At 62.2% G+C, this 167629-nt stretch carries 162 protein-coding genes, 1 tRNA gene and 4 pseudogenes; 87 read left to right on the top strand and 80 right to left on the bottom strand.

All coding sequences use genetic code 11. The features are described 5' to 3' along the window. The first annotated feature begins 416 nt into the window (after positions 1 to 416). The 3 genes from AB4048_RS13640 to AB4048_RS13630 all read left to right on the top strand — a co-directional run bounded on the left by AB4048_RS13640 (position 417) and on the right by AB4048_RS13630 (position 2459). On the top strand, positions 417 to 1523 hold the full coding sequence (locus AB4048_RS13640; protein WP_442202498.1) for a porin: 1107 nt from the start codon (positions 417 to 419) through the stop codon (positions 1521 to 1523). Positions 1524 to 1669: 146 nt separating this feature from the next. Beyond that, positions 1670 to 1888, top strand: a complete 219-nt coding sequence (locus AB4048_RS13635; protein WP_442202497.1) for a hypothetical protein — start codon at positions 1670 to 1672, stop codon at positions 1886 to 1888. A 169-nt stretch (positions 1889 to 2057) separates the two neighbouring features. Beyond that, entirely contained in the window at positions 2058 to 2459 is a 402-nt protein-coding gene (locus AB4048_RS13630; protein ID WP_442202496.1) for a Rap1a/Tai family immunity protein, read from the top strand. 331 nt (positions 2460 to 2790) lie between these two features. Here AB4048_RS13630 and AB4048_RS13625 read toward each other — a convergent pair whose 3' ends face one another. Together AB4048_RS13625 and AB4048_RS13620 are read right to left on the bottom strand one after the other, a co-directional pair. Next, positions 2791 to 3051 (bottom strand): hypothetical protein, encoded by a 261-nt coding sequence (locus AB4048_RS13625; protein WP_442202495.1) that lies wholly within the window; start codon positions 3049 to 3051, stop codon positions 2791 to 2793. 111 nt (positions 3052 to 3162) lie between these two features. Then, positions 3163 to 4380, bottom strand: a complete 1218-nt coding sequence (locus AB4048_RS13620; RefSeq protein ID WP_442202506.1) for a LysR family transcriptional regulator — start codon at positions 4378 to 4380, stop codon at positions 3163 to 3165. 310 nt (positions 4381 to 4690) lie between these two features. On the opposite strand from AB4048_RS13620, the gene osmF reads away from it, so the two are divergent. The 4 genes from osmF to AB4048_RS13600 all read left to right on the top strand — a co-directional run bounded on the left by osmF (position 4691) and on the right by AB4048_RS13600 (position 8546). Continuing rightward, positions 4691 to 5599 (top strand): glycine betaine ABC transporter substrate-binding protein OsmF, encoded by a 909-nt coding sequence (gene osmF, locus AB4048_RS13615; RefSeq protein WP_442202494.1) that lies wholly within the window; start codon positions 4691 to 4693, stop codon positions 5597 to 5599. A gap of 81 nt (positions 5600 to 5680) precedes the next feature. Further along, the gene (locus AB4048_RS13610) at positions 5681 to 6838 is read left to right on the top strand and encodes an ABC transporter permease (protein ID WP_442202505.1); all 1158 of its coding nucleotides are present in this window, start codon (positions 5681 to 5683) and stop codon (positions 6836 to 6838) included. Further along, complete coding sequence (locus AB4048_RS13605; protein ID WP_442202493.1) at positions 6835 to 7791, top strand: ABC transporter ATP-binding protein; 957 nt, start codon at positions 6835 to 6837, stop codon at positions 7789 to 7791. Before AB4048_RS13610 ends, AB4048_RS13605 begins: the two co-directional genes overlap by 4 nt. Next, positions 7788 to 8546 carry an ABC transporter permease gene (locus tag AB4048_RS13600; RefSeq protein ID WP_442202492.1) on the top strand — a complete coding sequence of 253 codons (759 nt, stop codon included), beginning with the start codon at positions 7788 to 7790 and terminating at the stop codon, positions 8544 to 8546. The genes AB4048_RS13605 and AB4048_RS13600 overlap by 4 nt, the downstream gene beginning before the upstream one ends. An 84-nt stretch (positions 8547 to 8630) precedes the next feature. On the opposite strand, the gene AB4048_RS13595 is transcribed toward AB4048_RS13600, so the two are convergent. Further along, the gene (locus AB4048_RS13595; RefSeq protein WP_442202491.1) at positions 8631 to 9023 is read right to left on the bottom strand and encodes a PRC-barrel domain-containing protein; all 393 of its coding nucleotides are present in this window, start codon (positions 9021 to 9023) and stop codon (positions 8631 to 8633) included. A 265-nt stretch (positions 9024 to 9288) separates the two neighbouring features. On the opposite strand from AB4048_RS13595, the gene AB4048_RS13590 reads away from it, so the two are divergent. The 3 genes from AB4048_RS13590 (at position 9289) to AB4048_RS13580 (ending at position 13720) form a co-directional block, all read left to right on the top strand. Next, positions 9289 to 10986, top strand: coding sequence for a long-chain fatty acid--CoA ligase (locus AB4048_RS13590; RefSeq protein WP_442202490.1), 1698 nt, complete (start codon positions 9289 to 9291; stop codon positions 10984 to 10986). 181 nt (positions 10987 to 11167) lie between these two features. Continuing rightward, on the top strand, positions 11168 to 12793 hold the full coding sequence (gene pgi, locus AB4048_RS13585) for a glucose-6-phosphate isomerase (RefSeq protein ID WP_442202489.1): 1626 nt from the start codon (positions 11168 to 11170) through the stop codon (positions 12791 to 12793). Between the two features lie 129 nt (positions 12794 to 12922). After that, positions 12923 to 13720: an alpha/beta fold hydrolase gene (locus AB4048_RS13580; RefSeq protein WP_442202488.1), complete on the top strand. Its 798-nt coding sequence runs from the start codon at positions 12923 to 12925 to the stop codon at positions 13718 to 13720. Positions 13721 to 13739: 19 nt separating this feature from the next. Here AB4048_RS13580 and AB4048_RS13575 read toward each other — a convergent pair whose 3' ends face one another. Both AB4048_RS13575 and AB4048_RS13570 read right to left on the bottom strand, forming a co-directional pair. Then, positions 13740 to 14666 carry a carbohydrate kinase family protein gene (locus tag AB4048_RS13575; protein ID WP_442202487.1) on the bottom strand — a complete coding sequence of 309 codons (927 nt, stop codon included), beginning with the start codon at positions 14664 to 14666 and terminating at the stop codon, positions 13740 to 13742. Between the two features lie 129 nt (positions 14667 to 14795). Further along, complete coding sequence (locus AB4048_RS13570; RefSeq protein ID WP_442202486.1) at positions 14796 to 15485, bottom strand: orotate phosphoribosyltransferase; 690 nt, start codon at positions 15483 to 15485, stop codon at positions 14796 to 14798. A 400-nt stretch (positions 15486 to 15885) separates the two neighbouring features. On the opposite strand from AB4048_RS13570, the gene AB4048_RS13565 reads away from it, so the two are divergent. Beyond that, positions 15886 to 16809, top strand: coding sequence for a GGDEF domain-containing protein (locus AB4048_RS13565; RefSeq protein WP_442202485.1), 924 nt, complete (start codon positions 15886 to 15888; stop codon positions 16807 to 16809). 43 nt (positions 16810 to 16852) lie between these two features. Here AB4048_RS13565 and pyrC read toward each other — a convergent pair whose 3' ends face one another. From pyrC to AB4048_RS13535, 6 genes are all read right to left on the bottom strand, one after another. Continuing rightward, the gene (gene pyrC, locus AB4048_RS13560) at positions 16853 to 17893 is read right to left on the bottom strand and encodes a dihydroorotase (protein WP_442202484.1); all 1041 of its coding nucleotides are present in this window, start codon (positions 17891 to 17893) and stop codon (positions 16853 to 16855) included. Between the two features lie 82 nt (positions 17894 to 17975). Next, entirely contained in the window at positions 17976 to 18323 is a 348-nt protein-coding gene (locus AB4048_RS13555; RefSeq protein WP_442202483.1) for a DUF805 domain-containing protein, read from the bottom strand. A gap of 84 nt (positions 18324 to 18407) precedes the next feature. Beyond that, on the bottom strand, positions 18408 to 19034 hold the full coding sequence (locus AB4048_RS13550) for a nucleoside triphosphate hydrolase (protein ID WP_442202482.1): 627 nt from the start codon (positions 19032 to 19034) through the stop codon (positions 18408 to 18410). Further along, positions 19031 to 19813 carry an ATP-binding cassette domain-containing protein gene (locus AB4048_RS13545; protein ID WP_442202481.1) on the bottom strand — a complete coding sequence of 261 codons (783 nt, stop codon included), beginning with the start codon at positions 19811 to 19813 and terminating at the stop codon, positions 19031 to 19033. Before AB4048_RS13545 ends, AB4048_RS13550 begins: the two co-directional genes overlap by 4 nt. Positions 19814 to 19815: 2 nt before the next feature. Next, positions 19816 to 20880, bottom strand: coding sequence for an ABC transporter permease (locus AB4048_RS13540; protein WP_442202480.1), 1065 nt, complete (start codon positions 20878 to 20880; stop codon positions 19816 to 19818). 154 nt (positions 20881 to 21034) lie between these two features. After that, positions 21035 to 22060 carry a sugar ABC transporter substrate-binding protein gene (locus tag AB4048_RS13535; protein ID WP_442202479.1) on the bottom strand — a complete coding sequence of 342 codons (1026 nt, stop codon included), beginning with the start codon at positions 22058 to 22060 and terminating at the stop codon, positions 21035 to 21037. Positions 22061 to 22292: 232 nt separating this feature from the next. Here AB4048_RS13535 and AB4048_RS13530 point away from each other — a divergent pair, with 232 nt between their 5' ends. Beyond that, on the top strand, positions 22293 to 23534 hold the full coding sequence (locus tag AB4048_RS13530) for an ROK family transcriptional regulator (RefSeq protein ID WP_442202478.1): 1242 nt from the start codon (positions 22293 to 22295) through the stop codon (positions 23532 to 23534). After that, complete coding sequence (locus AB4048_RS13525) at positions 23518 to 23952, top strand: RbsD/FucU family protein (protein ID WP_442202477.1); 435 nt, start codon at positions 23518 to 23520, stop codon at positions 23950 to 23952. Before AB4048_RS13530 ends, AB4048_RS13525 begins: the two co-directional genes overlap by 17 nt. A 64-nt stretch (positions 23953 to 24016) precedes the next feature. Here AB4048_RS13525 and AB4048_RS13520 read toward each other — a convergent pair whose 3' ends face one another. The 4 genes and pseudogenes from AB4048_RS13520 to AB4048_RS13505 form a co-directional block, all read right to left on the bottom strand. Beyond that, positions 24017 to 25063, bottom strand: coding sequence for a 4-hydroxyproline epimerase (locus tag AB4048_RS13520; protein WP_442202476.1), 1047 nt, complete (start codon positions 25061 to 25063; stop codon positions 24017 to 24019). 14 nt (positions 25064 to 25077) lie between these two features. After that, positions 25078 to 25263, bottom strand: a pseudogene (locus tag AB4048_RS13515) (SDR family oxidoreductase); the annotation flags it as partial. Beyond that, positions 25256 to 26503 (bottom strand): NAD(P)/FAD-dependent oxidoreductase, encoded by a 1248-nt coding sequence (locus AB4048_RS13510; RefSeq protein WP_442202475.1) that lies wholly within the window; start codon positions 26501 to 26503, stop codon positions 25256 to 25258. The gene AB4048_RS13510 and the pseudogene AB4048_RS13515, both read right to left, overlap by 8 nt. Positions 26504 to 26590: 87 nt before the next feature. Continuing rightward, positions 26591 to 27913, bottom strand: a complete 1323-nt coding sequence (locus tag AB4048_RS13505) for an alpha/beta hydrolase (RefSeq protein ID WP_442202474.1) — start codon at positions 27911 to 27913, stop codon at positions 26591 to 26593. A gap of 334 nt (positions 27914 to 28247) precedes the next feature. Here AB4048_RS13505 and cydD point away from each other — a divergent pair, with 334 nt between their 5' ends. From cydD to cydX, 5 genes are all read left to right on the top strand, one after another. Further along, a complete protein-coding gene (cydD, locus tag AB4048_RS13500; RefSeq protein WP_442202473.1) occupies positions 28248 to 29987 on the top strand; it encodes a thiol reductant ABC exporter subunit CydD in 1740 nt (579 codons plus the stop codon). Further along, positions 29984 to 31675 carry a thiol reductant ABC exporter subunit CydC gene (gene cydC / locus AB4048_RS13495; RefSeq protein ID WP_442202472.1) on the top strand — a complete coding sequence of 564 codons (1692 nt, stop codon included), beginning with the start codon at positions 29984 to 29986 and terminating at the stop codon, positions 31673 to 31675. Before cydD ends, cydC begins: the two co-directional genes overlap by 4 nt. An 81-nt stretch (positions 31676 to 31756) precedes the next feature. Next, positions 31757 to 33337: a cytochrome ubiquinol oxidase subunit I gene (locus tag AB4048_RS13490; protein WP_442202471.1), complete on the top strand. Its 1581-nt coding sequence runs from the start codon at positions 31757 to 31759 to the stop codon at positions 33335 to 33337. Positions 33338 to 33343: 6 nt separating this feature from the next. After that, positions 33344 to 34498, top strand: coding sequence for a cytochrome d ubiquinol oxidase subunit II (gene cydB, locus AB4048_RS13485; protein WP_442202470.1), 1155 nt, complete (start codon positions 33344 to 33346; stop codon positions 34496 to 34498). Positions 34499 to 34523: 25 nt separating this feature from the next. Continuing rightward, on the top strand, positions 34524 to 34634 hold the full coding sequence (cydX, locus tag AB4048_RS13480; protein ID WP_442202469.1) for a cytochrome bd-I oxidase subunit CydX: 111 nt from the start codon (positions 34524 to 34526) through the stop codon (positions 34632 to 34634). Between the two features lie 366 nt (positions 34635 to 35000). On the opposite strand, the gene AB4048_RS13475 is transcribed toward cydX, so the two are convergent. Beyond that, the gene (locus AB4048_RS13475; protein WP_442202468.1) at positions 35001 to 35489 is read right to left on the bottom strand and encodes a BA14K family protein; all 489 of its coding nucleotides are present in this window, start codon (positions 35487 to 35489) and stop codon (positions 35001 to 35003) included. A 246-nt stretch (positions 35490 to 35735) separates the two neighbouring features. Here AB4048_RS13475 and AB4048_RS13470 point away from each other — a divergent pair, with 246 nt between their 5' ends. Further along, positions 35736 to 36215 carry a YqhA family protein gene (locus AB4048_RS13470; RefSeq protein ID WP_442202467.1) on the top strand — a complete coding sequence of 160 codons (480 nt, stop codon included), beginning with the start codon at positions 35736 to 35738 and terminating at the stop codon, positions 36213 to 36215. 16 nt (positions 36216 to 36231) lie between these two features. Here AB4048_RS13470 and AB4048_RS13465 read toward each other — a convergent pair whose 3' ends face one another. Next, positions 36232 to 36675 carry a lipocalin-like domain-containing protein gene (locus AB4048_RS13465; protein WP_442202466.1) on the bottom strand — a complete coding sequence of 148 codons (444 nt, stop codon included), beginning with the start codon at positions 36673 to 36675 and terminating at the stop codon, positions 36232 to 36234. 203 nt (positions 36676 to 36878) lie between these two features. Here AB4048_RS13465 and AB4048_RS13460 point away from each other — a divergent pair, with 203 nt between their 5' ends. Continuing rightward, on the top strand, positions 36879 to 37598 hold the full coding sequence (locus AB4048_RS13460; RefSeq protein WP_442202504.1) for an SH3 domain-containing protein: 720 nt from the start codon (positions 36879 to 36881) through the stop codon (positions 37596 to 37598). 57 nt (positions 37599 to 37655) lie between these two features. Here the strand turns inward: AB4048_RS13460 and AB4048_RS13455 are convergent, their stop codons facing one another. Next, on the bottom strand, positions 37656 to 39032 hold the full coding sequence (locus AB4048_RS13455; protein ID WP_442202465.1) for an FAD-binding oxidoreductase: 1377 nt from the start codon (positions 39030 to 39032) through the stop codon (positions 37656 to 37658). 208 nt (positions 39033 to 39240) lie between these two features. Between AB4048_RS13455 and AB4048_RS13450 the strand changes: the two genes are divergently transcribed. Then, on the top strand, positions 39241 to 39549 hold the full coding sequence (locus AB4048_RS13450) for a hypothetical protein (RefSeq protein ID WP_442202464.1): 309 nt from the start codon (positions 39241 to 39243) through the stop codon (positions 39547 to 39549). A 13-nt stretch (positions 39550 to 39562) separates the two neighbouring features. On the opposite strand, the gene AB4048_RS13445 is transcribed toward AB4048_RS13450, so the two are convergent. Together AB4048_RS13445 and AB4048_RS13440 are read right to left on the bottom strand one after the other, a co-directional pair. Then, positions 39563 to 41077 (bottom strand): malonate--CoA ligase, encoded by a 1515-nt coding sequence (locus AB4048_RS13445; protein WP_442202463.1) that lies wholly within the window; start codon positions 41075 to 41077, stop codon positions 39563 to 39565. A 377-nt stretch (positions 41078 to 41454) separates the two neighbouring features. Further along, entirely contained in the window at positions 41455 to 42915 is a 1461-nt protein-coding gene (locus AB4048_RS13440) for a winged helix-turn-helix domain-containing tetratricopeptide repeat protein (RefSeq protein WP_442202462.1), read from the bottom strand. Positions 42916 to 43081: 166 nt separating this feature from the next. Here AB4048_RS13440 and AB4048_RS13435 point away from each other — a divergent pair, with 166 nt between their 5' ends. After that, entirely contained in the window at positions 43082 to 43300 is a 219-nt protein-coding gene (locus AB4048_RS13435; protein WP_442202461.1) for a hypothetical protein, read from the top strand. Between the two features lie 94 nt (positions 43301 to 43394). On the opposite strand, the gene AB4048_RS13430 is transcribed toward AB4048_RS13435, so the two are convergent. Next, complete coding sequence (locus AB4048_RS13430; RefSeq protein WP_442202503.1) at positions 43395 to 43565, bottom strand: helix-turn-helix domain-containing protein; 171 nt, start codon at positions 43563 to 43565, stop codon at positions 43395 to 43397. Between the two features lie 125 nt (positions 43566 to 43690). Continuing rightward, complete coding sequence (locus AB4048_RS13425) at positions 43691 to 44080, bottom strand: cyclic nucleotide-binding domain-containing protein (protein WP_442202460.1); 390 nt, start codon at positions 44078 to 44080, stop codon at positions 43691 to 43693. 248 nt (positions 44081 to 44328) lie between these two features. Between AB4048_RS13425 and AB4048_RS13420 the strand changes: the two genes are divergently transcribed. The 8 genes from AB4048_RS13420 to AB4048_RS13385 all read left to right on the top strand — a co-directional run bounded on the left by AB4048_RS13420 (position 44329) and on the right by AB4048_RS13385 (position 52574). Next, complete coding sequence (locus AB4048_RS13420) at positions 44329 to 45060, top strand: sulfatase-like hydrolase/transferase (protein ID WP_442202459.1); 732 nt, start codon at positions 44329 to 44331, stop codon at positions 45058 to 45060. Further along, entirely contained in the window at positions 44949 to 45953 is a 1005-nt protein-coding gene (locus AB4048_RS13415; RefSeq protein ID WP_442202458.1) for a sulfatase-like hydrolase/transferase, read from the top strand. The genes AB4048_RS13420 and AB4048_RS13415 overlap by 112 nt, the downstream gene beginning before the upstream one ends. 659 nt (positions 45954 to 46612) lie before the next feature. Next, positions 46613 to 46828: a hypothetical protein gene (locus tag AB4048_RS13410; protein WP_442202457.1), complete on the top strand. Its 216-nt coding sequence runs from the start codon at positions 46613 to 46615 to the stop codon at positions 46826 to 46828. 30 nt (positions 46829 to 46858) lie between these two features. Then, the gene (locus tag AB4048_RS13405) at positions 46859 to 47905 is read left to right on the top strand and encodes a DUF7146 domain-containing protein (RefSeq protein WP_442202456.1); all 1047 of its coding nucleotides are present in this window, start codon (positions 46859 to 46861) and stop codon (positions 47903 to 47905) included. Beyond that, complete coding sequence (locus AB4048_RS13400; protein ID WP_442202455.1) at positions 47905 to 49131, top strand: AAA family ATPase; 1227 nt, start codon at positions 47905 to 47907, stop codon at positions 49129 to 49131. Before AB4048_RS13405 ends, AB4048_RS13400 begins: the two co-directional genes overlap by 1 nt. Positions 49132 to 49466: 335 nt before the next feature. Further along, positions 49467 to 50474, top strand: a complete 1008-nt coding sequence (locus tag AB4048_RS13395; RefSeq protein WP_442202454.1) for a DUF4062 domain-containing protein — start codon at positions 49467 to 49469, stop codon at positions 50472 to 50474. Positions 50475 to 50756: 282 nt separating this feature from the next. Next, the gene (locus tag AB4048_RS13390; protein ID WP_442202453.1) at positions 50757 to 51509 is read left to right on the top strand and encodes a hypothetical protein; all 753 of its coding nucleotides are present in this window, start codon (positions 50757 to 50759) and stop codon (positions 51507 to 51509) included. A 183-nt stretch (positions 51510 to 51692) separates the two neighbouring features. Continuing rightward, positions 51693 to 52574: a tyrosine-type recombinase/integrase gene (locus AB4048_RS13385; protein ID WP_442202452.1), complete on the top strand. Its 882-nt coding sequence runs from the start codon at positions 51693 to 51695 to the stop codon at positions 52572 to 52574. Here the strand turns inward: AB4048_RS13385 and AB4048_RS13380 are convergent. From AB4048_RS13380 to AB4048_RS13370, 3 genes are all read right to left on the bottom strand, one after another. Then, positions 52575 to 52651: transfer RNA gene (locus AB4048_RS13380), tRNA-Arg, on the bottom strand. It lies immediately after the preceding gene. 122 nt (positions 52652 to 52773) lie between these two features. Further along, entirely contained in the window at positions 52774 to 54294 is a 1521-nt protein-coding gene (locus tag AB4048_RS13375; protein WP_442202451.1) for an ATP-binding protein, read from the bottom strand. A 178-nt stretch (positions 54295 to 54472) separates the two neighbouring features. Further along, positions 54473 to 56476: a HAMP domain-containing methyl-accepting chemotaxis protein gene (locus AB4048_RS13370; RefSeq protein WP_442202450.1), complete on the bottom strand. Its 2004-nt coding sequence runs from the start codon at positions 56474 to 56476 to the stop codon at positions 54473 to 54475. Positions 56477 to 56820: 344 nt separating this feature from the next. Here AB4048_RS13370 and rpmH point away from each other — a divergent pair, with 344 nt between their 5' ends. The 5 genes and pseudogenes from rpmH (at position 56821) to yihA (ending at position 60936) form a co-directional block, all read left to right on the top strand. Continuing rightward, a complete protein-coding gene (rpmH, locus tag AB4048_RS13365) occupies positions 56821 to 56955 on the top strand; it encodes a 50S ribosomal protein L34 (protein WP_442202449.1) in 135 nt (44 codons plus the stop codon). A 31-nt stretch (positions 56956 to 56986) separates the two neighbouring features. Next, positions 56987 to 57376, top strand: coding sequence for a ribonuclease P protein component (rnpA, locus tag AB4048_RS13360; RefSeq protein ID WP_442202448.1), 390 nt, complete (start codon positions 56987 to 56989; stop codon positions 57374 to 57376). Beyond that, positions 57376 to 59178 (top strand): membrane protein insertase YidC, encoded by a 1803-nt coding sequence (gene yidC, locus AB4048_RS13355; RefSeq protein WP_442202447.1) that lies wholly within the window; start codon positions 57376 to 57378, stop codon positions 59176 to 59178. The genes rnpA and yidC overlap by 1 nt, the downstream gene beginning before the upstream one ends. Positions 59179 to 59300: 122 nt before the next feature. After that, positions 59301 to 60219: pseudogene (locus AB4048_RS13350) on the top strand (DMT family transporter). A 57-nt stretch (positions 60220 to 60276) separates the two neighbouring features. Beyond that, positions 60277 to 60936, top strand: coding sequence for a ribosome biogenesis GTP-binding protein YihA/YsxC (yihA, locus tag AB4048_RS13345; protein WP_442202446.1), 660 nt, complete (start codon positions 60277 to 60279; stop codon positions 60934 to 60936). 56 nt (positions 60937 to 60992) lie between these two features. Here the strand turns inward: yihA and AB4048_RS13340 are convergent, their stop codons facing one another. The 3 genes from AB4048_RS13340 to AB4048_RS13330 all read right to left on the bottom strand — a co-directional run bounded on the left by AB4048_RS13340 (position 60993) and on the right by AB4048_RS13330 (position 62913). Then, positions 60993 to 61550, bottom strand: a complete 558-nt coding sequence (locus AB4048_RS13340; protein WP_442202445.1) for a fasciclin domain-containing protein — start codon at positions 61548 to 61550, stop codon at positions 60993 to 60995. A 119-nt stretch (positions 61551 to 61669) separates the two neighbouring features. Continuing rightward, positions 61670 to 62377, bottom strand: a complete 708-nt coding sequence (locus AB4048_RS13335) for an anti-sigma factor (protein WP_442202444.1) — start codon at positions 62375 to 62377, stop codon at positions 61670 to 61672. Next, a complete protein-coding gene (locus tag AB4048_RS13330; RefSeq protein ID WP_442202443.1) occupies positions 62374 to 62913 on the bottom strand; it encodes a sigma-70 family RNA polymerase sigma factor in 540 nt (179 codons plus the stop codon). Before AB4048_RS13330 ends, AB4048_RS13335 begins: the two co-directional genes overlap by 4 nt. A gap of 169 nt (positions 62914 to 63082) precedes the next feature. On the opposite strand from AB4048_RS13330, the gene argB reads away from it, so the two are divergent. After that, positions 63083 to 63970, top strand: a complete 888-nt coding sequence (gene argB / locus AB4048_RS13325) for an acetylglutamate kinase (protein ID WP_442202442.1) — start codon at positions 63083 to 63085, stop codon at positions 63968 to 63970. Here argB and AB4048_RS13320 read toward each other — a convergent pair whose 3' ends face one another. Beyond that, entirely contained in the window at positions 63971 to 64735 is a 765-nt protein-coding gene (locus AB4048_RS13320; RefSeq protein ID WP_442202441.1) for an isocitrate lyase/PEP mutase family protein, read from the bottom strand. A 176-nt stretch (positions 64736 to 64911) separates the two neighbouring features. Between AB4048_RS13320 and AB4048_RS13315 the strand changes: the two genes are divergently transcribed. Continuing rightward, positions 64912 to 65616, top strand: a complete 705-nt coding sequence (locus AB4048_RS13315; protein WP_442202440.1) for a pyrimidine 5'-nucleotidase — start codon at positions 64912 to 64914, stop codon at positions 65614 to 65616. Between the two features lie 107 nt (positions 65617 to 65723). After that, positions 65724 to 66329 (top strand): EF-hand domain-containing protein, encoded by a 606-nt coding sequence (locus AB4048_RS13310; RefSeq protein ID WP_442202439.1) that lies wholly within the window; start codon positions 65724 to 65726, stop codon positions 66327 to 66329. 289 nt (positions 66330 to 66618) lie between these two features. Here AB4048_RS13310 and AB4048_RS13305 read toward each other — a convergent pair whose 3' ends face one another. After that, positions 66619 to 67491 carry an LOG family protein gene (locus AB4048_RS13305; protein WP_442202438.1) on the bottom strand — a complete coding sequence of 291 codons (873 nt, stop codon included), beginning with the start codon at positions 67489 to 67491 and terminating at the stop codon, positions 66619 to 66621. Between the two features lie 209 nt (positions 67492 to 67700). On the opposite strand from AB4048_RS13305, the gene dapD reads away from it, so the two are divergent. The 3 genes from dapD to AB4048_RS13290 all read left to right on the top strand — a co-directional run bounded on the left by dapD (position 67701) and on the right by AB4048_RS13290 (position 70479). Next, positions 67701 to 68558: a 2,3,4,5-tetrahydropyridine-2,6-dicarboxylate N-succinyltransferase gene (gene dapD, locus AB4048_RS13300; protein WP_442202437.1), complete on the top strand. Its 858-nt coding sequence runs from the start codon at positions 67701 to 67703 to the stop codon at positions 68556 to 68558. Between the two features lie 144 nt (positions 68559 to 68702). Further along, positions 68703 to 69893 (top strand): succinyl-diaminopimelate desuccinylase, encoded by a 1191-nt coding sequence (gene dapE, locus AB4048_RS13295; protein ID WP_442202436.1) that lies wholly within the window; start codon positions 68703 to 68705, stop codon positions 69891 to 69893. Then, a complete protein-coding gene (locus tag AB4048_RS13290; RefSeq protein WP_442202435.1) occupies positions 69880 to 70479 on the top strand; it encodes a hypothetical protein in 600 nt (199 codons plus the stop codon). The genes dapE and AB4048_RS13290 overlap by 14 nt, the downstream gene beginning before the upstream one ends. Before the next feature lie 6 nt (positions 70480 to 70485). On the opposite strand, the gene arsC is transcribed toward AB4048_RS13290, so the two are convergent. From arsC to def, 6 genes are all read right to left on the bottom strand, one after another. Next, positions 70486 to 70893 (bottom strand): arsenate reductase (glutaredoxin), encoded by a 408-nt coding sequence (gene arsC / locus AB4048_RS13285; protein ID WP_442202434.1) that lies wholly within the window; start codon positions 70891 to 70893, stop codon positions 70486 to 70488. Further along, positions 70871 to 71680: a tRNA pseudouridine(38-40) synthase TruA gene (gene truA, locus AB4048_RS13280; RefSeq protein ID WP_442202433.1), complete on the bottom strand. Its 810-nt coding sequence runs from the start codon at positions 71678 to 71680 to the stop codon at positions 70871 to 70873. Before truA ends, arsC begins: the two co-directional genes overlap by 23 nt. Beyond that, positions 71680 to 72615, bottom strand: coding sequence for a methionyl-tRNA formyltransferase (fmt, locus tag AB4048_RS13275; protein WP_442202432.1), 936 nt, complete (start codon positions 72613 to 72615; stop codon positions 71680 to 71682). The genes truA and fmt overlap by 1 nt, the downstream gene beginning before the upstream one ends. Positions 72616 to 72636: 21 nt before the next feature. Next, positions 72637 to 73056 (bottom strand): type II toxin-antitoxin system VapC family toxin, encoded by a 420-nt coding sequence (locus tag AB4048_RS13270; protein ID WP_442202431.1) that lies wholly within the window; start codon positions 73054 to 73056, stop codon positions 72637 to 72639. Then, positions 73053 to 73313 (bottom strand): FitA-like ribbon-helix-helix domain-containing protein, encoded by a 261-nt coding sequence (locus AB4048_RS13265; RefSeq protein WP_442202430.1) that lies wholly within the window; start codon positions 73311 to 73313, stop codon positions 73053 to 73055. The genes AB4048_RS13270 and AB4048_RS13265 overlap by 4 nt, the downstream gene beginning before the upstream one ends. 64 nt (positions 73314 to 73377) lie before the next feature. After that, on the bottom strand, positions 73378 to 73893 hold the full coding sequence (def, locus tag AB4048_RS13260) for a peptide deformylase (RefSeq protein ID WP_442202429.1): 516 nt from the start codon (positions 73891 to 73893) through the stop codon (positions 73378 to 73380). Between the two features lie 328 nt (positions 73894 to 74221). On the opposite strand from def, the gene AB4048_RS13255 reads away from it, so the two are divergent. The 3 genes from AB4048_RS13255 to AB4048_RS13245 all read left to right on the top strand — a co-directional run bounded on the left by AB4048_RS13255 (position 74222) and on the right by AB4048_RS13245 (position 79007). Beyond that, on the top strand, positions 74222 to 75445 hold the full coding sequence (locus AB4048_RS13255) for a DNA recombination protein RmuC (RefSeq protein WP_442202428.1): 1224 nt from the start codon (positions 74222 to 74224) through the stop codon (positions 75443 to 75445). Between the two features lie 59 nt (positions 75446 to 75504). After that, positions 75505 to 76404 (top strand): ribokinase, encoded by a 900-nt coding sequence (locus AB4048_RS13250; protein WP_442202427.1) that lies wholly within the window; start codon positions 75505 to 75507, stop codon positions 76402 to 76404. A 242-nt stretch (positions 76405 to 76646) separates the two neighbouring features. Further along, complete coding sequence (locus tag AB4048_RS13245) at positions 76647 to 79007, top strand: methyl-accepting chemotaxis protein (protein WP_442202426.1); 2361 nt, start codon at positions 76647 to 76649, stop codon at positions 79005 to 79007. 73 nt (positions 79008 to 79080) lie between these two features. On the opposite strand, the gene AB4048_RS13240 is transcribed toward AB4048_RS13245, so the two are convergent. Continuing rightward, a complete protein-coding gene (locus tag AB4048_RS13240; protein ID WP_442202502.1) occupies positions 79081 to 80025 on the bottom strand; it encodes a nucleoside hydrolase in 945 nt (314 codons plus the stop codon). Positions 80026 to 80313: 288 nt separating this feature from the next. On the opposite strand from AB4048_RS13240, the gene AB4048_RS13235 reads away from it, so the two are divergent. Then, a complete protein-coding gene (locus AB4048_RS13235; RefSeq protein ID WP_442202425.1) occupies positions 80314 to 80745 on the top strand; it encodes an Hsp20 family protein in 432 nt (143 codons plus the stop codon). Between the two features lie 44 nt (positions 80746 to 80789). Beyond that, a complete protein-coding gene (locus AB4048_RS13230) occupies positions 80790 to 81047 on the top strand; it encodes a DUF1150 family protein (RefSeq protein ID WP_442202424.1) in 258 nt (85 codons plus the stop codon). 168 nt (positions 81048 to 81215) lie between these two features. Here the strand turns inward: AB4048_RS13230 and trmB are convergent, their stop codons facing one another. From trmB to miaB, 8 genes are all read right to left on the bottom strand, one after another. Further along, positions 81216 to 81917 carry a tRNA (guanine(46)-N(7))-methyltransferase TrmB gene (trmB, locus tag AB4048_RS13225; RefSeq protein ID WP_442202423.1) on the bottom strand — a complete coding sequence of 234 codons (702 nt, stop codon included), beginning with the start codon at positions 81915 to 81917 and terminating at the stop codon, positions 81216 to 81218. Further along, positions 81914 to 83167, bottom strand: coding sequence for a methionine adenosyltransferase (gene metK / locus AB4048_RS13220; protein WP_442202422.1), 1254 nt, complete (start codon positions 83165 to 83167; stop codon positions 81914 to 81916). Before metK ends, trmB begins: the two co-directional genes overlap by 4 nt. Positions 83168 to 83346: 179 nt before the next feature. After that, positions 83347 to 83766: a helix-turn-helix domain-containing protein gene (locus AB4048_RS13215; protein ID WP_442202421.1), complete on the bottom strand. Its 420-nt coding sequence runs from the start codon at positions 83764 to 83766 to the stop codon at positions 83347 to 83349. A gap of 154 nt (positions 83767 to 83920) precedes the next feature. Continuing rightward, positions 83921 to 85519: an apolipoprotein N-acyltransferase gene (lnt, locus tag AB4048_RS13210; RefSeq protein WP_442202420.1), complete on the bottom strand. Its 1599-nt coding sequence runs from the start codon at positions 85517 to 85519 to the stop codon at positions 83921 to 83923. A gap of 184 nt (positions 85520 to 85703) precedes the next feature. Then, on the bottom strand, positions 85704 to 86870 hold the full coding sequence (locus AB4048_RS13205) for a hemolysin family protein (RefSeq protein WP_442202419.1): 1167 nt from the start codon (positions 86868 to 86870) through the stop codon (positions 85704 to 85706). A 9-nt stretch (positions 86871 to 86879) separates the two neighbouring features. Then, positions 86880 to 87386, bottom strand: coding sequence for an rRNA maturation RNase YbeY (ybeY, locus tag AB4048_RS13200; RefSeq protein ID WP_442202418.1), 507 nt, complete (start codon positions 87384 to 87386; stop codon positions 86880 to 86882). Between the two features lie 17 nt (positions 87387 to 87403). Further along, a complete protein-coding gene (locus AB4048_RS13195; RefSeq protein WP_442202417.1) occupies positions 87404 to 88459 on the bottom strand; it encodes a PhoH family protein in 1056 nt (351 codons plus the stop codon). Positions 88460 to 88489: 30 nt separating this feature from the next. Then, positions 88490 to 89884, bottom strand: coding sequence for a tRNA (N6-isopentenyl adenosine(37)-C2)-methylthiotransferase MiaB (gene miaB, locus AB4048_RS13190; protein WP_442202416.1), 1395 nt, complete (start codon positions 89882 to 89884; stop codon positions 88490 to 88492). Between the two features lie 221 nt (positions 89885 to 90105). Here miaB and AB4048_RS13185 point away from each other — a divergent pair, with 221 nt between their 5' ends. Continuing rightward, entirely contained in the window at positions 90106 to 90726 is a 621-nt protein-coding gene (locus AB4048_RS13185; RefSeq protein WP_442202501.1) for a C39 family peptidase, read from the top strand. A gap of 13 nt (positions 90727 to 90739) precedes the next feature. Continuing rightward, a complete protein-coding gene (locus AB4048_RS13180; RefSeq protein ID WP_442202415.1) occupies positions 90740 to 91804 on the top strand; it encodes a D-alanine--D-alanine ligase family protein in 1065 nt (354 codons plus the stop codon). On the opposite strand, the gene AB4048_RS13175 is transcribed toward AB4048_RS13180, so the two are convergent. The 8 genes from AB4048_RS13175 to AB4048_RS13140 form a co-directional block, all read right to left on the bottom strand. Further along, complete coding sequence (locus AB4048_RS13175; protein ID WP_442202414.1) at positions 91801 to 92616, bottom strand: lysophospholipid acyltransferase family protein; 816 nt, start codon at positions 92614 to 92616, stop codon at positions 91801 to 91803. The two genes, AB4048_RS13180 and AB4048_RS13175, sit on opposite strands and share 4 nt — an antisense overlap. Before the next feature lie 27 nt (positions 92617 to 92643). Further along, positions 92644 to 93072 (bottom strand): Fur family transcriptional regulator, encoded by a 429-nt coding sequence (locus tag AB4048_RS13170; RefSeq protein WP_442202413.1) that lies wholly within the window; start codon positions 93070 to 93072, stop codon positions 92644 to 92646. 65 nt (positions 93073 to 93137) lie between these two features. Beyond that, on the bottom strand, positions 93138 to 93632 hold the full coding sequence (locus tag AB4048_RS13165; protein WP_442202412.1) for a GNAT family N-acetyltransferase: 495 nt from the start codon (positions 93630 to 93632) through the stop codon (positions 93138 to 93140). 2 nt (positions 93633 to 93634) lie between these two features. Beyond that, complete coding sequence (gene tsaB, locus AB4048_RS13160; RefSeq protein WP_442202411.1) at positions 93635 to 94291, bottom strand: tRNA (adenosine(37)-N6)-threonylcarbamoyltransferase complex dimerization subunit type 1 TsaB; 657 nt, start codon at positions 94289 to 94291, stop codon at positions 93635 to 93637. A gap of 25 nt (positions 94292 to 94316) precedes the next feature. Next, a complete protein-coding gene (locus tag AB4048_RS13155; RefSeq protein ID WP_442202410.1) occupies positions 94317 to 94883 on the bottom strand; it encodes a NifU family protein in 567 nt (188 codons plus the stop codon). 143 nt (positions 94884 to 95026) lie between these two features. Next, positions 95027 to 95518: a universal stress protein gene (locus tag AB4048_RS13150; RefSeq protein ID WP_442202409.1), complete on the bottom strand. Its 492-nt coding sequence runs from the start codon at positions 95516 to 95518 to the stop codon at positions 95027 to 95029. A 66-nt stretch (positions 95519 to 95584) separates the two neighbouring features. Continuing rightward, positions 95585 to 96649, bottom strand: a complete 1065-nt coding sequence (trpS, locus tag AB4048_RS13145) for a tryptophan--tRNA ligase (RefSeq protein ID WP_442202408.1) — start codon at positions 96647 to 96649, stop codon at positions 95585 to 95587. A gap of 113 nt (positions 96650 to 96762) precedes the next feature. Beyond that, positions 96763 to 97158 carry a VOC family protein gene (locus tag AB4048_RS13140; protein WP_442202407.1) on the bottom strand — a complete coding sequence of 132 codons (396 nt, stop codon included), beginning with the start codon at positions 97156 to 97158 and terminating at the stop codon, positions 96763 to 96765. 356 nt (positions 97159 to 97514) lie between these two features. On the opposite strand from AB4048_RS13140, the pseudogene AB4048_RS13135 reads away from it, so the two are divergent. Continuing rightward, a pseudogene (locus AB4048_RS13135) lies at positions 97515 to 97943 on the top strand (DUF882 domain-containing protein); the annotation flags it as partial. Positions 97944 to 97954: 11 nt separating this feature from the next. On the opposite strand, the gene murJ reads toward AB4048_RS13135, so the two are convergent. From murJ to mutS, 4 genes are all read right to left on the bottom strand, one after another. Beyond that, positions 97955 to 99568 (bottom strand): murein biosynthesis integral membrane protein MurJ, encoded by a 1614-nt coding sequence (murJ, locus tag AB4048_RS13130; RefSeq protein WP_442202406.1) that lies wholly within the window; start codon positions 99566 to 99568, stop codon positions 97955 to 97957. Beyond that, complete coding sequence (locus tag AB4048_RS13125) at positions 99565 to 102468, bottom strand: [protein-PII] uridylyltransferase (protein WP_442202405.1); 2904 nt, start codon at positions 102466 to 102468, stop codon at positions 99565 to 99567. Before AB4048_RS13125 ends, murJ begins: the two co-directional genes overlap by 4 nt. A 139-nt stretch (positions 102469 to 102607) precedes the next feature. After that, positions 102608 to 102901 carry a hypothetical protein gene (locus tag AB4048_RS13120; RefSeq protein ID WP_442202404.1) on the bottom strand — a complete coding sequence of 98 codons (294 nt, stop codon included), beginning with the start codon at positions 102899 to 102901 and terminating at the stop codon, positions 102608 to 102610. A 21-nt stretch (positions 102902 to 102922) separates the two neighbouring features. Next, entirely contained in the window at positions 102923 to 105640 is a 2718-nt protein-coding gene (gene mutS, locus AB4048_RS13115; protein WP_442202403.1) for a DNA mismatch repair protein MutS, read from the bottom strand. A gap of 133 nt (positions 105641 to 105773) precedes the next feature. Between mutS and AB4048_RS13110 the strand changes: the two genes are divergently transcribed. After that, the gene (locus AB4048_RS13110; protein ID WP_442202402.1) at positions 105774 to 108062 is read left to right on the top strand and encodes an NADP-dependent malic enzyme; all 2289 of its coding nucleotides are present in this window, start codon (positions 105774 to 105776) and stop codon (positions 108060 to 108062) included. 91 nt (positions 108063 to 108153) lie between these two features. Here AB4048_RS13110 and AB4048_RS13105 read toward each other — a convergent pair whose 3' ends face one another. The 5 genes from AB4048_RS13105 to AB4048_RS13085 form a co-directional block, all read right to left on the bottom strand. Then, entirely contained in the window at positions 108154 to 109032 is an 879-nt protein-coding gene (locus AB4048_RS13105; RefSeq protein ID WP_442202401.1) for a GNAT family N-acetyltransferase, read from the bottom strand. A 121-nt stretch (positions 109033 to 109153) separates the two neighbouring features. Continuing rightward, complete coding sequence (locus AB4048_RS13100) at positions 109154 to 111487, bottom strand: ATP-binding response regulator (protein ID WP_442202400.1); 2334 nt, start codon at positions 111485 to 111487, stop codon at positions 109154 to 109156. A gap of 55 nt (positions 111488 to 111542) precedes the next feature. Next, positions 111543 to 112046, bottom strand: coding sequence for a signal peptidase II (gene lspA / locus AB4048_RS13095; protein ID WP_442202399.1), 504 nt, complete (start codon positions 112044 to 112046; stop codon positions 111543 to 111545). A gap of 29 nt (positions 112047 to 112075) precedes the next feature. Beyond that, positions 112076 to 112954 (bottom strand): TrmH family RNA methyltransferase, encoded by an 879-nt coding sequence (locus AB4048_RS13090; RefSeq protein ID WP_442202398.1) that lies wholly within the window; start codon positions 112952 to 112954, stop codon positions 112076 to 112078. Then, positions 112951 to 114084 carry a class I SAM-dependent methyltransferase gene (locus AB4048_RS13085; protein ID WP_442202397.1) on the bottom strand — a complete coding sequence of 378 codons (1134 nt, stop codon included), beginning with the start codon at positions 114082 to 114084 and terminating at the stop codon, positions 112951 to 112953. Before AB4048_RS13085 ends, AB4048_RS13090 begins: the two co-directional genes overlap by 4 nt. 112 nt (positions 114085 to 114196) lie before the next feature. On the opposite strand from AB4048_RS13085, the gene AB4048_RS13080 reads away from it, so the two are divergent. Then, positions 114197 to 114694, top strand: a complete 498-nt coding sequence (locus AB4048_RS13080; RefSeq protein WP_442202396.1) for a CoxG family protein — start codon at positions 114197 to 114199, stop codon at positions 114692 to 114694. Positions 114695 to 114727: 33 nt separating this feature from the next. After that, positions 114728 to 115174 carry a GNAT family N-acetyltransferase gene (locus tag AB4048_RS13075; RefSeq protein ID WP_442202395.1) on the top strand — a complete coding sequence of 149 codons (447 nt, stop codon included), beginning with the start codon at positions 114728 to 114730 and terminating at the stop codon, positions 115172 to 115174. Positions 115175 to 115241: 67 nt separating this feature from the next. Here the strand turns inward: AB4048_RS13075 and AB4048_RS13070 are convergent, their stop codons facing one another. From AB4048_RS13070 to sppA, 3 genes are all read right to left on the bottom strand, one after another. Continuing rightward, positions 115242 to 115574 carry a lipopolysaccharide assembly protein LapA domain-containing protein gene (locus tag AB4048_RS13070; protein WP_442202394.1) on the bottom strand — a complete coding sequence of 111 codons (333 nt, stop codon included), beginning with the start codon at positions 115572 to 115574 and terminating at the stop codon, positions 115242 to 115244. Between the two features lie 136 nt (positions 115575 to 115710). After that, on the bottom strand, positions 115711 to 116010 hold the full coding sequence (locus tag AB4048_RS13065) for an integration host factor subunit beta (RefSeq protein WP_132957948.1): 300 nt from the start codon (positions 116008 to 116010) through the stop codon (positions 115711 to 115713). 26 nt (positions 116011 to 116036) lie between these two features. Further along, on the bottom strand, positions 116037 to 116996 hold the full coding sequence (gene sppA, locus AB4048_RS13060) for a signal peptide peptidase SppA (RefSeq protein ID WP_442202393.1): 960 nt from the start codon (positions 116994 to 116996) through the stop codon (positions 116037 to 116039). Positions 116997 to 117236: 240 nt separating this feature from the next. On the opposite strand from sppA, the gene AB4048_RS13055 reads away from it, so the two are divergent. The 6 genes from AB4048_RS13055 to ptsN all read left to right on the top strand — a co-directional run bounded on the left by AB4048_RS13055 (position 117237) and on the right by ptsN (position 122540). Then, a complete protein-coding gene (locus tag AB4048_RS13055) occupies positions 117237 to 117902 on the top strand; it encodes an LPS export ABC transporter periplasmic protein LptC (RefSeq protein ID WP_442202392.1) in 666 nt (221 codons plus the stop codon). A 14-nt stretch (positions 117903 to 117916) separates the two neighbouring features. Then, on the top strand, positions 117917 to 118591 hold the full coding sequence (locus AB4048_RS13050; RefSeq protein ID WP_442202391.1) for an LptA/OstA family protein: 675 nt from the start codon (positions 117917 to 117919) through the stop codon (positions 118589 to 118591). Between the two features lie 37 nt (positions 118592 to 118628). Then, a complete protein-coding gene (gene lptB, locus AB4048_RS13045; protein WP_442202390.1) occupies positions 118629 to 119417 on the top strand; it encodes an LPS export ABC transporter ATP-binding protein in 789 nt (262 codons plus the stop codon). A gap of 197 nt (positions 119418 to 119614) precedes the next feature. Then, on the top strand, positions 119615 to 121183 hold the full coding sequence (rpoN, locus tag AB4048_RS13040) for an RNA polymerase factor sigma-54 (RefSeq protein WP_442202389.1): 1569 nt from the start codon (positions 119615 to 119617) through the stop codon (positions 121181 to 121183). 244 nt (positions 121184 to 121427) lie between these two features. Continuing rightward, positions 121428 to 122003, top strand: coding sequence for a ribosome hibernation-promoting factor, HPF/YfiA family (hpf, locus tag AB4048_RS13035; RefSeq protein WP_442202388.1), 576 nt, complete (start codon positions 121428 to 121430; stop codon positions 122001 to 122003). Between the two features lie 72 nt (positions 122004 to 122075). Next, positions 122076 to 122540 (top strand): PTS IIA-like nitrogen regulatory protein PtsN, encoded by a 465-nt coding sequence (gene ptsN, locus AB4048_RS13030; protein WP_442202387.1) that lies wholly within the window; start codon positions 122076 to 122078, stop codon positions 122538 to 122540. A gap of 98 nt (positions 122541 to 122638) precedes the next feature. On the opposite strand, the gene grpE is transcribed toward ptsN, so the two are convergent. Both grpE and hrcA read right to left on the bottom strand, forming a co-directional pair. After that, on the bottom strand, positions 122639 to 123271 hold the full coding sequence (grpE, locus tag AB4048_RS13025) for a nucleotide exchange factor GrpE (RefSeq protein WP_442202386.1): 633 nt from the start codon (positions 123269 to 123271) through the stop codon (positions 122639 to 122641). Positions 123272 to 123379: 108 nt separating this feature from the next. Then, positions 123380 to 124462: a heat-inducible transcriptional repressor HrcA gene (gene hrcA / locus AB4048_RS13020; protein ID WP_442202385.1), complete on the bottom strand. Its 1083-nt coding sequence runs from the start codon at positions 124460 to 124462 to the stop codon at positions 123380 to 123382. A 173-nt stretch (positions 124463 to 124635) separates the two neighbouring features. On the opposite strand from hrcA, the gene rph reads away from it, so the two are divergent. The 5 genes from rph (at position 124636) to AB4048_RS12995 (ending at position 128797) form a co-directional block, all read left to right on the top strand. Next, a complete protein-coding gene (gene rph, locus AB4048_RS13015; RefSeq protein ID WP_442202384.1) occupies positions 124636 to 125352 on the top strand; it encodes a ribonuclease PH in 717 nt (238 codons plus the stop codon). A 110-nt stretch (positions 125353 to 125462) separates the two neighbouring features. Next, positions 125463 to 125888 (top strand): VOC family protein, encoded by a 426-nt coding sequence (locus tag AB4048_RS13010; protein WP_442202383.1) that lies wholly within the window; start codon positions 125463 to 125465, stop codon positions 125886 to 125888. A 9-nt stretch (positions 125889 to 125897) separates the two neighbouring features. Further along, a complete protein-coding gene (gene rdgB / locus AB4048_RS13005) occupies positions 125898 to 126542 on the top strand; it encodes an RdgB/HAM1 family non-canonical purine NTP pyrophosphatase (protein WP_442202382.1) in 645 nt (214 codons plus the stop codon). 18 nt (positions 126543 to 126560) lie between these two features. Next, positions 126561 to 127757, top strand: coding sequence for a radical SAM family heme chaperone HemW (gene hemW, locus AB4048_RS13000; RefSeq protein WP_442202500.1), 1197 nt, complete (start codon positions 126561 to 126563; stop codon positions 127755 to 127757). Between the two features lie 362 nt (positions 127758 to 128119). After that, positions 128120 to 128797: a permease gene (locus tag AB4048_RS12995; RefSeq protein ID WP_442202381.1), complete on the top strand. Its 678-nt coding sequence runs from the start codon at positions 128120 to 128122 to the stop codon at positions 128795 to 128797. Positions 128798 to 128913: 116 nt separating this feature from the next. Here the strand turns inward: AB4048_RS12995 and dnaA are convergent, their stop codons facing one another. The 4 genes from dnaA to mutM all read right to left on the bottom strand — a co-directional run bounded on the left by dnaA (position 128914) and on the right by mutM (position 133502). Next, entirely contained in the window at positions 128914 to 130467 is a 1554-nt protein-coding gene (gene dnaA / locus AB4048_RS12990) for a chromosomal replication initiator protein DnaA (RefSeq protein WP_442202380.1), read from the bottom strand. Positions 130468 to 131342: 875 nt separating this feature from the next. Beyond that, positions 131343 to 131618, bottom strand: a complete 276-nt coding sequence (gene rpsT, locus AB4048_RS12985) for a 30S ribosomal protein S20 (protein ID WP_442202379.1) — start codon at positions 131616 to 131618, stop codon at positions 131343 to 131345. Between the two features lie 203 nt (positions 131619 to 131821). Continuing rightward, the gene (locus AB4048_RS12980) at positions 131822 to 132595 is read right to left on the bottom strand and encodes an enoyl-CoA hydratase (protein ID WP_442202378.1); all 774 of its coding nucleotides are present in this window, start codon (positions 132593 to 132595) and stop codon (positions 131822 to 131824) included. Positions 132596 to 132611: 16 nt separating this feature from the next. Beyond that, positions 132612 to 133502: a bifunctional DNA-formamidopyrimidine glycosylase/DNA-(apurinic or apyrimidinic site) lyase gene (mutM, locus tag AB4048_RS12975; RefSeq protein WP_442202377.1), complete on the bottom strand. Its 891-nt coding sequence runs from the start codon at positions 133500 to 133502 to the stop codon at positions 132612 to 132614. Between the two features lie 181 nt (positions 133503 to 133683). On the opposite strand from mutM, the gene ubiE reads away from it, so the two are divergent. The 11 genes from ubiE (at position 133684) to AB4048_RS12920 (ending at position 146104) form a co-directional block, all read left to right on the top strand. Then, positions 133684 to 134460, top strand: a complete 777-nt coding sequence (gene ubiE / locus AB4048_RS12970) for a bifunctional demethylmenaquinone methyltransferase/2-methoxy-6-polyprenyl-1,4-benzoquinol methylase UbiE (RefSeq protein ID WP_442202376.1) — start codon at positions 133684 to 133686, stop codon at positions 134458 to 134460. A gap of 65 nt (positions 134461 to 134525) precedes the next feature. Then, entirely contained in the window at positions 134526 to 136100 is a 1575-nt protein-coding gene (gene ubiB, locus AB4048_RS12965; protein ID WP_442202375.1) for a 2-polyprenylphenol 6-hydroxylase, read from the top strand. Between the two features lie 155 nt (positions 136101 to 136255). Then, complete coding sequence (locus tag AB4048_RS12960; RefSeq protein ID WP_442202374.1) at positions 136256 to 137839, top strand: aromatic amino acid lyase; 1584 nt, start codon at positions 136256 to 136258, stop codon at positions 137837 to 137839. Positions 137840 to 137874: 35 nt separating this feature from the next. Then, the gene (locus AB4048_RS12955) at positions 137875 to 139257 is read left to right on the top strand and encodes a dihydroorotase (protein ID WP_442202373.1); all 1383 of its coding nucleotides are present in this window, start codon (positions 137875 to 137877) and stop codon (positions 139255 to 139257) included. Next, positions 139254 to 140534: a Zn-dependent hydrolase gene (locus AB4048_RS12950; protein WP_442202372.1), complete on the top strand. Its 1281-nt coding sequence runs from the start codon at positions 139254 to 139256 to the stop codon at positions 140532 to 140534. The genes AB4048_RS12955 and AB4048_RS12950 overlap by 4 nt, the downstream gene beginning before the upstream one ends. Continuing rightward, positions 140515 to 141615: a DUF917 domain-containing protein gene (locus AB4048_RS12945; protein WP_442202371.1), complete on the top strand. Its 1101-nt coding sequence runs from the start codon at positions 140515 to 140517 to the stop codon at positions 141613 to 141615. Before AB4048_RS12950 ends, AB4048_RS12945 begins: the two co-directional genes overlap by 20 nt. A 5-nt stretch (positions 141616 to 141620) precedes the next feature. Beyond that, a complete protein-coding gene (locus tag AB4048_RS12940) occupies positions 141621 to 141950 on the top strand; it encodes a TfoX/Sxy family protein (RefSeq protein ID WP_442202370.1) in 330 nt (109 codons plus the stop codon). An 87-nt stretch (positions 141951 to 142037) separates the two neighbouring features. Then, positions 142038 to 143699, top strand: a complete 1662-nt coding sequence (locus AB4048_RS12935; RefSeq protein WP_442202369.1) for a urocanate hydratase — start codon at positions 142038 to 142040, stop codon at positions 143697 to 143699. Between the two features lie 87 nt (positions 143700 to 143786). Beyond that, the gene (locus AB4048_RS12930) at positions 143787 to 144470 is read left to right on the top strand and encodes a spermidine synthase (RefSeq protein ID WP_442202368.1); all 684 of its coding nucleotides are present in this window, start codon (positions 143787 to 143789) and stop codon (positions 144468 to 144470) included. Between the two features lie 25 nt (positions 144471 to 144495). After that, a complete protein-coding gene (locus AB4048_RS12925) occupies positions 144496 to 145080 on the top strand; it encodes a DUF922 domain-containing Zn-dependent protease (protein WP_442202499.1) in 585 nt (194 codons plus the stop codon). 154 nt (positions 145081 to 145234) lie between these two features. Then, positions 145235 to 146104, top strand: a complete 870-nt coding sequence (locus AB4048_RS12920; protein WP_442202367.1) for a DMT family transporter — start codon at positions 145235 to 145237, stop codon at positions 146102 to 146104. Positions 146105 to 146109: 5 nt separating this feature from the next. Here AB4048_RS12920 and AB4048_RS12915 read toward each other — a convergent pair whose 3' ends face one another. Continuing rightward, entirely contained in the window at positions 146110 to 147387 is a 1278-nt protein-coding gene (locus AB4048_RS12915) for an MFS transporter (protein WP_442202366.1), read from the bottom strand. A gap of 92 nt (positions 147388 to 147479) precedes the next feature. On the opposite strand from AB4048_RS12915, the gene AB4048_RS12910 reads away from it, so the two are divergent. Beyond that, on the top strand, positions 147480 to 148397 hold the full coding sequence (locus AB4048_RS12910; protein WP_442202365.1) for a LysR family transcriptional regulator: 918 nt from the start codon (positions 147480 to 147482) through the stop codon (positions 148395 to 148397). Here the strand turns inward: AB4048_RS12910 and AB4048_RS12905 are convergent. Further along, the gene (locus AB4048_RS12905) at positions 148382 to 149281 is read right to left on the bottom strand and encodes a LysR family transcriptional regulator (protein ID WP_442202364.1); all 900 of its coding nucleotides are present in this window, start codon (positions 149279 to 149281) and stop codon (positions 148382 to 148384) included. The genes AB4048_RS12910 and AB4048_RS12905 overlap by 16 nt on opposite strands. A gap of 134 nt (positions 149282 to 149415) precedes the next feature. Between AB4048_RS12905 and AB4048_RS12900 the strand changes: the two genes are divergently transcribed. The 3 genes from AB4048_RS12900 to coaBC all read left to right on the top strand — a co-directional run bounded on the left by AB4048_RS12900 (position 149416) and on the right by coaBC (position 152489). Further along, a complete protein-coding gene (locus AB4048_RS12900; protein ID WP_442202363.1) occupies positions 149416 to 150180 on the top strand; it encodes an SDR family oxidoreductase in 765 nt (254 codons plus the stop codon). Between the two features lie 127 nt (positions 150181 to 150307). Continuing rightward, a complete protein-coding gene (locus tag AB4048_RS12895; protein WP_442202362.1) occupies positions 150308 to 151057 on the top strand; it encodes an SDR family oxidoreductase in 750 nt (249 codons plus the stop codon). Between the two features lie 220 nt (positions 151058 to 151277). Beyond that, positions 151278 to 152489, top strand: coding sequence for a bifunctional phosphopantothenoylcysteine decarboxylase/phosphopantothenate--cysteine ligase CoaBC (gene coaBC / locus AB4048_RS12890; RefSeq protein WP_442202361.1), 1212 nt, complete (start codon positions 151278 to 151280; stop codon positions 152487 to 152489). Here the strand turns inward: coaBC and AB4048_RS12885 are convergent. After that, on the bottom strand, positions 152476 to 153297 hold the full coding sequence (locus AB4048_RS12885; RefSeq protein ID WP_442202360.1) for a class II glutamine amidotransferase: 822 nt from the start codon (positions 153295 to 153297) through the stop codon (positions 152476 to 152478). The two genes, coaBC and AB4048_RS12885, sit on opposite strands and share 14 nt — an antisense overlap. A gap of 487 nt (positions 153298 to 153784) precedes the next feature. Here AB4048_RS12885 and AB4048_RS12880 point away from each other — a divergent pair, with 487 nt between their 5' ends. Both AB4048_RS12880 and AB4048_RS12875 read left to right on the top strand, forming a co-directional pair. Beyond that, positions 153785 to 155212: a hypothetical protein gene (locus AB4048_RS12880; RefSeq protein ID WP_442202359.1), complete on the top strand. Its 1428-nt coding sequence runs from the start codon at positions 153785 to 153787 to the stop codon at positions 155210 to 155212. Positions 155213 to 155592: 380 nt separating this feature from the next. Continuing rightward, positions 155593 to 156204: a transglutaminase-like cysteine peptidase gene (locus AB4048_RS12875; RefSeq protein WP_442202358.1), complete on the top strand. Its 612-nt coding sequence runs from the start codon at positions 155593 to 155595 to the stop codon at positions 156202 to 156204. 212 nt (positions 156205 to 156416) lie between these two features. On the opposite strand, the gene AB4048_RS12870 is transcribed toward AB4048_RS12875, so the two are convergent. After that, positions 156417 to 156947: a DUF2721 domain-containing protein gene (locus AB4048_RS12870; protein ID WP_442202357.1), complete on the bottom strand. Its 531-nt coding sequence runs from the start codon at positions 156945 to 156947 to the stop codon at positions 156417 to 156419. A gap of 227 nt (positions 156948 to 157174) precedes the next feature. Between AB4048_RS12870 and AB4048_RS12865 the strand changes: the two genes are divergently transcribed. Beyond that, positions 157175 to 157735, top strand: a complete 561-nt coding sequence (locus AB4048_RS12865; RefSeq protein ID WP_442202356.1) for a sugar O-acetyltransferase — start codon at positions 157175 to 157177, stop codon at positions 157733 to 157735. Positions 157736 to 157747: 12 nt separating this feature from the next. On the opposite strand, the gene AB4048_RS12860 is transcribed toward AB4048_RS12865, so the two are convergent. After that, positions 157748 to 159331, bottom strand: a complete 1584-nt coding sequence (locus AB4048_RS12860; RefSeq protein ID WP_442202355.1) for a peptide chain release factor 3 — start codon at positions 159329 to 159331, stop codon at positions 157748 to 157750. 90 nt (positions 159332 to 159421) lie between these two features. Between AB4048_RS12860 and dut the strand changes: the two genes are divergently transcribed. Together dut and AB4048_RS12850 are read left to right on the top strand one after the other, a co-directional pair. Next, positions 159422 to 159892: a dUTP diphosphatase gene (dut, locus tag AB4048_RS12855; protein ID WP_442202354.1), complete on the top strand. Its 471-nt coding sequence runs from the start codon at positions 159422 to 159424 to the stop codon at positions 159890 to 159892. Further along, the gene (locus AB4048_RS12850) at positions 159889 to 160782 is read left to right on the top strand and encodes a GNAT family N-acetyltransferase (protein WP_442202353.1); all 894 of its coding nucleotides are present in this window, start codon (positions 159889 to 159891) and stop codon (positions 160780 to 160782) included. Before dut ends, AB4048_RS12850 begins: the two co-directional genes overlap by 4 nt. Before the next feature lie 3 nt (positions 160783 to 160785). Here AB4048_RS12850 and AB4048_RS12845 read toward each other — a convergent pair whose 3' ends face one another. After that, positions 160786 to 161256, bottom strand: a complete 471-nt coding sequence (locus tag AB4048_RS12845; protein ID WP_442202352.1) for an Lrp/AsnC family transcriptional regulator — start codon at positions 161254 to 161256, stop codon at positions 160786 to 160788. Between the two features lie 104 nt (positions 161257 to 161360). Here AB4048_RS12845 and AB4048_RS12840 point away from each other — a divergent pair, with 104 nt between their 5' ends. The 4 genes from AB4048_RS12840 (at position 161361) to AB4048_RS12825 (ending at position 164564) form a co-directional block, all read left to right on the top strand. Next, positions 161361 to 162275, top strand: a complete 915-nt coding sequence (locus AB4048_RS12840; RefSeq protein ID WP_442202351.1) for a DMT family transporter — start codon at positions 161361 to 161363, stop codon at positions 162273 to 162275. A gap of 114 nt (positions 162276 to 162389) precedes the next feature. Continuing rightward, on the top strand, positions 162390 to 163007 hold the full coding sequence (locus AB4048_RS12835; RefSeq protein WP_442202350.1) for a LysE family translocator: 618 nt from the start codon (positions 162390 to 162392) through the stop codon (positions 163005 to 163007). A gap of 135 nt (positions 163008 to 163142) precedes the next feature. Then, entirely contained in the window at positions 163143 to 164111 is a 969-nt protein-coding gene (gene cysK, locus AB4048_RS12830; protein WP_442202349.1) for a cysteine synthase A, read from the top strand. Between the two features lie 153 nt (positions 164112 to 164264). After that, a complete protein-coding gene (locus AB4048_RS12825) occupies positions 164265 to 164564 on the top strand; it encodes a putative quinol monooxygenase (protein ID WP_442202348.1) in 300 nt (99 codons plus the stop codon). A gap of 14 nt (positions 164565 to 164578) precedes the next feature. Here AB4048_RS12825 and AB4048_RS12820 read toward each other — a convergent pair. The 3 genes and pseudogenes from AB4048_RS12820 to istA form a co-directional block, all read right to left on the bottom strand. Further along, positions 164579 to 165081, bottom strand: a pseudogene (locus tag AB4048_RS12820) (ATP-binding protein). A 107-nt stretch (positions 165082 to 165188) separates the two neighbouring features. Further along, positions 165189 to 166001, bottom strand: a complete 813-nt coding sequence (gene istB / locus AB4048_RS12815) for an IS21-like element helper ATPase IstB (RefSeq protein WP_442202347.1) — start codon at positions 165999 to 166001, stop codon at positions 165189 to 165191. Beyond that, complete coding sequence (gene istA, locus AB4048_RS12810) at positions 165991 to 167517, bottom strand: IS21 family transposase (protein ID WP_442202346.1); 1527 nt, start codon at positions 167515 to 167517, stop codon at positions 165991 to 165993. The genes istB and istA overlap by 11 nt, the downstream gene beginning before the upstream one ends. Between the last annotated feature and the right edge of the window lie 112 nt (positions 167518 to 167629).

Genomic DNA, 167629 nt, shown 5'->3' with positions numbered 1-167629 from the left:
TCAGATCACTTGCGTAACGCCCTGTCCGTCGGCCATATTGGCGACGGGTGAAATCAGTCCAGCCCATTGCAGTTTCCTCGAATCCTAAGCAAATCCAAGGGAATCACAACTGGCTGATTTCACTCAATTCTTTTTCGGTCAGGCTCTAATTAAGGGAGGAAACAGCGGCGCTATAGCTCTTCCGCCATGCATTTGGACCTCCGAGGCGAGATCGCGACGGCGGGTTTCAAGAAGACCAACCTGTGCCCTTTATGTAACTTTAATTTAGAACTTACAGATATTCTGGCGTTGCATAGAACGATTGGCTTGCCTCGCCCACGCGTCGTGCTCAAACTTTCCGGCGAAAGCCTTGCTTCTGTTTTGAGAATCGAGAGGGTTCGCCCCGAGACGACTGATCGGCATGGAGTTGAGCGACGATGACCATCAAACGCCTTCTTCTCGGTGTTTCGGCGAGCCTGCTGGCCGCCTCGGGCGCCCACGCAGCTGATGCCGTCATCGCCTCGGAACCGGAGCCGCTCGAATACGTCCAGATATGTCAGGGCTACGGGACGGGCTACTTTCTCATCCCCGGCACCGAGACCTGCCTCAAGGTGGGCGGCAAGGTCCGCGCCGAAGCCCAGTGGTACGACCCCTACGATCCAACCTCTGACTTCGGAACGCTGCGGCGCGACCGGGCGGAACTCTATGTCGACACGGGGACTGACACGGAGTACGGCGCTCTCAAGACCAACGCCATCTTGCGGTGGGAATGGGAGGAAGGCCAAAGCACAACCGAAAAGTTGCTGTTCGCGAACATTTCGCTCGGTGGATTTACCGTCGGAAAGCTCGATTCGCAGTTCATTTCCTATACGGACTATGCCGGCAACGTCGCCAATGACGACGTGATCTATGACGGGCCCTACGAACTCAACCAAATGACCTATGCCTACGACGCCGGCAACGGCTTCACGGCCATGCTGTCGTTGGAGGATTCGAATTCCAGCGACAATGCCACCTATTTCGGCGATGAAGACCGGGCGGCCACCCATGACTGGGTGACGTCCAAGGAAGACCATTATTCGCCGGACTTTGTGGCGGGTCTTGGCTACAAGTCCGATGCTTGGGGTTTGAAGCTGGTCGGCGGCTATGATTCCCTGGTCGAAGAGGGCGCGATCAAGGCTCGCCTCGACATGGCCTTCGGCGAGTTCAAGGTCTTTTTCATGGGCGGCTGGAACACCGACGGCGACAAGCTCAATAAATACGCCGGGACGAATTTGAGCGGCAGCGCCTGCCCGGACGACCGCACCGACTGCGGCTGGGGCGATTGGGCTCTGTGGACCGGGTTCACCGCGCCGATCACCGACAAGCTTTCCGGAAACGCCCAGTTCGCCTATACCGACACGAAGATTTTCGCCGCCACTGCAAACCTCCAATGGACCCCGGTGAAGGACTTCATGCTCCAGCCGGAAGTCTCCTATACCAACTGGGACGCCATCAACAACGATCAGTGGTCGGGGCTGTTGCGTGCAGAGCGGGTCTTCTGAGCCTAACTGCTCAAACGTCTTTCCCAAGCAGCTTCCAACTTCGCGCTCGCCTTGCTCACGGGGCAGGCTCACCCAATGGAAGTATTGAACCTGCGAGGAGAGAACCCATCCTTAAATCGCGGTCATATCAGTGGGGGTGAGATACAATGACAATCTACGAAGAGACTCGCAGGATAGACTGCGAGAATGCCGTGGGGCGTCGCCTTGTTGTCATCGAGCAGAGGAAGTGGCTTTCCATTGCACCAGGGGCACAGGTCCGCGTCCCGGTCTTCGACTACATGACCGAGGACGGGCAGATCGCAAACAGGCTCGACGATGAGAACTTCCTTTTGCTCATGACGGATGAGGTTTTTCATCGCGCCTGACGGTGATTGCTAGCCGCCCGTTTTCATGGACCCTTCGGAGCACGGCATCCAAAGGACGGTTTCGTCGCGCTGTCTAGGCCGAGGGAGCGATGTGCATCCACCACCCCTCGCCTTCTTTAGCAAACGCTGTATGCTTTCACGGGACTCACGCCAGCGCCAAGAACTCTTCATGCCGAAACCGACATTTCTTCTCGTCGCAGCCCTCGCCTTTCCCCTTTCCGCAAGCGCCTATGACGCTCAGACTTTCGTGAGCGGCGAAATGTTGCGGGGATGGTGCGAAAACAATCGCGATGCCGCCGCCATCTACGTGATGGGTTTCAACGATGCCACCGAACGCACGAAGCAGCGCATCGTCGATGCGTCGCGGCGCTGGCCGGAGCGCTCCTCGCAGAACGAGGAGTTGCGCTTTTACGCCATGGGCAGCTTCTGCCTGCCCGGTAAGCTGTCGGTTACGCACGCGACCGAAGTTGCCTGCAATTGGCTCGAGAGCAATCCCGCGAAGGTCTCTCAGCCCGCCGCGGCTCTACTGCCGCAAGCCTACAGGAAAGAGTTTCCCTGCCTCGCCGAATAGCCGATTTCGACAGGCGTCGCAGCTCGAATTCGCGGCATGCGACCCGCGCTTCCATGCCGTGTTAACGTTTTTTCCAGTATAATCCTTTCGGATTAGTTGACGTAAGGTTAGCACTGTCTAAATTGATGGCGCGGGGCTGGGACCTTCCCGCGCAAGGGGCCGCCGCAACAGAGCGGCGCGGGCAGTGGCGGCCTCTTGCTTTTCGCGCTTGAGCGGATGCCATCCCACCAAAATAATCCTTACAAATCATGTATTTACTGCTTAATAGCAAGCGGCGCCATCAGTTTGGCACCGCTTACCTGGTATGGCTTTGGCTCCATCCGCCGGCGGGTTACCAGCGGCGGTCGCGCCAGTCGTCATGGTACCCTCGCGGGTGATGATGGCCGTAGTAGGCGCGATGCTGGTAATAATCACTGCGATGAGCGTAACGGTTGTGGTTCCAGCCATGGTCCCGATAGTGATGATCCCCCAAAACTATGACAACTCCGGAACTTGACCGATGATCGCGATGCCAGTCGTTATCTGCCTGGGCGAGCGGCGCGAAAGACAAAAGCGTGGTTGCCGCGGCAAGCGCGGTGATGAGAATTTTCATTGTACTTCTCCTTGGTGCCGGCGGGAGGAGCCGGCTTGGACAGGATTGACGTTTACGTCATCTGCGATATGGACAAGGTGGTAACGTGCCGGCCGCTTGGTTGTTCCCGGCCTAGACCGGAGCGGCGCCTATTGCGCTCGATATGGCGTCATCGAGGCGCAGTATGTTCGATACCGCCTCCCGCATGAGGCGGGCGGCATCGACCGCGGCTTTGCGGCCGTTATGCGCAATGTAGTAGGAGATCGGCAATGGCTGATCCAGATCGACGATGCGCACTCGGTTCGCGATCGGCTGAGCGCTCACGCGTCCGAGAAATGACAGGTAGCCGTGATTGGCGACCAGATCGACGATGACAGGCAGCGAGTCGGCAGCGGTGATGTCGCGCCGCTCGGGACTGCGGCCATAGCTGAAAGCCATCGCGGCGTCGCCGATGCCGGTGCGGGCGCTCGGCAGGCAGAGCGGGTGTTTTATAAGGAGCTCGGCCAAGGCCAACCCCTTGCTGTCGAGCGGTGCGATCGCCACCATATCGGTCGCGACCAGTTCCTCGTGGCCGAAGGCATCCAGGCCGAAGACCGAATCGAGAATGGCAACGTCGATGTGGCCCGATTTCAACGCTTCGCGCAGATCGTCCGCCGTCATCGACACCAACGAAATCGAGCTGCGATTGCCGCCTGCGCCCCAGAGCGCGACCAGCATGCCAAGCGAGCGCGCCACCCAGCTTTCCGAGCCTGTCGGAATTATCGAACCGATGCGAACCGTGCGTGCCGTGCGCTGGAAGCGCTGGTCGGCAGCCGCTTTCATCTCGTTCCAGGCGAGGCGAATGGAAGCAAAGACGGTCTGGACCTTTTGCCCCGTTTCCGTCAGCACCGAGCCCTGGACCCGCCTCTCGAACAGGGGACAGCCGAACAGATCCTCCAGGTTGGCGATCTGAAGCGACAGCTGCGGCTGACCGAGGCGAAGCCTGCGTGCGGCGCGGTTGATGCTGCGCTGGTCGGCCACCTCGAGGAAGCGCTCGATCGTTGCAATCTTTAGGGAAAGTCTCGAGGCCCATGAAGCATATGCCTCGGGCGCGGGCGGATCGGCGATGAGCCCGGCAAGCTCCCGCATGGCGGAAAGGATGGGCTGCAAGCCCTTTCTGACCTTCGCGCTCGCCAGCAGGGTCGCAAGCTCGCCCGAAGCGCGCTCCACCAGTTTCAGGGCAAGCGCCGTCTCAAGCTGCCTGAGCGCGTCCGACACGGTGGAAGCCGAGCAAGAGAGCTCGCGGGCGGTCCCGCGGATCGACTTCAGGGTGAAGACCCTGTCGGCAACGAACAACGCGCCAAGATGCAATAGGGCCATCCTCGTTATGGCCGGACGAGCGGCCGGGGTGTCGTCGCCGCGGAGGATAGGATGTGTGCGGACAAAAAGATATCCCGCGTCGACGGCGAACCGGTTTAGCGTGAAATCGGCAAAGAAAACAAAAACAAACCGCTGCAGTGCACAAAAAAGCAATGGTCTTTCGCGAAGCCGGCAACCGTCCTTGCCATACTCGCGATCGTCGCTGCGAGGAGGGATGGACCAACTCGGCATCGATTTTTGCGATCGCCGCGCTATCTCCCCGCCGCAGCAAAGTTTTTTAATCGGGATTGAGGAAAGCATCATGTTCAAGACTTTCGCCATAGCCGCTTCCGTCGCGGTTTTCGTCGCGGGCAGCGCCAATGCGGCCGACGTCGTCGTTTCTTCGAAGATCGATACGGAAGGCACGCTGCTCGGCAACGTCATCGTGCTGGCGCTTAACGCCAACGGTATCAAGACGCAGGACCGGGTCGCGCTCGGCACGACGCCCGTGCTGCGCAAGGCGATCACCGCCGGCGAAATCGACATCTATCCGGAATATACCGGCAACGCCGGCTTCTTCTTCAACAAGCCGGAGGATGCGGCCTGGAAGAAGCTGGACGCCGGCTATGATCTGGCGAAGAAGCTCGACTACGACGCCAACAAGATCGTCTGGCTAACGCCTTCGCCGGCCAACAACACCTGGGCGATCGGCGTGCGCAGCGACGTTGCCGGCCCGAACAACCTGAAAACCATGTCCGACTTCGGCAAATGGGTTGCCGGCGGCGGCAAGGTGGTGCTGGCGGGCTCCTCGGAATTCGTCAACTCCGCAGCCGCCCTGCCTGCCTTCCAGACCACTTACGGCTTCAAGCTGAAGCCTGAGCAGATGATCGTGCTCTCCGGCGGCGACACGGCGGCGACGATCAAGGCAGCCGCCGAGCAGACCAACGGCGTCAACACCGCGATGGTCTACGGCACCGACGGCGCGATCGAAGCGGCCCAGCTCACCGTGCTTGAGGACGACAAGGGCGTCCAGCCGGTTTATGCCCCGACCCCGATCATCCGCGAGGCGGTGCTCAAGGACAATCCGAAGATCGAGGCCGTGCTGGCACCCATCTTCAAGAGCCTTTCGGCAGAAGAGCTGCGCAAGCTGAACGGCCGCATCCAGGTCGATGGCGAACCGGCGAAATCGGTGGCAGAATCTTACCTCAAGGAAAAGGGCTTCCTGAAATAGGCCTGGCAATCGTCTGCCGTCCCTGCATTGGGGCGGCAGGCAACAGGAAGCCGACCGATGGAACTCTCCCCAATTCAAGATATGCGCGCCACGCGCGCCATCGACAGGCTCGGCGTCGTGCTAACCGCCGCCGGCGTCATCGCAACCGCCTTCATGCCCTTCATCATCGTCAAGGCAAATCGCATCGTCGCCGGAAAGCCGATGTTGCTTACGCAACTTCTCGGCCAGCCAGTCGCCCTTGCTCTGTTGGTCCTGCTGATGGCGACGGCGCTGGCGGCACTCTTCTTGCGTGGCGACCGCGCGCGGCTCGCCGTTGCAACGCTCGCTCTAGCGCTGCTCCTGCTGACGATCGGTCTCGTCTCCACGGCGGCAACGCCCCCCGGCAGCACTGCGGCGCGCATAACGCCCGGTGGCGCTTTCTGGGCGTTGCTCGCTGTGCTTGGTCTGCTCGCATCCGATGCACTGGTGAAGCTGCGGCTTACACCGTGGATGCGGATCGCGGCCCTCGTCTTTTACGGCGCGCTGCTCTTTTCTTTTCTGGTATCCGGCGTGCTCGACAGCCTGTCGATCATGAAGGAATTCGCCACGCGTGCCGATCAGTTTCGCAACGAGGCGGTCGGCCACCTGTTGCTTGCGTTCGGATCGGTCGCCATCGCGATCATGCTGGCGCTGCCGCTGGGCGTTCTCTGCTTCTGGGTGCCGAAGCTGCGCGCGGTCGTGCTGCCGACCTTGAGCCTAATCCAGACGATCCCGAGCCTTGCGCTCTTCGGCCTTCTGATGCTGCCGCTCAGCTATATCGCAACGCATGTGCCGCTCGCCGCAAGTCTCGGCATTCGCGGCATCGGCACAGCCCCGGCGCTCATTGCGCTCGTCCTCTATTCGCTGCTCCCGATCGTGGCGAATACCGTGGTCGGGCTTGGCGGCGTGGATCCTGCGGTGCGGGATGCCGCGGCCGGAATGGGGCTGACGCGCTGGCGGATTCTCACCGGCATCGATCTGCCGCTCGCCTTCCCCGTTATCCTTACCGGCATCCGGGTGGTGCTTGTGCAGGCGATCGGCCTCGTGACGGTGGCGGCCCTCATCGGCGGCAACGGCTTCGGCATCTTCATCTTCCAGGGGCTGGGCCAGACCGCCATGGACCTTGTGCTCCTCGGCGCCGTTCCAACCGTGTTCCTAGCCTTCTCGTCGGCCGTCATCCTCGATGCGGTCATCGACAGCCTCCATGGATCGAACCCATGACCGCACATGAGACGATGATTGAAATAGAAGGCGTGACGAAACGCTACGGCGAGACTGTCGTCGTCGAAAATGTCAGCCTGTCGGTTGCGAAGGGCGCGATCGCCGTGATCGTCGGCACCTCCGGTTCGGGCAAGTCGACTCTCGTCAGGACGGTCAACCGGCTCGTACCGATGACGGGCGGAAAAATCTCCGTCGGTGGCCGCGACATCATGAGCATGCCGGCAACCGAATTGCGCCGCGGCATCGGCTATGCGATCCAGGGACACGGGCTCTTTCCGCACCGGACTGTCGCGGCCAACATCGCGACGGTGCCGCAGCTTCTCGGCTGGCAGAAGGCACGCGTCGACAGCCGCGTCGACGAACTGCTTACCCTCTTCGAACTCGATCCGGCGGTTTTTCGCGGCAAGTACCCGCATGAGCTTTCAGGCGGCCAGCAGCAGCGCGTCGGCGTTGCCCGCGCGCTCGCGGCCGAGCCGGAGGTGCTGGTGATGGACGAGCCGTTCGGCGCGCTCGATCCTGTCATTCGCGGCAAGGCGCAGGACGACCTCCTTGCCATCCAAAAGCAGTTCGGAACCACGGTCATCCTCGTCACCCACGACATGGACGAGGCGTTTCACCTCGGCGACATGATCGCAGTCATGAGTGGGGGTCGGCTCCTCCAATATGCGACGCCGGAAAAAATCCTCACCGAGCCCGCCGATCCTTTCGTGCAGCAACTCACCGGCACTTCGGACCGGGCATTGAAGCTGATGTCGTTGTCGCCGCTGAAGCAGGCGATGGAACCGGCCCGGCCTGGTCTGGCCCGCAGCCTGTCGCAGGACCTCAGCCTCCGTGACGCGCTTGCGGAAATGATCTGGAACGGTGTGGACGAGGCAGCTGTGGAGAACGAAGCCAAAGCCCCTGTTGGATCGATCTCGATGCGGCGCCTGCTGCAGCTGGGCAAGCGATCATGAGGTTTGCAGCCTATATCTTCCGTCTCCTGGGACTGGCGCTGCTCTTCGTGCTCCTGTTTAGGACCGAGTGGCTTACGCCGCTGTTGAAGCCGCTCACCAATTTCGACGCCCCCCCGATCTATACGCAGAACAGCCTTGCCGCACTTGCCGCGGGCCACCTGGAGCTGGTCGCCGTTTCCATCCTCGGCAGCGCCATTCTCGCGGTCGCCGCCGGCATCTTCGTCACGCGCAAGAGCGGCGCCGAATTTCTGCCCCTCTCCCGCGCGATCGCCAATGCCGGCCAGACCTTTCCGCCGGTGGCCGTGCTGGCGATTGCCGTGCCCGCGACGGGCTTCGGCATGGCGCCGACGCTGATCGCACTGTTCTTCTACGGCCTGCTGCCGATTTTCGAGAATACGGTTGCCGGCGTGCAGCAGGTTCCGCCCGCCGTTCTCGACGCGGCCGACGGCATGGGCATGAGCGGCCGCCAGCGGCTGTTTTCCGTCGAGCTTCCGCTTGCCCTGCCACTGATCCTGGAAGGGCTGAAGATCGCGACCGTCATCAATATCGGCACGGCGACGATCGGCTCCACCGTCGCCGCCAAGGGATTGGGCGAGGTCATCATCGCGGGGCTGATCTCCGACAACACCGCCTTCATTCTGCAAGGCGGCCTGATCGTGGGGCTCATGGCCGTTCTCATCTATGATGCGATGGGCCAGATCGAGGCTGCGATCACCCGGAGGATCGGCTTGCGCTCCTCTGAGGTTGACCGCTGAAGCGTGCCATTTTTCCGGCTCCGATGCGCGGGCCAAGAAAGAGCCCCGCTCAGACGAGCGGGGCCGAAGAGGATGACAATCCATCTAGATCCAGTAAGGCGAGATACCGTAATAGTCGTAGACCTTGCGGCCGTTGTCTCGATACCAGTTCTCGCTTTCGTCGGTGAAACGGGGAGCGCCTTGGACCTCTTCCTTTGTGAGATCGACGCGGTAACCGTCGAGCTCTTCGTCGTAGCGCAGCTTTTCCCACGGCAACGGGTAGTGGTCCTCGCCCACGCCCAGGAAGCCGCCGAAACTCAACACCGCGTAGGCGACCTTGCCGCCGCGCTTTTCGAGGATGATGCGCTCGATATGGCCGATATGCCGGCCGTCAGCACCAAATACGCGGGTCCCTTCCACCCGGTCGCTGGCGATCAGGGTTGGCGTGTCTTTTACGTAGGGGTCGCGGCGTGCGACGTCAGCATTCTCGTGCAACATGGTGCACCTCCTGTCTTCGTTGTTTTCGTGGTATTTCCACATTGAACCAACGTGTCGCCGCCTGGATGGTTCCTGTTTTTTTCGAGGGATATCCGCTCCTGATAGCGCAATCATACTGTTGACGCTTACGTCAAAGTCATTATAGATCTCTTCTTGCTTGAACCCTTCGGGCAAGAGCATAAGCTGCCACGCAGCGAAAGGTTGGAGGACTTTTCGACGGAGCTCGTCTAGGGGGCCGTGGCAACGCGTCAGGGAGGACCACTGCATGAATACCGTCTCCATCCAACCGGGTCGCCGAGCTGCAGACCGGATTTGGCTTGCCTCCTATCCGCCGTCGGTGCCGGCGGAACTGCCGCCACACCCGCACGCCTCGGTTGCGGAGCTCTTCGAGCAAAGCTGCAAGCGCTACGCCGAGCACGTCTCCTTCTCCAGCATGGGTAAGTCGATCAGCTATCGCAAACTCGAGCTCGAAACGCGCAAGATCGGCGCGTGGCTGCAGAGCCTTGGGCTCAGCAAGGGCGACCGCATCGCGGTGATGATGCCCAACATCCTGCAGAATCCCATCGTCACCTATGGCATTCTCAGGGCCGGTTTGGTGGTGGTGAACGTCAACCCGCTCTATACGCCACGCGAGCTGGAGCATCAGCTGCGCGATTCCGGCGCCAAGGCAATCTTCGTCCTTGAGAATTTCGCCCATACCGTGGAGCAGGTTCTCGCCCACACCGACATACGCCACGTCGTCGTGACCTCGCTTGGCGACATGCTGGGAGCCAAGGGGCATCTCGTCAATTTCGTCGTGCGCAAGGTCAAGAAGCTCGTGCCCGCATGGTCGATCCCCGGCCATGAAAATTTCCGCCGCGTGCTTGCCGAAGGTGCGCGACTGCCGCTGAAACCGGTGAAGCTCGCAGGCAGCGATATCGCCTTCCTGCAATATACCGGCGGCACGACCGGCGTGGCGAAAGGGGCGATACTGACGCACGCGAACCTACTTGCCAATCAGCAGCAGCTCGTGCTCTGGTTCGACTCGGCCTACCAGAACAAGCCGCGCCCTGAAGTGCTGACCTTCGTGTGTGCGCTGCCGCTCTATCATATCTTTGCGCTCACCGTGAACTCGCTGATGGGCCTGTCGGTTGGCGCTCACAACGTGCTGATCGCAAATCCACGCGACATTCCGGCCTTCGTCAAGGAACTGGGCAACCATCGCTTCGATATCTTCCCTGGCCTCAACACGCTCTTCAACGCGCTGATGAACAATCCGGATTTCGCCAAGCTCGACCTCAGCCATGTCAGCACGCTGGCGGGCGGCATGGCGGTGCAGCGTCCGGTCGCCGAGCGCTGGCAGAAGATGACCGGTGGCTGGATCACAGAGGGCTACGGGCTTTCCGAGACCTCCCCCGTCGCCAGCGCCAATCGCTTTGACACCCCGGAATTCACCGGCACGATCGGCCTGCCCATGCCTTCGACGGATATCGACATCCGCGACGAGGAAGGCGCCTCGCTGCCGCTCGGCGAAGTCGGCGAAATCTGCATCCGCGGGCCGCAGGTCATGGCGGGCTACTGGCAGCAACCGGCCGAAACCGCCCGCGTCATGACCTCCGACGGTTTCTTCCGCACCGGCGACATGGGCTTCATGGACGAACGAGGCTACACCAAGATCGTCGACCGCAAGAAGGATATGATCCTGGTCTCCGGCTTCAACGTTTATCCGAACGAGATCGAGGAAGTGGCGGCCATGCATCCGGGCATCCTCGAAGCAGCCGCCGTCGGCGTTGCCGACGAGCATTCCGGCGAAGCCGTCAAGCTCTTTGTCGTGCGCAAGGATCCGGCCCTGACCGAAGCCGAGGTCAAGGCGCACTGCACGGCAAACCTCACCAATTACAAGCGGCCGCGTTTCGTCGAGTTTCGCAACGAACTGCCGAAATCGAACGTCGGCAAGATCTTGCGCAAGGAACTGAGGGGCTAGGCCTTGCGCATCGTCTGATCGCCGCCGCGGTCGGATCGCAGCGTCGGGTGGCGTTACGCCATCCGACGCTGCCAACTTTTTTGCAGACCGCTTTTTTGCATTTGGCGGGTATGCGGCCTTGATTTGGGCTCGTCATAGCGACTAGCTTTCCGCCACCCTCTCCGAACCGCAAGGAGCTCCCATGCAGGCGATCGTCGAAAAACTGAAGAGCAGTGCCGCAGCGACAAAGGCAACCGACATACGGGCTGCCTTCGCGGCAGACGCCAGCCGCTTTTCCCGCTTCAGCGCATCGCTCGACGATCTGCTGATGGACTATTCGAAGACGGCGGTGAACGAGGAGATCATCGACCTCCTCCTGAAGCTCGCCCACGCCCGCGGCGTCGAGAGCAAGCGCGACGAGATGTTTGCCGGCAAGGCGATCAACTTCACCGAAAACCGCGCCGTGCTGCATACCGCGCTGCGCAACCGCACCAATACGCCCGTGCTCGTCGACGGCAAGGACGTGATGCCGGACGTCAACGCGGTGCTTGCCGCCATGGGCAAGTTTGCCGACGGCATCCGTTCGGGCACGCTGAAGGGCGCGACGGGCAAGGCGATCACCGATGTCGTCAATATCGGCATCGGCGGCTCCGACCTTGGTCCTGTCATGGCGACGCTGGCGCTTGCCCCCTTCCATGACGGACCACGCTCGCATTTCGTCTCCAACATCGACGGCGCCCACATCGCCGAGACACTGAAGCTCGTCTCGCCGGAAACCACGCTCTTCATCATCGCCTCGAAGACCTTCACCACCGTCGAGACCATGACGAACGCCCAGACGGCACGCGCCTTCATCGCCAAGGCGCTCGGCGAACAGGCGGTGAAGCACCATTTCGCAGCCGTTTCCACGGCACTCGACAAGGTCGCCGCCTTCGGTATCGACAGCGACCGGGTCTTCGGCTTCTGGGATTGGGTCGGCGGCCGCTACTCGATCTGGTCGGCGATCGGACTGCCGCTGATGATTGCCGTCGGACCGGAAAATTTCGGCAAATTCCTCGATGGCGCCCATGCCATGGACAACCATTTCCGTCACGCGCCGGCCAGGGAAAACCTGCCGATGCTGCTCGGCCTCATCGGCTTCTACCACCGTAACGTGCTCGGCTATCCGACGCGAGCGATCCTGCCCTACGACCAGCGCCTACTGCGCTTTCCCGCCTACCTGCAGCAGCTCGATATGGAATCGAACGGCAAGGGCGTCACCGTCGATGGCACGCCGGTCGACGGCAATTCCGGGCCTGTGGCCTGGGGTGAGCCCGGAACCAATGGCCAGCACGCCTTCTACCAGCTCATCCACCAGGGAACGAGCGTCATTCCCGCGGAATTCATGATCGCCGCCAACGGCTTCGAGCCGGATCTGCGCCACCAGCACCAGCTGCTGATGGCAAACTGCCTGGCGCAGTCGGAAGCTCTCATGAAAGGCCGCACCTTCGCCGAGGCGAAAGGCCAGCTGACTGCCAAGGGCATGGACGACGCCCAGGCCGATTTCATCGCCCCGCATCGCGTCTTCACCGGAAACCGCCCCTCGATCACCTTCGTCTACGAGAAGCTGACGCCATACGCTCTCGGCCGGCTGATCGCACTCTACGAACACCGCGTCTTTGTCGAGGGCGTCCTCTTCCGCATCAACTCCTTCGACCAGTGGGGCGTCGAACTCGGCAAGGAACTGGCGACGGGGCTGCTGCCGGTCGTCGAAGGCAAGGAGAGCGCCGCCTCCCACGATTCCTCGACGCAAGGGCTGGTCGCGGCGCTGACCAAGCAGGCGAAGTAAAGCTTGAACGATCGCAATCCCCCGCTGCTCATTTCGACGGCGGGGGATTTTTTGTTTGCGCCGCTGTCGAAATTATCCTCCGCCATACGTCAAACCTGAGGCTGACTAGGAATTGGACCGGAAACGATCATGACCGACGACGAGCTGAAAATCTTCGATGAGCGCGGCGCCCCCGCCCTACCGCCCGCCAGCGAGGAAGGCCTCGTTGAGAACGACGGCGCCAGCATCTGGTTTGCGAGCTACGGCTCGGGGCCGGCAGTCGTGCTTCTGCACGGAGGCCTCGGAAACAGCGGCAATTGGGGCTATCAGGTCCCGGCATTCGTCGCATCCGGCAGGCAGGTCGTCGTCATCGATAGCCGCGGCCACGGGCGCAGCACGCGCGACGAAAAGCCCTACCGATACGAGCTGATGGCATCGGATGTCCTTGCCGTCATGGACCGCCTTAGCCTCAGCAAGGTCACGCTCGTCGGCTGGAGCGACGGCGCTTGCACCGCGCTGATCCTTGCCGACCGGCACCCTGAGCGCGTCCGCGGCGTTTTCTTCTTCGCCTGCAACATGGACCCCGGCGGCGTCAGGGAATTCGTGCCGACCCCGGTCATCGATCGCTGTTTCAACCGCCATCGCAAGGACTACCAGGCGCTCTCCCCGACGCCGGACGGGTTCGACGCCTTCGTTCGCGACGTCGGCAAGATGATGGGGAGCGAGCCCAACTACTCGGCGGACGACCTCGCCGGAATCCGGGTGCCGGTCGCTGTCGTCATCGGCGAGAAGGAGGAATTCATCAAGCCGGAGCATGCGGCATATCTCGCGCGCAGCATTCCAGACGCCGAACTCGTGCTACTGCCGGAAGTCAGTCATTTTGCGCCGGTGCAGCGGCCTGATGCCTTCAATCGCGAAGTGCTCGTTTTCCTCGACCGGCTCTCTTGAGGTAAAGGCGGAAAACCGCTCAGAGCCCGATCTCATGCGCCCAGGGCGGATTTGCGCCCGCGCGGGAAACGGTGACCGCTGCGGCCTTGGCGCCGAGCCCCAGCGCGTCGCGGAGCGCTTTTTCGTCGAGTGAAGCGACCGCGGCCTTCGTCAGCAGGTTGTTCATTTTCAGCGAGGCAAGGATGCCGGCGTCGAAGGTATCGCCCGCTCCGACCGTGTCGACCACGCTCACACGCTCGCTCGGCACGGTCACCTTCAGCGACCGGGTGTAGCCCTCGGCACCTTCAGCGCCCTTGGTGATGACGACGAGCTTGGCGCCCTGGTTCAGCCAATGGGCCGCCAGTGCGTCGTGATCGCCCTCGATCCCGAACCAGGCCAGATCCTCATCGGAGAATTTCAGGATGTCGGACATCGCCGCCATGCGGCTGATACGCGCCATGTGAGCCTGCTTGTCCTTGATGAAGCCGGGGCGGATGTTCGGGTCGAGCGAGATGACGCGGCGCGCATGCTCGCGGTCCATCAGCGCCTCGTAGGTGGAGCCGCAAGGTTCGGGAATGAGGCTGATGGCGCCGAAATGCAGCGCCTCGCAACGATCGTCCAGCGTAGGCAAATCGGCTTCGGTGATCATGCGCCCGGCTGTCCCCTCGTCGTAGAAGGCATAGGTTGCCTGACCGTTGACGAGCTTGACGAAGGCGATCGTGCTCGGCCGCGAAACGATGGCGCAAGGGGTGAGGTCGACCTTGCTCGCCGTCAGCGTCTCACGCAGGATCTCGCCCATCATGTCGTCGGCAAGGCCGGTGAAGAAGGCCGTTGCAACGCCGAGGCGGCCAAGCGCGATCGCGGTGTTGAAAATCGCGCCGCCGGCATAGGGCGCGAAGCCCTTCTCGCCCTGCGTGGTTTCGCGAGGCAGCATGTCGATCAAAGCTTCGCCACAGCACAATATCATTTCCGGCCTCCCAAAGAGCGGGTCTCTATTTCCGAACACTCAAATCGATTAGATAAGTTTGCGTCAAAAGCAAAGCAGTACAAACAAGATCGGCAGAAAGCACCCAAAAGCCGCAGCCGCGATCCGCGGCTACAGCGCCGCCACTCCGCCGTTTCTGGCCGACCACGCGAGCGGCGCGTTGAGGAAGGCCTCGACCTCATTCAGCGTGTTGTCGTCGAAAAGCTGTTGCGCCTTGGCGACCTCAAGCACCTCGCGCCAGGTAGCGATGTGGTGAAGTCTGACCTTGCCCCCGGCAAAGCGCTCCTCCGCCTCGGAGAAGATGCCGTAGTAGAAGAGCGCGATGCCGTGATCGACCACGCCGCCGGCTGCACGGATCGCGTCGATGAACTTGAACATGCTGCCGCCGGCCGTCGTCAGGTCCTCGATGACCAATACGCGGGCGCCTGTCGGCATCTCGCCCTCGATCTGGGCGTTGCGGCCGTGCCCCTTCGGCTGCTTGCGCACATAGATCATGGGCAAGCCGAGACGGTCGGCCAGAAGAGCCGCAAACGGAATGCCTGCAGTTTCGCCGCCGGCCACGCAATCGAACTGTTCAAAGCCGGCATCCTGCATCAGCACGCTTGCGGCGAAGTCCATCACCGTCGAGCGGATGCGCGGAAACGAAAGCAGCTTGCGGCAATCGATATAGACGGGGCTCGCAATGCCGGAGGCATACTTATAAGGCGTCGCGGCGTTGAAATGCACGGCCTTGATCTCCCACAGCATCTTCGCCACCAGCTCCGCCATCACGGCGCGGTCGGGAAATGTTGTCTGGATCATCGGGCTCTCCTTCGGCTCTTCGGACTATAGCGTGCTTTCACGGGCGCAGGGTTCACCTGCGCATGATTCTCGCCTCAGACCGCTCTCATTTGCGGTTTGATATCATCGGGCAATAGCAGTCCGCGCCGCATGTTTCCAGACCGGAAATACGGCGTCGCAGCGACAGGGCGTGGCGCAAGCGGGTTCCGTCGCCTCTGACTCAAACCCGCGCTTTCCAGTGTCCACAGACTATTCAAACTTCCGCAACATCTGCCATTTATAGATTTTCACCGCGTTACTGAGGTCGTGCAGCGCAATTCTTCCTAAAATCGTTAAAATTTAAGTATTTCGATTAAGAAGTCAGTCTCTCCTTCGGTCGTACCCTTCATCATCGAATCAAGGCAACCGAAGGAAGAGCGGAATGATTCCTGCCATATCTGTTGCACGTGAAAAACTGGCGTCGTCGCTGGCGCTGAAGGTGTTGGCGATCTGTATCGCCGCCACGAACATCCCGCTGCTGGTTCTGGTCCTCAGTCTGTGGGCCAAGTATGCCGGGACGTCGCTGCCGCTTATGCCGCTGATGCTGGTTGCCACCCTGCTCGGAACGGCGCTGTGCCTGGTTTCGGTGTGGCAGCTGATCCGGCCGCTTCACCGGATCGCGGCGACCATAGAGAATTACCGCGACAACGGTGAGGTCTTGTCCGTGGCATGCAAGCGCACGGATACGTCGGGGGCGGCCGTCAACGGCGTTGCAAAACTGATCGTCGAACTCGACGCCACGCTGTCGCAGCTGCGCCGGCAGGCGACCACGGACGTGCTGACGGGCCTCGGCAACCGCCGCTGGCTCTCCGATCTCGGCACGATGGAGGTCGCCCGCGCCATCCGTGAGAAGAGCTCGCTCAGCGTCGTCGTCCTCGACCTCGACTTTTTCAAGACGATCAACGACGAGTTCGGCCACGATGTCGGCGACCAGGTGTTGATGATGACCGGCATGACGATCCAGAACGGCCTGAGGCCCTACGACATCGCCGCACGCATCGGCGGCGAGGAATTCTGCGTGGTCCTGCCCGGCGCGAACCTCGAGCAGGCGACCAACATTGCCGAGCGGCTGCGCATAGATCTGTCCGCAAGGAGCGTCGGGCCCATTCCCGCAGGTAGGGTGACCGCGAGCTTCGGCGTCTACCAGGGCGATCCCGAAAACGAGACGCTGAAGACGATGATGACGGCTGCCGACGAGCTGCTCTATGCCGCGAAGCATTCCGGTCGCAACCAGGTGCTCGCCAGCGCGGTTCCCCGCTCCGCCAATGTGACGGTGCCCGAACAGAGCGAGCGGACCGCCGGATGACATCAGGCGCCGCCCTAAGGCGGCGGTGCCTTTACGCGCTCGCCTAAGGCTGCACGTCCCAGTGCAGCGGGAACATCGGATCGAAGACCGTGACCGGGCCGGCGCCGGTCTCGATCCTTGCCGGAAACGAAACCGATTCCGGACGCCGCACGAGCGTGATCGTTTCCTCGTTCGGCTGAAGGCCGTACCAGGCCGGCCCGTTGAGCGAAGCGAAGGCTTCAAGCTTGTCGAGCGCACCCTCCTGTTCGAAAACATGTCCAAGGCAGCTCATCGTGTTGATCGATGTGTAGATGCCGGCGCAGCCGCAGGCGCACTCTTTCAATGGGTCCACATGCGGCGCCGAATCGGTGCCGAGGAAGAAGCGCTCGTCGCCGCTCGTGGCCGCCGCACGGAGCGCGAGCCGATGGCTTTCACGTTTGGCGACCGGCAGGCAATAGTAATGCGGGCGAATGCCGCCGACCAGGATGGCGTTGCGGTTGATGATGAGGTGGTGCGTGGTGATCGAGCCGGCGAGGTTGGCCCTGGCCGACTTGATATAGTCGATGCCGTCGGCGGTCGTGACATGCTCCATCGTCACCTTCAGCTCCGGAAGACGCTGGCGAAGCGGATCGAGCACGGTTTCGATGAAGACGGCCTCGCGGTCGAAAATATCCACTTCCGGGCTCGTCACCTCGCCATGGACGCAAAGCGGCAGCCCGATCTTGGCCATGCGCTCCAGAACGGGCATTGCCTTGTTGAAGTCGCGCACGCCTCCGTGGCTGTTGGTCGTGGCGCCGGCGGGATAAAGCTTGACGGCGGTGATGAGGCCGCTCTTCTTGCCTTCCTCGACGTCGTCGGGATTGGTGTTCTCCGTCAGATAGAGCGTCATCAGCGGCTCGAAGCGGTCGCCCTTTGGCAATGCCTTCAGGATGCGTTCGCGATAGGCGGCGGCATCGGCCGTGGTGACGACGGGCGGCACGAGGTTCGGCATGATGATCGCGCGGGCAAAATGCCGGCTGCTATCGCCGATCACGCCCTCCAGCATGGCGCCGTCGCGCAGGTGCAGGTGCCAGTCGTCGGGGCGGCGGATGGTGAGCTTCTGCATGAAATCGATCTCCAGAGGGGATACCTCGGCAGTTGGCACCCACGCGCCGCCATTACCATCCGCGCAAGGCTCCTGACAATCCTCAGGCCCGCGGGCCGTAGCGGTTTTCGCCGGCCGTTCCCTCCGTCGCATACCAGAAGATCAAGACGATCGCCCCGATCAGCGGGATGGCGCCGATGAGGATCCACCAGCCCGAGCGGTCGACATCGTGCAGGCGTCGCACGCTGACGGCGACCGCCGGAATGAGCAGCGCGAGCGAATAGAGCGCACCCAGCGCGTCGTTGCCGAAAATCGCCCTGCTGAGGATATCCGCGACCCCCGACGCAACGACGTTGAACAGGAAAAACCACCAGAATTCGGAGCGCCGGGCGCGCCCGCTGAAATCGGCATACTTCGAAAAAACAGATGATACGGCTTCGCTGAAATTCATGTGAGCCCCACGTCGGAAGTTCGAACACGCGCAGAAATTGCCGCGATTCTCGGGCACTTGCAACATGCTCGGGAATTGCCGGGATCAGGCGATCGAAAGCGTCAGATCGGCGCGGCGGCGGTTTTCGAGGATGAGCCGGCCGTTCGGAAGGTCGTTGCCGTAGACTTTGGCGCTCGCTTCGTCCTCGCTGAGGCGGTATCCGCGCCAGCGCGCCCAGAGCCGCTCTTCCAACACCTCCATCGGCGGCGCGAGCATGATCGAATAGTCGAAGACGCCGTCGAGTCTTGCCCATTGCCCCTGGTTGAAAAGCAGATAGTTGCCCTCGACGATGATAAAGCGGTGATCGGGCGACACGACACGGGCAGAGGCGATCGCGATCTCGCGCGACCGGTCGAACACCGGCACCAGCACCTCTTCCTCGGCCAGTTGCACCGCCTTGACGATATCGAGAAAGGCTCGGACGTCGAAGCTTTCCGGCACGCCCTTGCGGGCAAGCAGCCCCTTTTCGATCAGAACGGCATTGTCCATGTGAAAGCCGTCCATCGGCAGCACCTCGGCGCTTTCGCCCGAGGCACGCAAAGCCTCCGCCAGCCGGTCGGCGAGCGTTGACTTGCCCGCCCCCGGTGGACCGGCGATGGCGATCAGGAAGCGCCGGGCATCGGCGGCGCGTTCAAGGATCTGATGCGCCAGCCCTTGAACCTCTTGCGTCATGCAGCCACGGTCTCCGCCGGCACGGCCTTTGCGCCCGTCATGAAAGCGACGGCGTCCGACATGGTGTAGTCCTTGGGATTGATGACGGTCAGCCGCCGCCCAAGCCGGTGGATATGAATGCGATCCGCCACCTCGAAGACGTGCGGCATATTGTGCGAGATCAGCACGATCGGCAGACCGCGCGCCTTGACGTCGAGGATCAGTTCCAGGACCTTCCGGCTCTCCTTGACGCCGAGCGCCGCCGTCGGCTCGTCCATGATGACGACCTTCGACCCGAACGCCGCCGCACGCGCCACCGCCACGCCCTGGCGCTGGCCGCCCGAGAGCGTCTCCACCGCCTGGTTGATGTTCTGGATGGTCATCAGCCCGAGTTCGGTGAGCTTGTCGCGGGCTCGCTTCTCCATCGCGGGTCGGTCGAGCATCCGCAGCCAAGAGCCCAGGATGCCCGGTTTGCGGATTTCCCGACCAAGGAACATGTTGTCGGCGATCGACAGGGCCGGCGACAGCGCCAGGTTCTGATAGACCGTCTCGATACCGGCCTCGCGCGCCTCCATCGGTGATTTGAACAGCACCGATTTGCCCTCGAGCGTTATCTCTCCCTCATCGGGAATGACCGCGCCGGAAATCGCCTTGATCAGCGAGGACTTGCCGGCGCCGTTGTCGCCGATGACAGCCAGGATCTCTCCCGGATAGAGATCGAAATCGGCGTGATCGAGGGCGGTAACGCGACCGTAGCGCTTGACGAGGCCGCGGGCTGCAAGAAGGGGTTCGCCAGCCATGATTACACCGATACCTTTCTGATCCATTGGTCGATAGCGACGGCAGCAATGATCAGCACGCCCGTCAAGAGGACCTTCCATTGCGGATCGGCACCCAGCATGTTGAGCGCCATCGAAACTACGCCGACGATCATGGCGCCGAAGAGCGTTCCGAGGATGGACCCACGGCCGCCGAACAGCGAGATGCCACCGATGACCGTCGCGGTAATCGCCTGCAGGTTATAGTCGGTAACGGCGGACGATGGAGAGATCGAGCCGTTGCGGCCAATGGAAACCCAGGCGGCGAAGGCTGCGATCAGGCCGGACATGCCATAGACGGCGAGCAGCACCTTCTTGGTCTGGATACCGGAAAGCTTGGCGGCTTCCGGATCGTCGCCGACCGCGTAGACGTGGCGCCCCCAGGCGGTATGATTGAGCACGTACCAGAGCCCGACGACGAGCAGAACCATGGCGATGACGCCGAGGGTCAGTACGGCGCTACCGAGCCTGAAGCTTGTCGCGAACAGGTGCAGCAACGGCGCCTGTGCGTCGACATCGGTGTCTCGGATGGTTTCGTTGGCCGAATAGATGAAGTTCGTCGCCATGACGATGTTCCAGGTGCCGAGCGTCACGATGAACGGCGGCAGCCTCATGTAGGCGACGAGGAAACCGTTGAGAAGCCCGAACAGCGTGCCGGCGGCCATGCCGATGGCGACCGCGATGATCGTGGGAATTCCATAGGTGATCGCGCAATTGCCCATGATCACGGCGGAGATTACCATGATGACACCGATCGACAGGTCGATGCCGGCGGTCAGGATGACCAGCGTCTGCGCCGCGCCGAGGATGCCGACGATGGCGATCTGCTGCAGGATCAGGGTCAGCGTGTAGGACGAGAAGAACCGCCCGCCGATCGCGACACCGAAAATGATGATCGAAAGGACCAGCACGATCAGGGGCACCGCCGCCGGAGTGGAATGCAGAAAATGCTGTATGCGCTTCAAAAGGGACGTGTGCTGCTGTTCGAATGACGCAACTGCCTTGTCGCTGCCGTCAAGGACTCGTTCGAATTCCTGAGCTCCGGTCATGTTTCCTCCTCCGCGTCCGCGCCGAACCGCGCGCGGAAACCACCACCTCTACTGACCACGGGCTTTGGATGGCCGGGCCGCCGGCGGCAACTGATCGTCCGTCGAAACCGGCCGGGGATCAATCCCCGGCCGGCATAGCGTTACACGACGAGGCTCAGCCCCAGCACTTGTCAGTGCCTTCTTTCGTGTCGATGGACTTGAGGCCGGAGACCGGCTTGTCCGTCACCAGCGAGACGCCGGTGTCGTAGAAGGACTTGCCTTCCGTCGGCTTCGGCTTTTCACCGCTGTCGGCGAACTTCTTGATCGCTTCGACGCCGAGGGCGGCCATCATCAGCGGATATTGCTGAGAGGTCGCACCGATCACGCCTTCCTTGACCGACTTGACGCCCGGGCAACCGCCGTCGACAGACACGATCAGAACGTTCTTCTCCATCCCGACGGCCTTGAGAGCCTGATAAGCACCGACTGCGGCCGGTTCGTTGATGGTGTGGATGACGTTGATGCCCGGGTCTTTCTGCAGGAGGTTCTCCATGGCCTTTCGGCCGCCTTCCTCGTTGCCGTTGGTCACGTCATGGCCGACGATGCGCGGATCGTTCTCGTCGCCGATCTTGTTCGGGTCCTTCACGTCGATGCCGAAGCCCATCATGAAGCCCTGGTCGCGCAGCACGTCCACGGTCGGCTGCGAGGGTGTCAGGTCGAGGAAACCGATTTTCGCGGTCTTGGCGCCGTCGCCCATGGTTTCGAGCGCCCACTGGCCGATAAGCTTGCCGGCGAGAAGGTTGTCGGTTGCAAAGGTGGCGTCAGCCGAATCGGCCGGATCGAGCGGCGTGTCGAGCGCGATGACGAGCACGCCTGCGTCGCGCGCCTTCTTGACCGACGGGACAATGCCCTTCGTATCAGAGGCAGTGATCAGGATACCCTTGGCGCCTTCAGCGATGCAGCTTTCAATGGCCGCCACCTGGCTTTCGCTATCGCCGTCGATCTTGCCGGCATAGGACTTCAGCGTCACGCCGAGTTCCTTCGCCTTTGCAGTCGCACCTTCCTTCATCTTGACGAAGAAGGGGTTGGTATCGGTCTTGGTGATAAGGCAGACCGTGGTGTCGGCGGCGTTGGCCGGCATCGCGAAGGCGACGCCGAGGGCAAGGCCTGCGAAAGCGGCAGTCAAAACAGATATCTTCATGTAATCCTCCCAAGGATTGAAAAGGCCGGAACGGGCAGTTCCGGGCAGGGCGCGACCGAACGCTTCGGGAAATCTTTCCGACAGCTCCTCCAAGCCGTGTCGCATCCTCCACAGCTCTAATTTAGAGCGCAAACACGAACCTGTGTCAATAAATAAATCCAATTGAATTAATAATTGGATGTGGCATGCTGTCTGGAAATAGGGCATGGCCATGTACGGGAGGAATCGGCCAATGTCGTCCTTGGAGGGCCCCTCGTCGGGCCGGCCTCAGATTCTCGATCCGAGCGGAGGAGCAAACCAGATCCGCGTGCGGGCCTATAACGAGCGGCTCGTGCTTTCGCTTGTCCGGCGGCACGGAGAGCAGTCGAAGGCCGAGATTACGCGGCGAAGCGGCCTGTCGGCGCAAACCGTCTCCGTCATCATGCGCGCGCTGGAGAAGGAAGGACTGCTGGCGCGCGGGACACCGATCCGCGGCCGCGTTGGTCAGCCGTCCGTCCCCATGCGGCTCAATCCGGACGCCGTCCTTTCCTTCGGGGTCAAGATCGGCCGACGCAGCGCCGACCTGGTGCTGATGGATTTCGTCGGCCGCATCCGGCTTCAGGTTCACAAGACCTACCGCTATCCGCTGCCGCAGGAGCTGATGGCCTTTATCACCGACGGCATTCGACAGCTCGAGCGCCAGCTTTCCGAAAGCGAGCGTGGACGGGTCGCGGGCATTGGCATTGCGGCTCCCTTCGAGCTGTGGAACTGGGCGGAAGAGGTGGGCGCCCCCCAGGGCGCGATGGACGTGTGGCGGGACTTCGATCTCCAGGCGGAAGTCGCCGAGCGCGCCTCCTATCCCGTCTTCCTCCAGAACGACGCGACGAGCGCCTGCGGCGCCGAGCTCGTCTTTGGCGTCGGGCCACGCTACCCGGACTTCGTCTATTTCTTTCTCGGATCCTTCATCGGCGGCGGTATCGTCCTCAATTCCGCGATATTCGTGGGCCGAACCGGAACGGCTGGGGCGATCGGTCCCCTGCCCGTGCGCGGGCGTGACGGCGAAACCCGACAACTGCTCGATATCGCTTCGATCTTCGTGCTCGAAAACCTGCTGAAGGAACACGGCATCGATCCGCAGCCGCTTTGGTATTCGGCCGACGACTGGATCGATTTCGGCCCGCCGCTGGAGACCTGGATCGACGATACCGCCAAGGCCCTGGCGCAGGCGATCGTCGCCGCCGCCTCGATCATTGACTTCAGCGCCGCCGTGATCGACGGCGGCTTCCCCGGTTGGGTGCGCGAACGCGTCGTGCGGGCAACCGCGAGAGCCGTCTCCGCGCTCGACCTGCAGGGCGTCGTCCTGCCTGAGATCATCGAGGGTGCGGTCGGCGCCCAGGCGCGCGCCATCGGCGGCGCGAGCCTGCCGATCTTCGCCCGCTATCTCATCGACCAGAACGTCCTCTTCAAGGAGATCGACCATGCTGAAGGGCATTGATCCGCTGCTGGCGCCGGACCTGCTGGCGACGCTCCGCGCCATGGGCCATGGCGACGAGATCGCCCTCGTCGATGGCAATTACCCCGGCCTCACCGACGCCCGCCGCCTGATCCGGCTGGACGGCCACGGCGTCATACCCGTGCTGGAAGCAATTCTATCAGTGCTGCCGATCGACGATTTCGTGTCGCACGCCATCTTCCGCGCCACAGTCAAGCAGGACATCGATGCACTTGATCCAGTGCATCAGGAGATGATCGCCGCTTGCGGCCGGCATGTGCCCGATATCCGCGTCATCCCGCTTGCGCCGGCGGATTTCTACAAGCGTGTCCGAGAGGCGCATGCGCTCGTCCAGACGAGCGAGCCGCGCCTCTACGGCAACATCATCCTGCGCAAGGGCGTCATCTACCCAGTTCGCTAAGCAGTTGCCGCTGACGACAGGCGATACCAGGTTATGCGGACCCCGGATTATTGGTCTAGGCGAGCTATTTGGCCCCGATCTCGCCGGCAGAGGGTCCCCAGACGTCGGTCATCGCGAAGCCGTCCGCCATCGGGTCGAAGGGGTCGAGTGCCACTTGCGAGAGACCGAACGTGAAGCCCCGGCCGGTGATCGTCGGAATGATGGCCGGATTGCCCGCGACCGTGGTTTCAGCCGCGAGACCGACCTCGAATTCCGAGCCGATGATGGAACGCGACTTGAAGATGTCGCCGACCTTGGCCTTGCCGCGGGCGTGCAGCGTCGCGAGATTTGCGGAATTGCCGGTGCCGCAGGGTGAGCGGTCGGCGCGGCCGGGCCACATGGTCGTGCAGGTTCGGATCGCCCCGTCGGGATCGATATCGCGGAACATCACATAGGCGACGCCGGAGATCGCCGGGATCTGCGGATGCACCACCGGGATCGTGCGGTTGATGAGATCCTTCAGCACCATCCCCGCCTTAACGAGGGCGGCGGCGTTGCCCTTCTCGATGGTGAGCTCCACCTGCCCGACATCGACCAGCGCATAGAAGATGCCGCCATAGCAGATGTCGACCTTGATCGTCCCCCACTCCGGGGTGGCAAGCGCCACATCGAGCTCGTGCACGAAGGACGGCACCATGGTCAGCTTGACCTTTTCGCAGCGTCCATCCCGGCAGGTGGCCGTCGCCTTGACGAGGCCGGCGGCCGTGTCGAGCGTGACGACCGTTTCCGGCTCCTTCATCTCGACAATCCCGGCTTCGAGCAGCGCCGTGGTGACGCAGATCGAATTCGAGCCGGAGCTCGCATGCGCCTGGTCCGGCTGCAGGATGATGAAACCGGCATCGGCGTCCGGATGCTTGGCCGGCAGCAGCAGGTTGACGGAGCCGATCGGCGCGCCGCGCGGTTCTAACACCAGCAGCCGCCGCAACTCCTCTCCCTTCGGGTCGGTGTTCATCCAGTGGAGCTGTTCGGCGATCGTGTTGCCGGGGATCTTCGGCACGCCGCCGATCGCGACCTTGCCGATCTCGCCTTCGCAATGAACGTCCAGAAGCTGGATCGTGCGCTTCCATCTCATCTCGATATCTCCAATCAAACGTCGCGAGTAATGCCGCCGTCAACGCGGATGTTCTGGCCCGTGATGTAGCCTGCACCGTCCGACAGCGGGAAGGCCGCGGTCTTGGCGATCCCGCCCACTTTGCTGGCGGCTTCCGGCTTGTGGTGCAGGCTGTCGATATAACCGGGAAGGACGCAGTTCATGCGGATGTTCCTAGTAGCGATTGATGCGGAACGGGGTCATATCGACCGGCGGCTTTTCGCCGGTCATCATATCGGCGAGTAGCCGGGCTGTCGTGGCCGAAAGCGTCAGCCCCAGGTGGCCGTGACCGGTTGCGTACCAGACACCCGGAATGCGCGACGACGGCGAGATGATCGGGATGGTATCAGGCAAGGCGGGACGATGGCCCATCCAGTCCTTGGCGTCCTCCACTTTCAGCCTCGGCAGCACGCGCTGCGCATGGCGCACGAGGACGCGGGGTCGGCGGTAGTCCGGTGCGGCATCAAGACCCGCCAGCTCCACATTGCCGCCGACGCGAATGCCACCGGCCGTCTGCGTGACCATAAAGGCGCGATGTGGCCAGATGATCGAATACCGCATCGAAATGCCGGGCTTCATGATCTGCGTATGATAGCCGCGCTCGGTCTCGAGCGGGATCGGCTCGCCGAGCGTCTCGGCAAGGGTGCGGGTGGGAACGCCGGCCGCCAGCACGACGTCATGGGCTTCCAGCCGGCGACCGTCGGAAAGACGAAGCGAGACGGATCCGTCAGGCTTGCGCTCCAGCCCTTGCGCCTCGCCGGAAACAAAGCTGGCGCCGGCGGCCTTGGCCGCCTCGACCAGTTTCAGCACCAGATGATAGGGATCGCGGATCGATTTGTTGTTCGGGAGCAGCACGGCCTTTGCGACCTTCCGCGACAGCGCCGGCTCGTGGTCCTGGATTTCTCCGCCGCTCAGCACGCGGTGTTCGAAGCCGTAGCGCAGCATCGTCTCGATATGGCCGCGGTCACCGGCGAATTCCGCCTCGGTCTCGTAGATCGCCAGGCAACCTTCCTCGGTCATCAGATCCGGCGCGCCGATGGCGTCGAGCATCGGCCTGAAGTCGTCGAGCCCGCGCCGGCAGAGACTCATACCGGCATCCTCGATCTCCTTGAGGCGGGAAGGCCGGCCGGCGGCGACGAAGCGCAGGAACCACGGCAGCATTTTCGGCGCGTAGGACGGCCGCAGCCAGACAGGACCCTCCGGGTCGAGCAGCCAGCGCGGTATCCGCCGCCAGGTCGTCGGGCCGGAACCAGCGGCAAAGTCGAGCGCGATGCTTGCCATGTTGCCGAAGGACGTGCCCTGCCCCGGCTCGCCTTTGTCCAGAAGCGTCACTTGCCGCCCGCGCCGCTGCAGTTCAAAGGCGATCGCCGCGCCGATAATACCGGCGCCGACGACGATCACCGTCCTGTTATCCTTGCCCATCCTTCTCACCCGTCCATCCAACAGCGGCGCGCTCCAAGCGGCGCGTATGTACCGGAGCGTGATATATCAGACTGGCGATGCTGCCTATCAATTTTTTGGCTGGGCACGCGGCGATTGGACACCGCCACTGCCGACCGGCACGGGCCTGTCGCCAAGGGTGGCTTCGAAGGAATCGCCGACCGAACCCACGGTATTGCCCACGGATTGGCCGAGGCGCTGCACCTGATCGCCGTAGCTGTCGCGCGTTCGGCGGTCGAAGACGGCAATCGGCGTGCTGACGGCGACGCTTGCCGCCGAACCGACGGTTTCGGCAGCACCCATCGCGACCGCGCCGATCGCCTCGCCAAGCCCGATGTCGTTGTCGGTGATCGTCTGGCCGGCCAGGAGGCGGGTGCCGATCAGTTGCACCACTTCAGGGCTTGCCGCAAACTTGCCGTGGTTGAGGCGGTCCCCCGCCCGAAGCCTGGTAAGATCGATCACGGTAATGCCAAGATTTTCCAGCGCAGCGCTATTGGCCTCGGAGAAAGGATCGATCTGGCCGAGCCGGTCGACGCTGCCGGCGAGGCGGCGCGACATGCCGAGCGCGCGGTCGTTCTGTGAGACGAACACGGTAAGGTGCGGCCTGTCCTTGCCGAGCGCTGCGAACTGGGATGCGAAGACATCGACGTCGAGATCCGGCGAGGCCAGAATGACATTGTCGATCTTCGGCATGACGCGGCCATCGCGGATCGCCATTTGCCGCAAGGATTCCATTGCAAGCCAGGCGCCCATCGAATGTGCCATGACAGTCACTTCGCCGACAGACGGGTTGGTCGCCACGCGGCGCAGCAATTCCTCCAGCGCATCACGGCTGAAATTGGTGCTTTCGCGGTCGTAGACATAGCTGAAGACGCTCGCACGCGACGGCCAGGTGAAGACGATCGGCGCGACGTCCGCATGGGAATCGTGGACGATCTGGGCGAAGCGATAGACCGCTTCCTCGTAACGATTGTTGAAGCCGTGGACGAAGACGAGCACGTGTTTGCTCTTCGGCAGATTGTCGTTCAGCCAGTTCCGGTTTTCCGCGAGGCTGAGCAGCGGCGTGACGGCGGCGGTTACGAAATTGCGGGAAGGGTCGCCCGGAATGCGCGAGGGCCACTGCACCTGCCCGATCTCCCGGTTCGGCGGGATCGAAACGGTAACGGCATCGGTCTTCAGACCGGTGCCGCGCTCACCGGAAAACAGGATAGCCGCGTTCGTGTCGGGCCTGCGGGTCGTGGCGACGAGCAGATCGACCTTGGTGGTTCCGGGGGTGGCCAGCGCCGTCGGCGACAAGGGCTCCATCACGCCAATCGGCCGGCCGCAACCGGCAAGCGCCAGAATGAGGGCTATCGTCAGGCAGCCGATGGTTCTCTTTCGCATACCCGCCACTATGCCTGCACTGTCATTGATCGCCGCTCCCGTGCGTGGCAGCGGTCAGATCCCCGCGCACCATGCCTGACACTCTTACGCATTCGATGTGACAGCACAATCGTCGCTGCGCCGCGCAAAAATATCCGCCTGACTTGACTCAAGTCAAATCCCAATGCGACCTTGCCGCCTATAAGTTGATGAAGCTCAACGAAAAAGGCGTTTGCGGCCGCATCCGGCGCGACTCCTGAAACGGCGTGGATTGACGCATGCGTAATCTGCCGATTGCCAAGGTCAGACCCCAAGACGCTGCGGATGACGCCGTTCGCTTCGGCTACAACCGGAGTGCAGCGCAATGACCGCCGTCTTCTTCGAGGATCAACAGCCGGGCAACGTGCGAGCCGCCGCCTCAGCCGCAGCAGTGGAACACGGTGCTGGGAATAGACGGCGCTCGTTTGGCGCGCCGCTATTGCGCGCGGGCCTCGTCCAGTCCGCCGCATCGCTGATATGGGTTCCGCAGGCTGCGTTGATATCTCGCGCGGTTGGTGAGATGAGCGCCGGCGGCGGCATGAAAGCCGTGCTTCCGCTGGCACTTCTCGTACTCGCGCTCGGGGCCGTGCGCGCCGGCCTTGATGCCCTTGGCGCGCGGATGGCCTTTCGCCACGCAAGGGCCGAACTTTCGAAATCCCGCGAGCGGGCGGTCCTTGCGCTCAGCCGCTACTCCCCGATCGACAGGAGCCGTCCAGCCTCCGGTTTTGCCGCCTCGCTCATCGCCGAGCAGGCCGAGACGATCGTTCCCTATCTCGCCCGCTTCCAGCCGGTGCGGTTGAAGGTCGGCATCGTGCCGCCCGTGCTCTTGCTTTGTATCCTGCCGGTCTCCTGGATCGCGGGGCTGACGCTTCTGCTGACGGCGCCTCTCATCCCGCTTTTCATGGCGCTGATCGGCTGGCGCGCCAAAGCGGCGAGCGAAAAACACCTGCGCGAGAGCGGCAACCTCAACGCATTCCTCCTCGACCGCCTGAGGGGGCTCGCCACCATCCGGGCCCTCGATGCCGTCGAGACGACCGCAATCCGCCTGAAGGCGGAGGCGGCGTCACTCAGGCAACGGATCATGGCAGTGTTGAAAGTCGCTTTCCTCTCGTCGGCGGTGCTGGAACTCTTTTCCGCGCTCGGCGTGGCTGCGATCGCCGTCTACGTGGGCTTCAGCCTGCTGGGCGCAATCACGGTTGGCAGCTGGGGCACACCGTTGTCGCTGGTGGAAGGCCTCTTCATTCTCCTCCTCGCACCCGCCTTCTTCGAGCCGCTGCGTGAGCTTTCCGCCGTTTGGCACGACCGGGCCGCGGGTCAGGCAGCGCTTGAGGCGCTAGAGGAACTCTCGGCGTCGCCGTCCGCCATGGTCGGCGGCGACGAGTTTTTGAACCACGCATCGGCCGAACGCGGCCCTGCCGCAATTCGTATCGACCGCCTCAGGTTCCGCCATGCCCCCGGAGAGCGGGCGATCGTCGACGACTTCAACCTCGCGATCTCGCCGGGCGAGCACGTGGCATTGCTCGGCGCCAGCGGCAGCGGCAAGACGACGCTGCTTTCGCTGATCGCAGGGCTTGCCCCGCATGAGGCCGGCGCAATCATGGTCGGTGGCCGGAGGCTGGACGCTGGAACGGCCTTCGATCTTCGCGGCCGCATGGCGTGGGTGGGGCAGCAGCCGCACATCTTCGCCGGCACGATAAAGGGCAACATCAAGCTCGGCAGGCCGGATGTTTCGGACCGTGCGGTGGCCGAAGCGATCAGCCGCCTGCACCTCGACAAGGTCGCCGACAGTACGTCTGCTGTCGGCGAAGCAGGCCTCGGGCTTTCCGGCGGCGAAGCGCTCCGGCTCGCACTCGCCCGCATCGCGGCCGACGAAAAGGCCGATATCATTCTTGCCGACGAGCCGACCGCCCACCTCGACGCCGACACGGCGGCGGCAATCACCGATGCGCTGCTTTCGCTCGCCGAGGGGCGCACCCTTGTCGTCGCCACCCACGACCCGCTGTTGGCAGCGCGCATGCATCGCATCATCCGCCTCGGCGAAGCAGATCGGGAGGATGCGGCATGACATCCATCGCGGCGACGCTTGCGCCGGTCATCAGGCTGTTTCTGAAGGAGCACGGTCGGACGCTTCTTCTTGGCGCGTTGCTTTCCGCCGTCACGGTGCTTGCGGGGATCGCTCTGCTTGGCCTTTCCGGCTGGTTCATCGCGGCAACCGCCTTTGCCGGACTAACGGTCGCAACCGCCACGACCTTCGACGTCTTTGCGCCGTCCGCCGGCATCCGCCTTCTTGCGATCGGCCGAACGGCCGCCCGCTACAGTGAGCGCGTCGTCACGCATGACGCGACGTTGCGGGTGCTTGCCTCACTGCGGGAGCAGCTGTTTCGCGGCTGGGCCCGCCCTGGCGCTGCTGCCCTTTTGCGCAGACGGCCGGCGAGATTGCTCTTCCGCCTTACCGCCGACATCGACGCTCTCGACGCGCTCTATCTGCGCGTCCTCATTCCCGCCGTTGTCGCAATCCTCTCGGCGCTCCTCGTCGGCTTGATGCTTGGTTTTCTGCATCCGTTGTTCGGCGCTGTTGTTGCCGGCTGGCTGATCGTCAGCGGCCTCGCCATCCCCAGCGTCGCCGGCAGGCTTGCGTTGAAGCCAGCGCGCCGCCGGGCGCATGCGATCGAGGCTCTGCGCGCGCGGACCATCGACCTCGTAGCCGGCCAGACGGATCTCCTGATGGTCGGGCGCCTTGGCGCTCAGCGTGCCGCCATCGTCGAGGCTGATTGTCGGCTCGTTCAAGCAGACGATGCGTTGAACCGGATCGACGGTGCCGCCACTGCCGCCTTCGGCTTCGCCGCAACCATCCTGTTGACCGGCAGCCTGCTTGCGGTCACCGCACTCTGCGAGGCCGGAACGATCAGCACACCCGTTGCCGTGCTCGGGCTGCTCACCGCCCTTGCCGCAACCGAACCCTTCGCCGCACTTCGGCGCGGCGCGCTGGAGCTTGGGCGAACGCTGCTGGCGGCACGGCGCGTTACCCCTTCGCTCGCAGTGGACGAGGCGACGGCTCAAATCCCCTCGCCGCCCGAAGGTGTTGACGTTGCGCTGACCCATGTCTTCGCCCGTCATCCGAGCGCCGCGCGGCCGGCACTTTGCGATGTCACGCTGTCGATCGTGGCGGGCGAGCGGCTGGCGCTGGTCGGCGCAAGCGGCGCCGGAAAATCGACGCTGCTTTCGCTGATTGCGGGAGAGCTTGCACCGGAAAGCGGAACGCTACTCTGTCGCAAGGCGACGACGCTGACGCAGCGGACCGAACTCTTTCAGGATACGCTTCGTGACAATCTAAGACTGGCCGCCAGCCAGGCTGACGATGAAGCCCTGCGCAACGCCCTTGCGGCCGCCGGGCTCGGCCCGACCGTCGAAGCGCTGCCGAACGGCCTCGATACCGAGCTCGGCGAAGGCGGTCTCGGCCTCTCCGGCGGTCAATCGCGGCGTCTGGCCCTGGCGCGCGTCTTCCTGCGAGACACGCCCTTGTGGCTGGTCGATGAGCCGACCGACGGGCTCGACGCCGAAACCGCTTTTGACGTTCTTAGCCGGCTCGACGCCCGCGCGCGCGGCGTCACGCTTGTTATCGCCACCCATATCCGCCGCGAGGCCAACCTCGCCGACCGTATCGTCGTGCTCGACCGCGGCCGCGTGGTCGCGGCCGTGCGGCGCGGCACCGCCGAATTCGATGACGCTCTTGCCCGGCTGCGGCCGGACTGAGGGGCAGGAGCAACTGCATGCCCGCCGCGCCGGGACGCGTGGCGGTTACGAATGACCCCGTGGGACCGTGGGAGTAAGATAATGGAACTCGATATCGTGGCGCTGTCGCGCCTGCAGTTCGCCATGACGGCGCTCTATCACTTTCTGTTCGTGCCGTTGACGCTCGGTCTCTCCGTGCTGCTTGCCATCATGGAGACGACCTACGTCATGACCGGGCGGCAGATCTGGCGTCAGATGACGAAATTCTGGGGCGTCCTGTTCGGCATCAACTTCGTGATGGGTGTCGCAACCGGCATCGTCATGGAATTCCAGTTCGGCATGAACTGGAGCTACTACAGCTATTATGTCGGTGACATCTTCGGCGCGCCGCTGGCGATAGAGGGTCTGATGGCCTTCTTCCTCGAGGCGACCTTTGTCGGGCTGTTCTTCTTCGGATGGGACAAGCTCTCCAAGGTCGGGCACCTGGCGGCGACCTGGGCGGTCGCGCTCGGCTCGAACTTCTCCGCTCTGTGGATCCTGATCGCCAACGGCTGGATGCAGAACCCCGTCGGCTCCGCCCTCAACACGCAAACGATGCGCATGGAAGTGACAAGCTTCTACGACGTGATCTTCAATCCGGTCGCGCAGGCGAAGTTCGTCCACACGGTCTCAGCCGGCTATGTCTGCGCGTCGATCTTCGTGCTCGGCGTCTCGGCCTGGTATATCCTGAAAGGCCGGCATGTGGAGCTTGCCAAGCGGTCGATGACGGTGGCGGCCTCCTTCGGCCTTGCCGCGGCGCTGTCGGTCGTCGTGCTCGGCGACGAAAGCGGCTACCTCTCGACCGAACAGCAGAAGATGAAGCTCGCCTCGCTCGAGGCGATGTGGGAGACGGAACCGGCGCCCGCCTCCTTCACCCTCATCGGCTTTCCCGACCTGCAGGCTCGCGAGACCCACTATGCGATCCGCGTACCCTGGGTGATGGGCCTCATCGGCACCCGCTCGCTGACGACCGAAATTCCCGGCATCAACAATCTCGAGGAGAGGGCGAAGACCCGCATCCGCGACGGCATCAAGGCCTATGACGCGCTGATGAAGATCCGTGCGGCACCGACGCCGAACGACGTGGCCCAGGAGGTCCGCTCCTCCTTCGAGGATCTCGGCCATGCGCTCGGCTATGGTCTGCTGCTGAAACGCTATGTCGACGATCCGCGGCAGGCGACGGAGGCACAGATCGACCTTGCCGCACGCGACACGATCCCGAACGTCCCTGTGCTCTTCTGGTCCTTCCGAATCATGGTCGGGCTCGGCATGTTCTTCATTCTGTTGACGGCGATCTTCTTCTGGCTTTCAGCGCGCCGGCAGCTCGACCGCTACCGACCGCTGCTTAAGATCGCACTTTTTTCCATCCCTCTTCCATGGATCGCCATCGAGTTCGGTTGGGTGGTCGCCGAGTACGGCCGTCAGCCGTGGACGATCGAGGGTGTGTTGCCGACGGCGGTTGCCGTCTCCAACCACGGCGCAGCCACGGTGCTTCTGACCATCGTCGGCTTTGCAGCGATCTACAGCGTGCTGATCGTCATCGAAATGATCCTGATGCTGAAGGCGATCGTCAAAGGACCGGAACCCGACGACGAGCCGGAAGCCGAGCTGATTTCAAAAACCATTGTGCCCGCTGCGGAGTAACCGGCCATGATCCTGCACGAACTCATCGACTACGAAACGCTCCGCATCATCTGGTGGCTGCTGCTCGGCGTACTTTTGATCGGTTTCGCCGTGATGGACGGCTTCGACCTTGGCGTCGGGACGCTGCTCCCCTTCGTCGCCAAGACGGATACGGAACGGCGCATCGCCATCAACACGATCGGCCCCGTCTGGGAAGGCAATCAGGTCTGGCTGATCCTCGGGGGCGGCGCCATCTTCGCCGCCTGGCCGCCGCTCTACGCGGTCTCCTTCTCCGGTTTCTATCTGGCGATGTTCGCAATCCTCTGTGCGCTCATCCTGCGGCCCGTCGGCTTCAAGTACCGCTCGAAGCGTGACTCGGCCCGGTGGAAGGCTGGTTGGGACTGGGCGCTTTTTATCGGCGGCTTCGTGCCGTCGCTGATCTTCGGCGTCGCAGTCGGCAACGTGCTGCAGGGCGTGCCCTTCCGCTTTTCCGACGACATGCACATCTTCTACGAGGGCTCCTTCTTCGGATTGCTCAATCCCTATGCGCTGCTATGCGGCCTGCTCTCCGTCGCGATGCTCGTGATGCACGGCGCGGCCTGGCTGCAGCTGAAGGCGACCGGGCCGGTTGCGGATCGGGCGCGCAGCTACGGCAGCAGGGCAGCGCTTGCCGTAATCGTGCTCTTCGCGCTCGGTGGGCTGTTTCTCTGGGCCGCGGTCGAGGGCTATCGCATCACCAGCGAGATCATCACGATGGGGCCGTCGAACCCGCTCCTCAAGACCGTCGAGCGCCAAGCCGGCGTGTGGTTCGCCAACTATGCGGCACATCCGTGGATGCTGCTTGCGCCTATCCTCGGCTTTGCGGGTGCGCTTGCGGCCTGGGGCGCGATGCGGGCGCGGCGCGAGATCGCGGGCCTTCTCTTCAGCAAGCTCTCGATCTTCGGCATCATCTCGACCGTCGGCGTCTCGATGTTTCCGTTCATCCTGCCGTCCTCGCTCGATCCGCGCGCAAGTCTGACCGTCTGGGACGCCTCGTCGAGCCACATGACGCTGTTCATCATGCTCGTGGCGACGGTGATCTTCCTGCCGATCATCCTCGCCTACACGAGTTGGGTCTACTACGTCCTCTGGGGCAAGGTGGACGCCGCATCCGTCGACGACAAGGGCGGACACGCCTACTAAGGGCTCAAGCAAAGGAACGACGACGATGTGGTATTTTTCCTGGATTCTCGGCCTGTCGCTGGCGGCCGCCTTCGCTGTCCTCAACGCCATGTGGTACGAGCTCATGGACGACGAAGCGAAAAAGAAGCGCAAATGATCGTGGTCGCGCGGCTTATTGGTTCGCCAACGCCGCTCGACAGAGATGATCGAAAAACTGAAATGATCCGGAAACGAAAAGAGCCCGACGCGGGAGGAGGAGGCGTCGGGCTCTTAATCTTGACTGGCAACTGGGAGGAGGAGATGTCGCCAGCCGACGAAGGAGCGCTGGGAGGAGGAGTGCGCTGCCTTCGAGAACATAGATAGTCGGCGTCGGGCGCGGTGAAAAGTATAAATTATTGCATTGCAGCATTGCAGACTGAGCATGACTTGCAGTGCAGCATGGCGGAGCGACCCCGTGAGCGCCGCCCGGTCTTTGCCCCGTGAAGGGTGAGATACCGCCTCTCACGGGGCATGCCGTCTTAGCTCAATGCACCGAATAAGGCGAAACGCACTGTCGGCGCCCGCCGCTATAGGGCTGGAAGGTATTGTCCGACACACGGTACGAGCGGAACCGGTTCATGCACCAGGAGACGTGCCGGCTTTGAAGCGACGGCGTGGAGGTGTGGTGGTGATGCACGACCGTCGTTGTGCGTGGCCGGCTTGCCGCCGCACCGATCATCGCACCCGCCGTGAAGGCTGCAGCCGGATACCACCAGCCATCGTTGCGACGGCGATAGCCGGGACGGCTATATCGCGAGCCGCGATAGCCGTTCCAGTAGCCGGAGCGAGACGGCGGCCGCGAGGAACTCGAACGACGCGGCGGCGGCGGGCGGCGGGACTGAACCTGGATGATATCCGATCGGCCCGACACGCTCGGTGCCTGGATCGGCATGGCGTCGACCGGCACAACCGACAAAGCGGCGAGCATCACACTCAAAATCGAAGCAGAAATGGCCTTGGCAACTTTCCTCATTCAATATCCTCCATGGGTTCCCGGCAGCAATTAAGCTAGAGTTTCAATATGATAAAGCAATGACGCGTCAATGGGCGACAAGGGCCGCCCGATCTCATTATAGGGGCACGCGCCAGGGAGCGTAATGGCATATCCTTTCTGATTTCCCAATTTGAGGCTGTATTTATCACGGTTCTCGTGCGGGATTGCTGGCAACGGAACCGACTGTTAACGTGGGGCGAACAGTGCTGAGAAAGGCGTTGCGCCATGCTGCGACAAATTCTGGGGGCGACCCGCTACATCATGATCATCCCCGTCATCGCTACCCTTCTCGGCTCATTCGCCCTTATCGTCTATGAAACCATCGCGCTGATTTCGTCGATCATCCAGACATTGCGGGAGGGCGTCATCTCGTCAAAGGCGGTCAAGGTTTTCGCGGTCGGCGTGGTCGAAGCCGTCGACGTATTCCTCATCGCGATCGCCGTCTACATCATCAGCCTCGGGCTCTACGCGCTCTTCGTCGACGACAAGATCGAGCTTCCCAAATGGCTGGAACTACGCAATCTCGACGACCTGAAAGCCACGCTCGTGAGCGTCGTGATCGCGGTTCTCTCGGTGTTCTTCCTGCGCGAAGTCGTTGCCTGGGACGGCAATCTGTATTTCGCGGGTTTCGGCGCCGCGCTTGCGCTGGTGATCGCGGCGCTCACCTACTTCCTGACGAGCATGAACGGTGGGCGGCATTCTTGAATTGCCGGGGAGATCCTCAATCGGGGAGCGCCGATCGCATCTTTCGAAATTCAATCCGGTAGATCACCTCTTCACCCGTGACCGGATCGCGGCCCGGTGCGTTGCTGATCTCCAGCGTGTCGCCGGCAAGGGTGAACGGGCGGATCAGATCGATCTGCCAGGAAGGGTTCCAGGCGGCATCGACGTGATGGACGACCGCGTCCCCCTCAAGCGTGTAGACGGCCGAATAGGCAAGCATCGTATCGAAGAGCTCGGCTTTTTCCGCGACGCTCAGCGCCCTGCCGTTCACTTTTGGCCGGTCGCGACGGATGACGACCGCCATCATGCGCCCGTCGGCGTGATAGGCGATGTAGCCGATCGGATCAGGTCCCATCGCATCGGTGATTTCCCCGCTCGCAACGTTCTTGCGCGTCCACGAGACCATTTTCCAGGTCCCGAGCAAGGCCTCTGCATCTGCCATGGTCACGCCTCCCCTTTCACATGCTACAATCTGTCGGTCGATCGCACTACAACCCGAATGGGTGGTGCAGCGCATCCGCGATCGTCAAGGGCCATCCTGTTCAAGCGCCATTCATTTGCAAAACGCCAAATATGGTGACGAACGGCGCGGACGAATGGCATTGCCCAATCTCCCCGCCCCCGACGAGCAGGAGAAATACCATGATGAAGAGGCTCTTATGTGCCGTAGCGCTTGGCGCGGCGCTGGCCTTGCCGCTTACCGCCGAAGCCGCGGAAGGATACGCGACGGCGAACGTCAACATGCGGTCCGGTCCAAGCACCGCCTACCCTGCCGTGACGGTCATTCCGGCCGGGGCACCTTTGAACATCAATGGCTGCCTCGCCGAAACCCCGTGGTGCGATGTCGCGTTTGCCGGCGGTCGTGGTTGGGTTGCGGGCCGATATGTGCAGGCGGTCTATCAGGACCGGCGGGTCTATGTCGGGCCTGAATACTATGAGCCGCTCGGCATTCCCACCATCGGCTTCAATCTCGACAACTACTGGGGCAGATACTATCGCGGCCGTGACTTCTACCAGGAGCGCGATCGCTGGCGGTACGACACCTATAGGCGTGGCGACTACGGCTATGGCGATAACCGCCCGAACCAGGACTGGCGCCGCAACGATCGAAACCAGTATTGGGATAGCCAGCCAGGTCGTCGGCCGGATCGCGGGCGCGATTGGGGCGGTCAGCCGCAGCGCAATCCTGACCGGCAGCAGGTCGACCGCAACCCTGGTGGCCCACGGCCCGATAACGGCGGCAACCGCCCCAATCCCAACAGAGGCGGAGACGTCGGTCCTTACAGCCCGCTCCGCGTTACGCCGGGTGGCTGCACCAACGTCGTGTCTGACTGCGGCCCGTCCGAGCGAGGGTCGAACCGCTAGGGTGATATTAGGTGGCGGCGACCGACCACTGCCGCCGCACCGCGGCCGTTCACCGCCTCACTCAGGCAGGATATTCTGGTTCATCCGGAAGAGATTGCGCGGATCGTACTTGCGCTTGACGACCTGCAGCCGCGCATAGGTCTCAGCGCCGTAGGCATCGCGAACGAGGTTGTCACCTTCGCCCAGCCCCGGAAAGTTGAGATAGAGACGACCGGTGGAGTGGCGCTGCATGTCGTGCCACACCTCGCGGACCCACGCCATGTTCTCCTCGTCGGCGGCTTTATCGGACCAGATGGCGTCGAGGCTGAGCATGAAGGGCATGGAGCGGTCGCCGAAAGCGGTCTGGTCGGCCCCGACGCGCTGCACCGCGCCGCCAAAGTTCCAGATCGAGGCAAAAGTCATTTCCGACGGCCGCCGCGCCAGATGGCCGACGATCTCGGCGATGACGCTGTCGCTGAGTTGCGAGAGATAGGTCGATTTCCAATAGCAACGATCACGCCCCTTAGGAAACAGCTCGTCGTAGATGCCCTGCAATACCCGGTAGGGCATTCGTCCGCTGAAATCGATCAACGGTTCGCCGAGGTCGCGCAAGGGACGCGTGATGCGTTCGCCGTCGTCGGGCGGACCGTGATAGACGGTTGCGAGCGCGACGACACGTCTGCCCCACGTTTCCTGCGGAAGAGCGGTATCCTCGGGTACGGTCGAAAACTCCGCAAGCCCACTCACTTGGTCGGGAGCGGCGGCCATATAGTCGCGCCACCGCGGCAAGATGTCGGCGGCGCGTTCTTCCGGGTAGGCCGGCGCGCAGAACATGATCTCCTCGCCGATCGGGTGGAGGCGAAACTCGAAATTCACGACGATGCCGAAATTTCCGCCACCGCCTTTCAAGGCCCAGAGCAGGTCGGCGTTTTCGCTCGCGCTGGCATGGATGAGCCGGCCATCGGCGGTTACCACGTCGGCAGCCATGATGTTGTCGCAGCTGAGCCCGCAGGTGCCGCGCAGCCAACCGATGCCGCCGGCCAGACTTAACCCCGCCACGCCCGTTGTCGAGATCAGCCCGCCGGGCGTGGCGCGGCCGAAAGGCGTCGTGGCCGCATCGACGTCGCCCCAGGTGGCTCCGCCCTCGATATGGGCGCGGTCAAGGTCGGGCGCGATCCGAACGCCGTTCATCAGCGAAAGGTCAATCATCAACCCGCCGTCGCAGGCGGCATACCCCGCCACGTTGTGTCCGCCGCTTCTGACCGCAATTGTAAGGTTCTGGTCGCGGGCGTAGTTCACGGCAGCCGCCACGTCAGCGGCATTGCGGCATCTTGCTATCAGGGCCGGCCGCCGGTCGATCATTCCGTTCCAGACGACGCGCACCGCGTCATAGGACGGGCTTCCCGGTTCAATCAATTCGCCTCTCAAGGAACTGCGCAGTGCTTCATGGGTCATGGCAAGACCTCCCAGACAAGACGCCACCCTAGAATGTCCGGCAGTTCGGCACTAAAGTCAAAAGCGCTGGAAGGCGGGCAAATCTGCCATGGGGGAGCTTCAGAGGCACCCACGGCCGTTCGACAAGTTTTAAGCGTTGCGCGGAACAAAATCGGCCGTGCCGCGTTAATTTGCGGGCAATGCTTTGGGAAGACGAAGGAGCGCGCGCATGAAAGCTATTTCTATCATTGGTGCCGCATTGAGCTTGGCCTGCATATCGGCGGCGGAACCTGCCTCTAACTATCAGACTTATCACGGTTTTCGCGTGGCGGGGGATCCCGCGTTCGAACCGCAATTCAATCGGGCCTTGCGCTGGTGCATACCGGAAGCGGCTTCATGGCAGCGGGGCTCGCCGGACAGGCGTAGCCTGTTGTATATCTCAGCCCTCAGAGGCTGCCTCTACCGCCACAACTTCGTCGACCGCGGTGCCTACGCCTACCCAGCGACCGCGATTTTCTCGCATTTCCTGGACCGGTAGCCAGCGCCTTCGACTATTTGGCAAAAAGGCCGCTATACTGATCTCTCAGGATGTTCTTCTGGACCTTGCCCATGGCGTTGCGGGGCAAGTCGTCGACGAAAACGATGTGCTTGGGCTGCTTGAAGCGCGCGAGCCGCCCCTCAAGGCTCGACATGATCCTCTTCTCGTCGATCTGGGCGTTTGGCTGCCTGACGACGACTGCGGTGACGCCTTCGCCGAAATCTCGATGCGGAACGCCGATGACCGCGCTTTCGAGAATGCCGTCGATGGCGTCGATCTCGTTCTCGATTTCCTTCGGATAGATGTTGTAGCCGCCGGAAATGATGAGGTCCTTGCCGCGCCCGACGATTGCGACGCGGCCGTCGGGCTCCATGGTGCCGATGTCACCGGTGATGAAATGGCCGTCGGCACGGAATTCCTCCTTGGTCTTCTCCGGCATGTTCCAATAGCCGGCGAACACATTCGGTCCCTTTACCTCGATCATGCCGGGTTCGCCGGCGGCAAGGGCGGCGCCCGTCGCGGGGTCGGTGACGCGCACCGAGACGCCGGGAAGCGCGTAGCCGACGGAGCCCGGCACGCGAGCGCCGTCAAAGGGGTTGGAGGTGATCATGTTGGTCTCGGTCATGCCGTAGCGCTCGAGAATGGCGTGGCCGGTGCGCTCCTGGAACGAGCGGTGCGTCTCCGCCAGCAGAGGTGCTGAGCCGGAAATGAACAGGCGGATGTGCTTTGCCGCAGGCTCGCTCAGTCGAACGTCCTGCAAAAGCCGGGTGTAAAAGGTGGGAACCCCCATCATCGTCGTCGCGCGCGGCAGAAGCGCGAATACCCTGTCGACATCGAATTTGCTCAAAAGCAGCATCGACGCACCGGCCAGCAGCGTCACGTTGGTGGCGACGAACAGGCCATGCGTGTGAAAGATCGGCAGCGCATGGAGCAGCCGGTCGGTCCTGCCGAAGCGCCAATATTCCTTGAGGACCACGGCGTTGGAGAGCAGGTTTTCGTGGGTCAGCATCGCGCCCTTCGATCGGCCGGTCGTGCCTGACGTATAGAGGATCGCCGCAAGGTCGCCGGCCTGACGTTCAACATCCGCGAATGTCTCGGCTTGCGCTTCCGCAAGCTCCATCAGCGTTCCGTCGGCCCGGTCACCCAGCGTTGCAAGGCTGGCGCCGACATCGGCGGCCACCGGAGCCAAGCGCTCGGCCGCCTCCGGCGCGACGACCACGAGCCTCGGCGTCGCGTCGCCGATGAAATATTCCAGTTCCGTTGCGGTATAGGCGGTGTTGAGCGGCAGGTAGATCGCACCAGCCCGCACGCAGGCAAGGTAGAGCATCAGCGCTTCGGCGCTCTTTTCCACCTGCACGGCCACCCGATCGCCAGGCGCGACACCGAGCTCTACGAGCACATTGGCGAAACGCGCCGACCACGCGAGCATGGCGCCATAGGTCCAGATCCTCTCCCCTTCGGCTTCGATCAGCACGGCATCGAGGGAAGGAATGGAATTGCGGATTGCGTCAAAGAGGTGATTTGCCATCGACTATCCTTCGCTTCGTATCGTGACACCGCCCATAGCAAGATCGGCGGGATGACGATCTTGCAATCGTCAGCACAAGCAGGAGGCCGAAGTTATTGCCCGGGACGCTGCCGGCCTCGGTTGCGTCATGCCCCTGCGTCGGTCAAAGGGTAGTTTGAGATCTCCCGCGCATCAAGCGGGCTCGGCCTGTCGCTTAAGCAGGCCGCGCTGGTTACGCTGAGCGTGAGAGCGCTACCGCATCCGGTCCCGTCGGAAATCGCAGCTTGCGGTGCTGTCGTTGACCGCCAGCCATGAGCCTCAGCTATATCGACTTCCCTGGTGGTCAAGGCCGGCAGAGATGGGCGCGCTGGTCATTGCGAACCGTGGGCTGGCGAAGCTTATTCGCCCTTGTCGAGGCGCTGCAGGATCGCACGATAACGGCTGCACACGGCAGGATTCTCATAGAAGTCCACTTCCGTATCAACGATCTCGTCAAGGCGCATCCCAGGATAATGCACCTTCACTTTTGCCAGGACGTCTTGCGCTCGGCTGATTTCGCCGAGTTCGGAATGGCAGATAGCAAGACGAACGAGCGACCACGGTGGTACGGCCGCCATTTTTGCGAAGCAGGCCGTTGCCTCGCGATATCGTCCTGCCGTGGTCAGTATGGTCCCGCGAAAATCTTCATACCATCCCACGGCGTAAGGGTCGCGGCGCTGGGCTTCGGTTATTTCACCAAGCCCTTCGTCCGGCCTGTCCGTGTAATTGAGGAAAAGGGCGCGGATACTAAGGATGAACGGATCGTTCGGATTGAGCGCAACCGCCCGGTCGAGACTGACTTCAGCTTGCCTGAATTGGCGCAGGAACAAGTGAGCGAAGCCGGTGGCGAGATGCCCGTAGGCCTCGTCGGGGTCGAGGCCCAAGGCGGTTCTGGCGATCTCCAGTCCGGAATGCAGATGGCCGGGATTGGTGTAATCCCAGTAGAACTTGATGGACTCGACAAAGCTGAGCATAGCGTGGGCAGCGGAAAACTGCGGATCGAGCTTGACCGCCTGACGCAGAAATGGTTCCGCCTCGAGCGCCGTGTCATAGACGGCGGCGAGTTGCAGCGCCCGCAGGTAGTACTCATAAGCAGACATGTTGTCGGTCGGACGGGCCCTGGCGCGCGATGCAATCGCGGTTCTGGCCTGGCGAGCCAGGCGGGCTGCAATGATCTGGGTGATTTCGTCCTGGATGGCAAAAATGTCGCCGAGTTCGCGGTCGTAGTGCTCGCCCCAGATATGGGCCATCGAGGACGCGTCGATCAGCTGCACGGTGACCCGGACCCGGTTGCCCATCTTCCGCACGCTGCCTTCGACCACGTACTGGACGCCAAGCTTCTTTGCCACGTCGGCCACGTCATTGGCCTTGCCGCGGAACTGGAAGGAGGAGTTGCGAGCAATGACCAGAAACTCCCTGTACTTTCCAAGCTCGGCGATGATGTCTTCGGTCGTTCCATCGCTGAAATAGACCTGCTCCGGGTCTCCGCTCATATTGTCGAAGGGTAGAACGGCAATGGAAGGTCTGTGGGGCGGCGGAGCGTCTGCTATAGCTCCCAAGGGCCTGGGGCCGGCATATTTATAGCCGCGGCCATGCACGGTTACGATCATTTCGGCGGGGAGCAGCTTTCGCAGCGCCGAAATGTGGACCTGCAGCGTGTTCTCCTCCACCACCAGCCCGGGCCAGACCGCATCAAAGAGCTCGGTCTTGCTGATGACGTCGTCCGGCCTCTCCAGCAACAGGGCGAGGATATCGAAGGATCGCGCCGACAGCTCCGCCGGCCCATTCGGCCCAAGCAGCAGCCGTTCGGCGCGTTTCAAACGAAAGTTCCCAAACTCCAAGTCCATTGGCCAAGTCCCATCCCTCGCGGGCAGGATAGTCCAAGATGATCTTGAAGGCGAACTTCAGGGCCGTTCAGGACTCTTCAGGTCCGAGCCAAGGACCTGAATGGGAACCGGTGTCACTCTTGCGGTTCGGGAGGACACGATGACCCACATCCCCGCCGCCGCTCCGATCATCATCCGTCGCCTCAATGTGTCGCGGCTAAGCTTTACGTGGCCCAAAATCGGTGCATCGCTTGCCGCCATATCCAGTTTGGTGGCCGATGCATTCATCATGGCGCACGTGGCCCCCTACACCAGTCTCCATCGCCAGCCATCGGTCATTCCGGACGACGATCTCGACGGTCGCGATCCCACATGGTGAGCTGGCTTCCAGTCGATGCGGAATAGCTGCTGTCGAGCAGAACGCGAGGCGGCGCGATGTTCGGCCGCGCGACGACGAATGCTTGAGCGTTGTCTCATCCGACAAATCGGCGGAGCTGAGCGGGCTTGTCGATCATGATGCTCTTGTAGCCCGGAGAAATAAAACCGTGGGCGGCCAGGTGCCTGATGACCAAGCTGACGGTGGGTCGGGAAAGATTGCTCAGCGCGGCCAAGTCATCCTGCGTGAGGTGGGCGCTGACGGGCACGTCGCCGCACTCGCGGCACCCGGCAACGCGGAGCAGCACGGCGCCGCATCGCCGCTGGTTGTCGTTTATGAGGATATCCGCGAGCGCCTGTACAGCAAGCGCCGCACTCTCGAGCGAGAGTAGATTTAACCAACGCCACGTCTCTGGCTTCCGCTCCAGCAAGTCTGCAGGGCAACTTTCGGTATTCTAGCAACCACACATGGGGTTCGTGTCGAGACCGATAGGATGCGGGCACGGCCAATGGTTACTGGAAAGAGCCCGAACCAAAATCCCGTACCGGCGATGTGGATCAGAGGACCTTCGGATGACCCGATCGCCGAATAGACACCCGCAAAGCCGGAAACGATACCGAACAAACCGCCCGTCTCGTCGCCACCATGCGTAATCGCCTGGCCTGGCCTCAAATCGTAGCAACGGCAAACATCCAGGAGGTCATCGCGATAGTCCTCGGGGATGTGACTCAACCAACCGAAATTACTGAGGAGAGACGCGGCCTCACCCGGAATTGTCCTCATGCGGCCTCTCCCTTTCTCGATCGGATTGCATAATCTCAGACAATCTTTTCGCGGCGCCAGGGATAGTATGTCGCTGGGCTCGGTTGGCGACGAATGATCCGAATTTCCAAGCTCATACTTTAGGTTGATGGAACAACGACCTATTGCGAGACGCCATGCGTTGACGACGACATAGCACTCCCTATCTCAAGGAAACACGCGTTTCGGGATGTTACACACAAATCCAACCTGCAGTGAGGATATGAGAAATGATAGCGTGCAAGCATATTCTTTCCTATTCGTTGGCAGCGTCGTTCTCGCTGTTGGCCGCAACGACATCACATGCGCAGGAAGCAAAAGGCTGGGACCGTACGGTCAGGACCGCGGAGTACCTCGAGCCCGCGATTCCGCATGAAGCGCAGCAGCAGGCAGCCTTGCAGAAGCTTCGGGATTTCGAGGCGAAGACCGGCCGCAAGCCAAACATCCTGATCATGCTTGTCGACGACCTGGGTTATGGCGATCCGGGTGCCTTCGGCGGCGGAGCGATGCTCGGTGCTCCGACGCCGAATATCGATCATCTGGCTGCCGACGGGTTGAAGCTGACATCGGCCTACGCGACGCCGGTCTGCACGCCATCGCGCGCCGCCATGATGACGGGACGCATTCCTGCGCGCAGCGGGCTCACGCGCCCACTTCTCGCCAGCGATCACCCTACCAAGAACCCCTGGGCCGACGAGGTATCGGCGGCCAAGCTGCTTAGCCAGAATGGCTACATTACGGGGCTATCGGGCAAGTGGCATATCGGCGAAGCCAAGGGGATGCAGCCGCAGGATGTCGGCTACGACGATTCCACGGCTTCCTGTCCGTGGTCAGTGAATACACGCAGTATATGGACCCCAGGAAGTATTCGCAGTTGGTGCTCGATCCCGAACGTCTGGCGACCTTCAAAAGTCTCAGCGAGTATAACGGCGTGGTCGAAGGCAAGAAGGGCGGCGATCTGAAGGTGGTCTATCCTCTGGATACGCCGAAGCAGATGGGGAACGTCGACCAGGATTTCGCCAACTGGTCGGTCGATTTCATCAAGCGCGCCGCCAAGGAGAACAAGCCCTTTTACCTGATCCACGCCTTCGCCAAGGTCCACTTCGACAACTATGCAGGCGACGGCTACGAAGGGCGCAGCCCCGCCAAGCTGCCTTACCGCGACGCCGTGGTCGAGGTCGACGACATCGTCGGACGCCTGACGAAGACGCTTCAGGAAACTGGACAGGCCGACAACACCTTCGTGTTCTTCACATCCGACAACGGCCCTGAGGAAGACTCCTACCCGGACTCCGGCTTTACGCCGTTCCGCTCCGGCAAGGGAACGACCTGGGAAGGCGGCGTCCGGGTACCGGCCATTGCTTACTGGCCAGGCATGATTAAGGCGGGACGCGTGAGCGACGGCCTCTTTGATCTGATGGACCTGTTCAACACTTCGCTCGAGCTCGGAGGCATCGAGGACAAGATTCCGACAGAGCGTTACATTGACGGAATCGACCAAACTGGGTTCCTGCTTGCCGACAATGGCGAAACGGCGCGGCAGGCGGTGTTCTCGTACAATCAGGCTGACTTCTCGGCGCTGCGCTGGGAGAACTTCAAAGCCTACTTCAAGGTCATTCAGTACGATCAGCCATTCGCCAACATCAGCATGTCGACCTTCGTGCCGGTTGGCGTCGCTCCCTGGATCTTCGATATCTATCGCGACCCCAAGGAACGTGTCACCCGGAGCAACGGCGACTATGAATGGCTCTACGGCCCTGTTCTCCAGCTACAGGGCGCTCACGCTGCGACCTTCGTGAAATATCCCAAGAAGGATATCGGTCTGGGCATCGGCGGCGGCGGCGACCCGCAGTAAAGCCCGTCGGCCGAAAATCGGCTTGGCCGGGGTAAATGCCCCGGCTTTCTTTTTAATCTGACGCCCACGACCGCTTCTGGGCGCGAAGGAGACTCCGTCTCACGGCGGCTATGCGGGCAAAGCGGTCATTCGCGCGACGATTTACCCGAAGGCCGCTTCGGGCGGATTGCTGTAGTGAAAGTGGCGCCCGTCAAGGGAATTACCGGGACCTTCGGTTTCCAAAATTGCCCGACCTGAGCGATAGGTGACAGAACATCCCGCGGCATGGGTAAAGTTTTCCGTTTTGCGGGAGGTGTTAACGCCGTGGAGAGAGACTGCGGTGATCTCGGCAGATCCAACCAATTTTTCACGAAACAGGCTGAGGATATCCGGACACAGAAAACGGTACTTATACGGTACTGCCGAAACGACGAAATGCCACCTCTAACAAGGCAGCCTCGTAAAGTACTGATCTTAAAGAAGAAAAAATGGCGCGCCCGAAGAGATTCGAACTCCTGACCCCCAGATTCGTAGTCTGGCCGGATTCGTTGTTCTAGGCCCGTTTTTCTGCAAAACGTCCCATTTTGTCCACCCCACATATCAACAGGTTACCCCCTCGTCCGCAAAACGGAGTTGGGTGTTTCCGCGCGTCTATGACCCACAACAGGAAGGGAAACTGCATGACGAAGACCGACGCCACACACAATACCTCGATCAAGATTTTCTATGGATCGGGGTGGGATGGCCTGCAACAGCTACAAGAAGAAGTGAACGACTGGCTAGACGATCAAGGCAAAGAGGTCATCTCCCTGACCCCTTCCGTCTGCTCGGTCGGCGATCCGAACGAAATGTACCAGGGCCTCACCGTCACGGTTTGGTACCGCGATATGCGTTAGCGCCATGCCAGCAAACCAATCGGAGATATTTTGAAAATTCTATCCATCCGCCCGGCACCGCCCGGAGGCAAGTACATTGCGCGCTTTGATGCTGAGTTACCGCTCGGCATCAAAGCCTACGACCTGAAAATGGTGAGAGGGTCAACCGGCCTCCGCGTCTACGGGCCGCAGTTTGCAGGCGGCGCGGCAATCACATTCCCGCCGGCGGTAGCCGACGAATTGGCATTACTAGCAATGGAGGCAGTCGCCCCTTATGCAAATCGAATTAAACAAGCAGCCATCCTGTTAGGCGGCGAAGTTCTTCGCGGCAGCAGGAATCGTGTCTCCTGCCCTGGGCCTGGTCATAGCAAGCGCGACCGATCGCTTTCCGTCACCTTCAATGCCGACGGGACATTCACCACAAATAGTTTTGCCGAAGACCACTTCCGAGATTGCCGCGATCACGTGAAGGCCAGGCTCGATCTTAGTGACGCACGCCCTTCGGTGCAAGTTACCCCTCTGTCTGACTTCTCCGACATGATCGACGTGCAGCGCCGCATCAACGACGCCCGCCGCATCTGGGAATCGACTGTGCCGCTTAAGGGCACGCTTGCCGAAATCTATCTCGAGTCGCGTGGCCTGTCCTACGATGGCGAAGCGCTGGCGTTCCGCCCCACTTGCCGTTCCATGGTTGCGCTTATGACCGATGCGATGACAGGGGAACCGTGCGGTGTGCACCGGACCTTTCTGGACGCTGAAGGCCGGAAGATTGACAAGAAGATGCGTGGCCGCGCCAAGGGCGCCGTCGTGCGCCTTTATGAGCTCGAGGCCCCTTTCGGCCTTGGCATCGCCGAGGGCATCGAAACCGCCCTTGCTTCCGACTTCCGCCCGATCTGGGCGGGACTGACTGCCGGTGGTCTTGCCGGCCTTCCCGTGCTGCCTCACGTCGAGGCCCTGACCGTCTTCGCGGATCATGACCGCGCTGGCATCCAAGCGGCCAATGTCGTCGGAGAACGATGGCATGCTGCTGGCCGTGAAGTCACACTCACTGCCCCGGCGGAACAGGGAAAAGACTTCGCAGATAGGGAGGCCGCATAATGGCACCATTGCCGAAACTGGCAGTACGCAACGATCCGGCCGAGCCCTTTAAGAAGCTCGAACCGGCAAATGACAACAATGCTTCTCGACCGATCGCCGCAACACCATGGAAACTCCCTGACCCGAGGTCGATACCGCCGCGCCAATGGTTATACGGTCAGCACTATATCCGCAAGTTCGTCTCGGTGACGATTTCACCGGGAGGCGTGGGCAAGACAAGTCTCGGGATGGGGGAAGCGCTTTGCATGGCAACAGGCCGCGAACTTTTCGGGATGAAGGTCTTTCAGCGGTCAAGGGTTTGGCTGTGGAACGGTGAGGATCCGCAGGAAGAGCTAGACCGCCGTCTAGCTGCTGCTTGCATTCATCACGGCATAGCCGGGCGTGAGATCGATGGTATGCTTTTCGTAAATAGCGGCCGCACTATGCCGCTAATCACCGCGAAGCAGACTAAAGACGGCGCCCAGATAGCGGTCCCTGTTGTCGACGCCCTTGTTGAAGAAATCAGGTCCAAAGGTATCGACGTTATGATTGTCGACCCGTTCGTGTCATCGCACGCGGTCTCGGAAAATGACAACATGGCGATGGATGCCGTGGTGAAACAGACATGGGCGACGATCGCCGACAGAACGAACTGCTCTATTGATCTTGTGCATCATGCAAAGAAGGTTGGCGGACAGGAGGTCACGGCCGAAAGCGCTCGTGGTGCCGTATCGCTGATCGGCGCAGCGCGCGCGGCTCGCGTGTTGAATCCGATGACGGCCGATGAAGCGGGCAAGGCGAGTGTTGACAACCGGCGCCTTCACTTCCGCGAGACGGACGCCAAGTCAAACCTCGCCCCGCCATCCGACAAATCGATGTGGTATCGGATGGTTGGTCACGATCTGGGCAACGCCACGAACGACATGCCCTCCGACAACGTCGGCGTCGCCACACTTTGGAGGTGGCCTAATGCAACCGAGGGGCTTCAGGTCTCCGACTTGCTGGCCGTGCAACGGGTAGTTCATGTCGGTTACTACAAAGAGAACGTCCAGGCCGACAACTGGGTTGGCAAGGCCGTGGCGGAAGCTCTTGGGCTCGACGTGACCGACGAGAAGGCCAAAGCAAGGATCAAGGAGCTTCTGAAGATCTGGGTCAAATCGGGCGCGCTGAGTAAGGTCGAAAAGGAGGACAGCAACCGCAAAATGAAGCCTCATATCGTCGTCGGCGAATGGGCTCGCGACGCTTGATCTGCGTCACCTTGCGTCACCTTGCGTCACCTCAAAATCGCAAGGTGGCAAGTTATTGAAATCATTGCTTTTGCGTCACTGCGTCACTTGCGTCACCCCCTTTATAAGGGTGACGCAGGTGTCGTGTGCAGCATGATAGGTGAAGTGACGCAGAATATAGCATCTTGCCGAGCTGGTCGACCAGCCGATGAACTGACCGGCCGCCCGAAAAAAGAGAGCGCGGCCAGGGCGGCGCGACCAAATGAGCAATGGTGGATTGCTCGCACATAGGCTGAGCGGGTCGAACTGCGGAATGCTATCTTTTTCCCACGCTTCGAACAGGAGGGCAGCGATTCGTGGCAACGAAAAAGTATCAGGTGTTTGTCTCATCGACCTTTCGGGATCTGGTAGATGAAAGGCAAGATGCGATCAGGAATATTCTCGACCTGAATCACATACCGGCCGGCATGGAGCTTTTCCCGGCTGCCGATGTCGAGCAGCTAAGCTACATCAAGAAGGTCATAGACGAGTGTGACTACTACCTCTTGATGGTTGGCGGTAGGTACGGCTCAATGGACGCCGAGGGCGTCAGCTTTACCGAGCGCGAATATGATTATGCCGTAGAGACCGGCAAAGTTGTCCTCGCGTTTGTTCATGATGATCCGACCCAAATACCCTTGGGAAAGAGCGACACCGATCCTAGCGCATCTGGTGCCCTGCAAGCATTCCGACAGAAGGTGATGACCGGCCGCCTGGTTCGGACTTGGACCACAAGGCAAAACCTGGAGTCGGTTGTCCTTAAAGCCCTGATGCACGCCTTCAACCAGATGCCGCAGACTGGATGGATACGCGGCAACGCAGCAGCCAATGACCACGTGCTGGAGCAAGCAAACAAGGCCCTGGAGGAGAATGCCGCCCTTCGGGCAGAACTCATAATGCTAAAAGCAGTTCAGCCCCAAAGATATGACAACTTGGCCGACCTCAATGACAGCGTTCGAGCGCGATTTAGGACGCAGTTTACCCCGAGACACGGCTCGTCGATCTACACCTCACACACTACGGACCTTAGGCTACAAGACGTTTTCTTACGAGTTGCAGCCGATCTCTCCACTCCTAAAACAGATCTGACTATATCGATTGCTCTAAAGCAACTGATCGGGGAGGCGTCTGGCGATACTCCTTACGATGTCAACAACATGGATGTCGCGATGATAAAGGCCCAGTTTATGGCGCTTGATCTCATCACTGGGCAGACAGGAACTTCAGTGCAAGGGGTACTTCACGAATACCTGTCACTGACAGAAAAAGGCAAGCGGTTGTATTTGGAAGGTATGGTCGTCAGGAAGGCGATACCAGAACCGTGACTTAGAGGGGGTGGCTGCCGAGCAAATTGTGCGCACATGCGGGGGACGCGGGTACGGCGGCGGCGGCCGATTTTTTTGTGTTCTTTGATTTTTTAATCAAAATGGATGCTAAGCCCACCTAGCGGAGCGCTCAAATTCACAAATTCATCTACATGTCAATAGATAACTTGACAAATTTGTTACTTTATTATAGAAAGAGACTGCAGCGACCATCACCACATTAGCCAGCTTCTCGGAAAATTTCTCAGAAGCCACATTCCTCTTTCCGAAGGGTGCGACCTCTTGGAAACTAAAGACGTGCCGGTATTCGACCGGCGAGACAGACTTCCTGAAATTAGGGATACGCCCAGCGATTGGGCACCAACCCGCAGCAAGAAATTACCGGGCGTCTCGTTCCGCCTGGCTAACGATGGACCTGATGTAGGTTGGAGACTGGATGCGCAGGCAGCGCGATTGACGTCCAACAACTACAGCGGCCAAGCGGCAAACGACAACCAAGACTGGCCGCTTCAAAAGCTCCTCCGCACTGAGGGAAATGAGCATTGCCTTACCCTTTCTCAAAGGTATCGGGATCTGCATGATACCGCCACTCGGCCGTGCCAGCTCGTTGGAAGGGAAGCACAAGACCTTTACGTTGCGCACAACGAAGACGAGGACGGGCGGGACAAGGGCCACAAGGTTGTTACTGGCCGAAAGGCAAACATCGACACCCCCTCCCGTAGGGCCATCATTGCGAGCGACGAGTGCAAGAAGCTGGCTGCCCCCGTCCCTAAGAAGTGGAATGGAGATTGGCCTCTGCTGGCAGCGATCGACGCGAAGCGGGAGTTGGCCGTTATGCGTGCCAAGTTGGCCTACGTGCCGTCGATCCTCGATGGTTTTGAGTGGGCAGTCATCGATGGGCTGACGCTTGAAGCTATCGGCAAGCGGCTTGGGGCTGGAAGCAAGGGGGCGAAAGGCGAGGCACGAGCTCGGATTTTCGACGGCTTCGGAATCGTCGATCGGTATTGGCAGGTTAAACGGCGCGCATCTGCTTAGTAAGGGTACCCCATTTCAAAATCCCAACGGGTAAGGGAGAGAGAAGGCGGCAGTGATGCCGCCTTTCATGTTTCAGGCTGTCGCACCAGCCTGAGGTGGCTGGCCGCGCGCGGTTGGTCACCATCAATCTCGGCGACCGCCGAGACGAAATCGAAGAACCGCCATGAAGGAACACTGTCCGGATTGATCAGGGACTTCGACAGCACGAAGCAATGGCGACGGCTGGCAGAGAGCACCAAGAAGGAATATCGGCGCGTCCTGACCTTCTGGGATGGCAAGTACGGGACCGTTCCCTATACGGCCCTCGAGGATAAGCAGTTCCGCCGCGACGTGCTGAAGTGGCATGATGAGTTTTCGGAGGACAAGCCCCGCGAGGCTGACAACCGGGTGACGATCCTCGCCCGCGTCCTATCATGGGCCACGAAAGACGGACCTTTGAACCGGAACGTCATGGATGGTTTCGAACGCGCGTATGATGGCGACCGGTCTGAACTGATCTGGCTGCCGGAACACGTCGACGCCTTCATGGAGAAGGCGAACGAGGAAATGAAGCTCGCGATCGTCCTGGCCCTTCACACCGGCCAGCGTCAAGGCGACCTGCTAAAACTGGCATGGTCGAACTATGACGGTACCCATATTAAGCTCCGGCAGGGTAAGACTAAGCGATATGTCGCGGTGAAGTGCACCAAGGCCCTGAAACAGACGCTGGACGGCCTGACACGCACGTCTGCCCTGATCATGACCACCAAGACCGGCAAGGCCTTCAAGAAGCGCTATTTCGCCGAGCTATGGGAAAAGACGTGCACCGATGCGGGAATCACCGATCTGCACTTCCACGACATACGCGGAACGACAGTGACCATGCTGTTTCAGGCGGGATGCAATCTCGGCGAAATCGTCTCGGTCACCGGCCATTCGCTTCGCCGTGCTCAAGAGATTCTGGACAAGTACCTCGCCCGCACGAGCACGATGGCTGACAATGCGATAGCCAAATTGGAGAACGTCTTGGAAACGGATTTTGCAAAACGCCCCGCAAAACGCGAGACTTCAAATGAAGCTAAGTAATGGCGCGCCCGAAGAGATTCGAACTCCTGACCCCCAGATTCGTAGTCTGGTGCTCTATCCAGCTGAGCTACGGGCGCGTGCCGAAGCGGGTGAACCGCTCGTGTGGGCGGTTCTCTAAAGGGTCCTCTTCATGAATGCAAGTGTCTTTGCTAAAAAATCGCGATTTTCCGGCGGCAACCGAAGAAGTCTCTGATTTTTTTCAGTTTTCGTGAAGGGTCCGGTTGCGGTAGTCGTCGAGCGACACCGGCCGGTCCGGAATTTCGATGCGGAACTGCGTGCCCGCGGCGGGCTTTTCGACCAGCGCTATCGTGCCGCCGTGGGCGAGCACGAGTTCACGCGCGATCGCAAGACCAAGGCCGGTGCCTCCCGAACGTGCCGATCCGCGGAAGGCAGTGAACAGGTTTTCCCGCGCTTTCTGCGGCATGCCTGGGCCGGTGTCGTCGACGGTGATGCTGACGACGCTGCCGACGCGATGGGCGGCGACGGTGATCCGCCGCAGACCGTCCGCCCCCGTCTCGCCCGAGGCCATCAGCGCCTGATAGGCGTTTCGGCAAAGGTTGTGCACGACGCGGAATAGCTGCTCGCCGTCGGCATCCACGACCAGGTCCGGCGGCACCTGCACCACGAACTCGACACCGCTGTCGGGATCGATCGCCAGGATATCGCGAACTTCGCCTACCAGTTCCTGCAGCGGAATACGGCGGCGGCGCGGCGCCGATTCCGTCGCCTGGCCGTAGGAAAGCACCTCGGTCGTGTAGCCGACCGCCCGGTCGATGGTGCGCAGGAGTTTTGGCGCAAAGCGCTTGACGATGGGATCGTCGATGTCGGCCAGCCGGTCCGACATCAGCTGCGCGGACGACAGGATGTTGCGCATATCGTGGTTGATTTTCGACACGGCGAGGCCGAGGGCGGCGAGGTTTTTCTGCTGCTTCAGCGTCTTTTGAAGCTGGGTCTGCATGGAGGCGAGGTGGCTTCCAGCCACGGCCAGTTCGTCGCGTCCGCGATCGGGCACGAGAACGCGGGCCGGGTCCTCCGGATCTTCCGCATAGGCCCGCATGCTGTCCGTCAGCCGCCGGATCGGACGGATCATGATGCGGTTGATGGCAAAGAAGATCAGCGTCGCGGTGAACAGCGAGATGAGGATGGATACAAAGAAGACGTTGACGGAATAGGCGAGCATCGCCTTGCGCAGCCGCGTTTCCTTAAGCACCACCTCGATGCCGGCGGTGGAATCACCGACGGGACCGAAGACGCGGATGATACGGTCGCCGCCAAAAAGCAGCGTATCGAGCGCGTCGCGGATGGCCGTCGGTTGCGACACGGACGTCAGGTCGTATTGTTCGTCGACGGAGGAAGGCATTTCCGCGGTGGCCAGGAGCCGCGAGGTGCCGTCCTTGCGCAGCACGATGGCGCGGGTGCCCGTCGCCATCAGCGTTTCCTTTTGAAGCGAACGGGGCAATTCGGCCGGCTGCAGGCCGTCGATGACGATCGCGGCGGCGGCAGCCGTGTTCAGCCGGTCCACCAGCCAGCGCAGGCGCATATTGGCGACGGATGGCACGAAGATCAGCACTTCGGCGAGCATGACGAAGATGACTGTGAGAATGAGCAGCTTGCCGGAAAGCCCGCCGAAAATGCCGGTCGGACGCGGTGCGCGCACGGCATGGTCGCCGGGCGTTGCCCGGTCCTCGCCGCCGACCGTCTTGTCCTGCCGAACGTCCATGTCAGGTGTCCCGCTTCGACGCCACGGCGATGTTGCCGTCATGTCGTCGTCAATAGAAGCACCCTATCATAGAAGATCGCCGGTGATTTTCCAATCGCCGGCGACACGGGTTCGAAACGACAAAGGCGCCGCACCCTGAGGGCGGCGCCTTTGCCTTGCTCGAAACCGTTTTTGGCGATCAGAACTCTTCCCATTGATCTTGCGCGACGGCCGCGGCGCTGCCGCCGGCAAAGGCACGGGCGACGCTGCCCATCATCCGCCGGGCGGGCGATGCGGCGGGGCGGTGCGTGTCGGCACGGGCCAATTGCGGGCTGGCGGCTGCCCTGTCATCGACGCGGAAGCGTGAGACAAGGCCCATGAGGCCTTCGGCTTCCGCCGACAGCTTGTGGGTCGCAGCCGAGGTCTCCTCCACCATGGCGGCGTTCTGCTGCGTCACCTGATCCATCTGGTTGATCGCGGTGTTGACTTCCTGCAGGCCGGTCGATTGCTCGCGGGCAGCCGTCGCGATCGAATGGATATGGTCGTTGATCTTCAGGACGCGGCTCTCGATCTCGTTCAGAGCCTCGCCGGTCTCCTGGACGAGCTTGACGCCGACCTTGACCTCGTTGCCAGACTTGGTGATGAGGCCCTTGATATCCTTGGCGGCCGTTGCCGAACGCTGGGCGAGCTCGCGCACCTCCTGGGCGACGACGGCAAAACCCTTGCCTGCCTCGCCGGCGCGGGCCGCCTCGACCCCGGCATTCAGCGCCAAAAGATTGGTCTGGAAGGCAATCTCGTCGATGACGTTGATGATCTGGCTGATTTCGCGCGAGGCCTGCTCGATGCGGCCCATCGCCTCGACGGCGCTGCGAACGACGACGCCTGAGCGGGCGGCGTTGTCCTTTGCCTCGGTGACCATGACGCTTGCCTCCTGGGCGCGCCCGGTGGAGTTCTGCACCACGGCGGTGATCTCGTCCAGCGCCGCGGAGGTTTCCTCCAGCGCCGCGGCCTGCTGCTCGGTGCGCTTGGAGAGATCGTCGCTGGCGTGACGAAGCTCGTTCGTGCCGCCGTTGATCGTCTGCGTCGTCTCGCGGACTTCGCGCATGGTCTGTTGCAGCGTGGCGAGCGTCGTGTTGACGTTCTGCTGGAGTTCGGCGAAGCCCCCCTGGAAAGAACCGCGCATGGATTGGGTAAGATCGCCGTCGGCAAGGTTGGCTATGACGCGACGGGTCTCCGTGACCCCCTCGTCGACACCCACCAGCAGTTGGTTGATGTTGCGGGCAAAGCGGTTGAGGCTTTCGTCCTCGTAGTCCTTCTCGATGCGCTGGCTGAAGTCGCCGGCCGCGGCCGCCGCCACGACGAGCGACATGCTGGACTGCAGATCGTCGCTCTTGGCGCGCATCGCCTGCTCCTGCGCGTTCATCCGCTTCACGGCAAGGCCATTCTGCTTGAACACCTCGACGGCTGCCGCCATGTCGCCGATTTCGTCGGTGCGACCGACAAACGGGACGTCCGCATCGAAATTGCCGCCGGCGACTTCCTTGATGGCTTCGGTAACCTTCTTGATCGGACGGCTAAGATGAGCGGTTCCGACATAGAAGCCCATGCTCACGCCCGCGCCGACACCGAGCGCGACGATTGCCAGCACGACCCAGAAGACCGTGTCGCGAAATGCCGAAATATCACCGGCGACCATGGCAAGCTCGGCTTTGTCCGCCTTCACGATGGCGTCGATCTCGCCCTGGAATGCTTTGCGGTTGGCGCGGTTTGCGTCGTTGTTGCCCTGCTTGTTGGCAGCTTCGATGGTCTCCGTGGTGCCGAGACGCGCCGTCTCGGTGCGGAAATCATGGAATTCCTGAGCGCGGGCCTTCAGCTTTTCGAAATCGGCGCCTTGCGCGTCCGGGATGAGCGGCGCCCAGGCCGCGATCACCTGATCGATTTCACTGAGATCCTTGGTCAGGCCGTCGGCGAACGGCTTGGCGGCTTCGGTGCTCGCAGACACATAGATGCCGCGTGCTTCCATGACCGTCGCGGTGACGTAGCGGTTCAGTCGCTCGCCCATATAGGCGCGACTTGCCGCCTGCTCGTAAGCTTGCAGCTTGGCATCGTATTGGTGCATGGCGTAGAGCGCCGTGGCGCCGATAATTAAGGCTGCGGCGCTCATAACGCCGACAAGCAGATTGATTTTGCCGCGGATCTTCAAATTCGGTCCTCCTGGCAGCCACACAAAACGGAAGAATGGAGGGGAAACGGCTACCTTAGATATCGCTAAAGATCGGGGTAAACCGTTAATTCCGTGTTGCTTTGGCTCGAATATAAATGGGGTGGAGTTTCTTATGGTCGGCTATGCGATCGCGCGCGCCTGCGAACGCAGGGCTTCCAAGGGGATTTTGGCGAGCAAGAATTGACTCCGCCGGCCTTCGTCCGTATAAGCCGCCGCACGTTCGGCCATGCGACCCGCCAAAAGCGGGGTTTTGCCGTGCGAAAAACAACGCTCCTTGCAATATGCAAACTCAAGAAGGGCCGCACTCCGCGGTGTTTAAATAAATGAAGCGTACCTATCAACCATCCAAGCTTGTCCGCAAGCGCCGGCACGGGTTCCGTGCACGTATGGCCACCAAGGGCGGCCAGAAGGTCCTGACCGCTCGCCGCGGCCGTGGCCGCAAGCGTCTGTCGGCCTAAGGCCGCGTTGCCCGATAGCGATGGCGGGCGAATGACGAACAATCGACCAGAAAAAACTGTCGGGCGGCTGAAAAGCCGGCCGCAGTTTCTTGCTGTGCGCGAGGGCGAGAAACGCAGGGGCAGCCTGTTCCTTGTCGAAGTGCTCGACCGCAAGCTTCCCGACGCCGAACCCCGCGTCGGTTTTACCGTTACCAAGAAACATGGGAACGCGGTGGAACGAAACCGCATGCGGCGCCGACTAAAAGAGGCGGTGCGGCTTCATGCCGGGTTTGCAATGCAGCCCGGACACGACTATGTCGTTGTCGCGCGGCGCGACGTATTGACAGCGCCCTTCGATCAGCTGGCTGGCGAGATCGCCGCCCGGGTCGAAGGAAAGCCGAAACACCGGCGGTCACAACCAGACCGCTCCAGGAAAGTATGATGGAAAAGAACCGCAATTACTTCATCGCGATTGCCCTATCGGTGCTGATTGTGTTCGGCTGGCAGTTTTTCTACATGAACCCGCGCATCGAGGCACAGCGCAAGGCGCAAGAAGCCGCCCAGACGCAGCAGGTTCAGCAGTCCGAGCAATCCAAGCAGGCGCAGCCCGGCCAACCGGCCCAGACCGCAGCCCCCGCCGGCGCACTGCCGGCAGGCGGCGCGACGCCGACGACGATCAGCCGCGAGGCAGCCCTTGAACAGTCCAAGCGCGTCGCGATCGAAACCGAGGCCCTTTCCGGCTCCATCGATCTGACGAGCGGCCGCATCGACGATCTGCGGCTGAAGCGCTACCGCGAGACGGTCGAGAAGGACAGCCCGATCATCGCGCTTCTCAACCCCGCCGACACGACGGACGGCTATTTCGCCGAGCTCGGCTATATCGCCGGCGACGCGTCCGGTTCGGCTCCTGGACCGACCACGCAGTGGACGCTCAGCGGCGGCGACAAGCTTACCGAGAAGACCCCGGTCACGCTCACCTATACCAACGACAAGGGTGTTACTTTCTCGCGCACGATCTCCGTTGACCAGAACTACATGTTCTCGATCGACGACAAGATCACCAATGCCGGCCAGCAGCCCGTGTCACTTTCAAGCTACGGGCGCATCACGCGCAACAACAAGCCGGCGACGCCCTCCACCTACGTGCTGCATGAAGGCTTCATCGGCGTCATCGACAACAGCCTGATGGAAAGCAAGTACGCCGCCGTCGAAAAGGAAAATGTCACCGCGCCGCAGTCGACCGGCGGCTGGCTCGGCATCACCGACAAATATTGGGCGGCAACGCTCATTCCCCCGCAGACGACGCCGTTCGACGCCCGCTTTTCGCACTTCACCGACGGCCAGCCACGCTTCCAGGCAGACTATCGCGCCGTGCCCTTCACCGTTGCGCCCGGCCAGTCGGTCGATGTGAAGAACCTCGTCTTCGCGGGCGCCAAGGTGGTGCCGCTCGTCGACGCCTACAAGGATACCTATTCGATCCCGCGCTTCGACCGCCTGATCGACTGGGGCTGGTTCTACTTCATCACCAAGCCGATGTTTAAGCTGATGGACTTCTTCTATCACTTCTTCGGCAATTTCGGCATCGCCATCCTGCTGACGACGATCGTGGTCAAGCTCTTGTTCTTCCCGCTTGCCAGCAAGCAGTACGCCTCGATGGCGAACATGAAGCGCATGCAGCCGAAGATGGAAGAGCTGAAGGCCAAGTTCGGCGACGACAAGATGGCGCTGCAGCAGGCAACGATGCAGCTCTACAAGGACGAGAAGATCAACCCGCTCGCCGGCTGCTGGCCGATCGCGCTGCAGATCCCGATCTTCTTCTCGCTCTATAAGGTGATCTACATCACCATCGAGATGCGCCATGCGCCGTTCTTCGGCTGGATCCGCGACCTTTCCGCCCCGGACCCGACCTCGATCGTCAACCTGTTCGGCCTGCTGCCGTTCGCAGCGCCGACCATCCTGCATCTCGGCGTCTGGCCGCTGATCATGGGTGTCACTATGTTCGTGCAGATGCGCATGAACCCGACGCCGCCGGATCCGACCCAGGCGATGATCTTCAACTGGATGCCGCTGGTGTTCATGTTCATGCTGGCGAGCTTCCCGGCCGGTCTCGTGATCTACTGGGCCTGGAACAACACGCTCTCGGTGATCCAGCAGTCGATCATCATGAGGCGCCATGGCGTCAAGGTCGAACTCTTCAGCAATCTTCGGGGTCTCTTCCGACGAAAACCGGCAACCTCCGAGTAAGTCAAAAAAGCCCCGCAAAACGACAGTTTTGCGGGGCTTTTGCTTGTCGGCGCCAAAGCGAGGCTGCTACCGCGACTAGCTAGCAGCATTGCGATAGAATAAGCAGCACCTTGGGAGGGGATATGACAGACGATCGGGCGGTGGCCGGCCGGGTGGTGCAGACGGGGGAGCGCCTGGGCGCGATCCTGGTTTTCGGCTCGGCCTTCTTCTGGAGCTTCGGCGGGGCGATTTCGCGCTTTCTCCACATCGGCGACAGCTGGACCGTCGTCTTCTGGCGCGGGCTTTTCGCGGCTCTCTTCTTACTTGCCTTCATGCTGGTGCGCGACGGTCCGCGCGGCACCGTCGCGCTCTTCCGCGGCATGGGACTGCCGGGTACGGCAGTCGGCCTCTGCTTCGCATTGGCATCGACCTGCTTCATCGTCGCCATCGCCCATACGACCATTGCCAACGTCATTCTGCTCGGCGCCTGTGTTCCGCTGTTTGCGGCGCTGATGGTCTGGCTGCTTTACGGCGAACGCATCGCGCCGCTCACCTGGGCTGCCATCGCGGCTGTCATGGCCGGCGTCGCGATCATGATTTCCGGCTCGTTCACCGGCAACCTGTCGCCTTTCGGCGATGCGCTGGCGCTGGTGACGGCGGTTGCTTTCGCAACCGCAACGGTGATCACCCGCCGCTATCCGGGCGTTCGCATGACGCCTGCCGTCTGCTTCGGCTGTTTCACGGCAAGCGCAATCGCTGCCACGCAGGCCTCGGGACTGGCCGTTTCCGCGAGCGAACTCGGCATCCTGTTCATCTTCGGCACGTTCAACCTCGGGCTTGGGATGGCGCTGTTTGCGACCGGCGCGCCTGATCCCTTCCGCGCTCGCCGCGCTTTTGGGCACGGCGGAAACCATGCTTGGCCCGTTCTGGGTTGCGGTGATCCATGGCGAGGTGCCGAACGGCCAGGCTGTCGTCGGCGGGGGTCTCATCCTCGTCGCACTGTTTGCCTACCTCACCGCGGAATTCCGCCGCCAGCAGCGCGCCGCAGGCGCCACGCCTTGACATTCCTGCCCAAAACCCCGAAGCCAATTGCCGATTGAAGCGAAAGACGACAACGGCATGACTGGACTGACAGCAGCAGACGACAAGCCCCTCTTCGGGCGCCCGTGGATATTCATCCGCGGCGTGCCTTCCATGAAGTTCCTGCCGCCCGAAGGCCCGCTCGAAGTGGCCTTCGCTGGGCGGTCGAACGTCGGCAAGTCGTCCCTGATCAACGCACTCGTCGGTCACAAGGGCCTGGCGCGGACCTCCAACACACCGGGCCGCACCCAGGAACTCAACTATTTCGTGCCGGACGGCTTTTCCGGCGAAGCTGGCGACCTGCCGCCGATGGCGCTGGTCGACATGCCCGGCTACGGGTATGCCCAGGCACCGAAGGAGCAGGTGGACGCCTGGACGAAGCTCGTCTTCGACTATCTGAGGGGTCGCGCCACGCTGAAGCGCGTTTATGTCCTGATCGACTCGCGCCACGGCATCAAGAAGAACGATGAAGAGGTGCTGTCGCTGCTCGATAAGGCTGCGGTCTCCTACCAGGTCGTGCTGACAAAAACCGATAAGATCAAGGAAGCGGGACTGCCAAAGCTCTTGGCTGAAACGACGGAGAAGATCCGCAAGCGCCCCGCCGCCTACCCGATCGTGATCGCGACCTCCTCGGAGAAGAACGAGGGCTTGGAGGAACTGCGCCAGGCGATCCGCGATACGGTGGGCGCGTCCCTCTAGGCAGTTTCCGAGGGCCGCCGCCCGAAAACGAGCGACGGCCGGCGTTGCCGTAAGCTCTACATTTTCGGCAACAGCACCTTGTCGACCACGTGGATGACACCGTTCGACTGCTTCACGTCGGCAACGGTGATGTGCGCGACGCCGCCGTTCTCGTCGGTGAGTGTCAGCTTGCCGCCCTTGTCGATCGCCTTGATCGTGCAGCCGCCGACGGTCTTGAGGTCATATTCGCCGCCGGCACTCATCGCCATCTTCTTGACGGCAGCCGACAACTCGTCTCCGGCCACCACATGGCAGGTCAGGATCTTCGTCAGCTTGGCCTTGTTTTCGGGCTTCAGCAGCGTATCGACGGTGCCGGGCGGCAGCGCATCGAACGCCTTGTTGGTCGGCGCAAACACCGTGTATGGCCCGGCGCCCTCAAGCGTTCCGACAAGCCCCGCCGCCTTCACGGCCGCCACGAGCGTCGTGTGATCCTTTGAATTGACGGCGTTCTCCACGATGTTCTTGCTGGCATACATCGGCGCGCCGCCGACGACGGGGTTCTTCGCATAGGCTGTGGCAAATCCGGCGGAAAGTGCCGCGGACAAAACGAGGATGCGGGCAATGGTCTTCGACATGACGATCCCTTTCGTGTCGCCCCGGCCGATAGCTCACCGGGCGGCTGCCCGTGAGCTGCGGGGATGAAAGGGATACGGGTCCGTTCGCAAAAGAGTTTCAGCGCGATGAGGAATATCGTTCAGGGAATGCGCGCCGGGCCGGAGGCGATCACCGGGCCGGTGGGTTTGCCGCTCGGCGAGCCGCCATAGGGTTCCACGCTGACGGCAAGCACGGCGCCCTCGTCGATCCGCCCGCGCAGATTGGGCGCAACCGCGATCTCGCCCTCGCCGGTCTGAGGCAGAACTCCGAGTGCCTCTGGCGGCTCGCTGCCGCGGATCAGCCAGAGTTCCAGAGATTTTTCTTCCGGCTTGCCGGCGGCGACCGGCGTCAGCCGCAACCGCCCACTCGCCGCGTCGAAGCTCGCGACGAGATTGATCGTGCCGTTCTGAGCTGCAAGGTCGGCGACCAGCGGCTTGCCACGCACGGGCTCGCGGACGAAATCCGAATTGAAGAACGCAACGAAGGCTGCAAACGCCAACGAGACGAAGGCGATCCAGCGCCAGAACAGCAGCGAATGCCAGAGCCCCGGACGCGCGGGCCGTTCCCCGAACAGGCGCCGCTCGATCGCAGGCAGCGTCGAGGCCGACGGCAGGGAAGCCTCGTATTCTTCATTGAAAGCCGAGAGATTTTGCTCCCAGCGGCTCACGATTGCCGCGAACGGCCGATCGCTGCGCATGCGCCGCTCGACCTTTTGCCGATCTTCCAGCGAGAGCACGCCGAGCACATATTCGCCGGCGAGCACCTCGTCGCGCGACCGGCCTCCCTTGCTTTGATCGGGTGAACTCATCGGCCCAAGCACTCTCTCAGTCTGATCAGGCTTCGGCGCAGCCAGGTGCGCATCGTATTCAGAGGCACTGCGTAGCGGTCGGCAAGTTCCTGGTAGCTTAGGCCCTCGACGTAGGCGCCGCGGACGGCTTCGGCTCGATCAGCTTCCAACTCTTCCATGCAGCTGTCAATCCGCCTCGCCTGCCCTGAGGCATCGGCGCGGTCTTCCGGGCTCGGCGCGTCGTCTTCGATGTCGTAGGCGGCGTCGATTTCGTCCGCCACGGGTTTGCGGGCGCGAATGACGTCGATCGCCTGATTGCGCGCGATCGCGACGAGCCACGGCATTGCGGGACGGTCGGAAGCGGCAAACTGGTCCGCACGCTGCCAGATCCGAACATAGACATCCTGAAGAGCCTCCTCGGCGTCGGTGCTGTTCTTGAGAATACGGAGGCACACGCCGAAGAGTTTCGGGCTCGTCTTCCTGTAAAAGTCGATAAAGGCGCTCCGGTCCTGAAGCGCGATGCGAGCGATCAGGACGGCGATTTCGTCACTTGCCATTCAATGTCCCCGTCGCGACTGCTTGATGATATGGAGCAACCGCGCCTGTCAGCAAGGCATGGCGCATGCCGGCCCCTTGGCCGTGGATGCGCGGGCAATGAAAAGGCGTTATTCCATCTGTCAAAGACTTGCGATAAAAGGCCGCGATCCAATTCCCGCGAGGTAAGCCATGACCGAGTCCGAAAGCCAAATGCAGGCGCATCTTCTGGCGCAGGCGCTGCCCTTCATGCAACGCTACGAAAACAAAACCATCGTGGTGAAATACGGCGGCCATGCCATGGGCAATGCGGAGCTCGGCAAGGCTTTCGCCGCCGACGTCGCGCTTTTGAAGCAGTCGGGCGTCAATCCGATCGTCGTGCATGGCGGCGGTCCGCAGATCGGCGCGATGCTGACGAGGATGGGCATCGAATCGAAATTCGAAGGCGGCCTGCGGGTCACCGACGAAAAGACGGTCGAGATCGTCGAAATGGTGCTGGCGGGCTCGATCAACAAGGAGATCGTGGCGCTCATCAACCAGACCGGCGAATGGGCAATTGGCCTCTGCGGCAAGGATGGCAACATGGTCTTTGCGCAAAAGGCGAAGAAGACCGTCCTCGACCCGGATTCCAACATTGAGCGCGTTCTCGACCTCGGCTTCGTCGGCGAAGTCGTGGAGGTCGACCGTACGCTGCTCGACCTGCTCGCCAAGTCGGAAATGATCCCGGTCATCGCGCCCGTCGCGCCCGGCCGGGACGGGCATACCTACAACATCAACGCCGACACCTTTGCCGGCGCCATTGCCGGCGCGCTCCGCGCGACGCGCCTGCTCTTCCTCACCGATGTTCCCGGCGTCCTCGACAAGAAGGGCGAGCTCATCAAGGAACTTTCGGTTGCCGAAGCGCGGTCCTTGATCAAGGACGGCACCATTTCCGGCGGCATGATCCCAAAGGTCGAGACCTGCATCGAGGCGATCCAGGCCGGCGTCCAGGGCGTGGTCATCCTCAACGGCAAGACAGCCCACGCGGTCCTGCTCGAGATCTTCACGGAGCGTGGCGCCGGCACGCTGATCGTTCCCTGATCAGCCGCCGTAGATCGCCTCGGCCTCGCTTTTCAGCCTTGCTATCATCGCCCGGTATGGGCCGGGGCCGTGGCTGACGCGGGCAACACCGAGACGCTTCAAGGTGGCAAGGTCCGGCGTCGTCGAACGCGCCATGATGTTGACGGGAAGGGTAACACGCTCGTAGAGCCTCCCGATCAGGTCAGCATCGATGCCGGGGGCAAAGAAGCCGCTGGCGCCGGCGACTGCAAAAGCCTCGGCCCTTCGGCATGCCTCGTCCAGCAAGGCGGCGTGCTCGCTCGCGTCTGGAGCCTGCAGAAACAGGTCGGTGCGCGCGTTGATGAAGAACGGAACACCGCGCCTCTCGGCCATAGCGCGGATGGCCCTGATGCGGGCGGCCTGGACATCGATCGGATGCACGCCGTTGCCGCCGACCACCTGGTCCTCGAAATTGATGCCGACGGCACCCGCCTCGATAAGCAGCGCCACGTTCGCGGCGGTTTCCTCGGGAGCGAGCGCATAGGCGCCCTCGAAATCGACCGAGAGCGGCAGCGGCGTTGCCTGCGCGATCAGCCGGGCGATCTCGGTCAGCAGCGGCAGAGGAATTTTTTGGCCGTCGCCAAAGCCTTGTGCCGCGGCAACCGACCAGCTTCCCGTCGCGAGCGCCTTGGCGCCCGCCTCGGCCACTGCCCGCGCGCTGCCGGCATCCCAGATGTTATAAAGGACGAGCGGGTCGCCCTTGCGGTGCAGACTTGCGAACGTCTTTGCCTTTTCAATCTGATCCATCACCCTCTCTCCATCAAAACGCAAACGGGCCGCTATTTTTCCTCGCCCGAATCATCGGCGGCGAACTCCCGCATCTAGAGCGCCCGCAGGCACGTTCAATCAACCGCGCGCTATCAAGAATGCGCTGAGCTATTTCGCTTTTGCCTGCCGTCCGCCGTCATGTCATAAGAGCCGCCATGACACAGATAAGGACCATGCCGCAAAAAGCGGATTTCGCCGGCATCCACGACTGGGTGTTCGACCTCGACAACACGCTCTATCCGCATCGCGTCGATCTTTTCGCCCAGATAGACCGCAACATGACAGCCTATGTGCAGGCGCTCTTGCAACTCGAGCGCGACGACGCCCGCGCGCTACAGAAGAAGTATTATCTGGAGCATGGGACGACGCTGCAGGGTCTGATGATCCATCATGGCGTCGACCCGAACGATTTTCTCGAAAAGGCGCATGCCATCGACTACAGCGTGGTGCCTGCCGATCCGGCGCTCGGCGAGGCGATCCGGGCGCTACCGGGCCGCAAGTTCATCTTCACCAACGGCAGCGTCGGCCACGCGGAAAAGACCGCGCGTGCGCTCGGCATCCTCGATGATTTTGACGATATCTTCGACATCGTCGCGGCCGACTATGTGCCGAAGCCGGCCGGTGCCACCTACGACAAGTTCACGAGCCTCAACCGGGTCGATACCGGCAACGCCGTGATGTTCGAAGACCTGCCGCGCAATCTGCTGGTACCGAAGGCGCTCGGCATGCGTACCGTGTTGCTCGTGCCGCAAAATCTCGAAGGCGTGATGACCGAGTGGTGGGAGCGGCACAACGACGGCGACGACCATATCGACTACGTCACCGATGACCTCGCGACCTTCCTGCGTGGGCTTGCCTGAGAGCCAAAGTTACAAGAATTTCATCTATATTACAGGAGTTTAACTCGCCGTTCGCGATAGTCGGCCCTACCCTTTCAGATATTCTCGGCAACAAAAGGTAGACCGCGATGAACAGTAAAAAGCTTCTCTTGGCCGGACTGTCTTGTACCTTGCTGATCGGCGCAGCCGCGACCGCGAGCTTCGCCGCTCCGGGCGGCCCGCCTCCTGGCCACGGCCACCCCCATCGCCCGCGCGTGCAGCCTGAAGTGCTCTACATCAGGATGCTGAAGGAGTTCGACGCCAACGGTGACATGAAGATCACCAAGGAAGAGGTGTCGGTCGGCATCGACAAGATCTTCGACGAGGTCGACACAAACAAGGACGGCGAGATCACGCCCGGCGAGCTGCGCGCCTATCACGACACCCGCGTGCAGGCCTGGCGCGACGCGCACAAGAAGACCGACGACGCCAAGGCTGACGATACGCAGAGCCAGGACCGGGCTCAGAACAGCGACCAGGGCGACCGGAAAGGTGGCGGTCCGCGCGGCCACTGGATGCAGCCGGCTCGCGTGATGCGTGCAGCGATGATCTTCCACCGCGTCGACAAGGATGAGAGCGGTCAGATCAGCAAGCAGGAAGCAGAGGATGCGGCAAACCGCATGTTCGATCGCCTGGACCGCAACAAGGACGGCGTCATCACGCTTGACGATATGCCGGATCGCCCGTTCCTCTAGCCCTACCCCTTAGATCGGGTCCGATTTGAAGAAAGGGCTATGTGCAAATTCAGAGTGCTGCAGTGTCCCTAGCGCGTCATGAATGACGCGCTAGCTGTAGAGCCGGTTTGGATTTTGGTCGGGCTGCCCAAAATCTCAACGTCTGAACCGAATGGCACATCCGCTTCGTCTAAGAACATTCTCGATTTGAAGTATGGCGCCGTGAGGAACGCAGAATAACAAGACGAGCGATCCGCGGAGAGCCTCGCCCATCCACGGCGGGGCTCTCTTTTTTTAGTAAACGTCGCCATCAATGCTCGCCGGAATGTTCGTAGAAATCCGTGACGATCTTCCACGCCGCCTCGGCCGTATCGACGAAGCTGATGAGATTGATGTCATCAGGAGCGATTGTCCCGAATTCGGCGAGGGCCGCGAAATTCACGATGCCGCGCCAGAATTTCTCTCCGAAGAGAATGAGCGGCAGCCGCGCCATGCGACCCGTCTGGATGAGCGTCAGGCATTCGAAGAATTCGTCGAGCGTGCCGAAACCGCCCGGAAAGACCGCGATTGCCTTCGCCCGTACCATGAAGTGCATCTTGCGGATTGCGAAATAGTGGAAATTGAAGCTGAGCTCAGGCGTCACATAGGCATTCGGCGCCTGCTCGTGCGGGAGCACGATATTGAGCCCGATCGAGGGGGCACCCTCTTCGGCAGCGCCACGATTTCCCGCCTCCATCACCCCCGGTCCGCCGCCGGTGACGATCACATATTCATGGAAGTCGAACTTGGCGGAGTAGCGAGCGCAGAGCCTGGCGAATTTGCGCGCCTCCTCATAGTAGACCGATGCCGCTTCGAGATTGACGCGCTGCACCTCGTTGCGTGCCGCCCACGCCGCCTGGCCGGGTGCGGGAATGCGCGCGCCGCCGAACATGACGACGGTCGATTTGATGCCGCGCTCGACGAGCGCCATCTCGGTCTTCATCAGCTCCAGTTGCAGGCGGATCGGCCGCAGCTCCTCGCGGCAAAGAAAATCCTCATCCGCATAGGCGAGCCGATAGGTGGGCGACAGCGACTGCGGCGTTTTCGGCACGGCCTCGGCGCGCTGGCGGTCGGCGGAGCTCGTCTTCAAAGGATCCCACACCCCGTCCTTGCGCCGCCACTTTCCGTTTTTGCCCTTGCCCATTGCCATGCCTTTCAACGCTATTTCAAGGCGTCCGGCGAAGTGCCCGCCGTCCGCGAAGGAGCCGGGCTGAAGCGTCGCGCCGTTGCCCGATCCAGATCTACCCCAACCGGAAAAAACATTCCATTTTCCGGGCTCATGTTGTAGGAGCTAGCGACCGCATTCGCGCAATCTTCCGTCCCACGATAGCTATCGAAGTTTAAGGAATTTTCATGAGCGCCGCCGATCTCACCTCTCTCGCAGCGACAATCGAAGCCGCTTTCGACAACCGCGACAACGTCAACACCTCGACACGCGGAGAAATCCGCGATGCGGTGGAAACGGCGCTGAACCTGCTCGACGGCGGCAAGGCCCGCGTCGCCGAGCGCGGCGCGGACGGCAGCTGGACGGTTAACCAGTGGCTGAAGAAGGCCGTGCTGCTTTCCTTCCGCCTCAACGACATGGGCATCGTCGAGGGCGGCCCCGGCGGCTCTACATGGTGGGACAAGGTCCCCTCCAAGTTCGAAGGCTGGGACGAGAACCGCTTCCGCGAAGCCGGCTTCCGCGCCGTGCCGAGCGCCGTCGTCCGCCGCTCGGCCTTCATCGCGCCCAATGCCATCCTGATGCCTTCCTTCGTCAACCTCGGCGCCTATGTCGGCGAAGGCACGATGGTGGACACCTGGGCGACCGTCGGCTCGTGTGCCCAGATCGGCAAGCATGTGCACCTTTCGGGCGGCGTCGGTATTGGCGGCGTTCTGGAACCGATGCAGGCAGGCCCGACGATCATCGAGGACAACTGCTTCATCGGCGCCCGCTCTGAAGTCGTCGAAGGCTGCATCGTCCGCGAAGGCTCCGTGCTCGGCATGGGCGTCTTCATCGGCAAGTCTACGAAGATCGTCGACCGCGCCACCGGCGAAATCACCTATGGCGAAGTGCCGCCCTACTCGGTCGTCGTCGCCGGCTCGCTCCCGTCGGACAAGACCATGCCGAACGGCCTAGTGGCGCCAAGCCTCTATTGCGCGGTCATCGTCAAGCATGTCGACGCGCAGACACGCTCGAAGACCGGCATCAACGAATTGCTGCGCGACTGATCTCCGCCTGGCGGGCGGCTCGATGCTCATTGGGCCGCTCTTCACCGCACCCCGCGCGTCCAGCTCGGCGCGGGGGCGAGATATTTCTTCGCCCCGGCCGCACCCTGCCATCGCTTTGCCATTTCCCGTCGGAACACTACGTCGATGACCACAAATCCAGTCGCCAATCTTCAGACCCTCATCCGCTGCCCCTCCGTCACCCCGGCGGAAGGCGGCGCTCTTTCCGCGCTGGAAAAGATGCTGGCTCCCCTCGGCTTCAAGGTCGACCGGGTAACCGCCCGCGAAGCCGGCACGCCGGACATCGAAAACCTCTATGCCCGGCTCGGCACGGACGGCCCGCATCTGATGTTTGCCGGCCATACGGACGTGGTGCCTGTTGGCGACGAGGCCGCATGGAGCCATCCGCCGTTTGGCGCCGATATAGCCGGCGGCGAACTCTTCGGCCGAGGTGCTGTCGACATGAAGGGCGGCATCGCCTGCTTTGCGGCAGCCGTCGCCCGCTACGTCGAGAAGCATGGTGCGCCTGACGGTTCCATCTCCTTCCTGATTACCGGCGACGAGGAAGGGCCTTCGATCAACGGGACGGTCAAGCTCTTGCAATGGGCGGCCGAGAAGGGTGAGCGCTGGGACGCCTCCCTGGTCGGAGAGCCCACCAATCCCGATGCCCTCGGCGACATGATCAAGATCGGCCGACGCGGCTCGCTTTCGGGCAAGATCACGGTGCACGGCGTTCAGGGCCATGCCGCCTATCCGCATCTCGCCGACAATCCGGTGCGCACGATCATCGCGCTCACCGGGGCACTGATGGACGAACCCTACGACCACGGCACCGAGAATTTCCAGCCGTCGAACCTCGAGGTGACGACAATCGACGTCGCCAACGCCGCAGTCAACGTCATCCCCGCCAAGGCGACGGCTAGCTTCAACATCCGCTTCAACGACACCTGGACCGCCGAGACCTTGCAGGCGGCGATCGCCGCGCGTCTTGAAAAGGCCGCCGCCGACCAGAGGCTCAGACCCGGTCGTGAGCCGGCGAAATACGACCTCGTATGGTCGGAGCGGCCGAGCCACGTCTTCCTCACCCGCAGCAATTCCCTGATTGCCTCGCTCTCGTCCGCGGTCGAGAGGGTGGTCGGCCGCGCCCCGAAACTGTCGACGACCGGCGGCACTTCGGACGCCCGCTACATCAAGGACTATTGCCCGGTGGTGGAATTCGGCCTCGTCGGCCAGACGATGCATATGGTCGATGAGCGTGTGGCAGTCGCCGATCTCGAAACCCTGACGACCATCTACGAGACCTTCATCGAACGCTGGTTCGCGAATGCCGTCCTTTAGGGAAGTAAAATACTATCTGGCGGGGCTCTGGCTGCTGATCCGCATGGATCCGCGCGGCTTTTCCTATCTAGACATTTCCGACAGGGGCCTCCTGCGCTCCTTCTGGTCGATCCTCTGGTGCATTCCGCCGATCGGGCTGTCCTGGCTCTGGTGGCAACGCGCCTATCTGTCGGCAATGCCGCCTGAGACGTCGGTGGGATTTGCCGTCTTCTTCCGACTGGGGCTGGTGGAGGCTGCAAGCTGGGTCGTGCCGCCAATTCTGGCGGGCCTGCTGCTTCTCGTCTTTCGTTACGGGGAAAAATTCGCGCCGGTGGTCGTCGTGCTGAACTGGCTCGGTCTGCCGCTCGCCTATCTGAATGCGCTGCTGATCGCGCTCGTTGCCTTTGTACCGGGATCGGAGGGCTTGATCGCGCTCCTATGGCTGGCGCTGATGCTCGCCCTGGTGTTCTCCCTCGCCCGTATTCTTCGGATGATCTGCGGCGGCTATCCCCTCTTCGTCGGCGCGCTGACGCTGGTGCTCCTGGTGCCGCCAATGATGCTCACCGACTTCCTGCAGCGGTTTCTCGATATCTACCCGCCCGGGTGATTGCCATCAGACTGGCTTTCCAACCACTTCGCCGTCCTCCTTGACGAACGCGCCGATTGCCGGATTTGGCAGAATGTCGAGGACCCGTTCGGAAGGCCGGCAGAGCCGCACGCCCTTTTCGGTTTCGACGATCGGACGTTCGATCAGGATCGGGTGCGCCATCATCGCATCGATCAACGCATCGTCGCTGAGCGAGGGATCGGCAAGGCCGAGCTCGTCATAGGGCGTTCCCTTCCGGCGCAGGACATCGCGGACGGGTACCCCCATCGCGTCGATCAACGCGATCAGCCGTTCACGCGACGGCGGTGTCTTCAGATATTCGATGACCACCGGCTCCTCGCCCGATTGCCTGATCATCGCGAGCACGTTGCGCGAAGTGCCGCAAGCGGGATTATGATAGATCGTCGTCGCCATCGCTTTCCTCCTCTACCTTCACCCGCCGCTCCGTGATCACGTCCGGATAGTCCACCTGCATGAAGTAGAGCCCTTCCGGCGGCGCCACCGGACCGCAGGCCTTGCGGTCGCGCGCCTCGAGCGCGCTGCGCACGTCGTCAACAGTCCACTTGCCCTCGCCGGCAAGCTTCAGGGTGCCGGCAAAGGAACGGATCTGATTGTGCAGAAAACTCTGCGCCGTTGCCCTGATCTCGATCAATTCGCCGTTGCGGGTAACGTCCAGCCTGTCGAGCGTGCGCACCGGGCTGTTGGCCTGGCAATGCACCGAACGGAAGGTGGAAAAATCGTGCCTTCCGACCAGCGTCTGCGCCGCGGCGTGCATGGCCTCGTGGTCGAGCGCCTTCGGCACCCACCACGCCTTGCCCGCCTCGATCGCGAGCGGCGCCTGCCTTGAAATGATGCGGTAGAGGTAGTGCCGGCGGAGTGCGGAAAAGCGCGCGTCGAAATGCTCCGTCACCACCTCGACGTTGAGTATGGAAACCCGCTGGCGGCCGAGCCTCAGATGCGCATTCAGCGCATTCTGCAGCTTGAAGGGCAGCCATTCCTTCGAAAGGTCCGCGTGGATCACCTGCCCCATGGCATGCACGCCGGAATCGGTGCGGCCCGCGCCGCGGATAGAGACGGTCTCGCCCGTGAGCGAGAGGACAGCTGCCTCGATCGCGCCCTGCGCCGACGGGCCGTTGTCCTGCCGTTGCCATCCGACATAGGGGCCGCCGTCATATTCGACGGTCATCCGGTAGCGCGGCATCAGGCGAGCCTCGTGCCGGGCGCCACGGGCGTGCCGCGAAGAAAATCGGATACATCGAGCGGCTTGCCGCCGGCTTTCTGCAAGCGCGTCAGCTTGACCGCGCCGGTGCCGCAAGCGACGGTCAGATCGGCGTCCAGCACTTCGCCAGCCGGCCCTGCCCCGTCGGCAAGCTCGGAGCCCAGCACCTTTATCCGCTCGGCGCGGCCGGCGATATCGAGCTCGAACCATGCCCCCGGAAAAGGCGCCAGCCCGCGAATGTGATCGTGCACTTGGGCCGCGCCGAGGGAAAAATCGATACGGGTTTCTCCCTTGTCGATCTTGGCAGCGTAGACGACGCCTTCGTTCGGCTGCGGCGTCAGCGGCAGATCGTCCATTTCGAGTTTCACCATCGCTTCCGCGATCGCCTTGGCGCCGACATGCATCAGTCGGTCATGCAGTTCTCCGGCCGTCATGTTCTTGCCGATCGCCACCTCGCGGGTCAGCGCGACCGGACCCGTATCCAGGCCCTTGTCCATCTTCATCACCATCATGCCGGTCTTTTCATCGCCGGCCATGATCGCGCGCTGGATGGGGGCCGCCCCTCGCCAGCGCGGCAGCAGCGAAGCATGGCCGTTGTAGCAGCCGTCGCGTGTCCCGTTGAGGATTGCCTCGGGCAAAAGCAAGCCGTAGGCGACAACGACGGCGACATCGGCGCCGAGCGCGCGAAAGCGCTGGCGTTCTTCCTCTTGCCTGAAATTGACAGGGGTCAGCACTCTCAGGCCGAGCAGCTCCGCCGCCTGATGGACGGGCGATTTCTGCAGATCGAGCCCGCGGCGCCCGCCCGGCCGAGGCGGCTGCGTATAGACGGCGACGATCTCATGACCGGCATCGAGCAGCAGGCGCAGAGTGGGAACCGAAAATTCCGGCGTTCCCATGAATATGATGCGAAGAGACATTCTATCTCGCCAGTTGAAAGATCAGCCGTCTTCAAACGGGTTTACGAGCTTGAGATCAAGCCCTTCGAAGTCTTTTGTATTGCGGGTCGCGAGCGTCGCGCCATGCGTCAGGCAGATGGCGGCGATCATGGAGTCCTTGGTTTCCATTGGACGACCCGCTTTTCTACGCTTCGCGGATAACAGCCCGTAGCGATTAGCCGCCTCCAGGGAAAAGCTGAGGATCCGCCCGGAAAACTCGGCTTCGATGCGATTAAAGTCAGAGACGAGTGCCGCTTTGCGCCGCCCATCCTCCAAAAGCTCCAGGCCGTAGCGCATCTCCCCAATGGCGATCGTCGTCAGGTAGAGCGTGTCGATCTCATAGCCGTCCAGCCAAGCCAGTATCCGTTCGCCGTGTGTGCGGCCTTGCACTTCGCAGATGACGTTGGTGTCTAGAACGATCATCTGTCGAAGCGAGGCGGATCGCGATCCGTTTCGCGGCGCGACACGGCAACGGCTTCTATTTCATTGTCGCTCAGTCTTTCCTCACCGATCAACGCACGCAGGCGTTGCCCGGCCACAGTATTGGCCCGCTCACCGGCGATTTGTCGGCGCATGATTTCGATCGCCTCCTCGGAGAGACTGCGGCCATTGCGCTGCGCGCTCACCTGAAGCTCACGCTTCATTGCATCCGGAATATCGCGGATTAGAAGATCGCCCATTCGGCACCTCCACATGATATCATTGATATCATAAGCGCCCGGCACCGCATTTTCAATGCTTCGATCAGAGCGCCTTGGTCTTTGCCGCCTTGGTGAACTTCTTAACGACCATCTCGCGCTTCAGCCGCGAGATGTGATCGATGAACAGAACACCGTTCAGATGGTCGATCTCGTGTTGCAGGCAGGTGGCGAGCAGACCGTCGGCGTCGACCAGATGTTCCTTGCCGTCGCGGTCGAGATACTTGACCTTGACGGTCGCGGGCCGTTCGACCTCTGCGTAATAATCCGGAATGGAGAGACAGCCTTCCTCGTAGACGGAACGGTCGTCGGAGGAGGCAATGACTTCCGGATTGATGAACACCAGAGGCGTTTTTTCTTCGCCCTCGCGGGAAACGTCGATCACCAGCATGCGACGCGGGACGCCGATCTGCACGGCTGCGAGGCCGATGCCCGGGGCGTCGTACATCGTCTCCAGCATGTCGTCGGCGAGGCGCCGGGCATCGTCGTCGACGCGTTCGATCGGCGCGGAAACCTGGCGCAGCAGCGGGTCGGGCAAAATGATGAGAGGCTTGATCGTCATTTGCCTCCCATAACCGATCTTTTCCGTCGAGGGAATTCTCATCGTGCGCCCGCACGTCGTTTTTTGCTGGATCGGCTCGCGGAGGCCGCGTCGCGCCCTCAGGCTGCGCGGCGGCTGCGTTAGCTTCACCCGCGTGTCTAATTCGTTGCGCAGCAACCGTGTCTCGTCGGAGCGCCGTTCAACCATCGCCGCATTCTGTGTGATCGTGTCCTGCGATATCGGCCGATTGGTAAACGGTGAGGGCGAAATATGTGCGCAATGGCCCGAAGCGCTAACGATGTTCACGTTTTGATCTAGACCTCGGCGACGATCTTGTTATGCTGCCCGCATGACGCTTCCCCACGACTCACTCGCCATGTCGTTCATTCTCTTCGGCCAGCCGATTTCTGGCGAGTTGCTGATCGGCGCGTCTGCCGTCCTGTTGCTGGTTTGCCTGACAGGCGCATTTGTTCGCGCGGCGAAGGCGCGGCAGGCGGCGCGCGAAGCGGCAATTCGCTCTGATGACGCCGAGCGCGGCATGGCGGAGCTGCTGCGCGTCCAGTCCGAGATGCAGGGGCGGCTTGCCGCCATGACCGAGGTCTTCGGCGCGCGGCAGTCGGAGCTCAACCAATCGGTCAGCCAACGGCTGGATGGAATGTCCGAGCGCGTCGCTTCGACGATCACCGAGCAGACGAAGTCGACACACGAGAACCTGCGGCGTCTGCAGGAGCGCCTTGCGGTCATCGACGCCGCCCAGACCAACATCCAATCGCTCGCGAAGGATGTGGTCGGCCTGCAAGCTATCCTCTCCAACAAGCAGACGCGCGGCGCGTTCGGCCAGTCCCGCATGGAGACGATCGTCGCGGACGGCCTGCCGATGGGCGCCTATGCGTTCCAGCATACACTCTCGAACGGATCGAGGCCCGATTGCATCGTTCGCATGCCGAACGGCGCCCCACCTCTGGTGATCGACGCCAAGTTTCCGCTGGAGGCCTGGAATGCCATCCGCGCGGCCGACAACCCGGAGGCGGCCACAACCGCTGGCCAACGGTTCCGTCGGGATATGGAAGTGCACATCCGCGATATCGCGGAAAAATACCTCATCCAGGGTGAAGCGCAGGACACGGCTTTCCTCTTCGTACCGTCGGAATCGATTTTCGCGGAAATTCACGAGAGGTTCGAAGGGATTGTGCAGCGGGCGCATCGCGCGCGGATCGTGATCGTCTCCCCTTCTCTATTGATGTTGTCGATCCAGGTGATCCAGGCCATCCTCAAGGATCAGCGCATGCGCGAACAGGCGCATGTGATCCAGAGCGAGGTGGTGGCGCTGATGACGGACCTTTCACGGCTCGACGAGCGCGTGCGCAAGCTGCAGGGGCATTTTGCAATGGCGCAGAAGGACGTCGACATGATCATCACATCTGCCGACAAGCTCACGCGTCGGGGTGAAAAGATCGAGGCGCTGGAATTCGAGACTGTCGGCGAAAAAGCAAAGGATGCACCGTCCGAGCCCGCAAGGAGCGTCGAAAGTCGCACCGGCCTTCTGAAGCTGCGGGTGGTTGACGAGGACTGACGCCTTCGGCAGTCTCCCATCACAACTGAGCAAGACCGGCAAAGACGGCGGACCTTTTCATGATCACAGTTTTCGGCTCCATCAACATGGACCTCATCGCCACGACCGAACGGCTGCCGAAGCCCGGCGAGACCGTGGCGGGCAACGGTTTTTCGACGGCTGCGGGCGGCAAGGGCGCCAATCAGGCATTGGCCGCGCGGCGCGCAGGTTCGGTCGTGCATATGGCCGGCGCCGTCGGCAACGACGGCTTCGCCGCACCGGCCCTTGCACTGTTGGATGAAGCCGGCACCGAGCTGGCTGCCGTCAAGCGCGTCAGCGAGCCGACCGGTACGGCGCTCATTCTCGTCGGCGGCGACGGGGAGAACATGATCGCAGTCGTCCCCGGCGCCAACGGCACCGTTACCTCCGCCGACGCCAAGGCTGTAGTGTCGTCAATGCGTGCCGGCGACACGCTGATGCTGCAGTTCGAGGTTCCGCCCTTGGCCGTCGAAAGCGCGCTTTCGGTCGCAAAGGCAAAGGGCATCCGCACAATTCTCAATCTTGCGCCGCTCATCTCCGATGCCAAACGTCTCGGGCGGCTGGCCGACATCGTCATCGCCAACGAGACCGAATTCGAGCTGTTGGCGGGCCAAAGTGAGATGACGGCAGCCGATCGCGAGGAAGCGATGCAGCGTTTGCACGCCGAGACCGGACAGACGCTGATCGTCACGCTTGGCGGCGACGGTGTCGTCGCCGTCCGCGACGGTGCGCTCTCGCGTGCCAGCGGGCTGACCATCCAGCCGGTCGACACGGTCGGCGCCGGCGACACGTTTTGCGGCTATTTCGCCGCCAGCCTGGACCAGGGGCTTGATTTTTCCGCGGCACTTCGCCGCGCAGCCGTTGCCGGATCGCTCGCCTGCCTCAAGCCCGGCGCACAACCCTCTATTCCGCTTGTAGCGGAAGTCGCGGCGCGAACTTGAAGTGTGCTTTTCTGTCGCGTTTTAGCTATTGGCGGGCGCGAATGAACTAAGTACCCGTTTTCATCTATGCGCATTCAGTAAAATGCGATTAATGATTTTTTTGCAGTTATTGGCGATGTTTTTCGGACTTGCCGGCAGTTCGTTCCGGCAGATGTCCCGGCGGCTCCATGACGGAGCCATCTCGTGCCGACCTAGCTTCGGATAATGTTCATCCGGCGCGGTGTTTGTTTCCAGAGGAAATAATGTCGATTCTTCGTATGAAGTCGCTTGCGGCCAAGCTTATCGTGGTCACGGGACTTGCCATCGCGCTCGTGCTGCTCGTCTCCAACTTCTTTCTGATCTCCCAAACCCGCGCTCGCGTCGAGACGCTGACGATGGACCAGGCCAACGCCCAGGCAAAGGCGATCGCCAGCGACATCGCCGCCGATGTCGGCCAGCTCGTAGGCGCCGCCCGCGCCATGGCAGGCAGCATCAGCCGCGGCCACGAGGGCAAGTATCTCGACCGCAAGGCAACGATGGACATGCTGAAGGCCAACGTCGAGCGCAACGCGTTCGCCTTCGGCAGCTGGTTCGCCGAGGAGCCGAATGCCTTCGACGGCCAGTCGCCGAAGCTGGCCGGCCAGAGCGACATGGGCGGCAGCAAGGACGGAACCTTCAACGCCTACTGGACCAAGACCAAGGCCGGCGGATTCAGCTTCTCCACCTTCGAATCCGACTATGCCGCCGAGTGGTACTCGCTCGCCGCCAAGAGCCAGAAGGGCGCGATGAGCCAGCCCTACACCGAGACCTCCACCGGCGACAGTGTTTCGATGACCTCCATCGCCTTTCCCGTGCTTTCGGGCGGCAAGTTCATCGGCGTCAGCGGCGTCGATATCAGCCTGACGGCACTGTCGCAGAAGCTGGGCGGCGTACACCCCTTCGGTTCGGGCCGCGTCTCGCTGCTTTCGCAGGGCGGCAAATGGGTCGTCGCGCCAATACCGGATCTGCTGATGAAGGCCTATGACGGCCAGGGCGCCGACATTGTCAAGAATGCGCTGGCGACCGGAACTGTCGGCCTTATCCGCGATCTCAACTACGACGGCAACGAAACCTTCGACCGTGTCGTCTATCCATTCGCTCTGCCTGATGTGAACACCACCTGGGTTGTCCTCGTGGACGTGCCGCATAGCGCCGTGGCGGGTCCGATCCGCGCCCAGACCTACATGATGGTCGTCGGCGGCCTGCTGGTACTCGCCGCCGTGATGCTGGCTCTCTATTTCGCCGTCCGCGCCTTCGTACAGAAGCCGCTTGGCGGGCTTGTCGCAAGCGTCAACAGCCTCAGCGCCGGCAACTATGCCGATCCCGTCGCGGGCCAGGAGCGCGCCGATGAAATCGGTTCTGTCGCCAAGGCTCTGGAAGGCTTCCGTTTCGCGCTCGCCGATACCCGCCGCCTTGAAGCCGACGCCACCGAGCAGCGGCAAGCCGCCGAAGGCGAACGCAATCGCTCCGAGGCCGAGCGCGTGGAAGCCACCAATCTCCAGCGCCGCATCGTCGCAACCCTCGGCAACAGCCTCGCCGAGTTGTCGCAGGGGAACCTCGCGCACCGCATCGCCGAGGATTTCCCCGGCGAGTACGCCAAGCTGAAACTGGACTTCAACGGTGCGCTGGAAAGCCTCGAGGAAACCATCCAGACGATGAACCTCAGCGTCGGCAATATCGGCAACGGCACCGGCGAAATCAGCAACAGCGCCTCCGACCTTGCAAAACGCACCGAGCAACAGGCGGCAAGCCTGGAGGAGACGGCAGCGGCTCTCAACGAACTTACCGCCCAGGTGAACTCCAGCGCCGAGAACGCACGCACAGCAGCGACCAGCGTCAACTCGGCTTCCGAGGACGCCTCCAAGTCCGGCGAAATCGTGCAGCAGGCAATTGCATCGATGCACGGCATCGAGCAGTCCTCGCAGGAAGTCTCGCGCATCATCGGCGTCATCGACGAGATCGCCTTCCAGACCAACCTTCTGGCGCTCAACGCCGGCGTCGAAGCCGCGCGCGCAGGCGAAGCGGGCGAGGGTTTCGCGGTCGTCGCCCAGGAAGTGCGCGAGCTGGCTCAGCGCTCTGCCACCGCCGCAAAGGAAATCAAGACGCTGATCAACACCTCGGCCGGCCAGGTCAAGGAAGGCGTCGATCTCGTCGGCCGTGCCGGCAGCGCACTCCACAAGATCGCCGGGCAGGTGATGGAGATCAACGGCCTGATCCGCCAGATCTCCGCCTCCGCCAGCGAGCAGGCCATCGGCCTTAAGGAAATCAACTCGGCAATGAACCAGATGGATCAGGTCACCCAGCAGAACGCCGCGATGGTCGAGGAAGCAACCGCCGCCAGCGTGGCACTGAACGACGAGGCCCAGATGTTGACAACTCTTGTTGCCCGCTTCCGCATTTCCGGCCACCACGCGGTCGTCGGTTATAATGCCACAGCGGTTCTCCATGCCACCGCTCAGAAGATGCGGGCTCCCGTTGCAAGCCGCGCGGCGCCCTCCCGAGCCTCCGGCGCTCCCGCCCGCCGCCCATCGCCGCAAGTTCAGGGCGCCAACGCCCTTTCTCAGGATGACTGGCAAGAGTTCTGAGCCGCAAGCCCAGTCGACAAAACGCCGCCGGAGCGATCCGGCGGCGTTGTTGTTTGTGCTGCGATTTTCCAGCTCAGATTTTCGCGAAACGCTCGGTGAGCAATTCAAAGAAGCCGTCGGCATCGACGAAGCGAATGACCTTGGCGTTGCGCTTGCGGTCGGTGACGTGCCACCAGTCGACCACCGTCATACCGGCCGTCAACTCCGATTTCACCTCGATCTCGACGTTGCAGTTCCGGCCCTCGAAGAGCTCCGGCTTCAAAAGGTAGGCGATAACAGTCGGGTCATGCAGCGGCCCGCCGTCGGACCCGTATTTCTCGACGTCGAAACGCTCAAAGAATTCCAGCATTTCGACCATGGCTTTGGCAGGCGGCGTTCCGACCTCGGCGATCCGCTTGACGCGCTCCTTGCGCGTCAGCAGCCGATGGGTGACGTCGAGCGGCATCATCACGATCGGCACGCCGGAGCGAAACACAACGTCGGCCGCCTCCGGATCGACATAGATATTGAACTCGGCAGCGGGCGTAATGTTGCCGCCCTCGAAGAAGCCGCCGCCCATCATCACCAGTTCGCGGACACGCTCGACGATGTCGGGCGCCTTCTGAAAAGCAAGCGCCACGTTGGTGAGCGGGCCAAGCGCGCAGAGCGTGACGGCACCGGCCGGCTCGCTGCGAAGCGTTTCGACGATGAAATCGACGGCATACTGATCCTGCAGCGGCATCGTCGGTTCGTCGAGCACGGGACCGTCGAGGCCGGTCTTGCCATGAACATGCTCGGCCGTCACCAGCTTGCGGACAAGCGGCTTGTCGGCGCCGGCGAAAACCTTGGTATCACGCCGGTCGCAGAGTTCGCAGATGATGCGGGCGTTGCGGCTCGTGAGCGCAAGCGACACGTTACCGGCAACGGCGGTGATACCGAGCAGCTCGAGCTCCGCGGGGCTGCCGAAAGCCAGCATGATCGCCGCCGCGTCGTCCTGACCGGGGTCCGTGTCGATGATGATTTTCCGCCGCTCCAGCATCTTGCTATCCATTCTCCTGTGAAACAGGCTGCCCAGCTTGTTCACGGTTGCATAAATCATTCAATACGAAAGGTTTTGATGGAAGTAGCCGCTGCGTTTGTCAAGCAAGCAAGACGCCCGCGCGAATAGACCGCCCCCTGCACGCAAGGCTGGCAAGATCGTCCCTTCCGATTCCGCGGTTGCGAGAACGCTCTCCTTGCGCTGCACCCCGCCAGACACCATATTGACCGCATACGGATGCTGATGGTCGGGTCCGTAAAGGTCGCTTGACACCAAGGACTTGATGCTATGAGCCGCATGACGCCTTTTGCCAGCCCGCTGCTTCTGGGCTTCGACACCATGGAAAAAACGCTGGAGCGGATTTCCAAGGCGAGCGATGGCTATCCCCCCTACAATATCGAACGCATGCACGCCGACCACACCTCCGGCGATCCCGAACGACTGCGCATCACGCTCGCTGTCGCCGGTTTCTGCGACGAGGAGCTGGATGTCACCATCGAGGAAAGTCAGCTGGTCATTCGCGGCCGTCAGGCCGAGCAGGCGGAACGTGATTATCTCTATCGAGGCATCGCCGCGCGTCAGTTCCAGCGCGTGTTCGTGCTTGCCGAAGGCATGCAGGTTCTCGGCGCCACGCTGAAGAACGGCCTCCTCTCGGTGGACCTCGTTCGTCCCGAACCGGAACGCATGGTGAGAAAAATTAATATTTCGGTCTCACAGTAACAGAGTGGCAGTATGCCGCTGTCCCTCAGCTGGAGGTACGGAAAATGATGATGAAAGAAGTTACCGCACGACTGACCCAGACCGAACTTGCCCAAGTCGGCAGCGGTGAAGTCGCCTATATCCGCAAGATCCGCTCCGAAGATGTCCCCCGATGCTTCCCGGAAGCGCCGGATATCGATCCGAGCGTCGATCTCTGGGCGCTGTTCGGCGCCGACGGCACGCCGATCCTGCTTACGGACAATCGTTCGAGCACCTTTTACAAGGCAGCCGAAGACGAATTGAAGACAGTCAGCCTGCACTAGAGCAGATTAGCTTTTCCTTGAATCGCAGATCCGCTCTATCTTTTTGTTTTCACGCAGTTCCGGACGGAAAGCCTTTTCACACTTTTCCTGGAACTGCTTTAGCACTCGATAGCGCGGACTTTGAATGGGAAGCCGCTGCTTGAGTGGCTTTCGTTGGTTCCGGCGGTATCAGGCGCGGCGGAACGTCAGGTAAGCGGAAGAACGGCCTTCGCGCCGCGCCTTGGCCTCGTAGCGGGTGCTCGGCCAACCCTCATAGGGCGTCAACCAGTCGGCCGCGTTCTCTGCAATCCACTCAAAGCCGCCATGATCGCGGCAGTGAAGCAGCGTCCAGTTCACGTAGGTATCGATGTCGGAGGCGAAGCAGAACAGCGCGCCCGGCTTCAGCACGCGATGAAAACGGTCGAGATTGACCTTCGAGACGAAGCGGCGCTTCCAGTGTTTCTTCTTCGGCCAGGGATCGGGATAGAGCAGGTCAATCTGGTCGAGGCACCCGTCCGGGAGCCAATCCAGCAACTGCGTCGCGTCGTCATTGTAGACGCGGATGTTGTTCGCGCCGGTTTCCTCGACGCGCGAAAGCAGCTTCTGCATCGAATTGATGAAGGGCTCGACGCCGATGAAGCCTGTTGCCGGCTGTTCCACCGCGCGGTGGATCAAATGCTCGCCGCCGCCGAAACCGATTTCCAAGCGCAGTTTTTCGACCGGCACCGGGAAAAGCCCTTTCAGCGGCTCCGGGGGAGCCGCCGAGAGATCGATCAGGAACGCCGGCAAGAGGGTCGCAAGCTGCTCGGCCTGATGCCCGCGCAGTGCCTTGCCCTTGCGCCGACCGAAGAAAGCTTCCGTCGCCCGGCTCCGACGTTCGACTTGCGTCATGCGGCTTCCTGAAGCTTCACCGAATCCTTCAGAGCCTTGACGAGGTCCGTGCGCTCCCAGGAGAACGAGCCGTCGCGGCCTGCCTTGCGGCCGAAGTGGCCATAGGCCGAGGTCTTGGCGTAGATCGGCTTGTTGAGATCGAGGTGGCGGCGGATGCCGGTCGGCGACAGATCCATGTTCTTGCGGATCGCGGCCTCGACCTGGTCTTCGCTGACGCCCTTGCCGGTGCCATGCAGATCGACATAGATCGACAGCGGCTGCGCGACGCCAATGGCATAGGATAGCTGGATCGTGCAGCGGTCGGAAAGGCCGGCCGCCACTACGTTCTTGGCGAGGTAGCGCGCGGCATATGCCGCCGAGCGGTCGACCTTGGTCGTGTCCTTGCCGGAGAACGCGCCACCGCCATGGGGTGCAGCACCGCCGTAAGTGTCGACGATGATCTTGCGGCCGGTCAGGCCCGCATCACCGTCCGGACCGCCGATGACGAACTTGCCGGTCGGATTGATGTACCACTTGCAGTCGTCGGCAATCTTCAGATCGCCCAGCGCCTCGCGGATATAGGGCTCGACGACGGCGCGAACCTTCTGCGAATCCCAACTGTCATCGAGGTGCTGGGTGGAAAGGACGATCGAAACAGCCTCGGTCGGTTTGCCGTCCACATAGCGCACGGTCACCTGGCTCTTGGCGTCGGGGCCGAGCTTGGCGACATCGCCGTCGCCCTTCTTGCGGGCGGTGGCGAGCAGTTGCAGGATCTTATGGGAGTAGTAGATCGGTGCCGGCATGAGGTCCGGCGTTTCCTTACAGGCGTAGCCGAACATGATGCCCTGGTCGCCGGCGCCTTCGTCACCCTGCTGATCGGCGGCGCTATCGACGCCCTGGGCGATGTCGGCCGACTGCGAGTGCAGGAGCACGTCGATCTTTGCGGTCTTCCAGTGAAAACCGTCTTGCTCGTAGCCGATATCCTTGATGGCGCGGCGAGCGGCAGCCTTGAACTTAGAGGGGTTGATGACGTCTTTGCCGTCCTTGTCCTTCTTCATCAGGCTCGGCGGCAGACGGACTTCGCCGGCGATCACGACGCGGTTGGTCGTTGCCAGCGTTTCGCAGGCGATGCGCACGCCCCAGGGGTTTACGCCGGTCTTTGCGGCTTCGCGATAGACCAGATCCACGATTTCGTCGGAGATACGGTCACAGACCTTGTCCGGGTGACCTTCGGCTACAGACTCGCTGGTAAACAGATAATTCGCACGCATTCGGGATTCCCCTCAAAGAACAAATGTCCCTCAAGGTTTAGACAGTTCGACACCAAAAAACAAGCCGCAGAAGGATATAAATATGTCTTTATGTCCGGTCATCACGGATAATTTTTTGCAGAAAACATTAAAAAAGCGGTCAAAATGACCGCTTTCTGCATATCCAGATGTTCCGCCGCCTACTCGGCGTCGGCTTCCGCGGCGAGCGCCTTCACCAGTTCCACGATCTTGCGACGGACCTTGGCGTCGGTGATTTTCACGAAAGCGCGGTTGAGCTGCAGCCCTTCTGAAGAGGACAGGAAGTCGACCACGTAGTTGGAGCTGGAGGCTTCCGCCATGCCGCCGGCCGAGGTCGAATGTTCGCCGGGGGCATCCTCGAAAAAGAAGGAGACCGGGACGTTCAGAATGCTCGAAATGTTCTGCAGACGGCTCGCGCCGACGCGGTTGGTGCCCTTCTCGTATTTTTGAATCTGCTGGAACGTAATGCCCAGGCTCTCGCCGAGCTTTTCCTGGCTCATTCCGAGCATGGTGCGCCGGAGGCGAATGCGGCTGCCGACGTGGATATCAATCGGATTCGGCTTTTTCTTATTTTCAATCATGAGAGTGCCTTAGCAAAAGTTGAAAACCGGTCCTGGGACCACGGCTGCCTCGTACCATCCTCTATAACGCCACGTTGTAAGCTACATGGATTTAACATTAAGCATACGTTAAGAAGCTGAGTGGAAACCACTATGCAATTTTAGGGGTTTTTGGTCAATTCATCCTTGAAATAAAACCAACGCGTGAAATGAGACTGATCAAACCCAACGCCCCCAACAGCAACCAGAAATATGTGCTTCGAGAACTGGCGTCACTGCGTGAAAAGGTTGCACTACTCAGGGTCGCGTCGACAAATCCCTGCTGATTGAAATCGACCCCCGAAATGACGCGGCCCCGCGCGTCGACAAACGCTGAAATTCCCGTATTGGCGCTGCGTATCAATGGCAACCCGTATTCGACGGCGGTGACGCGCGCCTGCAGAAAGTGCTGATACGGGCCGGGCGTGTCGCCGAACCAGGCGTCGTTGGTAACGTTGAGGATCGCGCCGGCATCGGCGATCTGCGGCGACATCTCGTTCGGGAAGATGATTTCATAGCAGATCAACGGATAGAGCTTCAGGCCGTTCGGCATGCTGAGCAGCGAGCGGCTTGCCGCGGCGGAAAATCCGCCCGGCATTTCCACGATGTTCTCTATCCCCAAACGGCGAAAGAAGGGCTCGAACGGCAGGTACTCGCCGAAAGGCACCAGGTGCACCTTGTCCGAGGCGCCGATGATCTGGCCACGGCCGTCGATGACGTATATCGAATTGTAATAGCGCGGCGCCGCCCCCGGCCCCATATCCTCGGCCCTGACGGCCCCGGCAATCAGGATCTGATCATCGTCGAGCGTATCGGCAATACGGGAGAGTGCATCCTTGTTGTCCGTGATGAGAAAGGGGATCGCGGTTTCCGGCCAGACGATGATGTCGGGACGCTTGCCGCCTTGCTTTGCGGGCTGGACGGAGAGCGACAGATGCTTCTCGAAGATCGCCTCCCTATCGGCGGCGCTGTCCATCTTGTCCGACTGGTCGATCGCCGGCTGGACGATGCGCACCACAGGTTGTGGCCCGGCCGCTACAGGCGCCTCCGGCCGGCTAAGCGCGTAGGCGCCGTAGCCGAGATGGCCGGCGAACAGAAGAGCGGCAAGCGAAAGCCCGGGGATGGCGCCCTGACGCGTGCCGAGAAGCGCCGGCGCGGAAAAGGCGAAGACGGCAAGCGCTGTCACGCCGAGCGTGCCGATGAGGTGCGCCGATTGCATCATCAGCGGCACGGGCATGGCGCCATAGCCGATGGCATTCCATGGAAATCCGGTAAAGGCAAAGCTGCGCAGCCATTCGGCAAGGCCAAACCCCAGGGCAAGTGCGGCAATCCGCCCCATGCCATCCGACCAGAACAGCCGCGCAATGACCGTCGCCAGCCCATAAAAGATCGCCAGCACCGCCGGGAGCCCGATCAGTGCCAACGGCAGCGCCCAGGCAAATTCCTCGGCGTCGATCATCAGCGCATGGCCGAGCCACCAGAGCCCCGCGACGAAATAGCCGAAGCCGAACAGCCACCCGGTCAGGAAAGAGGGCCAGAGCCGGCCGAGATAGCCGCTGTCGGGCGATGCGGCCGCGCCATCCATCAGCCAGACCAGAAGCGTGAAGGACACGAACATCGCCGCGAAAAAGCCGATGGGCGCAAGCGCGAGAACGCCGATCGCTCCGGCGAGAATGGTAAGAACGGCGCGCTTGAAACCCCAGACGAGGATGATCCTCCCTGCAAGCCCTTCCATGCACGCGCTCCTTCAGCTGCGAATCAACTTCGCTCGCAGTCTTTCAAAAAAGGCGCGATTTGTCGTCCTGGCGCACAACCGTTTAAATCGGAATGGAGCCAAAGAAGGGACTATGCACACATTCAAAGTGCGAGATCGTCCTTGGCCCGTCACAAATGACGCGCCGCGCTTTGGGAATGGGTGGCTATACCGAGGCGTCCCGTTCGGCGCTGCGGTCATCGGCAACGCCTTCCACCGGCTGGTCGCGCTCGATCGCGCCGGCTTCGGCCTCGGGTCTTGTCGTGCGGCGGCGCGCGACATGGCGCTTGCGCGTGATGCGCACGCGCTTGATGCGGCGGGGATCGGCGTCGAGGATCTGGAATTCGAAGCCCGGCAATGCCTGGACCAGTTCGCCACGGACGGGAATGCGTCCAAGCGCGGAAAAGATCAGGCCGCCCAGCGTGTCGACCTCGTCCACCTGTTCGGAAACGTCGAAATCCGGGCCGATCGCCTCGGCGATCTCCTCGATCTCGACGCGCGCATCGGCAACGAAGATATCTTCCGACACGCGCCGGAACATCACCTCGTCATCGTCGTGCTCGTCGTCGATGTCGCCAACGACCATTTCGACGATGTCTTCGTGCGAGGCCAATCCGTCGGTGCCGCCATACTCGTCGATGACGAGCGCCATCTGGGTGCGGTTGACCTGCATGCGCCGCAGGAGATCGGCCGCCAGCATCGACGGCGGTACGAACAGAATTTTACGGATGATGCCCGCCTCGACGACGGTCTTTTGCAGATCGACGCGGGAAAGATCGAAGTTCGGCTTGGCCGCGCGCGGCGATTTCTCGGGCTTCTCGCTATTCGCCACTTGCGCGGCTGCGGACTTCGGGCTGCCGCGACGCTTGTTGCGGGCCTGCTTGGCGACGTAGGACAGGAGATCGCGGATATGGACCATGCCGCGCGGATCGTCGAGCGTTTCGCAATAGACCGGCATGCGGGAGCGACCGGACTCTTCGAAAAGGATCATCAGTTCGCCGATGGTGATCGTCTGATCGACGGCTTCGATATCGGCGCGCGGCACCATCACGTCCTCGACGCGCACTTCGCGGAAACGCAAGATATTGTGCAGCATCGCCCGCTCGTCGGGCGAAAACGCGTCGTCATCGGTCCCGTGCGTCATCAGCGCATCGGCGATGTCCTCGCGCAGCCGCGAGCCTTGCGCCGGTCGCAGCACACGCGCTGCCCGCGCCCAGAAGGACGAGTGGGATTTTTGGCCGGTCCTGCCGTTACTACTGCCGACCTCGTCGGAAGAGGAGGTGTCGGCTGTCTCTTTGGGCTCGGCGGCCGGCTTGGCTGTAAAGTCGCTCATTTTTCCTGATCAGATCGGATCTTGGCCCGCATAGGGGTCAGATAGCCCAAGCTTCGCCAAAATGCGAGTCTCGAGCCCCTCCATAATCTCGGCGTCCGAATGATTCATATGGTCATAGCCGAAAAGATGCAAGAAACCGTGGACCATAAGATGCGTGAGGTGGTCTTCGAAGCTCTTTTCCAAGTCGGCGGCCTCGCGCGCCACCGTTTCGCGAGCGATCACGATATCGCCGAGCATCGGGCCCGGCATGCCGCCAGGCTCCAACGGAAAGGCCGGAAAAGAAAGCACGTTGGTCGGCTTGTCCTGCTCGCGCCACTCAGCGTTGATCTCGCGGATCGAGGCATCGTCGGTAAAGACGAGCGAAACTTCCGCCGGCATTTTCGGGAAAGGCTGGCTCGCGACCTCGCGCAGATAGGTCGCGGCCGCGCCGAGCACGCGCTCGGCAAGCGCGTGGAGCGCTTCCTCGGAGGGCCAGTCGCCCTCCTCGACGCTGATTTGAATGTCGAGCTCGTTCATTGCCTGTCGTTCCGGCGTCAACTCTGCCGGTCAGCCTCGTCGCCGCCCGGCGTCGCGTAGGTGGCATCGTAGGCGCGAACGATGCGGGCGACCAGCGGATGGCGCACGACGTCCGTGTCCTTGAAGCGGACGATCGAAACGCCTTCGACGCCGTTCAAGAGCTGCAGGGCTTCCACCAGACCCGAGGTCACGCCGCGCGGCAGGTCGACCTGGCTGGGGTCGCCGGTGACGATCATGCGCGAATTCTCGCCGAGGCGCGTCAGGAACATCTTCATCTGCATCGTCGTCGTGTTCTGCGCTTCGTCGAGGATGACGGCGGCGTTGGCCAGCGTGCGTCCGCGCATGAAGGCAAGCGGCGCGATCTCGATGACGCCGGCGGTGATCGCCCGCTCCACCTTGTCTCCTGCCATCATGTCGTAGAGCGCGTCATAGAGCGGCCGAAGATAGGGATCGACCTTCTCCTTCATGTCGCCGGGAAGGAAGCCGAGCCGCTCGCCGGCCTCGACGGCCGGGCGCGACAGAATGATCTTGTCGACGGCGCCGCGCTCCAGAAGCTGGCAGGCCTGGGCGACGGCGAGATAGGTCTTGCCGGTGCCGGCGGGCCCGACGCCGAAGACGAGTTCGGAGCGTTCCAGCGCCCTCAGATAGGCGTCCTGGGTGGGCGTGCGAGCAATGATAGTCTTCTTGCGGGTCGAAACCTGCGCCATCGTCAGCTTAGCCTTGCGCTCCATGGTCGGCAGGGTCAGCTGGTCGTCGGCGGCAACCGCCATGCGGATCGCGCCTTCGACATCGGAGCGCTCGACGCTGCCGCCCTTCTGTAGCTTGTCATAGAGGTAGTCGAGGGTGCGGCGAGCCTGGTTGGTCGCCAGCACATCGCCGGTGATGACGACGGAATTGCCGCGGGCGCGGGCGTCGATGTTGAGCCGTTGTTCAAGCAGCTTGAGGTTCTGATCGAACTGGCCAAACAATTCGCTGGCGAAGCGATTGTTCTCGAACGTCAGGACGAAGTGATTGGCGTCGCTTTGGGTGCGTGGTTGACGCGGTGAAGAGGAAACCAATTCTTGTCCGTTCAAGCGGCGAGGCTCCTTTGCCAGACCGGAGAGCTACGCCACCTCTGCGAAAAGGCTGTTCGTGCCGGTTCCGGTGATTCGTACATTGATAATGTCACCTATTTGCGATGCTTTTGCATCAACATTCACAGACTGTAACCAGGGAGAACGTCCAATCAGCTGACCGGGCATGCGGCCGGGTTTTTCAAGAAGCAGATCGATGACCTTGCCGATACAGCCTTGCGCGAATTCCTGCTGCTGCTTCAAGAGCAGTGCCTGCAGTCTTTCCAGCCGTTCCGCCTTGATCTCTTCGGGCACCTGGTCCTTCAGCTCCGCGCCCGGCGTCCCTGGCCGGGTCGAATATTTGAACGAAAAGGCCTGTGCATAACGCACCTCCTCGACGAGCCTGAGTGTATCCTCAAAATCCTGGTCTGTCTCCCCCGGGAAGCCGACGATGAAATCGCCGGAAAGGGCAATGTCGGGCCGCGCCTCGCGGATCCGGTCGAGGAGCGCCAGATATTCGGAGGTGTTGTGGCGCCGGTTCATGGCCTTCAGAATGCGGTTGGAGCCGGATTGGACAGGCAAATGCAGATACGGCATCAGCTCGCGCAGATCGCGGTGCGCGCCGATCAGCCGGTCGTCCATGTCGCGCGGATGGCTGGTCGTATAGCGCAGGCGCGCAAGCCCCGGGATTTCGGCCAGGCGATAGAGCAGGTCGCCAAGGCTCCAGCTCTCGCCCTTCGGGCCAGCGCCGTGCCAGGCGTTGACGTTCTGGCCGAGCAGCGTGATTTCGCGAACCCCGCCGGCCACCAGCTTCTCTGCCTCCTCGACGATCTGTGCGACCGGGCGGGAGACTTCTGAACCGCGTGTATAGGGCACGACGCAGAAGGTACAGAACTTGTCGCAGCCTTCCTGCACGGTCAGAAAAGCGGTGACGCCGCGGGCGCGGATCGTTGCTCTTTCCGGCGCTGGCAGATGTTCGAACTTGTCCTCGAGCGCATATTCCGTATCGACGACGCGCTCACCCCCCTTGGCGCGGCGAAGCGCATCGGGCAGGCGGTGGTAGGTCTGCGGGCCGATCACCACGTCGACCGCCGGCGCCCGGCGAAGAATCTCTTCGCCCTCGGCCTGCGCGACGCAGCCGGTCACGCCGATCATCATCTCACGGCCGTCGGCTGCCTTCCTCTTCTTCATATCGCGCAGACGGCCAAGCGCCGAATAGACCTTCTCGGCTGCCTTTTCGCGAATATGGCAGGTGTTGAGCAGGACGAGGTCGGCCTCCTCCATGTCTTCCGTCGGCTGGTAGCCGTCACGCGCGAGCGCATCGCTCATCCGCGTCGAATCGTAGACGTTCATCTGACAACCGTAGGTCTTGATGAAAACCTTACGGCTGTTGGAGCCATCCCGAAGCGTTTCAGGCGGCGTCAAAAGGGCGCTTTCCTTGATCATGCCCGCTACTTAGTGGTTTTTTGCCCCGGTGAAAACGTGAATCTTGATCGCGCGCACTTCGGGGAGGACGCCGCACGGCAAAGTCTTGCCTATTGGCGCGCATTTTCATGTATTTACCAGCTGATGGAAGCGGCGGCGCCGAGCTTTGGCCGCAATTCCAAGGCCTCTTCAGTTCGACGCCCGCCGATCGGATGCGGCTTTCCATTCTCGCTAAGGACGCCATGGATTCGCCTGCCCAATCCACCCCCTACTTTTCCCAGTGGGAAACTCCGGAAATGACTTTGCCGGTTCTCGCGGAGGGTCCGACGGCGCTGCTGCGTGATCCGCTGTGGGCATCCTCGGGCGCGACGACCGTCGAAGAATATGCGCTTTGGGCGAACAATATTTGCGGCATCGCCTGTCTCAAGATGATCCTCGCGAGCCGCGGCCGAGCCTATCCGACGATGGAGCTGGCGCGAGCCTGCACTGCCCATGGCGGCTATGTGGTCAGCCAAGACGGCGGCTCGATCAAGGGCCTGATCTATGCACCCTTCGTCGAGTATGTCCGGGAGGCTTTCGGCCTCAAGGCAGAGGTGATCACGCAACTGCCGACGGCAGGCATTGCGGATCTGCTCTTGCGGCATCCGTTCTTCATCGCTTCGGTGAACAGCGGCATCCGCTGGCCGGATCGCGAGCCTCCGTCGAAAGGCGGGCACCTGGTACTCGTCACGGCAGCAACGCGTGGAACCGTACGCTTTCATAATCCATCGGGACATACGCGCGAAACGCAGGAAAACGTGACGTTATCCGTCAATGATTTTGATCGCTTCTTCGCCAATCGCGGCATCGCGATCGGCTTTTAATCTGGAGTCGTGAATGTCTGCACGAATACGCGTCGCAATACTCTTCGGGGGCCGCTCGGCCGAGCACGATGTTTCCATCATGTCCGCGACGAACGTCATCTCAGCGATCGACCAAAACCGCTATGATGTCGTACCCATCAAGGTCACACGTGAGGGCAAATGGCTGCTGTCGGACACGGTTTCAGCCGAACTCGGTTCCGCGCACGAGACTGAAGTGGCACTCCTTCCAGGCGGGCGGGGACGCATGCTTGCAAAGCGTCCAGACGGTTCTTTCAATGAGCTTTCGCCGGTTGACGTGCTCTTTCCCGTCCTTCACGGCCCGTTCGGTGAGGACGGCTCGGTGCAAGGCTATGCCGAGGTGGCCGACATCCCCAATGTCGGGTGCGGCATCATGGCGTCCGCGGCGGCGATGGACAAGGATATCGCCAAGCGCCTGCTTCGCCAGGCCGGGATTTCGGTTGCCCCTTCGGTGACGGTCGAAAAGGAGGACAAGATCGATGCGTCCGCGATCTTGCAGACCCTTGGCTCACCTCTCTTCGTCAAGCCATGCAGCCAGGGCTCCTCCTTCGGAGTCAGCAAGGTCAGCGACGTGAGCATGCTCCGCAAAGCTCTCGACGAAGCCTTCAGATACGGGGACAAAGCTCTGATCGAGGCTTTCGTCGAGGCTCGCGAGATCGAGTGCGCGGTCCTGGAAGATCAGAACCGCGTGCTCACCGTTTCCGCGCCGGGGGAAATCATTCCGGCCGCCTCCCACGGTTTTTACAGCTACGATGCCAAATATACCGACGCGGACGGCGCCTTGGTAAAGATCCCAGCCGATCTCGAACCAGCCGTCGCTGAGAAGGCCCGGCGCATGGCCGAGCGCGGATTTCGCGCACTTGGCTGTGAAGGCATGGCCCGCGTCGATTTCTTCTTGCGGGCGAACGGCGACCTCTTGATCAACGAGATCAACACGCTTCCCGGCTTCACCAACATCAGCATGTATCCCAAGGCGATGGCTGCAAGCGGCATCGCCGGAGGCCCCCTGGTTAGCATGCTGATCGAGCATGCTCTTGAGCGTTACCGCAGGCGGGCTTAGCCGGAAATTCGAGGCAACGGATCGCCACGACCGCGCAGCCTTGCGGAAAGCATAGTGCGGATGCGGTCGGCGACGGTGGCGCTTACGTGCTTGCGGTTGCTGTCGGCGCGATAGTCGACCGCCTCGCCGAAACAGATGTCGACATCGATAGCGCCGCAGGCAAGCAGCGCTTTCAAATGAGGGATGAGCTCGATATCGCCCGGCCAAGCCGCGATCGGGCGGTGGTAGCGTCCCATCGCCGTGCCGTAGATGCGGGTATAGGCGATCGCCACCGGCTGGACGTGGACGACGTCGCCGGGCGCCTGTTCGAGCGCCATGGCGGCGGCGCCGAAAAGCGAGGACTTCACCTCGAGAAGACGGTTGCCATCCGAGGTCGTGCCTTCGGGAAAGAGCACCATGATCTCGCCGCCGGCCATGCGCTCGGCGATCTCGTTGACCTGATGGCCCGTCTTGCGCTTTTCTTCGCGCTTGACGAAGACGCTCTTCTGCATGCGGGCGAAATGGCCGAAGATCGGCCAGTCGCGAACTTCCGACTTGGCGATGAAAGCAACGTCGGCGATCGAGGAGAGCACCAGGATATCGATCCAGGAGGCATGGTTCGCGGCCAGCATCAACGGCCGCTGGCGCTCCATGTCGCCGATGACATGCACGCGAATGCCGAGCCAATAACAGACGATGCGGTGCCAGTAGCGCGGCAGATAGCGGCGAAGTTTCCAGTCGAAACGTAGGCTGAGCAACTGCAACGGCAGGAGAACAAGGCTTGCGGCCGCGATTGCGATCGCCGCCAAGCCGAGGCGCAGCCAGGAGATCACGTTCGCATCCCTCGCGCAGCCGTCACCTCAACGCTCATCCTGCTTTAAGGGAACGCCGTAGAGTTCGAGCCGATGGTCGACGAGCTTGAAGCCGTGTTCACGGGCGATCCGCTCCTGCAGCGCCTCGATTTCAGGCGAGCGGAACTCGATGACCTGACCTGTCTTCAGGTTGATCAGGTGATCGTGATGTTCTTCCGGGATCGTCTCGTAGCGCGAGCGGCCGTCGCGGAAATCGTGGCGGGCGATGATGCCGGCGTCCTCGAACAGCTTGACGGTGCGATAGACCGTCGAGATCGAGATCTTCGGATCGACGGCGACGGCGCGGCGATGCAGCTCCTCGACATCAGGGTGATCCTCGGATTCCTGGATGATCTTCGCGATGGTGCGGCGCTGCTCGGTCATGCGCATGCCGCGCTCGGCACAAAGTTCCTCCAGCGATTTCGCAATATCCGTCATGAAAGCGGTCTTTAAGTCCTCGGCACGTCGTGAATGACGCGCGGCGCTGTCGTTCGGGATAGGGACTAGCGAAGAACGCGCCGCATGACAAGCGCCGTCGACTTCGCGCCCTTTTCATCCACGTAGTATGCCTGGCGTTCGCCCACCTTCTCGAAGCCGAGCTTGGCATAGAGGCCAAGCGCCGGCCGGTTGCCGCCGTCGACCTCCAGAAAGATGGTTTCGCCGCCGCGCCCGCGCGCCTCGCGCATCGCCGCCTGCATGAGCCGCCAGCCGAGGCCGGTCCGGCCAAGCTTGGCATTGACGGCGATCGTCAGGATTTCCGCCTCGCCGGCCACGTGGCGGGCGAGCACGAAACCCCGCAGCGGCTTCTTCAGAAGCGCGTTAGACTGGCGGGCAACAAAGCCGAAAACGGTTTCCTGGCTCAGCAGACTGTGAAACTCGCCGTCGTTCCAAGGCCGGGAGAACCGTCCCTGATGCAGCATCGCCACCTCCACGCAATCCTCCGGCTCCATCGCGATGATCTCGAACTGGGGCTTCAGCGTAAGGTAGGATTCAAGCATGGTCACATCCGGGCAACCGCGAACCCGGCCTGCGGTTTGACGTCGGGGCCGCGGAGATAAAGGGGTTTCGGCTTGTCGCCCGCAGGCTTTTTTGCCCCGAGACGGGCGACGATGGAAATCGGGAAGGTGTCGGCGACGGGTTCGGTCGGCGGATGGCCGATGAGGCCGGCCGCGGAGCCGACGACGGTTCCGTCAAAACCCGCGGCGAGCGTTCTGGCATCTTCGACCGTCAGCGCCTGCGGCTCACCGGCCGCATGGCCGTGCTTGTCGAAGGGCTGGAAATAGACCTCGTTGCGCTTGGCGTCCATCGCCGCGATTACAGCACGACCCGGGGCTTGCCGGAACGCCGCGGCTGCCATCACTTCGAGCGTGGAAACGCCGACTACGGGCACGCCGAGCGAGAGAGCGAAACCGCGTGCGGCGGCAACACCGACGCGAATGCCGGTGAACGAGCCGGGGCCGACGGTGACGGCAATACGCTCGACCCGATCGAGCGTCAGCTTTGCCGTATCAAGCACGTGATCGAGAACGGCCATCAGGCGTTCGGCGTGGCCCTTACCGATCGTCTCGGTAACTTCCGCCAACACCAAATCTCCGTCGCTGTCATAGAGAGCGACTGCACAGTCCACGCCTGCCGTGTCGAGCGCCAGTACAATCATCCGCAATCGTCCGAAAGAACCGTCGTCAGACCGCTTCGACCTCCTGAACTTCCGGAACGAAATGGCGAAGCAGATTCTGGACGCCGTGTTTCAGCGTCGCCGTCGACGACGGGCAACCGGCGCAGGAGCCCTTCATGTTGAGATAGACCTTGCCGTCGCGAAAACCGCGGAAGGTGATGTCGCCGCCATCCTGGGCGACCGCCGGGCGGACGCGGGTTTCAAGCAGTTCCTTGATGGTCAGCACGATCGTTTCGTCGCCCTCGTCGAAAAACTCGCCGCCGGCGTCGAGCTCCTCCGAAGAGGTGGACGATGCCCCCATGACCGGCTTGCCGGACATGAAATGCTCCATGATCGAACCGAGGATAACCGGCTTAAGATGCTGCCACTCCTGGCTTTCCTTGGAAACCGTGATGAAGTCGTAGCCGAAATAGACGCCGGTTACGCCCGGAATCTCGAAGAGACGCGCGGCAAGCGGAGACACGTCGGCCTCATCGGCGCTGCGGAAATCGGCGGTGCCGCTTTCCATCACCACCTTGCCCGGCAGGAATTTCAGCGTTGCCGGGTTCGGCGTGGCTTCGGTCTGTATGAACATCGGCATCTCCATGCGGACGGCTGCGGGATCGCTTCGTCCGCTTCAGCCATGGGATTTTTAGAATTCTTCAAAAGAAGATATGCGCTTTGCTTGCCCCAATCAAGAGACTGACAGTCAAGAATTTGCCTGGGCTCAGCGACTGCTCAGCAGAGCGCATCGATTTCCTCGTTGGTCAGCGTATCGGGGAGCACCGTGACCGGAATGGGAAAAGCAGCCCCTCGACCGGCAACCGAGGAAACCAACGGCCCCGGTCCCTCCTTGGCGGAACCGGCCGCAAGTACCAGGATCGCCACGTCCCGATCGTCCTCGATCGCGGCATTGATCTGCTCGGCGACGCCGCCTTCGCGGATCACCACCTCAGGCTCGATGCCGATCGTTTCGCGCACGAGCTGCGCCGTCTTGGCAACGGTCGCCTCGGCTTCCTCGCGCGCCTCGGCACGCATGATCTCCTCCACCCCCAGCCATTGCTGGAAGTCGCCTTCGGGGATCACATAGAGAAGAACAAGACCGCCATTGGAATTCTTGGCGCGCCGGCCGGCGTAATGGACGGCGCGCTGACATTCGGGTGTCCCATCGATCACCGCCATGAACTTGCGGCGATGGCCCTCGAGCCGGGAGAGTCGCTGTGAAACCATGAGGCGAACTCTGACACCGGAACGGAGAGATTTGCAAGCCCCTGCTAAAGGGCTCGCAAGACGTCGTCAGTAGATGAAGCCGATGATGTCGCGGACTTCCTTCATCGTCACTTCGGCGCGGGCGCGCGCGCGTTCGCTACCGTCGCGAAGAACCGCGTCGATATGGGCGGGATCGTCCATCAGGCGGCGCATCTCGCTGGTGATCGGGGACAGCACGTGGACGGCGAGATCGACGAGCGCCGGCTTGAAGACGGAGAACTGCTGTCCTCCGAACTCCTGCAGCACGTCTGCCTTCGACCTGTCGGCAAGTGCCGCATAGATGCCGACGAGATTGTCGGCCTCGGGGCGCCCGGCAAGGCCATCCACTTCACTCGGCAAGCCCTCGGGATCGGTCTTGGCCTTGCGGATCTTCTTCGAGATCGCCTCCTCGTCGTCCATCAGATTGATGCGCGACAGATCCGATGCGTCGGACTTCGACATCTTCTTGGTGCCGTCGCGAAGCGACATCACGCGCGGCGCCGGGCCGTCGATCAGCGGTTCCACCATCGGGAAATAGGCATGCACGGGCTCGTCGCCGACCGTGATGTCGATGCCATAGCCGCTGCGGCGGATGTGCTCCATGTAGTCCATGTTGAACTTCATGGCGATGTCGCGCGCGAGCTCCAGATGCTGCTTCTGGTCGTCGCCAACAGGCACATGCGTGGCGCGGTAAACAAGGATGTCGGCCGCCATCAGGCTCGGGTAGGCGTAGAGGCCGAGGGAGGCCTGCTCGCGATCCTTGCCGGCCTTGTCCTTGAACTGCGTCATGCGGTTCATCCAGCCGAGGCGGGCGACGCAATTGAAGATCCAGGCAAGTTCCGCATGCTGCGGCACCGCCGACTGATTGAAGACGATATGCTTTTTCGGGTCGATGCCGGAGGCGATGAAGGCGGCGGTGATCGAGCGGATCTGGCCCGGCATGTCCTCGTGGACGAGCTGCGCCGTCAGCGCATGCAGGTCGACGACGCAATAGATGCAGTCGTTGTTTTCCTGCAGCGCCACGAACTTGCGGATCGCGCCGAGATAGTTGCCGAGATGGAGGTTGCCGGTCGGCTGAACGCCGGAAAATACGAGCGGCTTGAATGCAGTCATGTCGTCCTCAATAGGCTGGTGGAGGGCCCCAGGGCGCAATATTCGCCCATGTAGCTAACGCTGCGGCTTATGCATGGCCAAACGCCTACAATCAAGGGGTTTGCAGGCGCTTTTCAGGCCGCTGGCTGAATGAGATCCCAGCTGTTGCCGTAGGGATCCGAAAAGACCGCGACAGTGCCATAGGCCTCGTGGCGGGGCGCTTCGAGAAAACGCACGCCCTTGGCGGTCATCGCCGCGAAATCACGCGCGAAATCGTCGGTCTTCAGGAAGAACCCGACGCGCCCGCCGGTCTGGTTCCCGATCGCGCCTGTCTCAGCCTTCCCGACTGCGAGCGCAAGCAGCAATCCAGCCCCCTCGCCGCCGCGCGGCTTGACGACGAGCCAGCGCTTGCCTTCCGGTTGCAGCGTATCCTCAAGGCAATCGAAGCCTAGAACGCCACAATAGAAACTCTTCGCGCGATCGTAGTCGTCGACGACGAGCGTCACGAGGAAAAGGGACTGCACAGCCATTCTGGTCTCCATGGGGTCGAAGCGTTTCGGCGCCTGCAGTGAATCATTTCCGCTCGGGCAAAATGAACCGCACCGGAAGAAGAATGACGGGCTTACCACGCAGATAGCCCATCACGCGCCAGTACAAATCAGTTTAAGCTTAAATTGCCTCATGTCCACTAGCTTCCGCTAGGGAAGTATACAGAAAACTACATGAAATTTGCTTATTCCGGCGAAAAATATGGCGTCGTAATGCGAATTGACGACACTGTATAGCTATATATTAGTACTCGCTTACACATAAATGCCATTTTTAGAATAGTATTTCAATTCCCCAGCTTTGTAGCCGCGTGCAACGTCACCATTGGGGGAATGTCATGCGAAGCGCCTTTTCTCTCGCGCTGGCGAGCCTCTTTGCGTTCCTTTCCACGACCACGAGCCAAGCCGAACCGGCAAAAATCCAAAAGCCGAGCATCGCGCAAAGGGATGTGACGCCGGCTACCTATGCCTTACAAACGGCAAGCGTCGGCGCGAGTTGTTTTCCGGAGCGACTGCGTGGCGTCCTTGCCTATATCGCCATGCGCACGAAACACAGCCCCTTGGTGACCTCCGGCTATCGCCCGCACGCCAGCCGCCGCGGATCGCTCCATCGCAGCTGCATGGCCGCCGATATCCGCATGCCGGGCGTCTCCTATCATGCGATCCTCGCCGCCGCCGCCGACGCACCCGGTATCGGTGGGATCGGCACCTATTGCAACGGCATCGTCCATGTGGACGTCGGGCCGAAGCGGCGGTGGAACTTCTGCACCTCGCGCCGTCACCCCTCGCCGTTGATCGCCTCGGCGGATGCCGATGATGGTGCGGATGCGGGCGGCTTGCGGTTCAAGTTGCGGCGGATCATGCCGAAGTCCGCGCCGCCGATCACGAAGGCGGCCGTAAAATACACGGCCATGGAAATGAGTATGAGCAAGCCCAAGGTCGAGACCTTGGTGAGCAACGACACGCCAGAGGCCAGCCACGGCTCCCACCGGTGAGCCAGGTAGAGGATGGCCGCCCCCATGATCGCCGAGGCGACCATCAGCAGCACGGCTCGGCGTGCCAACGCCCATTCCCAGGTCAGATGGCCACGCCGCAGCAGCGTGGTGAACAAAAGCACGGTGCTTAGCCAACCGGCACAGGTTTCGGCCGTCGCAATGCCGCGCGCTCCAAAATACGGGAAGAGACTAAGCGCAATCGCGCAGTTGACGGCGACGGCAACCGCCGAAAAGCGCATCGGCGTACGCGTGTCCTCGCGCGCATAGAAACCGGGCTGCAGCGCCTTGATCAGCACGAAGGCCGGCAAGCCGAGGCCGTAGATCGCAAGGATCGAGCCGACAAGGGCGGTATTTTCCTGGTGAAACGCGCCGCGCTCATAGAGAACGCGGATGATCTCGTCGCAAAGGATCCAGAGCGCTACCGCCGCCGGCAGCGTCAGGAAAAGCACGAACTCGATCGAGCGGTTCTGCAGATTACCGGCTTCCTTGAGATGCCCGGACTTCAGCGCGCGCGCCAGTTCCGGCAGAAGAACAACGCCGACGGCGATGCCGACGACCCCGAGCGGCAGCTGGTAGATGCGGTCGGCATATTGGAGTGCCGCGATCGCGCCTTCCTTGCTGGAGGCGATCGCCTGGCCGATCATCTGGTTGATCTGTGTAATGCCGCCGGTGACGGCCGCCGGGACTGCTAGAATAAGCAGCCGCTTCACATTCGGGGTGAACCGCGGCATGCGGATCCCGATATTGATGCCGGCGTGGAGAACGCCGACATAAACGACGAGAAGCTGCAGGATGCCGGCGGCGAGCACGCCCCAGGACATGTACCAGGCCGTCGCATAGGCGTCGGCACCCGTCCACAGCGAATAGAACAATGCGCCGATCATCATCACATTGAGAAAGATCGGGGCGACGGCCGCCGCAAAGAAATGGTGCAGCGAGTTCAGCATGCCGCTCATCATCGCCGTCAGCGACATGCACATGAGATAGGGGAACATCACCGCCGCCATGCGCACGGTGATCGAGAATTTCTCCGGATCGTTGGCAAAGCCCGGCGCGATGACCCAGCGCACCAGGAGCGGCATCGACAACTCCATGGCGATGGTGATTAAAAACAACACCGAAAAAAGAACGCCGAAAACCTCTTCGGAAAAGCGCTTGGCGCCTGCGATGCCGTTCGCCTCGATCTCCTTGGCAAACAGCGGCACGAAGGCGGCGTTGAACGCTCCTTCGGCGAATAGCCGGCGAAACAGGTTCGGAAACCGGAAAGCGGCATAGAACACGTCAGCCATCGGCCCGGTGCCGAGGGCTGCCGCCATCAGCGTCTCGCGGGCAAAGCCGAAGATGCGGCTTCCAAGCGTTGCGCCTCCGACGGTTGCGAATTTCCTGACCAGACTCATGCGGCGGTATCGGCCTTCTTTTCAGCGGACTGCTGGCTGGCGGAGGCCGGCGCGATCATGCCGTTCGGCATTTGCTCGCGCAGTTCGTCCTCTTCACCCGCCATCACGACGCGCAGCCGCGCGACGATGTTGGCTCGCTTGTTTTCGTTGGTGATCTTCTGTCCGACGAGGTCGGTCACGTAGAACGTATCGATGACTTTCTCGCCGAAGGTTGTGATGCGTGCGGACTGGATGTCCAGCGAGAGATCGGAAAGCACCGCCGTGATCTCCGACAGCAGACCGGTGCGGTCCAGGCACTCGACCTCGATGACGGTGAACTTGTTCGACAGGCTGTTCGACATCGTCACCGACGGCGGGATCTCGAAAGCTTTCGTCTTGCGACGGTTCTTGCTGCGGGTCGCAATTACTTCCGGCAGACGCTTGCGGCCGGAAAGCACATCCTCGATCATCTTGCCGATGGTCGCGGCGCGGCGCAACTCGTCCTCGTCGTTCGGGAGTTCGCGGTTGATATGGATCGTGTCGAGCGCCCGGCCGTCGGACGTCGTGAAGATCTGGGCGTCGGCGATGTTGGCGCCGGCGGCGGCACAAGCGCCGGCAATGACCGTCAGCAATCGCGGATGGTCAGGAGAAAGCACGGTGATTTCCGTGATGGCGTGGAAACTGTCGGTGCGCACCATCGTGTTCAGCGCCTGGCCGGCCTTGTCGGCCTGGCGGATGAAGCGCGTGTGGCGGATCTGGTCCTCCAGCGGCACCGAAAGCAGATACGGCTGATAGTGCAGCTTGCTATAGGTCTTGCGGTCCTTCTGGCTCCAGTCGGAGAGCGCGTTGAAGAGCGCCTCGGCCGCAAACTGCGCCCGCTCCTTGCGCGACACCTCGGAAAAGCCGCCCGACAGCAGCAGCTCGGTCTCATAATAGAGCGTCCGCATCAGCTGCCCCTTCCAGCCGTTCCAGACGCCCGGACCGACGGCGCGCGTGTCGCAGACAGTCAGCACCAAAAGCATCTTCAGACGATCCAGCGATTGCACCCGGTCGGCAAAATCGGTGATCGTCTTGCGGTCGGTCAGGTCGCGGGTCTGCGCGACCATGGACATGAGCAGATGCTGCTCGACCAGCCAGACGACTAGCTCCGTCTGCTTCGGCGTTAGGCCGAAGCGCGGGCAAAGCTTTCGCGCCACCTTTGCACCGGCGATCGAATGATCCTCCTGCCGTCCCTTGGCGATGTCGTGCAGGAGAACGGCGACGTAAAGCGCCTCGCGATCCTCGATGCCCGGCATGAGCTTGTTGACAAGGGGGTGGATCTCATCGGCATGACCCTTGTCGATCTCCGACAACACCTCGACGGAGCGGATCAGATGCTCGTCGACCGTATAGTGATGATACATGTTGAACTGCATCATCGAGACGATCTTGCCGAATTCCGGGATGAAGCGGCCAAGCACGCCCGCCTCGTTCATGCGTCGCAGCATCAAAGCCGGGTCGCGTTTCGAGGTCAGGATCGCCATGAAGAGACGGTTCGCCTCCTCGTTCTCGCGTAGCTCGTTGTCGATCAGCGACAGCGAGCGGGTAACCCGCTTCAGCGTATCGGGATGGAACTCCAGGCCGTTGAGATCCGCCACATGGAAGAGACGAATGAGACTTACGGGATCGCGCTTGAACGCGTCGGGATCGCTGAGCGCGATGCGGCCGCGGTCGTCGACGAATTCGAGCGTGCCCGAAACGCGGCGCGGCCGGTGGGCAAAGCGGCTGATGGCGGCCGTGAAGCCGGGCGTCGCCTTGGCCTGCTGATCCTCAAGCGCCGCGCAGAGAATGCGCGTCAGATCGCCGACGTCCTTGGCCACGAGGAAATAGTGCTTCATGAAGCGCTCGACCGCCGATAGGCCCGGCCGGGCGTGATAACCAAGCGCCTCGGCAATATCGCGCTGGATGTCGAAGGACAGCCGCTCCTCCGCCTTGCCGGTCAGAAAATGCATATGGCAGCGCACGGCCCAAAGGAAATCTTCCGCCTTCTGGAAGAGCCGGTATTCCTGCTTTGACAGCACGCCGACGCCGACCAGATCGGCCGTGTCGTGAACATGGTAATAATACTTCGAGATCCAGAAGAGCGTGTGCAGGTCGCGAAGCCCGCCCTTGCCTTCCTTGACGTTGGGCTCGACCAGATAGCGCGTGTCACCCGCCTTGCGGTGGCGCTCGTCGCGCTCGGCAAGCTTTGCGGCGATGAATTCGGGACCTGTGCCGGTGACGATTTCCTTGTCGAAACGTGCGGCGAGATCGCGCGCGAGAGGCTGGTAGCCGCATATGAAGCGTGTTTCGAGGACCGCGGTGCGGATGGTGAAATCGGATTTTGCCAGCCGGAGGCACTCTTCGAGCGTTCGGGTCGCGTGGCCGACCTTGAAGCCCATGTCCCAGAGCACGTAAAGCATGAACTCGACCGCCTTATGCGTCTCATCCTGCGGCCTCGGCAGGAAGAGGAAGAGCAGGTCGATGTCGGAGCCCGGCGCCAGCGTGCCGCGGCCATAGCCTCCGACCGCGGTGATGGCGAACTTGTGCTTCTGCTCCGGGTACATGTGGCCGACGACGATGTCATGCAGCACGGTGATGAGCTGATCCTGGAGCCAGGAGATGCGGTAGGCGCAATTCAGGCCGCTGCCGTCTTCGGAAAGAAGAATTCTTGCTCTTTGGCGGCCGTCGCTGCTCGCCTTTTTCAAGGCCGCAAGCAGCGCTCGGCGAAATTCGTCCGAGCCGGCACCAAGATCCGTGACCAGGCCTTCGCATTCCGCTCGCAGCGCCGCCACATCGAGAATGCCGGAAAAATCGATGTCTTCAGTCGCCATGATGCGCCGACCGGTTTCCTGTTGATTGCCCGCCGCCGCTTTTTGGCGCGCCCGTTTGGTCAAGTGCATGCGCTATAGCCTTTTTGCCTGACAATAGACCAGGCACCATAGTGAAGACATCTTAAATTCGCCAAAACGCCGCAGATGCCAAAAGGCGGCGTCCATCGCCGCGCCCGGCGCCACGCTGTCACGGCAGAAATCGGCCGTTTCAAGGCTGCGTGTCGTCGAACGGTCGCCTCAGATTGCTGACGCTGTACAAAATTTGGCGCGACTGCGCGCCGATTTCATTCAGCAGATCCTTGTCGCACTCCCAATAGCCGGCCTTGGCGATCCGCGTGCTGATGTCGGAAATCCTGTCGCAGACCATGACGAAGTCGAGCATACCGCGCGGGGAATACCAGGCAACCGGTTCTCCATCCTCGTCGGCGCGCTTGAGCGCATCGACGGAGGTGAAGCGGCGTGCCAGCGTGTCGACTTCGGCAACCAGGCTTTCCATGAACATCGTCGTTGTCTCCGACCGGCCTCAGCCGTTCTGCTTCAGCGTTTTCTTCAGTTCGTAAAGCGCGTCGAGCGCTGCGCGCGGCGTCAGATCGTCGAGATCGAGCGCCTTCAGCGCTTCCTCGACCTTCGAAGGCCCGCGCCTGCCGCTTGTCTCCTCACGCCGGACCGCCACCTGGAACAGCGGCAGATCGTCGATCAGCTGGCTTGCCGGGTTCTTGCGGTCGGCGTCTTCGAGCCGCGTCAGCACTTCGCGGGCCCGCGCGACCACCGAGGCAGGCAGGCCCGCAAGCCGCGCGACCTGAATGCCGTAGGAACGATCCGCCGCGCCCGGCCCCACTTCATGCAGGAAGATGACGTCGCCGTCCCACTCCTTGACGCGCATCGTCGCATTCGAAAGACGCCCCAGCTTTTCCGAAAGCACGGTCAGTTCGTGGAAGTGGGTTGCGAACAGGCCACGGCAGCGATTGCCCTCGTGAAGGTGCTCGACGGCCGCCCAGGCGATCGACAAGCCATCGAAGGTCGCGGTCCCACGCCCGATCTCGTCGAGGATGACCAGCGAGCGGTCGGTGGCCTGGTTGAGGATTGCCGCCGTTTCGACCATCTCGACCATGAAGGTCGAGCGGCCGCGCGCCAGATCGTCGGAGGCGCCGACGCGCGAAAACAGCCGGTCGACGACGCCGATGTGAGCTGACGCGGCGGGCACGAAGGAACCCATCTGCGCAAGGATTGCTATCAGCGCGTTCTGGCGCAGGAAGGTCGATTTACCGCCCATGTTGGGGCCGGTGAGCAGCCAGATCGCGCCGTCGCGGCCGCCGGCCACCGGAGACAGGTCGCAGTCGTTGGCGACAAAGGGGCCGCCGGCCTGACGCCGCAGCGCCTGCTCGACCACCGGGTGGCGTCCACCCGTAATCGCGAACATCTTGCCGTCGTCGACGAGCGGCCGGCAATAGGCCTGCTCATCGGCAAGCAGCGCCAGCGCTGCCGCGACGTCGATCACCGCAAGCGCCCGCGCGCCGGCCTTGATCGCTTCGGCTTCGGCAACGACGGAGCCCACCATCCGCTCGAAAGCCGCAAGCTCGATGCTGAGCGCCCGGTCGGCGGCATTGGCGATGCGGCTTTCGAGATCGGCAAGTTCAGTCGTGGTGAACCGCATCGCGTTCGCCATGGTCTGGCGATGAATGAAGCGCGCCTTCGCCTCGGCCGTATCGGTCATCGAGCCGGCATTGCCGGCCGTGACCTCGATGAAGTAGCCAAGTACGTTGTTGTGCTTGATCTTTAGCGACTTGATCGCGGTTTCGTCGGCATATTGCAGCTGCAGGCCGGCAATCACCCGTCGCGACTGATCGCGGAGCGCTCTAACTTCGTCGAGTTCGCCATCGGCGCCGCCGCGCAGAAAACCGCCGTCGCGCTTGAGCAGCGGCAGTTCGTCGGCCAGCATACCGGAAAGCATCGCTTCCAAACCAGCCGGCAGTGCCTCCAACCCGGCAAGGGCCGCCTGCAACTCTTCAGACAAACGCGTGCCGGCGAGCTGCCGGGCAATCGCGGATGCCGCCGCAAGACCCTGCCGGATCGCTGAAAGATCGCGCGGACCGCCGCGATCGAGCGCCAGCCGCGACAGCGCCCGCGGCATGTCCGGCACCTGCTTCAGCGCCTCGCGCAATTCGGAGCGCAGCGACGCTTCGTCAAGCAGCACCTCGATCGAATCTAGCCGTTCGTTCACGCGGACAGGATCGGTGAGCGGCGACATCAACCTTTCGGCGAGGAGACGCGCGCCACCGCCCGTGACGGTGCGGTCGATCGCCTTCAACAGCGTGCCGTTACGGTCGCCGGCAAGCGTGCGCACCAGTTCGAGGTTGGCGCGCGTCGCCGGATCGATGAAAAGCGTGGAGGCGCCGCTCTCGCGCTCCGGCCGGCCGAGCGGCGGACGCTCGGCGATCTGGGTCTTCTCGACATAGGCGATCGCCGCGGCCGCGGCCGCAAGCTCCGCGCGCGAAAAGTCGCCGAAACCATCGAGCGTCGCCACGCCGAAGTAACGTACGATGCGCCCTTCGGCGCTGGCGCTGTCGAAGAGGACCGCCGGCTGTGGCACGGCGACACGGCCGAGCACGTCGAAGACCGGCTTCAACTCGGCGTCGTGAAAGATCGTGTCGGGCACGATCAGCTCGCGCGGCTCGATGCGCAGGATGTCGGCAAGCAGCCGAGAGGCGTCCGTCTCGGCAAGCCGGAAAACGCCCGTGGAAATATCGATCCAGGCAAGCGCATGCGCAGGCTCCGCACCACCGCGAATTCGCGCAAGCGCCATCAGGTAGTTGGATTCCGCCGGCGAGAGCAGCTTTTCCTCGGTGATAGTTCCTGGCGTCACGAGACGGACGACGTCGCGCCTGACGACCGACTTCGCACCGCGCTTGCGAGCCTCGGCCGGGTCCTCCACCTGCTCGCAGACCGCCACCCTGAACCCGAGCGCGATCAGCTTTTGCAGATAGTCGTCGGCCGCGTGTACCGGCACGCCGCACATCGGGATATCATGGCCCATATGCTGGCCGCGCTTTGTCAGCGTGATGCCGAGCGCTCGCGATGCCTCCGCGGCGTCCTCGAAGAACAGCTCGTAAAAATCGCCCATGCGATAGAACAGCAGCGAGCCGGGGTTGTTCGCCTTGATCTCGATATACTGCTCCATCATCGGCGTCGCCGATGCGCGGCTCTCTTCGGAACTCAGATCGACGGTCAAGTATGAATCCATGCGGGCAGCAATTCGTTGGTTGTAGAGCACGTCTTTCCCCAAAAAAGACGTGCCAACCCTATCGATGCACGGCTATACAAACAACAGCCGGGGCGGGTGACGGCGGGGTCACCCACAGGAGCTTGGAGGGAAAATGGCGGAAAAGAACGATAAGGGCCGGTCGATGACGGGGATTACCGAGCAGGAAGCGCTCGACTTCCACTCGATGGGCCGCCCGGGCAAGCTGGAGATCAACCCGACCAAGCCGATGGCAACGCAGCGCGATCTGTCGCTCGCCTATTCGCCGGGGGTCGCGGTTCCGGTCAAGGCGATCGCCGCCGATCCGGGCACCGCCTACGACTACACAGCCCGCGGCAATATGGTCGCCGTCATCTCGAACGGCACGGCGATCCTCGGGCTTGGCAATCTGGGGGCGCTTGCCTCCAAGCCTGTCATGGAGGGCAAAGCCGTTCTCTTCAAGCGCTTCGCCGACGTGGATTCCATCGACCTCGAGGTCGACACCGAAAACGTCGACGAATTCGTCAACTGCGTCCGTTTTCTCGGCCCCTCCTTTGGAGGCATCAACCTCGAGGACATCAAGGCACCCGACTGTTTCGTCATCGAGCAGCGGCTGCGCGAGCTGATGGACATCCCCGTCTTTCACGACGACCAGCATGGCACGGCGATCATCGCCGCGGCCGGCCTGATCAATGCCCTCGAACTGACGGGGCGCGACCTTCAGAATACCCGGCTCGTCTGCAACGGCGCCGGCGCGGCGGCCATCGCCTGCGTCGAGCTCATCAAGGCGATGGGTTTCAACCCGCACAACATCATCCTTTGCGACACCAAGGGCGTCATCTACCAGGGCCGCACCGAGGGCATGAACCAGTGGAAGTCCGCGCACGCCGCGAAGACCGAGCTGCGCACGCTTGAAGAGGCGATGAAGGACGCGGATGTGGTGTTCGGCCTGTCCCAGAAGGGCGCCTTCAGCGCGGAGATGATCCGCTCGATGGCGGAGCGGCCGATCATCTTCGCCATGGCCAATCCGGACCCGGAAATCACGCCGGAAGAAGTCGCCCAGATCCGCGACGACGCCATCATGGCGACGGGACGCTCGGACTATCCGAACCAGGTCAACAACGTCCTCGGCTTTCCCTATATTTTTCGCGGGGCGCTCGATGTGCGCGCTTCGACCATCAACGATGCGATGAAGATCGCTGCCGTTCGTGCGCTGGCGAGCCTTGCCCGCGAAGACGTGCCTGATGACGTGGTCGCCGCCTATCAAGGGGCCCGTCCGCGCTTCGGGCCGCAATACATCATCCCCGTTCCCTTCGATCCGCGCCTGATTTCCGCGATCCCGGTCGCGGTTGCGGAAGCGGCGATGGAAACGGGCGTGGCACGCAAGGCCATCTCCGATCTCACCGTCTACAAGCGCGAACTCTCCGCACGACGCGACCCGATCGCTTCGACGCTGGCGCAGCTCTACGAGCGCGTGCGGCGCCTGCCGAAGCGGATCGTCTTTGCCGAGGCCGAGGAAGAGCAGGTCATGCGCGCGGCGCTTTCCTATGCCAACCAGGAACTCGGCACCGCCATCCTGCTCGGCCGCGAGGATCTCATCCAGCAGACGGCCGAACGTGCGGGCATCGATCTCAACCGCCCAGGGCTCGAAATCGTCAATGCCCGTATTTCCACGCGCGTCGAAGCCTATATCGACTATCTCTATGCCCGCCTGCAGCGGCACGGCTATCTGCACCGCGACGTGCAGCGCCTGATCCATACCGACCGCAACCATTTCGCAGCCTGCATGGTGGCGCTCGGCGATGCCGACGGCATGGTGACGGGCACGACGAGAAACTACTCGACGGCGCTCGCCGACGTGCGCCGCTGCATCGATGCCCGGCCGGGTCACCGCGTCGTCGGCGTGTCGCTGGCGCTCTGCCGCGGCCGAACGGTTTTCGTGGCCGATACCGCCGTGCATGACATGCCAACGGCCGAGGAACTGGCCGACATCGCAATGGAATCGGCCGGTCTTGCCCGTCGCATGGGCTATCATCCGCGCGTGGCCCTGCTTGCCTATTCCACCTTCGGACATCCTTCCGGTGAGCGCTCGGAGCGCGTGCGCGAGGCCGTTGCCATCCTCGACAGTCGCCGGGTGGACTTCGAGTATGACGGCGAAATGGCCGCCGACGTCGCGCTCAATTGGAAGGTGATGGAGCAGCAATATCCGTTCTGCCGTCTTTCCGGGCCGGCCAACGTGCTCGTCATGCCGGCCTTCCACTCGGCCTCGATCTCCACGAAGATGCTGCAGGAACTCGGCGGCTCGACAGTCATCGGCCCGCTGCTCGTCGGCCTCAACAAGCCGGTGCAGATCACGTCGATGGGGGCAAAGGACAGCGACATCGTCAACATGGCGGCAATCGCCGCCTATGGCGCGGGAACCTGAGGCGCCAAATGACCTTGCCCTTCTCTTGGCGCATGCCGAGAAGGGTAAGGTCTTCGAGGAAGTAGGGGGTCCGGCCCCTCAGCCGTAGCAATTAGCTCGAGAACCGGCCGGCATCCGCGCCGTAGTAGTTGACGTAGCGGTCGGAAATGCTGGCGATCGGCAGGACGATCAGCACGTCCGTCGTGTTGAAGGCGGTGTCGACGACGGCGCTCGTGCTCACCATGGCGCCGAGACGCATGTAACCCTTGATCAGCGGCGGCAGGGCCATCAGCGCCTTCCTGCCGTTCACCGCTTCCATCGGCATCAGATCGATATTGCGGGCCAGGTGCGGCAGGGCGTCGACCGCCCACTCATCCTTGGCGCCGACTTGGTGATAGAGGAAGGAGAGAGCGAGCGCGTGCTGTTCCGGGTGAACGCCTGGGAAGGAAGCGCAGCCGATCATGGCGCCCATGCCGTGTTTCAGAGCATAGGCCCAATTTCCCTGCCAGAGCAGTTCGACCGTTCGCTTTGTACGGTAGTCGGGCAGGACGCAGGATCGCCCGAGTTCCATGAACTGCTCGTCGGGATGGCGGGCGAGCAAGCCGTCGATCGCGAATTCCGAAGCAGAGTAGAAGCCGCCATTGGCCATCGCGACGTCCTGGCGAAGCAGCCGATAGGTGCCGACGATCTGCTCGCACGTGTCACCTTCGATCGAACGATCGAGCACGAGGAGGTGGTCGCATATCGCGTCGAAGTGGTCCACGTCGCGACGCCTGCGCATCGCGTCGGCGGGCAGCTGGGCGTTCATCTCTTCCACGAATACGCGGTAGCGCACGGCCTGTGCGGCGTCGATCTCGGCAGCGTTGCGCGCAAGGCGCGTCTCAAGGTTGCCGATGCGTCCAAGCACATCGACCGAAGCTGCCGGTGCGCCCCGTGAAGGCGTCTTTATGTTTGCGCCGTGATCTTCGCGATTCATGATTTCGATGGACATGGCGCTTCCCCCTTTGCGGGCCGGTCTAGCGCCATTAAACAAATCTGTGCGACAGGAAAGTGACATCGCGCATGGCGAAAAGCAAGAACCGAGCGTTGCGAAAGCAGCTTGCGATTGCGCGTCACCTACCTTCGGTGCGTCTGGGATCACGGTGCGCCAGAGCCGCGATGTCGGCAATCAGCCGTTCAGGATCGGCCGGCTTGGCGAGCACGAGATCGGCACCGCAGCGGAGTGCCCGACGCCGGCTCTCCTCGCGGTTGTCGGCTGTGAGCACGATAATCGGCATCGACCCGAGGTTCTCCGAGCGCTCGTGCGCGCGGATACGGTCCAGCACGTCGAACCCCTCGTGACCTGCCATGGAAAGGTCCGTGACGACGAGGTCGGGCCGGGAAGCGGCGCTGCTCCAGAGGCGATGAAACAAGCTTGGGAAATCGACGACATGCTCGACTGCGTGACCCGCCTTGGTCAATACCGCCTGTATCAGCATTGCGTTGACCGGGTCATCCTCCGCCAACACGATCGACAACCCGCCGTCTGGTGCTTCGGCGCCGTCGAGAACCAGGAACGGTGCATTGTCGTTGGTCGCCACGTCCCTCGGATCACCGCCGCGAACGAGGCTCCCACGCAGTACGTCGATCAGGGACTGCTCGCGGAGCGGGCGGATCAGCCACGCGTCGAAAAGATCGAGTGGCCTGCTGCTGCGCTCCTCGGGGTTGACAAGAAAGATCCGGCGCAGGCTCGGCGCGACGATCGACAGCCTGTCTGAGAAGTCCCGGAAGAATTGCGGCGCCACGCGGTGGTCGATGATGACGTCGGTCGGGGCCAGCGTGCCGCAACGAACGGTGTCCACCGTCAGCCCCTCGGCATTTTCAGGTTCGAGCCGCAGGCAAGCGCCGCCGAGCGTGCGAATGGTGCTGGCGATCGCGGTACTTGCCGCGCCGTCGGGCGCCAGAAGCAGCACGCGACTTTCCTTCAAAAGAGCAGCGCGGGCATTGCGCTCGTGGATATAATCGCTTGCCAGGCCGGCGGGAAAACGGATCGTGAATTCGGTGCCTTCACCCTTGCTGCTGACAAGGTTCAGCGAACCGCCGAACTTTTGCATGATGCGCGCGGAGATGGTCAGGCCAAGTCCGGTGCCGGCGCTCTTTTCGGCAAGGCTGCCCGCCTGCTCGAATTCGCCAAAGATCCGGGCTTGCTCCTCCCGCGTCATGCCGTGACCGCTGTCGCGGATGGCGATGACGAGGTCTTCGCCCTCCAGCGTCGCCCGAATAAGGACCCCGCCCGCCTGCGTGAATTTGACGGCATTGCCGATGACGTTGAACAGCACCTGCCGCAGGCGCGCCGGATCGAAGCTCATCAGCTCCGGAATATCCGAGGACACCGTGGCACCGATTTCGATCCCTTTTTCGTGGGCGCGGTGCGCCAGCATCTCCACCACGCTCTCGATAAGCTGGCGCAGCGATTCGGTGCGCGGCCTGAGCTCGAAGCGGCCGACCTCAATGGTCGAGAAGTCGAGCAGGTCCTCGATCAACTGCAAGAGCGCATTGCCGGACTGCCGCATTCCGGTCAGATAGTTTGCCTGCTCCGGGTTCAGCTTGGTCTGACCAAGCAGATGGCTCATGCCGAGAATGCCCGAAAGGGGCGTGCGGATTTCGTGACTGACGGTCGCAAGCAAACGTGACTTGGCGGCGTTGTTGTACTCCGCCTTCAGTAGCGCCTCGTCGCGAGCGCGCGCGGCAAGCCTCTCCTCCGTGACATCGCGAGCAATGCTCTGCACGGTAAGCTCGCCGAGGGCCGCGTCTCGGATGATCACGTCGTGCCACAGGAAGGTCCGCCGCCCTTCGGGGGTCATTATCTCGACATCGAAGCGCTGCGGTTCGTCGAGCGGCCGGAAAACAAGCCCGGTCTCTTCGCAAGTCATGCCTTCGGGGTTCGGCGTGCCGGTCAGGCGGCAGTAGGTCGCGTTGGCCCGGACGATGCGCCGGTCGAGCGTACGGGCGATCGTGATGTCACCGAGTGCGTCGTGGATGGTTGCCAGCAGGCTGGCATGCTTGCCGCTTTCCCACAGCGGGTCACGCTGCCGCTCGCTGCGGCCTGTCGCCGGTACCTCCGGCGAGGTACTCGGGCGGAAAGGACGCCAGTAGAGCGCGATCGCCAGCAGGATCGCGGCAATGGCAGCGGTAACCCCGGCCACGGCGAAGACGCCGCCGCCATAGGCCGCGAACGGCAGCAGCGAACCGGCAAGCAGGCCACCGCCGCCAAGCCAGAAGCTGCCGAGAGCGTCGAGTGGGTAGGCCTCTACCGGATCGGCGGAAGGCAGGGCACGATCGGAGATTTTCCGGTCCTGGCAACCCGATGCAAGCGGCGGATCAACCGGCAGCATCTCCTCGGAGGCGGCATCGGTCGCGCCGAAAGAGACGGGGATGCGCTTGTGCGAGTTCGCCGGATTGCTCATGCCAACTACCTAGCATGGACAACCTTCCCGATAGTTTCCCCAATTCGCTAGGATTTTAGCGGTCGGCTTTTTTGGGCAGCATGAGTTCGTCGAGGATCACCGCCGCCGCTCCCATCGTGATGAAACTGTCGGCGAGATTGAAGACCGCGAACGACCAGGTTTCGGTGTGGACGCGGATGAAGTCGATGACGTGACCATAGAGAAAGCGGTCGACGAGGTTGCCGAGCGCGCCGGCAATGATAAGCGCGAAACCGAGGTGCGCAAGCCACCGATCCTTGGCAGTGCGCCGCCACAACCATAGCACGAAACCGACGATGACGAGGCGCATGCCGACGATGAACCAGCCGCTCATGCCTGAGAACATCGAGAAGGCGACGCCGAGATTGTAGATGCGGTGCAGCGCCAGCACCGGCAGCACCGCGACATCCTCTTCCAGCGGCAGATAGCGCTCGACGGCGAATTTGACTGCCTGATCGATCAAGACGGCGAGCACGATAAAGATAAGAATGGGCATAGGCCGCGAGAACAAGGCGGGCTTGGCGGGCTTGCGCTCCGTCATCGGCATCTCCGTTTGAGGGGGCGAGGTCGTCATCGCGCCTCGCTTAGCGTCAAGAGGTGGCGGCGCACTTCAAAGAGCATGACGGCGGTGGCGACCGCCAGATTGAGGCTGTCGGCGCGTCCCTCCTGCGGGATGCGAGCGAGCGCGTCGGCCTCTTTTGCCAGCTGGTCCGGCAGGCCGGACTGTTCGTTGCCCATGAGCAGAACCACCGGCTTCCTGCGGTAGTCGATCGTCCTATAGTCGACGGCGCCGGCCAGATGCGTGGCGACGAGCGACACGCCCGCCTTTTTCACCCAGCCTAAGAACTCTTCCGGCGTTGCCCTTGCGACCGGCACCGCGAAGACGGAGCCCATGGTCGCACGCACCGTCTCCAGCGAAAACGGATCGGTGGTCTCGCCGATGAGAATGACGCCCGAGGCGCCGGCGGCATCGGCCGTGCGGATGACGGTACCGAGATTGCCCGGATCGCGGACGCGGTCGAGCGCTACCCAGGTCTCGCCTTCGATCGGCCGGATGTCCTTGAGCGACTTCCAGCGCTGATCGAAGATGCCGACGACCATCTGCGGATTGTCCCGACGTGTGATCGAGGCGATGACCTTCTCGTTGACCTCAAGCACCAGACCGCCGGCGGCAACCGTTTTTGCCGCCACTTGATCGACGAGCGGCTTGCCCTTCGCGGCTTTCGCGTAGACGAGCGTTCGAATGGTCCAGCCGAGTTCCAGCGCGTCGATGACGAGTTTCAGGCCTTCGGCCATGAATGCGCCGGTCTCTTCGCGCGACTTCTTCTGCGTCAGCGCCTTGATGTCCTTGACGATCGGATTGGCAAGCGAGGTGACCTCCTTGACCTGTCCGACCTTGTGCGGTCCGCTTCCGTCGCGCGGTCCCCGGTCGCGAAATTCATGGCTCATTGCGGCACCCAACGGCTGAAGAGAGATGTGGAAAGCGCCCGCCCCTGCGTCTTGCCGTCGATGCCGGCTTCGCGGATCACGAGTTCGCCTGACTCGACGACGCCGCCCGCGCCGCGCATCGTCTCGCGCATCAATTCATGGATCGAATAGAAGCTTGCGCGGATGGAATAGGCGGTAAGCACCAGTCCCAGCGCCTTCGGCGACAGGATGTTGCGGCAGATATCGAGCATCAGCGGCAGGTGTTCGAACAGATGCCAGACTTCGCCATTCGGGCCGCGGCCGAATTTCGGCGGATCGGTGAGGATGATGTCGTACTGGCTGCCACGCCGCTCCTCGCGCAGGATGAACTTCATCGCATCCTCGCAGATCCAGCGGATCGGCAGCTTTTCCATGTGCCCCAGCGCCTGGTTCTCACGGGCCCAGCCGATCGCCTTTTTGGAGGCGTCGACGTGGGTAACCTCGGCGCCGGCTGCCGCGGCAACCAGCGAGGCCACGCCCGTATAACCGAAGAGATTGAGCACCTTGAGCGGCCGGCCGGCGGTCTCGACCCGTTCCTTCATCCAGGCCCAATGCACGATCTGCTCGGGAAAGACGCCGACATGCCGGAAAGAAGTGAAGCGACCAAGAAAATCGACGCCGAGAAGATGCAGTGGCCAGGTCTCGCCGAGCGCTTCCTTCGGGAAGCGCCAGCGGCCGGTGCCTTCCTCGTCCATATCCCCGGTGAAGGCGGCATCGACCTTTTCCCAGACATGAGGCGCAAGCGAAGGCCGCCACAGCGCCTGCCCTTCGGGGCGAACGATGCGGTAAGGACCGTATTGCTCGAGCTTCTGGCCGTCGCCGCTGTCGATCAGGTGAAAATCGCCGGCGCCTAGGGATTCGAGGATAACAGGCACGCGCTCGGCGGGTCGCTCGCCGACGCGCGCGCTCAGCGCCCGTTCCGGACCGCTCGGCGCAGCCGCGCGCGGTTCCTTAGGGGGACGGTCGACATGCAAGGCGGGCGGCGCGGAACGATGTGCCGGAATTCCCGGCGCCGCCCTGCCGCTTTTCTTGTCCGTTTCTGAAGACTTGGGCTTCGTGCCCGGCCGTGGCATGGCCTTTTGCCCGGCCCGGCGCTCCTTTTGTTTGACCATGCTCGTCTCGAGTGTGAATAGAGGGCTGAGCAAATAGCATCTGCTCAGCCCTTGGCAAAGCGCTTTCCGACCCGGATGTCCGGGGAAGGCGCGCGGAACGAAAGGATCGCGCATGGACATGACCGGCGAGGAGCGTATCACAGCGCCAAGGGACACGGTTTGGGCAGCGCTCAACGACGTCGACATCCTCAAATCATGCATTCCCCGCTGCGAGAGCCTCACCTGGGTTTCCGAGAGTGAACTCGCCGCGCTCATCAAGGTCAAGATCGGCCCGATCTCGGCCTCGTTCCATGTGGACATCAGACTATCCAACGTCGAGGCGAAGCGGAGCTACACGATTTCGGCCGAAGGCAAGGGCGGATTCGCGGGCTTTGCCAAGGGTGCCGCCGACGTCGTTCTTGTCGACCAAGGGTTGGAGACGGTTCTGCAATATAAAGCCGGCGCTGAGATCGGTGGCAAACTTGCGCAGATGGGCTCGCGCATCATCGGGTCGAGCGCCGCCAAGCTGGCAGGGAAGTTCTTCGGCGATTTCAATGCGGCGGTGAGCGGCGGAAAGATCGCGCCCGATGAAGCGGGGCTGTTGCCGGGTGTGGCGCCCTCCCTTGATTAATCTCGAGGGAGCTTATTATTCTAGCGTATGAGCTTGGCGAGCGACACTTGGACAATCAGGGCCGCTGCGGGCGCCGACGGGGCGCAACTGGCCGATATTTATCTCACGGTTAGACGGGCGACCTTTACCTGGGTCGAGCCCGGCCAGTTCCGGCGAGAGGATTTCGCGACCCAGTCGCGCGGCGAGGAGCTCTTCGTCTGCGAGAACCGGGACGCTGAAATCGCCGGGTTTCTCGCGCTCTGGCCGCCGCAGAATTTCATCCACATGCTCTACGTGCGCCCCGCCCTTCAGGGCAGCGGCGCGGGAAGCGCCTTGCTGAAAGCCCTCCCCGAATGGCCGACGCGGCGCTACCGACTGAAATGTCTGGTACACAACCATCGGGCACGCGGCTTCTATTTGAAGCACGGCTTTGAAATCGTCGGCAGCGGATGGTCCGCGGAAGGCAGCTACAACGACATGCAGCTGCCACCACGAGGCTAGTTGTTTGGCTTGAACGCAATTGCGGACGGAAAGCCGCGCCACGCTGTTCCTAAAATTTCCTCGGGCATCACTTCGCCGGCAAATGAGAGGCAATCTGCTCGGCGCGATTGCGATGGCTCTCGGCTGCGGTTTGCCAACGGACCGCTTCGCGCGCCTCACGCCGCGCCCGGCGGCGATGGCGGCCCTGCGCAAGCCAGGTGACGAGCGAGCCGATGACCATCCCGACGATCAGCGCCACAAAGAGAAAGACGAACAGCGGTGCGTTCAGCGCCATCACCTCGTCTTCCGGGCGAAAGGGATTGAACGCCATCGTCACGATCTGGCGGTTGGCGACGCAGAAGACGATGAGCACGATGCCGAGGGGAAGCAGTATCAGCAGATTGAGAATCTTCTTCGTCAATACGAATTCTCCCGTCGGTCGCCCGAAGCTGCGCGCGGCGCTTTGAGGCGGTTAGCCGGTATTATCGAAATTGGGCCGCGAAGCTCTATTGCCGCGCGGCCACGCTCGAAAGGCAGGCGGAGCGACCGCCTTTCAATCAATCTTCTTCGTCCGCCCCATCAGGGTTCAGCCGCTCGCGCAGCTCTTTGCCGGTCTTGAAAAACGGCACCCACTTCTCTTCGACGAAGACGGTATCGCCGGTGCGCGGGTTGCGGCCCGAGCGCGACGGGCGATTCTTGACTGAGAAGGCGCCGAAGCCGCGCAGTTCAACGCGATTGCCGGCAGCCAGGGCGTCGGTGATCTCGTCGAGGACGGCGTTGACGATATTTTCGACGTCGCGGTGATAGAGATGCGGGTTTCGCGCCGCAACAATCTGCACCAATTCCGACTTGATCACTGTCTCCCCCTTAAACTATTGATTTATCAGTGGCCGACACCCTGCCAAAGAGAAAGCAGGCCGTCAAGAAACAACTTCTCGGTCATCAGCTTCTGAAGGTCCTGCCCCTTCATGAAATCATCATAACCGAAGAGATTTATCAACCGGGAAGCTGACTCGGAGGTCAGGAAGGAAAGCCTGCCGCGCGAAGCCTGCCAGTCGACGATTTGCAGGTCGCGATCGACGCTGCGGGTCGCCAGATACGCTCGGATCGCCTCCTCGCCGCCGAGCGTGTCGATAAGCTTGGCCTTGAGCGCCTGGCGACCGGTGAAAATGCTGCCGTCTGCCAGCTTCAGCGCGTCTTCGCGCGACAGTTTGCGGCGGTCGGCGACAAGGTCCACGAACCAGTCGTAGCTGTCCATGACCATGCTGTGGATCATCGCCTTGGCTTCCTCGCTCGGCGGATGGAAAGGCGACGGCTCGGCCTTGAGCGGAGCGGATTTTATTTCTTCGAGCGAGACGCCCAGCTTGTCGAGCAGCTCCTTGGCCTGCGGGTACTGGAAGAGAACGCCGATCGAACCCGTGATCGACGTATCCCCCGCCACGATATCGTCGCCGGCAAGCGCGATCATGTAGCCGGCGGAGGCCGCCACGGTGCGAATATCGGAAACCACGGGCTTCTGCGCGGCCACTTCGCGGATTGCCTTGAAAATGCGCTCGCCGCCGTAGGTCGTGCCGCCGGTCGACGAGATCGATACGATCAGCGCCCGCACCCGCTTATCGTCCTTGATCGTCTTCAACCGCTCCAGAAGCTCGCTGTCGTCCTGAATAAGCCCGGAAATCGTTACGCGCGCGACCTGCGGGCCGCGGGCGGCGGTGCCGAAGTCACTGCTGATGGCGCTATAGAGCGCAAAACCCAAGCCTATTAGCAACAAAACGGCCGCAAGACGCCAAAAACCGAGCTTGCGGCGAAGTTGTCGTCGATCAGCGATTGCAGAACTGTCCATGACACCTTATTTCCCTTCCATGTCCCAACGTGGACATTCGGGCTTCCAATCCGCCGCTCCATCGGGTAGGTCAACCCCTTCAGATGAAATGCTGCGTATCAGGATTTTTTCCGCCGACGTTGTTTGTGGCAGAAAAAACGCCATATTGGCAAGCCGATGCATGAATGCATAACGAGTGGGTAAGCTTCGGCGAGCACGATGCCGGGCGCTTCGTCCGATCGATAGAGACAGGTCCATTTAATGCTCAATACGTTTGAGACAGCCGGGCAGGCGCGAAACGCCGTTGCCGAGAAGAGCGCCTATTCAGCTGCGCTATTCCATTCGGTGCGCGTAAAACGCCTGAAGATCTTGCTCCCCGTGGCGGCGGTCATCATTTCGTTGATTTTCATAGCCGTCTCCGTGATCCGCGCTTATCTGCCGGAATCCATCAAGATCGAGGGCGCGAAAATCGAAGACGGCAAGATCGTCATGGCGCGGCCGGCGATCGCCGGACGCAATTCCGACGGCATCAATTATTCCATGGTGGCGGAGAAGGCTCTCCAGGACATCCGCAACCCGAACCTCATCACGCTCAAAAGCATCAAGGCGGCCATGCCGGTCAACAGCGATGTGATCGCGCATGTTCTGGCACAGAGCGCCGACTTCGACCGTTCGGCGGACACGCTCAGCATGCACGAACCGTTTACGATTACCATGGATAACGGCGTGCATGCCGAATTCCAGGGCGCCTACCTGGACATCAAGGCGGGCAAGCTGATCACCAATCAACCGGTCGCCATCCAAAAGGGTGCCGCCTCGGTTGTTGCGCAGTCGCTAAAGATGACCGATAAGGGCAGTGTAATCGAATTCGACGGGCAGGTTCGGATGCACATCGACCCGTCGGCAATCCACAACTCAGGCAGCTAACAGCCGGACGCCCCATGACAAAAGATCGTCGCATAACAGCTCCCCTTTCGGGCCTTCGCAAGACGGCGTTCGCCGGCATCCTAGGCACGCTCGCCCTTCTTGCCGCCTCGGCAGTTGGCGCTCAGCAGTCGACGACCAGCCAGATGCCGGGTCTGAAGCTCTCCAAGGACCAGCCGATCCAGATCGAGAGCGACAAGCTTGAAATTCACGACCAGGAAAGCACCGCCGTCTTCACCGGCAAGGTGAAGGTCGTGCAGGGAACAACGACGATGGAAGCCGGCACGATGACCGTCTTCTACAAAAAGAAGCAGGGCGACGCCGCAGGCGACGCGAACGCCAAGCCCGATGCGAACGCCAAGGCCGATGCGCAGAAGCCCGCAGCGGACAAGAGCGGTTCGCTCGTGACCGGCGACGCCGATATCGACCATATCCTTGTCTCCGACAAGGTCTACCTTACGTCGGGAACCCAGACGGCGACCGCCGAGAGCGGATCGTTCGACATGGCAAACCAGCTGGCGATCCTGAAAGGCGACAAGGTGGTTCTGACCGACGGGCCGAACGTCTTCACCGGCTGCCAGCTAACGGTGCATATGAACACCGGCGAGGCGCGGTTGGACAGCTGTGGCGGCCGCGTCCAGATCCAGCTGGACCCCAAGTCGCAGCAGCCGTCGCAGCAGAAAAATAATTGATCCCGGCTCACTCGTGAAAATGCTTTCGTTATCGACCATGTTCGGCAGGTCCGAATCGCCTGCTTCGTCTGCGGACATGCAGGCGAGCGACAAATCCCGTTACCAGGGTACCTTGATCGCCCGCGGCCTGACCAAGACCTACCGCAACCGGCGCGTCGTCAACGGCGTCTCGCTGGTCGTGCGGCGCGGCGAAGCCGTGGGGCTGCTCGGGCCGAACGGCGCCGGCAAGACCACCTGTTTCTACATGATCACCGGTCTCGTCCCTGTCGACGAAGGCACGATCGAGATCGACGGCAATGAAGTCACCACCATGCCCATGTATCGGCGTGCGCGGCTTGGCGTCGGCTACCTGCCCCAGGAAGCCTCGATTTTTCGCGGCCTGACGGTGGAGGAGAACATCCGCGCCGTGCTGGAAGTCCATGAGAAGAACAAGGACAAGCGCGAGCAGAAGATCGACGAGCTTCTCGAAGAATTCCATATCCGCAATCTGCGCACCATGCCGGCGGTGGCGCTTTCCGGCGGCGAGCGGCGACGTCTCGAGATCGCGCGCGCCCTTGCGACGGATCCGACCTTCATGCTGCTCGACGAGCCCTTTGCCGGCGTCGACCCGATCTCTGTCGCCGACATCCAGAACCTCGTGCATCATCTGACCGCACGCGGCATCGGCGTCCTGATCACCGACCACAACGTCCGCGAAACGCTCGGCCTGATCGACCGCGCCTATATCATCCACGCGGGCGAAGTTCTGACCCACGGCCGCGCCAACGACATCGTCAATAATCCGGAAGTGCGCCGCCTCTATCTCGGCGACAATTTCAGCCTCTAGGGCAACGTGTCACACCGGTTTTCCGCCCGGAATTAATTATAATTGATTATATTGAGACCGCGCGCGGCGAAACTTCCGCTCGCGCGCGACTAGCGCTTGACCGGCTAGTCGAAAAGAAGCAATTTTCAGGCCAAGTGGATATGCAACGCCCTCAATTGGGTATCCGTGCGGAATAGAAGCGGAGTCTTGCTTTCATCATGGCACTGTCGGCCAACCTGTTTCTGCGCCAAAACCAGAGCCTGGTGATGACTCCGCAGCTCATGCAGTCCATCCAGCTTCTGCAGATGACGCATGTCGAGCTTAGCCAATTCATTGCCCAGGAGGTCGAAAAGAACCCCCTCCTCGAGGTGCCCTCCGGCGACGGCGAAACCGGCGGCGACGCCATCTCCCGCGTCGAGGACGAAACTCACTTCTCGCAAGTGACGGAGGGGCACGGCGACAATGCCAGCGAGCACCAGGCCGGCGACCTGGCCAGCGACTGGTACGAGAGCGGCAGCACCGCCAGCACGGGTCGACTGGATGACGAACTGGACAGCAATTTCGGCAACGTCTTCCCCGACGACGGGCCACCGCAACGTCTCGACGCGCCTGAACTCCTCAGCCAATGGAAATCGATGCCGGGCAGCTCGGAAGGGACTGCGGAAGGCTACGACCTCGACGACTTCGTGGCCAGCCGGATCTCGCTTCGCGATCATATCGAGAGCCAGATCCCGTTCACGGTGGCTTCGCCAAGCGACAGGCTGATTTCCGGACATCTTCTCGACCAACTCACCGACGCGGGTTATCTGCAGGCGGATATCGACGAAGTGGCGGTGCTGCTCGGAACGACGGCTACGGAGGTCGAACGCGTCCTCGCCGCACTGCAGACGCTCGATCCGCCCGGCATCTTCGCGCGCAACCTTGCCGAATGTCTGGCGATCCAGCTGAAACAGAAGGACCGGTTCGATCCAGCCATGGAGCGGCTTGTCGCACATCTCGACCTGCTCGCGAGGCGCGACTTCCCGACGCTGAAACGCCTCTGCGGCGTCGATGAGGAGGATCTTATCGACATGCTGGCGGAAATCCGCCAGCTAAATCCCAAGCCCGGCAGCAGCTTCGACGCGGGTGTATCGGAAGCGGTCCTGCCGGATATCGTCGTCAGGCAGGGGACCGGCGGCGGCTGGCAGATCGAGCTCAACCCCGACACGTTGCCACGCGTGCTCGTGAACCAGTCCTATATGTCGTCGGTGTCCAAGACCGGCGAGGATCATGCATTCCTTGCGGAATGTCTGCAGAATGCCAACTGGTTGACCCGCAGCCTGGATCAGCGTGCCAAGACGATCATGAAGGTAGCGACCGAGATCGTCCGCCAGCAGGATGCGTTCCTGGTTTCGGGTGTCGGCCACCTGCGCCCGCTGAACCTGAAGACGGTTGCCGACGCCATCAAGATGCACGAGTCCACGGTTAGCCGCGTCACCACGAACAAATACATGCTGACGCCCCGTGGCCTCTTCGAGCTGAAATATTTCTTCTCCGTTTCCATCGGCACGGTGGAGGGCGGCGACAATCATTCGGCCGAGGCCGTGCGCCACAAGATCCGAACTCTGATTGCCCAGGAAAGCTCCGATGCGGTGCTTTCCGACGACGATATCGTCGACATGCTCCGCAAGGCGGGCGTCGACCTTGCACGACGCACGGTTGCAAAGTACCGTGAGGCGATGAACATCCCATCCTCCGTGCAGCGGCGCAGAGAGAAGCGTGCGCTGGCAAAAGCCGCGGGCTTCTGAGCAAATCGCGCTCGCGCAAAAGCTGCAGATATATTTACAAACGGTTAAAGGCCGATTGACTTTCCGGAGCGCCGCGCGTAGAAGCCCGCCGCATCGGTGCAGGTGATCACCGCCTGGACTTATCCCCATCATCCTGAAGACGCCCGGCGATGCCCAAATTGTCTTCCTTGAAGTGAAGTGCTTGGATGAGATTGAGGCTTGGCGTAAACTGATACGCGCAAACCACTATAAGAAGGGAAACTCCATGAGTGTGCGTGTCTCCGGTAAACATATGGAAATTGGCGATTCCTTCCGCCAGCGGATCGAGGACCAGATCGGAACAGCCGTCACGAAGTATTTCGACGGTGGGTATTCGGGGCAGGTGACTGTCCACAAATCGAGTTCTCGCTTTGCCGCGGATTGCAAGCTTCACCTCGACAGCGGCGTTGTATTGCATGCCGCGGGAGAAGCCATGGATCCCCAATTGGCGTTCGATGCCGCACAGGAGCGTATAGAAAAGAGGCTTCGCCGCTATAAACGCAAGCTGAAGGACCATCAGACCACAAACCACACGAATGGTTTCGCCGAAGTCTCCTATACGGTCATGGACGGCGTTCCTGACGAGGATGACGAGGTTGCCGACGATTTCGCCCCGGCCATCGTCGCCGAGAGCACGAAACAGCTGAAGACCATGTCGGTCGCAACCGCCGTGATGGCGCTCGACATGACCGACGAACCGTTGCTGCTATTCCGCAGCCCCGGCAAGGATCAACTTAACATCGTTTACCGTCGACAGGACGGTAACATTGGCTGGATAGACGCAGCCAATATCAAAGGCTGAGAAAAGAAGACGAGCGGCGGGTTCAACCGCCGCTCCCCACAACGGATCTCGGCGACACGAAGGAAAAAGAGAATGGCTTTGGCAGATTTGCTGCAGCAAGATGCGATCATCCCGGCCTTGAGGGTAAATTCCAAAAAACAACTGCTTCAGGAGCTGGCGGCCAAGGCCTCTAAACTCACCGGACTGCCCGAGCGCGAAGTCTTCGACGTCATCCTGCAGCGTGAACGTTTGGGCTCGACTGGCGTCGGCAATGGCATCGCCATCCCGCACGGCAAGCTCGACAGCGTCAAATCGATCATCGGGATTTTTGCGCGCCTGGACCAGCCGGTGGACTTCGAGGCGCTGGACGACCAGCCGGTCGATCTCGTCTTCCTGCTGCTCGCCCCCGAGGGCGCCGGCGCGGACCACCTCAAGGCGCTGTCCCGCATCGCCCGCGTGCTGCGCGACCAGGACCTGGTCGCCAAGCTTCGCGCGACGGACTCGTCCTCTGCGATTTACGCCTTCCTCCACGAGGAACAGGCGTCCAACGCTGCCTAAAACTCCCCGCTTCATTCCCTGAAATGAGACATCGCGCGCCCCGCGGACGCGCGATGTTGATTGGACTGAAAATCGGCGGAGCCGTCGACGCCTATATATTAGGCGTCGCGCTCGTCCAGTGCGCTCGCAGAGGCGGAATCGGACGTGTCCGTCTTCGGGCCGCCCTTGGCAACGCCGACCATTGCCGGCCGCAGCATGCGCTCACCGATCGTATAGCCGGCCTGGACGACCTGCACGACCGTGTTGTTCGGCACGTCAGGGTTCGGCACTTCGAACATTGCCTGGTGGAAATGCGGATCGAACTTCTGGCCGACTGGCTCCAGCATGCGCACGCCGTGACGCTCAAGCGCCGACTGCATGGAACGCTCCGTCAATTCCACGCCCTCGATCAGCGTTTTCAGACCGACGTCAGCGGTTGCGTGAGCCTCGGGCGTCACCGCTTCGAGCGCGCGGCGCAGATTGTCGGAGACCGCCAGCATGTCGCGGGCGAAACCGGCAACGGAATAGGACTTGGCGTCCTTCACGTCGCGCTCGGTGCGGCGGCGCAGATTGTCCATTTCGGCGGCAAGCCTCAGATACCGGTCACGCAGCTCGGTATTTTCGGCCTTTAGCAATTCGACCGGATCCGGCTCGGAAGGCGCTTGCGCCTGTGCCTCGCCGACTTGCGCGAAATCGTCGGCATTGTCCGGCGTTTCTGCGTCAGGTCCGTTCTTCGTTGTTTCGTCCGTCATAACGGTCTCCGCACTAGTTTCTCTTTGGATGTGCCCGATATCGAGGTTTGACCGGAAAAAATCAAGGCTTCGCGACCCCAATGCGACGATTCCCGTCGCGACGCCGCGTCAACCACCGCTGCGCGACAGCCGCGAAATCAGCTGCGCCGTATAATCGACCATCGGCACGATGCGCGCATAGTTCAACCGCGTCGGCCCGATGACACCGACGGCGCCGACGATCCGATCATCGCTGTCGCGATAGGGCGCCACGATGAGCGATGAACCGGAGAGCGAGAAAAGCTTGTTTTCCGATCCGATAAAGATCCGCACGCCCGAGCCGGTTTCCGCCAGGTTGAGGATCTCGATCAGGCTGTCCTTCTTTTCGAGATCGTCGAAAAGCAGCCGCAACCGGTCGAGGTCCTCAGCACCGCCAACGTCCTGCAGCAGATTGGCATGCCCGCGCACGATCAGCTGTGTCGGCTTGCCGTCGTCGCCACTGCCCGACCAGACGGCGATGCCGCGCTCGACCAGATCGCCAGACAACACATCCAACTCCCGACGGACCTCGCTTTTCAGGGTCTGCAGCTGCCGGCGAAGTTCCGGAAGCGTCTGGCCGCTCATATGGGCGTTGAGGAAGTTGGCCGCCTCCGTCAGCTGCGCCGAGGTGGTGCCGGCCGGTAGCTCGATGACGCGATTTTCCACCTGATCGTGCTCGCCGACGAGCACGGCCAGCGCTTTGGTCGGCTCCAGGCGAATGAACTCGACATGCTTCAGCACCGGGTCGCTTTTCGCCGTCAGCACCAGACCCGCCCCGCGCGACATGCCCGACAGCATGCGGCTTGCCTCGGTCATGACCGATTCCATCGGCTGGTTGCCGACGCCCACCTGCCGATCGATGCTGGCGCGCTCCTCGGCCGAGAGATCGCCGACCTGCATGAAGGCGTCGACGAAGAAGCGCAGGCCTATCTGGGTCGGCAGCCGGCCGGCGCTGATATGGGGGGAGTAGATGAGCCCCAGCTGCTCCAGATCGCTCATGACATTGCGCACGGAAGCAGGCGACAGCGATACCGGCAGCAACCGCGAAAGATTGCGCGACCCGAGCGGCTCGCCATATTCGAGATAGCTCTCGACTATACGGCGGAAGATTTCTTTCGACCGTTCGTCCAACGCAACAACTGCGTCGGTAGCCGTCGAAGTCGGGAACCCCATATCGCGCGCAAATCCATTTGTTGATCCTAATGGTAGATATAGCCACTACGCTTTCGATGGCAAAAGGGAAATTCGCCGAGGCAGGCTCCACGGGCCGAATTGCACCTGCTTTTCCTTTGCAAAAGCCGGGCGGCAATCGTAGAAGCGGTGAACCAAAATACTAGGAGAATGGAATGCGGCCTTCAGGCAGAAAAACCGATCAGATGCGCGCGGTCTCGTTCGAGCGCAATTTTTCCAAGCATGCGGAAGGTTCCTGTCTGGTCAAGTTCGGCGATACCCATGTACTTTGCACCGCAAGCCTCGAAGAAAAGACGCCGCCGTGGCTGCGCAACAGCGGCAAGGGCTGGGTCACCGCCGAGTACGGCATGCTGCCGCGCGCGACCGGCGAGCGCATGAAGCGCGAGGCTGCCGCCGGTAAGCAGGGCGGCCGCACGCAGGAAATCCAGCGCCTGATCGGCCGGTCGCTGCGCGCCGTCGTCGATCTGCAGGCGCTGGGCGAACGTCAGATCACCGTCGACTGCGACGTCATCCAGGCGGACGGCGGTACGCGCACTGCCGCGATTACCGGGGCGTGGATTGCACTCCACGACTGCCTGAAATGGATGGAAGGCCGCAGCATGCTGAAGGTCGAGCGGGTGCTGAAAGACCACGTCGCCGCGATCTCCTGCGGCGTCTTCGCAAGCCAGCCGGTGATCGATCTCGACTATATCGAAGATTCCTCGGCCGAAACCGACGCCAACTTCGTGATGACGGGTGCCGGCGGCATCGTCGAAATCCAGGGCACGGCGGAGGGCACCCCCTTCAGCGAAGAGGAATTCACGACGCTGATGCACCTTGCCAAAGGCGGTATCGCCGAACTCGTCGCGCTGCAGAAGCAGACGATCGGCTGAGGCGGGGTGTCGGCGGTAGCGCTCCCCTGCCCGCTTTCGTGGCCGAAGCGCGCACCTGCGCCTTCGGGCGCAGTCCGTGGGCTTGAGGGTTGGAACAGGAGCGACCGTCGATGACCGCTGCCAACAGTCCGATCGAAGGCGTCCTCGAGACCGCGCTTTACGCTGATGATCTCGACGCGGCGGAGACCTTTTATGAAGACGTGCTCGGCCTTGCCAAGATCAGTCGCGGCGCAAACCGGCACGTCTTTTTCCGCTGCGGGACGGGCGTGCTGTTGATCTTCAACGCGAATGAGACCAACAAGCCGCCGGGGCAAGGCGCGCTTCCCGTGCCGCCGCACGGCACGACCGGCAACGGCCATACCTGCTTCCGGCTTTCGGGAGAAAATTTCGATGCGATGCTGGCACGGCTTGCCGCCGCCGGCGTTGCCATCGAATCCGATTTCCGCTGGCCGAGTGGCGGCCGCTCCATCTACTTTCGCGATCCGGCCGGCAACAGCCTGGAATGCGCGGAAGCGGTGATTTGGGGCATCGAATAAGGACGAACCATGCGTAAGCTCGATACCAAGACAATCGTGGTTGCCAGCCATAACGCCGGCAAGATCCGCGAAATCCAGGATCTGATCGGTCCCTTCGGCTTTGCGGCAAAGTCGGCCGCCGACCTTAATTTCATCGAGCCGGACGAAACCGGCACGACGTTTGAGGAAAACGCCGCGATCAAGGCGCTGGCTTCGGCCAAGGCCTCGGGTCTGCCGGCGCTTTCGGACGATTCCGGCCTCATGATCGATGCCCTCGGCGGCGATCCGGGCGTCTATACCGCCAACTGGGCGGAGAAGCCCGACGGCACGCGCGACTTCGGCATGGCGATGGAAAAGGTCGAGGCGGCGCTTTCAAAGACCGGCGCCACCGAGCCGGCCCAGCGCGGCGCGCGTTTCATCAGCGTGCTGTGCCTTGCCTGGCCGGACGGGCACACCGAGCTTTTCCGTGGCGAAGTCGAAGGCACCGTGGTTTGGCCACCGCGCGGCAGCCAGGGCTTCGGCTACGATCCCGTTTTCCAGCCGCAGGGTTATGACGTGACCTTCGGCGAGATGAGCGCCGAACAGAAGCACGGCTGGAAGCCAGGCGAGCCGCAGGCGCTTTCCCACCGTGCCCGCGCGTTCAAGCTTTTTGTAGAAACCTGCCTGGAGGCGTAAGGTCGGCTCGTGGACACCTTGGATTCGCAAAGCCCCGCACTCAGAGGCGCCGACCTCTTGCCCGATACCGGCGATCCCGGTTTCGGCGTCTACGTGCATTGGCCGTTCTGCGCCGCCAAGTGCCCCTATTGCGATTTCAACAGCCATGTTCGCCATCAGCCGGTCGATCAGGAGCGGTTTACCGCAGCGTTTTTGAAAGAAATCGCTGCCATGCGGGCGCTGAGCGGGCCGAAGACGGTCACCAGCATCTTCCTCGGCGGCGGCACCCCCTCGCTGATGAAGCCTCAGACGGTCGAGGCCATCCTCAACGGCATCGCCGGGGCGTGGCATGTGCCTGCTGGCATCGAGATCACCATGGAGGCGAACCCGTCGAGCGTCGAGGCGGAACGCTTCCGCGGCTACCGCGCCGCCGGCGTCAATCGAGTGTCGCTCGGCGTGCAGGCGCTCAACGATCGCGACCTGAAATTCCTTGGCCGCCTGCACGACGTCGATGACGCGCTGAAGGCGATCCGTCTGGCGCGCGACATCTTCCCGCGCATGTCCTTCGACCTCATCTATGCCCGTCCGAAACAGACGGTCGAGGAATGGGAGCGCGAGTTGAAGGAAGCCATCTCCTACGCCGTCGACCACCTGTCGCTCTATCAGCTGACCATCGAGGAAGGCACGCCCTTTTTCGGCCTGCACAAGGCCGGCAAGCTTGTCGTGCCGGATGGCGAGCAATCCGCGGCACTCTACGAAGCGACGCAGGAGATCACCGCGCGCGAGGGCCTTCCGGCCTACGAGGTCTCGAACCACGCTCGTCCCGGCGCCGAAAGCCGTCACAACCTCACCTATTGGCGCTACGGCGACTATGCCGGCATCGGCCCTGGCGCGCACGGTCGCCTGTCGCAAGGCACCGAAAAACTTGCGACCGCAACCGAGCGCAAGCCGGAAAGCTGGCTGGAAATGGTGGAGCGCGACGGCCACGGCCTCCTCGAGAGCGAGCCGCTCGGCTACGAGGAGCAGTCCGACGAACTGTTGCTGATGGGCCTGAGGCTTAAGGAAGGCGTCGATCTCGCGCGTTGGCAGCAGCTGTCGGGCCGCGACCCCGATCCCAAACGCGAGCAGTTCCTGCTCGACCACGGCTTCATCGAACGTCTCGGCAACTCCCGCCTGCGCTGCACGCCGTCCGGCATGCTGATCCTCGATTCCGTGGTCGCCGATCTCGCCTGCTGACACCGGCGTTTGCCGATACTGTCAAAAACCCATGCGAAAGCAGCCGGACGCTCGAAATCGCCGGTTGCGCTGCATGTCGTTTCGTAGGGGGCGCCTGAAGTTGCCTCGTGAAACTAAGATATATGGCGCCTTCCGGCACCTCCTTCGGCGGTTTATGCCCGCAATTTGTCCCTCTCTGCGACCCTCGCGGCCTCCATCGGCAGTGAGAACCATGTGTGCCGCACAGCACGAAGCTGGTGCGCAGAGAGGCCGCATTTCGCTGTCGCGTAGCGGTCATCATGGGGGCACGGACAAGATAGCGTCGCCGGGGCGGCGCAAATCATGTAGGAACCAAAGGGAAAAGACCGCGACGGTATGAACCCATGGACTTCATGAAGCTACTGAAATCGCTGGAGGAGCTGCTCTATGAGCTGGTTTCCTGGCTGGTGTTTTATCCGATCACGATCTGGCGGACCCTGTCGCGGCCGCTCGAAATGATGCGTTATGCGGATGTGGAGCTCGCGGACCAGCCGGAGGATCAATATGACGATACGCTCAGTCCTCCGCTTTTCCTGCTGATCACGCTGCTTATTGGCCAGGCGATATCGATCACGCTGCCGTCCGTCTACGACCGTGCTTCGCTGCCGAAGTTGCTTTCTTCCGACGCAAATCTGCTGATCGCCAGAGGGGTCATCTTCAGCGTGTTCCCATTGATCATGGCGGTCACGCTTTTGCGCCACAGGCGAGTGAAGCTTAACCGGAACACCCTGCGGCCACCGTTTTACAGCCAGTGCTACGTTGCAGCGCCCTTCGCTTTCGGCGTGGGCATTGGAACCGACTTCTTGGTGCTACCAGGCGGCGGCACGACCTGGATCGGACTTGTCGCGCTGCTGCTTTCCTTCATGTGGTACGGCACTGTTCAGGTTCGCTGGTTTCGACGGGACCTCGGAATAGCCCTCCACTCCTCGATAGGCCTTTTCCTGCGAAGCGTGTGTCTGGCAACGGTGCTGAACCTGACGCTGGCGACGGTGATCGGCCTGGTCCTCAAGGACTGGTCTTGACGGTGTGAGCCTGCTGGCAGTCCAGCGGCAGCCCAGGGGCCTCCCCACATGTCTTGCGAAACGCAGACGGCCGGCAAGATGCCGGCCGTTTGGTTTTCAGATTGCTGGACGCCAGACTATTCGTTGATCAGGCGCTTCAGCAATTCGATTTCGTGAGAGAGCTTCGTGTCGCCGGAAATCAGCTCCTCGATCTTGCGCACTGCGTGCAGGACCGTCGTGTGATCGCGGCCGCCGAAACGGCGCCCGATCTCCGGGAAGGAGCGCGGGGTCAGCGTCTTCGACAGATACATGGCGATCTGCCGCGGCTTGACGATGACGCGCGTGCGGCGGTTCGAGACCAGCTCCTGACGCGACACGTTGTAGTGACGCGCGACGACGCGCTGGATGTCCTCGATGCGGACCCGGCGCGGCTCGCCTGAGCCGACGAGGTGGGCGAGCAGTTCGTCGACCCGCTCGACCGTCAGGTTCGGCTCGAACGAGCGACGGAAGACCAACTGGTTGAAGGCGCCTTCGAGTTCACGGCCGCTGGCCGTCACGTTGCGCGCCACATGCGACAGGAGATCCGCCGGAATCTCCAGCGAAGGATCCTCCAGGCGAGCAGATTCCAGCCGCCGCTTGAGAATTTCGAGCCGCATTTCGTAATCGGGCGCCTCGACTTCGATGGCAACCCCGCCCTGCAGGCGCGAACGCACCCGCGGATCGAGCGATTCCAGCTCCCACGGCGCGCGGTCGGCGGCCACGACCACCTGCTTGGCGCTGTCGAGCAGCATGTTGAGAAGATGGCAGAACTCGTGCTGGATCATCTTGCCCTGCAGGAACTGCATGTCGTCGATAATGAGAAGGTCGATGTTGCGCAGCGAGTCCTTCAGCGTCAGTGCGTTATTGTCGCGGATTGCCGTGGCAAACCGCCACATGAAATATTCCGCCGTCAGATAGACGACGCGCAGGGCGCGCGGGTTCTGCACGGCGGCATTGGCGATCGCCTGGAGCAGATGCGTCTTGCCGAGGCCGACCGACGAATGCACGAAAAGCGGATTGAAGCGCACGGCGCCGGGACCCGCTTCTGCGATGGTCTTGGCGGCCGCAAGGCTGATGCGATTGGAACTCCCCTCGACGTAGGTGTCGAAGGTGAAACGCGAGTCGAGCGGCGAACCGAAGAGTGGCGAACCGCCGGTGGCTGGACGGGCAGCGGCGGCTGAAGCCACCGTGTGAGCCGCGACCTGACCGGCGGACTGCGCCGCCGGACGACGGATCTGTGCAACCGAGGCCGATTCAGGAAGGGAAACCTGCTCATCCGCGCCGGCGGTCTTTGACCCGCCGCGTGTTGCCGTACGCACCAAAATTTCGACTTTGAGAATTTCCGAATCTTCCGCCTGGAACAGGCTGGTAATCAGATCGAGATAGCGATTGTTGATCCAGGATTTCAGGAAGGTCGTCGGCACGGTCAGCCGCACGACACTTTTGGAAACCGAATGCAACTTGAGACGCGCAAACCAACTCGCATAGACATCCGGACCGACCTGAGCCTTCAAGCGTGCGCTGACACGCTCGAACAGTATGCTATGCTTCATATCTCCTTTTTCCCCCGCCGCTTCGAGGCAAGACGAGCCAGACTGCGGTGCGCCGTTTTTTTGATCCAAAGCACCGGTCGTCAACGTATTCGTATGCATAAGTGCCGCCTTCCAAAATTCATTTGTCGGGCGAAATTTGGATCTGACCGCCGCCCGAATGCCTTATCGATGGCATGACGACGCCGTCCCTGGGGAGGGAGTTGCCGCATACCGGTTTGTCAGCTGCAGCCCTTAAAGAAGGGCCAAAGCGAGAGAGTGGCGAAAACCGCGTCATGCGGCCCTCGTCATCGTTTCCCGCCCTCGGAGTGGTCGTCTGGTCCTCGTTTCCGAAACGACCGCGCCGAACGGCTTGCCAAATTTATGTTCCTCTCCAAGTGGCTCGTCTGGGGACGGTGGCCTCCCGGAGCAGACGAATTCCCTCGTCCGTCAACATTGCTGCTGCCGGTTTGAACTCGTCAACTGTTTGAAAAAACGGGACTGAACAGCCCCGCCACAAGAGACAAAACAACACCCACGCTGTCTGAACGACAGTGTTTGCCGAAGCCGTTTAAGATGATGTCCGCACCCCTGTTGGAGGGCATTTAGGCAGGATCAAACGACAAGATCAACGACGAATTTTACGCAAAATTAAGCCGGGGCTGTTGACTCCCGACCTGACTGTGGACCGCCACACTCTGGCCCAAAAAGAATCGCTTTTGAATCAAGGAGATTCGCCAGTGATGCGATTCCATCACGCCGGAAAAGAAAAAAAATAATAATCCGCTTGACTCGCCCGGCCGTGGCAAGGCGTTCACGAACGCGCGAGCCAGTTCTAGGAACCTGCCGCAACCAATTGATTTTATTGGATACTTTTTGTCACTGTACTGACATTTTAGGGCAGTCTGAAATTAACCTTACGGGGGCTAAATTTCTGAATCCGAAAAACCCGGCCAAGGGCCGGGTTTTCATCATAACGATTAAATCGTTAAGAAAGATTAAGCCGTAGGGGCGGCAAGCGCCTTCACGCGCTTAGCCAGACGCGACACCTTGCGGGACGCGGTGTTGGCGTGCATCACGTTCTTGCCTGCAGCGCGCTGCAGTTCCGGCTGCACGGCGCGCAGGGCTTCCTGAGCGCGGGTCGCATCGCCGGATGCGATGGCGTCTTCGACCTGGCGAACGAAAGTGCGAACGCGCGAGCGACGAGCCTTGTTGACTTCGGTGCGGCGGGCGATCTTGCGGGTCGCTTTCTTCGCCGAGCTGGTATTGGCCATGGATGCCTCTCTTAGAATTCGAACATAACTCCACATTGCCGCGTCGGCCCTGCGGCCATATCATCCAGCAATGCGGGAGCAATCGCGGAAAACCAGAGTGGCTTTCCAAGCTGTGGCGGGCATATAACCCTAATGCGGCTTGGCGTCAACGCGCATTTTAAGGGAACCGCCGAGTTTCCCACCACGACCCGGCAGAATCCTCATCAGCGGTGTTTGAAGGCAGGTTTGCGCTTCTCCACGAAGGCCGTCATGCCTTCCTTCTGGTCTTCCGTGGCGAACAGGCTCTGAAACAGCCGGCGCTCGAAGAGCAGCCCCTCTTCCAGGGTTACTTCGAAGGCGCGGCCGACCGCTTCCTTGGCCATCAGCACCGAAGGGCGTGACAGCGAGGCGATCTTGGCGGCCGCGGCGAGCGCCTCCTCCATCAGCTTTTCCGCCGGCACGATCCGCGCCACAAGGCCGGCGCGCTCGGCTTCCGCTGCATCCATCATGCGACCGGTAAGGATCAGATCCATCGCCTTTGCCTTGCCGACGGCGCGCGTCAGGCGCTGCGTGCCGCCCATGCCGGGCATGATGCCGAGCGTAATTTCCGGCTGGCCGAACTTCGCGGTCTCGGAGGCGATGATGAAATCGCACATCATCGCGAGCTCGCAGCCGCCGCCGAGCGCAAAGCCGCTGACGGCTGCAATCACCGGCTTGCGCGTCTTGGCGACGTCCACCCAGCCGGAAAGGAAATCGTGGCTGTAGACCTCGGCGAAGTCGAGGTGCTGCATCTCCTTGATGTCGGCGCCGGCCGCGAACGCCTTTTCCGATCCCGTCAGCACGATCGCGCCGATGTTTTCATCCGCATGGAAGTCGGCATAGGCCGCCTTCAGTTCGGCAAGCACGGTCGAATTCAGGGCGTTCAGCGCCTGCGGCCGGTTGAGCCGCACGACGCCGACTGCCCCATGGGTTTCAACGATCAAGGTTTCATAGGTCACGGTCTTCTCCCGAAAGTCACTTCTGGCAGGCGGCGCAATAGAAAGAAGAGCGGCCGGCCTGCACTACGCGCGCGACCGTACCGCCGCAGCCGGGCGTTGGGCAAGCCGCGCCCTCGCGGTCGTAGACGGAAAAGGAATGCTGAAAATAACCGAGCGATCCATCCGTTTGAATATGATCTCGAAGCGACGACCCGCCCGCCTTGATCGCATCGGCGATGACGTCGCGGATGCAATCGACCAGAATATCGAGCGCAGGCTTCGGCTTTCCCGCCTTGGTCACAAGCGTGCCGGCGGCCCTGAGCGGCGAAAGGTGCGCCCGCCACAGCGCCTCGCAGACGTAGATATTGCCGAGACCGGCAATATTCTTCTGGTCGAGCAGGGCACTCTTCAGCGGTTGTGCCTTGCCGTCGAAACGCTCGGCAAGATAGGCCGCACTCAGTTCGTTGCCCGTCGGCTCCGGCCCGAGATCGCGGAACGAGGGATGGCTGGCGAGCTCGGCGCGTCTGGCGATATCCATGAAGCCGAAGCGGCGCGGATCATTATAGATGACGCGCAGCCGGCCTTTTCCTCCGTCCAGATGAAAGATGACGTGATCGTGCTTGCCGTCCTTCGAACGGGCGTGATGAAATGCGCCGGGCGTTGCCTCCTCGGCGCCTTCCTCCACGCGGAAGGAGCCGGACATGCCGAGATGGGCAATCATCGTCATGCCGTCGTCGAAGTCGATCAACAGGTATTTGGCGCGCCGCGAAAGGCCAAGGATCGTGCGGCCGATGGCATGCTCGGCAAGGTTTGCGGGAAAAGGAAAGCGCAGATCGCCACGCCTCAGTTCGAGGCTCGCGATGCGCGCGCCCTCCATGGCGGGCGCCAGACCCCGGCGAACCGTTTCGACCTCTGGCAATTCAGGCATGATGATCCATCTCCGCTTCGGCCGCCGCTGATGCCTGGACGATCAAGATGAGCTTTAATTTAACCTCGTCATGATCTACATCAGCGCCAGTGTGCCGCGATCCTTGATCGTGTCCCTGAGATAGCGTGCCGGAAGCGAGATCGCCATGGCCCGCTGGAATTTATCGAACGGAGTCGACCCGATGGCAGAAAGCCGCACCTCCGCCCAAGGCGGCATGGAGACGTCCTACGGTTACCGCGAGGTGTCGGAGGGCGAAAAGCAAGGCCTCGTCAACGACGTCTTCCATAAGGTCGCCAAGCGCTACGACATCATGAACGACGTCATGTCGATGGGCCTGCACCGCGCCTGGAAGGACGCGATGATCTCGGCGCTCAACCCGCGCAAGGACACTGCCTTCCGGGCGCTCGACGTGGCGGGTGGGACAGGCGACATCGCGTTCCGGATCGTCGAGGCTTCCGGGCGGCTCGCGCATGCGACGGTGCTTGATATCAACGGCTCGATGCTCGCCGTCGGCGCCGAACGCGCCGCCAAGCGCAAGCTCTCCGATCAGCTGACCTTCGTCGAGGCCAATGCCGAGGAACTGCCCTTCGAAGCCGCAAGCTTCGACAGCTACACGATCGCCTTCGGCATCCGCAACGTGCCCCGCATAGACGTGGCGCTGAAGGAGGCCTACCGCGTCCTGAAGCGCGGCGGACGGCTCCTCGTGCTCGAATTCTCCGAGGTGGACCTGCCGCTGCTCGACCGCATCTACGATACCTGGTCGTTCAACGCGATCCCGCAGTTCGGCAAGGCGATCACCGGCGATGCCGAGCCCTATCAGTATCTGGTGGAATCGATCCGCAAATTCCCAAATCAGGAAAATTTCGCGACGATGATCCGCCAGCCCGGCTTTTCGCGCGTAACCTTTACCAACTACACCGGCGGCATCGCCGCGCTGCACTCCGGCTGGAAGCTCTGACGCATGACGCCAATCTCCATGATCCGGGCCCGCGACGCCTCGCCCTCAAACGGCCGTAGCCCAAGATGAGTGCTTTCGGCGCATATTTCGGCCTTGTCCGGGTCGGCTGGGTAATGGTGCGCGAGGGCGTCGTGCTGGCGCTCCCCTCCGAAGGCCTCCCGCCGATGGTGAGCCTTGCCAAATCCTTCGTCGGCATCTTTGCCAACAGGCGCGCCAAGCAACAGACGCGCACCGACCGGCTCGCAAAAGCCGTCGAGCGGCTCGGGCCATCCTACGTCAAGATCGGACAGTTCCTGGCGACGCGCCCTGACGTGGTCGGCGTCGATTTCGCCAACGACCTGTCGCAGCTGCAGGACCGCATGGCCTTCTTTCCGACGGCCGCTGCCAAGGCCCTGATCGAAGGCTCGCTCGGCCGGCCGCTCGACGAACTCTATTCGCGTTTCGAGGAGCCGATCGCGGCCGCCTCGATCGCTCAGGTGCACCCCGCCGAGGTTTCGACCCCGTCGGGACCGCGCAAGGTGGCGGTAAAGGTCATCCGTCCCGGCGTGCGCCAGCGCTTCGCCAACGACATCAAGGCCATGTACCTGGTCTCCGGTCTGCAGGAGCGCTTCATGCCGTCAAGCCGGCGCCTGCGCCCGGTCGAGGTTACGAAGACGCTGGAGCAGACGACCAAGGTCGAGATGGATTTGCGGCTCGAGGCGGCAGCCCTTTCCGAAATCGCCGAGAACACCAAGCAGGACCCCGGCTTCCGGGTCCCGTCGGTGGATTGGGAGCGAACCGGTCGCGACGTCATCACCATGGAATGGATCGACGGCGTCAAGATGTCTGATGTCGAGGGCCTGCGCGCCGCAGGACACGATCTCAACCGGCTCGCCGACACGCTGATCCAGTCCTTCCTGCGCCATACGCTGCGCGACGGCTTCTTCCATGCCGACATGCACCCCGGCAATCTCTTCGTCGATCCGCAAGGCCACATCGTCGCCGTCGACATGGGCATTGTCGGCAGGCTCGGCAAAAAGGAGCGGCGTTTTCTCGCCGAAATCCTCTTCGGCTTCATCACGCGCGACTATCTCCGGGTTGCCGAGGTGCATTTCGAAGCGGGCTACGTGCCGGGACATCACAATACCGAAAGCTTCGCCCAGGCGATCCGCGCCATCGGCGAACCGATCCACGGCCAGCCGGCCGAAACCATTTCCATGGGCAAGCTGCTGACGCTGCTCTTCGAGGTGACCGAACTCTTCGACATGGAGACGCGGCCGGAACTCGTCATGCTGCAGAAGACCATGGTTGTGGTCGAGGGCGTGGCGCGCATGCTCAATCCGCGCTTCAACATGTGGAAGGCTTCCGAACCTGTTGTCAGCGATTGGATCCGCACCAATCTCGGCCCGAAACGCATCGTCGCCGACCTGCGGGACGGGCTGAAAGCCGCGGTCAAACTTGCCGAAGCGGTCCCCGAAATCGCCGCCAATACCGAGAGATTTCACCACGAACTGGTGCACATGAGCGAAAACGGCCTGCGCTTCGATCCCGCCACCGCCGAGGCGATCGGCAAGGCCGAAGCCCGTCACGGCCGCTCGGGCCGCATCGCGCTCTGGCTGATCGCACTGACGCTTGTCTATATCGCCTGGCAGGTGACCTGACTTTTCTACAGATCCAAGCGCAGGCATGCTTCCTTTATTGTTTGGAGTGCGCGACCCACGCGTAAGGCTCTGCCAATACAGCCTGTGTTCGGCATTTGGGATATCCCTTTGCTTCAAAGGCTTGCATAGTCTTTGTTTAGAAGGAGAATTCGCCCATGGATCGTCAGACGAGCGGCATCGAGCTTAGCGGCCAGCCGCTCACCTATTCCGATCTGATAAGGATCGGCGCCGGAGTGGCTACACCGACGGCGGCCGACAGTGGAATGGTCCGCGTACGCAAGGCGCGGTTGATTGTAGAAGAGGCGATCGCGAGCGGCATGCCCGTCTACGGGGCGACCACTGGCGTCGGCGCCATGAAGGATGTGGAGTGGTCGCCGGAAGACCTGGACGCCTTCAATCTCGGCCTCGTGCGCGCCCATCACTTCGGCACTGGCGCACCTTTTTCCATGTCGGTCGTCCGCAACGCCATGGCGATCCGCGTCAATACGGCACTCACCGGCCAGGTCGGCTGCACACCCCAGCTCATTGAGGCCTATCTGAAGCTGCTGGAAGCCGACGTCATCCCGGTCGTTCGCCGCACCGGCTCCATTGGTTGCGCCGACATCGGGCTCATGGGCCAGATCGGCGCGGTACTCACTGGCGTCGGTGAAGCCGTACATCGCGGCCGGCGCATGCAGGCGGCGGATGCCTTTGCGGCCGCCGGCATCGAAGCGATCCGCATGGCGCCGCGCGACAGCCTCGCCTCTCTCAGCGTCAATGCCGTAAGCTTTGCCGCGGCGGCCGAAGCGACGCGAAACGCCGCCGCTTCAATTCGCATCCTGCTTGCAACCGGCATGATGGCGTCAGGCGCGCTCGGCGCGTCGCGCGATCCCTGGCGGTCGGTGCGTCATGTCGGCACGCCGCGCGAGGCGCTGATCGGCGCCTGGCTCTGCAACGCCTCGGATGAATGGAACTGGCCCGTCGCCACCCACATTCAGGATCCGCTGAGCCTGCGCATGGTGGCGCAAGTGTTCGGCGCGGTGATCGAGAACCTCCTGAGCACCGGCCACAAGATCCTTGCCGCGACCGGCCGCTCGGACGACAATCCGGTGGTGGTCGAGGGCACCGTCATGACGTCCGGCGGCTCGCTGCCACTCGATGTCACGATCCTGCTTGAATCGGCGGCGCTCTGCATGGCGCACGCCGCGCGCAACGCCTTCAACCGCTGCGTCCTGCTTGGCAACGGCCACCGGCGCGGACTGCCGGTCAACCTCGTGCCGCAGGGGCGGATCGCGACGGGCTTCGGGCCTATCATCAAGCTCGCCGGCGAGATTTTCTCCCGCGTGCTGTCGATGTCCAATCCGGTTTCGGCACAGTCTCTGGTGGTTGCCGCCGGCATGGAGGACGAGGCCGCATTCCTGCCATTGGTGATTGAACGTTTCGAGCGCCAGATGCGGGCGCTGAAGCGACTTGCCGCGTTGGAAGCGCTGCTTTCGGCTCAGGCGATCGACATTCTCGGCGACAAGCCGGGCGGTGTCGCCAGCATGCTCTACGATGTGGTTCGCCGGCACGCGGAATTCTACGTCGTCGACCGACCGCTTTCGGCCGAGGTGGAGGCAATCGAAGAGGAACTCGCCTCCGACGCCTTCATTTCCGAACTCATCGAACAGGCGCCGCTCGTCGCCTACGATGATTTCTTCTCCCTCGGCTCGGTCCAGCGGATCGAAAAACGGCTGCAGCCGGACGCGATTTCTGCCTGAGCAAGGCTCCATCCATCGGACGAAGGGAACGACGCATGGCTGATTTCGATCTCGTTCTGCAAGGCACGGTGGTCCTGCCGCAGCGGATCATCGAGGACGGCTATGTGGCTGTCAGCGGCGGCAAGATCGCCGAGGTCGGCATCGGCGTTCCTCCGGCCGCCCGCGAGCGGCATCTCCTCGGCAAGGCGCTGATCCTGCCTGGCGCGATCGACGCACAGGTGCATTCGCTCTCGCAGAAGGATCAGGAGGATTTCGTCTGGTCGACCCGGTCGGCGGCGGCCGGCGGCGTAACCACTATCGTCGACATGCCCTATGACGAAGTCAATCTCGTCTGCTCGGCCGATGCGGTGAAGCGCAAGGTCAGCCACGCCGCGCCGCAGGCGCGCGTCGATTTCGCGCTCTATGGCACGATCGATCCGGAAGAAGGCCCGTCGCGCATTCGCGAAATGGTGGAGGCTGGTGTCGCCGCGTTTAAATTTTCGACCTTCGGCACGGATCCCAAGCGCTTTCCGCGTATTCCGCCTGCGCTCCTCGATGCCTGCTTTGCCGAAATCGCCCCGACGGGGCTGACCGCCGGCGTTCACAACGAAGACGACGAGGCGGTCAGGACCTATATGGATAAGGTCAAGGAAAGCGGCGTCTCGGATTGGCGTGCGCACGGCTTGTCACGCCCGCCGATCACCGAGCTGCTCGCCATGCACACGATCTTCGAGACCGGCGCCCAGACCGGCTGCCCCGCGCATGTGGTGCATTGCTCACTCGGACGCGGCTACGACATTGCCCGCGCCTACCGCCGCGACGGCTTTGAGGCGACCGTCGAATGCTGCATCCACTATCTGACGCTGGACGAGGAAAACGACGTCAGGCGCCTCGGCGGCAAGGCCAAGATCAATCCGCCGATCCGCCCGCGCGCCGAGGTGGAGACGCTGTGGCGCAAGGTGGCGGCGGGCGAGGTCTGGCTGGTTTCCACCGACCACGTCAGCTGGTCGGAAAACCGCAAGACAAACCCGGACATGCTGGCAAACGCCTCGGGCGTGCCCGGCCTGGAAGTCATGGTGCCGCTCTTTGTCAAGGGCGCGATCGAACGCGGCGTGCCGCTGACCTGGGCGGCAAGGCTGATGGCGGAGAACCCGGCGAAGCATTTCCGCCTCGACCATGTCAAAGGCGCGCTCACCCCTGGCAAGGACGCCGATATCGTCGTGCTCGAGCCGCGAGAACGCGTCTATGACGCGGCCGAAAGCGGCAACAACGTCGTCGGCTGGAGCCCCTACAACGGTATCCGCCTGCCATTTACCGTTTCGGCCGTCTGGCTGCGCGGCAGGCAGATTGCCGAGGGCTCGAAGGTTCTGGCCGATCCCGGCGCCGGCCGTTTCGTCCGTCCATTGCCGAGACAGGTGCTTGCCGGAGCATCGGCATGACGCGCAACCTGCCCGTCGACGCGGCACGCATCGCCGAGGATATCGATGCGCTGGCGGCGATTACCGAGCCCGACCGGCCATGGACCCGGCGCGCATTTTCACCACTCTTTCTGAAAGGCCGCGCTTACATAGAAGAGCGCATGAAGTCCGCCGGGCTTGAGACCCATATCGATGCCGGCGGCAACCTGATCGGCAGGCGCGCCGGCAGCAAGCCCGGGCTCGGCACCATCATGGTCGGCTCGCATTCGGACACGGTGCCGGACGGCGGCCGTTTCGACGGGATTGCCGGCGTCATCTCGGCGCTTGAGGTGGCCCGCGCGCTGAAGGATCGCGGAATAGAACTGGATCACGATCTGGAGATCGTCGATTTCCTCGCGGAGGAAGTCAGCATCTTCGGCGTTTCCTGCATCGGCAGCCGCGGCATGACCGGGCAATTGCCGGACGCGTGGCTTTCGCGCGTCAGCGGTGAACGCGATCTTGCCCATGGGATCACCGAGGTCGGCGGCGATCCCCTCAAGCTGCCGGAACAAAGGCGCCCGGATTTGAAGGGCTTTCTCGAATTGCACATCGAGCAGGGACCGATACTGGAAGCGGAGAGCAAGGATATCGGCATCGTCACTGCCATCGCCGGCATCACCCGCATCGAGATCACTGTCGAGGGCCGCGCCGACCACGCGGGCACCACACCAATGGACCGGCGCGCCGACGCGCTCGTTGCCGCCTCGGAGCTTGTCCTCGACATCCGTAGCAAAGCACTTGCGCTTTCGGCAGGGCCGACGCATTTCGCCGCAACCGTCGGCGAATTTCGCATAGAGCCGAATGCGGCGAACGTTGTGCCTTCCAGGGTCGTGCTGTTGATCGACGCCCGGGCCGAGGCGCGCGAGGAGATGGAAGGCTTCTGCAGCTTTGTCGACACGGCTGCTGCCCGGGTTGCGGCGGTTCACGGCGTTGCCATCCGCCCGCCGCATCGCGTTTCCGACAATTTCCCGACGCCCTGCGATGCGGGACTGATTGCAACGCTCGAACGCGCGAGCGATGCGGTCGAGGCTCCCCACCGCCGCATGGCCTCCGGTGCCGGCCACGACACCGCCTGGGTTGCCCGCGTCGCGCCGGCAGCGATGATCTTCGTGCCCTGCCGTGAAGGCCGCAGCCATTCGCCCGACGAATGGGCCGAAAACGACGATATCGCGCTTGGCGCCGCCGTTCTCTTCGAGGCGGTGCGCGAGATGGACAAGAGCTTGAGCAAGGAGACCGCCGATGGGACGCATACTGGTTGAGAAGGATGTCGAGGCCGCCGTCAAAGGAGGCTCGGTCTATGCCGCCGGCGGCGGCGGCTGGGCCGATCATGGCCGGATGCTCGGCTATGCCGCCGTCTCCATCGGCAAGCCTGAACTGGTTTCCATCGACGAGCTGAAGGACGACGAGTGGGTAGCGACCGCCGCCGCCATCGGCGCGCCTGCCTCGACCACGCCCTGGGAAATGCAGGGGATCGACTACGTCAAAGCCGTGCATCTGCTGCAGGAAGAGCTCGGCGAGCGCATCGCGGGCCTCATCATCGGCCAAAACGGCCGTTCCTCGACGCTGAACGGCTGGCTGCCGTCCGCCATCCTCGGTACCAAAGTCGTCGATGCCGTGGGCGATATCCGCGCACATCCGACGGGCGATATGGGCTCGATCGGCATGGCCGGCTCGCCCGAACCGATGATCCAGACCGCCGTCGGCGGCAACCGCGCGGAAAACCGCTATATCGAGCTTGTGGTAAAGGGCGCGACGGCGAAGATTTCTCCCATCCTGCGCGCCGCCTCCGATCAGTCCGGCGGTTTCATCGCGAGCTGCCGCAATCCACTGCGCGCCTCCTATGTGCGCACCCACGCGGCACTCGGCGGCATTTCGATGGCGCTGGCGCTCGGGGAAGCCATCATTGCGGCGGAGAAGAACGGCGGCTCGGCCGTCATCGACGCCATCTGCAAGACGACCGGCGGACATATCCTTGCCGAAGGCAGGATCACGAAAAAGGACGTCGTCTATACGAAGGAAGCCTTCGACATCGGCAGCATCGTTGTCGGCACCGGCGAGAAGGCCGTGACGATGCATGTGATGAACGAATACATGGCCGTCGATGACGCAAATGGTAAGCGGAAAGCTACATTCCCCTCTGTTATCACGACGCTTTCTCCCGAGGGGGAGCCGTTGAGCGTCGGGCAACTGCACGAGGGAATGCAGGTGCTAATCCTGCATGTACCGAAGGAAATCATCCCGTTGTCGGCCAGCGTTCTCGACCCGACCGTCTATCCCGTGGTCGAGAAGGCGATGGGTATCGAGATCGCCAGCTACGCACTGTCAGGCACCCAGGGCTGAGGCCGGTGGCGCGCGACCCCGGCCTCGAGGAACTGCTGCGCGACGTCCTCGCCCAGCGACCTGGGGTCAGCGAGAAGGCGATGTTCGGCGGGCGGGCCTTCCTTCTCAACGGCAACCTGCTCTGCGGCGCTCGCGACGACGGAATGCTGGTGCGGCTGGGCAAGGGGAATGACGGCTGGGCGCTCGCGCTGTCGGGCGCCGTGCGCATGCTTTCCGGCGGTCGCCCGATGCAGGGCTGGGTGCGCGTCGATGCCGGTGTCTATGGCGACGACACGATGAGGCTGCGGATACTTGATGCGGCGATAGCCTATGTGGAGACGCTGCCGGCAAAGTGAATGACGACGTCCCTTCCCTCGGCCGGGAGAAGGAGAAATGCGACGAGCCTCGCGCTCAGCGACAACCAGGACAGAGGACCCACGACCATGCCGAAACCCAATCCCCGCCATCCGAAATTTCCCATTCCGGGCGGCCCGGAGCTGCGTGCGAAAGGCTGGCGGCAGGAGGCGCTGCTCAGGCTGCTCGAGAACGTGCTTTCGGTCGGCGAAGACCCCGACAACCTCATCGTTTACGCCGCGCTCGGCAAGGCAGCGCGCAATTGGGCGGCGCACCGCGGCATCGTCAAGGCGCTGACGGAGATGGATGAGGATCAGACGCTCTTGATCCAATCGGGCAAGCCGATCGGCCTCGTTAAAACCCACAGCAAGGCGCCGCTCGTCATCATGGCGAACTGCAATATCGTAGGACAATGGGCCAAGGCCGAGATCTTCTACGAGTTGCAGCGCAAGGGCCTGATCTGCTGGGGCGGACTGACGGCCGGGGCCTGGCAATATATCGGCAGCCAGGGCGTCATCCAGGGTACCTACGAAATCTTCATGCGCATCGCCGAACGGCGTTTCGGCGGCGATCTTGCCGGACGGTTCGTGCTGACGGCGGGTCTCGGCGGCATGGGCGGCGCACAGCCGCTTGCGGGCCGCATGGCGGGTGCGGCGATCCTCTGCGTCGACATCGATCCGGAACGCGCGCGAAAGCGCAAGGAAATCGGCTACCTGCAGGAGATTGCTCCCGACCTCGATGCGGCGCTTGCCATGATCGACGCTGCCGTGAAGGAGAAGCGTGCGCTTTCCGTCGGGCTCGTCGGCAACGCCGCGGAGATCTATCCCGAGATCGTGCGGCGCGGCATCGTCCCCGACGTCGTCACCGATCAGACCTCGGCCCATGATCTGGTCTACGGATACGTGCCGAAAGGCATGAGCCTCGACCAGGTGAAGAGCCTGCGCGACGACGGACAGGGGCAGCTCATGGCTGCAAGCCGTGCCTCGATCGTCCAGCACGTGACCGCGATGCTCGAATTCCAGAAAAAGGGTTCGGAGGTCTTCGACAACGGCAACCTGATCCGCACGCAGGCAAAGGAAGGCGGCGTTGCCAACGCCTTCGACATCCCGATCTTCACCGAGGCCTATCTGCGCCCGCTCTTTGCCCGCGCTATCGGCCCCTTCCGCTGGATGGCGCTCTCCGGCGAGGAAAGCGATATCGCCCGCATCGACGATCTGCTGCTCGAGATGTTCCCGGACAACAAGATCATCACCAACTGGATTATGCTTGCGCGCAAGCACATTCCCTTCGAGGGCCTGCCTGCCCGTATCGCCTGGCTTGGCCATGGCGAGCGCACGGCGCTGGCGCGCCGCGTCAATGAACTGGTGGCGAACGGCCAACTGAATGGGCCAGTCGCCTTCTCGCGCGACCATCTGGACGCCGGCGCCATGGCGCATCCAAACATCATGACCGAGCGGATGAAGGATGGTTCCGACGCCATCGCCGATTGGCCGCTCATCGATGCGATGATGCTCTGCTCCTCGATGGCCGACCTCGTCGTCATCCATTCCGGCGGCGGCGGCTATGCCGGCTACATGACGAGCTGCGGCGTCACCGTGGTCGCCGACGGCACCGAAGATGCCGACGAACGGCTCGATCATGCGCTCACCAACGATACAGCGCTCGGCGTCATGCGTTATGCCGATGCCGGCTATGAGGAGGCGTTGGATGAAGTGGCGAAAAAGGACATTCCCTATATCCGGCTCGGATGATGCGCGCCGGGCGAAGGCGTCTGGCCTTCGCCGTCCGTCGGGGCTATATGAGGTGCCGACTGACTTTTCGACTTGCAAAGTGCGCCCGTGATCCCCTGGACCGTCCTCGATATCGCGAAAATTCCTGATGGCGGCGGCGAGCTTCGCCTGAAGCAGCGCGGCCAGGAATTTTCGATCATGCTCGGCGCCAACGAGCTGATGAACAGCCGTCTCAGCGGTTCGGAAAAGGCGCTGGCGACGCTCTCCTGCGAAAAGATCCGTGACCGGGCAGAGCCGCATGTCCTCATCGGCGGGCTCGGCATGGGCTTTACGCTGCGCGCAGCCCTTGGCGAACTCGGCGCGGAAGCGCGCGTGACCGTCGCCGAGCTGGTGCCGGCGGTGGTCGCCTGGGCGCGCGGGCCGATGGCGGACGTCTTCAAGGGCTGCCTCGACGATCCGCGTGTTGCGATCCATGACGGCGATGTCGCGGCCCTGATCCGCGGCAGCAAGGCAAGCTTCGACGCGATCCTGCTCGATGTCGACAACGGGCCGGACGGGATCACTCACGAGGCCAACGACGGCCTCTATGACTTTCGCGGGCTTTCGGCAGCGCGCGATGCGCTGAGGCCGGGCGGCGTGCTCGCCGTCTGGTCCTCGGGGCCGGATCAGGGATTTACGCGGCGGTTGAGGGACAGCGGCTTTGCGGCCGAGGCGGTCGGCGTGCGCGCCACCGGCAAACGCGGCGCGCGACATACGATCTGGATTGCAGTGAAAACGGGCGGCAGGAGCTGACGTGAAACGAGTATTTCAACTTTCCATGGCTGCGGCCTTCGCCCTTAGCCCGATATCCGCGAACGCCGACTGGAAGCCGGTGGAGCGGGAAGAGACCTATGCCATCGCCGGCACGACCGAGCCCCAGCTTTATATGTCGATCGGCGAACGTGGCCCGAAGATCTGGTCAGGTCGCGTCATCGCGCATACCAATTTCGCCCTGACCTGGACGCGCGACTACAAGCCCCAGCCGGACGGCGCCTGCGTTCTGACCAGAGCGACGCCGAAACTGATCATCACCTATACGATACCGAAGCCGGCTTCGCCGCTGCCGCCCCAGGTTCGCGCCCGCTGGGACACGTTCATCGCCGGCGTGCGCGCGCATGAGAAAGTGCATGGCGAGTTCATCAAGGACATGGTGCGGGAAATCGAGGCGGCAAGCGTTGGCCTGACCGTGCCGAACGATCCCAAGTGCAAGGCAATCCGCAACGCGCTGACGAAACGGCTCGGCCCGATCTCCGCCAAAAAAGGCAAACGCGACGCCGAGTTCGATCGCACCGAATTGAGCGACGGCGGCAACGTGCGGCGGATGGTGATCGCCTTCGTGAACAACCGAGGCCCGTTTCAGTAAACCTGGGCTTCCTGCGAACGCAAATGCGCTGTGGCCTGCCGCATACCAGAGGCTGTCGTTCCAGCATTTTCTGATAGCAAGGGCGAGATCGGGAAGGCCCGGCTGCGTCGCGCGGCGATTCGTGCGATGGCCGTCCCTGCGGACAGGAGTTTTGATGCACGGCCGCGGCTATGGAATATTGCTCGTCGGTGTTGCCACCGTCATGTGGAGTGTTGCCGGGCTCTTCGTTCGCATACTCGATCTCGACGTTTGGACCGTACTCGGTTGGCGCTCTTTCTTCGGCGGCGCGACCCTCCTTTTGATCACGCTCTACCAGAATCTCAGGCGGCCGATCGCATCAAGGGGCATGCTTCCGCTGTATCTGGTGGCGGCCATATTTTCCGGCATTTCCATGTACGGCTACATCGCCGCGCTCAAGCTGACGACCGTCGCCAACGTGCTTGCCATCTACGCGACCGTGCCATTCGTCGCGGCCGGCGTCGCGTTCGTCTGGATGGGCGAGCGCCCGGAACGGCGCGTGCTCGTGGCGAGCGCCATCGCTTTCGTCGGTGTTCTGATCGTCGCGGGATTTGCCGCCCGGATGCAGGATCTCGCGGGCAGTGCGCTCGCCTTGCTGATGACCGTCAGCTTCAGCATTCTCGTCGTCATGGCGCGGCGCTATCACGCGCTGCAGATGGCGCCCGTTAATGCGCTGGGCTCCGGGCTTTGCGTCCTTCTTTGCCTGCCTTTGATGTCGCATACGATGCCAAGCCTATCCGAACTCGCGATCCTCAGCGTCTTCGGCGCGACCACCTCCGGCCTTGCCTATCTTCTGTTCACCACCGGCGGGCGATACATACCGCCGGGCGAGGCCGGGCTGATCGCCATTCTCGACATCGTGCTCGGGCCTCTGTGGGTCTGGCTCGCCTTCGGGGAAAATCCGGGGCTTGCAGCCGTGGTCGGCGGCGGCCTGATCCTCTGCGCCGTCATCTGGTATCTCTGGGGCCGGCTCCGGGCTGGCCGCCGACGCGTCGCCTCGGCCTGAGCGCGTCAGCGCCTTGCCAGGCGCGCCGCGCCGAGCGCTGCCGCAAGGCAGGCGGCAAGCATGGCGAGAATGAAGGCGACCACGGCCGGCCAGCCGCCCACAAGCCAGAAATGTCCGCCGATCGTGCCGGCGATGCTGGAGCCGAGGTAGTAGGCGAGCAGATAGAGCGACGAAGCGTGCCCCTTGGCCGAGCGCGCCAACCGTCCGACCAGCGCGCTCGCCACCGAATGGGCCGCGAAGAAGCCGACCGTGACCAGCACGATGCCGACGATGACGGCGGCAAGCGGCGTGGCAAGGGTCACGGCGGCACCGGCCGCGACAAGCAGCACGCCTGCCGGCAGCACCACGAAATGACCGAAGCGGTCGCCGAGCGATCCTGCCGCCCAGGAGGCGGCGATGCCGAAGAGGTAGACGGTGAAGATCAGCCCGAGCTCGGTCTGATTGAGATTGTAGGGTGCGGCGACGAGGCGGAAGCCTGCATAGTTATAGACCGTGACGAAGGAGCCCATGCCCAGGAAGCCGATGGCAAAGAGCAGCGGCAGGGCCGGATTGCGAAAATGCTCCCACCAGGCGCGGACATGGAAACCTGCGTCAAAGCCCTTGCGCGGCGAAAAATTGCGCGACGGCGGCAGCAGCAGCAGGAAGCCGGTGGCGGCGATCAGGCCGAGAATGCCAATCGCGGCAAGCGCCGGGCGCCACGAGAAGAATTCGGCGATCGTGCCCGTAACCACCCGCCCCGCCATGCCGCCGAAGGCATTGCCGGCAATATAGAGACCCATGGAGGCGCCGAGACCGCGCGGATCGATCTCTTCGGCGAGATAGGTCATGGCAACCGCCGGCACGCCACCGAGCAGCAACCCTTGCACGGCGCGGATGACGAGCAGCAGATTCCAGCTGGGCGCGACGGCGACCGCGATGGTGCAAAGTGCTGCCCCGAGCAACGAGACGAACATCAGGCTGCGCCGGCCGAAGCGTTCGGAAACGGCGGCGGCGCAGAAGATAGCGAAGGCGAGAAAGCCCGTGGAAAGCGACAGCGACAGGGAGCTTGCCGCCGGCGTGACGCCGAATTCCTTGGCAAAGACCGGCATCAGCGGCTGCACGCAGTAAAGCAGCGAGAAAGTCGCAAAGCCCGAAAGGAAAAGCGCGAGGCTGGCGCGCCGGTAGGCCGTGGAGCCGCGCGTCAGATACGGGCGCTGCTCGTCGCGCGTTTCCGCCGCGAGGAGCCTGAGATTGGGAACGGGCGCTTCAGCGTCGGCAGTCGGCTGGTAGGCGATGCGGGGCATGGGGAAAACCTTTCTGCCTCCAGACCTAGTCAGACCGCCGTTATTTGTCCAATATATGGGAGAGACGATTTCAATAGCTTTTGGAGATAGCAATGGAGCTGCGTCATCTTCGCTATTTTCTTGTGCTCGCCGAGACTGGCAACTTCACCCGCGCCGCTGCCAAGCTCGGTATCGGCCAGCCGCCGCTCAGCCAGCAGATTCGCGATCTCGAGACGGAAGTGGGGGCGGCTCTCTTTCACCGCGTGCCGCATGGTGCCGAGCTGACCGCGGCGGGTGCTGCGTTTCGCGTCGAAGCCGAGATGGCCGTTGCCGCCGCCGAGCGGGCCAAGCTTGCCGCGCAGCGCGCCCAGCGCGGCGAGACCGGCAGCTTGTCGCTGGGCTTCACCGCCTCTTCCGCCTTCAACAGCGTGGTCAGCGGGACGATCCGAGAATTTCGCGAACGTTTCCCGGATGTGCGCCTGTCGCTGACGGAGATGAACTCCAACTGGTTGATGGAGAAGTTGATGCGAGGCGAGATCGACGCCGCCTTCATTCGCCCGGGCCTGGAAAATCCGAAGGAAGTGCGGCTAAAGCGCCTGGCCGACGAGCCGATGCTGGTGGCGCTGCCGGCGCGGCACAGGCTGGCGGCGCAGGAGCGCGTCGCGCTATCCGATCTGGCGCACGAGCCTTTCATTCTGTTTCCGCGCACCGTCGGCCTCAGCCTCTACAACGATATCGTCGCGGCCTGCCGTGAGGCCGGTTTCGAACTCGTCGTCACCCAGGAAGCCCCGCAGATACCCTCGGTCGTCAATCTGGTGGCGGCGAGCCTCGGCGTATCGATCGTGCCGGCCGCGATCGCCCAGATCAGGCTTGACGGCGTGACCTATCGTCCGATCGACGGGCCGCCGCTGATGGCGCGGCTGGGGCTCGCGGTGCTGAAGGCGCAGCGCGCGCCGGTAACGGAGAATTTGATGCGCCTGCTCTCGACCTCAGCTGCCGAGACGAGCGAAACCGGTCAGACTTCCCAATAGGGCGGATCGCCGAAGGCCTGCTTCAACTGCTGCACGATCGCCCGCAGCTTTGCCGAAACATGACGGCTTTCGGAGGTGGCCATGTATATGAATTCCGCCTCCGGCCGGCAGCCGACGTCGATTTCGGCCAGACGCCCCGCCCGGATTTCGGGACCGGCGATGAAGGTGGGCAAAAGCGCGATGCCGAGGCCTGCTGCTGCGGCATCGGCGATCATATCGCCATTGTTCACCCGCAGCGCCATGCGCGCCCGAATGACGACAGGACCATCCGGGCCTTCGAAACGCCAATCCGCGCTGCCGCGGTTGGTATAGAAAATGCCGCTATGCTCTTCGAGCTTTGCAAGCGAGGCGGGGGCGCCGTTGCGTGCGATATAATCCGGTGAGGCGCAGAGCAGCCGGCGGCTGCCGGCAAGCTTCCAGGCGATAAGCCGCGTATCGGCGATCGGTCCATGGCGGATGACGGCATCGTAGCCGTCGGCGGCGGCGTCAACACGCCGATCGTCGAGGTCGAGCGTCAGCTCGATCTCGGGATGCGCAGCCAGAAAAGGATAGAGCGCGGGGCCGAGGTGCAGCCGCCCGAAGGTAACGGGCGCGGCGATCCGCAACGGTCCGGCAAGCGTACCGCGCCGCTCGGCCATGTCGGCCGCGGCCTCGCTCACCTCGCGCACGATCCGCGTCGCCCGCTCCAGGAAGGCCGATCCGTCTTCTGTAAGCGTTAGCTTACGAGTTGTGCGGTGCAGCAATGCCGCACCCAAGGTTCTTTCGACCTCGGCCAGCCGCTCGCTGACCACGGATTTTGACAGCCGCAACCGGCGCGCCGCTTCGCTCACAGAGCCCGCCTCGGCAACGGCGACGAAGGCGGCAATTCCCTCTATCTTAAGCATTGTTCGGTATTTCCGAATTCGAGTTCCACCATTGGCAGACTAATCCGGACGGCGCCACAACACCATTCTCATTGCATCGGACGACGCCAGTCATTCGGTCGCGTCCAAACTAACCTAACCCAGGAGATGGAAGCATGCCTCGCTTGAACAGCAAAGTCGCAATCGTCACCGGCGCCAGCTCGGGGATCGGCTGGGCAACCGCCAAGCTTTTTGCCGCCGAAGGCGCAAAGGTCATCGTCGGCGCTCGCCGGCAGGCCGAACTCGAAAAACTCGTGGCCGAGATCAACGCTGAAGGCGGCGAGGCCGCAGCACTTGCCGGCGACGTCCGCTCGGAAGACTATCACAAGGCATTGGTCGCCCTCGCCGTCGAACGCTACGGCAAACTCGACATCGCCTTCAACAATGCCGGCACGCTCGGCGAGGCCGGCCCCAGCACCGGCGTTTCGGAAGCTGGCTTCACGGAGGCGCTGACGATCAACCTCACCGCCTCGTTTCTGGCCGCCAAGCATCAGATCGCCGAAATGACTAAGAATGGCGGCGGATCGGTGATCTTCACTTCGACTTTCGTCGGCTACAGCTTCGCCTTTCCGGGCGTGGCGGCCTATGCGGCCAGCAAATCCGGCCTTATCGGCCTGACGCAAGCGCTCGCTGCTGAATTCGGCCAGCAGAACGTGCGTGTCAACGCGATACTGCCCGGCGCGGTCGACACCGACATGTACCGCGAAATGAACGACACGCCGGACAAGCAAAGCTTCATCACCAATCTGCACGCTCTGAAGCGCGTCGCGCGGCCGGAAGAACTTGCGCGTTCGGTGCTCTATCTTGCCTCGGACGACTCCGCTTTCGTCACCGGAACGGCATCGCTGGTCGATGGCGGCGCATCGATCACCCGCACGTAAGTCCGGAGCTGGGGAAGGAATATACGCTCTAGCTGTATAATCCTTCCGCATCTTCTTCGCTTATCGCACCTGCCGATTTCGGACATTCTCTTTCCATCGCCAGCTCACCAATCAGAGGAACATCAGCATGTCACGCCTGCAGAACAAGACCGCTCTCATCACCGGGGGCACCAGCGGCATCGGGCTTGAAACCGCCCGCCAGTTCATCGCCGAAGGCGCCCGCGTCGCGGTCACCGGCACGAGCGCGGCCGGCATTGCAGCTGCCCGCGCCGAACTCGGCGACAAGGCTCTCGTCATTCAGGCGGACGCCGGCAACGCCGAAGGCCAGAAGGCCGTGGCCGAAGCCATCAAGAACGCATTCGGCCATCTCGACATCCTCTTCGTCAATGCCGGCGTCGCCGAATTCGGCCCCATCGAACAATGGACGGAAGCAAGCTTCGACCGCTCCGTCGCGATCAACGTGAAGGGGCCTTTCTTCCTCGTCCAGGCGCTGTCGCCGATCTTCGCGAAGGGAGCATCGATTGTTCTCAACACCTCGATCAACGCTCATATCGGCATGCCGAATTCCAGCGTCTATTCGCTTACCAAGGCCGCCCTTCTCTCGCTTGCCAAAACCCTTTCCGGTGAACTGATCGGCCGCGGCATCCGCGTCAATGCCGTCAGCCCCGGCCCGATCGCAACGCCGCTCTACAGCAAGCTCGGCGCATCGGAGGCGGATTCGAAGGCAATGGCCGCGCAGATCCAGAGCCAGATCCCCGTCGGACGCTTCGGCACCGCCAGCGAAATCGCCCGCGCCGTCGTCTTCCTTGCATCCGACGAGGCCGCCTACACGGTCGGCGCCGAACTGATCATCGACGGCGGCATGGCCAACCTCTGACGCCATAGGACGCTGGAGGCCGAAGCTGTCCGCCGAGGCCTCCAGCCATCGAATGCCCCCAAACCGGATGCATCTTTCACCGACTGAGCGCCCGCGAACCGAGCGTGCGGCGGTTGCGGTCTAAGACGTTGAACTTGCGTGGCATCCTTTCCGAAAGCGATTTCGATTCCTTCGCTTATGCGCTAGGCTGCGAGGCAACGGCAAACGACGGACAAAGACCATGACCCTCGGCGGCAAGCGCATCCTTCTCATCATCTCTGGCGGCATCGCAGCCTATAAGAGCCTCGATCTCATCCGCCGGCTGCGTGACCGCGGTGCGGCGGTGCGGCCGGTGATGACGTCGGGCGCCCAGGAGTTCGTAACATCGCTTGCCGTCGGCGCACTTGCCGCCGATCACGTCTTCACCGACCTTTTTTCGCGCCAGGACGAGCAGGATGTAGGCCATATCCGGCTGGCGCGCGACTGCGATCTGGTGCTGATCGCGCCGGCGACGGCTGATCTTCTCGCGAAAATGGCAAACGGTCTCGCCGACGATCTGGCTTCGACGGTGCTTCTCGCAACAGATCGCCCGGTCGTTGCCGCCCCCGCGATGAACCCCAGAATGTGGGCGCATCCGGCAACACGCCGAAACATCGAATTCCTGAGACGCGACGGCATTCGTTTCGTCGGTCCGATGGCCGGCGAGATGGCCGAAAGCCGCGAGGCGGGGCTTGGCCGCATGGCCGAGCCGCTCGACATTGTCGCGGCTGTCGAAACCCTGCTTGACGAGGGGCCGAAGCCGCTCCTTGGCCGGAAGGCGATCGTGACCTCGGGCCCGACGCACGAGCCGATCGACCCTGTGCGCTATATCGCCAACCGCTCTTCGGGCCGGCAGGGCCATGCGATCGCCGCGGCGCTCGCGGCACTCGGCGCCGACGTCACGCTCGTGTCCGGCCCCGTCACCATCGCTGATCCCGTTGGCGTCAGGACGCTGCATGTCGAACGGGCGGACGAAATGCGGGACGCGGTTCTCTCAGCCCTTCCCGCCGATATCGCGGTAATGGTGGCAGCCGTTGCCGATTGGCGGGTGGCCTCGGCCGCCGACCAGAAAATCAAGAAGCATCCCGGCGAATCCATTCCAACGCTCGCGCTCACCGAAAACCCGGATATCCTCAGGACCGTTGGGCATCATACGCTCCGCCCTAAACTCGTCGTCGGCTTCGCAGCCGAGACGGAGCATGTCGAAAGCAATGCTCGCGCCAAGCTCGAGCGTAAAGGGGCGGATCTGATCGTCGCCAACGACGTCTCGTCGGCAACCGGCATCATGGGCGGCACGCGCAACACGGTGAAGATCATCGGCCACGACGGCATCGAGCAATGGCCGGAGATGGACAAGAACGAAGTCGCGACAAGGCTCGCCAGCCTGATTGCCGATCGCCTCAGGCAGGAATAGCGACCGGCTCGATGCGACTGCGAATACCCGGCTTCTGCGGCCGAAAGCTCATGACCTCGATGCCGTCCCCGGTGACGGCGACGGCGCTGCCGTTCGGTATCTCTGCCCAGGCATCGACGTCGTCGGTCAGCGGTTCCGAGACCAGGCAATGTCCACGGCCGTTGCAGAGCGGAGACGCATAGAGCGTCGGCGGCTTTTCGTCGGTGGCATAGCGAATGGCATAGAGCCCCTGCCCGTCGGAAAATGCAGCGGTAAAGCGCAGTAGCGCCGAACCCGTGACTTCGGTTGCCACCGCTTCGACAAAGCCGATCGTTTCGGCCATGGCGCGGATCGGATCGGCGGCAAGGCCGAACTGCAGAGCCAGGAGGAAGATGAGTTCCGAATCCGTCGAGCCCGCGCGGGCGGTGAAAAGCTCGTCGTCGAGCGTGGCTTCAAGGCGGCGGCGCAGCCGCTCGAAATCGGCGATCTGGCCGTTGTGCATGAACGACCAGTTGCCATGCACGAAAGGATGGCAATTGTCCCGCCGCGTGCCGCCGCCGGTCGCTGCGCGGACATGGGCGAGAAAGAGCGGCGAGCGGATCTGCCGCGCGAGACTCTTCAGGTTGCAATCCGCCCAGGCAGGCAGGATGTCGCGGTAACGGCCGGGCTCCGGCCGCTCTCCATACCAGGCAATTCCGAAGCCATCGCCGTTGGTCTGCGTCTTGGCCCGAGTGGCGCAGTGGGACTGTTCTATGAGGGAATGGGCGGGCGAAGAAACCAGCTCCTCCAGATAGAGGGGATCTCCGCGATAGGCTGCCCAGCGACACATGATTCTTCCACTCCTGTTCCCGCTCCGTCTGGAGGGGAACCATGTCGAAATCGTGGACGATTATTGATCGGAATGAGTAAGAAACTCCTTAACTTTCGCATAGATGACTGCAATTCCAGGCTCTTTCCGTGCGGTCGCGCATTCATGACATCGCTGCAGCCAAGGCGACCTTGATCAAGGCCAGATCAAGACAGCTCCGCGCAGCGCGAAAACGACAAAGCCCGGCTGCGTACCGGGCTTTGTCGCCGACGAAGTCGGACTTTTTATCCACTCGCCCCCTGCCTGTTGGTAGAGGGCGTCGGAAGTTTGGATCTATCTGCTTGCTTTTCACAATTCCGGATGGAAAACCGTTTTTCCGCTTTTCCGGGAATTACTCTAGATCCCGCGTCGCGGGTTACCTGTGGCTACCGTGGTTACCATTGCCGCCCTGGTTATTTCCGGAACCGCCATGGCCCTTGACCTCACCTGAGTCGCCCTGGTTGTCGTTGTGGCCGTCATCGCCGCCGGTCCGGCCCTTGCCGTCATCACCGCCGTTGCTGCCCTTGCCGTCGTCGGATCCGCCGCCCTTGCCGCCATCGCCGGAATGGCCCTTGCTGTCGCCATTGCCGTTGTTGTCGCCTTTGGGATCGTTGTGGCCGCCGTCCTGACCCTTGCCTTCGCCAGAACCGTTGTTGTTGTTGTGGCCGTCGCCGGAACCGCTGCCGGCTCCCGCACCGTTGTCGCCGCCCTGGCCCTTGTTTTCGCCACCAGAGCCACCCTGATCACCACGACCGCCGCCGTCGCCACCTTTGGAGCCATTACCGCCATCATGGCCCTTGCTGCCGCTGTCTCCGCCGCGTCCGCCGTCGCCCTGGCTACCGTGACCGCCGCTGCCGCCGCCATTGTTGCCGCGTCCGCCATCGCCGTTACCGCCAGCACCACCACTATTGTTGCCGCGTCCGCCGTCGCCGTTACCGCCGCCCTTACCGCCGTTGCCGCTGCCGTCACTGCCGCGACCTCCGTCACCATGGCCTCCAGCGCCGCCACCGTTGCTGCCACGTCCACCGTCGCCGTTACCGCCGCCCTTGCCGTTGTGGCCGCCGCCGTCGCCGCCGCGGCCTCCGTTGCCGTGGCCTCCGTCGCCGTGATCACCGTGACCGCCTACGCCGCCACGGCCATTGCCGCCTTGATGGCTGGCATGCTCGCTACCACCATGATCGCGACCTCCTTGGTCATGACCGCCGCGGCCGCCGCCGTCGCCGCGACCACCATGGTCGTTGCCCTTGCCRCCGTTGTGGCCGGCATGCTCRCTGCCGCCATGGCCCTTGCTACCGTGGTCATGATCGCCACGGCCGTCATGGTTGTTGCCCTTGCCGCCGCCGTCGCTATGCCCTTTTCCACCGTCGCGGCCGCCGTGACCGTCATGGCCCTTGCCGCTATGGTCGTGGTCGCCGCGGCCACCGCCGTCGTGACCCTTACCGTCGTGGTCCTTACCGCCATGGTCCTTACCGCCGTGGTCCTTACCGCCGTGGTCCTTGCCGCCATGGTCCTTGCCACCATGGTCTTTGCCACCATGATCCTTACCACCGTGTTCCTTACCACCGTGGTCCTTGCCGCCGTGGTCCTTACCGCCATGGTCATGTCCATGGCCATGATGTCCGCCGTGGTGACCCCCATTGCCGCCGTCGTCGTCGCCACCTTCGCCGTCGTCATCGCCGCCGCCGCCGTTGCTTCCGCCGTCTTTTACTCCCCCGCCACCGCTGCCGCTTCCGCCGTCGCCGGAATTGCTGCCGCCGGAGACGTTGCTGCTGGACTCGCTGCCGCCGCCGGCGTTATTGTTGTTGGAGGCAGAGTTACCGGCGTTGCCGTTGCTGCCTCTATTGCCGCCGGCGTTATGCGCGCGTGCCTTGTTCTGTGTCGTTTTGTTTCGTGTTGATGGTCGCTGTCGCCTGGCAAAGAATTGCCTCGGCAGTGCCTGGTGATGCATTGGTGCAATCAACCGCCGATTGAGCGCTTACGAGACTGGTTCCTGCAAGTAGAATAGTGACGCTGGCAGCGATAAGTACGCCATACTGTTTCATGTCGCTTCCTCTCCCGGTGCATTTTGTTGAAATCAGCGCTCCTCCGGGTGACGCTTAATTGTTTGTTAACTAATGCAGAGTCGTCGCGACCGTCCATTTGACTGAAAATATTCAGACCTACTCCAGGTGCAGCGTTTCGAGTGACCGACTTAACCATTCCGGAGTAGATTGCCGGCAAAATAGCGGACAGGATTCTCATCTTTAGGCGAGTGCGAGATCCGCCGGAGGCTCTCTGATGTACCCACTTCGCATCGCCGCTTTTGCGGTTGCCACGCTGCTGACATCCGAGGGGACGGGGTTTGCCGCGTCCCTGCTGCAGCCAGTCCGCACGATCGGCGCGCCGGTCGCCTTCGTTTCGGCATGTCATCGCTATCAGTGGCTCTGCAACAACCGCCCCGGCCGCGCGATGGGCGACACGGATGCCTTTGCGCTCCTTACGCGCGTCAACTCCGAGGTAAATGCCGCCGTCAAACCCGCCGACGACCGTTCCACCAAGGGCAAAAAGGACGACTGGTCGCTGCCGACGGCGGGAAAGGGCGACTGCGAGGATTATGCGTTGATGAAGAAGAAGACACTGATGGACGCGGGCTTCCGCTCCGACAGGCTAGCGATGACGGTCGTTCTCGACCGCAGCGGCGGCAACCACGTCGTCTTGATGGCACGGGTCGGCAGCGGCGACTATGTGCTCGACAATCTCTCCGGCAGCGTCCGACGTTGGGACAGAACCGGCTACACTTTCGTTGCCCGCCAGAGCTTCGAGAACAAACGCGTCTGGCAGGTGATCCTTGCCGGGCCGCGGGCAAGCCCGATCGCCGCGGCGGATCGCCGCGCCGGCAATCCCGCCTGACGCGACCCTTGCATCCTGCCGGAATGTCCTTACATTCAACTCAACATCAACAGAACGAAAGGAAGGTGATCCAATGTCTAATGAGATTTCGGACCTCGTGGCAGACTTGGAAGTGGTGTCGATGGCGAGGCAGCCCTCGTAAAAGACCAGCCTTCCTGGGACCGTTTTGACGGTCCGGTCCAGTCACAGGGCCAAAACTCATGGGGGGCCGCCTAGCGCGGCCCCTTTTGCTGTCCGGAATCGTCCGCGCGTTTGGTGTGCTTACGGGCCGCGACCGCGCCGCGATGCCGCCGCCGGATCTCGCGATCGTTCTCTATCTGCCTGAGCATGGCCCGCCCGGTGATGATCATCTCGACGAGGAAGGCCACGAACGAGCCGATCAGGGCGACGACCGCGGCACCAAAGAACCAGAGCAGGATTTGCTCGCGGAATTCCTGCCGGATGGCGCCGATCAGGAGCCCGAGCGTCGCAAGGCAGGTGAAGACGCCCGACATGGTGCCGAGGATGACCGCCCCTTCCAGCGCCAGCGTCCGGCGGCGCAGTTCGGTGAGTTGGCGCACCCGCGCGGCATCCAAATTCTCTTCGCCCTGCAGCACATCGAAAAGCCTGTTCACCCGATCCGACACGCGCGCCAGCCGCTGTGCGAAGACGTTGAGACAGCCGGCTGTCCCGGCGAGCAGGAAGACCGGGGTCAGAGCCACTTGAATGACGCTGACGGCTTGCGGGATGACAGAGTACTCCATGGACAGGCCTAACTCCCTCAGCCGCGACGATTTCTGCGCAAGCTAGCCCAACGTTTCCGCGTTGGGCAGACAGCCGACGACAGATTTCGCCAATGGATAGCGGATTTCCGCGTTTCGTGCACGCGTCTGCTCCATGGGCTTCGAGCGTTTCAGGCGCCTTGCGGACAGGCGGGCCGATGATGCATGGTCGCGGGCTCCGGAATAACCACGACTTGCGAGGTTCGATCTTGACGGCCAGCGAAAGAGACAAGATGGCGGCGGGGGAATGGTATTGCTGCCTCGATCCCGAACTCGACGCCCTGCGCATGAAGGCCCGCGCGGCGGTTCACCAGCACAACACCTTGGCCCCGGCGGAGCGCGGCAACATCGCGCCCGCCCTCTTGTCGCTTTTCGCCGACGCAGCAGCGGACGCCTTCATCGAGGCGCCGTTTCACTGCGCCTACGGCATGAACATCAGCCTGGGGAGCCGGGTCTATCTCAACGCCGGCTGTACGATCCTCGACACGGCGCGCGTGCGCATCGGCAACGCGTCGATGCTCGGGCCCGGCGTACAGATCTATTGCTCAGAGCACCACAAGGATCCGGCCTTGCGACGCGGCGGGCTCGAAATCGCCGGACCGGTGGAGATCGGCGCCGACGTCTGGATCGGCGGCGGCGCCATCATCCTTAGCGGCGTGACGATCGGCGACAGAGCGATCATCGGCGCCGGAGCCATCGTCACTCGCGACGTCGCCGAGAACACGACCGTGGTCGGCAATCCGGCGCGCGACGTCAGTCGAAGGACATGATCCCGTTGGAAATCACGCCGCCTTGACGGCGTGATATTCCTTGAGCGCGGCCATCTTGATCGCCGGGTAGCGCTCCGACTCGTAGCGCAGCGAGAAGCTGTCCTGCGCCAGGAACACAGGGTCGTTGTCGAGATCGCGGGCGATATCGCCGCGACGCGCGTTGATGAATTTGTCGAGATCGGCGGACTGATCGGCCGAGATCCAGCGGCAGACCGAAAAGCGCGACATTTCGAAAGAGACCGGCAAGCCGTATTCCGCCATCAGCCGCTCCTTCAGAACGTCGAGCTGCAGCGCACCGACGACGCCGACGATCGCAGGCGAGCCGTCTTCCGGCGAAAAGAGCTGTACTACGCCCTCTTCCGCCATCTGGTGCAGCGCTTCCTTCAGCTTCTTCGCCTTCATCGCGTCCTCCAGCCGCACGCGACGCAGGATTTCCGGCGAGAAGTTTGGCACGCCCTGGAAGACGAGGGGTTCGCCCTCCGTCAGCGTATCGCCGATCCTCAGCGTCCCATGATTGGGAATGCCGACCACGTCGCCGGCGTAGGCCGTGTCGGCGAGCTGCCGCTGCGAGGCGAAGAAGAACTGCGGCGCCGTCAGGCCGAGCAGCTTGCCGGTGCGCGACAGGCGGGCCTTCATGCCGCGCTCGAGCTTGCCGGAGCAGATGCGGGCAAAGGCGATGCGGTCGCGGTGGTTCGGATCCATATTCGCCTGGATCTTGAAGACGAAGGCCGTCATCTTGTCGTCGGTCGCCTGGACGGTGCGGATGTCTGCCACCTGGTCACGCGGCGGCGGCGCAATTTCGCCAAGCGCGTCGATGAGATCGCGAACGCCGAAATTGCGCAGGGCCGAGCCGAAGAAGACGGGCGTCAGGTGCCCTTCCAGGAAGGCCTTCCTGTCGAACGGCTTGCAGGCCTCGATCGCCAGCATCGTTTCCTCGGTGAAGGCGTCGCGCTCGTTCTCGGGCAGGCGATGGGAAACCATCTCGGGATCGGTCACCTTGGTCATGACCTCCTGCGTGTCCAACGAGCGCACCTCGTTCCTCGCCAGGTGATAGGTGCCGCAAAAAGTCTTCGAGCGGCCGATCGGCCAGGTAATGGGCGCTGTGTCGAGCGCCAGCTTCTCCTCGACCTCATCAAGGATCTCGAACGGATCGCGGCTTTCGCGGTCCATCTTATTAATGAAGGTGATGATCGGAATGTCGCGCATGCGGCAGACTTCGAAGAGTTTCAGCGTCCGAGGCTCGATACCCTTGGCGGCGTCGATGACCATGACGGCCGCGTCGACGGCGGTCAGCGTGCGATAGGTATCGTCCGCGAAGTCTTCGTGACCGGGCGTGTCGAGAATGTTGAAGACATTGTCGTTGTATTCGAACGTCATCACGGAGGTGACGACCGAGATGCCGCGTTCGCGCTCGATCTTCATCCAGTCGGAGCGCGTCTGCATGCGGTCCTTCTTGGCCTTGACTTCGCCGGCGAGCTGAATCGCGCCACCGAAGAGCAGCAGCTTTTCGGTGAGCGTCGTCTTACCCGCGTCCGGGTGCGCGATAATAGCGAATGTGCGGCGGCGGGAGACCGCCTCGGCGAGACTTTCGGCCATGATGTGAATCCTGTGGAATTGGCGCGTATCTAGCGTTTAAGGCCCACAATTGCAATTGACCTCGGCTCCACTCGCGCAAAGTAATGCAGCATGACCCTGACCGCCGACATCCGCCCGACCTTGAACCTTGTCCGCCTGCCGCACGCGGCAGGTCTCGATCTGCCGGCCTATGAGACGGCGGGTGCCGCCGGCATGGACCTTCGTGCCGCCACGGAGGACGGCGCGCCCCTCACGCTTCAGCCCGGAAAGCGAGCGCTGGTGCCGACCGGATTCGTTTTCGAAATCCCGGCGGGCTATGAGGGGCAGGTCCGACCGCGCTCCGGCCTTGCCTTCAAGCACGGCATCACCTGCCTCAATACCCCCGGCACGATCGACAGCGACTATCGCGGCGAGGTCAAGGTGATCCTCGTCAACCTCGGCGAAGAGCCTTTCGAGATCTCCCGGGGCATGCGCATCGCCCAAATGGTGATCGCGCCCGCGATCCAGGCGCGGATTGCCGAGATTGGAGAGGCAACCGAAACGAAACGCGGCGCCGGCGGTTTCGGCTCCACGGGCCAATGAGCCGCGCCGATGCCACGGGCCTGACTTTCCGGCAGAACCATTTTGACGACCCCTCGGACTGGGCGGCACTCGTCTCGCTGCTTCACGACACATTCGGTATCGATATCGATCCGCTTCGCGAGCTCGGCGGACCGGATCCGACCAGCATGCCGTTCGGCTGGTTTACCGCCGATGGCGTGCTGGCAGCCAATCTCACGGCCTTCGCGATGCCGCTCGTCGTCAACGGCCGGCGGATCAATGCCGCAGCCTTCCAGTCCGGCGCGGTGCGTCCGCCCTGGCGCGGTCGCGGCCTCTATCGTGATGTAACGACGAAGGCGCTGGCGTGGTGCGAGGCGCAGGGGTTCGAGGCGATTATCCTCTATACCGACAAGCCGGCGCTCTACGAACCCTACGGTTTCCGTTCGCTCGCCCTGCACCGCTATGAGGGCGAGGCGCCCGACGCGGTCGCGGGCATGCCCGCGCAGCGACTGTCGCCTCGCGACGCCACAGATCTCGCGACGCTCCGGGATCTGCTCAGTCGCCGCACGCCGGTTTCCGAAACCTTTGCCGTTGCCGCCAACGCGGCGATGTTTCTCATCAATACCGAGTTCAATCCCGACGCGCGTGTGAGCTATCTCCCCGACCACATGGCCGCCGTCGCCTGGACGATGCCGGCGGCGGAGCATTTCTGCCTCCTTGACGTCGTCGCCCCGGAAATCCCTTCACTTGCGGCTATCCTCGGGAGCTTGGGGATCAGCCCGGCAATCGCGGAAACGCGTTTCCGGCCCGACAAGCTTGGCTGGTCGGGCGAGGCAATGCCGTTGGAGGGCGATACGCGATTGATGCTGCGCGGGCTCGACGGCGTGCTGCTCGACCACCCGGCCATGCTTTCGCCGATGGCGGATTTCTGATGCCTACTTTTTTCGAGAGAGCGGCGGCAGGCGACGCTTGACCGGCGAGGATTTGATCATAGAGGTGTTGGTCTCCGCCCGCTCCGCGATCCTGTCCAGAATGTCGTCGAGATCGGCCATCGAACGCACCACGAGGCGGCCGATGAAGCAATCGTCGCCCGTTACCTTGTCGCATTCGATGAATTCCGGCGTGTCCTGAATAATGCGCTCGATGATGTGCAGCTGGCCGGGCAACGGCCGCACCCTGACGATCGCCTGCAACGGATAGCCGACCGCCGCCGGATCGACATCGATGGTGAAGGCCTTGACGACGCCACGCTCCTCCAGCCGCCGCAGGCGTTCCGCGGCACTCGGTGACGACAAACCGACGGCCTGGGCGAGCTCTTTCAGCGATATGCGCGCATTGGCAGCAAGGGCTTCGAGCATGGCCTGGTCGAGATCATCCAGGCTCGATGCCATATTAGGTGATAACATTGTCTTGCCTTTGGATGTAAGGATACTTCCCATTTCTCTATTATAAAACATATATCAATCCCCTGATCGCCGCAATATTCTCATCACCAAGAAGGAGAGCGACGATGCAAGGCGAGATAAGAAGAGGCACGGCGGAAATGACCGGCGCCATGCTGATTTCCGGCACGATCGGCTGGTTCGTGGTGATGTCCGGCGCGCCCGTCGCGGCGGTCGTCTTCTGGCGATGCGTCTTCGGTGCGCTGACGCTTCTTCTCATCTGCTGGTCGCTTGGGCTGTTTCGTCGCGGCATCATCACCCGGCGCGCCGTCGTCATCGCCGTTCTCGGCGGCATTGCCATCGTCCTGAACTGGCTGCTGCTTTTCGCGTCCTACGCGCATGCTTCGATTGCGATTTCCACGACGGTCTACAACACCCAACCCTTTATGCTCCTGGGCCTCGGCGCGCTTTTCCTCGGCGAGCGCATCACCGCCGCCAAGCTCTTCTGGCTGGGGCTTGCCTTTGCAGGCATGATCGCGATCGTCGCGGCCAAGCCGGCGGCGGCAAGCGGCGGCGGGGACTACGCGCTCGGCATCCTCATGGCCGTCGGCGCCGCCTTCTTTTATGCGCTGGCAGCGCTCGCCGCGAAATGGCTGAAGGGCACACCGCCGCATCTGATCGCGCTCATCCAGGTCTCGACCGGCATTGTGATGCTGGCGCCGATGACCAGCTTCTCCGGCCTGCCTCAGGGCACGAGCCCGTGGTCGATGTTGCTAACCCTCGGCATCGTGCACACCGGTCTCATGTACGTGCTACTTTACGGCGCGATCCAGAAGCTGCCGACGCATCTGACCGGGGCGCTCTCCTTCATCTATCCGATCGCCGCGATCCTGGTCGATCGCATCGCCTTCCACCACGCGCTGCAGCCCGTGCAGATCCTCGGCTCGGCGGTGATCCTGGTTGCGGCGGCCGGCATGAATCTCGGCTGGACCATTCCGCACCCCCGCCGCAAGCGCGGCGCGCTTTCCAATGAGCCGAGCTGAAAAGCATTTGGAGTTATCAGCCGGCCCTATGCGGCCGGCTTCCTTGCTAGCCTCAGCAATCGCCTTGAATCCCGTCGCTCCGAGGTGTAATTACCGCCCGAAAGGAGCTCGCTCATGACCGCCACGACCCTGCTTGCCTACTGCGGCGCACTTTTCATCGCGGCCGCAATTCCCGGTCCCGGGATCACGGCGATCGTCGCGCGCGCGCTCGGAGCGGGTTTCCGCGAGACCTTCTTCATGGGCCTCGGCCTCGTGCTCGGCGACATGACTTACCTCACGGCGGTCATTCTCGGCCTGGCCTTCGTGGCGCAGACCTTCGGCGAGATCTTCATCGTCATCCGCTATGCGGGCGTTGCCTACCTCGCCTACATCGCCTGGAAGCTCTGGACCGCCGGTCTGCTGCGACAGGATATAGCCGCGCGCAAACCCTCCAGTGTCGGCATGGCGTTCCTTTCCGGCCTCTTGGTTACCCTCGGCAACCCGAAGACCATGCTCTTCTATATCGCGCTGGTGCCGACGCTGATCGACATCCGCGCTATTGGCGCCAGTGACTATGCGTTGCTGCTGGCGGCGACGTTCGTGGTTCTGCTCGTCGTTCTCATTCCCTATATGCTGCTTGCCACGCGCGCCCGCTCGCTGCTCAAGAAGCCACGGGCATTGCAGGCGCTGAACCGCGTTGCCGCGAGCATTCTGGCGGGGACGGCCGCCTTCATCGCCACCCGCGCCGCCTGAAAAAACCTTTCCCGCACGAACGACCTCGCAGATATTTTTGCCACTGCTTTCGGTTTCGCTGCATGAACCGGGTCTGGTTCGCGGCGAAATTTGCCCTATGCTCCGTCCCAACAATTCAAACAGGGAGAGCGCCTCATGTCCGAAACCCGCAAGCCAGGCCGCGGCAGAGTATTTGCGTCGATCACGGAAACCATCGGCGATACGCCGATCGTTCGCCTCGACAAGCTGGCGAAGGAAACAGGCGTTAAGGCCAACCTTCTGGCCAAGCTCGAGTTTTTCAATCCTATCGCCTCCGTGAAGGATCGCATCGGCGTTGCGATGATCGAAGCGCTCGAAGCCGAGGGGCGGATCAAGCCGGGACAATCGACGCTGGTCGAGCCGACGTCCGGCAATACCGGCATCGCACTTGCCTTTGCGGCCGCCGCCAAGGGATACAAGCTGATCCTGACCATGCCGGAAACCATGTCGATCGAGCGCCGCAAGATGCTGCTTTTGCTCGGCGCAGAACTGGTGCTGACCGAAGGTGCCAAGGGCATGAAGGGCGCGATCGCCAAGGCCGAGGAACTGGCCGCGACGATCTCAGGCGCGGTTATCCCGCAGCAGTTCGAAAACCCCGCCAACCCGGAAATCCACCGCAAGACGACGGCCGAGGAAATCTGGAACGACACGGAGGGCGCGGTCGATATCTTCGTTTCCGGCATCGGAACCGGCGGCACAATCACCGGCGCGGGGCAGGTTCTTAAAAGCCGCAAGCCGGGTCTCAAGGTGATCGCCGTCGAGCCGGCCGATTCTCCCATCCTTTCCGGCGGCAACCCCGGTCCCCATAAGATCCAGGGCATCGGCGCCGGTTTTGCGCCAAAGATCCTCGACACCCACATCTACGACGAAGTCGTCACCGTCACCAATGAGGAGGCCTTTCAAAACGCCCGCCTCGTTGCGCGGCTTGAAGGCGTACCGGTCGGCATCTCCTCGGGTGCTGCCCTTGCCGCCGCGATCAAGGTCGGCAGCCGACCGGAGAACGAAGGCAAGACCATCGTCGTGATCATCCCGTCCTTTGCGGAGCGCTATCTCTCGACGGCGTTGTTCGAGGGGCTTGGCGGCTGACCACTGCCTGTCCGATGGCCGGGATAGTCACCGGCGCGCTTGCGGGAGGGCCGGCAGCCGCCAACGATCGGCGGTATTCGAACGTTTGCCTAGACACGGTTTGCATGCGATGCCCGTGACTTTGGGTAAGACATTCACAAACCTGGATATTTCATGCTTTTGATCGTCGGAACAATTCGCCTACCGCCTGAGAATTTGGATATGGCTCGGGTCGCGATGAGGCACATGGTGGAGGGCAGTCACGGCGAGGATGGCTGCCTGGAATATTGCTATGCGGTGGACGTTTTCGACGCGGGGCTTATTCATGTGAAGGAACGGTGGCGCGATCAGGCGGCTCTCGACCGCCATTTCGCCTCCAGTCACCTGGCCGCATGGCGCGCCACTTGGCCGGAATTGGGGATCCGGGACCGCAGCCTCAGCTGTTACGAAGTCGGCCCTCCTCGCGAAATCTAGCGATCAACGTCTTCCTACGCGGCCGCCGTCAGGCGCTCGCCGGCGATGCGATAGGAAATGGCTTCGGCAAGATGAATGCGGCCTACCGTCACCTTCTCGTCGAGATCGGCGAGCGTCCGCGCGACTTTCAGGACCCGATGATAGCCGCGTGCGGAAAACTCATCCGTTCGGCCGCGTCCCGCAGCAATTGAAGACCGCCGGCATCCGGTTCGGCGAACTTCTCGATCATCGAGGTCGAGCATCTGGCATTGGTGCTGACGCCTGCCATGCCAAAGCTGATGAAGCGCTCGAGCTGCCTTTCGCGGGCGCGCGCGACCCGGGCCGCGACGTCGACGCTGCGCTCGGCGGCCATCGGCCGGATGAGGTCGGCGGCCGAGACCGCCGGCACGTCGATGCGGATATCGATGCGATCCATCAGCGGGCCGGAGATGCGGCCCTGATAGTCGCTCATGCAGCGCGGCCCGCGGGCGCAGCTATGCCCCGGTTCGCCGGCCATGCCGCAGCGGCACGGGTTCATGGCCGCGACAAGCTGGATCGTGGCCGGATAGGAAACGCGGTGATTGGCGCGCGTGTTGATTTCCACTGAGAGCTGACCCGGCGTTTCCACCGAGAAGTGACCCGCCTTTAGGTATCGTTTGTGTTGGTCGTGGTGGTCAAGTTCCTGCGTTTCTCCTTCGTTGTTTTAGTGTCATGCGCCGAGCTGTTCTTGAAGCGGAAGCTGTCGTTTCCGGTTTCCAGGATGTGGCAGTGGTGGGTAAGCCGGTCGAGCAGCGCGGTGGTCATCTTGGCGTCGCCGAACACGCTGGCCCATTCGCTGAAGCTGAGGTTGGTGGTGATGATGACGCTGGTGCGCTCGTAGAGTTTGCTCAGCAGATGGAAGAGCAATGCACCGCCTGAGGCGCTGAACGGCAGGTATCCCAACTCGTCGAGGATCACGAGATCGGAATGGACGAGGCGATTAGCGATCTGCCCAGACCGACCCTGCGCCTTCTCTTGCTCGAGAGCGTTGACCAGTTCGACCGTCGAGAAGAACCGAACGCGCTTATGGTGATGTTCGATGGCCTGGACGCCGATTGCTGTCGCGATATGTGTCTTGCCCGTGCCGGGACCGCCGACCAGAACGATGTTGTTTGCGTCGTTGAGGAAGTCGCAGCGATGAAGCTGTTGCACGAGCGCCTCGTTGATCTCGCTGCTGGCGAAGTCGAAGCCGTTCAGATCACGGTAGGCCGGAAAGCGTGCGGTTTTGAGCTGATAGGCCGTTGATCGAACCTCTCGTTCCGCGGTCTCCGCCTTGAGAAGCTGCGACAGTATCGGAATGGCAGCCTCGAACGCCGGCGATCCCTGCTCGGTCAGATCACCGACGGCATGGGCCATGCCATGCATCTTCAGTTGTCGCAGCATGATTACGATAGCACCGCTTGCCGGGTTATGACGCATGGCGAACCTCCGTCTTTCTCAAGGTATCGTATCGCTCGACATTGGCCTTGGGCTCATTGGTGAGCGTCAGGGCCTGAGGTGCGTCGAGGGTTGGCGGCGTGAAGGTTTTGCCGTCGACGAGGCGATGCAGCAGGTTCAGCACGTGCGTCTTGGTTGGAACACCGGACTTCAGCGCCATGTCGACGGCCGAGAGCACTGCCTGTTCGTCGTGCTGGAGAACAAGTGCCAGGATATCGACCATCTCGCGGTCGCCGCCGGGCTTCTTGAGCAGGTATTGCTGCAAGGTCCGGAAGGCTTCAGGAAGCTCGACGAATGGAGCACCATTGCGAAGGGCGCCGGGTTTGCGCTGCACGACCGCCAGATAATGTCGCCAGTCGTAGATGGTCTGCCCCGGCCGGTCATGGGAACGATCGATGACGCGGCGGTGCTCACAGACGATCTGACCTTCTGCGGCGACGACGACACGATCCGGATAGACCCGAAGGCTCACCGGACGATTGGCGAAGGATGCAGGCACGCTGTAGCGGTTGCGCTCCAGATGCACGAGGCAGGTTGGTGTGACCCGCTTCGTGTATTCGACAAATCCGTCGAACGGCCTGGAAACGGGCATGAGAGCTTGAGCCTCCTCGGTCCAGATGTCGGCGATGGTTCCGCGCATCTGGCCGTGCGGGGTCTTTGCCCAGAACTCCTTGCACCGAAGCTCCAGCCAGTCGTTCAGAGCTTCCAGTGATGGAAAGCGTGGAACCGGTTGGAAGAAGCGATGACGGGCATCCTGAACGTTCTTCTCGACCTGTCCTTTCTCCCAGCCGGAGGCCGGATTGCAGAACTCGGGCTCGAACAGGTAGTGGCTGGCCATTGCCATGAAGCGGACGTTGACGTCGCGCTCCTTGCCACGGCCGACCCTATCGATTGCCGTGCGCATGTTGTCGTAGATGCCGCGGCCAGGAATGCCGCCGAAGACGCGGAACGCATGATTATGGGCGTCGAACAGCATCTCGTGCGTCTGCAGGAGATAGGCTCGGACGATGAAAGCCCTGGAGTAGCTCAGCTTCGTATGCGCCACCTGCAGCTTGGTGCGCTCATTGCCGATGATCGCCCAATCTTCCGACCAGTCGAACTGGAAGGCTTCACCAGGCTCGAACGCCAAGGGCACAAACGTGCCGCGGCCCGTCGTCTGCAATTCCCTCTGTCGATCATCCCGCCATTCCCGAGCAAATGCCGCCACGCGATTGTAGGAGCCCTCGTAGCCGAGGCAGACCAGGTCAGCATGTAACTGCTTCATCGTCCGCTTCTGCTTGCGGCCCTTCTTTGATTCCGTCTTCAGCCAGGCCGATAACCGATCCGCAAATGGATCAAGCTTGCTCGGCCGCTCCGGGATGCTGAACTTCGGCTCTACGCCGCCAGCACGCAGATATTTGCGGATGGTATTCCGGGATAGGCCGGTCCTGCGGCAAATCTCCCGGATCGATAGATGTTCTCGAAAATGCCAGCGCCGGATTACGCTCAGTAACGCCATGTCGATCACTCCAGAGCCCCCGCTGAAAACATGCGAGGGACGGTTGAAACATGGGTCAATTCTCAATGGAAATATCGGGCTGTGCCGGGTCAGCTCTCAGTGGAAATCAACA

Origin of the sequence: Rhizobium sp. RAF56 (assembly GCF_052113965.1) — a bacterium.
Classification (GTDB): domain Bacteria; phylum Pseudomonadota; class Alphaproteobacteria; order Rhizobiales; family Rhizobiaceae; genus Rhizobium.
The sequence above is the reverse complement of the archived record's forward strand: the minus strand, read 5'-3'. Positions and strand labels throughout refer to the sequence as shown.

Coding starts and splice junctions, on each gene's coding strand:
- AB4048_RS13640 (WP_442202498.1), top strand. CDS start 417: ATGACCATCAAACGCCTTCTTCTCGGTGTTTCGGCGAGCCTGCTGGCC.
- AB4048_RS13635 (WP_442202497.1), top strand. CDS start 1,670: ATGACAATCTACGAAGAGACTCGCAGGATAGACTGCGAGAATGCCGTG.
- AB4048_RS13630 (WP_442202496.1), top strand. CDS start 2,058: ATGCCGAAACCGACATTTCTTCTCGTCGCAGCCCTCGCCTTTCCCCTT.
- AB4048_RS13625 (WP_442202495.1), bottom strand. CDS start 3,051: ATGAAAATTCTCATCACCGCGCTTGCCGCGGCAACCACGCTTTTGTCT.
- osmF (WP_442202494.1), top strand. CDS start 4,691: ATGTTCAAGACTTTCGCCATAGCCGCTTCCGTCGCGGTTTTCGTCGCG.
- AB4048_RS13610 (WP_442202505.1), top strand. CDS start 5,681: ATGCGCGCCACGCGCGCCATCGACAGGCTCGGCGTCGTGCTAACCGCC.
- AB4048_RS13605 (WP_442202493.1), top strand. CDS start 6,835: ATGACCGCACATGAGACGATGATTGAAATAGAAGGCGTGACGAAACGC.
- AB4048_RS13600 (WP_442202492.1), top strand. CDS start 7,788: ATGAGGTTTGCAGCCTATATCTTCCGTCTCCTGGGACTGGCGCTGCTC.
- AB4048_RS13595 (WP_442202491.1), bottom strand. CDS start 9,023: ATGTTGCACGAGAATGCTGACGTCGCACGCCGCGACCCCTACGTAAAA.
- AB4048_RS13590 (WP_442202490.1), top strand. CDS start 9,289: ATGAATACCGTCTCCATCCAACCGGGTCGCCGAGCTGCAGACCGGATT.
- pgi (WP_442202489.1), top strand. CDS start 11,168: ATGCAGGCGATCGTCGAAAAACTGAAGAGCAGTGCCGCAGCGACAAAG.
- AB4048_RS13580 (WP_442202488.1), top strand. CDS start 12,923: ATGACCGACGACGAGCTGAAAATCTTCGATGAGCGCGGCGCCCCCGCC.
- AB4048_RS13575 (WP_442202487.1), bottom strand. CDS start 14,666: ATGATATTGTGCTGTGGCGAAGCTTTGATCGACATGCTGCCTCGCGAA.
- AB4048_RS13570 (WP_442202486.1), bottom strand. CDS start 15,485: ATGATCCAGACAACATTTCCCGACCGCGCCGTGATGGCGGAGCTGGTG.
- AB4048_RS13565 (WP_442202485.1), top strand. CDS start 15,886: ATGATTCCTGCCATATCTGTTGCACGTGAAAAACTGGCGTCGTCGCTG.
- pyrC (WP_442202484.1), bottom strand. CDS start 17,893: ATGCAGAAGCTCACCATCCGCCGCCCCGACGACTGGCACCTGCACCTG.
- AB4048_RS13555 (WP_442202483.1), bottom strand. CDS start 18,323: ATGAATTTCAGCGAAGCCGTATCATCTGTTTTTTCGAAGTATGCCGAT.
- AB4048_RS13550 (WP_442202482.1), bottom strand. CDS start 19,034: ATGACGCAAGAGGTTCAAGGGCTGGCGCATCAGATCCTTGAACGCGCC.
- AB4048_RS13545 (WP_442202481.1), bottom strand. CDS start 19,813: ATGGCTGGCGAACCCCTTCTTGCAGCCCGCGGCCTCGTCAAGCGCTAC.
- AB4048_RS13540 (WP_442202480.1), bottom strand. CDS start 20,880: ATGACCGGAGCTCAGGAATTCGAACGAGTCCTTGACGGCAGCGACAAG.
- AB4048_RS13535 (WP_442202479.1), bottom strand. CDS start 22,060: ATGAAGATATCTGTTTTGACTGCCGCTTTCGCAGGCCTTGCCCTCGGC.
- AB4048_RS13530 (WP_442202478.1), top strand. CDS start 22,293: ATGTCGTCCTTGGAGGGCCCCTCGTCGGGCCGGCCTCAGATTCTCGAT.
- AB4048_RS13525 (WP_442202477.1), top strand. CDS start 23,518: ATGCTGAAGGGCATTGATCCGCTGCTGGCGCCGGACCTGCTGGCGACG.
- AB4048_RS13520 (WP_442202476.1), bottom strand. CDS start 25,063: ATGAGATGGAAGCGCACGATCCAGCTTCTGGACGTTCATTGCGAAGGC.
- AB4048_RS13510 (WP_442202475.1), bottom strand. CDS start 26,503: ATGGGCAAGGATAACAGGACGGTGATCGTCGTCGGCGCCGGTATTATC.
- cydD (WP_442202473.1), top strand. CDS start 28,248: ATGACCGCCGTCTTCTTCGAGGATCAACAGCCGGGCAACGTGCGAGCC.
- cydC (WP_442202472.1), top strand. CDS start 29,984: ATGACATCCATCGCGGCGACGCTTGCGCCGGTCATCAGGCTGTTTCTG.
- AB4048_RS13490 (WP_442202471.1), top strand. CDS start 31,757: ATGGAACTCGATATCGTGGCGCTGTCGCGCCTGCAGTTCGCCATGACG.
- cydB (WP_442202470.1), top strand. CDS start 33,344: ATGATCCTGCACGAACTCATCGACTACGAAACGCTCCGCATCATCTGG.
- cydX (WP_442202469.1), top strand. CDS start 34,524: ATGTGGTATTTTTCCTGGATTCTCGGCCTGTCGCTGGCGGCCGCCTTC.
- AB4048_RS13475 (WP_442202468.1), bottom strand. CDS start 35,489: ATGAGGAAAGTTGCCAAGGCCATTTCTGCTTCGATTTTGAGTGTGATG.
- AB4048_RS13470 (WP_442202467.1), top strand. CDS start 35,736: ATGCTGCGACAAATTCTGGGGGCGACCCGCTACATCATGATCATCCCC.
- AB4048_RS13465 (WP_442202466.1), bottom strand. CDS start 36,675: ATGGCAGATGCAGAGGCCTTGCTCGGGACCTGGAAAATGGTCTCGTGG.
- AB4048_RS13460 (WP_442202504.1), top strand. CDS start 36,879: ATGAAGAGGCTCTTATGTGCCGTAGCGCTTGGCGCGGCGCTGGCCTTG.
- AB4048_RS13455 (WP_442202465.1), bottom strand. CDS start 39,032: ATGACCCATGAAGCACTGCGCAGTTCCTTGAGAGGCGAATTGATTGAA.
- AB4048_RS13450 (WP_442202464.1), top strand. CDS start 39,241: ATGAAAGCTATTTCTATCATTGGTGCCGCATTGAGCTTGGCCTGCATA.
- AB4048_RS13445 (WP_442202463.1), bottom strand. CDS start 41,077: ATGGCAAATCACCTCTTTGACGCAATCCGCAATTCCATTCCTTCCCTC.
- AB4048_RS13435 (WP_442202461.1), top strand. CDS start 43,082: ATGACCCACATCCCCGCCGCCGCTCCGATCATCATCCGTCGCCTCAAT.
- AB4048_RS13425 (WP_442202460.1), bottom strand. CDS start 44,080: ATGAGGACAATTCCGGGTGAGGCCGCGTCTCTCCTCAGTAATTTCGGT.
- AB4048_RS13420 (WP_442202459.1), top strand. CDS start 44,329: ATGATAGCGTGCAAGCATATTCTTTCCTATTCGTTGGCAGCGTCGTTC.
- AB4048_RS13415 (WP_442202458.1), top strand. CDS start 44,949: ATGGACCCCAGGAAGTATTCGCAGTTGGTGCTCGATCCCGAACGTCTG.
- AB4048_RS13410 (WP_442202457.1), top strand. CDS start 46,613: ATGACGAAGACCGACGCCACACACAATACCTCGATCAAGATTTTCTAT.
- AB4048_RS13400 (WP_442202455.1), top strand. CDS start 47,905: ATGGCACCATTGCCGAAACTGGCAGTACGCAACGATCCGGCCGAGCCC.
- AB4048_RS13375 (WP_442202451.1), bottom strand. CDS start 54,294: ATGGACGTTCGGCAGGACAAGACGGTCGGCGGCGAGGACCGGGCAACG.
- rpmH (WP_442202449.1), top strand. CDS start 56,821: ATGAAGCGTACCTATCAACCATCCAAGCTTGTCCGCAAGCGCCGGCAC.
- rnpA (WP_442202448.1), top strand. CDS start 56,987: ATGACGAACAATCGACCAGAAAAAACTGTCGGGCGGCTGAAAAGCCGG.
- yidC (WP_442202447.1), top strand. CDS start 57,376: ATGGAAAAGAACCGCAATTACTTCATCGCGATTGCCCTATCGGTGCTG.
- yihA (WP_442202446.1), top strand. CDS start 60,277: ATGACTGGACTGACAGCAGCAGACGACAAGCCCCTCTTCGGGCGCCCG.
- AB4048_RS13340 (WP_442202445.1), bottom strand. CDS start 61,550: ATGTCGAAGACCATTGCCCGCATCCTCGTTTTGTCCGCGGCACTTTCC.
- AB4048_RS13335 (WP_442202444.1), bottom strand. CDS start 62,377: ATGAGTTCACCCGATCAAAGCAAGGGAGGCCGGTCGCGCGACGAGGTG.
- AB4048_RS13330 (WP_442202443.1), bottom strand. CDS start 62,913: ATGGCAAGTGACGAAATCGCCGTCCTGATCGCTCGCATCGCGCTTCAG.
- argB (WP_442202442.1), top strand. CDS start 63,083: ATGACCGAGTCCGAAAGCCAAATGCAGGCGCATCTTCTGGCGCAGGCG.
- AB4048_RS13320 (WP_442202441.1), bottom strand. CDS start 64,735: ATGGATCAGATTGAAAAGGCAAAGACGTTCGCAAGTCTGCACCGCAAG.
- AB4048_RS13315 (WP_442202440.1), top strand. CDS start 64,912: ATGACACAGATAAGGACCATGCCGCAAAAAGCGGATTTCGCCGGCATC.
- AB4048_RS13310 (WP_442202439.1), top strand. CDS start 65,724: ATGAACAGTAAAAAGCTTCTCTTGGCCGGACTGTCTTGTACCTTGCTG.
- AB4048_RS13305 (WP_442202438.1), bottom strand. CDS start 67,491: ATGGGCAAGGGCAAAAACGGAAAGTGGCGGCGCAAGGACGGGGTGTGG.
- dapD (WP_442202437.1), top strand. CDS start 67,701: ATGAGCGCCGCCGATCTCACCTCTCTCGCAGCGACAATCGAAGCCGCT.
- dapE (WP_442202436.1), top strand. CDS start 68,703: ATGACCACAAATCCAGTCGCCAATCTTCAGACCCTCATCCGCTGCCCC.
- AB4048_RS13290 (WP_442202435.1), top strand. CDS start 69,880: ATGCCGTCCTTTAGGGAAGTAAAATACTATCTGGCGGGGCTCTGGCTG.
- arsC (WP_442202434.1), bottom strand. CDS start 70,893: ATGGCGACGACGATCTATCATAATCCCGCTTGCGGCACTTCGCGCAAC.
- truA (WP_442202433.1), bottom strand. CDS start 71,680: ATGCCGCGCTACCGGATGACCGTCGAATATGACGGCGGCCCCTATGTC.
- fmt (WP_442202432.1), bottom strand. CDS start 72,615: ATGTCTCTTCGCATCATATTCATGGGAACGCCGGAATTTTCGGTTCCC.
- AB4048_RS13270 (WP_442202431.1), bottom strand. CDS start 73,056: ATGATCGTTCTAGACACCAACGTCATCTGCGAAGTGCAAGGCCGCACA.
- AB4048_RS13265 (WP_442202430.1), bottom strand. CDS start 73,313: ATGGGCGATCTTCTAATCCGCGATATTCCGGATGCAATGAAGCGTGAG.
- def (WP_442202429.1), bottom strand. CDS start 73,893: ATGACGATCAAGCCTCTCATCATTTTGCCCGACCCGCTGCTGCGCCAG.
- AB4048_RS13255 (WP_442202428.1), top strand. CDS start 74,222: ATGACGCTTCCCCACGACTCACTCGCCATGTCGTTCATTCTCTTCGGC.
- AB4048_RS13250 (WP_442202427.1), top strand. CDS start 75,505: ATGATCACAGTTTTCGGCTCCATCAACATGGACCTCATCGCCACGACC.
- AB4048_RS13245 (WP_442202426.1), top strand. CDS start 76,647: ATGTCGATTCTTCGTATGAAGTCGCTTGCGGCCAAGCTTATCGTGGTC.
- AB4048_RS13240 (WP_442202502.1), bottom strand. CDS start 80,025: ATGCTGGAGCGGCGGAAAATCATCATCGACACGGACCCCGGTCAGGAC.
- AB4048_RS13235 (WP_442202425.1), top strand. CDS start 80,314: ATGAGCCGCATGACGCCTTTTGCCAGCCCGCTGCTTCTGGGCTTCGAC.
- AB4048_RS13230 (WP_442202424.1), top strand. CDS start 80,790: ATGATGATGAAAGAAGTTACCGCACGACTGACCCAGACCGAACTTGCC.
- trmB (WP_442202423.1), bottom strand. CDS start 81,917: ATGACGCAAGTCGAACGTCGGAGCCGGGCGACGGAAGCTTTCTTCGGT.
- metK (WP_442202422.1), bottom strand. CDS start 83,167: ATGCGTGCGAATTATCTGTTTACCAGCGAGTCTGTAGCCGAAGGTCAC.
- AB4048_RS13215 (WP_442202421.1), bottom strand. CDS start 83,766: ATGATTGAAAATAAGAAAAAGCCGAATCCGATTGATATCCACGTCGGC.
- lnt (WP_442202420.1), bottom strand. CDS start 85,519: ATGGAAGGGCTTGCAGGGAGGATCATCCTCGTCTGGGGTTTCAAGCGC.
- AB4048_RS13205 (WP_442202419.1), bottom strand. CDS start 86,870: ATGAGCGACTTTACAGCCAAGCCGGCCGCCGAGCCCAAAGAGACAGCC.
- ybeY (WP_442202418.1), bottom strand. CDS start 87,386: ATGAACGAGCTCGACATTCAAATCAGCGTCGAGGAGGGCGACTGGCCC.
- miaB (WP_442202416.1), bottom strand. CDS start 89,884: ATGATCAAGGAAAGCGCCCTTTTGACGCCGCCTGAAACGCTTCGGGAT.
- AB4048_RS13185 (WP_442202501.1), top strand. CDS start 90,106: ATGGATTCGCCTGCCCAATCCACCCCCTACTTTTCCCAGTGGGAAACT.
- AB4048_RS13180 (WP_442202415.1), top strand. CDS start 90,740: ATGTCTGCACGAATACGCGTCGCAATACTCTTCGGGGGCCGCTCGGCC.
- AB4048_RS13170 (WP_442202413.1), bottom strand. CDS start 93,072: ATGACGGATATTGCGAAATCGCTGGAGGAACTTTGTGCCGAGCGCGGC.
- AB4048_RS13165 (WP_442202412.1), bottom strand. CDS start 93,632: ATGCTTGAATCCTACCTTACGCTGAAGCCCCAGTTCGAGATCATCGCG.
- tsaB (WP_442202411.1), bottom strand. CDS start 94,291: ATGATTGTACTGGCGCTCGACACGGCAGGCGTGGACTGTGCAGTCGCT.
- AB4048_RS13155 (WP_442202410.1), bottom strand. CDS start 94,883: ATGTTCATACAGACCGAAGCCACGCCGAACCCGGCAACGCTGAAATTC.
- AB4048_RS13150 (WP_442202409.1), bottom strand. CDS start 95,518: ATGGTTTCACAGCGACTCTCCCGGCTCGAGGGCCATCGCCGCAAGTTC.
- trpS (WP_442202408.1), bottom strand. CDS start 96,649: ATGACTGCATTCAAGCCGCTCGTATTTTCCGGCGTTCAGCCGACCGGC.
- AB4048_RS13140 (WP_442202407.1), bottom strand. CDS start 97,158: ATGGCTGTGCAGTCCCTTTTCCTCGTGACGCTCGTCGTCGACGACTAC.
- murJ (WP_442202406.1), bottom strand. CDS start 99,568: ATGAGTCTGGTCAGGAAATTCGCAACCGTCGGAGGCGCAACGCTTGGA.
- AB4048_RS13125 (WP_442202405.1), bottom strand. CDS start 102,468: ATGCACTTGACCAAACGGGCGCGCCAAAAAGCGGCGGCGGGCAATCAA.
- AB4048_RS13120 (WP_442202404.1), bottom strand. CDS start 102,901: ATGTTCATGGAAAGCCTGGTTGCCGAAGTCGACACGCTGGCACGCCGC.
- mutS (WP_442202403.1), bottom strand. CDS start 105,640: ATGGATTCATACTTGACCGTCGATCTGAGTTCCGAAGAGAGCCGCGCA.
- AB4048_RS13110 (WP_442202402.1), top strand. CDS start 105,774: ATGGCGGAAAAGAACGATAAGGGCCGGTCGATGACGGGGATTACCGAG.
- AB4048_RS13105 (WP_442202401.1), bottom strand. CDS start 109,032: ATGTCCATCGAAATCATGAATCGCGAAGATCACGGCGCAAACATAAAG.
- AB4048_RS13100 (WP_442202400.1), bottom strand. CDS start 111,487: ATGAGCAATCCGGCGAACTCGCACAAGCGCATCCCCGTCTCTTTCGGC.
- lspA (WP_442202399.1), bottom strand. CDS start 112,046: ATGACGGAGCGCAAGCCCGCCAAGCCCGCCTTGTTCTCGCGGCCTATG.
- AB4048_RS13090 (WP_442202398.1), bottom strand. CDS start 112,954: ATGAGCCATGAATTTCGCGACCGGGGACCGCGCGACGGAAGCGGACCG.
- AB4048_RS13085 (WP_442202397.1), bottom strand. CDS start 114,084: ATGGTCAAACAAAAGGAGCGCCGGGCCGGGCAAAAGGCCATGCCACGG.
- AB4048_RS13080 (WP_442202396.1), top strand. CDS start 114,197: ATGGACATGACCGGCGAGGAGCGTATCACAGCGCCAAGGGACACGGTT.
- sppA (WP_442202393.1), bottom strand. CDS start 116,996: ATGGACAGTTCTGCAATCGCTGATCGACGACAACTTCGCCGCAAGCTC.
- AB4048_RS13055 (WP_442202392.1), top strand. CDS start 117,237: ATGCTCAATACGTTTGAGACAGCCGGGCAGGCGCGAAACGCCGTTGCC.
- AB4048_RS13050 (WP_442202391.1), top strand. CDS start 117,917: ATGACAAAAGATCGTCGCATAACAGCTCCCCTTTCGGGCCTTCGCAAG.
- lptB (WP_442202390.1), top strand. CDS start 118,629: ATGTTCGGCAGGTCCGAATCGCCTGCTTCGTCTGCGGACATGCAGGCG.
- rpoN (WP_442202389.1), top strand. CDS start 119,615: ATGGCACTGTCGGCCAACCTGTTTCTGCGCCAAAACCAGAGCCTGGTG.
- hpf (WP_442202388.1), top strand. CDS start 121,428: ATGAGTGTGCGTGTCTCCGGTAAACATATGGAAATTGGCGATTCCTTC.
- ptsN (WP_442202387.1), top strand. CDS start 122,076: ATGGCTTTGGCAGATTTGCTGCAGCAAGATGCGATCATCCCGGCCTTG.
- grpE (WP_442202386.1), bottom strand. CDS start 123,271: ATGACGGACGAAACAACGAAGAACGGACCTGACGCAGAAACGCCGGAC.
- hrcA (WP_442202385.1), bottom strand. CDS start 124,462: ATGGGGTTCCCGACTTCGACGGCTACCGACGCAGTTGTTGCGTTGGAC.
- rph (WP_442202384.1), top strand. CDS start 124,636: ATGCGGCCTTCAGGCAGAAAAACCGATCAGATGCGCGCGGTCTCGTTC.
- AB4048_RS13010 (WP_442202383.1), top strand. CDS start 125,463: ATGACCGCTGCCAACAGTCCGATCGAAGGCGTCCTCGAGACCGCGCTT.
- rdgB (WP_442202382.1), top strand. CDS start 125,898: ATGCGTAAGCTCGATACCAAGACAATCGTGGTTGCCAGCCATAACGCC.
- AB4048_RS12995 (WP_442202381.1), top strand. CDS start 128,120: ATGGACTTCATGAAGCTACTGAAATCGCTGGAGGAGCTGCTCTATGAG.
- dnaA (WP_442202380.1), bottom strand. CDS start 130,467: ATGCATACGAATACGTTGACGACCGGTGCTTTGGATCAAAAAAACGGC.
- rpsT (WP_442202379.1), bottom strand. CDS start 131,618: ATGGCCAATACCAGCTCGGCGAAGAAAGCGACCCGCAAGATCGCCCGC.
- mutM (WP_442202377.1), bottom strand. CDS start 133,502: ATGCCTGAATTGCCAGAGGTCGAAACGGTTCGCCGGGGTCTGGCGCCC.
- ubiE (WP_442202376.1), top strand. CDS start 133,684: ATGGCAGAAAGCCGCACCTCCGCCCAAGGCGGCATGGAGACGTCCTAC.
- ubiB (WP_442202375.1), top strand. CDS start 134,526: ATGAGTGCTTTCGGCGCATATTTCGGCCTTGTCCGGGTCGGCTGGGTA.
- AB4048_RS12960 (WP_442202374.1), top strand. CDS start 136,256: ATGGATCGTCAGACGAGCGGCATCGAGCTTAGCGGCCAGCCGCTCACC.
- AB4048_RS12955 (WP_442202373.1), top strand. CDS start 137,875: ATGGCTGATTTCGATCTCGTTCTGCAAGGCACGGTGGTCCTGCCGCAG.
- AB4048_RS12950 (WP_442202372.1), top strand. CDS start 139,254: ATGACGCGCAACCTGCCCGTCGACGCGGCACGCATCGCCGAGGATATC.
- AB4048_RS12945 (WP_442202371.1), top strand. CDS start 140,515: ATGGGACGCATACTGGTTGAGAAGGATGTCGAGGCCGCCGTCAAAGGA.
- AB4048_RS12935 (WP_442202369.1), top strand. CDS start 142,038: ATGCCGAAACCCAATCCCCGCCATCCGAAATTTCCCATTCCGGGCGGC.
- AB4048_RS12925 (WP_442202499.1), top strand. CDS start 144,496: ATGGCTGCGGCCTTCGCCCTTAGCCCGATATCCGCGAACGCCGACTGG.
- AB4048_RS12920 (WP_442202367.1), top strand. CDS start 145,235: ATGCACGGCCGCGGCTATGGAATATTGCTCGTCGGTGTTGCCACCGTC.
- AB4048_RS12915 (WP_442202366.1), bottom strand. CDS start 147,387: ATGCCCCGCATCGCCTACCAGCCGACTGCCGACGCTGAAGCGCCCGTT.
- AB4048_RS12910 (WP_442202365.1), top strand. CDS start 147,480: ATGGAGCTGCGTCATCTTCGCTATTTTCTTGTGCTCGCCGAGACTGGC.
- AB4048_RS12905 (WP_442202364.1), bottom strand. CDS start 149,281: ATGCTTAAGATAGAGGGAATTGCCGCCTTCGTCGCCGTTGCCGAGGCG.
- AB4048_RS12900 (WP_442202363.1), top strand. CDS start 149,416: ATGCCTCGCTTGAACAGCAAAGTCGCAATCGTCACCGGCGCCAGCTCG.
- AB4048_RS12895 (WP_442202362.1), top strand. CDS start 150,308: ATGTCACGCCTGCAGAACAAGACCGCTCTCATCACCGGGGGCACCAGC.
- coaBC (WP_442202361.1), top strand. CDS start 151,278: ATGACCCTCGGCGGCAAGCGCATCCTTCTCATCATCTCTGGCGGCATC.
- AB4048_RS12885 (WP_442202360.1), bottom strand. CDS start 153,297: ATGTGTCGCTGGGCAGCCTATCGCGGAGATCCCCTCTATCTGGAGGAG.
- AB4048_RS12875 (WP_442202358.1), top strand. CDS start 155,593: ATGTACCCACTTCGCATCGCCGCTTTTGCGGTTGCCACGCTGCTGACA.
- AB4048_RS12870 (WP_442202357.1), bottom strand. CDS start 156,947: ATGGAGTACTCTGTCATCCCGCAAGCCGTCAGCGTCATTCAAGTGGCT.
- AB4048_RS12860 (WP_442202355.1), bottom strand. CDS start 159,331: ATGGCCGAAAGTCTCGCCGAGGCGGTCTCCCGCCGCCGCACATTCGCT.
- dut (WP_442202354.1), top strand. CDS start 159,422: ATGACCCTGACCGCCGACATCCGCCCGACCTTGAACCTTGTCCGCCTG.
- AB4048_RS12850 (WP_442202353.1), top strand. CDS start 159,889: ATGAGCCGCGCCGATGCCACGGGCCTGACTTTCCGGCAGAACCATTTT.
- AB4048_RS12845 (WP_442202352.1), bottom strand. CDS start 161,256: ATGTTATCACCTAATATGGCATCGAGCCTGGATGATCTCGACCAGGCC.
- AB4048_RS12840 (WP_442202351.1), top strand. CDS start 161,361: ATGCAAGGCGAGATAAGAAGAGGCACGGCGGAAATGACCGGCGCCATG.
- AB4048_RS12835 (WP_442202350.1), top strand. CDS start 162,390: ATGACCGCCACGACCCTGCTTGCCTACTGCGGCGCACTTTTCATCGCG.
- cysK (WP_442202349.1), top strand. CDS start 163,143: ATGTCCGAAACCCGCAAGCCAGGCCGCGGCAGAGTATTTGCGTCGATC.
- AB4048_RS12825 (WP_442202348.1), top strand. CDS start 164,265: ATGCTTTTGATCGTCGGAACAATTCGCCTACCGCCTGAGAATTTGGAT.
- istB (WP_442202347.1), bottom strand. CDS start 166,001: ATGCGTCATAACCCGGCAAGCGGTGCTATCGTAATCATGCTGCGACAA.
- istA (WP_442202346.1), bottom strand. CDS start 167,517: ATGGCGTTACTGAGCGTAATCCGGCGCTGGCATTTTCGAGAACATCTA.